General features: G+C 71.0%; 190 protein-coding genes, 5 tRNA genes, 6 pseudogenes and 1 riboswitch (1 of these 202 cut by a window edge). Of the genes and pseudogenes, 64 read left to right on the forward strand and 137 right to left on the reverse strand.

Annotated features, from left to right (window positions below):
• Window positions 1-273: 273 nt before the first annotated feature.
• The 5 genes and pseudogenes from ACIBVL_RS31485 to ACIBVL_RS31505 all read right to left on the reverse strand — a co-directional run.
• Window positions 274-1,959: a ribonuclease J gene (locus ACIBVL_RS31485; RefSeq protein ID WP_399102404.1), complete on the reverse strand. Its 1,686-nt coding sequence runs from the start codon at window positions 1,957-1,959 to the stop codon at window positions 274-276.
• Between the two features lie 128 nt (window positions 1,960-2,087).
• A complete protein-coding gene (gene dapA, locus ACIBVL_RS31490; protein WP_399102406.1) occupies window positions 2,088-2,987 on the reverse strand; it encodes a 4-hydroxy-tetrahydrodipicolinate synthase in 900 nt (299 codons plus the stop codon).
• A 212-nt stretch (window positions 2,988-3,199) separates the two neighbouring features.
• A pseudogene (gene thyX, locus ACIBVL_RS31495) lies at window positions 3,200-3,649 on the reverse strand (FAD-dependent thymidylate synthase); the annotation flags it as partial.
• Window positions 3,650-3,652: 3 nt separating this feature from the next.
• Window positions 3,653-4,579 (reverse strand): annotated as a pseudogene (locus tag ACIBVL_RS31500) (HNH endonuclease); the annotation flags it as partial.
• A pseudogene (locus tag ACIBVL_RS31505) lies at window positions 4,559-4,849 on the reverse strand (FAD-dependent thymidylate synthase); the annotation flags it as partial. The pseudogenes ACIBVL_RS31505 and ACIBVL_RS31500, both read right to left, overlap by 21 nt.
• A gap of 201 nt (window positions 4,850-5,050) precedes the next feature.
• Here ACIBVL_RS31505 and ACIBVL_RS31510 point away from each other — a divergent pair.
• Both ACIBVL_RS31510 and ACIBVL_RS31515 read left to right on the forward strand, forming a co-directional pair.
• Window positions 5,051-5,287, forward strand: coding sequence for a hypothetical protein (locus ACIBVL_RS31510; RefSeq protein WP_399102408.1), 237 nt, complete (start codon window positions 5,051-5,053; stop codon window positions 5,285-5,287).
• Between the two features lie 92 nt (window positions 5,288-5,379).
• A complete protein-coding gene (locus tag ACIBVL_RS31515) occupies window positions 5,380-5,934 on the forward strand; it encodes a hypothetical protein (protein WP_399102410.1) in 555 nt (184 codons plus the stop codon).
• Window positions 5,935-6,019: 85 nt separating this feature from the next.
• Here the strand turns inward: ACIBVL_RS31515 and ACIBVL_RS31520 are convergent, their stop codons facing one another.
• The 6 genes from ACIBVL_RS31520 to ACIBVL_RS31545 all read right to left on the reverse strand — a co-directional run bounded on the left by ACIBVL_RS31520 (window position 6,020) and on the right by ACIBVL_RS31545 (window position 12,087).
• Window positions 6,020-6,475, reverse strand: coding sequence for a hypothetical protein (locus tag ACIBVL_RS31520; RefSeq protein WP_399102412.1), 456 nt, complete (start codon window positions 6,473-6,475; stop codon window positions 6,020-6,022).
• A gap of 11 nt (window positions 6,476-6,486) precedes the next feature.
• Complete coding sequence (gene dapB / locus ACIBVL_RS31525; RefSeq protein ID WP_399102414.1) at window positions 6,487-7,239, reverse strand: 4-hydroxy-tetrahydrodipicolinate reductase; 753 nt, start codon at window positions 7,237-7,239, stop codon at window positions 6,487-6,489.
• A gap of 35 nt (window positions 7,240-7,274) precedes the next feature.
• Window positions 7,275-8,654, reverse strand: a complete 1,380-nt coding sequence (locus tag ACIBVL_RS31530; protein ID WP_399102416.1) for a M16 family metallopeptidase — start codon at window positions 8,652-8,654, stop codon at window positions 7,275-7,277.
• Window positions 8,651-10,897, reverse strand: coding sequence for a polyribonucleotide nucleotidyltransferase (locus ACIBVL_RS31535; protein ID WP_399102418.1), 2,247 nt, complete (start codon window positions 10,895-10,897; stop codon window positions 8,651-8,653). Before ACIBVL_RS31535 ends, ACIBVL_RS31530 begins: the two co-directional genes overlap by 4 nt.
• 358 nt (window positions 10,898-11,255) lie before the next feature.
• Entirely contained in the window at window positions 11,256-11,543 is a 288-nt protein-coding gene (rpsO, locus tag ACIBVL_RS31540) for a 30S ribosomal protein S15 (RefSeq protein ID WP_055632174.1), read from the reverse strand.
• Between the two features lie 154 nt (window positions 11,544-11,697).
• Window positions 11,698-12,087: a hypothetical protein gene (locus ACIBVL_RS31545; protein ID WP_399102420.1), complete on the reverse strand. Its 390-nt coding sequence runs from the start codon at window positions 12,085-12,087 to the stop codon at window positions 11,698-11,700.
• A gap of 368 nt (window positions 12,088-12,455) precedes the next feature.
• Here ACIBVL_RS31545 and ACIBVL_RS31550 point away from each other — a divergent pair, with 368 nt between their 5' ends.
• Complete coding sequence (locus ACIBVL_RS31550; RefSeq protein ID WP_399102422.1) at window positions 12,456-12,761, forward strand: DUF397 domain-containing protein; 306 nt, start codon at window positions 12,456-12,458, stop codon at window positions 12,759-12,761.
• Between the two features lie 31 nt (window positions 12,762-12,792).
• On the opposite strand, the gene ACIBVL_RS31555 is transcribed toward ACIBVL_RS31550, so the two are convergent.
• Both ACIBVL_RS31555 and eccD read right to left on the reverse strand, forming a co-directional pair.
• Entirely contained in the window at window positions 12,793-14,235 is a 1,443-nt protein-coding gene (locus ACIBVL_RS31555; RefSeq protein ID WP_399102424.1) for a PQQ-binding-like beta-propeller repeat protein, read from the reverse strand.
• A 292-nt stretch (window positions 14,236-14,527) separates the two neighbouring features.
• Entirely contained in the window at window positions 14,528-16,039 is a 1,512-nt protein-coding gene (gene eccD / locus ACIBVL_RS31560; RefSeq protein WP_399102854.1) for a type VII secretion integral membrane protein EccD, read from the reverse strand.
• A 334-nt stretch (window positions 16,040-16,373) separates the two neighbouring features.
• Here eccD and eccCa point away from each other — a divergent pair, with 334 nt between their 5' ends.
• Window positions 16,374-20,345, forward strand: coding sequence for a type VII secretion protein EccCa (gene eccCa / locus ACIBVL_RS31565; RefSeq protein WP_399102426.1), 3,972 nt, complete (start codon window positions 16,374-16,376; stop codon window positions 20,343-20,345).
• Window positions 20,346-20,507: 162 nt separating this feature from the next.
• Here eccCa and ACIBVL_RS31570 read toward each other — a convergent pair whose 3' ends face one another.
• From ACIBVL_RS31570 to ACIBVL_RS31590, 5 genes are all read right to left on the reverse strand, one after another.
• The gene (locus ACIBVL_RS31570) at window positions 20,508-20,807 is read right to left on the reverse strand and encodes a WXG100 family type VII secretion target (protein ID WP_399102429.1); all 300 of its coding nucleotides are present in this window, start codon (window positions 20,805-20,807) and stop codon (window positions 20,508-20,510) included.
• 74 nt (window positions 20,808-20,881) lie between these two features.
• Window positions 20,882-21,229: a WXG100 family type VII secretion target gene (locus tag ACIBVL_RS31575; RefSeq protein ID WP_399102432.1), complete on the reverse strand. Its 348-nt coding sequence runs from the start codon at window positions 21,227-21,229 to the stop codon at window positions 20,882-20,884.
• 120 nt (window positions 21,230-21,349) lie between these two features.
• Window positions 21,350-22,549, reverse strand: coding sequence for a S8 family serine peptidase (locus ACIBVL_RS31580; protein WP_399102434.1), 1,200 nt, complete (start codon window positions 22,547-22,549; stop codon window positions 21,350-21,352).
• Window positions 22,550-22,647: 98 nt separating this feature from the next.
• Window positions 22,648-24,399, reverse strand: coding sequence for a hypothetical protein (locus ACIBVL_RS31585; protein WP_399102436.1), 1,752 nt, complete (start codon window positions 24,397-24,399; stop codon window positions 22,648-22,650).
• Between the two features lie 2 nt (window positions 24,400-24,401).
• Window positions 24,402-24,851 (reverse strand): hypothetical protein, encoded by a 450-nt coding sequence (locus ACIBVL_RS31590; protein ID WP_399102439.1) that lies wholly within the window; start codon window positions 24,849-24,851, stop codon window positions 24,402-24,404.
• A gap of 447 nt (window positions 24,852-25,298) precedes the next feature.
• Here ACIBVL_RS31590 and ACIBVL_RS31595 point away from each other — a divergent pair, with 447 nt between their 5' ends.
• The 4 genes from ACIBVL_RS31595 (at window position 25,299) to ACIBVL_RS31610 (ending at window position 30,076) form a co-directional block, all read left to right on the forward strand.
• Window positions 25,299-25,751, forward strand: a complete 453-nt coding sequence (locus tag ACIBVL_RS31595; RefSeq protein ID WP_399102441.1) for a hypothetical protein — start codon at window positions 25,299-25,301, stop codon at window positions 25,749-25,751.
• A 4-nt stretch (window positions 25,752-25,755) separates the two neighbouring features.
• Window positions 25,756-28,059 carry a hypothetical protein gene (locus ACIBVL_RS31600; RefSeq protein WP_399102443.1) on the forward strand — a complete coding sequence of 768 codons (2,304 nt, stop codon included), beginning with the start codon at window positions 25,756-25,758 and terminating at the stop codon, window positions 28,057-28,059.
• Between the two features lie 4 nt (window positions 28,060-28,063).
• Window positions 28,064-28,774: a hypothetical protein gene (locus ACIBVL_RS31605; RefSeq protein WP_399102445.1), complete on the forward strand. Its 711-nt coding sequence runs from the start codon at window positions 28,064-28,066 to the stop codon at window positions 28,772-28,774.
• A 660-nt stretch (window positions 28,775-29,434) separates the two neighbouring features.
• Window positions 29,435-30,076 (forward strand): hypothetical protein, encoded by a 642-nt coding sequence (locus ACIBVL_RS31610; protein ID WP_399102447.1) that lies wholly within the window; start codon window positions 29,435-29,437, stop codon window positions 30,074-30,076.
• A gap of 169 nt (window positions 30,077-30,245) precedes the next feature.
• Here ACIBVL_RS31610 and mycP read toward each other — a convergent pair whose 3' ends face one another.
• Both mycP and eccB read right to left on the reverse strand, forming a co-directional pair.
• Window positions 30,246-31,478 (reverse strand): type VII secretion-associated serine protease mycosin, encoded by a 1,233-nt coding sequence (mycP, locus tag ACIBVL_RS31615; RefSeq protein WP_399102449.1) that lies wholly within the window; start codon window positions 31,476-31,478, stop codon window positions 30,246-30,248.
• Between the two features lie 26 nt (window positions 31,479-31,504).
• On the reverse strand, window positions 31,505-33,031 hold the full coding sequence (gene eccB, locus ACIBVL_RS31620; protein WP_399102451.1) for a type VII secretion protein EccB: 1,527 nt from the start codon (window positions 33,029-33,031) through the stop codon (window positions 31,505-31,507).
• Window positions 33,032-33,230: 199 nt separating this feature from the next.
• On the opposite strand from eccB, the gene eccE reads away from it, so the two are divergent.
• The 3 genes from eccE to ACIBVL_RS31635 all read left to right on the forward strand — a co-directional run bounded on the left by eccE (window position 33,231) and on the right by ACIBVL_RS31635 (window position 38,653).
• Window positions 33,231-34,559 (forward strand): type VII secretion protein EccE, encoded by a 1,329-nt coding sequence (gene eccE, locus ACIBVL_RS31625; RefSeq protein ID WP_399102453.1) that lies wholly within the window; start codon window positions 33,231-33,233, stop codon window positions 34,557-34,559.
• Window positions 34,560-34,630: 71 nt separating this feature from the next.
• Window positions 34,631-35,341, forward strand: coding sequence for a hypothetical protein (locus ACIBVL_RS31630; protein WP_399102456.1), 711 nt, complete (start codon window positions 34,631-34,633; stop codon window positions 35,339-35,341).
• A 252-nt stretch (window positions 35,342-35,593) separates the two neighbouring features.
• On the forward strand, window positions 35,594-38,653 hold the full coding sequence (locus tag ACIBVL_RS31635; protein WP_399102459.1) for an SCO5717 family growth-regulating ATPase: 3,060 nt from the start codon (window positions 35,594-35,596) through the stop codon (window positions 38,651-38,653).
• A gap of 84 nt (window positions 38,654-38,737) precedes the next feature.
• Here ACIBVL_RS31635 and ACIBVL_RS31640 read toward each other — a convergent pair whose 3' ends face one another.
• From ACIBVL_RS31640 to rimP, 9 genes are all read right to left on the reverse strand, one after another.
• Window positions 38,738-39,685 carry a bifunctional riboflavin kinase/FAD synthetase gene (locus ACIBVL_RS31640; protein WP_399102461.1) on the reverse strand — a complete coding sequence of 316 codons (948 nt, stop codon included), beginning with the start codon at window positions 39,683-39,685 and terminating at the stop codon, window positions 38,738-38,740.
• Window positions 39,686-39,805: 120 nt separating this feature from the next.
• Window positions 39,806-43,363: a trypsin-like peptidase domain-containing protein gene (locus ACIBVL_RS31645; RefSeq protein WP_399102463.1), complete on the reverse strand. Its 3,558-nt coding sequence runs from the start codon at window positions 43,361-43,363 to the stop codon at window positions 39,806-39,808.
• A 268-nt stretch (window positions 43,364-43,631) separates the two neighbouring features.
• Window positions 43,632-44,537 carry a tRNA pseudouridine(55) synthase TruB gene (truB, locus tag ACIBVL_RS31650; RefSeq protein WP_399102465.1) on the reverse strand — a complete coding sequence of 302 codons (906 nt, stop codon included), beginning with the start codon at window positions 44,535-44,537 and terminating at the stop codon, window positions 43,632-43,634.
• The gene (gene rbfA, locus ACIBVL_RS31655) at window positions 44,534-44,983 is read right to left on the reverse strand and encodes a 30S ribosome-binding factor RbfA (protein WP_399102467.1); all 450 of its coding nucleotides are present in this window, start codon (window positions 44,981-44,983) and stop codon (window positions 44,534-44,536) included. The genes truB and rbfA overlap by 4 nt, the downstream gene beginning before the upstream one ends.
• Before the next feature lie 47 nt (window positions 44,984-45,030).
• The gene (locus tag ACIBVL_RS31660) at window positions 45,031-45,324 is read right to left on the reverse strand and encodes a DUF503 domain-containing protein (RefSeq protein WP_399102469.1); all 294 of its coding nucleotides are present in this window, start codon (window positions 45,322-45,324) and stop codon (window positions 45,031-45,033) included.
• Between the two features lie 211 nt (window positions 45,325-45,535).
• On the reverse strand, window positions 45,536-48,637 hold the full coding sequence (gene infB, locus ACIBVL_RS31665; RefSeq protein WP_399102472.1) for a translation initiation factor IF-2: 3,102 nt from the start codon (window positions 48,635-48,637) through the stop codon (window positions 45,536-45,538).
• A 147-nt stretch (window positions 48,638-48,784) separates the two neighbouring features.
• Window positions 48,785-49,081 (reverse strand): YlxR family protein, encoded by a 297-nt coding sequence (locus tag ACIBVL_RS31670; protein WP_399102474.1) that lies wholly within the window; start codon window positions 49,079-49,081, stop codon window positions 48,785-48,787.
• 124 nt (window positions 49,082-49,205) lie between these two features.
• Window positions 49,206-50,192 carry a transcription termination factor NusA gene (gene nusA, locus ACIBVL_RS31675; protein ID WP_399102476.1) on the reverse strand — a complete coding sequence of 329 codons (987 nt, stop codon included), beginning with the start codon at window positions 50,190-50,192 and terminating at the stop codon, window positions 49,206-49,208.
• Window positions 50,193-50,194: 2 nt separating this feature from the next.
• Window positions 50,195-50,707, reverse strand: coding sequence for a ribosome maturation factor RimP (rimP, locus tag ACIBVL_RS31680; protein ID WP_399102478.1), 513 nt, complete (start codon window positions 50,705-50,707; stop codon window positions 50,195-50,197).
• 204 nt (window positions 50,708-50,911) lie between these two features.
• Between rimP and ACIBVL_RS31685 the strand changes: the two genes are divergently transcribed.
• The 3 genes from ACIBVL_RS31685 to ACIBVL_RS31695 are packed head-to-tail and all read left to right on the forward strand — an operon-like array spanning window position 50,912 to window position 52,888.
• A complete protein-coding gene (locus tag ACIBVL_RS31685; RefSeq protein ID WP_399102480.1) occupies window positions 50,912-51,496 on the forward strand; it encodes a hypothetical protein in 585 nt (194 codons plus the stop codon).
• Window positions 51,493-51,966, forward strand: a complete 474-nt coding sequence (locus tag ACIBVL_RS31690) for a ferritin-like domain-containing protein (RefSeq protein ID WP_399102481.1) — start codon at window positions 51,493-51,495, stop codon at window positions 51,964-51,966. The genes ACIBVL_RS31685 and ACIBVL_RS31690 overlap by 4 nt, the downstream gene beginning before the upstream one ends.
• A gap of 28 nt (window positions 51,967-51,994) precedes the next feature.
• Entirely contained in the window at window positions 51,995-52,888 is an 894-nt protein-coding gene (locus tag ACIBVL_RS31695) for an aminoglycoside phosphotransferase family protein (protein ID WP_399102483.1), read from the forward strand.
• Between the two features lie 123 nt (window positions 52,889-53,011).
• On the opposite strand, the gene ACIBVL_RS31700 is transcribed toward ACIBVL_RS31695, so the two are convergent.
• The 8 genes from ACIBVL_RS31700 to ACIBVL_RS31735 all read right to left on the reverse strand — a co-directional run bounded on the left by ACIBVL_RS31700 (window position 53,012) and on the right by ACIBVL_RS31735 (window position 63,282).
• On the reverse strand, window positions 53,012-54,715 hold the full coding sequence (locus ACIBVL_RS31700) for a proline--tRNA ligase (RefSeq protein WP_399102485.1): 1,704 nt from the start codon (window positions 54,713-54,715) through the stop codon (window positions 53,012-53,014).
• A 48-nt stretch (window positions 54,716-54,763) separates the two neighbouring features.
• Window positions 54,764-55,339 (reverse strand): GNAT family N-acetyltransferase, encoded by a 576-nt coding sequence (locus ACIBVL_RS31705; protein WP_399102487.1) that lies wholly within the window; start codon window positions 55,337-55,339, stop codon window positions 54,764-54,766.
• 21 nt (window positions 55,340-55,360) lie between these two features.
• Window positions 55,361-56,209 carry a GNAT family N-acetyltransferase gene (locus ACIBVL_RS31710; protein ID WP_399102490.1) on the reverse strand — a complete coding sequence of 283 codons (849 nt, stop codon included), beginning with the start codon at window positions 56,207-56,209 and terminating at the stop codon, window positions 55,361-55,363.
• 211 nt (window positions 56,210-56,420) lie between these two features.
• Window positions 56,421-57,578: a flavodoxin-dependent (E)-4-hydroxy-3-methylbut-2-enyl-diphosphate synthase gene (gene ispG, locus ACIBVL_RS31715; protein WP_399102492.1), complete on the reverse strand. Its 1,158-nt coding sequence runs from the start codon at window positions 57,576-57,578 to the stop codon at window positions 56,421-56,423.
• A gap of 201 nt (window positions 57,579-57,779) precedes the next feature.
• Window positions 57,780-59,072 carry a M50 family metallopeptidase gene (locus tag ACIBVL_RS31720; RefSeq protein ID WP_399102856.1) on the reverse strand — a complete coding sequence of 431 codons (1,293 nt, stop codon included), beginning with the start codon at window positions 59,070-59,072 and terminating at the stop codon, window positions 57,780-57,782.
• Between the two features lie 8 nt (window positions 59,073-59,080).
• A complete protein-coding gene (gene dxr, locus ACIBVL_RS31725) occupies window positions 59,081-60,331 on the reverse strand; it encodes a 1-deoxy-D-xylulose-5-phosphate reductoisomerase (RefSeq protein WP_399102494.1) in 1,251 nt (416 codons plus the stop codon).
• 83 nt (window positions 60,332-60,414) lie between these two features.
• Complete coding sequence (locus tag ACIBVL_RS31730; RefSeq protein ID WP_399102496.1) at window positions 60,415-62,352, reverse strand: acyl-CoA dehydrogenase family protein; 1,938 nt, start codon at window positions 62,350-62,352, stop codon at window positions 60,415-60,417.
• 120 nt (window positions 62,353-62,472) lie between these two features.
• Window positions 62,473-63,282: an endo-1,4-beta-glucanase gene (locus ACIBVL_RS31735; RefSeq protein ID WP_399102499.1), complete on the reverse strand. Its 810-nt coding sequence runs from the start codon at window positions 63,280-63,282 to the stop codon at window positions 62,473-62,475.
• A gap of 266 nt (window positions 63,283-63,548) precedes the next feature.
• Here ACIBVL_RS31735 and ACIBVL_RS31740 point away from each other — a divergent pair, with 266 nt between their 5' ends.
• From ACIBVL_RS31740 to ACIBVL_RS31750, 3 genes are all read left to right on the forward strand, one after another.
• On the forward strand, window positions 63,549-64,565 hold the full coding sequence (locus ACIBVL_RS31740) for a LacI family DNA-binding transcriptional regulator (protein WP_399102501.1): 1,017 nt from the start codon (window positions 63,549-63,551) through the stop codon (window positions 64,563-64,565).
• Window positions 64,566-64,618: 53 nt separating this feature from the next.
• Window positions 64,619-66,658, forward strand: coding sequence for a TIM-barrel domain-containing protein (locus tag ACIBVL_RS31745; RefSeq protein ID WP_399102503.1), 2,040 nt, complete (start codon window positions 64,619-64,621; stop codon window positions 66,656-66,658).
• Window positions 66,659-66,775: 117 nt separating this feature from the next.
• On the forward strand, window positions 66,776-67,957 hold the full coding sequence (locus tag ACIBVL_RS31750; protein ID WP_399102505.1) for a sulfotransferase family protein: 1,182 nt from the start codon (window positions 66,776-66,778) through the stop codon (window positions 67,955-67,957).
• A 28-nt stretch (window positions 67,958-67,985) separates the two neighbouring features.
• Here the strand turns inward: ACIBVL_RS31750 and ACIBVL_RS31755 are convergent, their stop codons facing one another.
• The 7 genes and pseudogenes from ACIBVL_RS31755 to ACIBVL_RS31785 all read right to left on the reverse strand — a co-directional run bounded on the left by ACIBVL_RS31755 (window position 67,986) and on the right by ACIBVL_RS31785 (window position 77,363).
• Window positions 67,986-68,699, reverse strand: a complete 714-nt coding sequence (locus tag ACIBVL_RS31755; RefSeq protein WP_399102507.1) for a hypothetical protein — start codon at window positions 68,697-68,699, stop codon at window positions 67,986-67,988.
• A 37-nt stretch (window positions 68,700-68,736) separates the two neighbouring features.
• Complete coding sequence (locus ACIBVL_RS31760) at window positions 68,737-70,971, reverse strand: glycosyl hydrolase family 95 catalytic domain-containing protein (RefSeq protein WP_399102509.1); 2,235 nt, start codon at window positions 70,969-70,971, stop codon at window positions 68,737-68,739.
• On the reverse strand, window positions 70,968-72,932 hold the full coding sequence (locus ACIBVL_RS31765; RefSeq protein WP_399102511.1) for a beta-galactosidase: 1,965 nt from the start codon (window positions 72,930-72,932) through the stop codon (window positions 70,968-70,970). Before ACIBVL_RS31765 ends, ACIBVL_RS31760 begins: the two co-directional genes overlap by 4 nt.
• Window positions 72,932-73,135, reverse strand: a pseudogene (locus tag ACIBVL_RS31770) (hypothetical protein); the annotation flags it as partial. The gene ACIBVL_RS31765 and the pseudogene ACIBVL_RS31770, both read right to left, overlap by 1 nt.
• Window positions 73,136-73,708: 573 nt before the next feature.
• Entirely contained in the window at window positions 73,709-74,635 is a 927-nt protein-coding gene (locus ACIBVL_RS31775; RefSeq protein ID WP_399102513.1) for a carbohydrate ABC transporter permease, read from the reverse strand.
• Window positions 74,632-75,684 carry an ABC transporter permease gene (locus ACIBVL_RS31780; protein WP_399102515.1) on the reverse strand — a complete coding sequence of 351 codons (1,053 nt, stop codon included), beginning with the start codon at window positions 75,682-75,684 and terminating at the stop codon, window positions 74,632-74,634. Before ACIBVL_RS31780 ends, ACIBVL_RS31775 begins: the two co-directional genes overlap by 4 nt.
• The gene (locus ACIBVL_RS31785; RefSeq protein ID WP_399102517.1) at window positions 75,684-77,363 is read right to left on the reverse strand and encodes an extracellular solute-binding protein; all 1,680 of its coding nucleotides are present in this window, start codon (window positions 77,361-77,363) and stop codon (window positions 75,684-75,686) included. The genes ACIBVL_RS31780 and ACIBVL_RS31785 overlap by 1 nt, the downstream gene beginning before the upstream one ends.
• Before the next feature lie 321 nt (window positions 77,364-77,684).
• Between ACIBVL_RS31785 and ACIBVL_RS31790 the strand changes: the two genes are divergently transcribed.
• Complete coding sequence (locus ACIBVL_RS31790; protein WP_399102519.1) at window positions 77,685-80,525, forward strand: glycoside hydrolase family 3 C-terminal domain-containing protein; 2,841 nt, start codon at window positions 77,685-77,687, stop codon at window positions 80,523-80,525.
• A 204-nt stretch (window positions 80,526-80,729) separates the two neighbouring features.
• Here the strand turns inward: ACIBVL_RS31790 and ACIBVL_RS31795 are convergent, their stop codons facing one another.
• From ACIBVL_RS31795 to gabT, 5 genes and pseudogenes are all read right to left on the reverse strand, one after another.
• Complete coding sequence (locus tag ACIBVL_RS31795) at window positions 80,730-82,175, reverse strand: aldehyde dehydrogenase family protein (RefSeq protein WP_399102521.1); 1,446 nt, start codon at window positions 82,173-82,175, stop codon at window positions 80,730-80,732.
• A gap of 115 nt (window positions 82,176-82,290) precedes the next feature.
• The gene (locus ACIBVL_RS31800; protein WP_399102523.1) at window positions 82,291-82,980 is read right to left on the reverse strand and encodes a phosphatase PAP2 family protein; all 690 of its coding nucleotides are present in this window, start codon (window positions 82,978-82,980) and stop codon (window positions 82,291-82,293) included.
• Window positions 82,981-83,147: 167 nt separating this feature from the next.
• The gene (locus tag ACIBVL_RS31805; RefSeq protein WP_399102525.1) at window positions 83,148-84,797 is read right to left on the reverse strand and encodes a glycosyltransferase family 2 protein; all 1,650 of its coding nucleotides are present in this window, start codon (window positions 84,795-84,797) and stop codon (window positions 83,148-83,150) included.
• Window positions 84,798-85,011: 214 nt separating this feature from the next.
• Window positions 85,012-85,234 (reverse strand): annotated as a pseudogene (locus tag ACIBVL_RS31810) (phosphoesterase); the annotation flags it as partial.
• A gap of 168 nt (window positions 85,235-85,402) precedes the next feature.
• A complete protein-coding gene (gene gabT / locus ACIBVL_RS31815) occupies window positions 85,403-86,737 on the reverse strand; it encodes a 4-aminobutyrate--2-oxoglutarate transaminase (RefSeq protein ID WP_399102527.1) in 1,335 nt (444 codons plus the stop codon).
• Window positions 86,738-86,983: 246 nt separating this feature from the next.
• On the opposite strand from gabT, the gene ACIBVL_RS31820 reads away from it, so the two are divergent.
• Window positions 86,984-89,326: an ATP/GTP-binding protein gene (locus ACIBVL_RS31820; protein WP_399102529.1), complete on the forward strand. Its 2,343-nt coding sequence runs from the start codon at window positions 86,984-86,986 to the stop codon at window positions 89,324-89,326.
• A gap of 92 nt (window positions 89,327-89,418) precedes the next feature.
• Window positions 89,419-91,023 carry a PucR family transcriptional regulator gene (locus ACIBVL_RS31825; RefSeq protein WP_399102530.1) on the forward strand — a complete coding sequence of 535 codons (1,605 nt, stop codon included), beginning with the start codon at window positions 89,419-89,421 and terminating at the stop codon, window positions 91,021-91,023.
• A 70-nt stretch (window positions 91,024-91,093) separates the two neighbouring features.
• Here the strand turns inward: ACIBVL_RS31825 and ACIBVL_RS31830 are convergent, their stop codons facing one another.
• From ACIBVL_RS31830 to ACIBVL_RS31855, 6 genes are read right to left on the reverse strand one after another with little or no spacing between them, the layout of a single operon-like run.
• The gene (locus tag ACIBVL_RS31830) at window positions 91,094-92,512 is read right to left on the reverse strand and encodes an NAD(P)/FAD-dependent oxidoreductase (RefSeq protein WP_399102532.1); all 1,419 of its coding nucleotides are present in this window, start codon (window positions 92,510-92,512) and stop codon (window positions 91,094-91,096) included.
• Between the two features lie 34 nt (window positions 92,513-92,546).
• A complete protein-coding gene (locus tag ACIBVL_RS31835; RefSeq protein ID WP_399102534.1) occupies window positions 92,547-93,347 on the reverse strand; it encodes an ABC transporter permease in 801 nt (266 codons plus the stop codon).
• Window positions 93,348-94,277: an ABC transporter permease gene (locus ACIBVL_RS31840; protein WP_399102536.1), complete on the reverse strand. Its 930-nt coding sequence runs from the start codon at window positions 94,275-94,277 to the stop codon at window positions 93,348-93,350.
• 1 nt (window position 94,278) lies between these two features.
• Complete coding sequence (locus ACIBVL_RS31845; protein WP_399102538.1) at window positions 94,279-95,439, reverse strand: ABC transporter ATP-binding protein; 1,161 nt, start codon at window positions 95,437-95,439, stop codon at window positions 94,279-94,281.
• Window positions 95,436-96,683: a PotD/PotF family extracellular solute-binding protein gene (locus ACIBVL_RS31850; RefSeq protein ID WP_399102540.1), complete on the reverse strand. Its 1,248-nt coding sequence runs from the start codon at window positions 96,681-96,683 to the stop codon at window positions 95,436-95,438. Before ACIBVL_RS31850 ends, ACIBVL_RS31845 begins: the two co-directional genes overlap by 4 nt.
• Before the next feature lie 55 nt (window positions 96,684-96,738).
• Window positions 96,739-98,283, reverse strand: a complete 1,545-nt coding sequence (locus ACIBVL_RS31855) for a gamma-aminobutyraldehyde dehydrogenase (RefSeq protein ID WP_399102542.1) — start codon at window positions 98,281-98,283, stop codon at window positions 96,739-96,741.
• Window positions 98,284-98,494: 211 nt separating this feature from the next.
• Between ACIBVL_RS31855 and ACIBVL_RS31860 the strand changes: the two genes are divergently transcribed.
• Complete coding sequence (locus ACIBVL_RS31860) at window positions 98,495-99,052, forward strand: NADAR family protein (RefSeq protein ID WP_399102544.1); 558 nt, start codon at window positions 98,495-98,497, stop codon at window positions 99,050-99,052.
• Between the two features lie 48 nt (window positions 99,053-99,100).
• Here the strand turns inward: ACIBVL_RS31860 and ACIBVL_RS31865 are convergent, their stop codons facing one another.
• Window positions 99,101-99,814: a DUF4190 domain-containing protein gene (locus tag ACIBVL_RS31865; protein ID WP_399102545.1), complete on the reverse strand. Its 714-nt coding sequence runs from the start codon at window positions 99,812-99,814 to the stop codon at window positions 99,101-99,103.
• A 102-nt stretch (window positions 99,815-99,916) separates the two neighbouring features.
• Here ACIBVL_RS31865 and ACIBVL_RS31870 point away from each other — a divergent pair, with 102 nt between their 5' ends.
• Entirely contained in the window at window positions 99,917-101,119 is a 1,203-nt protein-coding gene (locus ACIBVL_RS31870; RefSeq protein ID WP_399102859.1) for an adenosine deaminase, read from the forward strand.
• A 22-nt stretch (window positions 101,120-101,141) separates the two neighbouring features.
• The gene (locus ACIBVL_RS31875) at window positions 101,142-101,825 is read left to right on the forward strand and encodes a glycerophosphodiester phosphodiesterase (RefSeq protein ID WP_399102547.1); all 684 of its coding nucleotides are present in this window, start codon (window positions 101,142-101,144) and stop codon (window positions 101,823-101,825) included.
• A gap of 8 nt (window positions 101,826-101,833) precedes the next feature.
• Here the strand turns inward: ACIBVL_RS31875 and ACIBVL_RS31880 are convergent, their stop codons facing one another.
• The gene (locus tag ACIBVL_RS31880; protein ID WP_399102549.1) at window positions 101,834-103,528 is read right to left on the reverse strand and encodes an RNA polymerase sigma factor; all 1,695 of its coding nucleotides are present in this window, start codon (window positions 103,526-103,528) and stop codon (window positions 101,834-101,836) included.
• 265 nt (window positions 103,529-103,793) lie between these two features.
• On the opposite strand from ACIBVL_RS31880, the gene ACIBVL_RS31885 reads away from it, so the two are divergent.
• Window positions 103,794-104,945, forward strand: coding sequence for a serine hydrolase domain-containing protein (locus ACIBVL_RS31885; RefSeq protein ID WP_399102550.1), 1,152 nt, complete (start codon window positions 103,794-103,796; stop codon window positions 104,943-104,945).
• A gap of 10 nt (window positions 104,946-104,955) precedes the next feature.
• On the opposite strand, the gene ACIBVL_RS31890 is transcribed toward ACIBVL_RS31885, so the two are convergent.
• Window positions 104,956-110,739: a TIR domain-containing protein gene (locus ACIBVL_RS31890; RefSeq protein ID WP_399102552.1), complete on the reverse strand. Its 5,784-nt coding sequence runs from the start codon at window positions 110,737-110,739 to the stop codon at window positions 104,956-104,958.
• Between the two features lie 116 nt (window positions 110,740-110,855).
• Here ACIBVL_RS31890 and ACIBVL_RS31895 point away from each other — a divergent pair, with 116 nt between their 5' ends.
• Window positions 110,856-112,118: an SLC13 family permease gene (locus tag ACIBVL_RS31895; protein WP_399102554.1), complete on the forward strand. Its 1,263-nt coding sequence runs from the start codon at window positions 110,856-110,858 to the stop codon at window positions 112,116-112,118.
• A 207-nt stretch (window positions 112,119-112,325) separates the two neighbouring features.
• Here ACIBVL_RS31895 and ACIBVL_RS31900 read toward each other — a convergent pair whose 3' ends face one another.
• The 7 genes from ACIBVL_RS31900 to ACIBVL_RS31930 form a co-directional block, all read right to left on the reverse strand.
• Window positions 112,326-113,174 (reverse strand): inositol monophosphatase family protein, encoded by an 849-nt coding sequence (locus ACIBVL_RS31900; protein ID WP_399102556.1) that lies wholly within the window; start codon window positions 113,172-113,174, stop codon window positions 112,326-112,328.
• Window positions 113,146-113,808: a hypothetical protein gene (locus ACIBVL_RS31905; RefSeq protein ID WP_399102558.1), complete on the reverse strand. Its 663-nt coding sequence runs from the start codon at window positions 113,806-113,808 to the stop codon at window positions 113,146-113,148. The genes ACIBVL_RS31900 and ACIBVL_RS31905 overlap by 29 nt, the downstream gene beginning before the upstream one ends.
• A 60-nt stretch (window positions 113,809-113,868) precedes the next feature.
• Window positions 113,869-114,822 carry a hypothetical protein gene (locus tag ACIBVL_RS31910; RefSeq protein WP_399102561.1) on the reverse strand — a complete coding sequence of 318 codons (954 nt, stop codon included), beginning with the start codon at window positions 114,820-114,822 and terminating at the stop codon, window positions 113,869-113,871.
• An 80-nt stretch (window positions 114,823-114,902) separates the two neighbouring features.
• Window positions 114,903-115,415: a hypothetical protein gene (locus ACIBVL_RS31915; protein WP_399102563.1), complete on the reverse strand. Its 513-nt coding sequence runs from the start codon at window positions 115,413-115,415 to the stop codon at window positions 114,903-114,905.
• Window positions 115,399-115,899 (reverse strand): RNA polymerase sigma factor, encoded by a 501-nt coding sequence (locus tag ACIBVL_RS31920; RefSeq protein ID WP_399102565.1) that lies wholly within the window; start codon window positions 115,897-115,899, stop codon window positions 115,399-115,401. Before ACIBVL_RS31920 ends, ACIBVL_RS31915 begins: the two co-directional genes overlap by 17 nt.
• Window positions 115,896-116,525: a class F sortase gene (locus ACIBVL_RS31925; RefSeq protein ID WP_399102567.1), complete on the reverse strand. Its 630-nt coding sequence runs from the start codon at window positions 116,523-116,525 to the stop codon at window positions 115,896-115,898. The genes ACIBVL_RS31920 and ACIBVL_RS31925 overlap by 4 nt, the downstream gene beginning before the upstream one ends.
• Window positions 116,522-116,887, reverse strand: a complete 366-nt coding sequence (locus ACIBVL_RS31930) for a sortase-dependent protein (RefSeq protein WP_399102569.1) — start codon at window positions 116,885-116,887, stop codon at window positions 116,522-116,524. Before ACIBVL_RS31930 ends, ACIBVL_RS31925 begins: the two co-directional genes overlap by 4 nt.
• Window positions 116,888-117,165: 278 nt before the next feature.
• Between ACIBVL_RS31930 and ACIBVL_RS31935 the strand changes: the two genes are divergently transcribed.
• The 9 genes from ACIBVL_RS31935 to ACIBVL_RS31975 all read left to right on the forward strand — a co-directional run bounded on the left by ACIBVL_RS31935 (window position 117,166) and on the right by ACIBVL_RS31975 (window position 126,313).
• Complete coding sequence (locus tag ACIBVL_RS31935; protein ID WP_399102571.1) at window positions 117,166-118,233, forward strand: ABC transporter substrate-binding protein; 1,068 nt, start codon at window positions 117,166-117,168, stop codon at window positions 118,231-118,233.
• Between the two features lie 12 nt (window positions 118,234-118,245).
• Complete coding sequence (locus ACIBVL_RS31940) at window positions 118,246-119,760, forward strand: sugar ABC transporter ATP-binding protein (protein ID WP_399102573.1); 1,515 nt, start codon at window positions 118,246-118,248, stop codon at window positions 119,758-119,760.
• Complete coding sequence (locus ACIBVL_RS31945; protein WP_399102575.1) at window positions 119,753-120,706, forward strand: ABC transporter permease; 954 nt, start codon at window positions 119,753-119,755, stop codon at window positions 120,704-120,706. The genes ACIBVL_RS31940 and ACIBVL_RS31945 overlap by 8 nt, the downstream gene beginning before the upstream one ends.
• Window positions 120,703-121,641: an ABC transporter permease gene (locus tag ACIBVL_RS31950; protein ID WP_399102577.1), complete on the forward strand. Its 939-nt coding sequence runs from the start codon at window positions 120,703-120,705 to the stop codon at window positions 121,639-121,641. The genes ACIBVL_RS31945 and ACIBVL_RS31950 overlap by 4 nt, the downstream gene beginning before the upstream one ends.
• Window positions 121,638-122,783 carry a M20 family metallopeptidase gene (locus tag ACIBVL_RS31955; RefSeq protein ID WP_399102579.1) on the forward strand — a complete coding sequence of 382 codons (1,146 nt, stop codon included), beginning with the start codon at window positions 121,638-121,640 and terminating at the stop codon, window positions 122,781-122,783. Before ACIBVL_RS31950 ends, ACIBVL_RS31955 begins: the two co-directional genes overlap by 4 nt.
• Window positions 122,774-123,493 (forward strand): MBL fold metallo-hydrolase, encoded by a 720-nt coding sequence (locus ACIBVL_RS31960; protein WP_399102581.1) that lies wholly within the window; start codon window positions 122,774-122,776, stop codon window positions 123,491-123,493. Before ACIBVL_RS31955 ends, ACIBVL_RS31960 begins: the two co-directional genes overlap by 10 nt.
• A complete protein-coding gene (locus tag ACIBVL_RS31965) occupies window positions 123,490-124,329 on the forward strand; it encodes an IclR family transcriptional regulator (RefSeq protein ID WP_399102583.1) in 840 nt (279 codons plus the stop codon). The genes ACIBVL_RS31960 and ACIBVL_RS31965 overlap by 4 nt, the downstream gene beginning before the upstream one ends.
• A 20-nt stretch (window positions 124,330-124,349) precedes the next feature.
• Window positions 124,350-125,552, forward strand: a complete 1,203-nt coding sequence (locus ACIBVL_RS31970; RefSeq protein ID WP_399102585.1) for a hypothetical protein — start codon at window positions 124,350-124,352, stop codon at window positions 125,550-125,552.
• A 98-nt stretch (window positions 125,553-125,650) separates the two neighbouring features.
• Window positions 125,651-126,313 carry a YceI family protein gene (locus ACIBVL_RS31975; RefSeq protein WP_399102587.1) on the forward strand — a complete coding sequence of 221 codons (663 nt, stop codon included), beginning with the start codon at window positions 125,651-125,653 and terminating at the stop codon, window positions 126,311-126,313.
• A 29-nt stretch (window positions 126,314-126,342) separates the two neighbouring features.
• On the opposite strand, the gene ACIBVL_RS31980 is transcribed toward ACIBVL_RS31975, so the two are convergent.
• The 3 genes from ACIBVL_RS31980 to ACIBVL_RS31990 are packed head-to-tail and all read right to left on the reverse strand — an operon-like array spanning window position 126,343 to window position 128,788.
• Entirely contained in the window at window positions 126,343-127,134 is a 792-nt protein-coding gene (locus ACIBVL_RS31980; RefSeq protein WP_399102588.1) for an ABC transporter permease, read from the reverse strand.
• The gene (locus ACIBVL_RS31985; RefSeq protein ID WP_399102590.1) at window positions 127,131-128,084 is read right to left on the reverse strand and encodes an ATP-binding cassette domain-containing protein; all 954 of its coding nucleotides are present in this window, start codon (window positions 128,082-128,084) and stop codon (window positions 127,131-127,133) included. Before ACIBVL_RS31985 ends, ACIBVL_RS31980 begins: the two co-directional genes overlap by 4 nt.
• A gap of 29 nt (window positions 128,085-128,113) precedes the next feature.
• The gene (locus ACIBVL_RS31990) at window positions 128,114-128,788 is read right to left on the reverse strand and encodes a DUF4097 family beta strand repeat-containing protein (protein ID WP_399102592.1); all 675 of its coding nucleotides are present in this window, start codon (window positions 128,786-128,788) and stop codon (window positions 128,114-128,116) included.
• Between the two features lie 232 nt (window positions 128,789-129,020).
• Here ACIBVL_RS31990 and ACIBVL_RS31995 point away from each other — a divergent pair, with 232 nt between their 5' ends.
• Together ACIBVL_RS31995 and ACIBVL_RS32000 are read left to right on the forward strand one after the other, a co-directional pair.
• A complete protein-coding gene (locus ACIBVL_RS31995) occupies window positions 129,021-129,764 on the forward strand; it encodes a helix-turn-helix domain-containing protein (protein WP_399102594.1) in 744 nt (247 codons plus the stop codon).
• Between the two features lie 268 nt (window positions 129,765-130,032).
• Window positions 130,033-130,755, forward strand: coding sequence for a dienelactone hydrolase family protein (locus tag ACIBVL_RS32000; RefSeq protein ID WP_399102596.1), 723 nt, complete (start codon window positions 130,033-130,035; stop codon window positions 130,753-130,755).
• Between the two features lie 180 nt (window positions 130,756-130,935).
• Here the strand turns inward: ACIBVL_RS32000 and ACIBVL_RS32005 are convergent, their stop codons facing one another.
• Window positions 130,936-132,375, reverse strand: a complete 1,440-nt coding sequence (locus ACIBVL_RS32005) for a gamma-aminobutyraldehyde dehydrogenase (RefSeq protein ID WP_399102598.1) — start codon at window positions 132,373-132,375, stop codon at window positions 130,936-130,938.
• Between the two features lie 180 nt (window positions 132,376-132,555).
• On the opposite strand from ACIBVL_RS32005, the gene ACIBVL_RS32010 reads away from it, so the two are divergent.
• From ACIBVL_RS32010 to ACIBVL_RS32040, 7 genes are all read left to right on the forward strand, one after another.
• Window positions 132,556-133,074 carry an Lrp/AsnC family transcriptional regulator gene (locus ACIBVL_RS32010; RefSeq protein ID WP_399102601.1) on the forward strand — a complete coding sequence of 173 codons (519 nt, stop codon included), beginning with the start codon at window positions 132,556-132,558 and terminating at the stop codon, window positions 133,072-133,074.
• Window positions 133,075-133,093: 19 nt separating this feature from the next.
• The gene (locus ACIBVL_RS32015) at window positions 133,094-134,458 is read left to right on the forward strand and encodes an aspartate aminotransferase family protein (RefSeq protein WP_399102604.1); all 1,365 of its coding nucleotides are present in this window, start codon (window positions 133,094-133,096) and stop codon (window positions 134,456-134,458) included.
• Window positions 134,459-134,648: 190 nt separating this feature from the next.
• Window positions 134,649-135,560, forward strand: coding sequence for an ABC transporter ATP-binding protein (locus ACIBVL_RS32020; protein WP_399102606.1), 912 nt, complete (start codon window positions 134,649-134,651; stop codon window positions 135,558-135,560).
• Window positions 135,542-136,876, forward strand: a complete 1,335-nt coding sequence (locus ACIBVL_RS32025) for a hypothetical protein (RefSeq protein ID WP_399102608.1) — start codon at window positions 135,542-135,544, stop codon at window positions 136,874-136,876. Before ACIBVL_RS32020 ends, ACIBVL_RS32025 begins: the two co-directional genes overlap by 19 nt.
• 112 nt (window positions 136,877-136,988) lie before the next feature.
• A complete protein-coding gene (locus ACIBVL_RS32030; protein WP_399102610.1) occupies window positions 136,989-137,408 on the forward strand; it encodes a VOC family protein in 420 nt (139 codons plus the stop codon).
• A gap of 36 nt (window positions 137,409-137,444) precedes the next feature.
• Window positions 137,445-138,572, forward strand: a complete 1,128-nt coding sequence (locus ACIBVL_RS32035; RefSeq protein ID WP_399102612.1) for an LOG family protein — start codon at window positions 137,445-137,447, stop codon at window positions 138,570-138,572.
• A gap of 164 nt (window positions 138,573-138,736) precedes the next feature.
• Entirely contained in the window at window positions 138,737-139,444 is a 708-nt protein-coding gene (locus tag ACIBVL_RS32040) for an LAETG motif-containing sortase-dependent surface protein (protein WP_399102614.1), read from the forward strand.
• A gap of 32 nt (window positions 139,445-139,476) precedes the next feature.
• Here the strand turns inward: ACIBVL_RS32040 and ACIBVL_RS32045 are convergent, their stop codons facing one another.
• The 10 genes from ACIBVL_RS32045 to rpsB form a co-directional block, all read right to left on the reverse strand.
• Window positions 139,477-140,544: an ABC transporter ATP-binding protein gene (locus tag ACIBVL_RS32045; protein WP_399102616.1), complete on the reverse strand. Its 1,068-nt coding sequence runs from the start codon at window positions 140,542-140,544 to the stop codon at window positions 139,477-139,479.
• Window positions 140,544-142,214: an ABC transporter permease gene (locus ACIBVL_RS32050; RefSeq protein WP_399102618.1), complete on the reverse strand. Its 1,671-nt coding sequence runs from the start codon at window positions 142,212-142,214 to the stop codon at window positions 140,544-140,546. The genes ACIBVL_RS32045 and ACIBVL_RS32050 overlap by 1 nt, the downstream gene beginning before the upstream one ends.
• Window positions 142,190-143,299: a thiamine ABC transporter substrate binding subunit gene (locus ACIBVL_RS32055; protein ID WP_399102620.1), complete on the reverse strand. Its 1,110-nt coding sequence runs from the start codon at window positions 143,297-143,299 to the stop codon at window positions 142,190-142,192. The genes ACIBVL_RS32050 and ACIBVL_RS32055 overlap by 25 nt, the downstream gene beginning before the upstream one ends.
• A gap of 70 nt (window positions 143,300-143,369) precedes the next feature.
• Window positions 143,370-143,477: riboswitch (TPP riboswitch) on the reverse strand.
• Window positions 143,478-143,502: 25 nt separating this feature from the next.
• Window positions 143,503-144,609: a 23S rRNA (adenine(2503)-C(2))-methyltransferase RlmN gene (gene rlmN / locus ACIBVL_RS32060; RefSeq protein WP_399102623.1), complete on the reverse strand. Its 1,107-nt coding sequence runs from the start codon at window positions 144,607-144,609 to the stop codon at window positions 143,503-143,505.
• Between the two features lie 299 nt (window positions 144,610-144,908).
• Window positions 144,909-145,358 (reverse strand): SRPBCC family protein, encoded by a 450-nt coding sequence (locus tag ACIBVL_RS32065; protein ID WP_399102625.1) that lies wholly within the window; start codon window positions 145,356-145,358, stop codon window positions 144,909-144,911.
• A gap of 145 nt (window positions 145,359-145,503) precedes the next feature.
• Window positions 145,504-146,670 (reverse strand): phosphatidate cytidylyltransferase, encoded by a 1,167-nt coding sequence (locus tag ACIBVL_RS32070; protein WP_399102627.1) that lies wholly within the window; start codon window positions 146,668-146,670, stop codon window positions 145,504-145,506.
• Window positions 146,670-147,227 (reverse strand): ribosome recycling factor, encoded by a 558-nt coding sequence (gene frr, locus ACIBVL_RS32075; RefSeq protein WP_399102629.1) that lies wholly within the window; start codon window positions 147,225-147,227, stop codon window positions 146,670-146,672. Before frr ends, ACIBVL_RS32070 begins: the two co-directional genes overlap by 1 nt.
• A gap of 176 nt (window positions 147,228-147,403) precedes the next feature.
• Window positions 147,404-148,162 (reverse strand): UMP kinase, encoded by a 759-nt coding sequence (pyrH, locus tag ACIBVL_RS32080; RefSeq protein ID WP_399102631.1) that lies wholly within the window; start codon window positions 148,160-148,162, stop codon window positions 147,404-147,406.
• A 192-nt stretch (window positions 148,163-148,354) separates the two neighbouring features.
• Window positions 148,355-149,191, reverse strand: a complete 837-nt coding sequence (gene tsf, locus ACIBVL_RS32085) for a translation elongation factor Ts (protein WP_399102633.1) — start codon at window positions 149,189-149,191, stop codon at window positions 148,355-148,357.
• 163 nt (window positions 149,192-149,354) lie between these two features.
• Window positions 149,355-150,251, reverse strand: a complete 897-nt coding sequence (rpsB, locus tag ACIBVL_RS32090) for a 30S ribosomal protein S2 (protein WP_399102635.1) — start codon at window positions 150,249-150,251, stop codon at window positions 149,355-149,357.
• Between the two features lie 282 nt (window positions 150,252-150,533).
• Here rpsB and ACIBVL_RS32095 point away from each other — a divergent pair, with 282 nt between their 5' ends.
• Window positions 150,534-151,082 (forward strand): murein hydrolase activator EnvC family protein, encoded by a 549-nt coding sequence (locus ACIBVL_RS32095; protein ID WP_399102637.1) that lies wholly within the window; start codon window positions 150,534-150,536, stop codon window positions 151,080-151,082.
• Here the strand turns inward: ACIBVL_RS32095 and ACIBVL_RS32100 are convergent.
• From ACIBVL_RS32100 to proS, 18 genes are all read right to left on the reverse strand, one after another.
• Window positions 151,079-151,675, reverse strand: a complete 597-nt coding sequence (locus tag ACIBVL_RS32100; protein WP_399102861.1) for a helix-turn-helix domain-containing protein — start codon at window positions 151,673-151,675, stop codon at window positions 151,079-151,081. The two genes, ACIBVL_RS32095 and ACIBVL_RS32100, sit on opposite strands and share 4 nt — an antisense overlap.
• Window positions 151,676-151,767: 92 nt before the next feature.
• Window positions 151,768-152,610: an RNA polymerase sigma factor WhiG gene (whiG, locus tag ACIBVL_RS32105; protein WP_399102639.1), complete on the reverse strand. Its 843-nt coding sequence runs from the start codon at window positions 152,608-152,610 to the stop codon at window positions 151,768-151,770.
• A gap of 284 nt (window positions 152,611-152,894) precedes the next feature.
• Complete coding sequence (gene dprA / locus ACIBVL_RS32110) at window positions 152,895-154,055, reverse strand: DNA-processing protein DprA (protein ID WP_399102641.1); 1,161 nt, start codon at window positions 154,053-154,055, stop codon at window positions 152,895-152,897.
• Window positions 154,052-155,674, reverse strand: coding sequence for a YifB family Mg chelatase-like AAA ATPase (locus tag ACIBVL_RS32115; RefSeq protein WP_399102643.1), 1,623 nt, complete (start codon window positions 155,672-155,674; stop codon window positions 154,052-154,054). The genes dprA and ACIBVL_RS32115 overlap by 4 nt, the downstream gene beginning before the upstream one ends.
• Before the next feature lies 1 nt (window position 155,675).
• Window positions 155,676-156,083: a YraN family protein gene (locus ACIBVL_RS32120; protein ID WP_399102645.1), complete on the reverse strand. Its 408-nt coding sequence runs from the start codon at window positions 156,081-156,083 to the stop codon at window positions 155,676-155,678.
• 87 nt (window positions 156,084-156,170) lie between these two features.
• Window positions 156,171-156,479 carry a DUF2469 domain-containing protein gene (locus ACIBVL_RS32125; protein ID WP_005311352.1) on the reverse strand — a complete coding sequence of 103 codons (309 nt, stop codon included), beginning with the start codon at window positions 156,477-156,479 and terminating at the stop codon, window positions 156,171-156,173.
• A gap of 56 nt (window positions 156,480-156,535) precedes the next feature.
• On the reverse strand, window positions 156,536-157,060 hold the full coding sequence (locus ACIBVL_RS32130) for an NUDIX hydrolase (protein WP_399102647.1): 525 nt from the start codon (window positions 157,058-157,060) through the stop codon (window positions 156,536-156,538).
• Window positions 157,050-157,832: a signal peptidase I gene (gene lepB, locus ACIBVL_RS32135; RefSeq protein ID WP_399102649.1), complete on the reverse strand. Its 783-nt coding sequence runs from the start codon at window positions 157,830-157,832 to the stop codon at window positions 157,050-157,052. The genes ACIBVL_RS32130 and lepB (ACIBVL_RS32135) overlap by 11 nt, the downstream gene beginning before the upstream one ends.
• A gap of 101 nt (window positions 157,833-157,933) precedes the next feature.
• Window positions 157,934-158,914, reverse strand: coding sequence for a signal peptidase I (lepB, locus tag ACIBVL_RS32140; protein ID WP_399102651.1), 981 nt, complete (start codon window positions 158,912-158,914; stop codon window positions 157,934-157,936).
• Window positions 158,802-159,902, reverse strand: coding sequence for a signal peptidase I (gene lepB, locus ACIBVL_RS32145; protein ID WP_399102653.1), 1,101 nt, complete (start codon window positions 159,900-159,902; stop codon window positions 158,802-158,804). Before lepB (ACIBVL_RS32145) ends, lepB (ACIBVL_RS32140) begins: the two co-directional genes overlap by 113 nt.
• Window positions 159,895-160,593, reverse strand: a complete 699-nt coding sequence (gene lepB / locus ACIBVL_RS32150) for a signal peptidase I (protein ID WP_399102655.1) — start codon at window positions 160,591-160,593, stop codon at window positions 159,895-159,897. Before lepB (ACIBVL_RS32150) ends, lepB (ACIBVL_RS32145) begins: the two co-directional genes overlap by 8 nt.
• A 79-nt stretch (window positions 160,594-160,672) precedes the next feature.
• The gene (gene rplS, locus ACIBVL_RS32155) at window positions 160,673-161,023 is read right to left on the reverse strand and encodes a 50S ribosomal protein L19 (protein ID WP_020128707.1); all 351 of its coding nucleotides are present in this window, start codon (window positions 161,021-161,023) and stop codon (window positions 160,673-160,675) included.
• A 133-nt stretch (window positions 161,024-161,156) separates the two neighbouring features.
• Window positions 161,157-161,990, reverse strand: a complete 834-nt coding sequence (gene trmD, locus ACIBVL_RS32160) for a tRNA (guanosine(37)-N1)-methyltransferase TrmD (protein ID WP_399102657.1) — start codon at window positions 161,988-161,990, stop codon at window positions 161,157-161,159.
• Entirely contained in the window at window positions 161,990-162,532 is a 543-nt protein-coding gene (gene rimM / locus ACIBVL_RS32165; RefSeq protein WP_399102659.1) for a ribosome maturation factor RimM, read from the reverse strand. The genes trmD and rimM overlap by 1 nt, the downstream gene beginning before the upstream one ends.
• A gap of 101 nt (window positions 162,533-162,633) precedes the next feature.
• The gene (locus ACIBVL_RS32170; RefSeq protein ID WP_003973401.1) at window positions 162,634-162,873 is read right to left on the reverse strand and encodes an RNA-binding protein; all 240 of its coding nucleotides are present in this window, start codon (window positions 162,871-162,873) and stop codon (window positions 162,634-162,636) included.
• 2 nt (window positions 162,874-162,875) lie between these two features.
• The gene (rpsP, locus tag ACIBVL_RS32175; protein ID WP_399102661.1) at window positions 162,876-163,295 is read right to left on the reverse strand and encodes a 30S ribosomal protein S16; all 420 of its coding nucleotides are present in this window, start codon (window positions 163,293-163,295) and stop codon (window positions 162,876-162,878) included.
• Window positions 163,296-163,669: 374 nt separating this feature from the next.
• Complete coding sequence (locus tag ACIBVL_RS32180) at window positions 163,670-164,269, reverse strand: hypothetical protein (protein WP_399102663.1); 600 nt, start codon at window positions 164,267-164,269, stop codon at window positions 163,670-163,672.
• A gap of 260 nt (window positions 164,270-164,529) precedes the next feature.
• Window positions 164,530-165,945, reverse strand: coding sequence for a proline--tRNA ligase (proS, locus tag ACIBVL_RS32185; RefSeq protein ID WP_399102665.1), 1,416 nt, complete (start codon window positions 165,943-165,945; stop codon window positions 164,530-164,532).
• A gap of 200 nt (window positions 165,946-166,145) precedes the next feature.
• Between proS and ACIBVL_RS32190 the strand changes: the two genes are divergently transcribed.
• Window positions 166,146-167,030 (forward strand): class I SAM-dependent methyltransferase, encoded by an 885-nt coding sequence (locus ACIBVL_RS32190; RefSeq protein ID WP_399102668.1) that lies wholly within the window; start codon window positions 166,146-166,148, stop codon window positions 167,028-167,030.
• A 16-nt stretch (window positions 167,031-167,046) separates the two neighbouring features.
• Here the strand turns inward: ACIBVL_RS32190 and ftsH are convergent, their stop codons facing one another.
• The 6 genes from ftsH to ACIBVL_RS32220 form a co-directional block, all read right to left on the reverse strand.
• Window positions 167,047-168,978: an ATP-dependent zinc metalloprotease FtsH gene (ftsH, locus tag ACIBVL_RS32195; protein ID WP_399102671.1), complete on the reverse strand. Its 1,932-nt coding sequence runs from the start codon at window positions 168,976-168,978 to the stop codon at window positions 167,047-167,049.
• 92 nt (window positions 168,979-169,070) lie between these two features.
• Window positions 169,071-170,621, reverse strand: a complete 1,551-nt coding sequence (gene ffh, locus ACIBVL_RS32200; RefSeq protein WP_399102673.1) for a signal recognition particle protein — start codon at window positions 170,619-170,621, stop codon at window positions 169,071-169,073.
• A gap of 114 nt (window positions 170,622-170,735) precedes the next feature.
• Window positions 170,736-173,192, reverse strand: coding sequence for a [protein-PII] uridylyltransferase (locus ACIBVL_RS32205; RefSeq protein ID WP_399102675.1), 2,457 nt, complete (start codon window positions 173,190-173,192; stop codon window positions 170,736-170,738).
• 26 nt (window positions 173,193-173,218) lie between these two features.
• Complete coding sequence (locus tag ACIBVL_RS32210) at window positions 173,219-173,557, reverse strand: P-II family nitrogen regulator (protein WP_328422941.1); 339 nt, start codon at window positions 173,555-173,557, stop codon at window positions 173,219-173,221.
• Window positions 173,554-174,885 carry an ammonium transporter gene (locus ACIBVL_RS32215; protein WP_399102677.1) on the reverse strand — a complete coding sequence of 444 codons (1,332 nt, stop codon included), beginning with the start codon at window positions 174,883-174,885 and terminating at the stop codon, window positions 173,554-173,556. The genes ACIBVL_RS32210 and ACIBVL_RS32215 overlap by 4 nt, the downstream gene beginning before the upstream one ends.
• Before the next feature lie 352 nt (window positions 174,886-175,237).
• Window positions 175,238-176,722, reverse strand: a complete 1,485-nt coding sequence (locus ACIBVL_RS32220) for a hypothetical protein (protein WP_399102679.1) — start codon at window positions 176,720-176,722, stop codon at window positions 175,238-175,240.
• Window positions 176,723-177,169: 447 nt separating this feature from the next.
• Between ACIBVL_RS32220 and ACIBVL_RS32225 the strand changes: the two genes are divergently transcribed.
• The gene (locus ACIBVL_RS32225; protein WP_399102681.1) at window positions 177,170-177,826 is read left to right on the forward strand and encodes a bifunctional DNA primase/polymerase; all 657 of its coding nucleotides are present in this window, start codon (window positions 177,170-177,172) and stop codon (window positions 177,824-177,826) included.
• 86 nt (window positions 177,827-177,912) lie between these two features.
• Here ACIBVL_RS32225 and ftsY read toward each other — a convergent pair whose 3' ends face one another.
• Window positions 177,913-179,118: a signal recognition particle-docking protein FtsY gene (gene ftsY / locus ACIBVL_RS32230; protein WP_399102683.1), complete on the reverse strand. Its 1,206-nt coding sequence runs from the start codon at window positions 179,116-179,118 to the stop codon at window positions 177,913-177,915.
• A 126-nt stretch (window positions 179,119-179,244) separates the two neighbouring features.
• On the opposite strand from ftsY, the gene ACIBVL_RS32235 reads away from it, so the two are divergent.
• Entirely contained in the window at window positions 179,245-180,216 is a 972-nt protein-coding gene (locus ACIBVL_RS32235) for an LLM class flavin-dependent oxidoreductase (protein ID WP_399102685.1), read from the forward strand.
• A gap of 147 nt (window positions 180,217-180,363) precedes the next feature.
• Here the strand turns inward: ACIBVL_RS32235 and ACIBVL_RS32240 are convergent, their stop codons facing one another.
• From ACIBVL_RS32240 to ACIBVL_RS32255, 4 genes are all read right to left on the reverse strand, one after another.
• Window positions 180,364-181,782, reverse strand: coding sequence for a sugar porter family MFS transporter (locus ACIBVL_RS32240; protein ID WP_399102687.1), 1,419 nt, complete (start codon window positions 181,780-181,782; stop codon window positions 180,364-180,366).
• A 151-nt stretch (window positions 181,783-181,933) separates the two neighbouring features.
• Window positions 181,934-185,554: a chromosome segregation protein SMC gene (gene smc / locus ACIBVL_RS32245; protein ID WP_399102689.1), complete on the reverse strand. Its 3,621-nt coding sequence runs from the start codon at window positions 185,552-185,554 to the stop codon at window positions 181,934-181,936.
• A 243-nt stretch (window positions 185,555-185,797) separates the two neighbouring features.
• Entirely contained in the window at window positions 185,798-186,001 is a 204-nt protein-coding gene (locus ACIBVL_RS32250; protein ID WP_352341352.1) for a hypothetical protein, read from the reverse strand.
• 377 nt (window positions 186,002-186,378) lie between these two features.
• Window positions 186,379-186,660: an acylphosphatase gene (locus ACIBVL_RS32255; protein ID WP_399102691.1), complete on the reverse strand. Its 282-nt coding sequence runs from the start codon at window positions 186,658-186,660 to the stop codon at window positions 186,379-186,381.
• Window positions 186,661-186,828: 168 nt separating this feature from the next.
• On the opposite strand from ACIBVL_RS32255, the gene ACIBVL_RS32260 reads away from it, so the two are divergent.
• The gene (locus tag ACIBVL_RS32260) at window positions 186,829-187,974 is read left to right on the forward strand and encodes a CAP domain-containing protein (RefSeq protein WP_399102693.1); all 1,146 of its coding nucleotides are present in this window, start codon (window positions 186,829-186,831) and stop codon (window positions 187,972-187,974) included.
• Between the two features lie 50 nt (window positions 187,975-188,024).
• Here the strand turns inward: ACIBVL_RS32260 and ACIBVL_RS32265 are convergent, their stop codons facing one another.
• On the reverse strand, window positions 188,025-188,615 hold the full coding sequence (locus ACIBVL_RS32265; RefSeq protein ID WP_399102696.1) for a flavodoxin family protein: 591 nt from the start codon (window positions 188,613-188,615) through the stop codon (window positions 188,025-188,027).
• Window positions 188,616-188,720: 105 nt separating this feature from the next.
• On the opposite strand from ACIBVL_RS32265, the gene ACIBVL_RS32270 reads away from it, so the two are divergent.
• Window positions 188,721-189,122: a winged helix-turn-helix transcriptional regulator gene (locus ACIBVL_RS32270; protein WP_399102698.1), complete on the forward strand. Its 402-nt coding sequence runs from the start codon at window positions 188,721-188,723 to the stop codon at window positions 189,120-189,122.
• Here the strand turns inward: ACIBVL_RS32270 and mutM are convergent.
• The 8 genes from mutM to recG all read right to left on the reverse strand — a co-directional run bounded on the left by mutM (window position 189,095) and on the right by recG (window position 196,608).
• Entirely contained in the window at window positions 189,095-189,955 is an 861-nt protein-coding gene (gene mutM, locus ACIBVL_RS32275; RefSeq protein ID WP_399102700.1) for a bifunctional DNA-formamidopyrimidine glycosylase/DNA-(apurinic or apyrimidinic site) lyase, read from the reverse strand. The two genes, ACIBVL_RS32270 and mutM, sit on opposite strands and share 28 nt — an antisense overlap.
• Window positions 189,956-190,287: 332 nt before the next feature.
• Entirely contained in the window at window positions 190,288-191,103 is an 816-nt protein-coding gene (rnc, locus tag ACIBVL_RS32280; protein WP_399102702.1) for a ribonuclease III, read from the reverse strand.
• 19 nt (window positions 191,104-191,122) lie between these two features.
• Entirely contained in the window at window positions 191,123-191,296 is a 174-nt protein-coding gene (gene rpmF / locus ACIBVL_RS32285) for a 50S ribosomal protein L32 (RefSeq protein ID WP_003951102.1), read from the reverse strand.
• 2 nt (window positions 191,297-191,298) lie between these two features.
• Entirely contained in the window at window positions 191,299-191,943 is a 645-nt protein-coding gene (locus tag ACIBVL_RS32290; protein WP_399102704.1) for a YceD family protein, read from the reverse strand.
• A 140-nt stretch (window positions 191,944-192,083) separates the two neighbouring features.
• Window positions 192,084-193,142 carry a cell division initiation protein gene (locus ACIBVL_RS32295; protein ID WP_399102706.1) on the reverse strand — a complete coding sequence of 353 codons (1,059 nt, stop codon included), beginning with the start codon at window positions 193,140-193,142 and terminating at the stop codon, window positions 192,084-192,086.
• A gap of 58 nt (window positions 193,143-193,200) precedes the next feature.
• Complete coding sequence (gene coaD / locus ACIBVL_RS32300; RefSeq protein ID WP_399102708.1) at window positions 193,201-193,680, reverse strand: pantetheine-phosphate adenylyltransferase; 480 nt, start codon at window positions 193,678-193,680, stop codon at window positions 193,201-193,203.
• 26 nt (window positions 193,681-193,706) lie between these two features.
• Complete coding sequence (gene rsmD / locus ACIBVL_RS32305; RefSeq protein WP_399102710.1) at window positions 193,707-194,291, reverse strand: 16S rRNA (guanine(966)-N(2))-methyltransferase RsmD; 585 nt, start codon at window positions 194,289-194,291, stop codon at window positions 193,707-193,709.
• Between the two features lie 106 nt (window positions 194,292-194,397).
• Entirely contained in the window at window positions 194,398-196,608 is a 2,211-nt protein-coding gene (recG, locus tag ACIBVL_RS32310; RefSeq protein WP_399102712.1) for an ATP-dependent DNA helicase RecG, read from the reverse strand.
• A gap of 167 nt (window positions 196,609-196,775) precedes the next feature.
• On the opposite strand from recG, the gene ACIBVL_RS32315 reads away from it, so the two are divergent.
• Together ACIBVL_RS32315 and ACIBVL_RS32320 are read left to right on the forward strand one after the other, a co-directional pair.
• The gene (locus ACIBVL_RS32315) at window positions 196,776-198,620 is read left to right on the forward strand and encodes an HSP90 family protein (protein WP_399102714.1); all 1,845 of its coding nucleotides are present in this window, start codon (window positions 196,776-196,778) and stop codon (window positions 198,618-198,620) included.
• Window positions 198,617-201,565 carry a tetratricopeptide repeat protein gene (locus ACIBVL_RS32320; RefSeq protein ID WP_399102716.1) on the forward strand — a complete coding sequence of 983 codons (2,949 nt, stop codon included), beginning with the start codon at window positions 198,617-198,619 and terminating at the stop codon, window positions 201,563-201,565. Before ACIBVL_RS32315 ends, ACIBVL_RS32320 begins: the two co-directional genes overlap by 4 nt.
• A gap of 45 nt (window positions 201,566-201,610) precedes the next feature.
• Here ACIBVL_RS32320 and ACIBVL_RS32325 read toward each other — a convergent pair whose 3' ends face one another.
• Complete coding sequence (locus ACIBVL_RS32325) at window positions 201,611-203,296, reverse strand: DAK2 domain-containing protein (protein WP_399102718.1); 1,686 nt, start codon at window positions 203,294-203,296, stop codon at window positions 201,611-201,613.
• Window positions 203,297-203,520: 224 nt separating this feature from the next.
• Here ACIBVL_RS32325 and rpmB point away from each other — a divergent pair, with 224 nt between their 5' ends.
• Window positions 203,521-203,706, forward strand: coding sequence for a 50S ribosomal protein L28 (gene rpmB, locus ACIBVL_RS32330; RefSeq protein ID WP_003993230.1), 186 nt, complete (start codon window positions 203,521-203,523; stop codon window positions 203,704-203,706).
• A 158-nt stretch (window positions 203,707-203,864) separates the two neighbouring features.
• Window positions 203,865-204,224: pseudogene (locus ACIBVL_RS32335) on the forward strand (FAD-dependent oxidoreductase); the annotation flags it as partial.
• On the opposite strand, the gene thiD reads toward ACIBVL_RS32335, so the two are convergent.
• Window positions 204,199-204,999, reverse strand: a complete 801-nt coding sequence (gene thiD, locus ACIBVL_RS32340) for a bifunctional hydroxymethylpyrimidine kinase/phosphomethylpyrimidine kinase (RefSeq protein ID WP_399102720.1) — start codon at window positions 204,997-204,999, stop codon at window positions 204,199-204,201. The pseudogene ACIBVL_RS32335 and the gene thiD sit on opposite strands and share 26 nt — an antisense overlap.
• Entirely contained in the window at window positions 204,996-205,961 is a 966-nt protein-coding gene (locus ACIBVL_RS32345) for a thiamine-phosphate kinase (RefSeq protein ID WP_399102722.1), read from the reverse strand. Before ACIBVL_RS32345 ends, thiD begins: the two co-directional genes overlap by 4 nt.
• Before the next feature lie 206 nt (window positions 205,962-206,167).
• On the opposite strand from ACIBVL_RS32345, the gene ACIBVL_RS32350 reads away from it, so the two are divergent.
• Window positions 206,168-206,401 (forward strand): Lrp/AsnC family transcriptional regulator, encoded by a 234-nt coding sequence (locus ACIBVL_RS32350; RefSeq protein WP_079659261.1) that lies wholly within the window; start codon window positions 206,168-206,170, stop codon window positions 206,399-206,401.
• A 20-nt stretch (window positions 206,402-206,421) separates the two neighbouring features.
• The gene (locus ACIBVL_RS32355; RefSeq protein WP_399102724.1) at window positions 206,422-206,922 is read left to right on the forward strand and encodes a DUF3515 domain-containing protein; all 501 of its coding nucleotides are present in this window, start codon (window positions 206,422-206,424) and stop codon (window positions 206,920-206,922) included.
• Window positions 206,923-206,925: 3 nt separating this feature from the next.
• Here ACIBVL_RS32355 and ACIBVL_RS32360 read toward each other — a convergent pair whose 3' ends face one another.
• The 3 genes from ACIBVL_RS32360 to ACIBVL_RS32370 are packed head-to-tail and all read right to left on the reverse strand — an operon-like array spanning window position 206,926 to window position 209,956.
• The gene (locus ACIBVL_RS32360) at window positions 206,926-208,083 is read right to left on the reverse strand and encodes a D-alanine--D-alanine ligase family protein (RefSeq protein ID WP_399102726.1); all 1,158 of its coding nucleotides are present in this window, start codon (window positions 208,081-208,083) and stop codon (window positions 206,926-206,928) included.
• Between the two features lie 59 nt (window positions 208,084-208,142).
• Complete coding sequence (locus ACIBVL_RS32365) at window positions 208,143-209,153, reverse strand: NAD(P)H-dependent glycerol-3-phosphate dehydrogenase (protein WP_399102728.1); 1,011 nt, start codon at window positions 209,151-209,153, stop codon at window positions 208,143-208,145.
• Window positions 209,150-209,956 (reverse strand): lysophospholipid acyltransferase family protein, encoded by an 807-nt coding sequence (locus ACIBVL_RS32370; RefSeq protein ID WP_399102730.1) that lies wholly within the window; start codon window positions 209,954-209,956, stop codon window positions 209,150-209,152. Before ACIBVL_RS32370 ends, ACIBVL_RS32365 begins: the two co-directional genes overlap by 4 nt.
• 161 nt (window positions 209,957-210,117) lie before the next feature.
• Between ACIBVL_RS32370 and cofC the strand changes: the two genes are divergently transcribed.
• Window positions 210,118-210,756: a 2-phospho-L-lactate guanylyltransferase gene (gene cofC, locus ACIBVL_RS32375; RefSeq protein ID WP_399102733.1), complete on the forward strand. Its 639-nt coding sequence runs from the start codon at window positions 210,118-210,120 to the stop codon at window positions 210,754-210,756.
• A 9-nt stretch (window positions 210,757-210,765) separates the two neighbouring features.
• Window positions 210,766-210,969 (forward strand): hypothetical protein, encoded by a 204-nt coding sequence (locus tag ACIBVL_RS32380; protein ID WP_399102735.1) that lies wholly within the window; start codon window positions 210,766-210,768, stop codon window positions 210,967-210,969.
• An 82-nt stretch (window positions 210,970-211,051) separates the two neighbouring features.
• Here the strand turns inward: ACIBVL_RS32380 and ACIBVL_RS32385 are convergent, their stop codons facing one another.
• From ACIBVL_RS32385 to leuC, 4 genes are all read right to left on the reverse strand, one after another.
• Window positions 211,052-211,690, reverse strand: a complete 639-nt coding sequence (locus tag ACIBVL_RS32385) for an HU family DNA-binding protein (RefSeq protein ID WP_399102736.1) — start codon at window positions 211,688-211,690, stop codon at window positions 211,052-211,054.
• 137 nt (window positions 211,691-211,827) lie between these two features.
• The gene (locus ACIBVL_RS32390) at window positions 211,828-212,058 is read right to left on the reverse strand and encodes a hypothetical protein (RefSeq protein WP_399102738.1); all 231 of its coding nucleotides are present in this window, start codon (window positions 212,056-212,058) and stop codon (window positions 211,828-211,830) included.
• 266 nt (window positions 212,059-212,324) lie between these two features.
• Window positions 212,325-212,918 (reverse strand): 3-isopropylmalate dehydratase small subunit, encoded by a 594-nt coding sequence (leuD, locus tag ACIBVL_RS32395; protein ID WP_399102740.1) that lies wholly within the window; start codon window positions 212,916-212,918, stop codon window positions 212,325-212,327.
• A 6-nt stretch (window positions 212,919-212,924) separates the two neighbouring features.
• Window positions 212,925-214,355: a 3-isopropylmalate dehydratase large subunit gene (gene leuC / locus ACIBVL_RS32400; RefSeq protein ID WP_399102742.1), complete on the reverse strand. Its 1,431-nt coding sequence runs from the start codon at window positions 214,353-214,355 to the stop codon at window positions 212,925-212,927.
• Window positions 214,356-214,544: 189 nt separating this feature from the next.
• Here leuC and ndgR point away from each other — a divergent pair, with 189 nt between their 5' ends.
• Window positions 214,545-215,261, forward strand: a complete 717-nt coding sequence (ndgR, locus tag ACIBVL_RS32405; protein ID WP_015036427.1) for an IclR family transcriptional regulator NdgR — start codon at window positions 214,545-214,547, stop codon at window positions 215,259-215,261.
• Between the two features lie 71 nt (window positions 215,262-215,332).
• Here ndgR and ACIBVL_RS32410 read toward each other — a convergent pair whose 3' ends face one another.
• The gene (locus tag ACIBVL_RS32410) at window positions 215,333-215,830 is read right to left on the reverse strand and encodes a DUF4188 domain-containing protein (protein WP_399102743.1); all 498 of its coding nucleotides are present in this window, start codon (window positions 215,828-215,830) and stop codon (window positions 215,333-215,335) included.
• 38 nt (window positions 215,831-215,868) lie between these two features.
• Here ACIBVL_RS32410 and ACIBVL_RS32415 point away from each other — a divergent pair, with 38 nt between their 5' ends.
• A complete protein-coding gene (locus tag ACIBVL_RS32415) occupies window positions 215,869-216,513 on the forward strand; it encodes a MerR family transcriptional regulator (RefSeq protein ID WP_399102745.1) in 645 nt (214 codons plus the stop codon).
• A gap of 58 nt (window positions 216,514-216,571) precedes the next feature.
• Here the strand turns inward: ACIBVL_RS32415 and ACIBVL_RS32420 are convergent.
• From ACIBVL_RS32420 to ACIBVL_RS32460, 9 genes are all read right to left on the reverse strand, one after another.
• Window positions 216,572-216,644 (reverse strand) — tRNA-Glu (locus tag ACIBVL_RS32420).
• Between the two features lie 29 nt (window positions 216,645-216,673).
• Window positions 216,674-216,745 (reverse strand) — tRNA-Gln (locus ACIBVL_RS32425).
• Between the two features lie 19 nt (window positions 216,746-216,764).
• Window positions 216,765-216,837, reverse strand: a tRNA-Glu gene (locus ACIBVL_RS32430).
• 29 nt (window positions 216,838-216,866) lie between these two features.
• Window positions 216,867-216,939, reverse strand: a tRNA-Glu gene (locus ACIBVL_RS32435).
• A gap of 21 nt (window positions 216,940-216,960) precedes the next feature.
• Window positions 216,961-217,032 (reverse strand) — tRNA-Gln (locus tag ACIBVL_RS32440).
• A 91-nt stretch (window positions 217,033-217,123) separates the two neighbouring features.
• The gene (locus tag ACIBVL_RS32445; RefSeq protein ID WP_399102747.1) at window positions 217,124-217,855 is read right to left on the reverse strand and encodes an HAD family hydrolase; all 732 of its coding nucleotides are present in this window, start codon (window positions 217,853-217,855) and stop codon (window positions 217,124-217,126) included.
• 97 nt (window positions 217,856-217,952) lie between these two features.
• On the reverse strand, window positions 217,953-219,437 hold the full coding sequence (gltX, locus tag ACIBVL_RS32450) for a glutamate--tRNA ligase (RefSeq protein WP_399102750.1): 1,485 nt from the start codon (window positions 219,435-219,437) through the stop codon (window positions 217,953-217,955).
• On the reverse strand, window positions 219,430-220,215 hold the full coding sequence (locus tag ACIBVL_RS32455) for a fumarylacetoacetate hydrolase family protein (protein ID WP_399102751.1): 786 nt from the start codon (window positions 220,213-220,215) through the stop codon (window positions 219,430-219,432). Before ACIBVL_RS32455 ends, gltX begins: the two co-directional genes overlap by 8 nt.
• A gap of 131 nt (window positions 220,216-220,346) precedes the next feature.
• Window positions 220,347-220,535 (reverse strand): hypothetical protein, encoded by a 189-nt coding sequence (locus ACIBVL_RS32460; protein WP_399102753.1) that lies wholly within the window; start codon window positions 220,533-220,535, stop codon window positions 220,347-220,349.
• A 581-nt stretch (window positions 220,536-221,116) separates the two neighbouring features.
• Between ACIBVL_RS32460 and ACIBVL_RS32465 the strand changes: the two genes are divergently transcribed.
• The 5 genes from ACIBVL_RS32465 to ACIBVL_RS32485 all read left to right on the forward strand — a co-directional run.
• The gene (locus ACIBVL_RS32465; protein ID WP_399102754.1) at window positions 221,117-224,854 is read left to right on the forward strand and encodes a nitrate- and nitrite sensing domain-containing protein; all 3,738 of its coding nucleotides are present in this window, start codon (window positions 221,117-221,119) and stop codon (window positions 224,852-224,854) included.
• 9 nt (window positions 224,855-224,863) lie between these two features.
• Window positions 224,864-225,277 carry a roadblock/LC7 domain-containing protein gene (locus ACIBVL_RS32470; protein WP_003993189.1) on the forward strand — a complete coding sequence of 138 codons (414 nt, stop codon included), beginning with the start codon at window positions 224,864-224,866 and terminating at the stop codon, window positions 225,275-225,277.
• A gap of 112 nt (window positions 225,278-225,389) precedes the next feature.
• Window positions 225,390-225,788, forward strand: a complete 399-nt coding sequence (locus ACIBVL_RS32475; RefSeq protein ID WP_009190816.1) for a DUF742 domain-containing protein — start codon at window positions 225,390-225,392, stop codon at window positions 225,786-225,788.
• Window positions 225,769-226,344 carry an ATP/GTP-binding protein gene (locus ACIBVL_RS32480; protein WP_030793795.1) on the forward strand — a complete coding sequence of 192 codons (576 nt, stop codon included), beginning with the start codon at window positions 225,769-225,771 and terminating at the stop codon, window positions 226,342-226,344. Before ACIBVL_RS32475 ends, ACIBVL_RS32480 begins: the two co-directional genes overlap by 20 nt.
• A gap of 375 nt (window positions 226,345-226,719) precedes the next feature.
• Window positions 226,720-229,471, forward strand: the 5' portion of a protein-coding gene (locus ACIBVL_RS32485) for a nitrate- and nitrite sensing domain-containing protein (RefSeq protein WP_399102756.1). The gene runs 557 nt beyond the window's last position; the window shows 2,752 of its 3,309 coding nt (coding positions 1-2,752); it begins with the start codon at window positions 226,720-226,722; its stop codon lies off the right edge, out of view.

The following is a 229,471-nucleotide window of genomic DNA, read 5'->3' on the forward strand; positions in this document are numbered from 1 at the left end:
TCTTGCGTTTCCGACTCTATCAGATCTTTTCTCGATCCGATTTCCTCGGTGCTTTCCAGGTTCCCGCTTTTGTCTCGCGGTTTCCTTTCCGGCGGTTCCGACTTTATCAGAAGTTCTGAGTCGGCTTTCCCGGCCCCTCCCGGGACTGGTTCCAGCGCACGAGGCGACTGGGTTCCCGTTCAGGCGGAGCCGTAAACGTACTGGAGCGGGGCGCCCCGATGCAAATCGAGGCGCCCCGCTCCAGGTTCACGCGTACGACGGGTCGTGCGTCGCTCAGACCTCCACCACGACGGGGAGGATCATCGGCCTGCGGCGATAGGTGTCGGAGACCCACTTGCCCAGGGTGCGGCGGATGAGTTGCTGCAGCTGGTGGGGTTCGACCACGCCGTCCTGGGCCGAGCGCTCCAGGACCTCGGTGATCCTCGGGGTGACGTCCCCGAAGGCCGAGTCCTCGATGCCGGAGCCGCGGGCCTGAATGTGCGGGCCGCCGGTGATCTTGCCGGTGGAGGAGTCCACGACCACGAAGACCGAGATGATGCCCTCGTCGCCGAGGATCTTCCGGTCCTTCAGGGCCGGCTCGCCGACGTCGCCGACGGAGAGGCCGTCGACGTAGACGTAACCCGCCTGGACCTTGCCGGAGATCTTCGCCTTGCCCTCGACGAGGTCGACGGCGACGCCGTCCTCGGCGATGACGATGCGGTCGTGCGGGACACCCGTCATGGCGCCCAGCTCGGCGTTGGCGCGCAGGTGGCGCCATTCGCCGTGGACCGGCATCAGGTTCTTCGGGCGGCAGATGTTGTAGAAGTACAGGAGCTCGCCCGCGGACGCGTGGCCCGAGACGTGCACCTTGGCGTTGCCCTTGTGGACGACGTGGGCGCCCCATCGGGTCAGGCCGTTGATCACGCGGTAGACCGCGTTCTCGTTGCCCGGGATCAGGGACGACGCCAGGATCACCGTGTCGCCGGAGACGATGCGGATCTGGTGGTCGCGGTTGGCCATGCGGGACAGGGCCGCCATCGGTTCGCCCTGGGAGCCCGTGCAGACCAGGACCACTTCGTGGTCCGGCAGGTCGTCGAGGGTCTTGACGTCCACGACGAGGCCCGGTGGGACCTTGAGATAGCCGAGGTCGCGGGCGATGCCCATGTTGCGGACCATCGAGCGGCCCACGAAGGCGACCCGGCGGCCGTACTCGTGCGCGGTGTCGAGGATCTGCTGGATGCGGTGGATGTGACTGGCGAAGCTGGCCACGATGATCCGCTTACGGGCGTTCGCGAAGACCGTGCGCAGGACGTTGGTGATGTCCCGCTCGGGCGCCACGAAACCGGGGACCTCGGCATTGGTCGAGTCGGAGAGAAGGAGGTCGATGCCCTCCTCGCTCAGGCGTGCGAACGCGTGGAGGTCCGTGAGGCGGCCGTCCAGCGGGAGCTGGTCCATCTTGAAGTCGCCCGTGTGGACCACCATGCCCGCCGGTGTGCGGATGGCGACCGCGAGGGCGTCCGGGATCGAGTGGTTGACGGCGACGAACTCGCAGTCGAAGGGGCCGATGCGCTCGCGGTTCCCCTCCGCCACCTCAAGGGTGTACGGGCGGATCCGGTGCTCCTGGAGCTTGGCCTCGATGAAGGCGAGGGTCAGCTTGGAGCCGATCAGCGGGATGTCCGGCTTCTCCCGGAGGAGGTAGGGGACTGCGCCGATGTGGTCCTCGTGGCCATGGGTGAGGACGATGCCCTCGATGTCGTCGAGGCGGTTCCGGATGGACGTGAAGTCCGGCAGGATCAGGTCGATTCCGGGCTGCTCCTCCTCGGGGAAGAGCACGCCGCAGTCGACGATCAGCAGACGGCCGCCGAACTCGAAGACCGTCATGTTGCGGCCGATCTCACCGAGGCCGCCGAGCGGGGTGACCCGCAGGCCACCCTCGGGGAGCGGCGGCGGCGGGCCCAGTTCGGGATGCGGATGACTCAAAAGACTCTCCTCAAACACGCGCGCCACGTACCGGTGGGCACGTGGCGCGCGTGACGTTCGTGCAGAAGCAGTTGTCGTTGTGGATTGCAGGCACCGGTGGCCTGCCTATTCAGTTGTGAAGTCCGTTGTCAGACCTGTACCCCGCCTGCGGCAAGATCGATCTTGAGCTGCTCGATCTCTTCGGGCGAGCACTCGACCATGGGCGAGCGCAGCGGTCCGGCGGGCAGGCCCTGGAGGGCGAGCGCAGCCTTCGTGGTCATGACGCCCTGGGTGCGGAACATGCCCGTGTAGACCGGGAGCAGCTTCTGGTGGATCTCGGTGGCCTTCTGCACGTCGCCGGCGACGAAGGCGTCGACGAGGGCGCGCAGGTCGGGCGTGACCACATGGCCGACGACCGAGACGAAGCCGACGGCGCCCACCGAGAGCAGCGGGAGGTTGAGCATGTCGTCGCCGGAGTACCAGGCGAGACGGGAGCGCGCGATGGCCCAGCTTGCGCGGCCCAGGTCGCCCTTGGCGTCCTTGTTGGCGACGATCCGGGGGTGCTCGGCGAGGCGGACGAGCGTCTCGGTGTTGATCGGCACGCCGCTGCGGCCCGGAATGTCGTAGAGCATGACCGGCAGTTCGGTGGCGTCGGCGACGGCCGTGAAGTGCCGGTACAGGCCCTCCTGAGGGGGCTTGTTGTAGTACGGGGTGACGACGAGGAGTCCGTGTGCGCCCGTCTGCTCGGCGGCCTTGGCCAGCTCGATGCTGTGGTGGGTGTCGTTGGTGCCGACACCGGCCACGATGTGGGCCCGGTCGCCCACGGCCTCCAGGACGGCTCGTACCAGGTCCGATTTCTCCGCGTCGCTGGTGGTGGGCGACTCACCGGTGGTGCCGTTGATGATCAGGCCGTCGTTGCCTGCGTCCACCAGGTGGGTGGCGAGCCGCTGTGCGCCGTCGAGGTCGAGTGCGCCGTCCGCCGTGAAGGGCGTGACCATGGCGGTGAGGACCCGCCCGAAGGGGGTCTGCGGAGTGGAGGTCGGAGCCATGGGTAACACGCTACTCGTTGCGCACCCCGTGGTCTGCCCTCGGGGGGTCGGGAAAAGTCAGGACAAATGCGGAGCCCGGTACTGCCTGCTCGGGGGTTCAAGCAGTACCGGGTCCGTTTGATCAGGCTAGATGAACTTCTCCAAATGCCGCAATACGGACACTTCGCGCGGATGACCCGTACATGTGTGCCGCGCGGGAGAACAGGCCTTCGTCACGGGGCGACGCGACCGTTGGCGTTGAAGGCGGCGTAGGTGAGCGGCATGAGCTTCGCCCACTCGGCCTCCATCTTCTCGCCGACCATCTCGATCTCGCGCTGCGGGAAGGAGGGGACCTTGGCCAGCTCGTGCTGGGTGCGCAGGCCGAGGAAGTGCATCAGCGAGCGGGCGTTGCAGGTGGCGTACATCGAGGAGAAGAGACCGACCGGGAGGACCGCGCGGGCGACCTCACGGGCGACGCCTGCGGCGAGCATCTCCTGGTAGGTCTCGTACGCCTGGCGGTAGGAGTCCTCCATGGCCCGGCCGACGAGTTCCTGCTGGGCCTCGGTGCCCTCCACGAAGACGTACTTCCCGGGGCGGCCCTCCTGGACGAGCTTGCGGGACTCGTCAGGGACGTAGAAGACGGGCTGGAGCTCCCGGTAGCGGCCCGACTCCTCGTTGTACGAGTTGTGCACGACCACCCCGTTCGCCAGGAAGTTGTGCCAGGGACCTTCCACGGAGAGGTCGTAGGTCATCTCCTCCCCGTCCGCCTCGATGGAGACGACCGGGTCCGGAACCGCCTTCGCGATCTTGCCGCCGCGCTGGGCCAGCGCCTGCTCGCCACCGCTCTTGGCGGTGTGGCAGGGCTCGCATGCGGGAGCCAGATTTCCTTCGTCGAGGGCTCGGGTCAGGTCGCCCGCGACGGGGACGATGTGGTCCAGGGCGAGCTGGTCACGCGGAAATTCCTGCTCACAGAGATGGCAGCTGTCGACCTCCTTGATCAACCGCTGTCGCTGCATGGACGTCCACACGCCGATGCCACGGCTCAGGCTCGGCGGCATCAGGGGCTGAGTGGGCCTGGTGGCGGTTCCTGCCACCATGACGGCGTCGCCGACGGTGAGTTCCCCGGCTTTGACCCAGCCCTCAGGAGTGAACACTGCGTGGTCGACCGTGCTGCGGAGCGTCTTCCCCGAAGCGGTGGTGATCTTGATCAGTGGCTTGACGCCCGATTCGATCACGTCGACGATCCTGGCCCGCTGGGCGAGCAGCGTCTCCTCGTCGTAACAGCGCACATGGTTGCGGCGGACCGGCTCGAGCCTGCGAAGCCGGGTGCTCGGGTGCTCCTCGCGGAACTCGGCGACGGCGGACTCAGCCGCCTCCCGGTTCTCGTACAGGCCAAGGTAGTGGTTGGTCTCGCCGCGTCGAACCTGAGCCATCCACTTGCCCGCCCGGCCGTGCCACGTGACCCCTCCGGCGGAGTGCGGAAGGCGGTCCTCGACGCCCATGTGCCAGAGCTTGTGAAGCTCGGCAATGGTTCGCCGACGGAGGTGGCCGGCCTCGCTCTCCAGGGTGATCTCGGTGTCCCCCGCGATGCACCAGCCCACGCGGTGCCGCATGAACTCGCGGAAGACGAAGATCGGAGCACTGATGAAGAAGGTCATCGAGTTGTGCTCGAAGGGGCTGCCGTGCCGGTCCCGCATCAGGTAGTTGATCAGGCCCTTCGAGCGCTCCGGGTCCTTCTTCAGCTCCTCCAGGGACTGCTCGCCGGCGGTGGAGACACGGGCGGCCCACAGCACGTCGGAGTCGGACGCGCTGTGCTTGACCAGCTCGACGGTGACGTCGCTTCGGAAGCTGGGGGTGAGGTCGTCGGCGGGGGTGTCGGTCACGGGTCGGAGAGTCCCTTCCATCACGTCTCTGGCGGCGCCCACTCTACGACCCGCCACTGACAACGGGGCGTTCGGTGCCGGGCCGCGACATCTTCGGTGAAGGTCTGTGAATTCGGGTCAAGCAGGGCACCTTTTGTGGCACTCGTTCGTCCGTATCGACGACAGCGATGCGTTCGAGCCCCGAGAGGAGCAGTACCCGTCATGTCCCGCCGGAGCGAGCCCGTACCGTTCGCCTTTCTCGCCGAAGCCGACAGTTTCCGCAGCAATGTCGCTCCACCGCCCCCCGAGCGGCCCTCCGCGGGCCAGATGGCCGGGCGCTGGCTGCTGGGGCTCACGATCATCGCCGCGCTCGTGGGCTCGCTGGTCATCGGGATGCCGGCGCTGTCCCTGAACCACACCTCGGCGACGCAGCAGTCGCAGGCCTCCCAGGGGCGCTGAGGACCCGCCGGGGCCCCCGAAGGTGGTGGGCTCCCGCGCGGCCGGATAGCCTCACCGGGCACAGCCCGCATATGCACGAGTGAGGACCAGCCGTGCCCCTGCCCTTCCTGACGGCCGACCGCGCCTTTGAGGCAGCCGAAGACGTAGCGCTGCCCTTCGAGGACCGTGAGCGCTGGCGGCGCCCCTACCGGCCCGGCCCCTGGCGGGTCGCTACGGCCGCGCTGGCGCTGCTGCTCGCCTCGTATGTGCTGTTCGCGGCGGTCGTCATCGCGCTGACCGGCTCGGTGTCCGAGGCCGGAGTGATCTTCGGGATCTCACTGCTGGTGATCGTCGCCGCGCTGCGGCTGCTGCGCATGGGCGTGTGGGTGAGCACGCGCGGGCTGCGGCAGGTGCGGTTCCTCTTCACACGGACGGTGCCGTGGGGCCGGGTCGCGACCGTGCGGACCGCGCAGCAGCCGGTGCGCTGGCTGGGGCTGCCGCGGACCGTCCAGGGGCAGGCGCTGACCGTCGTACGACGGGACCGGCCGGCACAGGACTCCGCGGTGCTGCTGACCACGCACGGCGCGGACTTCCTGGGGCGGGCCGAGGCCTTCGACCGGGCCGCGGACGCTGTCGAGGCGTGGGCCGCGGAGAACCGGCTCGTCTGACCTCGCCGTATGACGAAGGGGCCGGGTCCGCCACAGTGTGCGGGCCCGGCCCCTTCGTCATACGGCGGCGACGTGGCCGTGCGGCTCAGGCGGCCTCGGTCTGCTTGCCGGCGTGGATGTTGATCGCGCGTTGCATCGCCTTGCGGGCGCGCGGGGTGTCGCGGGCGTCGTGGTAGGCGACGGCCAGACGGAACCAGGTACGCCAGTCGTCGGGGGCCGCCTCGGTCTCGGCCTTGCGCCGGGCGAAGACCGCGTCGGCCGCGTCACGGTCGACACGGCCGCCGGGGGTGCGCTTGAGTTCGTCGACGGGGAGGCCGCCCTCCGCGTCGAGTTCGGCGGCGAGGGCGTTGGCCCTGCGGACGAACTGGGTGTTCTTCCACAGGAACCAGACGCCGATGACCGGCAGGATCAGGACCGCCACGCCGAAGGTGACGGTCAGGAGCGTGCCGGACTGTATGAGCATGACGCCGCGGCTGCCGACCAGGACGAAGTAGAAGACCAGGACGGCGGCCGTAAGGGCGTAGGAGAGCTTCGCGCGCATGGCTTCAGGGCTCAGTTCAGGTCGAGGAAGTGTTCCAGGCCGAAGGTCAGGCCCGGGGTGGTCACCACGCGGCGCGCGCCCAGCAGGATGCCCGGCATGAAGCTGCTGTGATGGAGGGAGTCGTGGCGGACGGTCAGGGTCTCGCCCTCACCGCCCAGCAGGACCTCCTGGTGTGCGAGGAGGCCGCGCAGGCGGACGGCGTGTACGGGGACGCCGTCCACGTCGGCTCCGCGTGCGCCGTCCAGAGCCGTGGCCGTGGCGTCGGGGGCCGGGGCGGTGCCGGCCGCGCGACGGGCCTCGGCGATGAGCTGGGCGGTGCGTGTGGCGGTGCCGGAGGGGGCGTCCACCTTGTTCGGGTGGTGCAGTTCGACGACCTCGACCGACTCGAAGTACGGGGCGGCGATCTGCGCGAACTTCATGGTGAGGACCGCGCCGATGGAGAAGTTGGGTGCGATGAGCACGCCCGTCTCCGGGGACGCGGCCAGCCAGCCCTCCAGTCGCGCGAGGCGTTCGTCGGTCCAGCCCGTGGTGCCGACGACGGCGTGGATGCCGTGCCCCACGCAGTACTCGAGGTTGTCCATGACGGAGGCCGGGGTGGTCAGCTCGACGGCTACCTGGGCGCCGGTCTCGGCCAGCGTCTCCAGTTTGTCGCCGCGGCTCAGGGCGGCCACCAGCTCCATGTCCTCGGCGACCTCGACCGCCCGTACCGCCTCGGAACCGATCCGGCCCCTGGCACCGAGGACCGCCACGCGCAGCTTGCTCATCTCTCTTACTTCCTTACCGCAGGTACCGAAGGGGGTCAGGCGACGGCGTCGTGCAGCCGGGCCGCCTGCTTGTCCTTGAGCGGGCCGATGACCGACAGCGACGGGCGCTGTCCCAGGATGTCGCGGGCGACCGAGCGGACCTCGTCCGGGGTCACCGCCCCTATCCGGGTCAGCATGTCGTCGACGGACATCTGCTCGCCCCAGCACAGCTCGCTCTTGCCGATGCGGTTCATGAGCGCGCCGGTGTCCTCCAGGCCGAGCACCGTGGAGCCCCTGAGCTGGCCGATCGCACGGGAGATCTCGTCGTCGGACAGGCCGTGCTCGGCGACGTGGTCCAGTTCGTCGCGGCAGATCTTCAGCACGTCGTGCACCTGCGACGGGCGGCAGCCCGCGTACACGCCGAAGAGGCCGCAGTCGGCGAAGCCGGAGGTGTACGAGTACACGCTGTAGGCCAGGCCGCGCTTCTCCCGGACCTCCTGGAAGAGCCGGGAGGACATGCCGCCGCCGAGGGCGGTGTTGAGGACTCCCAGCGCCCAGCGGCGGTCGTCGGTGCGGGCCAGTCCGGGCATGCCGAGGACGACGTGCGCCTGTTCGGTCTTGCGGCCGAGCAGTTCGACACGGCCGGAGGTGCGGATCGTGCGCCGGCCCTCGCGCGGGGCGAACGGGGTGGCGTCCGTGTTCCCGAGCGCGCCCGCCTTCTCGAAGGCCGTGCGGACCTGGCGTACGACCTTGTTGTGGTCGATGTTGCCGGCGGCCGCGACCACGAGGTGGGTGGGGTCGTAGTGCTTCTTGTAGAAGCGGCGGATCCGGTCGGCGGTCAGGGCGTTGACCGTGTCGACCGTGCCGAGGACCGGGCGGCCGAGGGCGTTGTCGCCGAACATCGTGTACGCGAACAGGTCGTGCACACAGTCGCCGGGGTCGTCCTCGGTCATGGCGATCTCTTCGAGGATGGCGCCGCGCTCGACGTTGACGTCCTCTTCGCGGATGAGCGAGTCGGTCAGCATGTCGCAGACGACGTCGATGGCGAGCGGCAGGTCGGTGTCGAGCACGCGCGCGTAGTAGCACGTGTACTCCTTCGCCGTGAAGGCGTTCATCTCGCCGCCGACCGCGTCCATGGCCGAGGAGATGTCCAGCGCACTACGCCGGGTGGTGCCCTTGAAGAGCAGGTGCTCGAGGTAGTGCGTGGCGCCGTTCAGCGAAGGGGTCTCGTCGCGGGAGCCGACGTGGGCCCAGATGCCGAAGGTCGCGGAGCGGACCGAGGGGAGGGTCTCGGTGACGATGCGCAGGCCGCCCGGGAGGGTGGTTTTACGGACCGTGCCGATGCCGTTCTCGCCCTTGATCAGGGTTTGGGTACGGGCGACGGCCCGCGCCTCCGAAGAGGTGCGGGCCGTCGCCTTGGAGCTGCTCGACGTCACTTGTCGGTGTCGTCCTTCTGCTCGTCAGAGGAGCCTGCGGCGGAGCCGTTGTTGGACTCAGCCTCGCCCTCGATCACGGGGATCAGGGAGAGCTTGCCGCGGGAGTCGATCTCGGCGATCTCGACCTGGACCTTCTGGCCCACGCCGACGACGTCCTCGACGTTCTCCACGCGCTTGCCGCCGGCCAGCTTGCGGATCTGCGAGATGTGCAGCAGACCGTCCTTGCCGGGCAGCAGCGACACGAACGCGCCGAAGGTGGTGGTCTTCACGACCGTACCCAGGTAGCGCTCGCCGACCTCGGGCATCGTCGGGTTGGCGATGCCGTTGATCGTCGTACGGGCGGCCTCGGCGGAGGGGCCGTCGGCGGCGCCGATGTAGATGGTGCCGTCGTCCTCGATGGTGATCTCGGCGCCGGTGTCCTCCTGGATCTGGTTGATCATCTTGCCCTTGGGGCCGATGACCTCACCGATCTTGTCCACGGGGATCTTGACCGTGATGATCCGCGGGGCGTTCGGGGACATCTCGTCCGGCGTGTCGATCGCTTCCATCATCACGTCGAGGATGTGGAGGCGGGCGTCACGGGCCTGCTTGAGGGCGGCGGCCAGGACGGAGGCCGGGATGCCGTCCAGCTTGGTGTCGAGCTGGAGGGCGGTGACGAACTCCTTGGTGCCGGCGACCTTGAAGTCCATGTCGCCGAAGGCGTCCTCCGCACCGAGGATGTCGGTGAGGGTGACGTAGTGCGTCTCGCCGTCGATCTCCTGGGAGATCAGGCCCATGGCGATACCCGCGACCGGGGCCTTCAGCGGCACACCGGCGTTGAGCAGCGACATGGTGGAGGCGCAGACCGAGCCCATGGACGTCGAGCCGTTCGAGCTGAGCGCCTCGGACACCTGACGGATCGCGTAGGGGAACTCCTCGCGGGTCGGCAGGACCGGGACGAGGGCGCGCTCGGCGAGGGCGCCGTGGCCGATCTCGCGGCGCTTGGGGGAGCCGACGCGGCCGGTCTCGCCGGTGGAGTACGGCGGGAAGTTGTAGTTGTGCATGTAGCGCTTGCGGGTCACCGGGGAGAGGGTGTCCAGCTGCTGCTCCATGCGGAGCATGTTGAGGGTGGTGACGCCCAGGATCTGGGTCTCGCCACGCTCGAACACCGCGGAACCGTGCACCCGCGGGATGGCCTCGACCTCGGCGGCGAGCGTACGGATGTCCGTGACGCCGCGGCCGTCGATGCGCTTCTTCTCCTTGATCACGCGCTCACGGACCAGCTGCTTGGTGAGCGAGCGGTACGCGGCGGAGATCTCCTTCTCGCGGCCCTCGAACTCCGGCAGGAGCTTCTCGGCGGCGAGCGCCTTGACGCGGTCCAGCTCGGACTCCCGCTCCTGCTTGCCGGCGATGGTCAGCGCGGAGGCGAGCTCCGGACGGACGGCGGCGGACAGCGCCTCCAGGACGTCGTCCTGGTAGTCGAGGAAGATCGGGAACTCGCCGGTCGGCTTGGCGGCCTTGGCGGCGAGGTCGGCCTGGGCCTTGCAGAGCACCTTGATGAAGGGCTTCGCGGCCTCCAGACCGGCGGCGACGACCTCCTCGGTGGGGGCCTCGGCGCCGCCCTTGACCAGCTGGATGGTCTTCTCGGTGGCCTCGGCCTCGACCATCATGATCGCGACGTCGCCGTCCTCCAGGACGCGGCCCGCGACGACCATGTCGAAGACGGCGTCCTCGAGCTCGGTGTGCGTCGGGAAGGCGACCCACTGGCCGTTGATCAGCGCGACGCGGACGCCGCCGATCGGGCCGGAGAAGGGCAGACCGGCCAGCTGCGTGGACGCGGAGGCGGCGTTGATCGCCACGACGTCGTACAGGTGGTCGGGGTTGAGCGCCATGATCGTGGCGACGACCTGGATCTCGTTGCGCAGGCCCTTCTTGAAGGACGGGCGCAGCGGGCGGTCGATGAGGCGGCAGGTGAGGATGGCGTCCTCGGAGGGGCGGCCCTCACGGCGGAAGAAGCTGCCAGGGATCTTGCCGGCGGCATACATCCGCTCCTCGACGTCCACCGTCAGGGGGAAGAAGTCGAGCTGGTCCTTGGGGTTCTTGGAGGCGGTGGTGGCCGACAGCACCATGGTGTCGTCGTCCAGGTACGCCACGGCGGAGCCGGCGGCCTGCTTGGCCAGGCGGCCCGTCTCGAAGCGGATGGTGCGGGTACCGAAGGCGCCGTTGTCGATGACGGCCTCGGCGTAGTGGGTCTCGTTCTCCACTAGTCGTTTTCTCCGTTACTTGTCGTCTTTTGTCCCCTGGCTGCCCGTATGGCAGGGGGACGGTGGCGGAGAAGCACTCCGTGCGGTGCGGGCCGGTCTTCGATCGAAGCACCCGGGGCTCTCTTCCCCCGGGGGCCACTACCGAGGACCGGCGGCGGCTGGGTGCGCCTCTCCTCGTGCGATGTGGATGATGACCGCCTACCCGCAGCGGGCGCGTGCCATCACTTCATCACTCTGTGTCGTGCGTATGGCGTTGTGCTACCACACTACAAAGGGGTGGTGACACTCCGCACGTTTCCGTACGTACAGCAAAAGGGAGCGGCTCCCTGTGAACGGGAACCGCTCCCTCCATGGCGTCTTACTTGGCGCCGGCCGCACCGCGGCGGATGCCGAGGCGGTCGACCAGCGCACGGAAGCGCTGGATGTCCTTCTTGGCCAGGTACTGCAGCAGGCGGCGACGCTGACCGACCAGGATCAGCAGACCACGACGGGAGTGGTGGTCGTGCTTGTGGGTCTTGAGGTGCTCGGTCAGGTCGGAGATCCGACGCGACAGCATGGCGACCTGGACCTCGGGGGAGCCGGTGTCGCCCTCCTTCTGGCCGAACTCGGCGATGATCTGCTTCTTCGTAGCGGCGTCGAGCGACACGCGTACTCCTCGTAGTCTTTGTGATGGCCACCGAGTGCCCCCGGTCTGTGTCTCGGGGGAGCTTCCGTTACTCGGGAGGCGGGGATCCGCTGGGCGCGGCCTCCAGGGCCCTGTATCAGGGGGCTCCGGGGGTGCGTACACAAACGGCCGAGAGTCAGGGTACCAGCCTGGGGCGATCCGGTCGTACGGGGTATCCGGCGGGGGGGCGGGCCACGCTCTCGACGCCCACCGCCACGGTGTCGGTCTCCCCCATCTCGCCCTTGTTCGTGGGACACCAGCGCTTGCGTCCGGTGTCCAGGTCGACGAGGGCGAGCCGGTCGCAGGCGAGGCGTCCGAGGTTCCCTCGCCCGCGGGCTTCGAGGAGCGGACGACGGAGGTCCGGCCGGCGGCGCCGACCTGCCGGGGGACGGCGCAGATCCGGCCGGGGGAGGTGAGCCCCCAGACTCCGCCGCCTTGCCATCGCATCCTTGAGGCTGATGCCGGTGATCTGCCTCGCGTACCCCTTCGCGAAGGTCTTCCCGGTCGCCCGGGTGCCGTCCGCCATGACATTGGCGCCGACCTCGCGGATCTCCTCGGTGCAGGTGAACGCCAGTCACCTCCACGGACTCGGGGGTTCCTCGACCGTCTCCCGTACCGCGTCGGGGGCCTGGGCCGCGGCCGACCGGAGGCGGGGCGGACGCCGTGCCGTCACCGCCGGCCCGAGGCCCCGGACCGCCGCGTCGAGCAGCGCGCCTGCCGCCCGGCCGAGCAGGAGGCGTCTGCGGCGGGTGCGGGCGCGATGGTCCTCGAGGGCGGACGCGGTGTACGGGATGGGGCGGGGCCGTAATTCAAAGGAACGTCTGAACTGGGAGAACGGTGACAAGTAGGGTGGTTGTGCAGCTCGTTGGCACAGAGGGAAGGACCGGAGCCGCGATGGCCGAAACCCAGGGCACCGAGGACAGCGGAATCAAGGCGCGCAAGGAACGGGAGCGGGACGAGCTGTACGCGCTCGACATCTCCGGGGTCGAGTGGAAGTGCGCGCCGGGGACGGAGGACCACGAGGAGCGCGTCGAGATCGCCGACCTGCCGGGCGGGGCCGTGGCGATGCGGTCGTCGCTCGACCCGGAGACCGTGCTGCGCTACACGGAGGCGGAGTGGACCGCGTTCGTGCTGGGGGCGCGGGACGGGGAGTTCGACCTGGAGCCGGCGCCGGGGGACGGGGGGACGGCGGCACCGTAGCCGGTGCCGGGCCGCCGCCACTGGCCCGTACTCACCGGTTCTTCGCCTCGCTGCTCTCGATGCCGAGGACCGCGTAGACCCACCGCGGCTGGTCCTTGGCCGGGCCGGTGACGGAATGGGCTCCGAAGAAGAGGCGGCCGTCGTGGACGAGGACGTCGTTGAAATCCGTCAACGTGAACGTCTCTGCCTCTGGCGGCAGGTTGAAGTAGAAGAAGGGACTCTCCTCGCCGGTCTTCGGATCGAGCGCGACGAGCGCGCTGGGCGTGATGCGGTCCTGGCTCTCGCGCAGTGCGAGGAGCCGGTCGCCGCTCACCTCGACGGGGATCAGCAGGGCGTCGGGGCCTGACTCGAACTTCTGGGTGGTGTTCCCGGTCGCAAGATCGAAGCCGATGATCCAGTTGGTGGTGTGCTTCGCGATGTCGTCCTTGCTGCGCAGGAAGACCTGGCCGTCGCCGACGGCGACCGTCGGGCAGTCGTCGACGACGAGGTAGTCCTCGTACGAGCACTCGCCGACGTACGTGCCGTTCCGGAGGCTGATCGTGGCGTGGTTCTCGCCGGCGTCGTCGAGAGAGAGCAGTTCCGTGATGCCCGTTTCGCCGGCGGAGACGGCGAGGACAGTGGGCTCGGTGGACGGAATGTCGAGGTCGCGGACGCCCTTGGCGGCGGAGTACGTCCACAGAGTGCGGCCGGTGTCCGGGTCCACCTTGCGGACGTTGTAGGTGGCGAAGTCCCAGCTGTCGACGGGAAGGTTCTTGTCGCCGCTCCAGCACAGCTCACGCACGAGCAGCGCGCCTCCGCCGGCGGCGCCGTTGTCGTGGCAGGTGCCGGTCACCTTGGTGTTCCACCGCTTCGTGCCGCGGTCCATGTCGTACGCGATCGTGCCGCCGCCCCAGGTGACGGCGACCGTGTCGTGTGTGAGGGTCACGCTCGGCGTGTCCTGGAGGCTGCTGGTCGTCGGCTTCTCCGGGGTGGCGCCGATGCCGTGGACGGGGATGTCGTGGGACCAGATCTCGCGGCCGTCGTCGAGGTCGAAGAAGGCCACGTGGTCGCAGAGGGCGTGATCGTCCTCCTTGCCCCGGTAGAGCACGGCGGTGCGATTCTCGACGGTCACATGGCGGGTGTAGCCGCAGATGGGGCCGTCGAGGGGGAGCTTCCACCTCTCGTCGCCGGGTGCGGCGTCGGTGCCGATGGCCAGGCCGACGAGGGTTTTGTTGATGCCCTTGGCAAGGATCTTGTCCGTGGCCCACATGCCGGGCAGTTCGTACTCCTCACCGGGGCTCATGTCGTCCACGGAGAAACGGAAGGCCATCTTCCCGACGGTGCTCGCGGGCTGCTTCTCGACCGTCTCACGGACGTCCAGGCGCCCCTGCGGGGTGGCCTGCTCCCGGTCCGAGATCTTCCTGTCGTCGGCGCCACCGCCCCAGACGAGCCAGCTGCCCGTCCCCAACACCGCGACAAGGAGGACTGCGCCCAACGCCAGCAGTTTCTTCCTACGGCGCTTCCTGTCGCTGGTGTCAGCGGCGATCGTGGAGTGTGTGTAGACGGAGGGTGGCGGGCCGAAGCTCACGTCGGGATGCCTTTCAGACGTGGTCGTGTCCTGATGGTGATGGTCGATCGGTCGGAGCGCGCAGGTCCGACTCGGCTCCGCCCGCCGGCATGCCCCGGACCCGGGCGGCCGCAGAGCAGCACGCCGGCCCGACGGCGACAGCCAGGTCCTGACAAACGGCCGAGGTCGGGTCTCGGTGAGCAGTGCTGTGCGGGGCTGGTCACTTGCTCGTCATGGCCCGTGCCTGCGCGTAGACGTCGAAGACCGCGAGCGCCAGCGGAACCAGCGTCAGCAGGACGAAGGTCTCGGCGATCTCCAGGAAGCGTCCCCAGAAGGGGGTGACTCCGCGCCGCGGGACGACGAGGCCGATCGCGGTGACCAGAGCGATGGCCGCAGCGATGGCCGCGGCGAGCCAGACGCTGCGGAGGTCGAGGGCCGTGCTGTCGCCCTGGAACGCGTCGCGCCAGAACTCGTGGGGTGGATTCAGGGCAAGCCCGAGACCGAGGAAGACGAGGGCGGCGAGCCCCGCCGCGAGCGTGGCGGCGACCTGCGCCGTGTACCGGAACAGGTGGGCTCGCATGAGCATCGCGACACCGGTGGCGAAGGCGAGGAGCTGCGCCCAGACGTTGTCCGAGAACCCGAGGACGATGGACGAGCCCACGGCGACCAGGGCGCAACCGCCGACGAGGCCGACGAGAAGTTCGTGGCCACGGCGGACCTGGGCCGCGATGCGCTCGGCGTCGACAGGTTCCTGAGTGGCCGGGGCGTCTGCCGCGTAGCCGCCGCGCGAGGTGTTGGGCGGCTCGAAGCCAATGGGCAGCCGTGCGAAGCGCATGGACAGGCCCGGCAGGAACGCCAGCGCACCCACTCCGAGCGGGGCGCAGATAGCGGCCGTCTCGATGGGCGTCAGTTCCGTGCGGATTGCGATGAACGTGGCGAGCAGACCGATCGAGGAGGCGAAGACGAACGCCACGAAGGGACCGTCACCACTCGGCGACACCAAGGTGAGCACGACCGAAGCGACGAGGACCGCCACGCAGGCAAGCAGGAACTGGAGCCTTCCGATGCCCTGTCCCTCCGAGAGGGGCACCAGCCCGGAGCCCGCGACGGCGACATTGGGGAGAGCGCCGAGGCCCAGGGCGACCGAGGAGCCCCGGTCGTCGTACACGCGCGCGCGTACGCACGCGAAAGTGATCAGGAGAAGTCCCGTCGCGGCGGCAAGGACGCCCTGGAGGCTGTGCATGTCGTGGCGGATCCGGGAGTTCCAGGCCACGAAGGCGATCAGCGGGGGCAGAATGCCGCCCGCCACGAGACCGGCGGCACGGGTGAGTTCGCCGTTCCACAGCGTGCGGTCGCGGGTGACCGCCGAGGCCACCGCCTCGGAGACGTCGTCGAAAACGGCGGGCGGCAACGACTCGGCGAACGGACGCAGCGTGAGCAGTTCCCCGTCGAGGATGCGCTGTGCCGCGAACGATCGGGCGCTGTCGAGAACGGCTCCGTCGCGTCGTACGAGGTGGTACCCGACGGGGGCTCCCTCGGCGGGATCCTGCCGGGAAAGCCGCAGGATCTCCGGGTAGAGGTCGGCGACCGGCACGTCGTCGGGCAGCGCCACGTCGATGCGGCTGTCAGGCGCCACGATGGTGACCCGGCAGAAGCCGAGTCCCGTGTTCGCCCCCGCAGGGGCCCCGGTGCCCTGTCCGCCGGTCTCGCCCGCCGACACAGAAGCCGTCATGCTCACCTGCTGTTCCCCCTCGTCCGTCGTGCAACCGGCCGCGTCGCCGCCACGCATGCGTCCAGCTGTAAAGATCGTGTGTCTGTTGTGCTGCACCGCCCGCGCTGTGGGTCAACCGCCCGTCACACCCGAGTTCGCGGGAAAAAGTCTTGCTGCGAACGTTGCGGATTGCCCTGATTTTCCGAGGCTGATTCGCACCTGCTCACGCGTCTCACGGGCACCCTACCGCCCGCTGTTCCCAGAGGTTGTCAGTAGGATCACCCCTTGCGATCGACGTCCGCCTGACACGGGGCGGCGGACGAAAAAGCTCGGTGCGCAAGGGAATTGGTGCGAAGTGAGTCACATCGTCGTCAAGCGCCCGCCGCGGGCATTGCCCACCGAAGTGCCCACGGACGAGGTCGCGCTGCAGCCTCCGCCGGAGCTTCCGCGCGGACAGCAGGACGGCGCACTGATGCAGCTCCTGCCCATGCTCGGCATGGGCGGGTCCGTGGTGTTCTTCTTCAACCCTCAGGCCCAGCCCTTCATGAAGATCATGGGCATGGTGATGGTGGCCTCCACGATCGCCATGGGCATCTCGATGCTGGTCCGCTATCGCCGCGGCAACCAGGGGCAGATGGCCGACATGCGCCGTGACTACCTGCGCTACCTGTCGCAGACCCGGCGCACCGCTCTGGAGACCGCGAAGGTCCAACGCGACGTCCAGTACTACCTGCACCCTTCACCGGAGCAACTGTGGGCGTTGGTCGCAGAGGGCAGCCGGGTGTGGGAACGGCGCACCAACGACGAGGACTTCGGACAGGTTCGCGTGGGCCTCGGTCCCCAGGCGCTGGCCACTCCGCTGATCGCGCCGCAGACCGGCCCCGTCGACGAGCTGGAGCCGCTGACCGCGGGCGCCATGCAACGTTTCCTGGCCACGCACGCCACCCTGGACAACCTGCCGATGGCGGTCTCGCTGCGCGCCTTCTATCACGTGACGATCAGCGGTGAGCCCGGCACCGTGCGCGGCACCGCTCGGGCCGTCGCCGCCTCCCTCGCCTCGCTGCACTCCCCCGAAGACCTGGTCATCGCCATCGCCACCAGCCGTGACGCGGCGCCCGAGTGGGAGTGGGCCAAGTGGCTGCCGCACGTCCAGGCGCCGGGCTTGGCGGACGGTGCGGGCAGCATGCGTCTGATCACGACCGACCCGGTGGCACTGGAGGACCTGCTCACCACCCGCCTCCAGGGTCGTCCGCGCTTCCACCCCGCCGGGCCACCCGTTCCCGAACAGCCGCATCTGGTGATCGTGCTCGACGGCGTCTTCGTGCCCCCGACGTCGTTCCTGGCCAGCCCCGAAGGCCTGCAAGGTGTGACGGTCCTCGAGGTCGTGCCCGGCGACCTCAGCGCCGGGCGGGGCGACCTGTCCATCGTCGTGCAGCCGCAGGAACTACTGCTGGAGTCGGCGCAGGGCATGGTCTACGAGGGCACGCCGGACGTTCTGTCGTACGAGGCAGCGGAGGCGCTGGCCCGGCAACTGGCGCCGCTGCGCATGGCGTCGGGTGGTGACGACGACGAACCGTTGCTCGCCGCCCTGGAATTCACGGATCTGCTGAACCTGGGCGACGCGGCCTCCGTGGACCCCAAGCGGACCTGGCGGCCGCGCTCGCAGGCCGAGCGGCTGCGCGTGCCGATCGGCGTCGGCGAGGACGGCCGGCCCGTCATGCTCGACCTCAAGGAGGCGGCGCAAGAGGGTATGGGCCCGCACGGCCTGTGCGTCGGCGCGACCGGCTCCGGCAAGTCGGAGCTGCTGCGCACGCTGGTCCTCGGTCTCGCCGTGACCCACTCCTCCGAGACGCTGAACTTCGTCCTGGCCGACTTCAAGGGTGGTGCGACGTTCGCGGGCATGGCCCAGATGCCGCACGTGGCCGCCGTCATCACCAACCTCGCGGATGATCTGACCCTTGTCGACCGCATGGGCGACTCGATCCGCGGTGAACTCAACCGCCGCCAGGAAATGCTCCGCGACGCGGGCAACTACGCGAACATCCACGACTACGAGAAGGCCCGCGCGGCCGGTGCCGCGCTGCAGCCGATCCCCTCACTCGTCCTCGTCATCGACGAGTTCAGCGAACTCCTCACCGCCAAGCCGGACTTCATCGAGATGTTCGTGCAGATCGGCCGCATCGGCCGTTCGCTGGGAGTGCACCTGCTGCTCGCGTCCCAGCGGTTGGAGGAAGGACGTCTGAGGGGGCTTGAGACGTATCTGTCGTACCGGATCGGTCTGCGTACGTTCTCGGCGGCCGAGTCGCGCGCCGCGCTCGGTGTTCCGGACGCCTACGAGCTGCCGAACGTACCGGGCTCCGGCTACCTGAAGTTCGGCACCGACGAGATGGTGCGCTTCAAGGCGGCGTACGTCTCCGGTGCCTACCGCACGAGTTCGCAGCAGGCGGCGGCCTTCGGGGGGCCGCTCCCCGTGGACCGCAGGCCCGTGCTGTTCACGGCGGCCGAGGTCCCGGTCCAGTACCTGCAGGTGCCGCGGCAGCGTGAGGAGGCGCCTGACCAGACGGACGACGCGCTCGCCGACACCGTCCTCGACGTGATCGTGCGACGACTGGAGGCGCAGGGTCCTGCAGCCCACCAGGTGTGGCTTCCCCCACTGGACAGCCCGCCGTCGCTCGACGCCCTCCTGCCCGGGCTCACGCCGGTGCCGGGCCGGGGCATGACACAGCCCGGTTACGAAGGCGCGGGCCGGCTCGTCATCCCGGTCGGCATCGTCGACAAACCGTACGAGCAGCGGCGGGACCCGCTGTGGGCCGATTTCAGCGGCGCGGCCGGTCACATGCAGATCCTCGGCGGCCCGCAGTCCGGCAAGTCGACGCTGCTACGGTCGATCGTCGCGTCGTTCGCGCTCACTCACACGCCCCACGAAGTGCAGTTCTACGGGCTGGACTTCGGTGGTGGCGGACTGGCTGCCGTGGCCGGCCTGCCGCACGTGGGCGGAGTCGCCTCGCGCCTCGATCCCGAGAAGGTACGGCGCACAACGGCTGAGGTGTACGGCATCCTGACGCGCCGCGAGGAGTACTTCCGTACCGCGGGCATCTCCTCGATCGCGGAGTTCCGAACGCGCCGTGCGCGGGGCGACATCCCGGTGACGGACCAGCCCTGGGGCGACGTCTTCCTGGTCATCGACGGCTGGGGCAACTTCCGTACGGACTACGAGGCGTTGGAGCCCGTGGTGCTGGACATCGCGGCCCGTGGCCTCGGTTACGGCATCCACCTGGTACTCACCGCCTCGCGCGCCATGGAGGTCCGCTCGAACCTCAAGGACCACCTGATGAACCGCCTCGAACTGCGGCTCGGCGACCCCATGGACTCCGAGTTCGACCGCAAGGTCGCCGCCAACGTGCCCACAGGCGTGCCGGGACGTGGCCAGACCCCGCAGAAGCAGCACTTCATGGGGGCGGTTCCGCGCATCGACGGCCTGTCCTCCGACACGGACCTGGCGGAGGCGACAACGGCTCTCGCCGCCGAGGTCTCCCGCCACTGGCAGCAGCCGGGTGCGCCCGAGGTGCGGCTGCTGCCGAGGGAGTTCCCGGCGAGCCAGCTGCCTCCGGGCGACCGGTTCCCGAACCGCGGCGTTTCCTTCGCCCTCGACGAGGACAACCTCGAGCCGGTGTTCGTGGACTTCGAGCAGGACCCGTTCTTCCTCGTCTTCGGCGAGAGCGAGTCCGGCAAGTCGAACCTGCTGAAGCTGATCATCAAGCGCCTCACCGAGCGCTACGACGGCAGCACCTGCAAGCTGTTCGTCGTCGACAACCGGCGTTCCCTGCTGGACGTGACCCCGTCCTCGCACCTGGCCGAGTACATTCCCATGTCGAACCAGATGCAGCACCACATGGAAGCCCTCGCCGACCTGATGCAGCGCCGCACGCCCACCGCGGACGTCACCGCGGAGCAGCTGCGCAACCGCAGCTGGTGGCGGGGTCCCACGGTGTACGTGATCATCGACGACTACGACCTCGTCTCCACGTCCAGCGGCAACCCGCTCGCGGGTCTGACGGAACAGCTGCCGTTCGCCCGTGACGTCGGCGTCCGCTTCATCATCGCGCGCTCCACCGCGGGCGCGGGTCGCGCCGGCTACGAACCCTTCATGCAGCGCATCAAGGAACTCGGCGCCCAGGGCGTGGTCCTCGCGGGTGACCATGCGGAGGGGGATCTGCTGGGTGGGGTGCGGCCCCGCCCCATGCCCGCCGGGCGAGGGGTGTTCGTCTCGCGCAGGCGTGGCAAACCGCTGGTCCAGGTGGGGCTGGTCGCGGACGAGAACGCGTGACGAGAGGCCAGTAAGCGCAAGAGGGTCATACGAACCGGCGGCACCGGTCGCGCGCCAGGCCGGGCCTGTGCACACAGAACGATCAGCGGCAATTCCGTGACGGGAAACGAGAACGGGGTGGGCGCCTCCCGCACGCGCCCACCCCGATCTCCTGCGACTGGTCTACTGCAAGTAGCTGGCAGCCTTCTTGTCGCCTTCCATGTAGGTGCCGCCGGCCGTGAACACCACGTGGCCGATGCCGGTCAACGCGGTGTGAATGTCGGTGGCTTCCTTGTCCCACCTCGCCAGCTTCTCGTCGAAGTGCTGCGCGGCGTCACCCTGCCAGTACTGCTTGCTGTTCAGCACCAGCTGCTTGAGCTCCTGAAGATCCTGGTCAAGCTGCTTCGCCTCGTTGGCAATCTTGGTTGCCGCGAAGTCGAGCCCGTCATAAGTGACGCTCAGTCCGTCGGTGTTACGACCCATTCCCGTATACCTCGTTTCGGTCGCGTGTGCCTGGTAGGCAGCGGATACGGCCAGTGCCCTGAATTCTGCCGGCCTCAGTACGAGGTCAGAGGAGACGCCTTGACGGTGGGAGCACCGTCGTTGAGGTCAATCTTGTTGGCCGCCGCGCGCACCTCGTCTTCCTTGCTGTCCTTGATGTTGCGCGCGGTGGTCATCGCATCGATGACTTCGCTGAGGATGTTGCCGAGGCCCTGCAGCGACTCGTTGATCTCATACTGCTTCCTGTCGAACGCAGCGCGACCGATACCGTCCCACTGGCCCTCAAGACCGTCGATCACACCCTGAAGCGAGTGCACACGCTTCCGGATTCCCTCGTACTTCTCGTACATCTGCTTCTGCAGAAGGACGACTGCTGCGTCTTCAAGCTTCTGATTGTCGGCCATGATCGGTCCGCTCTCCTTTGTCTCTTGCTTGATCCAACGATCTCGGCTCATCGTCAGACGACGGCGAGCGCTCCGTTCATGTCCTGCCCGAACGCCACAGGACTCGGACGGCTGACAACGTCACCTGGCACGCCGCGCTCGCACCACAGCAGCGCCGGTGCCGCCGAGCACGATCACCGCGGCGGCAGCACCCAGTCCGAGCCAGGGCAATTTGCTGTCATTCGACGACTCCGCGCTCGATCCTGCTGCGGAGGTTCCGCCGCTGGAATCCTTCTCCGCGGCTTGTGAGGAGGCTGAGGCGGAAGGGGAGGCCGAGGCTTCCGTCGTGACTCCTCCCCCGTTTTCCTTCGCCAGCGGGTCGACGTTCGCGGGACCGGCGTCGTAGTCGGGGTCCTCGAGGACGATGCGCGGGCGAATGGCTCCATAGCCGAGGTACGTGCTCGGGTCGTCCTTCGCCCAGTCACGGCCGGCCGTGTCGATGAGGGAGCGTACGACCTGGTTGACCGTCCAGTCGGGGTGGGCGGACCAGATCAGGGCGGCGGAGGCAGCGGTGAGCGCGGTCGCGGGGCTTGTACCGGCGCTGTCGTCGCAATATGAACGGAAAGTGGCATCACACCACCCTGGGAAATCCTGGCCCGGTGCCGCCAGGTCGACATAGTTTCCGTGGGAGGAGAACTTCGACACTGTGCCGGACTCGTCCATGGACGACACGCCGATTACGTAGGGATAGGCGGCGGGGTACGACACCAATCCTTTTCCCTCGCCGTCATTTCCGGCACCGGCAATCAGCAACTTGCCCTTTGAGGCGGCATATTGGATGGCTGCCTCACCTTTCGGGCCGGTCAAACCACCGAACGACATACTGATGATCTTTGCGTCGGTGTCGGCAGCCGCTTTGATCGCATCCCATGCCTGGGGTGTCTTCTCCTTTTCCTCCGTCCCACCCTTGAATCCCTCCAGCTGGATTCGGTATGGGACGATCTTCGCTCCGGGGGCAAGCCCCTGCAAGCCACCGCCGGATCCCGTACCCGCGATCAGTTCGGCCATGGTGGTGCCGTGACCCAGGTAGTCGTTTGTCGCACGGTACGAAACCGACTTGGGGACTTCATCGGCCAGGACCTGCCCCTTGAGCGAAGGTGTATTTGCATTCACCCCAGTGTCGATGACAGCGACCTTGACGCCCTTCCCAGTGCTGGCCTCCCACATTTGCTCGGCCTGCATCGGCTCCAGATACCACTGTTTCGATTGCGCGTCGTAGGCGGCGGCGCTCGGTGCGAACCCCGCTGTCACAACGGCCAGGGCGCCGACGACTGCACCCACTGTTCGCGTTCGTCGCGCGCAGCGCGTCCTGAGGAGAGCGGCCCGCTCGGCTCGTCGGCTGGTCCCTGACTCCATGGTGTTGTACGTCCTCGCTCGGCTCAATTGATGACCGGCGGCACATCGCGCCGCGGCTTGGTGGGCAAGTGTGTCTCTTCGTCCTCGACCAAGTAGTCGGGCCGCGGCGTTCCCTGCACGTTCTGTCCGTCAGCGGGATTTTGCCGATTGGCGGGTCCACGCACGAGCCCCGCACCGCCGCGTGTCATGCCGTTTCGTTCCGCCCGGGCAACGGAGTTGTGAGTCGCGGGCCTGCCTGTGACAGCCTCGGAAGTCCCTGCGCCTCCACGTGTTGAGGGCAGGCTCGAACCGGTCCTCCCAGTGGACTCGGGCGCTCCGAAGACACCACGCTGTCCAGGTGTTCCAGCCGTGGACCGCGAGCTTGGCGCTCCCTCGGCACCAACGACCGTGCCACGGGGCATTCTCGTCCCGCCATTCGCCGAAGGACCAGCAGACGTCGTGGGTCGTCCCCCGACCACGCCGTTCGCGCGCCCCGCGCCGGTGACGGGAGCGCCATTGGCTCGAGGCATGGTCCCACCGGTGGACCGCGGGGTGCCGCCAGTGACGCCTCGGCCCATCGGGGACGGCCTCGCTCCGGAGGCACTGCCCTTGGCGGTCGTCTGCCCGGGCGCTCCCGCGTGGCCCATCTGGTTCGTGACACCTCGGCCCACGGCACGCGCAGGAGCCGAGTTGCCCAGGCCACTGCTGGCCCTGCCCTGAGCGGACACAGGGCTCCGGACACCCCCTGAGCCGCCTGAGGCCCTGCCTGACATGCCGTTGGACACAGGGGGCGGGAAGCCACCCCCGAACGCACCGGGATGGCCGCCGCCCGGGCCGGGGGTACCCGTGACCGGCGGGGTGCTGCCCGTCACGGGAGCCGGGGAGGGCGTAGGCAGAGTGCCGACGCTGTCGATGTTCGTACCGACAGGACGGTCCGGCTGCGTAATGTGCCCTGCGACGTCCGTCGGCTGTGTCGTGGCACCGCTTGTGCTGTGCCCGCTGACATGTACCGAGGCGTGAGGGCTCGTGACCACCCTCGCCGCAGTTTCATGCGTACCGCCCGAAGCGACCTCGCCGGGACCAGGGGTAGGCACAGTGATGGGCGCGGGCACCCCCACATCCGGCATGACAGTGAACTCCGGCGCCTTCAAAGCAGCCAGCTGCTCCTCCGACACCGTGTAGTACGACGACAACCGGTTCATCTGGTTGATCGCCTCTTGGCGGTTCTTCTCCACCTCGACGGCAGCGGTGTACGCGTCGTTGCTCGCCACCCGCTCGACCTTCGGGATGTCCCGGACGGGCGTCGGGTCCGTGCGCGTGTCGCGAGCCGGCATGGCCTTGCGCACGGAAGCCAACCCAGTCGCGGCGGCCATGATCTGGTCACCTGCCGATCCGGCGAAGTCGCTCAGGCCCTTGGTGGTGGTGACGAGTGAACGGCCCCACTTACGGAACGCGTCGCCCGACTCGCCCACCCAATGGACGTTCTCGATGTGGCCATCGAGCTCGGTGGCCGCCGCCTCGATGGCGTCGCGAGCCGCCCACAGGGCGTTGCCCGACGATTCCAGGTCCTCCGGATTCGTCTGCTCGACCAGGTCGAGCATCTCGTTGAGTCCGTGGCTCTCGAAGTTCGTCCGTTGCCGCAAGGCCTGCCCGACCGGCGTGGCGTCGATCGCGGCGCGAACCGTGTTGCGGAAGAACCCACCGCCCGGACGCTCCTCCACACCGCGGGCGAAGTCCGTGAAGGAGTTCTGATGGGAGACCCGCTCCAGGTCGGCCTTGTGCTGGTTGTCGGTCATCGTCAGAGCTTCCCGCCGGTCTTCGCGTCGTTGGTGCGCTGTACGTCGTCCCTCGCGTCCTGGATCTGACGGATCTCGGTCTGGATCTCGGCGAAACGTCGTCGCTGGTCTTCTTCCAGGTTGTCGAAGCCCCGGTGCGCGCCCAGGACGGCGATGCCGATCCCCTCGATCTGCAGGTGCAAGGTCTTGGAGAGCGACGTGAGCTCCTGGTGGACCCTGTTGTACTGCAGGTAGAGACCGTGTGCCTCCGGGAAGGCGGCCATGCTTCCGCTGTTCAGCGACCCGGGCTTGATCGTCTGGGCGCCCACCTTCGTCGGGTTGCCGGCGGACCCTTCAAGGTCCCGCAGCACGGCGTCCACTCGTTTCAGGAAAGTGGACAGCGCCTCACCGCTGGCTTCCAGGTTGGCCGCCGTGGTGGCGGACGCACCGCCCGTCATGTCCATCGGAAGCATGACGCCCCCTCCCCCGTTTCCCCGTAGCGCCCGTCGACAGGGACGGACAGACGCTCGCCGTACGATCGCAAAGCGAGCCGTACCTGACAACGCTTTTACCACTGTAGCCAGCCTGTACATCCAGCCCAACCGTGGTACGTGTGAAGGCAGTTACGAGACCGGACCAGACAGCCCGCTTTGCCCGATTCGCCGGTTCGCCGTGAGGAGTGCAAGCCCTCCACGCCGCGCAGCCCGAGGACACCACCCGTGTGAACAGTGTTGATTCCTTCAGTTCACATCAGTAGCGATCTTCACCGAACTTCCGCGCTTCGATGATCACGACTGCATAGCCGCCGTCCCAAAGAACAACCGGAGTTGCTAGCGTGACTGCCGCTCTCCCCCCGGCGCCCCAGGGTCCGGCGGGAGCGGAAAGCGGTCGGTCGGCGGCACGGGGGAAGGGTCCTGCGGATGGCATGGGACGAATGGGAGCAGCTCAAGAGCGAGGCGCAGCAGCGCCGGCAGAGCTCCGCCCACATGCAGCTCAACCACGTGGATCCTCCAGGGCCCCCCGTCAACACACAGGGTGACCTCAAGGCCAGTCAGAGCGACCTCGCCCGAGTCGGGAACGCCGCGTTCGACCTGCACCAGCAGTTCGAGCACTTCAGCGACCATGCCAGGGTGAAGTCCATCGCGGCCGGCGACGGCCTGAAGGCCGAGGGCTTCGAGATCGGCTCCGCGCTGACCCACGTGGCCGAGCACTGGGTCGACCAGGTCCAGACACTCCTCGACGCGACGGCCCACATCTCCAACCACCTCGACTACACCAAGGGCGCGCACAAGGGCGACGACGTCTTCATCGCCGGCACGGTCAGCAGCATCGCCGACCTCGACAAGGGCTTCGACGAGCGGAAGGGCGGTTGAGCCGATGGATCTCGACGCTCTCCGCTACGGCAACTTCAGCAAGCTCGGTGAGGCCATCACCGACTGGGAGGAGATGGCCAAGAACCTCAAGACGCTCGCCGAAGACGCCGACAAGAACCTCAAGGGCCAGGCCGACAAGGCGAATTGGGCTGGCGTGAACGCGACCGTCACCCGTGAGTTCATCGACAAGACGGCCGGCGAGTTCACCGACGCCCACACCCAGGCCGACACGGTCGCCAAGATCCTCAGCGACACCCGTGGCGAGCTCATCGGCTACCGCGACCAGCTCAACGCGGCGATCGAGCGAGGTGTCGCGAAGAAACTGACCGTGGGAGACGCCGGCGACGGCACCTTCTTCGTCACCGCGAGCATCCGCCCCGACTGGTACTCAGATCCGAGCGGTGGGAAGGATGCGGCCAGCCAGAAGGACGTCAACGACCTGCGCGACGAGATCCAGCGCATCCTCGACAAGGCCACCGAGAGCGACACCACCGCCGCCAAGGCGTTGCGCCTCATCGTCGACTCGGCCAAGTACGGCTTCTCCGGCGCCGACTACGACAACCGGGACGAGGCGGCGAAGGCCATCAAGGATGCCGACGCGATGGCGAAGATCCTCGCGAAGAACCCGCACGACGTGACGAACACGGAACTCGCGTCCCTCAACGCGAATTTGGCCAAGTACAAGAACGATCCCCTCTTCGCGGAGGAGTTCGCCACGACGGTCGGCCCAAAGAAGCTCCTGACCTTCTACGCCGGTGTGGCCGACCCCTACCAGGGGCAGTACGACCCCAAGCGCGCCGAGCAGGTCAAGCAGCTCCAGAAGAACCTCGGAAACACCATCGGCCAGGCCACACTCTCGGACAGCGACAAGATGCAGGGCTGGGAGCAGCAGATGATCAAGCTGGGCCCGGACCAGCTGGGCATCGACGACGCGAGCAATCCGACCGGCTACGCCGTCATGAGCAACCTGATGCGGTTCGGTGACTACGACGACCAGTTCCTGAACGACTACGGCAACAAGCTCCTCGACTACGACAAGAAGGTCAACGGCGAGGGAATCAACCTCTGGGTCAACAACGCCAACCAGGGGGACCTCAACTACTGGGGTTACAAGAACGACCGGGGTCGCGACCCGGTGACGGGTTTCCTCGAGGCGTTGGGTCACAACCCTGGTGCCTCGGAGCAGTTCTTCGCGCGACCCGACGTCACGGAATACACCATCGGCGACAGGGACACCGTCGACAAGGCATCCGAGCTGAACGAGCACCTCAAGTACCTGACCCAGGACCGCGTCTGGGTGTCCGACACCACACTCGAGGGCGACCACGACTACGTCGCGGGGCGCGACGCGCTCGGCCACGCCCTCGAGGCGGCTACAACCGGGTACTCGTACGACGCGACCGCGGCCGAGATCAAGGCGGGCGGCGAGCATCGGACTCCCGCGACCGCTGCCGTGATGGAGGAGGTGGCGTACCTCTACGGCAGCAAAGACGGTCCGAAGTTGCTTCACGATCAGCCCGAGATGGCTGACAGCCTGGGCAAGATGGCCGGCGCGTACATCGATGACATCGACTACAACCTGTCCGGGGTCGGCGAGCACCAGATGGACGCCGGCACCTTCCCCGCCGCATATCAAGGGCGGGCCAACTTCACCAACGAAGGCGCGATCAACTTCCTTAGCGTGCTTGGTCAGGACGAGAAATCCCACAGCGCCGTCACCGCAGCACAGCATCTGTATACGTTGAGCGCGCTCGACAAATATTCGCCGACCAGTGATGCCAATATCGAGCATGCCCATGATGCGCTGATAGCAGGTACCCAGGCGCGGGGCATCCTCGACAACGCCCGTGTCGAGCAAGCCGCGACGGACTACGGCGCGGATTCGGAAGACGCCAACAAGTCACTGGGCCGGTCCGCCGACTGGATCAAGCTGGGGGTCGGTGCGGCCGTGGGCGTCGGGGTCGCCGCCATCCCACTGCCCGGGACGACTGCTGCGGCAATGGTCATCGCACCGGTCGCCGCAGATACCGTCGGAGGGGCGGTGAACACCTTCATCGGTCATCAGATCGACAAGGGCGTGGACGCCGCCGAAGCGGATCCCAGGGAGCAGGCGCAGCTGACCAGCAGCGATTTCTATTCAAAGGGTATCAATCAGATGGGCGCGGCCTACAATGCCTACATTGACGGCGACCCCAAGATCGGCGATATCGTGGATGGCCAGAATTGGGACCAGGATGTCAACGCCGCCTACTACGGAACTGGAACGGGCGAGAACGAGTATCGTGGCCGAGCTCCCTACAAGGACTGAAGTTGTGCGACAGACGAGCGAACGACCGCAGGGCAGAAAAGGAACACTCACCGTACTGCCTTCAGTGATGAGCGCGGCGGCACTGATCTTTGGAGTCTCCGCATGTGGCGGAAACGACGAAAGCACTGAAGAGCCGACCCTGACTGCGTCCCAGGTTTGCGATTCCACACTCGACTCGTCGGCTACTTCGGCACTCAAACGCATGGGCAACACGGAGAAGTTCACTGAACTGCCCGGCACCATGAACTCCGGAGAGCCGAGCAAATTCTCCCTCAAACGGTCTGCGAAGACAATTTACGAGGACATGACGCAGCGAAACCAATGCGTCGTGTTCAAAGCCGGAGACAAGACTGGCCACCCGTTGATGACTGTGGACTTCTCCGCCGTCAATTACCACCCCCGTGCGGATGACGCATCGCAAGACGAGAAATCAGAAAACGTCATTTACCCCATCGGCCTCTATGCAAAGACAAACGGCAACGCCAGCGCAGCTATCTATTTCAAGTGCTCCGCGCAAGCCTCCGGAACGGCCAAAGAATCGGAGCCGTACATCAAGGCATCCCTCACAAGCGCGCCGGGTCAGGTCTCGGTGAAGAGCACAGGCCAAGACCTGGTCACTGTCCTCAATGCCGTCTCTCGTGCCATGGCCGAGCAATTGGACTGCGCATCGGAGGCGGCGCTTCCCACGCAGGTCCCCAAGCCGACAACAGGCTGAAAACGTCCTGCGGCGGACCCGGTCAGCCCAAACAGACCCCCGATCCGACTCCTCATGGATTGACCGCATGGGACTCTTCGACAAGCTGACCGGAACAAGGCGCCCCGCTGACGGGCTGCGCGGCCCTGCTCGGTCTCAACAGCCCTGAAGTCCCTTACGTCATCAGGGACGGCCGTTCGGAGGGGCCGCACTGGTGGCCGAGTGGCGTCTCCAGGACCCGGCCTGGCGGACCTTCTTCGTCCGTACCCAGGTGAGTCGCGTCTTCCAGGTACGCATGCGTCTGGTCCCGGAGAAGAACGAGGTCCGCTCCCTCGACCAGCAGTACGAGGTCACATGGGTCGGTGACACCCCCCAGGCTGGCCATCGCAGCCGAGGCCCAACGCGGCCAGGTGCACACGGTCTCGAATTCACAATCGCACAACACCTTTACACCTTGCGTCTGTTGGATTCTCATCCGCCGACGAGTGACGCCAACAGTTGAGGCGGAAGGCACGGCCGACGATCAGCAGTGGCTCAACGCGATGAAGGACACCTACGTGGGCACAGGATCCGCTGAGGACGACTACCGCGGTCGGCCTCCGTATAAAGACTGAGTGAGGACGGGAAATGCGTCGATCCCTGGGGAGTAACGCACACCGGGCAGCAATGTGCGTCACGGCTGTGCTGGTTGTCGCCTCCGGATGCAGCGACAACTCGGAGCAGAGTGAAACGCCCAGGTCGTCGAGCGGTGTGGCCGCGAATAAAGTCTGTGATGGAACCTTGGACGCGTCGGCCGCGGCAGCACTGCAACGCCTCTCCGGTGCGGAACGGTTCGAGGAGCTCACCGGAACGAATGACGCAGGCGAGCCCAACACGTTCTCAGTGAGCAGGGCGGTCAAGCATCTGCACGACAACTACTCAGCGCAGGGCACATGTTGGGTCTATAAGACGGATGACGACAGCGGACGCTCATTTCTTGAGATCCGGTTCTCAGCAGCGAAAAGTCATCCATCCAGCTCAGCGGGGGAATCCGGCGACGACACAGTCCTCTACCCTATGGGCGTCTATGCGCGGGTAAGCGGCAATGGCGCGGACCTCTACTTCGATTGTCCGACCAAGGCGACCACCGATGACGCATTCACTGGTGACACCGAGTTCGTGAAGGCGGAGATGTACGCGGTGGCCGCCAAAATACAGGGTAAGGATGTGAACAAAGACCGCATAACGATCCTCAATTCGATGGCCAGGGCGGTTGCCGAAGCTGCAGGCTGCGCCTCCACGGCTGCACTGCCGACGCGGGTGCCAGAAGCCAAGAGCGGTTGAGGACTCGCCATACCCCCAACGACATCCAGAGCGTGTACCTCGGCACCGGCCTCACGGCGCCATAACCAGCAACACCGCGGCCACGACGAAGCCGATGACACTCAACTCGGTCAGTGCATCCATGATTCCCTGCCCCGATGCCTCGTTGGTGTGGACGTCCGTTCCGCGGTCACCGCCTCACGCCGGCTTTCCTCCGCCGCGCATCGCGCACAGCCACGGCCGTCCCGCTCAGGCCCGCCACCACGACGAGTCCCCCCACCAGCGCGTACGTCGCCAGGCGGGTGTTACGTTCCTCCGCCGTCTCGCCGAGGTGCAGGGGGGCGACCGCGGGAGCCTCGGCCCTCGTCACTCCCTCCTCGGCTTTCGGAGACTCGACCGGGTTCGCCGGGTCGACGTCCGTCAAGGCCTTGACCGGGTCGACCACGCCCCAGCCGACCAGGCGGTCGTGGCCGGAGATCGATCGTTCCGCCGTCTGTTCGATCTGTGCGACGATCTCGCGAGCCGTCCACTTGGGATACTTGGACTTCAGAAGAGCTGCCACTCCGGCCACGTACGGAGCCGAGAAGCTGGTGCCGTTGTCGGAACAGTGGCCGTCGCCGGGGACCGTCGAAACCATGTCGACGCCGGGAGCAGCCACTCCCACGAACTCGCCCGACTGGGAGAAGGAAGCACGTTCGTTGTTCCGGTCGGAAGCCGCCACTGCGAGGACACCCCCGTACGACGCCGGGTACGTGACCTTGACATTGCCCCCCAAGCCGTCGTTGCCGGCCGAGGCGACGACCACTACCTGGCGGTCGAGGGCATAGTCCACGGCCTGCTTCAGACTCGGGGCCGGTTCGACGGCGTTCGCCGTGTCCTGGGAGATGTTGATGACGTCGGCGCCCTCGTCGACCGCGTAGCGGATCGACTCCGCCAGGGTGAGGGCGGTGCCGTCGCCCTCCGCGTTGTTCTGCTTGATGGGGATGATCGTGGCGTCCGGTGCCAAGCCCACGAAGCCCGTCCCCTTGGCGGGGCGGGCCGCGATGATCCCGGCCACGCGCGTGCCGTGGCCGACGGCGTCCGTGGTCCCCTGGTTGTTTCCGCGGTCGATCTTCTCGCCCTCGGAGTTCTCGGCAGGCAGCAGATTCTTGCCCTTCGACGCGTCTACGGCCATGCTGAGCTGGGGATTCTTGACGTCCACGCCAGTGTCGATCACGGCCACTTGAACACCCTTGCCCGTCGACTGCGCCCAGAGTGCGTCGAGGTTGACGCGTTGCAGCGCCCAGGGACGGCCCTCGTACCTCTTCGACGGAAACGTGCACTGGCCGCCGTCGTCGGCCCAGGCCGCGGTCGGGGGCAGTGCGAACACCGCGGTCGTCCCGATGAAGGCGGCTGCGGTGGCCAAGGCTGCCGTTCTCAACATGAGCTCGCTCTCCTCCATGGAACCGGCTACGAGCCCTGCGGCTGTCGCGCCGCCGCCTCCGACAGCCGCGGGCCTGTCGGAAGGAACGTCGACCACTCCGCGGGGACGGGCGAGGGATTCACCTTCTCGTAGCCCAGGCGGGTCTGGGCGATCTGCGCTTCGTTCAGCTCTTCCTTGCGCTGCCCGGCGGAGGAACCGATGCCCTTGTCATCCGTGGCGCTGTCGCTGTTGGACTGCAAGGCGTAGCGCAGGCCGGTGTCGGTGACCAGGAAGACGCCGCCCGCCTTCGTCTCCGTGCCCTGGAACTGCCGGAAGAGCAGGCCGGACCCGGGGGTGACGTAGGCGCTGGAGGAGCCCGTGGGGAGCTTGGCCGGGAAGTCCGTACTCACCCAGGTGGAAAGTGTCGTCCTGCCGTTCCCCGTGTCCACCGAGCGCAGGACGTTGCAGACCGTGTTGCGGCCGGTGGAACCGCTGGAGCCGTTGTTCACCGTCTTCGGTTTGCGCGTCGGCCAGTTCTTCTGCCCGTCGAACGTCGTGCTGTCCACGACAGCGCCGGGGCTGACCTGCTGCGCCTCGCCCGCCTGTCCGGCGTCCACGAGCGCGCCGCTGTTGAGCAGCAGCGTCGCGGTGAACTCGGAGATGCGCGCCACACGTCCGGGCAGCACCACGTAGTACTCCATCACCTGGCCGTCGTACGCCTTGATGACCATGCCCACCTTGTCGTACTGCTGCAGGCTGCTGGAGGCACCTGCCTTGGTGCCGGGCGTTCCGTCGATCTTCGGGATGGAGATCGGATCCCCCTTGTGGAGGGTGTCGAGCCACTCCTGCGAGACCCGCTGCGGAGCACGGCCCTGGGTGTCGAGGGCCTTGAGCAGTTCCTTGTCAGTGGGGTCGGCCAGCTGGTACGCGGTGCCCTGTGCGTCGACGACGTATTGGGTCTTGCCGTCCGGCCCGACGACATACAACAGGTCGCCCCGGGAGAGCCTGTTGCCGCCCTCGGTCCTGGACCAGTCCTTCTCGGCGAAGACGAACGCCGCTTTTTGGATGGCCCGGCCGCCGTCGCCGGGGCGCTCGCAGACCACCCAGCGCTTGTCGGACTCCGCCTCGTCGGCGGAAGGCAGGCGGTCAGGGGCGTAGGGGATGCCGATCGTCGCTCCATGCGGGGGCTTTCCGCTGTCCAGTACGTCCTCGTCCACGGTGATGACGCTGTCCTTGCCGGGGTCCAGCAGGAGCTTGGCGGAGGCCATGTTGAGGACAGGGTGCAGCTGCGTCTCCTTGCCCGTCTTCAACACCACGTACCGCGTGGTGGAGTCGCTCGCGACGATCACGTGCTCCCCCGGCGTGTCCCACCCGACGGGCGCCGTCGGACTGAACAGGCCGATACCGCCGAACACCGCGAGGATGACCACCCCGACGATGATGCCGGGAAAGACCGCGCCCAGAGGTTTGGGGGCGCCTTCCTCGGAACCCGACGGAGTGGGCTGGACGAAGGACGCGAGTGTGCGGCGCTTCGCGAAGGTGTAGGCGTTGAGTTGATCCCGCCGAGATGCCATCTGTGCCTGTCTCTCCCCGTGTTCCCCGCGGCCCGCGCTCGGCGGGTGTACCATCCCCCGCCCTCCAGCTGTCGTACCGGCCCCCTACTATGCCTGGTACCCGCGCCGACTTGTGGAACGGGTAGGGTACCTGGACCCTCAAGTGCCCTGTGTGGTGCTGGAATACCAACAAAATGCGAGCAAATCGGGGGATGGAGTGATGGCTTCGCGAACACGGGCCCGGTCCGGTGACCGGTCGCAGGCGCGACGCTCTGCGGCAGCCCGGCCGGAGCCGCCACGGCAACCACGCGCAGGGAGTGGGCAGCCGGACGCCCTCCGGCTGGGTACGTCGCACGGACAGGGCGGATCGTCCCGGTTGCAACGACTTGTGCAGCTGGAAATCGCGGCCGCCGTTCTCGTCGTCGGCTGGGTGGTCGGTGTCGTAGCCCTCGTGGTGGCCACCGTCATCGCGGGCGTCCTCGTCGCGCTCACGTTCCTCCGCCGCCGCGGCCGTTCCCTCCCCGAATGGCTGGCCACGGCCCGTGCGTTGCGGGCGCGGCAGCGCAGGGCCGCGACTACGCCCGTGCCGACGGGGACGGAGCCGGGGCTGGCGCCGGCCGTGGAGTGTGATCCGAGCCTGCGGACCCATACCTACGGCAGCCGCGACCGACGGCCCGTCGGGATCATCGGTGACGGCACGTTCGTCACCGCCGTTCTGCAGGTGGAGGCCGACGCCACCGCTCTGCGGGCCGAGCGGACTCGGCAGCCGCTTCCGCTCGCCCTGGTGCGCGACGCCCTCGAAGTCGACGGAATCCGGCTGGAGTCGGCGCAGATCGTGCTGCACACTCAGCCCGCACCCGCCATCCATCTGCCCCAGCAGTCCGTGGCCGTCGCCAACTACGCGCCGCTGCAGGAGCAGACCGGTGCGCCCGCCGTGCGCATCACATGGATCGCGCTGAAGCTCGATCCCGAGCTGTGCCCGGAAGCCGTGGCGGCGCGCGGCGGTGGCCTCGTCGGGGCGCAGAAGTGCGTTGTACGTGTTGCCGACCACCTGGCGAGCCGACTGGCCGGGGGAGGATTCCGAGCCACCCTTCTCGACGAGGAACAGCTGACCGCCGCCATCGCCACCTCGGCCTGCGCCAACCCGCTGGTGACCGCGGAGGTCGGGCGGACGGACACCCGGGAGCGGCGTACCGAGGAAACCGGCCGGAGCTGGCGCTGCGACAACCGCAGACACACCACCTACTGGATCCGCCGGTGGCCGACACTGGGCGGCCAGAGAGCGCCGTCGCTGCCGCAGTTCGTCGCCCTGGTCACGGCCGTCCCCGCGCTCGCCACCACCTTCAGCCTCACGCTCACGCGCGGAGAGCGGCGGGAGCTGTCGCTGTGCGGACATCTGCGGGTGACCGGGCGTGGCGACGACGAACTCGTCGCCGCCCGACGTGCTCTGCAGGCTGCGGCACGCCACACGGGCACGGGACTTGCCCGCCTCGACCGGGAACAGGTGCCCGGCATGCTCGCCACTCTCCCGCTCGGAGGTGCCCGGTGACGGCGATACCCACACGTGCGGGGCAGTCGGCCGCCGGTCGGGGTGAGCCGCAGTCGCCCGCGCTCCCACGGATGGGCGGACTCCTGCGCAGGGGCTTCGGGCTGATCGGTCCGCGGCACGCGCGGCACTCCGTCTCCCCGGAGCAACTGGAAGCACTCGCACTGCCCATCGGGGACGACGGTGTCGTGATCGGTGTGGACGCGGATGGCCGGCCCGCCGTGCTGGGGCTCAACCGGCCGACCCCGTACGACGTCGTCCTCATCGGCGGGCTGTGGACCGCGCAGATCATCGCCCTCCGGGCGGCGGCCACGGGAGCACGCGTCGCCGTGGAGACGGGGAGGCCCCAGGCCTGGATGCAGATGGTGCACGCCATGGGCGGCGGCCAGAACGGCCTGGCCGTGTACGACGTCGGCCGGGTGCCCCCTCAGGGCACCTCGGCCGGCACACCCGTGCTGGTGGTGCGGGACTGCGGGATGCGCCCGCCGCGCGGACGGGTCGCGTCCGGTCCCTGGCAGGCCGTGCTGACCCTGCTGCCCTACCTCAGCCCGGTCGCACCACGGCTGATACGCCAGGCCCGGCTGGTCGGTGTGCAGCGGATCTCGCCGGACGAAGCCGTGGAAGTGGGCCGCGCGTTGGCGCTGCCCAGGGAGAACGTCGAAGTCCTGCCGACGCTCGTCGACGGTTTCACACTGTGGTGCGCCGACCGGGACCGGCAATATGTGATGACTCAGCCGACGGACGCGGAGATCGGGCTGCTGGGCACGCCCCGGCGCATGGACTGAGGCGTCTTCCGGGCATTTGGGGGCTTTGAGAGCTTCTGAGGGGTGGGCGGGCCTGCCGGGGTAGGGCATCTGATGATTAGGCTGGTGCGGGGAGCGATGCCGGAAACCGAGGGTGGGCGTCGGCGTCTCCGGGGAGGGCCGGTGCGTCGGACGATCACGGACGGCCTCGAAACCACTTCTTACGACGAGAAAGGGGTGCCCGCCGCACGACATGACGGTGCGTGAGGGTGCTCGACCACACCAGGAGGAATTGTGAGCAGCGATCGGGACGGGACGCGCGGGGGCTGGGCCACACCCGGCGATGACCAGCCCGACGCGGAGTCCGCCATCGAGATGACGGGCGAGTTCACCATCGACTACGCGCCGCCCGCTTGGTACACGCAGAACACCGGTGGGGGGCCGGGGGCGGACTCGGGAGGGAACGCCGGTGCCGCCCCTCCGCCAACACCGACGACTCCGGCCCCCGCGCCCGCGCCCCCACCGGCTCCGGCACCCACCCCGGCCCCGGCCCCGGCCCCGGCCCCGGCCCCGCCGAGTGTGCCGGGGATGCCTGGGGTTCCGGCGAACATGCCACCCGCGAACATGCCGTCCGCGAACGCGGCGCCTGCGGCGCCGTATGCTCCGCCGGTCGCTCCGTCCGCCCCTCACGCGCCCTTCGCTCCCCCTCACGCACCGTTCGCGCCACCCGCGCCGATCGCCCCTCCCACCGGGGAGCCCGTCGCCGTGCCCGGGCTTCCCGTGAACAGTGGGTTCGAGCCGCAGCAGGCCCAGCAACCGACGGCACCGCAGGCCGAGGCACCGGCTGCCGTGCCAACGCCGGTCGGCGAGGAGAGCGGTTCCGGGAGCGGGGACTTGGAGAGCGGCGCCACGATGCGCTTCTCCTCCGCCGCCCTCAAGCAGCAGATCGCCGAGCAAACCGCCCCGGTCGACGCGGAGAAGGCCGAGACGACGGAGAGCACGCCGAACACGCACGACGCGCCTGCCGCCGTCGCCGGGGAAGCGGGTGACGGGACTCCCGAGGCATCCGCGTCGGGCGACGCTGCGGCCCAGGAGGGATCCGCCGAGTCCCAGGAGGCCGTTTCCGAGGCGGATGCCTCCGGTGAGGCCGCGGCTCAGGACGCCGATGCCGGGACGGAGGCGGGGGCCGAGGCCGAGGGCACCGCTTCCGCAAAGGGCGCGGCAGAGCAGGACGGCTCCGCCGACGGCGACGCGCCGGAGGGCGCCTCCACGGACACCGCCGAGCAGCAGGACGGCGCGGAGGAGCAGGACGGCGCACCCCAGGGCGTGGCTGCCCCCTGGCCGCCCACCTGGACTCCCCCGCAGGTTCCGCAGGCCCCGCAGGCCCCGCAGGCCCCCCAGCCCGGGCTGCCGCCGTTGCCGCCCTCGTACGAGCCCGCCGCTCCCGCGCCGGCGGCCGAGTGGCCCGCCCAGCCGCAGCCGCTGCCCCCGCGGACGGACCCGGCGGCGGCCCAGCAGCCGCCCCTTCAGGCGCCCAGTCAGCCGCCCGTCCAGCCGCAGCCGGCACCGCCCGCGCCGCACGCCTGGAACGCGTCGCCCCCCGAGGCCACCCCGCCCGCACCCCAGCCCGGCTACGGCTTCCCGCAGCCCCCCGCACCCAACGCCCAAGCCGGGTACGGCTTCCCGCAGCCCCCGGCGCCCCACACACCCGACGGCTACGGCTTCCCGCAGCCCCCCGCACCCAACGCCCAACCCGGGTACGGCTTCCCCCAGCCCGCCGCGCCGCAGCCGCAGCCGGGCCCCCACCAGGCGGACGGCCGGCCACCGGCGGCCGCTCCCCAGGGACACCAGCCGCCCCCGCAGGAGGCCCCCCAGGGAGCTCCGCAGGGCTTCCCCGGTCAGCCTCCGCACGGAGCCGCGCCGCACGCTCCCGAGGCCCCGCAGCAGCCCGTCGATCCCCGGCTGGGTGCCGCCTGGCCGCAGCCGGTCCAGCACGACCAGCGGCAGCCGGTCAACCCCGGTGCGGCGCCGCTGGGTTACACCGCGGCCGTCGAGCTGTCCTCGGACCGGCTGCTCAACAACAAGAAGCAGAAGGCGAAGAGCGGCCGCCCGAACGCCGCGCCCTCCCGCTTCAAGATCGGCGGCAAGAAGGAGGAGGCCGAGCGGCAGCGCAAGCTGGAGCTGATCCGTACGCCGGTGCTGTCCTGCTACCGCATCGCCGTCATCAGCCTCAAGGGCGGTGTCGGCAAGACGACCACGACCACCGCGCTCGGCTCCACCCTGGCCATCGAGCGGCAGGACAAGATCCTCGCGATCGACGCCAACCCGGACGCCGGTACGCTCGGCCGCCGGGTGCGCCGCGAGACCGGGGCCACCATCCGTGACCTGGTACAGGCGATCCCGTACCTCAACTCGTACATGGACATCCGGCGGTTCACCTCCCAGGCGCCGTCCGGCCTGGAGATCATCGCCAACGACGTCGACCCGGCCGTCTCCACGACGTTCAACGACGAGGACTACCGGCGCGCGATCGACGTGCTCGGCAGGCAGTACCCGGTCATCCTGACCGACTCGGGCACGGGTCTGCTGTACAGCGCCATGCGCGGCGTGCTCGACCTCGCCGACCAGCTCATCATCGTCTCGACCCCGTCGGTCGACGGTGCGAGCAGTGCCAGTACGACCCTGGACTGGCTGTCCGCGCACGGGTACGCGGAGCTGGTCTCGCGGTCCCTCACCGTCATCTCGGGGGTGCGCGAGACCGGCAAGATGATCAAGGTCGAGGACATCGTGTCGCACTTCGAGACGCGCTGCCGCGGGGTGGTCGTCGTCCCGTTCGACGAGCATCTCGCCGCGGGTGCCGAGGTCGACCTCGACATGATGCGGCCGAAGGTGCGGGAGGCGTACTTCAACCTCTCGGCGATGGTCGCGGAGGACTTCGTACGCCACCAGCAGATGCACGGCCTGTGGACGAGCGACGGCAACCCGCCCCCGGTGGCCGCGCCGCCGATGCCGGGCCAGTCGACGCCCGCTCAGCCCTACCCCGGTCAGCCCTATCCCGGTCAGCCCTTCCCGGGCCAGCCGTACCCGCCGCAGGCGGGACAGCCCTACGCCCAGCCGCAGGCACCGCAGCCCGGTCAGCCGTACCCGCCGCAGCCGCAGCCAGGCCATCCGTACCCCCCGCAGGGCGGGCAGCCGGGACAGCCGTATCCGCCGCAGCCGGGTCAGCCCCACCCCCAGCCGCCCCAGCCCCCGGCGGGCTACGGCTACCCGCAGCACCCCCAGGCACCCCAGCACCCCCAGGCACCCGCACCGCCCCAGCCGGAGGGCGGCCCGCCCCCTCCCCCGCAGCAGTAGCGCGACAGCCATGAGCGACGCCGAAGGGCGGCCGGTGTCCGATGACACCGGCCGCCCTTCGGCCTGTCCGAACCGGAACGGCGGCTACTCGGCCGCCGCCACCAGCTCCCGGCAGCGCTTCACGTCCTGAGCCATCTGCTCCAGCAGCCCTTCCAGCGACTCGAACTTCGCCTGGCCCCGCACGAAGGCGAGGAAGTCGACGGCGACGTGCAGACCGTAGAGGTCGAGTCCGACGCGGTCGATGGCGTACGCCTCCACCGTGCGCTCGGTGCCGTCGAACTGCGGGTTGGTGCCGACGGAGATCGCGGCCGGCATCGCCTCGCCGCCCGCGTGCAGCCAGCCCGCGTAGACGCCGTCGGCCGGGATCGCGGTGTGCGGCAGCGTCTCGACGTTGGCGGTGGGGAAGCCGAGCTCCCGCCCCCGCTGGGCGCCGCGCACCACCACGCCCTCGACGCGGTGCGGCCGGCCCAGGATCTCCGCGGCGCCCGCGACGTCGCCCTCGGCGACCAGGCGCCGGGTCAGCGTCGAGGAGAACGGCTCGCCGCCGCCCGCCTCACCGCACAGCACCAGGTCGACGACCTCGATGTCGAAGTCGTACACCTTGCCCTGCTCGGCGAGGAACTCGACGTTGCCCGCGGCCTTGTGGCCGAAGCGGAAGTTGGGCCCCTCGACGACGGCCTTGGCGTGCAGTTTGTCGACGAGGACCTTCACCACGAACTCGGCCGGCGACAGCTTCGAGAACTCGGTGGTGAAGGGGAGGACGAGGAGCGCGTCCACGCCCAGCTCCGCCATCAGCTCCGCGCGGCGGTGGTGCGGGGCGAGCAGCGGCGGGTGGCTGCCGGGGCGGACGACCTCGCTGGGGTGCGGGTCGAAGGTGACGACGACGGAGGGGACGCCCAGCTCGCGGGCGCGGTCCACGGCGTGCCGGATGATCAGCTGGTGTCCGCGGTGGACCCCGTCGTAAGAGCCGATGGTGACGACGCTGCGTCCCCAGTCCTCGGGGATGTCCTCCAAGCCACGCCAGCGCTGCACTGTGACCGCTCCTCGAACCCGTGTCCGTATGTTTCGTTGCCTCTTACGCAGGTCTAAGGGTGCCATGCCGGGTGCTTCCTGCCCGCATCGGCATGGGCGCTGTGACCCTGCCCACGTGGGTCAGGCGGGCACCCGTACGCCCGCCAGGTTCTCCAGGACGCTGCGCGTGCCGGGGCCGACCAGCACGGCCCACTCCCCCGGTGCCTCGGCGAGCCAGCCGACCACCTGCGCGGCGAAACCCGGGACGAGCCGCCCGAGGTCGACCAGGCCGCGGTCGAAGCGGCGGCCGCCCTCCGGGGTGCGGACCAGGAGCAGCCCGGCGCGGTGGACGAGCGCGCGCAGTTCCTCACCGCTTCGCTGGGTGGCCGCGTGCAGTACGGCGTCCAGGACGGCGGGTGTCCGCTCGTGGGCCAGCAGGAAGTCCAGCAGTTCGCGCCGGAGCGGCCGTGAGTCCACGGTGCCGGGGGCGAGCAGCACGCCGGCCAGCGCGGCCCGCACCTGTTCCGGAGCGCCGCCGTCCAGCAGGCCGGTGACCAGCGGACGCAGGACGGCTCGGACGGCCGGCCCGTGGTCGAGACGCCGGTCGACGTACGCGGCCACGTCCCCGGCGGTCTCCGGCCGCCGCTCCACCGCCTCCCGGACGAGGGCGGCGACCCGGCGGGCGAGCGAGGGCGGGGTGACGTCGGCGAGCGCGCGCAGGGTGCCGCCCGCGCCAGGGCTGCTCAGCCGGGCCCGGACGGCTTCCAGAACGGGGTCGGGATGGGTGTGCAGCGCGGTGAACAGCGCGCTCGGCGGCAGGTGCGGATCACCCGCCGAGAACCGCTCCAGCGCCTGTGGGAGGTGCCGGTCCCGGGTCTCGGGGTCCCGCACGAGGAGGGCGAGCGCACCGCCGTGCACTGAGGTGTCGGCGGGGCGGTCGAGCAGGGCCAGGGCCGCGTGGCGCAGCAGGCCCCGGTCGGCGTCCGTCGTCACCTGCGGGGCGGCCCGCAGCCCGTGGGCCACCGCCGCGGCCCACCGGGCGCGCCGCTCGTCGTGCGCCCAGCGGTCGACGGCCCGGCAGAGCGCGGAGGGTTCGTCCTCCGCCAGCACGGCGAGCAGTTCGTCGGCCCGCCGGTGGCCACAGCCGACGAGGACCTCCAGGAGGTGGTCCACGGCCCGGTGCCGGTGTGTGTGCAGCAGCGCCTGCGCGGCCGTCGCCACGGTGGCGTGCGGGGTCGCGGGCAGCGGCCGCTCGTCGTCGAACCAGTGGGTGAGAAACGGCTGTACGGCGGTGGCGTCGACGGCGAGGAGATCGGCGACGGCGTCGAGGTGACGGGGTGCGCCGACGTCGTCCGGGGCCGGGTCGGCGAGGACCAGCCGGCGCAGGAGGTCGAGGCGGGCCTCGGCCGGGAGGGCGAGCCGCGTCCAGAAGTCGGGGCCGAACTCGGGGCGCCGTACCGCCTGCCCGCCCCCCGTCACGATCCGGTCGGCGAGCAGGCGCAGGACTCCGGTGTACGGGGTCGCGTCCGGGACGCGCAGCAGGGTCTCGGCGAGCAGCCGGGCGGCCCACCAGGACGTCGGGTCGGCCGCCAGGGCGCCGAGCAACTCCTCGAGCCGGGCGAGGAGTCGGTGGGTGCCCTGCTGGCGGGCGAGGAGGAGCAGGGCCTGGACCACGGGGCCGATGCGGTGGTGCGGGACGGGGAGCGAATGGGCGCCCTCGGGGGTGCGGCGGCGGTGGACGAGGGCGCGCAGGGCCCCGTCCAGGTCGAGGTGGACGCCCTGGATCCAGTCGGCGAGTTCCTCGTGGGCGAAGCGGTAGCCGTTGCCGGCGGGTACCAGCAGGCCCTCGGTGAGGACGGCGGACGCCCAGCCGGTACCGCCGCCGAGGCGGGCGGGCGCCGGACCCCAGGGGAACACCGCCTCGAACGACGCCCGGTCCAACTCGCCCTGGCCCGGCCCGAGACTGCGGCGGGCGGCCTCGTGCACCTGCCCGGAGACCTTCGCCGCGAGCCGCCGTACGGCCGTGCCGCGCAGGCCGTTCTCGTCGGCGAGACGGACGGCGACGCGCAGGCACATCAGGTCGAGGTGGGCGGAGAGGACGTCGTCGCGGTCGACGGGGGTGGCGGGTGGCGCGTCGGGCAGGGCGGCGCTGATCTCGGAGATGAGGCGGAGGGTGAGGGGGTGACGGGCGTCGGCGCCGGCGAGGGCGGTGCCGGGGACGGCGTAACGGGCCCGGGCCTCGCGGGCCTCGTCCGGGGTGAGGTCACCGAGCAGGACACAGGGCGGGAGCGTCCCGGTCGTCCCACCCGGCCCGGACTCGCCGCCGTACAGCATCTCCGGCGGGAACCCGGTCCCCGCCCGCTCCCAGTACTCCGCACGGCACGCCACCACCAGCCGCGCCCCCGCCTCCCGCAGCCACCGTGCCGTGCCGTCGGTCCAGTCGGCCAGGCGGTGCGCGAGGACGGGCGGCATCTCCTCGGGGCCGTCGAGCAGCAGGAACAGGGGCCGGCCGGCGGCACGGGCGAGGCGGGCGAGGCGTTCGGGGGCGAGGTCGCCGAGGGCGGCGGGGCCCGGTGCGGAGGGTGCGCCCGGTCCCGCCCCTCGAACGGGCCCTGACGCCTCCCCCGCGCCCGCCACCGGCTCCGCTGTCCGGGCCGGGACCGACGCCGCCACGATGCGTGCCGCCCGGGTCAGGGCTCTGCGGGCCGCGTCGGCGATCGACTCGTCCTCGTCTCTCAGGTCGGCGCCGCGCAGCCAGAGGGTGGGGGCGGGTTCCGGGCCCCGGCCGCGGCGCGCGGCGAGGGCCGCGAGTTCCGTCGTACGACCGCTGCCCGGGGCCCCCACGAGGCCGAGGACGGCCGCCGCGCCCGCGGTGAAGGTGTCGAACTCCCGGACCGGCGCTGCGCGTTCGACCGGTGTCACGCTCCCGGCGCCGGGTCCGCGGCCCGGGTGGCCGGGGAGCGTGCCGGGCGGGCCGTCCGAGCCCACCGAGGTGGAGGTGAGCTGCAGGACGCCCGCGAGGTTGAGGTCGGCGCCGTACGCGGGCACCGTCGCCGCGTTGCGGGCGAGCAGCTCGGCCAGCGGGCCCGCGGCGGCCGGGCGCAGGGGGACGGCGAAGCCGGCGTCCCGGTGGCCGGACTGCAGGGCGGTGCCCAGGACGGCGAGGACCGTACCGGTCGCGGCGTCGAGCACCGGTCCCCCGGCCGCGCCCCCGCCCAGCCGCAGCGCGTCCCGGCCCGCCGTGCCGATCGCCAGTTCCAGGGCGCCGTCGAGGCAGTGGAGACGGTCCGTGGCCGGGTACGTCACCCGCGTCGCGCCCAGCACGCGTGCCTCGCGCCAGCAGCCCGCGGCCAGCCGGACGTACGTGCCGGTGCGGACGCCGTCCCGGACGGTCACCGGGAGCGGGTCCGTGCCGAGGCCCTCGGTGCGGACGAGGGCGAGGTTCAGCTCCGGCAGTGGGGTGACCGCGTCGGCGGTCACGGTACAGCCGCGGTCCCCGGCGCCGTGCAGGACGAGGCGGGGAAGGCCGTCGACGGCCTCGTGGCTGGTGAGAACCGTGCCGAGGTGGTCGGCGACGAAGCCGGTGCCGCGGAGGCGGCCGGTGAGGTCGCGGATGCGGACCAGACAGGCGTCGGCGGGGTCCACCGCGGAGTCCTGCCCGCCGTCGTGCCGCGGTGTCCGCGGGCCCCGTCCCGCCATCGCCGTACCTCCCCGCCACGCCCGCGTGCCCTCGGTTCGACGGTAGGCGTGCGGTGATCAAGAGGACAGGCCCCGGAACGAACGCGCCCCCCTGCGCTCCCTCGGTTCACTCCGAGCGCCTGCCCGGACGGGTGAATGAACGTCAGACGTTGGATACACCTAGGGGTGGGGGAACCGAGGGGGGACCGTGGAGCGGCGGGGCGATGGATCACCCCGTGTCCGCCGCTCCACGGGCAAAGCGGCCCCCGCGCCGACCGCCGGGGTCGGCTCAGCTCAGCACGGCCAGGCTCTTGGCCTTGCCCTTCTGCTCCTCCACCAGGGCCAGGAAGCGGCCCTCGGGGTCGAAGACGGCGACGGGGCCGGCGCCCGCGTACTCCTCGGGCATCTCCAGGCGGACGCCGTTGGTGAGCAGCCGGGCGCGCTTGGCGTCCACGTCCCACCGGGGGAAGGCGGCAGCGGCGGCGTCGGCGACCGGCATCACGCTCAGCTCCTGCTGGAGCTGGTCGAGCGTCTTCGCCGAGTCCAGCTTGTAGGGGCCGACGCGGGTGCGGCGCAGGGCGGTCAGATGGCCGCCGACGCCGAGGTCCGCGCCCAGGTCGCGGGCGAGGGCGCGGATGTAGGTGCCGGAGGAGCAGACGACCGACACGATCAGGTCCAGGACGGGCGTGCCGTCCTCGGCGACGGCGTCCCGGACGTCGTACACGGCGAAGGAGGAGATGGTCACCGGGCGGGCCGGGATCTCGAACTCCTCGCCGTCACGGGCCCTCTTGTAGGACCGCACGCCGTCGATCTTGATGGCGCTGACCTTGGAGGGCACCTGCATGATGTCGCCGCTGAGCTTGGCGATGCCGGCGTCGATGGCGTCCCGGGTGACCTCGGAGGCGTCGACGGAGGCGGTGATCTCTCCCTCGGCGTCGTCCGTCAGGGTCGTCTGGCCGAGGCGGATCGTGCCGAGGTACTCCTTCTCGGTGAGCGCCAGGTGTCCGAGGAGCTTGGTCGCCCGCTCCACGCCGAGGACGAGGACGCCGGTCGCCATCGGGTCGAGGGTGCCGGCGTGGCCGACGCGGCGGGTCCTGGCGATCCCCCGCATCTTGGCCACGACGTCGTGCGAGGTGAAGCCCGACGGCTTGTCGACGATGACAAGGCCGTCGGGCGCGGTGGTCTTGCGGTTCATTCGGCGGTGTCGTCCGTCTCGTCGTCACCGGGCTTGCGGTACGGGTCGGCCTCGCCCGCGTATCCGGCACCCGCGGACACCTCGCGCACCTTCGCGTCGGCGGCCCGCGCCTTGTCGAGCAGGTCGTCGATGGTGCGGGCGTTGTCCGGAAGGGCGTCGGCGACGAAGGCGAGGGTCGGTGTGAACTTCACGCCGGCGGCGCGGCCGACCTCGGAGCGCAGGATGCCCTTGGCGCTCTCCAGCCCGGCGGCGGCGGCCTTCCGCTCCTCGTCGTCCCCGTACACGGTGTAGAAGACGGTCGCCTCCCTGAGGTCTCCTGTGACCCGGGTGTCCGTGATGGTGACGTGGGAGCCGAGCCGCGGGTCCTTGATCCCGCGCTGCAGCTTCTGCGCCACCACCTCTCGGATGAGGTCCGCCAGCCTCTTGGCGCGCGCGTTGTCGGCCACTGGTCCGTCTCCCGTTCTTTCTTGCTTCTCGTGTCTACGTTCTGTGGTCAGTCGTCTTCGCCGTGGAAGCGGCGTCTGACCGACAGGAGTTCCACTTCCGGCCGGCCGGCGACGAGCCGTTCGCACCGGTCCAGTACGTCGGTCAGGTGCTCCGCGTCACCGGAGACCACGGCGAGGCCGATCCGGACCCTGCGGTGGAGGTCCTGGTGGTCGACCTCGGCCGCGCTCACCGCGTACTTGCGCTGGAGCTCGGCGACGATGGGGCGGACGACGGAGCGCTTCTCCTTCAGCGACCGTACGTCGCCGAGGAGGATGTCGAAGGACAGAGTCCCCACGTACATGTGTAGCCGGTTCACCCGCCGGTACGGGATCGATGGCCCTGTCGGCCGTATGGGACAGGGGCACCATGAACGGTACCCCCATCCCGCCGACGACTCGACGGGGTTTCCCACCGCCCGGGTCGGGTGGACGCGGCAGGCTTCCGGAACACGGCGCGGTGCCGGGCCGCGGGGAACGGTGTCCCTGCGGCCCGGCACCCAGAACCCCGGGGTGTTACACCCGCGGCTTCTCGCGCATCTCGTACGTCGCGATGACGTCGTCGATCTTGATGTCGTTGAAGTTGCCGAGGTTGATACCGCCCTCGAACCCTTCGCGGATCTCGGTGACGTCGTCCTTGAAGCGGCGCAGCCCCTCGATGTTGAGGTTCTCCGCGATGACCTTGCCGTCGCGGACGAGGCGTGCCTTGGTGTTGCGCTTGACCTCGCCCGAGCGGATGAGGACACCGGCGATGTTGCCCAGCTTGGACGACTTGAAGACCTCGCGGATCTCCGCCGTACCGAGCTCGACCTCCTCGTACTCCGGCTTGAGGAGACCCTTCAGGGCCGCCTCGATCTCCTCGATCGCCTGGTAGATGACCGAGTAGTACCGGACGTCGACGCCTTCGCGCTCCGCCATCTGCTGGGCGCGGCCCGCAGCGCGGACGTTGAAGCCGATGACGATGGCGTCCGAACCCATGGCCAGGTCGATGTCGGACTCCGTGACCGCACCGACGCCGCGGTGCAGGACGCGGATGTCGACCTCTTCGCCGACGTCCAGCTGGAGGAGCGAGGACTCGAGGGCCTCGACGGAACCGGAAGCGTCACCCTTGATGATCAGGTTCAGCTGCTGGACCTCGCCGGCCTTCAGAGCCGCGTCCAGGTTCTCCAGGGAGAACCTGCGCGTGCGCTTGGCGAAGGCCGCGTTGCGCTCGCGAGCCGCACGCTTCTCGGCGATCTGGCGGGCCGTACGGTCCTCCTCGACCACGAGGAAGTTGTCGCCGGCGCCCGGGACGTTGGTCAGACCCAGGACCTGGACCGGCGTCGACGGGCCGGCCTCGGCCACGTTGTTGCCGTTGTCGTCGAGCATGGCGCGGACCCGGCCGTAGGCGTCGCCCACGACCATCGTGTCGCCGACCCGCAGGGTGCCTCGCTGGACGAGGACCGTCGCCACGGCACCGCGGCCGCGGTCGAGACGGGACTCGATGGAGATGCCCTGCGCGTCCTGGTTCGGGTTGGCCCGCAGGTCGAGCGAGGCGTCGGCGGTCAGGATGACCGCCTCGAGCAGGCTGTCGATGTGCAGACCCTGCTTGGCGGAGATGTCGACGAACATGGTGTCGCCGCCGTACTCCTCGGCCACCAGACCGTACTCGGTCAGCTGACCGCGCACCTTGGTCGGGTCGGCGCCCTCGACGTCGATCTTGTTGACCGCGACGACGATCGGGACGTCGGCCGCCTTGGCGTGGTTGAGCGCCTCGACGGTCTGCGGCATGACGCCGTCGTTGGCCGCGACGACCAGGATCGCGATGTCGGTCGACTTCGCACCACGCGCACGCATGGCGGTGAACGCCTCGTGACCCGGGGTGTCGATGAAGGTGATCTTGCGCTCTTCGTCGTTGACCTCGGTCGCGACCTGGTAGGCACCGATGTGCTGGGTGATGCCACCGGCCTCGCCCGCGATGACGTTCGTCTTGCGGATGGCGTCGAGCAGACGGGTCTTACCGTGGTCGACGTGACCCATGACGGTGACGACCGGGGGACGGACCACCAGGTCGTCCTCGTCGCCCTCGTCCTCGCCGAACTCGATGTCGAAGGACTCGAGCAGCTCGCGGTCCTCCTCCTCCGGGCTGACGATCTGAACCTCGTAGTTCATCTCGCCCGCGAGGAGCTGGAGGGTCTCGTCGGAGACGGACTGGGTCGCGGTGACCATCTCGCCGAGGTTCATCATGACCGCGACGAGCGACGCCGGGTTGGCGTTGATCTTCTCCGCGAAGTCGGTGAGCGACGCGCCGCGGGAGAGACGGATCGTCTCGCCGTTGCCGCGAGGCAGCATCACACCGCCGACCGACGGGGCCTGCATGGCCTCGTACTCCTGGCGACGCTGACGCTTCGACTTGCGGCCACGACGCGCGGGACCGCCGGGGCGGCCGAAGGCGCCCTGCGTGCCACCACGGCCACCGGGACCGCCGGGACGACCGCCGAAGCCGGGACGGCCACCGCCGCCACCGAAGCCGCCGCCACCGCCGCCGGGGCCACCGCCACCGGGACGACCGGCGAAACCGCCGCCGCCACCCGGACGGGCACCGCCACCGGGACCGGCCGGACGGCCGGCGAAGCCGCCGCCACCGGGACGACCGCCGCCGCCACCGGGACGACCCGCACCGCCCGGACCGCGGCCACCGGGGCCACCGCCGGGACGCGGGCCGGCAGCGGGACGCTGCGGCATCATGCCGGGGTTGGGACGCGGACCGCCGGGACGCGGACCGCCGGGGCCTGCGCCCTGCGGACGAGGCATTCCGGCCGGCGACGGACGCGAGCCACCGGGAGCCTGGGGACGGGGACCGCCGCCCTGACCACCGGGAGCCTGCGGACGCGGGCCGGCGCCGGGGGCACCGGGGCCGCCGGCCGGCCGGGGCGCGCCCTGCGGACGCGGGGCCTGCGGACGCGCCATGCCGGCGTTGCCGCCGGAGGTGAAGGGGTTGTTGCCCGGACGCGGACCGGCCGGACGGGCACCGCCGGGACGGGGCGCACCGGCGCCACCGGGACGGGGCCCCTGTGCGGCGGCCGGACGCTGGCCCTGGCCACGGTCCTGACCGGGGCCACCCGGACGACCGCCGGGCCGGGGCGCGCCGGGGCGCGGACCCTGGGCGGCCGGACGCGGGCCGGACTGAGCCGGGGCGGCCGGGGCCGACGGCGGAGCGGTGAACTCCGGGGCGGCGGGGGCCGGACGCGGCGCGGGCTTGGGACCGGGCACCGGGCGCGGACCCTGGCCCGTCGGCGCGGGGGCCGACGAGGCGGCCGGGGCCGGAGCCGGGGCGGCCGGAGCCGCGGGCGGCTGGGGTGCCGCGGGCCTGGGGGCGGCCGGACGCGGGGCGCCCGGACGTGCCGTCTGCGCCGGGGAGGGCGCGCCGGGCTTGGGGGCGGCCTTGCGCGGGGCGGGCTTGGCGGACTTGCCGCTGCCACCGCCCTGGAAGGCGTCAGTCAGTTTGCGGACTACGGGCGCTTCGATGGTCGAAGACGCCGAACGGACGAATTCACCGAGTTCCTGGAGCTTGGCCATGACGACCTTGCTCTCCACACCGAACTCCTTGGCGAGTTCGTATACCCGGACCTTAGCCACTTCGCTCCTTTTAGGTCCGGGTTGCGTCCGGACCGTCGCTACTTCATGGGCGTACTCATCGCGTGCTCATCGAGTGCTCATCGCAATCTCGACCTACTTCCAACTCGCGGGGTACCTGAGCCGCGCGGACGTTCCGCGCGACGCTTCTTACGGTGTCGCCTGGTCGGCAACTGTCGTCTGCTCGACGTGTTGGCGCAACGCCTTTGTGTCGAGCGCTCCCGGGGCGCGCAACGCCCGCGTGAACGCCCGGCGGCGCACCGCCTGGTCGAGACAGACCAGTGCGGGGTGAACGTACGCACCCCGGCCGGGCAGCGTACCGCGAGGATCGGGGACGCAGGCGTCCTTGATCGCCACGATGCGCAGCAGATCCGTCTTGGCCGCCCGCTCCCGGCACCCCACACAGGTGCGTTCAGGGCATGCTCCGGCGTGCGTCCGGCCAGACACAGTTAAGTCTACCTCCCCGCGGCCACCTCACCCCTTTGGGGCAGGATTCGAACAGTTGCCGCGATACATCTGACGTGATCTAAGCGGGCGGCGGCCGGGATCTATTCCCCGGCCTGCCCCGGGGTCACTCCGACGGTTGCTCGGTGTCCGGCCGGATGTCGATCCGCCAGCCGGTCAGACGGGCGGCGAGGCGGGCGTTCTGCCCTTCCTTGCCGATCGCCAGCGACAGTTGGTAGTCCGGCACGGTCACCCGCGCGGAGCGGGCCGCGAGGTCCACGACCTCGACCTTCGAGACCCGGGCCGGGGACAGCGCGTTCGCCACCATCTCGGCCGGGTCGTCCGACCAGTCGACGATGTCGATCTTCTCGCCGTTCAGCTCGCCCATGACGTTGCGCACCCGGCCGCCCATGGGGCCGATGCAGGCACCCTTGGCGTTCAGGCCCGAACGGGTGGACCGTACGGCGATCTTGGTGCGGTGACCGGCCTCGCGGGCGATGGCGGCGATCTCGACGGATCCGTCGGCGATCTCCGGCACCTCCAGGGCGAAGAGCTTCTTCACCAGATTGGGGTGGGTGCGCGAAAGTGTGACCGAGGGACCGCGCACGCCCTTCGCCACCCGAACGACGTACGACCGCAGCCGCATGCCGTGCGGGTACGTCTCTCCGGGGACCTGTTCCTGCACCGGCAGGATGGCCTCCAGCTTGCCGATGTCCACGAGCACGTTCTTCGGGTCACGGCCCTGCTGGACCACTCCGGTGACGATGTCGCCCTCGCGGCCGGCGTACTCGCCGAGCGTCGCGTCGTCCTCGGCGTCGCGCAGCCGCTGCAGGATCACCTGCTTGGCGGTGGTGGCGGCGATACGGCCGAAGCCGGACGGGGTGTCGTCGAACTCGCGGGGCTCCTGGCCCTCCTCGAGGTCCTCGGGGTCCTCCTTCGCCCACACGGTCACATGCCCGGTCTCCCGGTTGAGCTCCACGCGCGCGTGTCGGCGGCTTCCCTCGGTGCGGTGGTAGGCGATGAGGAGGGCCGACTCGATCGCCTCGACCAGCAGGTCGAAGGAGATCTCCTTCTCCCGTACCAAGCCCCGCAGGGCACTCATGTCGATGTCCACGGCTACGCCTCCTCTTCCTTCTCGTTGCTGACTGCGCTGTCCTTGCGGTTGAACTCGACCTGCACCCGCGCCTTGTCGATGCCGGAGAAGGCGAGTCTGCGGGTCGTGGCCCTACGGCCCTTCACGCCCGGCACTTCGAGGTCGAGGCCGTCGTCGTCGACGTTCAGGATCCGGGCGACCAGCTCGCCCCCCTCGGTCAGCTGGAATCTGACCAACCGGTCCACGGCGCGCACGTAGTGACGGTGCTCGGTGAGGGCGCGCTCAGCGCCCGGGGTGCCGACCTCGAGGGTGTACTCGCCCTCGCCCATCGCGTCCGTCTCGTCGAGCTTCGCCGAGAGCGCACGGCTCACATCGGCGATCTGGTCCAGGTCCGCCCCGGTGTCGGAGTCGACGACGACACGCAGCACGCGCTTGCGCCCGACGGAGTCCACGGCGATCTCTTCGAGATCCAGGCCCTGGGAGGTGACGAGCGGTTCCAGGAGCTCTCGCAGCCTCTCGCTCTGGGTGGTGCTCATCCGGGTGACTCCTCGGCCGCGTGTGCTGTTGTGGGATGGGTCGCGTGTCTGGTGAAAGGGTATCCGGTCGCGGGGAGTGTTGCCGTCCACCTGTGTACGGAGGGTGGCGGAGGGCTCGCTCAGCCGAGTCCGAAGGTACGGTGATCACGGGCCCCGTTCCCTTCTCGGTCTTCCTTTCGTACGAGTTCCTCGAGGACGTCTGCCGTGCCGTTCCCGCTCCCGCCGCGCACCCTCTCCGGGCCGCGCAGAAGAACCCTGCTCGCGTCGGTCGCCGGTGCCGCGCTGCTCGTGGGGTGCTCGTCCCGCTCCTCCTCCGACAGCTCCGAGGAGAGCGTGAGCGACAGTCCCTCGGTCACCGAGGTGGCACGCGCGCGTGCGGCACGGGAGAGCGCCGGGCTGGTGGAGCGGTACGACGCCGTCCTCGCCGCCCATCCGATCCTGACGCCGCGGCTCGCACCGCTGCGCGCGGAGGTCGTACGGCATGTGGAGGCCTTCGGGGGCGGCGTGAAGACTTCGGTGTCCCCGTCCCCTTCGATGTCCCCGTCCCCTTCGCTGTCACCAACGGCCCCTCCGGCTTCCGCGGCGCCCTCGGCCCCTCCCACGCCCGGGAAGAACGGCCTCGCGACCGAGAAGGACGCCCTCGCCTCCCTCGCCGCCGCCGAGCGGACGCTGGCCGACAGCAGGACCGCGGCGCTGATGGACGTCCCGGGCGAACTGGCCCGGCTGCTGGCCTCGGTGGCGGCGGCCGGCGCTGCCCACGCGTATCTGCTGACGGAGGGGACCCGATGACGAGGACGAGCGGGGAGCTGACGGCGCTCCAGGCGGCGCTGGCCGCCGAGCACGCCGCCGTGTACGGGTATGGCGTCGTCGGCGGGCGGATCCGCGCGGAGCAGCGCACGCAGGCACGGGCGGGTTACGACGCGCACCGGGCACGCCGGGACGCGCTGGCGCGGGAGGTGCGCGGCCTGGGTGCCGAGCCGGTCGCGGCGAGCGCCGCCTACGCGCTGCCGTTCCCGGTGCCGGACTCGGCGGCGGCGGTCCGGCTCGCGGCCGAGCTGGAGGACCGCGTGGCCGGGGTGTACTCCGACCTGGTGCGGGCAGCCGGGGACGAGCGGCGCCGGGAGGCCGCCGGGGCGCTGCGGGAGGCGGCGGTGCGTGCGGTGCGCTGGCGCGGCGGGAGCGTAGCCTTCCCTGGGCTCGCGGAGCGGGCCGGTACGGATGCGGCCTCTTCAGGAGCGTCGGTGACACCGACGGTGTGACGGGGAGACGGAAGGGAACGACTCGCGCATGGCTTTCGAACCGCCGCAGCGTCTGGTGCGGGCGCTCGGTGAGACGGCACCGAGCGGTGACGACTGGTTGGAGAAGCTGCCGGAGGCGGTCCAACAGGCCGTCGCTCTACGCGAGTTGACCGTCGAGCGGGTGCAGGTGCCGGGTGGCCGGACGAGTCTGGTCGTCCTGGTGCGCCGGGCGGACGGGGCGCCCGCCGCGCTGAAGCTGGCCCCGCCCCGGTTCCGGCCGGAGGCGGAGCGGGCGGCGCTGGCGCACTGGGGCGGTCTGGGCGCCGTCCAGCTGCTGGACGGGCCGGCGACGGAGGGGGTGCTGCTGCTGGAACGGCTGCATCCGGATGTGTCGGTGCGGTCGTTGCCGGAGGCGAAGGCGCTGCTGGAGGCGGCGGGGACGTTGCGGCGGCTGTGGGTGGAGCCGCCGGAGGGGCACGGATTCGAGACGGTCGCCGAACGGACGGGGCGGCAGGCCGAGGCGATGCGGGCGAGCGCCGACGTGGAGGTTCGCGCCTTGGTGGACGCGGCTCTCCTGGCCCGGGAGGAGTTGTTGGCCGCGCCGCCGGAGTCGCGGTTGCTGCACGGGACGTTCCGGCAGAGCAAGGTGCTGGCGGGCGAGCGGGCGCCGTGGGTGGCCGTGGGGCCGGATCCGGTGGTGGGTGAGTGCGCTTTCGATCTGGCGCGGCTGGTCCGGGACCGGGTGGAGGACCTGATCGCCTCGCCGTCGGGGCCGGCTACCACTCGGCGGCGGGTGCGGAAGTTGGCGGAGTCGTTGGAGCTGGATCAGGAGCGGGTGCGGGGGTGGAGTCTCTTCCGGGCCGTGGAGTCGGGGGTTCGGGCGCGCAGGGTCGGGCGGCCGAAGGACGCGGAGTTGTTGCTGGAGTTCGCGGGGTGGCTTTAGAGCTCCGAACAGAAGCGGAGACCGTGACGTTCTGTCACGCACTACGGGTCGGGGAACGATCCGAGAGAGTTCTGGTGAGGCGCCCGTACGCCTCGCCAGAACTCTCCGCGACGACTCTTCAGATCATGCGGTGAGGCGGGCGACCGCCTCGTCCACGGTCAGCTCCTCGCGCTCGCCGGTCCTGCGGTCCTTCAGCTCCAGGACGCCCTCTGCCGAGCGGCGGCCCGCGACCAGGATCTTCGGTACGCCGATCAGCTCGGAGTCGGTGAACTTGACGCCCGGGGAGACCCCGGCCCGGTCGTCGACCAGGACGCGCAGACCGGCCGCCCGCAGCTTCTCGGAGACATCGAGGGCGAGTTCGGTCTGCAGGGCCTTGCCCGCCGCGACGACGTGCACGTCGGCCGGGGCGACCTCGGCGGGCCAGCACAGGCCCTTGTCGTCGGCGGTCTGCTCGGCCAGGGCCGCGACGGCGCGGGAGACGCCGATGCCGTAGGAGCCCATGGTGACGCGGACCGGCTTGCCGTTCTGGCCGAGGACGTCGAGCTTGAGGGCGTCGGCGTACTTGCGGCCCAGCTGGAAGATGTGACCGATCTCGATGGCGCGGTCCAGCTTCAGGCCGGTGCCGCACTTCGGGCAGGGGTCGCCCTCCTGGACGACCACGACGTCGACGTACTCGCCGACCTCGAAGTCACGGCCCGCGACGACGTTCTTCGCGTGCGTGCCCTCCTTGTTGGCGCCGGTGATCCAGGAGGTGCCGGGCGCCACCCGCGGGTCGGCGATGTACTTGACCTTGTCCCCGAGGCCCTGCGGACCGACGTAACCGCGCACCAGGTCGGGGCGGCCCACGAAGTCCTCGGCGGTGACCAGTTCGACGGCGGCCGGGGCGAAGTGCGCCTCGACCTTGCCCAGGTCGACCTCACGGTCGCCGGGGACGCCCACGGCCACGATCTCGCCGTCGACCTTGACGAGGAGGTTCTTCAGCGTGGCGGAGGCCGGGACGCCCAGGTGGGCGGCGAGGGTCTCGATGGTCGGGGTGTCCGGGGTGGGGATCTCCTCCAGGGCGGGGACCTCGGAGCCGTCCACCGGCTTCAGCCCGTAGGTGATCGCCTCGGTGTTCGCCGCGAAGTCGCAGTTCGGGCAGTCGGCGAAGGTGTCCTCGCCGGCCTCGGCGGGGGCGAGGAACTCCTCCGACTTCGAGCCGCCCATCGCGCCCGCGGTCGCGGCGCAGATGCGGTAGTCGAGGCCGAGACGGGCGAACACCTTCTGGTAGGCCTCGCGGTGCAGGGCGTAGGACCGGGCGAGGCCCTCGTCCTCCGTGTCGAAGGAGTACGAGTCCTTCATGAGGAACTCGCGGCCGCGCAGGATGCCGGCGCGCGGGCGGGCCTCGTCGCGGTACTTGTGCTGGATCTGGTAGAGGATGACCGGCAGGTCCTTGTAGGAGGACGCCTGGTCCTTCACGATCAGCGTGAAGATCTCCTCGTGGGTCGGGCCGAGGAGGTAGTCGCCGCCCTTGCGGTCCTTCAGGCGGAAGAGTTCGGCTCCGTACTCGTCCCAGCGGCCGGTCGCGTCGTACGGCTCGCGCGGCAGCAGGGCGGGGAGCAGCACCTCCTGGGCGCCGATCGCGTCCATCTCCTCACGGACGATCCGCTCGACATTGGCGAGGACCTTCTTGCCGAGGGGGAGCCACGACCAGATACCGGCCGCGGTGCGGCGCACATAGCCGGCGCGGACGAGGAGCTTGTGGCTGAGGACCTCGGCGTCCGCGGGGTCGTCGCGCAGGGTCTTCGCCATCAACTGGGACATGCGCTGGACCGGTGCGTTCGCCATGGTTCTCGTACTCCTGCCGGGTAAGGGTGATGGCTAGGAGGTTAGCCGTCAGTCCTGCGCGGCCGGAAATCCATTCCCGGCGGAGGGGGACTGCCTGCGCAGCAGGGGCAGGTGGGCGCCCATCACCGCGTAGGGGCGGGGGGCGCTGGGGAAGAGGACGCGGCGGGCCAGGTCCTCGTAGCCGAGGGAGCGGTAGAGGGCGCGGGCGGGGCTCTCCGTGTCGATCGCGGAGAGGATCGAGCGGGGTTCGTCGGCGCTGTCGGTGATCGTGGTGATCAGGGCCCGGCCCGCGCCGCGGTTCTGGTAGGCGGGGTGGACATGGAGCTCGGTGATGACGAAGGAGTCGTCGAGCCAGAAGTCGTTGCCCTGGGCCCGGAGGTAGGGCTCCACGACGGTGGACCACCAGTGCGTGCGGTCGTTGGGCATGCCGTAGACGAATCCCACCAGCCGGCCTTGCGCCGTGGTGGCGCCGAGGGCTTTCGCGCCCGGGTAGGTCATGTGGCGCAGGACGATCTGGCGGCGGACCGCCACTTCGTCGGGGCCCAGTCCGAAGGCGACTGCCTGGACCGCGAGGGCCTCGTCCACGTGGGCGGGGAGGTCCAGGGGGCCGATGACGAGATCCATGGCGGGGAGCCTACAGGTGGGTCAGAAGAGCACGCTCATGAAGGCGCCGACCTCTTGGAAGCCGACTCGTGTGTACGTCCTTCTCGCCGCGGTGTTGAAGTCGTTGACGTACAGGCTCGCCACCGGTGCCACGTCCGCGAGGGCGTACCGCAGGACGGCCGCCATGCCCGGTGCCGCCAGGCCCCTCCCCCGGTACTCCGGGGCCACCCACACGCCCTGGATCTGGCAGGCCTGTGGGGTCGCGGCGCCGATCTCCGCCTTGAAGACGACCCTGCCCCGGTCGTCGAGGCGGGCGAAGGAGCGGCCGGAGCCGACGAGTTCGGCGACCCGGGCCTGGTAGAGCAGCCCGCCGTCGCCTGCCATCGGGGAGACGCCGACCTCTTCGGTGAACATCGCCACGCAGGCCGGCATGATCGTCTCTATCTCGTCCTTGCGGATGCGGCGGACGGAGGGATCCGGGGCGATGTCGGCGGGCATGCGGTCGGCGACCATCAGGGGCTGTTGGGCGCGGACCTCGCGGGCGGGGCCCCAGTGGGGTTCCAGGAGGCGCCAGAGCTGGGCGGTGGGTTCGGCGGGGCCGACGATGGAGGAGCAGCGGCGGCCCGCCCTGCGGGCCCGGTCGGCGAAGGCGCGGACCGCGCGGGGGGTGGCGCAGATCGGGACCAGGTTGGCACCCGCGTAGCAGAGGGACGTCAGCATGCCGTCCTCGTACCAGCCCCACATCTCGCCGCCGAGCCGCCACGGGTCGAGGCCGGCGACCTGGACACGGGAGGTGACGAAGGCGTTGGCCACCGGCTCGCGGTCGAGGACGGCGAGCGCGGCGTCCAGGTCGCTCGGGTCGAGGACCCGGGAGGTGGTCTGGGTCAACACGTGCGGGGCCTCACACTCAGGGCTGCTGGTCCCCGCACTGTACCCGCGGAAGCTTTGCCGCGCCGCCCCCGGTGTTGCGAAGTGACCGTCGGCTGCCCCGTCCCGCCTTGGGCGGCTGGCGCCCCCAAACCCCCGTCGTCGGCCCCGAAGGGGCCTCGTCCTCGAACGCCGGACGGGCTGGACTGCCGCGACCGGCGTTCGAAAGGCTCCCTCAGCCGGCCACCGCCACCGACGGCTCGCCCGACGCGACGCCCGCTGCTTCCATCTGCTCGGCCAGCTTCATGGCCTCTTCGATGAGGGTTTCCACGATCTTGGACTCGGGGACGGTCTTGATGACCTCGCCCTTGACGAAGATCTGGCCCTTGCCGTTGCCGGAGGCGACGCCGAGGTCGGCCTCGCGGGCCTCGCCGGGGCCGTTCACGACACAGCCCATGACGGCGACCCGCAACGGGACCTCCATGCCGGTGAGGCCCGCCGTGACCTCCTCGGCCAACTTGTAGACGTCGACCTGGGCGCGGCCGCAGGACGGGCAGGAGACGATCTCCAGGCCGCGCTGCTTGAGGTTCAGGGACTCCAGGATCTGGTTGCCGACCTTGACCTCTTCGACGGGCGGGGCGCTCAGCGAGACGCGGATGGTGTCGCCGATGCCCTGGGAGAGCAGGGCGCCGAAGGCCACCGCGGACTTGATCGTGCCCTGGAACGCCGGGCCCGCCTCCGTGACGCCGAGGTGGAGGGGGTAGTCGCACTGGGCGGCCAGCTGGCGGTAGGCCTCGATCATCACGACCGGGTCGTTGTGCTTGACCGAGATCTTGATGTCGCGGAAGTCGTGCTCCTCGAAGAGGGAGGCCTCCCAGAGGGCGGATTCGACCAGGGCTTCGGGGGTGGCCTTGCCGTACTTCTGGAGCAGGCGGCGGTCCAGCGAGCCCGCGTTGACGCCGATGCGGATCGGGGTGCCGTGGTCCTTCGCGGCCTTCGCGATCTCCTTGACCTTGTCGTCGAACTGCTTGATGTTGCCGGGGTTCACGCGAACCGCCGCGCAGCCCGCCTCGATCGCGGCGAAGACGTACTTCGGCTGGAAATGGATGTCCGCGATGACCGGGATCTGCGACTTGCGGGCGATCGTCGCCAGGGCGTCGGCGTCGTCCTGGGTCGGGCAGGCGACGCGGACGATCTGGCAGCCGGAGGCCGTCAGTTCGGCGATCTGCTGGAGGGTGGCGCCGATGTCGGACGTCCGGGTCGTGGTCATCGACTGCACGGAGACCGGGGCGTCCCCGCCCACCGCCACGGAGCCGACCTGGATCTGCCGGCTCTTCCGGCGCTCGGCAACCCTGGTCGGAACGGACGGCATGCCGAGAGAAATCGCAGTCATCTGCTGTGCAACCCCAAGTCGTGGATCAAGGTCCAGGTCCCGTCGATGGCGGGTTCCAGGCTTCGAGATTACGGCACCCGCACAGGCCCGAGCACTCCCCCACCTCGAACCACTCGACGGGGGGACCCCCGTCGGCGGCAACCTGCTCAACGGAGGGCGGCCCGGCATCGAGGACACCGGGCCGCCCTGAACGCCGTGGGGCTACGAGATTCTCACCGGGTTCACCACGTCCGCGATCAGCACCAGGATCGTGAAGCAGACGAAGATCCCGGCCACCACGTACGCCACCGGCATCAGCTTCGCCACGTCGAAGGGGCCCGGGTCCGGCCGGCGCAGGACCTTCGCGGTGTTGCGGCGCAGCGACTCCCACAGCGCGCCCGCGATGTGGCCGCCGTCGAGCGGGAGGAGGGGGAGCATGTTGAAGAGGAACAGGGAGAGGTTGAAGCCGGCGACCACGAACACGGCCATCGCCAGTTGCTGTGATGCGGGGATGTCCAGGGTGGCGATCTCGCCGGTGACGCGGGCCGCGCCGACGATGCCCATCGGGGAGTCCGGCTCGCGCGGGGCGTCGCCGAAGGTAGCGTTCCACAGGGCGGGGATCTTGCCCGGCAGCGCGACGAGGGAGTCGACGGCGTCGCCGACGTGGTCGGTCATCCAGGTCACGGACTCGCCGAAGTCCTGCTTGACCACTCCGGTGGCCGCGCTGAAGCCGAGGAAGCCGGCCTTGACGTACTCGCCCTGGACGTAGGCGCCGGAGCCGTCCTTCTTGGCGACCTGGTTGGTGGCGATGGTCGCGTGCAGGGTGACGTCCTTGCCGTCGCGGTCGACGACGATCGCCACGTCCTTGCCGGCGCTTTCCCGGATGAGGTCGGACAGCGTGTCCCACTTCTCGGTGCGGACGCCGCCGAAGGAGACGATCCTGTCGCCCTTCTCCAGGCCGGCGGCCGCGGCCGGGGAGGGCTTGTCGCTCTTCTTGCAGTCGTCGCGGTTCTCGCTCTGTGCGATGACGCACGGCGAGACCGAGCCGACGGTGGTGGTCTCCTGCTGGATGCCGAAGCCCATGAGCACGGTGAGGAACAGGCCGACCGCGAGGATCAGGTTCATGAACGGGCCCGCGAACATCACGATGACCCGTTTCCACGGCTTGCGCGTGTAGAACATGCGGGTCTCGTCGCCGGGCCGGAGCTCCTCGAACGCGGCCGATCGGGCGTCCTCGATCATGCCGCGCCAGGGGGAGGTGGAGCGGGCCGTGACCCGGCCGTCCTCACCGGGCGGGAACATGCCGATCATGCGGATGTATCCGCCGAGCGGGATGGCCTTGATGCCGTACTCGGTGTCGCCCTTCCTGCGCGACCAGATGGTCGGCCCGAAGCCGACCATGTACTGCGGCACGCGGATGCCGAACATCTTCGCCGTGGAGAGGTGGCCCAGTTCGTGCCAGGCGATCGAGAAGAGCAGGCCCACCGCGAAGACCACTATCCCGAGGATGAACATCAGGGTTGTCATGCACGGGCCTCCGCCGTCTGTGCCGTCAGTTCCCGGGCGCGGGCGCGCGCCCAGGTCTCCGCTTCGAGGACGTCCGGCACCGTGAGTGAAGTTCCCGTCACCGGGGTGCCGTGCTCCTCGACGATCCTCGTCACGGTCTCCATGATCCCGTTGAACGGCAGCGCGCCGGTTCGGAACGCCTCCACGCACTCCTCGTTGGCGGCGTTGAACACCGCCGGGGCCGTGCCGGCGAGCTCGCCCACGTGCCGGGCGAGGTTCACCGAGGGGAAGGCCTCGTTGTCGAGCGGGAAGAACTCCCAGGCCGACGCCTTGCTCCAGTCGAAGGCGGGCGCCGCGTCGGGGACGCGCTGCGGCCAGCCGAGGCCGATGGCGATGGGGCCGCGCATGTCGGGGGGCGTCGCCTGGGCCAGTGTCGATCCGTCCGTGAACTCAACCATCGAGTGGACATACGACTGCGGGTGCACGACCACCTCAATCCGCGAGAAGGGAATGTCGTAGAGGAGGTGCGCCTCGATGACTTCCAGCCCCTTGTTGACGAGTGTCGCGGAGTTGATCGTGATCACCGGGCCCATGGACCAGGTGGGGTGGGCGAGGGCGTCCTCGACGGTGACGCCGGCCAGTTCCGCCTTCGTACGGCCGCGGAAGGGACCGCCGGAGGCGGTGACGACCAGCTTGCGGACGTCGGCGCGGGTGCCGGCGGCGAGGGCCTGGAAGAGGGCCGCGTGCTCGGAGTCCACCGGGATGATCTGACCGGGCTTGGCGAGGGCCTTCACCAGCGGGCCGCCGACGATGAGCGACTCCTTGTTGGCGAGCGCGAGGGTGCGGCCCGCCTCCAGGGCGGCGAGGGTGGGCGCCAGGCCGATGGAGCCCGTGATGCCGTTGAGGACGGTGTGGCAGTCGGAGGCGGCGAGGTGGGTGGCCGCGTCGGGTCCGGCGAGGATCTCGGGGAGCGGCTCGCCGCCGTACTCCGCGCGCAGCGCCTCGCGCAGTGCCGGTGCCACGTCCTCGCGGGCGACCGCGACGGTCCTCACCCGCAGTCGGCGGGCCTGCTCGGCGAGCAGGGCGACCCGGCCGCCGTTGGCGGAGAGGCCGGTGACGCGGAACCGGTCCGGGTTGCGCAGCACGAGGTCGACGGCCTGGGTGCCGATCGATCCGGTGGAGCCGAGGACCACCACGTCCTTGGGGCCGTCGCCCACCGGGTCGTAGACGAGATGGGGGTCGGCGAGGGGGGCTGGACTGTCGCTCATCCCCCCATTGTGGCCGCACCGTGTGGGCGGCAGGACAGGGTGTCCCCCCAAGGAGGACACCCTGTGACCGTATGTGCGGTCTCTCACCTGATCGGGCGGTGGACGTTCTCCCGTTCACTGGGACCGGGGGTCGTGTCCGCGATCCACGCCCCCTCTTCGGACGGGTCGACGATGCCCTGCTCCAGCCACGAGTAGCTGCCCGCGAGGACGTCCTTGACGACCTTGCGGTCCAGGTCGTCGGTGTTGGACCACAGGCGGGTGAAGAGTTCGTCGACGCGCAGCCGGGACTGGCGGCAGAAGGCGTCGGCGAGCCGGTAGGCCTCGCGGCCGTGTTCGCCGCGCGAGCGCAGCAGCTCGGCCCGGACGCAGGCCGCGCTCATGGCGAACAGCTCCGCGCCGATGTCGACGATCCGGCCGAGGAAGCCCTGCTTGGTCTCCATCCGGCCCTGCCAGCGGGACATGGCGTAGAAGGTGGAGCGGGCCAGCTTGCGGGCGTGGCGTTCGACGAAGCGCAGATGCGGGGAGAGATCCACGCCGCCGTGCTTGAACTCGCCGTACGACGAGGGCAGTTGGCCTGGCCCCGCGACGAGCTTGGGGAGCCATTTGGCGTAGAAGACACCCGCGTTCGCACCCGCCCTGGCCTTGTCCTGGAGGGACTTGTCGGGGTCGATGAGGTCGCCGGCGACGGAGAGGTGGGCGTCCACCGCCTCGCGGGCGATGAGGAGGTGCATGATCTCCGTGGAGCCCTCGAAGATGCGGTTGATGCGCAGGTCGCGCAGGACCTGTTCGGCGGGGACCGCCCGTTCGCCGCGGGCTTTCAGGGACGCGGCCGTCTCGAAGCCGCGGCCGCCGCGGATCTGGACCAGCTCGTCGGCCATCCGCCAGCCCATCTCGGAGGCGAACAGCTTGGCGAGCGCGCCCTCGATACGGATGTCGTTGCGGTCCTCGTCGGCCATCTGGCTCGACAGGTCCAGTACGGCCTCCAGGGCGAAGGTGGTGGCCGCGATGAAGGAGATCTTCGCGCCGACCGCCTCGTGGTGGGCGATCGGCTTGCCCCACTGTTCGCGGGCCGTCGACCACTCGCGGGCGATCTTCAGGCACCACTTGCCGGCGGCCACGCAGGACGCGGGCAGGGAGAGCCGGCCCGTGTTGAGGGTCGTCAGGGCGATCTTCAGGCCCGCGCCCTCGGGGCCGACGCGGTTGGCGGCGGGGACCCGGACCTGGTGGAAGCGGGTGACGCCGTTCTCGATGCCGCGCAGGCCCATGAAGGCGTTGCGGTTCTCGACGGTGATGCCGGGCGAGTCGCTCTCCACGACGAAGGCCGTGATGCCGCCCTTGTGGCCCTCGCTCCTGGGGACCCGGGCCATCACGACCAGCAGGTCGGCGACCACGCCGTTCGTCGTCCACAGCTTGACGCCGTCGAGGACGTAGTCGTCCCCGTCGGGCACCGCGGTCGTGGCGAGGCGCGCCGGGTCGGAGCCGACGTCCGGCTCGGTGAGGAGGAAGGCGCTGATGGCGGTGGTGGCGCAGCGCGGCAGGAAGGCCTGCTTCTGCTCGGGGGTGCCGAACAGCTTCAGCGGCTGCGGTACGCCGATCGACTGGTGGGCCGACAGCAGCACGCCGACCGCCGGGCTGGCCGAGCCCACCAGGGCCAGCGCCTTGTTGTAGTACACCTGGGTGAGGCCGAGGCCGCCGTACTTGGGGTCGATCTTCATGCCGAGGGCGCCGAGCTGCCTGAGCCCGTCGACGACCTCGTCGGGGATCCGGGCCTCGCGCTCGATCAGCGCTCCGTCGATCTTCGTTTCGGCGAACGCGCGGAGCTTGGTCAGGAACTGCTCGCCGCGCCGGACGGCCTCGTCGGTGGGGAGCGGATGGGGATGGATGAGGTCGAGGCGGAAGCGGCCCAGGAACAGTTCCTTGGCGAAGCTCGGCTTGCGCCAGTCCTGCTCCCGGGCGGCCTCCGCCACCTGGCGTGCCTCACGTTCGGTGACGGTGGGTTTCTTGAGGGGTGGTGCGGACATGAGGCTCACCTCGCCGCGAATCGGGATGTTGGCCACATCGGTTACCGATGGGTGCTACTCGATCGTTGGTACCCGATCCCGGGTGACCCCGCCACCCCTCGCGAGCCGGTTCGGCCCCTCTCAGCCGATGGTGACCGCGTACGACTTCGTGTCCAGGCGCCCGGTTCCCTTGAAGACCTCGGTGCCGGACTCGATGCCGGAGACGTACTTGTCGTTGCTCAGCAGCTTGCGCCGGACGAGTGCCTGGGTGAAGTCGTCCAGGTCGAGGGTGGCCTTGGTGGTGTTGGCGCGGCGGACGAAGGAGTACACCTTCCAGCCGATGTCGCCCTGGTAGATGTCCCACATCGTGCCGTTCAGGCTGACGCTGCCGTACTTGGTGCCCAGCGGGCCCGCGCCACCCTGGCGGTTGAGCCAGATCATGACCTCGTCGGTGGGCTGGTCCTGCCAGTCCGCGGTGTTCTTGGTGTGCAGCCACAGGTCGTAGGCGACGTTCATGGTGCCGGGGTTGGCGGGGAGTGAGAATTCCCAGCTCGCGGTGACCTTCCTGCGGTCGCCGACTCTGATCGGCAGGCCCGTCTTCGCCTTGTCGACCTTCCAGCCCCAGTGCCAGCCGAGGACGGAGGAGGCGTACGACTTCACGTCCGCGTCCGTGCCCTTGCCGTTGTTGGCCCAGGTGTAGCTGGTGCCCCAGGAGATGGTGTCGCCGGCGAGGGAGTTGTCCCAGACGCACTGGCCGCCGGTTCCCTTGTCCTGGCCCCACAGGTTGTTGTTGACGTAGTACTTACCGAGCGTGACCGTGTCGAAGGCCGTGCACTTCTTGCTCGACTCACCCGCCTGGGCGACGGTGACACCGGCGGCCGCCGCGAGGGCGACGGCGGCGGCGGTCAAGGCCTTCGCCTTCTTCGACAGACGGGGGCGGCGGTGCTGCATGGGGATCCTTCCGGGGCGGATGGTGCTGACGTCTCCCCAGTGGCCGCAGGGACCGGAAAGGTTGCCGCACCGCTCTCCTCTCGCTGGTGAGCGCTTGCACGTGGTAGGCAGAGCGCACCTTCTCCGCGAATCCGCCACAACTCGCTGTCGAAGCGCTTCGACAACCTATGGACAGCCACCTTCGCTGGAGCTACTGTCGAACCACCCTCACCCACCCCTGTTCGCACTGCGCACTGTCGAAGCGCTTCACAAACTTGGAGAGCTGGATGGTCACCCTCGCCGAGGTCGCCCAGCACGCCGGAGTCTCGGCGAGCACGGTGAGCTATGTCCTCAGCGGCAAGCGGTCCATCTCCGCGACCACCCGGCAGCGGGTCCAGCAGAGCATCCGCGAGCTTGGCTACCACCCGAACGCGGGGGCGCGGGCGCTCGCCAGCAGCAGGTCGAACATCATCGCGCTGATGATCCCGCTGCGCACCGACATGTATGTGCCGGTGATGATGGAGATCGCCATCGCGGTGGCCACCACGGCGCGTACACACGGCTACGACGTCCTGCTGCTCACCGGCGAGGAGGGCCCCGACGCGGTACGCCGGGTCACCGGCAGCGGGCTCGCCGACGCGATGATCCTGATGGACGTCCAGCTCGACGACGAGCGGCTGCCCCTGCTGCGGGCGACCGACCAGCCGTCGGTGCTGATCGGGCTGCCCGCCGACACCGCCGGCCTCACCTGCGTCGACCTCGACTTCGCGGCGACGGGCGCGCTGTGCGTGGAGCACCTCGCCACGCTGGGTCACCGCGACATCGCTGTCATCGGCGAGGCCCCGGCCGTCTACGAACGGCACACCGGTTTCGCCGAGCGCACACTCGACGGACTCCGGTCCCGTTCACGGGAGTTGGCCGTGCGGTTGCTGCACCGGCCCTGCGAGGGCGGGTACGACGCGATGGCCGTGACCCTCGCCCGCATCCTCGACGAACGCCCGGGCACGACCGGGTTCGTCGTGCAGAACGAGTCGGCGGTGGAGCCGCTGCTCGCGCTGCTGCGCCAGCAGGGCCGTGCCGTCCCCGAGGACGTGTCGGTGGTCGCGATCTGCCCCGAGCAGGTCGCCGTCCAGGCCTCGGTGCGGCTGACCTCGGTCGCCATCCCGGCCCAGGAGATGGGCCGGCACGCCGTGGAACACCTGGTCGCCAAGCTGGACGGCCGGGGCGAGGACGAAGTCGTGCTGATCGCACCCGAGTTGACGGTCCGGGCGAGCACGGGCCCGGCTCCGGCCGTCATCTCCTGACCCCGCTTTCCGTCGCCCTCCGGGCACCCTTATGTCCTTTGGGAGCACCCCACGTGAATCAGCCTGCCGAAAACCGGCCCCAGGTAAGCCTCGCCCAGTCGTCCCCCACCGTCGGCACCTTCCGGGAACGGGACGGCGCGCTGGAGTGGAGCGGCCGCCAGGAGACGCTCCGTATCGAGCCGTGGGGTCCGGACGCGGTCCGGGTCCGGGCCCGGCTCGGCGGTCCCGTGCTGGACGGGATGCCGGGCGCGCTGCTCGCCGACGTCCCGCCGACGCCGTACACGATCAAGACCGAGGACGGGCGGGGGCAGTTGACCGTCGGCGGGCTGACGGTCGAGGTCGACGCCGAGGGCCTGATCCGCTTCCTGCGGACGGACGACGGCGGCGAGGTGCTGGCCGAGGAGCGCGCGCACTTCTGGTGGCCCGGCTCACGGCTCTACACGGCCGTCGGCAACGGCTACCACCGGCTGGAGCAGCGGTTCGCCGCCTACGAGGACGAGAAGCTGTACGGCCTCGGCCAGCACCAGCACGGGCGGTTCGACCAGAAGGGGCTCGTCCTCGACCTGGTACAGCGCAACGCCGAGGTCTGCATCCCGGTCCTCTCCTCCAGCCGGGGCTACACCCTGCTGTGGAACAACCCGGCGATCGGCCGGGTGGAGCTGGCCGGGAACGGGACCCGCTGGGTGGCCGACTCGGCCCGGCAGATCGACTACTGGATCACCGTGGGTGACCCGGCCGACGGCCAGCGCCGCTACAGCGCGGTGACGGGCCGGACGCCGATGCTGCCGGAGTGGGCGGCCGGCTTCTGGCAGTGCAAGCTGCGCTACCGCACCCAGGACGAACTCCTGTCCGTGGCACGGGAGTACAAGCGCCGGGGCCTGCCGATCTCCGCGATCGTCTGCGACTTCTTCCACTGGACGCACCTGGGCGAGTGGAGGTTCGACCCGAAGGAGTGGCCCGACCCGGCGGCGATGGTCCGTGAACTGGACGAGCTGGGCATCAAGTTGGTGGTGAGCGTCTGGCCGTCGGTGTCGCCGTTGAGCGAGAACCACCCGGTGATGGAGCAGCGCGGCTACTTCATCGGCACCCAGTACGGCCCGATGGCGCACGCCGACTGGCCGGACAAGGAGGTCGCGTCGACGGTCCAGGTGGCCTTCTACGACGCGACGAACCCCGAGGCCCGGGAGTTCGTGTGGTCGAGGATCCGGGACAACTACCTCGTGCCGTACGGCATCACGGCCTTCTGGCTGGACGCCTGCGAGCCGGAGCTGAAGCCCGGTTTCCAGGAGAACCTGCGCTACTGGGCGGGCCCGGGCCTGGAGGTCGGCAACATCTATCCGGCCGACAACGCCCGCACCTTCTACGAGGGTCTGCGGGCCGAGGGCGAGGAGGTCGTCACCCTCAACCGCTCGGCGTGGGCCGGCAGTCAGCGCTACGGCGCGGCCCTGTGGTCGGGTGACATCGGCACCGACTTCCCGACCCTGCGCCGCCAGATCGCCGCCGGCCTCAACACGGCCCTCTCCGGCATCCCGTGGTGGAACACGGACATCGGCGGCTTCCACGGCGGCGACCCGGACGACCCCGCCTACCGCGAGGTGATGGTCCGCTGGTTCCAGTTCGGCGCGCTGTCCCCGCTGATGCGGCTGCACGGCTTCCGCGACCCGGGGATGCCGCTGGGCCCGGAGATGACCGGCGGCCCCAACGAGGTGTGGTCGTACGGCGAGGAGGCCGGCGCGGTCCTGGAGAAGTACCTGCGGCTGCGCGAGCGGCTGAAGCCGTATGTGCTGGAGGTCATGCGGGAGGCCCATGAGGAGGGGCTGCCGCCCATGCGGCCGCTGTTCCTGGAGTTCCCCGACGACCCGGCGGCCTGGTCGGTCGACGACGCGTACCTGTTCGGCCGGGACCTGCTGGTGGCCCCGGTGCTGGAGCCGGGCGCGACGACCTGGACGACGTATCTCCCGGCGGGGGCTACCTGGACGGACGCCTGGACGGGGGAGACGTATCAGGGCGGTACGGCCGTGACGGTGGACGCTCCGCTGGAGCGGATCCCGCTGTTCCTGCGGGACGGGGCGCGGCTGCCGGTGGCCGAATAGCGGCGGTGGGGGAGGGAGAACCGGTTACCGAGCGGTAAATGAATCAACTCCTGGGCATGGCTGGGCAGTTGAGGGGGCACTAACCCTCCCCCGTCCGCTCGTGAAAGGACCGCCGCCGTGGCTTCCGGCCCCCTCCCCCTCGCCCTGGCCAATCTCCTGCTCAGGCCCGGATTCGCGTCCCGCCGCACCCCCGACCGCGCCTTCGACCGGCTGGCCGCCCAGGCCGGTCCGGCGGGCGCGGAGTTCACCGCCGAGTTCCGGTTCCTGCTGCGCCACTGGGCCCGGGACGAGCACCTCACCCCGGTCGGCTGGTGGTCGGCGCAGGGCCATGTGCGCCGCCACCTGGCCAACCGCGCCCGGGTCCGGCGGCTGATCGCCGAGCACCCGCGGATCGCCCAGGAGCCCATCGAGCGCCCGGTGTTCGTCGTGGGTCTGCCCCGTACCGCCACCACCCTCACGCACGGCGTGCTGTCCCTCTCCCGACAGCACCGATGTCCCCGCTTGTGGGAACTGCTGACGCCGGACCTGGAGGGGACGCCCGAGCAGCGGAAGAAGGCGGTCGGGGCCGCTCGCATGATGGTCGGCGCGATCAACCTGTTCTCGCCGCGCTACCGCGACATCCACCCGATGACGGCGGAGGGCCCCGACGAATGCACCTTCGCCCTCCCGCACACGATCATGCCGCTGTCCCAGGCCCGCATCCCCGAGTACCGGGCGCGGCACTACGCACGGGACTTCACCGCCGACTACGCCTACCTGAAGCAGATCTACCAGGTCCTCCAGTACGGCCGCCCGCGCCGCCGCTGGGTGCTGAAGTCCCCCCTGCACACCGAGAACCTCGACGCGCTGCTCTCCGTCTTCCCCGACGCGACGATCGTGTGGACGCACCGCGATCCGGCGGCCGTCGTGCCGTCGTTCTGCAGCCTGATCGAGCACGGCATGGCCATCACCCTGCGCCCCCTGGACCTGCACGAGCTCGGCGCCACCTGGCTGGAGCTGCTGAGCCGTTCCGTCACGCGGGGCCTCGCCGCACGCGCGTCGATCCCCCGCGAGGCGCTGATCGACGTCCCGTACTCCTGGCTCGGCTCCGACCCGGCCACGGGTGCCCCCAAGCTCTACGAGGCCGTCGGCGCCCGCTGGACCGACGCCGACGCGGCCCGGCTCCCCGAGGTCGTCTCCCGCCCCAAGGGCGCCCGGCCGCACCGCTACGACCTGGCCCGTTACGGCCTGACCCGTTCGGACGTCGACACGGCGTTCGCCGACTACAACGCGCTGCGGGCCGAGGTCGACCGGCCGTAGGGCGTGCCGGCCGGCCTCGGCCCGGACCTCAGCTGCTGCTCACGGTCTCGCTGTTGGTCTGGAAGTCGAGGCCGCCGGACGACGAGGTGATCTCGAAGCCGAACTGCACGTCACCGATGGTCTCGTTGCCGAACCAGCCCTTGGTGTCCTTGATCCACTTCAGGATCGGGAGGATGTTCACCGTGCCGGAACTGGAGTTGGACGTGCGCACGAACGAGAAGACCTCGTTCGCGCCGTTGTTGCCCTTGTAGACGGTCCAGGTGTGGCCGCCGAGCGTCACGTTGCCCTGCGAGGTGCCGAGCGGACCGACCGCTCCGGTCTTGTTGACCCAGAGCATGATCTCGTAGTCGTAGTCGGTGTCCCAGATGTCGTACGACGTGTTGTACGCGCCGGAGGACGGGACGGTGACGTTGTAGCTGCTGGTCAGCGAACCGAGCGAGGTGATCGTCTTGTTGATCACCTTCTTGGAGTTGGGGTAGGACTTGATGCCGCCGGTGTTGGGGTGGTTGGCCCAGACGCCCCAGTTGGTGCCGGAGTTGGCCCAGAAGCACTGGCTTCCGGCGCCGGAGCCCCAGATGTTGTTGTAGAGGGTGTAGCCGTTCAGGCTGGTGTTGCCGTACTGCTCGCAGGTGCTCCAGACGGCGGCCGAGGCGGGGGCGGAGGCGAGGCCGACGGTGGCGCCGAGTGCGAGGGCGGGGGCGAGCAGGGCCTTGGTGAGCCTGCTCAGGGTGCGTGTCGCCATGGTGTCCCTTCCATGGGTGGGGGGAATAGCGGGGGGTTTACCACGCCCCCGAGGTGAGGACGTGGTCTTCTCCGGCGACCAGGTCGAGCGGCTGTGGATCACCGGTGGAAGTCCGGACTTCGATGCGGGTGGTGCGGTGCGGCCTCAGGACGGCGCGTACGCCGCCGGGGCCCCAGGTGAGGTCGAGCTCGGCGCCGAACCGGGTGCGCACGCCCCGCAGTTCGCCCGACGGGAGCGCCGGGGTGAGCGCGGGGAGCAGGACCAGCCGGCCGGGGGTGGAGTGGACGAGCGCCTCGATGAGCACGGCGGGCAGGGTGTGGGCGGCGTCCGCGTTGTAGACGTCGCGGTGGGGGTAGTGGGCGCTCATCAGGGATTCGTGGAAGAAGTCGCCCTCGATGACCTGGGAGAGGGCGTGCCCGACGCGGTCGCCGTCCCGCAGCCGGGCCGCGATCAGGGCGTGGTGGAGGTGGCCGTGCGCGGAGTCGTTCTCGGCGCCGCGCAGTTCGAGCGCGCGGTGGGCGGCGGCCGCCAGGTGCGGGGTGTCGTAGGGGTTGATCTCGTCGAGCGGCCAGACGCCGTAGAGGTGGCTGAGATGGCGGTGGTCGTAGGTGTCGTCGAGGCCCGGCCAGGCCCATTCGGCGAGGGCGCCGTCGGCGTTGACCCGGTGGGGCGGGAGGCGGTCGGCGAGGGCGCGCCAGCGGCCGACCCGGTCGGGGGTCTCCGGGTGGTACTCGGCCGCCGTGAGCAGGGCATGGCGAGCGGCGGAGAGGTCCATGGCCGCGTTGAGGGCGCCCCAACCCGCGCCCGCGGGCCGGTTCTCGGGCGAGTAGGAGGGGACGACGGTCAGCTGGCCGTCGGCGTCCGTGCGGGTCAGGAAGTCCTCGTAGAACAGGGCGACTTCGGCGAGGGCGGCGGCGGTGCGCGGGTCGCGGGCGCCGCGGGTCTCGTCGTGGTCGACGAGGGGTTTGAGCAGCCAGTCGGCTCCGGCGGTCCACAGGTGCAGGGGGTACTCGCGGCTGAAGTGGTACGTCAGCCCGGACTCGCCGTCGGTGTGCGCGGGCGCGACCACGCCCCGGGCACCGAAGACCGCGCGGGCGTTCTCCCGCCAGTCGTCGAGCTGGCGGTGGATCAGAGCGGCCAGGGCGTCGATGACTTCGGGGAGGGCGGCGGAGGTGGCGGAGGCGGTCTGGAGGTTGACGTTGGCGTCGTTGGTGAAGGCGCCCGCCCAGGCGGTGTTCCAGTCACCGGTCCACAGGCCGGTCAGCCGGGGCGGGTTGAGGCCGGAGGAGGAGAGCAGGTGGTAGCGGCCGGCGGCGAAGAGCCGTTCCAGGAGGGCCTTGCTTCGAGGGCGTTCGAGCAGCTCGGAGCCGGGCAGGGCGCGCTCGGCCGGGTCGGCGTGGAGGTCGAGGGCGACGCGGTCGTAGGCGGTGCGGTGGAGGGTGAGGTGGCGTTCGAGGAGGTCGTCGTAGGAGTGCGGCAGGTCGGTGAGGGCGCGCTGTTCCCCGATGACGTCGAGTTCGCCGGTGTGGCGGCGGACGCGGGTGAGGAGGAGCACGGACTCGGCGCCGGTGATCCGCGCGCCGGGAAGGGTGAGCCCGGTACGGCCGCCGGTGACGACGACCAGGGTCGTACCCGTGTACCCGCGGTCGCTGCCGGGGTAGCGGGCGTGAAGGGTGAGCAGGGCACCGTGCGGGGTGAGGACGGCGCCGTGGCCGACCTTGAGGTCGGCGGGGGCGCCGGGGAGCCGGTGGTCCAGCGAGATGTCCAGGTCCGGGGCGGTGACCTGGTGGACGATCACGTCGTCGGCGCGGGAGACGAAGCCCCTGCTGGTCCAGCCGCCCGCGCCGGTGGCGGTGGTCTCGCCGGTGGTGTAGTCGACGGAGCGGCGGTAGCGGGACGGCTCGGCCGAGGGCGCTCTGCGCAGTCGTATCTGGAAGGCCGGGTGGAAGGGCTGGACCCATTGGAGGGGGCGGTGGTCGGTGAAGCTCTCGGCGGCGGTCAGGTCCCCGGCGAGCAACCGGTCCTGGAGGGCGGGGAGTTCATCGGCGAGCCGGGGCGGGCGGGCGTGTTCGGCACCGTTGGGGCGGACCAGGGTGTGGTGGGTGACGACGACACGGTCGTCGTGGGGATCGCCGAACGTGAGGGTGCCGTGGTGGCCGTTGCCGCTGAGGAAGGCGTCCTCCCAGCGGGCGGCGGGGTGGGGTTCCCAGGTTCCGTGCACGGGGCCGGTGGTGGGGGTGTCTGCGGGGTCTTCGGCGCGGGTGCTGATCACGAGTGCAACACCACCACGTCGTAGCGGCCGAGGGCGATCTCGTCCGTGAACTCCTTGCCGGTCAGCAGGTCGTGGTGGGTGCCGGGAACCTCGACGGTCACCTGCTCGCGGCCGTGGTGGAGGAGGAACAGCAGCTCGCCCCGGCGTACGGCCTCGACACCGGGCGGGAGGCCCTCGAGGACGGGCCGTACGCCCGCCCCGGCCGCGATCCGGGTGAGGAGGGCGCGCAGGGCGTCGGGTTCGGGGAGGGTGGAGACGTACCAGGCGCGGTCGCGGCGCAGCACGGCGGGCAGTCCGTCGAGTTCACCGCCCTTGTACACGGCTTCCACCGCTTCCTGTTCGGCTTCCAGCTCCTCGGACCACAGCGTCCCCCGGAAGCCGTCGCACTCGACGCTCTCCCCCGCCTCCAGCGGCCACCACTCGTGCAGGACGCGGATGCCGAACAGCTCGCGCAGCCGGGGGTCCATGCCGCCCGGGCGGATACGGTCGTCCTCGTCGGCGACACCGGTGAGGAAGCCGGAGACGAGGGTTCCACCGGCGCGGACGTGGGCGAGGAGGTTGTCGATCGCCGCGTCCGTCATGGCGTACAGCTGGGGGGCGACGACCAGCCGGTAGCCGGTGAGGTCGTGTTCGGGATGGGCGAAGTCGGTGGTGAACCCGGCCTCCCACAGGGCGCGGTGCCAGGCGTGGAGTACGGCTGGGTGGTCGACCTGGGCGGAGGGGCGGCCGTCCTGGGAGCCGGCCCACCAGGCGTGCCAGTCGTGCAGGATGGCGACCTCGGACCGCAGGTGACGGCCGGTCGTGTGGGCGCCGAGGGCGGCCAGCTCGGCGCCCAGCTGCTTGACCTCCTGGAAGGTACGGCCGTGCTCGCCCGCGTGGCTGACCATGCCGGAGTGGAACTTCTCGGCGCCCTGACGGGACTGGCGCCACTGGAAGTAGCAGACGGCGTCGGCGCCTCTGGCCACGGCCTGCAGGGACCAGAGGCGGTTGAGGCCGCGCGGCTTGGGATGGTTCACACCGCGCCAGTTGACGGGCCCGGCCGCCTGTTCCATCAGCATCCAGGGACCCCGGGCCTGCGAACGGGTCAGATCCTGGATGAGCGCGCCGTGCTGCGGGCCCAGCGGGTCGCGCGGGTCGGGGTAGATGTCGACGGAGACGACGTCCTCCTCCTCGGCCCAGCGCCAGGCGTCCTGGCCGAGGAACAGCGGCATGAAGTTGGTGGTGACCGGGATGTGCGGGGTGTGCCGGGCGACGATGTCCCGCTCGGCGAGGTAACACTCCAGGAGCATGTCGGAGGTGAAGCGCCGGAAGTCCAGCACCTGGGTGGGGTTCCTCAGGTAGTGGGGGGTGCGCGGGGGCAGGACACCGTCCCAGGTGTCGTAGCCCTGGCTCCAGAACGCCGTGCCCCAGGCGGCGTTGAGGGCGTCGAGGGTGCCGTACTTCGCGCGCAGCCAGCGCCGGAAGCGGACGGCCGCCTCGTCCCCGTGGTCGGCCGTGCAGTACTCGTTGTTGATGTGCCACAGGGTGAGGGCGGGGTGGCCCGCGTAGCGGGCGGCCAGGTCCTCGGTGATGGCGGCGGCGTGACGGCGGTAGGTGGCGCTGGAGTGCGAGAAGTGCTGGCGGCCGCCCCACCACTCGATCCGGCCGTCCTCGGTGCGGGGCAGGGTGTCCGGGTGGAGACGGCCGAGCCAGGGCGGGGGCGAGGAGGTGGGGGTGGCGAGGACGACACCGATGCCGTTGTCGTGCATCAGGTCCATCAGCGTGTCCAGCCGACCGAACTCCCGGGCCCCCGGCTCGGGTTCGAGCTGCGACCAGGAGAAGACGCCGAGGGTGACGGAGTTGACTCCGGCGTCGCGCATCAGACGGACGTCCTCGTGCCAGGTCTCCTCGGGCCACTGCTCGGGGTTGTAGTCGCCGCCGAAGAGGATGCGGCCGCGGGTGGCGTCTGTCAGGTTCGGCATCAGACGGGCTCCCCGTACTGGATGCCGCGCCCGTTGGTGGCGATGTGGACGCGGCCGTGGATGCGCGGGTCGGCGGCGATGGTGGCGCCGATCCATCCCCACTGGTGCTGGTCGTCGTTGACCCGCACCCAGCTGCGCGCGCCGTCGTCGGAGCGGTACACGGCGGTGATCGCGTCCGTGACGCCGACCTGGTAGATCGCCGGGGGGGTCCAGCGGGCGGGGCGGTCGTCCCGTCTGTACGCGCCGCCGATGTCCGTACGGGCGTAGGCGAGACCGCGGACGGAGGGGTGGAGGAGGACGCCGGTGACGAAGCCGGTACCGCCGATGACGGCGGTGCGCCGGCGGTAGGCGGGGGCGGCGGCGTCCGCCGTGTCTGCGGTGTCTGCTGTCTCCGCGGCGTACGCGCGCCCTTGCACGGCGGGAAGCGCGGCGAGCGCGGCGGCGGCTGCCGTGCCGGCGAGGACGGTGCGGCGGCTTGGGGGGGAGGTGGTCATGGGGTACCTCGCAGGGGCTGGGGGCAGCCGGGGTGGGGTTCGTGGACGTGGGTCGGCTGGGCGGGGGGTGCCTGAAGCTCGGTTTCCCGGCCCCAGGGTCGGTGCTGGGCGGGGGTGGGTCGGGCGGCCCGGCGCTGAGGGGGTGCCGCCGCGCCCACCCGTGCCGCCGCAGGGGCACGACTGCCCGCGGCTACGCCGGCCCAAGGGGGGCGGGGAACCGCGCGATCAGTCGCACACCACCCGCAGCCGCCCCACGACCGCACCCTCACTCGGCGCCGGGCGTCAGCCCTTGATCGCGCCGGTCAGCATGCCCTTCTTGAAGTGCCGCTGGACGAACGGGGAGGCGACCGCGACGGGGATCAGGGCGAGGACCATGACCGCCATCTGCAGTCCCAGCGCCGAGAGTTGACCGGTGCGGACCGCCTGCTGGAGGCCGGTCGGCGCCTCGGTGTTCTTCTGGACCAGCTGGATGAGCACGTTCTGCAGCGGCATCATCTGCTGGTCGGTGAGGTAGATGGAGGCGTTGAACCAGGCGCTCCAGTAGCCCACCGCGTAGAACAGGGAGATGACGGCCAGCACCGCCCGGGACAGCGGCATGATGATGGTCAGCAGGATGCGCAGGTCACTGGCCCCGTCGATGCGGGCGGACTCGGTGAGTTCGGGCGAGATGCCCATGAAGAAGGCCCGCAGGACGAGGATGTTGAAGACGCTGACCGCGCTCGGCAGGATCAGGGACAGATAGGTGTCGGTGAGGCCCAGCGACTGCACCAGAAGGTACGTCGGGATGAGGCCGGCCCCGAAGAACATGGTCGCCATCATGGTCATCAGGAAGAACCGGTGTCCCAGACTGCCCGGCCGGGACAGGCCGTAGGCCGCGAGTACCGACACGGTCATCGAGAACAGCGTGCCGAAGAGCGTGATCCCGACCGAGACCATGATCGCCCGGCTGACCTGGCCGCCGCTGAGCAGTTCCGTGTAGTTGACGAAGGTGATGCCCTGGGGGATCACGACGAGGCCGCCGGCCCGGTCGATCACGGGTTTCGGGGAGAGGCTGGTGACGATCACGATCCACAGCGGACCGAGGACCCCCAGGCAGCACAGGAGCAGGAAGCCGCCCTTCGCGGTGAGTCCGGCCTTGCTGGGCGGCTCCTCCCACACGGGGCGGGCGGGAGCCTTGAGGCTGCGGATGAGCTGCGTGTTGAGGCTCACTTCTTGTACACCCCCTGCTCGCCGAGCAGGTGCGCGAACTTGTTCGCGCCCAGGACGAGACAGACTCCGATGGCGCCTTTGACGAGGCCGACCGCGGCCGCGTAGCTGAAGTCGCCGTTCTGGATACCCATGTTCCACACGTAGGTGTCGAGGACCTCGCTGGCCCCGGCCCCGACCGCGTACCGCTGGAGCAGGAACTGCTCGAAGCCGACGCTGAGCGCGTCGCCCACCCTGAGGACCAGCAGCAGTGCGATCACCGGGCGCAGGGCGGGCAGCGTCACGTGCCACATGCGGCGCCAGCGCCCGGCGCCGTCCATGGCGGCGGCCTCGTACAGGTCGGTGCTGACCGCGGCCAGCGCGGCGAGGAAGACGATGATCCCCCAGCCGGCGTCCTTCCAGACGGCCTGCGCGGTGACCAGGTACTTGAAGAGGCCCGCGTTGGTCATCAGGTCGAAGCCGCTCCAGCCGTGGTCCTCCAGGGTCTGGGCGATGATGCCCGCGCCGCCGAAGATCTGCTGGAAGACGGTGACGACGAGGACCCATGAGAAGAAGTGCGGCAGATACATGATCGCCTGGGCCACGGCCCGGACCCGTGGCCGGACCACGCTGTTGATGAGCAGCGCGAGGGCGATCGGGACCGGGAAGAACAGCACCAGTTGCAGCACGAACAGCACGATGGTGTTCTTCGCGGCGCTCCAGAACAGCGGGTCGTCGACCATCCGCGAGAACTGCTCCACGCCGACCCAGGGGCTGTGGAAGATCGCGGTGACGCCGTTGCTGGAGACGTAGGGGTCGTAGTCCTGGAAGGCGACGACGTTGCCGAGCAGGGGGATGTAGTTGAAGAGCAGGAGCAGCACGATGACGGGCAGCGTCATCAGGATGAGCGCGCGGTCGCGGCGCAGCCGGACCCTGAAGGGAACCTTCCCGGCCTTGCTCGCCTTGCCCGGAATCCGGTCCTTCACCACCGCGGCGGCGACCGCGGCCGTCGGTTCCTCGACGGCCGCGGGAGGGCGAGTCCCGTCGGGCCTGCTCCCGGCCGTGAGAGACATCAGTTGCCGCTGCCGTTCTTGTCGATGAGCTCCTTGTACCAGTCGCGCAGCTTGTCGCCGCCGGAGGACTTCCAGGTGGAGATGGCGGCCTGTACGTCGGAGAGCTTGCGGTTGCCGCGCACGTAGTCGATCTCGAGCTGCTCGAACTGGCTGGAGAGGTTGGCGTAGCGGGTCGGCTCGACGATGTTCATGCCGTAGGTGGCCGTCTTCTTCATGAAGGCGCCCATCCGCTGCTGCCACTCGACCTGCTTGCGGGCGACCTCGGGGAAGTCGGGGTGGGCGAAGTAGGCGGCGGGGGCGGCCAGCATCACCCAGGCGTTGACGACCTCGGAGTTGCCCAGGTCGTTCTTGACCGGAACGCCGTTCTTGACGGTGTAGTGGGTGCCCTCGACGCCGTAGTCGACGAGCATCCGCTCCTTGGTGCCGTAGGGCGCGGCCGAGAAGTCGGCGGCGGCCAGCGCGTTCTCGACCGTCGTCTTGGAGGCGCCCTTGCGGATCATCGACCAGATGGTGGCGGGCTGGGAGGCGTACAGCTTGGGGTTCCCGCCGTCGGCGCCGAAGATGTCCATGCCCTCGATCTGGAAGTCCGGGTTGGACGCGGCCTGTTCGGCGGTCTTGCCGTACCAGTGGGACATGTCGTTGTTGTAGACGAGGATCTGCCCGGCGGTGAACCGCTGGCCCTGGTCGCCCGTGCGCGCCTTGTCGTCGGGGTGGACCACGCCCGCGTCGAACAGCTTGCGCGTCCACTCCAGGGCTTCGAGGTACTCGGGCTGCTCGACGCGGTACGTCAGCTTGCCGTCGTCCCCGATGTCCCAGCCGACCGTTCCGGAACTTCGGACACCGAAGATGCTCCACGCGGTCCAGTTCATGTCGCCGCAGGCCCAGACCTTGGCCTTGGCGCTGGTGGCCTCCTTGGCCCAGCTGAGGAACTCGTCGGGCGACTTGGGGACGGTGTAGCCCTTCGCGTCGAAGATGTCCTTGCGGTAGTAGGGCACGATCCAGGAAGCGCTGGCGGCGGGCATCGGGATGCCGCGCAGGGCGCCTCCGAAGATGCCCATGCGCCAGGCGTCGGAGGGGATCGCGGCCAGGTTCGGGTACTTCTTGACCTTGTCGCCCGCCAGGTAGGGGCCGAGGTCCATGAACTTCGCGGTGACCGCGTTGGAGATCTTGCCGACCAGTTCCCAGCCGGGTACGACCACCATGTCGGGTATGGAGCTGGAGGCGAGGACGGCGCCGAGCTTCTCGCCGTAGGTGTTGCCGTCCTGGTTCTGCCAGGTGATCTTGGTGCCCGCGGCGGCGTCGAGCGCCGTGTAGTAGGCGCAGCCCGCCTTCGGCGGGGAGCCCCAGAACGGGGACATGATCTTGAAGGGAGCGCCGGTGCCGAGCTTTTCCGGGACCGAGGCCTTGAGGGTCGCCACGTCGACCTTGCCGGTGTAGCCGGCGGCCGAGCCGTTCTTGGACGGCAGGTCCGGGTTCGCGACCGTGCTGGCGACGAACGTCGGGAGCAGCTTGTCCGCGGCCTTGCCCGACGTGGTCCCCTCGCGCGACCCGCTGTCCGTGCCGCCGCAGGCGGCCAGCAGCGGCATCCCTCCCGCCACCGCTGCGGTGGCGACCGCCGTGGAGGCGAGGAAGCTTCTCCGGCTCGGGCCGGAAGAGGGGGAAGCGGCGTTCGGCGTCATTGCGTCAACCCTTCATGGCGCACCAGGACACCCGGCGGTGGCCGTCGGCTGCGGTGTCTCGAGTGGATCTGGCTGAGCTGAAGCGTCCTTCGACCACGGGGCGGAGCACAGTCGAAGCGCTTCGATGTTGCTGCGAGGTTAAGTGAACACCCGGGGGCGCACAAGGGCCGATTACAAGATTCCTACCTGGCATCCGGGGTGACCTGTTCGTATGCCCTGCTTGAAATACCCGTGAGCTTCTCTTGACACCCGCCCTTACGTCGAATGAGCATCGAAGCGCTTCGAAAGCGTCTCCCCGCTCCAGTGCAAAGGGATCCCCACGTGACCGCACCCACGCCGCCCACGCCCCCTTTCCGCGATCCGCATCTGCCCTTCGCGAAGCGCATCGACGATCTGCTGTCGCGTCTGACCCTGGACGAGAAGGTCTCCTTCCTCCACCAGTTCGCCCCGGCCGTCGAGCGGCTCGGCATCGCCGCGTTCCGCACCGGCCAGGAAGCCCTGCACGGTGTCGCGTGGATGGGCCCGGCGACGGTGTTCCCGCAGGCCGTGGGGCTGGGCGCGACCTGGAACACCGATCTCGTACGGCGGGTCGGCGAGGCGGTCTCCAAGGAGGTCCGGGCGATGCGCGCCCGCGACGAGCGCGTGGGCCTGAACGTCTGGTCGCCCACGGTCAACCTGCTGCGGCACCCCCTGTGGGGCCGCAACGAGGAGGGCTACTCGGAGGACCCCAAGCTGACCTCCGCCATCGCCACCGCGTACACGCACGGTCTGCGCGGCGACCATCCGACGTACTGGCGCACGGCCCCGGTCCTCAAGCACTGGCTCGCGCACAACAACGAGACCGACCGGTCCGTCACCTCCTCCTCCGTCCGCCCGCGCGTGCTGCACGAGTACGACCTGCGGGCCTTCAAGGAGACGGTCGAGGCGGGGGCGGTCGCCGGGGTGATGCCGGCGTACAACCTGGTCAACGGCCGCCCCAACCACGTCTCCCCGTATCTGCGCGAGCAGTTGCGCACCTGGACGGACGAGGACCTGCTGGTCTGCTCCGACGCGGGCGCGCCCTCCAATCTGGTCGACTCCGAGCACTACTTCGACACCCACGAGGAGGCGACGGCCGCCGCCCTCCAGGCCGGCGTCGACAGCTTCACCGACCACGGCACCGACGGCTCGCAGATCACCGCCCGGGTCAGGGGGGCCCTGGAACAGGGCCTGCTGACGGAGGCCGACATCGACGCGGCGGTCCGCCGTCAGCTCTCGGTCCGCTTCCGCCTGGGCGAGTTCGACCCGCACCACGACCCGCACGCGGGCACCGGCGAGTTCGACACCCCGGCCCACCGCGCCCTCGCCGGGGAGGCCGCCGAGCAGGCGATCGTCCTGCTGCGCAACGACGGCGTGCTCCCGCTGGCCGCCGACACCCGGCTCGCGGTGGTCGGCCTGCTCGCCGACGAGTGCAAGCTCGACTGGTACAGCGGCACCCTGCTGCACCGCTCCACCCCCCTGGAGGGGCTGTACGAGCGGTTCGGCGCCGAGCGCGTGGAGTTCGCGGAGGGTGTGGACCGGATCCTGCTGAAGACCTCCGCGGGAACGTACCTGAAGGTCCCCGCCGCCCCCGAGGCCTCCGACGAGGTGCGCGGCGCCGAGGGCGCCCTGGATCCGGCGCTGCTCGCGGGCCGCACCGATCTCGCGCCGCTGACCACGGACGCCGTCGGCACCGAACTCGCGCTCGTCGAATGGGGCGAGGGCGTCCACACCCTCCGCGCCCCCGACGGCCGCTATCTCTCGGTCGCCGAGGACGGCTATCTGCGTGCCTCCGCGGACCAGCCCGGCGGCTGGATCGTCCAGGAGACGTTCCACCTCGAACCCCACGAGAACGGTCACCTCCTCCGGCACGCGGGAACGGGTCGCCACGTCTTCGTCGCCGCCGACGGCGTCAAGGTTGCCGAGGAGGATCCCGAGGTCTTCGAGGTGGTCGTCGTCGAACGCGCCGAGGACGCCGTGGCCCGGGTCACGGCCCAGGCGGACGTGGTTGTGGTCGTGGCGGGCAACGATCCGCACATCAACGGCCGTGAGACCGAGGACCGTACGACGCTGAGGCTCCCGGCCCATCAGAAGCGGATCCTGGAGGCGGCCCGCGCCTCGAACGCGCGCACGGTGCTGGCGCTGGTGTCGGCGTACCCGTACGCGATCGAAACGGACCGGCCGCTGAGCGCGATGCTGTGGACGGCCCACGGCGGCCAGGCCGCCGGCACCGCCCTCGCCCGTGTCCTCGCCGGTGACGTCTCCCCCGCCGGACGCCTCCCCCAGACCTGGTACGCCGACGACGCCGACCTGCCCGACCTGCTCGACTACGACGTGATCGGCGCCCGCCAGACGTACCTGTACTTCGAGGGCCGGCCCCTCTTCCCGTTCGGTCACGGTCTGTCGTACGCGTCCTTCGTGTACGCCGACCTGATGGTGGAGGCCGGGGACGGCCGGGTGCGGATCTCCTTCACGGTCACCAACAACGGCGACATGACCGCCGACGAGGTCGCCCAGCTCTACACCCGCGCCGTGGACCCCTCCGTCACCCGGCCGCGCCGCGAACTGCTCGACCACCGCCGGGTCACGCTCGCGCCCGGCGCCAGGACGGACATCGCCTTCGACGTCCCGCTGTCCGCGTTCGCGTTCTGGGACGTGGCGCGGGGCGGATGGCGGGTGGAGCCGGGACCGTACGACCTGCTGATCGGCGGATCCAGCGAGGACATCCGGCTGCGCGAGACCGTCGTGCTCGTCGGCGAACCGGCCGCCCCGCGCCCGGTCCGCCGACGCGGCCTCGCCGCCGCCGACTTCGACGAGCAGAGCGGCACGGAGATCGTCGACCTGACGAAGGTGTCGGGCGACGCGGTGACGCCGGTCGGGGGCCGCTCGGGCGAACTGGTCTACCGGGCCTGCGACTTCGGGACCGGCACGACCGGCGTGACGGTGACGGTGGCCGGCGAGGGCACGGTGGAGCTGTCCCTGGGCGGCGGCGCGCCCCTCGCCAGCCTGACCGTCCCGGCGCCCACCACGGGACCGTACGACTACCTCTCGGTCGAGGCACCCTTCGCCGCCGACGGCGTGCACGACCTGCGCCTCGCACTGCGCGGCCCGCTGCGGCTGGCGCACGTCGGCTTCTCCGGTTGAGGGTCCGGAGAAGGCCGGCACGAAGAAGGGGTCCGGCACCGGAAGGCATCGGTGCCGGACCCCTTCGGGGACGGCGTGTGAGCGCCGACCGCGAGCCTATCTGAAAATGGTTCCCATTAGCCAGAGCTGGAGAGCCTGGACACTCCCGCCCGTGGCCGCCCGGCATCGTCAGCCGGGCTCGCCTTCCCTCCGCACGTGCGTGGGTCAGAGCGCGAGGCCCGTCAGGACCAGCACCCGCTCGTAGGTGTAGTCGTCCATCGCGAACTTCACGCCCTCGCGGCCGACGCCCGACTGCTTGGCGCCGCCGTACGGCATCTGGTCGGCGCGGTAGGAGGGCACGTCGCCGATGACGACACCGCCGACCTCCAGCGCGCGGTGGGCGCGGAAGGCGACCTGGAGGTCATGGGTGAACACGCCCGCCTGGAGCCCGTACTTGGAGGAGTTGACGGCCGCGAAGGCCTCCGCCTCGCCGTCCACCTTGTGCACCGTGAGGACCGGCCCGAAGACCTCCTCGCAGGCGATCGTGGTGTCGGCCGGCACGTCGGTGAGGACGGTCGGCGCGTAGGAGGCGCCGTCGCGCTTGCCGCCGGCGAGGAGGGAGGCGCCCGCGGCGATCGCCTCGTCCACCCAGGTCTCGACGCGCTTGGCCGCGTCCTCGCTGACCAGGGGGCCGACGTCCGTCGTGTCGTCGGACGGGTCACCGGTGACCTGGGCCTCGACGGCGGCGACGATCCGCGGCAGCAGACGGTCGTGGACCGAGGCGTCCACGATGACCCGCTGCACCGAGATGCAGGACTGCCCGCCCTGGTAGTTGGAGAAGGTGGCGATACGGGTGGCGGCCCAGTCGAGGTCGGCGTCGGAGGCGTAGTCGCCGAGGACGACAGCCGCGCCGTTGCCGCCCAGCTCCAGGGTGCAGTGCTTGCGCGGCACCGAGTCCATGATCGCGTAACCGACCTTCTCGGAACCGGTGAAGGAGATGACCGGCAGCCGCTCGTCCTGGACGAGCGCGGGCATGCGGTCGTTGGCGACCGGGAGGATCGACCAGGAGCCGGCCGGCAGGTCCGTCTCGGCGAGCAGGTCGCCGATGATCAGGCCGGACAGCGGGGTCGCCGGGGCGGGCTTGAGGATGATCGGCGCGCCGGCCGCGATCGCCGGGGCCACCTTGTGGGCGCACAGGTTCAGCGGGAAGTTGAACGGCGCGATGCCGAGGACGACACCCTTGGGGAAGCGGCGGGTCAGCGCGAGCCGCCCCTGGCCGCCGAGGTCGGTGTCGAGGCGCTGGGCCTCACCGCCGTTGAACCGCCGGGCCTCCTCGGCCGCGAACCGGAAGACGGAGACGGCCCGGCCGACCTCGCCGCGCGCCCACTTGATCGGCTTGCCGTTCTCGGCGGAGATCAGCCGGGCGATCTCCTCGGTGCGCTCGGCGAGCCGCTTGCTGACGTGGTCGAGGGCGGCGGCGCGGACGTGGGCCGGGGCGGCGGCGAACTCCTCGCGCACGGCGTACGCGGCGGCCACGGCCTCCTCGACCTGCGCGTCCGTCGGCACGCTGACCTTGCCGACGAGCCGCCCGTCCCACGGCGAGGTGACGTCGAGGCTGTCCTCGCCGGTGGCCTGGCGGCCGGCGAGCCAGAAGGCGTGGGTGGAGGTCATTGGTGGATTCCCGGCCCTTCCGCGTTGGGGGTGTGCTGTGCTTCTCGTGGTCCACGGTAGGGGCGGGAGGGCGCGGAAGCGCTTGTCCGAGTCGTACGGATGGACGGTCGGCGTACTACGGTTTGGCACGGTCGGCGGGCGGGCGGGTCGCCCGGCGCAGGAACAGCCGCAGCGCGCCGAGCAGCACGGTGCACAGACACCAGCTGGCCACCACGTCCAGCGGCCAGTGGTACCCGCGCCGGACCAGCCCGTAGGACACGGCGAGGACGAGCAGGCCGGCCCCGGCGACGACCAGCCGCCGGGCGAGGGCCGTCGCCAGCCACGGCAGCAGGACCATCGCCGCGGAGCCGTAGGCGACGGCCGCCGTCGCCGTGTGGCCGGAGGGGTAGTAGCCGGTGGCGGGCGGCACGGCGGGCGTGCCGGGGCGCTCGGTCCACTCCTTCAGGGGGACGACGATCAGCGGCACCAGCGTCATCAGGACGACCGCGGCGACCGGCGGCAGCCACCAGCGCGGCCGGCCCGTCCACTGCCCCTGCAGGGCCACGTACACCGTGACCAGCACCAGTGCCGGTACCGCGACCTGCACGTTCCCCAGGTCGGACAGCAGCTCGGAGAAGCGGTCCGGGTGGATCAGGGCCCGGCTGAGGCCGTCGTCCAGGTTCAGCAGGGGGCCGTCCACGGCGACCTGCCAGGTGATCAGCGCGAAGAGGAGGGCGGGCAGGCCGAGGAGGGGGGCGTGGCGCCTCGCCGGCGCGGGCGGCGCGGCGGGGTGAGCCCCGGTCTGCTGGTCGGTGCTGGTGGGCATGCCCTACAGCCTCTCAGGGAGGGGCCGCCCACCAGGACAGAACACGTCCGTGGGGACACGGTCGCCGGGTGCGGGTGCCTTGTGGCCCGGCCGGTCGCGCCCGCGCGGCGGATGCGCCCAGTGGTACGGCCCCGCGCCCCTCGCATCGCCTGTGGCGATCGGGGGCGCTACGAGCGCACCAGGCTTCTCAGCCGCCGCCCGCCGATGCGTCGGCCGAGCCCGCTGAGCCTCCTGCGTATGCGCCGCTTGAGCCCCTTCGGCTTGCGCTTCTTCGCGGCGGTGATGTCCAGGCTGAGGTTGCCGTACGCGGTGTAGTACGGCTTGACCGCCAGGTCGGCGCTGCTTCCGCCGACGGCCGGGGCGAGGTCGTCGGCCTTGCGGGCGCCGTATCTGCGCCGGGTGCTCAGGCCCTGGGTGCGGACGGCGAGATAGACGTCCCACACGCCCTTGGTCAGCGGGCCGCCGTCCAGGGCCTTGGTGATGTCGATGTCGACGGTGAAGCCCGCCGTGCCGTGGTCGGCGTCGAGAGCGGGCGCCGGCGCCGGACGGGTGGGGATGCGCACCTCACGGCCGTCGCTGCGGGCCCGCAGCACCAGCTCGGTGGCCGGCTCACGGGTGGGTACCTTCTCGATGAAGCCGTGGCCGCGCAGCCGCAGGACACCGCGGCGCCCCTTGCGTTCCCACTCCACGGCGTCCAGCCGGTCGTCCTGGCGCAGGTCGCCGGTGACGTCGTAGCAGGAGTCGGGGATAGCGGCCCGCTCGTCGCGGAAGTACGGGTAGGCCGCGTAGGCGCGCCCGCTGTCCACGACGATGTCGTGCGGGGGCCGGCGCTTGGCCCGCTCGTCCTTCAGGAACTCGACGATGTCGATGAGTTCGGCCCGCATGCCGTGCCGCGCGCAGTGCGCGAAGAGGCGGTGGGGCACGGTCATCTGCGCGTCGAGTTCCGGGGTGTAGAACGCGTCCACGTGGTCCTTGACGATCCCCATCGCCGTGATCTGCTGGCTCTCCTCCAGCAGTGGGAACCGCCAGGAGAACGAGTCCAGGAGGCCGCCCCGGAACGTCCGCAGCAGGGCCGCGTCGCGCACCGGGCCGGGTTCGCTGTACGCGCTGATCGCGGCCATGATGCGCCGGGCCGTCTCGAAGCGTTTGGCCAGGTCGCTGTAGCTGCTGGTGATGTTGCCGTTGTCGTCGCGCTTGACCTTGTAGTAGCAGTCCTCGTCGGCGACCACCGAGACCACGGAGGCCTGCAGATAGGCCTTGGTGACGAAGAGGCGGTCCTCGCCGATGCGGATGTCCTCGTCGAAGCGCAGTCCGCGCTCCTCGAGGAACGAGCGCCGGAAGAGCTTGTGCGGGGTCAGGGCGTACCAGACGCGGGAGGTGGCCAGATCGACCACTTCCTGGTTGGCCTCGAACATGGAGCGGGGCACGTCGCAGTCCACGCCCACGTACTTGCCGAGCACCACGTCGGAGCCGTTGCGCTCGGCCATGTCGACCATGCGGCGCATGGCGTTCGGGCCGAGGTAGTCGTCGGCGTCGAGGAAGAAGACGTACCGCCCTCTGGCCAGGCCGATCGCGACGTTGCGCGGGCCGCTGGGCCCACCGGAGTTCGGCTGGTGGACGACGCGCACGACGCCGGGATGCGCGGCGGCGAAACGGTCCAGCTCCTTGCCGGTGCCGTCGGTCGACCCGTCGTCGACGGCCAGGCACTCGAGTGTGTAGGCGCCCAGCGACTGCTCGACCACCGACTCGAGACAGCGGGTCAGATAGGGCATGGCGTTGTACGCGCCGATGACCACGGTGATGGTTGGTTCCGACACCAATTCCCCCCCGGGAACCGTTCATGACAAGTAGGCCCTAGTTTTACCCTTCGTTTACTGGTTTCGCAAAGGGTTCACTCGCGCTTGGCCTGTTAACAGTTGATTTCCCGCCACGACAGGGCGGGGACAGGAAGAACGTGGGCAAGAAGAATGACCCCGGACGCCGTCCGGGGTCATGTGCCGTGGTCTGTGCCGCTGAGGAGAAGAGGAGGAAGGAGGTCGGCCACCCCGGAACAGGGGGGGTGGTTCCGGGGTGGCCGTCCGGATCGGAACGCCGGCCGCCCCGGGGGGTTTGGGGCGGGCGACCGTCCGATCGGTGAGGAGATCCGAAGCCGGAGGCTCCGATTGTGTGCGCGAGGGCACGACCAGGTCGAAGCTGGGGAGGCCCCGGCCTGGGGTTTCGCCCACAGTCCCCTGTGAGCGGGTGTATCTCTCATCTGGATAGAACGTACGGCAGTGGCACGCGGTGCAACAGGCGGAATCGCGTCCCGCCATCCACCCCGCACACCTTCTTCACACTGTCTGCCGTCCGCGGGAATCAGCTGTGCGGGTCCCCGGCTCAGATGCGCGGGACGACGGCTTTCAGCTGCGCGGGACGACGGCTTTCAGATGCGCGCGAAGGCCTGCTCGATGATGTCGAGGCCCTCGTTCAGCAGGCCTTCTCCGATGACCAGCGGGGGCAGGAAACGCAGCACGTTGCCGTAGGTGCCACAGGTCAGGACCAGCAGGCCCTCCTGGTGGCAGGCCTTGGCGAGCGCGGCGGTGGCCTCCGGGTTCGGCTCCTTGGTCGTACGGTCCTTGACCAGCTCGATGGCGATCATCGCGCCCCGGCCCCGGACGTCGCCGATGAGCTCGAACTTCTCGGCCATCGCGGTGAGGCGGGCCTTCATCGTCGCCTCGATCGCCTTCGCCCGGGCGTTGAGGTCGAGCTCCTTCATCGTCTCGATCGCGCCGAGCGCGCCCGCGCAGGCGACCGGGTTGCCGCCGTAGGTGCCGCCCAGGCCACCCGCGTGGGCGGCGTCCATGATCTCGGCGCGGCCGGTCACGGCGGCGAGCGGCAGACCGCCCGCGATGCCCTTGGCGGTGGTGATCAGGTCCGGGACGATGCCCTCGTCCTCGCAGGCGAACCACTGGCCCGTGCGGCAGAAGCCCGACTGGATCTCGTCGGCGACGAAGACGATGCCGTTGTCCCTGGCGAACTCGCTGATCGCCGGCAGGAAGCCCTTGGCCGGCTCGATGAAGCCGCCCTCGCCGAGCACCGGCTCGATGATGATCGCCGCCACGTTGTCGGGGCCGACCTGCTTGGTGATCTGGTCGATGGCCTGCGCGGCGGCCTCGGGACCCGCGTTCTCCGGGCCGGTCGGCCAGCGGTAGCCGTAGGCGACGGGGACGCGGTAGACCTCGGGCGCGAAGGGGCCGAAGCCGTGCTTGTACGGCATGTTCTTCGCGGTGAGCGCCATCGTCAGGTTCGTACGGCCGTGGTAGCCGTGGTCGAAGACGACGACCGCCTGGCGCTTGGTGTGGGCGCGGGCGATCTTGACCGCGTTCTCGACGGCCTCCGCGCCGGAGTTGAACAGCGCGGACTTCTTGGCGTGGTCACCCGGGGTGAGCTCGGCGAGGGCCTCGGCGACCTCCACATAGCCCTCGTACGGGGTGACCATGAAACAGGTGTGGGTGAAGTCGGCGAGCTGCGCGGAGGCCCGGCGTACGACGGCTTCGGCGGAGGCGCCGACGCTCGTCACCGCGATGCCGGAACCGAAGTCGATCAGACGGTTGCCGTCGACGTCCTCGATGATGCCGCCGCCCGCCCGCGCGGTGAACACCGGCAGCACGGAGCCCACGCCCTGCGCGACCGCGGCGACACGGCGGGCCTGCAGCTCCTGCGACTTCGGGCCGGGAATGGCGGTGACGATCCGGCGCTCCTGCGGAAGGGCGGTCATGAGGCGCTCCTGGGTCTTCCTGGCGTTCTGCGGACGCTTTCCTTCTTTTCTCGCAGGTTAGGACGGGGGCCGGGGGGTGGGCATGCTCCATGTGGGCGGTGTCGGCGACGCCGGTTGTCCGCCATGGACAGTGACGGCCGGACCGCGATCGCGCGGGCCTGGCCGTGTAAGCGGTGAACTCCCTTTGCGGGGGCGTTAGATTGACCGCTGATGGTGGACGGAGCGGCTGGTCAGGGGGCAACGGCGATGGACAGCGACGGGACGCGGGACGCGCGGGGCACGCATGCGAATCCTGTGCCGCGCCCTGCGGGGCCTCCGGCGGTACCGCCTCGTCCTGCACACGCCCCCAGCACATCGGCGGCGGCGGAATGGCTCGACGCCCCCCGGCCCAAGGCGAAGCCCGGGATCTGGCGGCTGCGGTACAGGCTGCCGAAGGGCGCGCAGGAGACGGAGCGGCTCGCGCCGATCACCGTCGTCGGGATGCTGATTCCCCTGGTTGCTGGTTTCATCATCTGGTCGTTCTGGCTTGAAAGCGCGATTCCCTACCAGTGGGCCTTGTTGCGCCTGCTCACCCCCGACGACTGGTGGTACGGCGCCTCGCAGATCTCGGCCAAACCCGAGGGGTTCGGCCGCCAAGCCCTCACCGCCTACGAGGGCGCGGCTTTCGCAGTGCTCGCCTACGCCATGGGGCGGCTCGGCAGCTGGCACACACTCTTCCGTCACTACTTCAGGCAGAAGCCGCAGCCCAAGCGCGCTCTGCTCGCTCTGGCCTGGGCGGTGGTGGTGTGCGGATGGGTGTTCCCCAGCGCCGTTCCGGGGTCGTTCTGGGATCCGGTCGTTCTCGACGCGATCTTCAACCTCGTGGTGGCGGTCTCGGGCGGCTACGGCTTGTTCGCTTCCGCGCTGTTCGTCTACAGCCTCTATGCCGTCGTCACCCTGCTCATCCTCTGGCCGTTCGCGGTGGCAGGCGAATGGCTGCAGTATCTGAAGGAACGACGCCCCACCGAAGGTGCGTCGCCGGCCGCCGCGCCGGCCGCCGAGCGACCCCGCTCCCAGTGGCCGGAGCTGCGGGACGCCGGGCAGCACGAGGCGGCCGAGCTGCTGACCGGCGAGGTGGCCGCCGGGCGGATGAACGACGTGGACTGCGCGCGCGTGCGGCGGGCCTGGACGGTGGGTCTGCCCGACTTCCGGGATACCGTGCTGCGGCAGGGCGGTGCCGCCTGGACCCACCCGTCCGGCGCCCGGGACCTGCCCCGGCGCACCGCGCGCCACGACCTGCTCGCCGGCCAGGTGCGCATCGGCCGCTGGGTGGCCGCCGAGCGCGCCCCGGTGACGTATCACGACGCGGGCGCCGCGCTCGGCCCGGACGTGCTGGGCACCTCGCTGCTCGCGGTCGGCCCGTCCGGCTCGGGCAAGACGCGCACGCTGGTCGAGCCGCTGACGGAGGCTCTGGCCCTGCAGGCGCTGACCGGCGGCTGCGCGGTCGTCGCGGTGTCCTCGCCCGGCGGCGGCCCGCTCGGCGCCGACTCCTCCTACGACGTGATCGTCCGCGTCGGCGACCCGTCCTCGGTGCACGACCTGGACCCGTACGCCGAATCCGACGACCCCGACGAGGCGGCCGCGATCCTCGCCGAGGCGCTGGTCGGCGACCTCGACGCGGTGAACGGCCAGAGCGCGGCCACCGCGCTCGCCCAGTTGCTGGGCCCCCACCGGGCCGCGCACGGCCGCTTTCCGACCCTCCCTCAGCTGCGGGAGCTCCTCGAAGGCGAGCCGGGCGCGCTGGCCGCGCTGCGGGAGGCGGTGGCCGGGAACGAGGTGATGCGCCGCGAGCTGGAGGCGCGGATCCGGCAGACGGGCACCCCGGGCGATCCGGGCCGTGCCCTCGCCGACCGGCTGTCGCTGCTGAACCGGCCGGTGTTCGACGGCTTCTTCGGCGGGGACGGCGACACGCACCGCGCGTTCTCCCTCCGCGCCGTCGCCCACCATCCGCTGCGGGTCCGCATCGACCTGCCCGAGCGCGGCCACGAGGAGGCGGGCCGGCTGATCACCCGGCTGGTCCTGGCCCAGTTCCACGCCGTCGTGCGGGAGGGCCGGCGCGCCCACTTCGTCTGCCTGGTGCTGGACGACGCGACGGGCGCGGTCACCGCCGACTCGGTGCGCCGGATCCAGCGGCTGCGCTCGCAGAACGCGGGCGTGGTCCTCGCCCTGCGCACCGTCGGCGACGTACCGGAGCCCCTGCACGGGCCTTTGTACGGGGCCGTGGGCTGCCGTATGGCGTTCTCCGGGATCACCACCTGGGACGGCAGCCGGTTCGCGCAGACCTGGGGCACCGAGTGGGTGGAGACCACGGAGGTCGCCAAGCACACGGTCTTCGCCGACCAGCCGATGACCCGGGCCATCCACGCGCTGCGCAAGCTGGTGACCGGCAAGGCGGTGACCACGGACGCGGTGACCGTGCGCCAGGTCGAGCGGGAGCGCTGGTCGGCGTCCCGGCTGGCGCACGAGGTGCCGCCGGGGCACGCGGTGCTGTCCCTGACGAGCGTCGAGGGCGAGCACGCGCCGCCGCTGCTGGTGGACCTGAGGGGCTGAAGCGACGCACGGGACTCCTCCAGTGAGGCAGAATCGACCCAGGCCCTTCATACGCAGTGGCCAAAGGATCACTCTCCTCCACGGAAGGCCCCATGCCTCCCACGCTCGCCTCGCTCGTCCACCATTCCGCGCTGAAGCTGACCGTGCGGGCTGGCGAGGACCGCCTGGACGTACCGGTGCGCTGGGCGCATGTCAGCGAGCTCGCGGACCCGGTGCCGTACATGGAGGGCGGGGAGCTGCTGCTGATCACCGCGCTGAAGCTGGACGCGGAGGACCCCGAGGCGATGCGGCGCTATGTGAAGCGCCTGGTCGGGGCCGGGGTGGTCGGGCTCGGCTTCGCGGTCGGCGTCAACTACGACGACATCCCGAAGGCCCTCGCCGACGCGGCCGAGCAGGAGGGCCTGCCCCTGCTGGAGGTGCCGCGCCGGACGCCGTTCCTCGCGATCAGCAAGGCGGTGTCGGCGGCCATCGCCGCCGATCAGTACCGGGCGGTGACGGCGGGGTTCGCGGCCCAGCGGGAGCTGACGAAGCAGGCGCTCACGGACGGCCCGGAGGGGTTGCTGGCCGCGCTCGCCGCACAGGTCGACGGGTGGGCGGCGCTGTACGACGCCTCGGGCGCCGTCGTCGCGACCGCGCCGGAGTGGGCGGGCCGGCGGGCCGCGCGGCTCACGGCGGAGGTGGAGCGGCTGCGGGAGCGCCCGGCACCGGCGTCGGTGGTGGTCGGCGGGACGGGGACCGCCGAGAACGGCGAGAGCGCGGAGAACGCCGACCGGATCGAGCTGCACACCCTGGGCACCGGCCGCCGCCCGCGCGCCGCGCTCGCCGTCGGCACGGCGGCGGCGCCGGGCACGGCGGAGCGGTACGCCGTGCACTCGGCGATCGCCCTGCTCACCCTGACGACGGAGCGCTCCCGCTCGCTGCACGCGGCCGAGCAGCGCATCGGCGCGGCGGTCCTGCGCATGCTCCTGGCGGGCGAACCGGACCACGCCCGCGCCGTCGCCGGCGACCTCTACGGCGAACTGCTCGACGCCCCCTTCCGGGTGATCGTGGCGGAGCCCGCGTCGACCGCCGACCCGGACGGCGACGCCCTCGGCCTGTTCACCGAGGTGGTCGAGGCGGCGGCCGCCCGCTCCGGCGAGGCCGTGCTGGTGGTGCCCGAGGGTGAGCGGCTGGTGGTGCTGGCCGCGGACGGGGGCGCGGCGGTGGCCGCCTGCGCGCGGTACGCGACGGCGCTGGAGGGGGCCCGCGCGAACGGCGAGGGACGTGAGGACGAGGAGCTGGTCGTCGGTCTGTCGGCGCCGGCCGGGCCGATCGCCGCGGCGGCGGCGTACAAGCAGGCCGAGCAGGCGCTGTCGGTGGCCCGGCGCCGGGGCAGGGTCTTCGTCGAGCACGAACAGCTCGCGGCGGGCTCGGTCCTGCCGCTGCTCGCGGACGACGCGGTGAAGGCGTTCGCCGACGGTCTGCTGCGCGCGCTGCACGAGCACGACGCGACCGGCCGCGGCGATCTCGTCGCCTCCCTGCGCGCCTGGCTCTCCCGGCACGGCCAGTGGGACGCGGCGGCGGCCGACCTGGGCGTCCACCGCCACACCCTCCGCTACCGGATGCGCCGCGTGGAGGAGATCCTCGGCCGCTCCCTCGACGACCCGGACGTACGGATGGAACTGTGGCTGGCGCTGAAGGCGACGTCGGCCGACTAGGACCTGTGCCGCACACCCTGTGCCGCACACCCTGCGGTGTGCGGCACGGTGCCCGATGGGGTGAATCCGGTCAGCTGTCGAAGCCCAGCCCCAGCCGGTCCATCGCCTTCAGCCACAGGTTGCGCCGCCCGGCGTGGGCGTCCGCCCGCGCCAGCGACCACTTGGTGAGCGCGATCCCGGTCCAGGCGAACGGCTCCGGCGGGAACGGCAGCGGCTTCCTGCGGACCATCTCCAGGGCCGTCCGCTCGGTCCGCTCCCCCGCCAGCAGGTCCAGCATCACCTCGGCGCCGAACCGGGTGGCCCCCACGCCCAGGCCGGTGTACCCGGCCGCGTAGGCGACCTTCCCCTGGTGGGCGGTGCCGAAGAACGCCGAGAAGCGGGAGCACGTGTCGATGGCCCCGCCCCACGCGTGGGTGAAACGGACGCCCTCCAGCTGCGGGAAGCAGCCGAAGAAGTGCGCGGCGAGCTTGGCGTACGTCTCCGGCCGGTCGTCGTACTCGGCGCGGACGCGACCGCCGTAGGGGTAGATCGCGTCGTAACCGCCCCACAGGACCCGGTTGTCGGCGGACAGCCGGAAGTAGTGGAACTGGTTGGCGCTGTCTCCCAGCCCCTGGCGGTTCTTCCAGCCGATCGAGCCGAGTTGCTCGGCGGTGAGCGGCTCGGTCATCAGGGCGTAGTCGTAGACCGGGACGGTGTACGCCCGCACCCGCTTGACCAGGTTCGGGAAGATGTTCGTGCCGAGGGCGACCTGCCGGGCCCGGACCCGCCCGTACGGCGTGCGTACGGCCATCCCCGCGCCGTACGGCCTGAGGTCCAGCGCGGGCGTGTGCTCGTGGACGCGGACGCCCAGCCGGACACACGCCTGCTTCAGGCCCCAGGCCAGCTTGGCGGGGTGGAGCATGGCCACGCCCCGGCGGTCGTACAGGCCCGCCTCGAAGGTGGGCGAGGCGACCTGCTCGCGGACCGCGTCGGCGTCGAGGAACTCGATGCCGTCGGCGAGACCCTTGCGTTCGAGCTCCTCGTACCAGTCGCGCAGTTCCCATGCCTGGTACGTCTCGGTGGCGACGTCGATCTCGCCGGTGCGCTCGAAGTCGCAGTCGATGCCGTGCCGGGCGATCGCCGCCTCGATCTCGTCGAGGTTGCGCGCGCCCAGCTCCTGCAGCTTGTGGATCTCGTCGGGCCAGCGGGCCAGCCCGTTGGGCAGCCCGTGGGTGAGGGAGGCCGCGCAGAAGCCTCCGTTGCGGCCCGAGGCGGCCCAGCCCACCTCGCGGCCCTCCAGCAGCACCACGTCCCGCTGCGGCTCGCGCTCCTTGGCGACGAGCGCGGTCCACAGTCCGCTGTACCCGCCGCCGACGACCAGCAGATCGCAGGTCTCGGCGCCGGTGAGCGCGGGTTCGGGGTGGGGCTTGCCGGGGTCTTCCAGCCAGTACGGGACCGGCTGGGCTTCGGAAAGGGCCTTTGTCCAACGGCTCATGGCGCTTGGGGCCATGATTTCAACTCCCTACGAAGGGTTTCCGAAAGGCTTACGCCTTCTGCTTGTTACGGCGATTACCGACGACCATCGACATCAGGACGAGCAGCACGGCGACGAGGAACATGGCCGTACCGATGACATTGATCTGAACGGGCGTTCCACGCTGTGCCGAGCCCCAGACGAACATGGGGAAGGTGACGGTCGAACCGGCGTTGAAATTGGTGATGATGAAATCGTCGAAGGAGAGCGCGAAGGCGAGCAGCGCGCCCGCGGCGATTCCGGGGGCCGCGATGGGGAGCGTGACGCGCAGGAACGTCTGCGCCGGTCCGGCGTAGAGGTCCTGGGCGGCCTGCTCCAGGCGCGGGTCCATCGACATGACGCGTGCCTTGACGGCCGTCACGACGAAGCTGAGGCAGAACATGATGTGCGCGATGAGGATCGTCCAGAATCCGAGCTGGGCACCCATGTTGAGGAACAGGGTGAGCAGGGAGGCGGCCATGACGACCTCGGGCATCGCCATCGGCAGGAAGATCAGCGAGTTGACGGCGCCCCGCGCGCGGAAGCGGTAGCGGACCAGCGCGAAGGCGATCGCCGTGCCGAGCAGGGTCGCGCCGATGGTCGCCCAGACAGCGATCTGGAGGCTGATCGACAGCGAGCCGCACATGCCGGCGACCCCGCAGGGATCCTTCCAGGCGTCCGTGGAGAACTGCTGCCACTGGTAGTTGAAGCGCCCCTTCGGCTTGTTGAAGGAGAACACCGTGACGACGACGTTCGGCAGGAGCAGATAGCCGAGGGTCAGCAGTCCCGCGATGACGACGAGATGGCGCTTGAGCCAGTTGACGAAGGGCATTTAGACCAGATCCTCCGTCCCGGACCTGCGGATGTAGAAGGTGATCATGAGGAGAATCGCGGCCATGAGGATGAACGACAGCGCGGCAGCCGTCGGATAGTCCAGCACGCGCAGGAACTGTGTCTGGATCACGTTTCCGATCATGCGGGTGTGGGTGGAGCCGAGGAGTTCCGCGTTGACGTAGTCGCCGGCCGCCGGGATGAAGGTCAGCAGCGTGCCGGAGACGACACCGGGCATCGACAGCGGGAAGGTGACCCTCCGGAAGGTGGTGATCGGCTTGGCGTACAGATCGCCGGCCGCCTCGTGCAGGCGTACGTCGATGCGCTCCAGCGAGGTGTAGAGCGGCAGGATCATGAACGGCAGGAAGTTGTACGTCAGACCGCACACCACCGCGAGCGGTGTGGCGAGGACGCGGTCGCCGGCCGTCCAGCCGAGCCAGCCGGTGACGTCCAGGACGTGCAGCGAGTTGAGGGCGGCGACGACCGGGCCGCCGTCCGCGAGGATCGTCTTCCAGGCGAGGGTGCGGATCAGGAAGCTGGTGAAGAAGGGCGCGATCACCAGGATCATGATCAGGTTGCGCCAGCGTCCCGCGCGGAAGGCGATCAGATACGCCAGCGGGTAGCCCAGCAGCAGGCAGAGGACGGTCGCGGCGGCCGCGTAGAGGACCGATCGCGCGAACTTCGGCCAGTACTCGCTCAGCGCGTCCCAGTAGGTCGCGAGGTGCCAGGTGACCTTGTAGCCGTCCTCCAGCGAGCCCGTCTGCACGGAGGTGGAGGCCTGGTAGATCATCGGCAGCGCGAAGAACACGATCAGCCAGAGCATGCCGGGCAGCAGCAGCCAGTACGGCGTCCAGCGGCCGCGTCTGCGGGGCGGCTTCTTGTCGGGGGCCGTCGGGGAGAGAGGCGGGGGCGCCTCGGTGAGCGTCGCCATTTCAGACCGCCGTCTCTTCCTGGATGCCGGCGTCCATGTCCTGGGAGGCGTCGAGGCCGAAGGTGTGGGCGGGGTTCCAGTGCAGGACGACGTCGGCGCCGGGGACCAGCCGGGAGTCGCGGTCGATGTTCTGTGCGTAGACCTCGAACCCGGGGCAGACCGCGCTGTCGATGACGTACTGGGTGGAGACGCCGATGAACGAGGAGTCGGCTATCTTCCCGGTGATGCGGTTGCGGCCCTCGGGGACCTCGCCCGCGTCGTCGGCGTGGGTGAGTGAGATCTTCTCCGGGCGGACGCCGACCAGCACCCTGCCGCCGGTCGTGGCCGGGGCGGAGCAGCGGGCCTCGGGGAGCACCAGCTTGCCGTCGCCCGCCTTCAGGACGATGCCGTCGCCGGTCCTGGAGTCGACCTCGGCCTCGATCAGGTTGGACGTGCCGAGGAAGTTCGCCACGAAGGTGGTGCTCGGGTTCTCGTAGAGGTCGGTCGGCGAGCCGAGCTGTTCGACGCGGCCCGCGTTCATCACGGCGACCGTGTCCGCCATCGTCATGGCCTCCTCCTGGTCGTGCGTGACGTGCACGAAGGTGATGCCGACCTCGGTCTGGATGCGCTTGAGCTCCAGCTGCATCTGGCGGCGCAGCTTGAGGTCGAGGGCGCCGAGGGGCTCGTCGAGGAGGAGCACCTTGGGGTGGTTGATGAGGGCGCGGGCCACGGCGACGCGCTGCTGCTGGCCGCCGGAGAGCTGGTGGGGCTTCTTGCGGGCCTGCTCGCCGAGCTGGACGAGCTCCAGCATGTCCTCGACCTGCTTCTTCACGCTCTTGACGCCGCGTCGGCGCAGGCCGAAGGCGACGTTCTCGAAGATGTCGAGGTGCGGGAAGAGGGCGTAGGACTGGAAGACGGTGTTCACCGGGCGCTTGTACGGCGGGAGGGCCGTGACGTCCTGGTCGCCGAGGTGGACGGTCCCGGAGGAGGGTTCCTCCAGACCGGCGATCATGCGCAGGGTGGTGGTCTTGCCGCAGCCGGAGGCGCCGAGCAGGGCGAAGAAGGAGCCCTGCGGGACGGTCAGATCGAGCGGGTGGACGGCGGTGAAGGAGCCGTAGGTCTTGCTGATGCCGGTCAGTCGGACGTCGCCGCTGCCGCTGTCGGTGGTCTTCATCGTCGTCACGCCCCTGTGAGCTTCGCGAACTTCGCCTCGTAGGCGGTCTCTTCCTTCGCGCTCAGGGAGCGGAAGGCGTGGGACTTCGCCTGCATGGCCTTGTCGGGGATGATCAGCGGGTTGTCCGCCGCGTCCTTGTCGATCTTCGCAAGCTCGGCCTGCACGCCGTCGACGGGACAGACGTAATTGATGTAGGCGGCGAGCTCGGCGGCCGGCTCGGGCTCGTAGTAGTAGTCCATGAGCCGCTCGGCGTTCGTCTTGTGACGCGCCTTGTTGGGGATCAGCATGTTGTCGCTGGACGTCAGATAGCCGCTGTCCGGGATGACGAAGTCGACGTGGGGGCTGTCCGCCTTGAGCTGGACGACGTCACCGGCCCAGGCGATGCAGGCCGCGAAGTCGCCGCTGGTGATGTCGGACGTGTAGTCGTTGCCGGTGAAGCGGCGGATCTGGCCGCTGTCCACGCCCTTCTGGAGCCGTGCGATGGCCGCGTCGTAGTCGTCGTCGGTGAAGTTCCCCGGGTCCTTGCCCATGTCGAGCAGGGTCATGCCCACGCTGTCGCGCATCTCGGTGAGGAAGCCGACGCGGCCCTTGAGCTTGGGGTTGTCGAGCAGGTCGGAGACCGACTTCACCTCGACGCCGTCGAGTGCCTTCTTGTTGTAGGCGATGACCGTGGAGATGCCCTGCCAGGGGTACGAGTACGCCCGGCCCGGGTCCCAGTCGGGGCTGCGGAACTGCTGCGACAGGCCCGCGTAGGCGTGCGGCAGGTTGGACGCGTCCAGTTTCTGGACCCACCCCAGGCGGATGAGGCGGGCGGCCAGCCAGTCGGTGAGGACGATCAGGTCTCGGCCGGTGTCCTGGCCCGCGGCGAGCTGCGGCTTGATCTTGCCGAAGAACTCGTTGTTGTCGTTGATGTCCTCGGTGTACGTGACGTTGATGCCGGTCCGTCGGGTGAACGCGTCGAGCGTCGGGTGGCGCTTGCCGCTGTCGTCGACGTCCATGTAATCGGTCCAGTTGGAGAAGTTGACGGTCTTCTCCTCGGCCGAGTGGTCCTCGGCGGACGTGCCGCCCCGGGTCTTGCCCGCGGCGGGGATCCCGCAGGCGCTCAGCGCCCCGAGGCCGCCCAGGGTGAGCGCGCCGCCCGCCGAGGCGCGCAGCAGCGACCGGCGGGTCATGGCGGCCCTGCCGCTGCGGAAGCTGCGCCTTATGGCGGCCAGTCGGGCCGGGCTCAGGCGGTCGGGCTCGTACTGCTCCATGCGCGTGGTGCCCTTTCGGGAGGTCCGGCCGTGGTCGGCGGCCGATCGTCGTCGCTTATGAGTCCCCGAAGATGGTGCGGTGCCAGGGCTTCCGGGCCACCGCAGTGTTGTCGAACATGACGTGCTTGATCTGGGTGTACTCCTCGAACGAGTACGCTGACATGTCCTTGCCGAAGCCGGAGGCCTTGTATCCGCCGTGGGGCATCTCGCTGATGATCGGGATGTGGTCGTTGATCCACACGCACCCCGCCTTGATCTCGCGTGTCGCCCGGTTCGCCCGGAACACGTCCCGGGTCCACGCGGAGGCCGCGAGCCCGTAGGGGGTGTCGTTGGCGAGCCGGATGCCCTCGTCGTCACCGTCGAAGGGCAGGACGACCAGCACCGGCCCGAAGAGCTCGGACTGCACGACCTCGCTGTCCTGGGCCGCGTCCGCGATCAGGGTGGGGAGGTAGTACGCGCCGTCCTCGAGCTCGCCGCGCGGAGCCTCGCCGCCGGTCACCACGCGCGCGTGGGCACGCGCCCGGTCGACGAAGGCGGCGACGCGGTCGCGCTGGACGTGCGAGATCAGGGGGCCGATGTCGGTGCCCTCGGCGAACGGGTCGCCGACCCGGACGGTCGCCATGAGGGCGGCCGTCCGCTCGACGAACGCCTCGTACAGGGGCCGCTGCACGTACGCGCGCGTGGCGGCCGTGCAGTCCTGGCCGGTGTTGATGAGCGCGCCCGCGACGGCGCCGTTGACGGCGGCGTCCAGGTCGGCGTCGTCGAAGACGACGAAGGGGGCCTTGCCGCCGAGTTCCAGGTGGAGGCGCTTGACGGTGGCGGTGGCGATCTCGGCGACGCGCCTGCCCACGGCGGTGGACCCGGTGAAGGAGGTCATCGCCACGCCGGGATGGCCCACGAGGTGCTCACCGGCCTCCTTCCCGGTCCCGGTGACGATGTTGATCACACCGTCCGGGATCCCGGCCTCGGTCGCCGCCCGGGCGAAGAGGAGGGAGGTGAGCGGGGTCGGCTCGGCCGGCTTCAGCACGATCGTGTTGCCCGCGGCGATCGCCGGGAGGATCTTCCAGGCGGCCATCTGGAGGGGATAGTTCCAGGGGGCGATGGAGCCGACCACGCCGATGGGTTCGCGGCGGACGTATGAGGTGTGGTCACCGGAGTACTCCCCGGCCGACTGGCCGGCGAGATGGCGGGCGGCGCCGGCGAAGAAGGCGGTGTTGTCGACGGTGCCCGGCACGTCGAACTCGCGGGTCAGCTTCAGCGGCTTGCCGCACTGGAGGGACTCGGCGCGGGCGAGGTCCTCGGCTCGGTCGGCGAGGACGGCGGCGAAGCGGTGCAGGGCGTCGGAGCGCTCGGCGGGCGTGGCGCCGGCCCAGGCCGGGAAGGCGGCGCGGGCGGCGGCGACGGCCGCGTCCACGTCGGCGGTCGAGGCCAGCTCGTAGGTGAGCACGTCCTCGCCGGTGGCCGGGTCGATCACGGCGTGGGTGCGGCCCGAGGTGCCGCGGGCGAGGCGGCCCGCGATGTACTGAGCGCCGTCGGCGAAACGCTCCCGCGCGGGGAACCTCTCGGCGGGGTCCGGGGTGGCGGTGCCCGGGTTCTGCATGTCGCTCTCCTCCGCCTTCGCCCCGCGGTGTGCGAGGGCGGGTGGCGTAGCTCCAGCTTGATTTGAGTGCCGATCCTGACAGAGCAACGGCACTCCAACAAGTGATTCCGTTGTTGCCTTTTGGTTACGCGACGGAATCTGTCGACCAGGTGTCGAGTCGGGGCGGAAAAGGCGGGACGCACTGTCAGTGGCGGCTGACATGCTGGCGTGCATGGAGAAGGTCGACGGGCGGGAGGCCCTGGTCCGGGAGGTCCGGGCCGGGGCGAAGATCAAGTATCTGCACTTCTGGGGGCACCGGCCGAGGCCGGACGGCAGGCTCGGCTCGAGCTGTCTGAGCCAGTGGTGGCCGTCACCGTTCGTGGTCGACGGGGTCGCCTACGCGACGGCCGAGCACTGGATGATGGCGGAGAAGGCCCGGCTCTTCGGCGACGCGGAGGCGGAGAAGCGGGCGCTGGCGGCGGGGCACCCTTCCCAGGCGAAGAAGGCGGGGCGGCTGGTGCGCGGCTTCGACGAGGCGATCTGGGAGCGGGAGCGCTTCCGGATCGTCGTCGAGGGCAGCGTCCACAAGTTCGGCTCGGATCCGGAGCTGGCAGCTTTTCTGCTGGGCACGGGCGAGCGGGTGCTGGTGGAGGCGAGCCCCGTCGACCGGGTGTGGGGCATCGGCCTCTCGGCGGACGACGAGGCGGCACTGGACCCGGAGCGCTGGCGGGGACCGAACCTGCTGGGCTTCGCACTGATGGAGGCCCGACGGCAGTTGCGGGGAGCGTGAGCCGGGTGCGGCGCCGTCCTGCCCTGAGGGATGTCCGTCGGACCTCACTCAGGGCAGCAGAAGGATCAGCAAGCCCAGCCCGGCCCCGAGGGCGATGCCCGCGGCCCCGCAGATGATGCCGGCCAGGGCCTGACCCGGGTTGTCGGCCTCGCCCCGGTTGGCCTTCGCACGGCCGATCGCGCCGAAGACCACGCCGAGGACGCCGACGACGATCGCCACCGGCCACAGGCAGAAGATCACGGCCGAGACGATCCCGAGCACCATCCCGGTGACGCCCAGCCCGTTGCTGTCGCCCTGCGGCGTGCCGGGCCAGTAGGAGCCCTGGGGTGGGGAGGGGTAGCCGTAGCCGCCGGGATAGCCGTAGCCGTAAGGAATCTGGCCGGGGCCGTCCGGGGATATCGGCGGCGGGGGGACCGCCCCGTTCCGGGCGACCGGGGGCGCGAAGGGGTCGGGCGGCGGACCGCCCGCCGCCGTGGCGGGGTTCGGCGGCGGGAAGGAGGCGAGGGGGCCGGGGCCGTTCCAGGCCCGGGGGGCGCTGTCGGCGGGCGGGGCCTGGGTCACCGGCTCGTTCGCGGCGACGGTGTGGCCGGGGCCGACCCGCGCTCCGTCACCCGGGGCCGCCCACGGGTCGGCTGCCGCGGCCCTCTTGTCCAACGACACCTTGGGAGCCGCGTCCTGCGGACCGTCCGCCTCGTCGGAGGCAGGCGCGGGCCACGGATCACGACCGGCGTCATCGGCCGGAGTCGGCGCGTGGTCGGGCATGCGCGGGATCCCCTCTGTCGTACGTTCCGTCATGCTACGGCCCGAGGACGGTCCGCCGGACCCCCGCCCGTCCCGTCCGCCTACGATGATCCTGACCCACCGATCAGCCGATCACCCGCGTCCCGTCCGGCCCCTCGCGGCCCGGGACGCCGTCCCGGGGAGGACCCCTTGACCGACCGCCTCGACGCCTCCGCAGCCGTCGCGTCCGGCACACCCGCCGGCTCCACCGCCTCCGGCGCTCCCGCCGGACCCACCGAGGCCGCCGCGGCCGGGGCCCGCGATCTGCACGCGTTCATCGCCGGGCTGCCCAAAGCCGAACTGCATGTCCACCACGTCGGCTCCGCCTCCCCCCGGATCGTCTCCGAGCTCGCCGCCCGGCACCCCGACTCCAAGGTGCCCACCGACCCCGAGGCCTTGGCCGACTACTTCACGTTCACGGACTTCGCCCACTTCATCGAGGTGTATCTGTCCGTCGTGGACCTCATCCGCACCCCGGAGGACGTCCGGCTGCTGACCTACGAGGTGGCCCGGGACCTGGCCCGGCAGCAGGTGCGGTACGCCGAGCTGACCATCACGCCGTTCTCCTCCACCCGGCGCGGGATCGACGAGTCCGCCTTCATGGAGGCGATCGAGGACGCCCGCAAGGCGGCCGAGGCCGAGTTCGGGACCGTACTGCGCTGGTGCTTCGACATTCCGGGCGAGGCCGGGCTGGAGTCCGCCGAGGAGACGGCCCGGCTCGCCACCGACGACCGCATCCGCCCCGAGGGGCTGGTCTCCTTCGGGCTGGGCGGGCCCGAGATCGGCGTCCCGCGCCCGCAGTTCAAGCCGTACTTCGACCGGGCGATCGCCGCCGGGCTGCGGTCCGTGCCGCACGCCGGGGAGACGACCGGCCCCGAGACCGTGTGGGACGCGCTCACCCACCTGCGGGCCGAGCGCATCGGGCACGGCACCAGTTCCGTGCGGGACGAGAAGCTCCTCGCCCACCTCGCCGAGCACCGCATCGCGCTGGAGGTCTGCCCGACCTCCAACATCGCCACCCGCGCGGTCCGCACCCTGGACGAGCACCCGATCAAGGAGTTCGTGAAGGCCGGCGTCCTGGTCACGGTCAACTCCGACGACCCGCCGATGTTCGGCACCGACCTCAACAACGAGTACGCCGTCGCCGCGCGCCTCCTCGAGCTCGACGAGCGCGGTCTCGCCGACCTCGCCAAGAACGCCGTCGACGTGTCCTTCCTGGACGAGGCCGGCAAGGGCCGTGTCAAGGACGAGATCGACACCTTCACGGCCGGGTGGCTCGCACCCTGAGAACCATGGACACAATGGGCCCATGCAGACCCTGACCGCCGTGGCCCATCGCGGCGACCCCTACCGCTTCCGTGAGAACACGCTCGACTCGCTGCGTTCCGCGCTCGCCCTGGGCGCGGACGCGGTGGAGTTCGACGTACGCCTCACCAGCGACGGTGTGCCCGTGCTGCTGCACGACGAGACGCTGAGGCGGCTGTGGGAGGTGGACCGGCCGCTGGTGTCGCTGTCGGCCGCCGAGGTGCGCGGGCTGACGGCGGGCGCGGTGCCGACCCTCGCCGAGGCGCTCGCCGCTACCGACGGCAGCCGGGTGATGCTGGACCTGCCGGGCACCCGGGAGGTCCGGGCCGCGCGCCGGATCGTGGACGCCGTCCGTGAGGCGGGAGCGGCCGACCGCGTCTACTACTGCGCCGACGCCACCGCGATGCTCGCCGTCCGCGCGGCCGACCCGTCCGCCGAGATCGCCCTGACCTGCACCAGTCTGGCGCCCCCGCGCCCCGCACTGGTCGCGGCGGTGAAACCGCGCTGGCTCAACTACCGCTTCTCCCTGGTCACCCGCGACCTGGCCGCCCGCGTCCACCACGACGGCTGTCTGCTCTCCGTCTGGACCCCCGACACCCGCCGCTCCATGCGCCGCCTCATCGGCCTGGGCGTCGACTCGATCACCACCAACCGCGTCGACGTCCTGACCGCCCTGCGCAAGCACTGACCGCCCGGCTACACACTCGAGCGCTGGGGCACCGTCGCCGGATCGGCCGGCGTCTCGCGGGTGGCGTACTGCGGGACCGGGGTGTCGTCGTCGCCGGTGTCGCGGACGAGGCCGTAGCGCTTGGCGCCCTCGGGGGGTCCGCTGGTCACGTCCTCCTCCACCTTGTCCCAGGTGGTCGGGAAGACGCTCAGGCCGTAGTCGGCGCCCCGCTCGTTCACGGTGAGGGTGACGCTGCCGTCGACGTAGAAGTACTCGTTCTGCCACATCTGCTGGGTGCCGGCGGGCAGGACGGCGTAACCGGTGGTGGAGTTGCCCATGCCGGTGGCGGTGGCGTCGGTACCGCTGACGGGGTCGTCCATGCGGCGGCCGCCGCCCGAGGCCACGTGGAAGAGCCTGCCCTTCAGGCCGGTCCAGCTCGGCATGACCAGGCTGCCCGCCCGGTACTGCGGCGAGATCTGCCAGCGCACGAGGACATAGCCCTGGCCGCCGAGCGTCACGCTGTCCCCGCGGTGGTTCATGGTGGCGTGCGCGCCGCCGGTGCTGGTGACGCCGGACGCGGGCCGGTGCGGCAGCGCCGCGGGCGGGGTGTCAGGGGCCGGCGCCCGGTCCACGGCGTCGACGACACCGCCGTACCGGGCCGTCCTCCTCGCGCTCACCGACGGGGAGGGGGAGGCCGACGGCGAGGCGGAAGGGGACGCGGTGGGTGAGGGCGGCGGCCCGGCGGTCGTGCTCGCCGCCGTCGGCGTCGTAGCCGCGCGCGGCGGCGGGTCGTCGGGCGTGTGGACGGCGACGTAGGCGCCGCCCGCGGCGAAGGTCGCGCCGGCCGTCACCGCGACGGCGGGCTTGGTCAGCACGCTCAGCACCTTCGCGGACCAGCCGACCGAGGCGGAGCCCGCAGCGGCCACCGCGGTCTTCCCACCGAGGCCGAGCGAGAGGGTGAAGCCGACCGGGACCGGGACCAGCGCGATGCCGACGAGAAGGCGTTCGGCCGGTACGACGGTCTCGCGGGTGTCGCCGCAGTAGCCGCAGCCCCGGATGTGCCGGGCCAGCCGCTTGCGCCAGACGGAGTCGGGGCGGCCGTCCCAGCGGGCGGTCAGTTCGCGCAGGCCGGGGCAGGCGCCGTCGAGGGCGCGCACGATGCCCCGGGAGACCTCGAGGCGTTCCTTCACCCGCTGGACGCGCACGGCGGCGTGCTGCCGGGTGATGCCGACGGCGGCGGCCAGCTCGCGGCGGCTGAGTTCGCCCGCGACCTCCAGCCACCACAGGGACAGCAGCTGCCGGTCCTCGTCGTCCAGCCAGCGCACCGCCTCCGCGACCTCGCGCCGCTGGCCCTCCAACTGGAGCTTCAGCACGGTGAGTTCGGCGAAGTCGGAGGCGCCGTCGTGGGCCGCGCCCTCGTCGAGGTGGGTCGCGGTCCTGCGGCGCGCCCGGTCGCGGATCTGCCGCATGGCGATGGCCACCAGCCAGGAGCGGAAGCTGTCGGGGTCGCGCAGCGAGCCGAGGTTGTCGACGGCGCGCAGCATGGTCTCCTGGACGACGTCGTCGACGTCCGCGTGGCCGTTCAGGGCACGGCCGACGATGTTGTAGACCAGCGGCAGCCAGCCCGCCACGAGCTCGTCCAGCGCGTGCCGGTCACCGGCCTGCGCGGCGGCGATGGTGGCGCGCCAGTGCCGGTCGGCCTCGGCGTCGGCGTACGTCCTCATGCCCGCACCCTCTCAGCCGGGCCCCCACTGTTGGCGGTGCCAATGTCAGAGATCACACCCGTGGGGACGGACCGAGCGGCCCCGGGATAACAGTTTTTTCTGCCCCCGTAGGGGGTCTCCCCCCACAACTCCCCTATGGGGCACGGAATTTGCTCGGGGTCCGGTCAGGGACCGCCACCCTCCTCAGCGACGATCCGGCACGCCCGTGTCCGCTGGAAGATCATCACGATTCGTCCGACGCCCTCTGCTTCCCTGGAGCCTGCCCATGCGCGCTCGCCGCCGTACGACCGTCCTCGCCGCCTCCCTCGTCCTCGCCCTGACGGCGGCCGGACCGCTGGCCGCCCACGCCTTCGCGTCCGCCCCGGCGGCCGTCACCGACCAGGTGGGCGGCCTGGACACGAAGGCGCTGGCCACCGCCCTCGCCGGTCTCCCGGACACCGACGCGACCGCCGCCCTGGTCCGCGTCGGCGGCACGGACGGCACCTGGCGCGGCAGCGCGGGTGTGCACGACCTGGCGAGCGGCTCGCCGGCGGACCCGGAGGCCCGGTTCCGGGCCGGTTCGACGACGAAGGTGGTGACGGCGGCGGCGGTGCTGCGGCTGGCGGCCGCCGGGCGGATCGGCCTGAACACGCCGATCCAGCAGTATCTGCCCGGGCTGCTCGGCGGGCGGTTCCGGCCGGTCACCGTACGGCAGCTGCTGAACCACACCAGCGGCATCCCGGCGGGCGACGGCCTCGGCAACTCCTTCGAGGAGCTGTACGCGCACCGCTTCGAGTACCAGACGCCGCGGGAGGTCGTCGCGTCGGCGGCGGCGAAGGGGCCGGAGTTCGCTCCGGGCGGGAAGCAGCACTACCTGAACATCAACTACACGATCCTCGGCCTGCTCATCGAGAAGGTGACCGGCCACTCGTACGCGTCCGAGGCCACCCGGCTCGTGCTGAAGCCGGCCGGGATGCGGAGCACGTACTTCCCCGGCACCGACCCGCGCGTGCTCGGCCCGCACAACCACGGCTACCAGGCGGTGGGGAGGAGGGACGGGACGAAGGAGTTCGTCGACGTGACCGAGTGGATCCCCGCGGACGAGGCCGCCGGCGGCATGATCTCCACGACCGCCGACCTGGAACGGCTGCTCACCTCACTGTTCCGGGGCCGGATCGTCCCGCGGCCGCAGCTGCGGGAGATGTTCACCGTCCCGGCGGGCATCGACGGCGCCTCCTACAGCGCCGGACTCCAGCGGTTTCCGTACGAGGGGAAGGTCTACTGGCTGAAGACCGGTGCCCGGTACGGCTACAGCACGATGCTCGGCGCGACCCGCGACCTGAGCCGCACTCTCGTCTACTCCGTCAACTCCACGGACGCCAAGGGCGAGGGAATGAACCCGGTGGCCGAGCGGATCGCCATGGCCGCGCTCAGGTAGCGCGCGGTCCTCACCGCAGCGGCTCCTCCGACGGCACGTTCCGCACCCCCGGCAGATGCCCGTCCAGCTCGCCGGGCTCGAACCGGCACATGCCCACGGCGTGCCAGAACTCGCCGCTGACGTCGCCCTCGTACTTGTAGCCGCCGGAGGGCGCCAGCGCGGCCCAGCCGCCCGGGAGCCCGACCAGGGTGGCGCGCAGGGCCGCAGGGCCGTCGGCCGGGAGGTCCCACAGCCGGACCGTGCCGTCCTCGCCGCCGCTGGCGAGCAGCGAGCCGTCGGGGCTGAAGGCGACGGCGAGGACCCGGCCCGTGTGACCGCTCAACGCCGCCGTCTCACGGCCGGTGCGGGCGTCCCACAGGCGGACCGTGCGGTCGTCGCCCGCGGTCGCCAGCAGGGGCCGCAGCGGATGCGCGGCCGCCGTCCACAGCCTGCCGGTGTGGCCGGACAGCCGGTGCGCGGCCGCCCCGTCCCGCCAGATCACCGCGTCCCCGTCCCAGGAGGCGCTGGCCAGCCAGGAGCCGTCGGCCGCGAACGTCACGGCGTACACCCGGTCGGTGTGGCCGTCGAGGACGTCGGTGATCCGGTGCTCGGCCAGGTGCCAGACGCGCACCTTGCGGTCGTCGCAGCCGGTGGCGAGGACCGCGCCGTCGGGCCGGAAGGCGATGGAGCGGACCCGGCCGTAGTGCTCGCCGATGGTGGTGACGTGCGCGCCGGTGGCCCGGTACCAGAGCTGCACCGTGTCGTCGTCGTTGGCGGTGGCCAGCAGCTCCCCGTCCGGGCTGAACGCCTCGGCCCAGACATGGTCCGTCTCGACGTCCATCTCCCGCTGGTACTCGCCCGTGGAGGCGTTCCACAGGTACATGTCGCCGTCGCTGCTCGCGGTGGCCAGCAGGGTGCCGCCGGGGCTGAACACGGCCGATATCAGCCGGTCGCTCTGGCCGGTCAGCTCCCGCAGGTGGCGTCCGGTGACGGAGTCCCACAGCCGGATCACGCCGTCGTTGCCGCCGGCCGCGAGCAGCGAGCCGTCGCCGCTGAAGGAGAGCGTCCCGATCCGCCGCCCGTGCCCGCGCAGAATGCGCCGGCCCTGGCTGGTGGCGGGGTCGTGGAGCCGTACGACGCCGTCGTTGCCGCCGGTCACCAGCAGCGAGCCGGTGTCCGGGGCGGGTGCGTCGCCGTGCGGGCGGAACTTGCACACCCAGACCGAGCCGCGGTGTTCGGCGGGCTGCCGGGTGAGCGGCGCGGCCACCGGGTCGGACTCGGGGGCGATCCGCCAGATCCGGACCACGCCCTGGCTGTCCCCGGCGGCGAGCAGGGTGCCCTCCGGGTCGAAGAGGACCTGGTAGACGGCGCCCCGGCAGCCGCCGAGGAGCCCGGCGGAGGCACCGGCGGCCAGGTCCCACAGCCGGACCTCGCCCTCGGTGTCCCCGCTCACCAGGAATCGGCCGCCGGGGTGGAAGTCGAGGGTGTAGACCCGGCCGCTGTGCCCGGTGAACTCATGCCGCAGAGCGCGCTCGGCGAGGTCCCACACCCGGACCGTGCCGTTGTGCCGTCCGTCGCCCCGGTCGCCGGTCGCCAGCAGGGTGCCGTCCGGGCTGAACCGCGCCCGGTACACCGCGCTCTGGTGACCGGGCAGTTCGCCGACGCGCCGCCCGGTGGCGAGGTCCCACAGCCGTACGGCGGTGGAGGCGTCCCCGGTGACCAGGGTGGCGTTGCCCGGTCCGAAAGCCACGGTGTAGACGGGCGCGGAGTGGCCGGGCAGCCGGTGCAGCACGGTGCCCGTGGCGGTGTCCCAGACGGTGACCACGCCCTCGGCGTCGCCGGTGGCCATCAGGGAGCCGTCGGCGTCCAGGGCGACCGGCCACACTCCGCGCGGGTGGATCTCCAGCAGGTGGCGGCAACGGCCGGAGACCGGGTCCCACAGCCGGACGGTCCCGTCGGCGCTGCCGGTGGCGAGGACCCGCTCGCGGAACTTGACGGCGTAGACGCGGTCGGTGTGGCCCTCCAGGGTGCGCAGGGGGGTGCCGGTGGTGGCGTCGCAGACCAGCACCCCGCCGTCCTCGGCGCCGACGGCGAGGAGTTCGCCGTCGGGGCTGTAGGAGATGGGCTCGGGCAGCCGGCTGGTGCGCATGTCGAAGCCGTACGGCACGCCGACCGCGGAGGGCCGGAAGCCGGAGTCGACGGCCATGCCGGGGGCGAGGGCGGCGGCCGCCAGTTCGGGGGCGTCCGGCAGGCCGGGACCGGTGGTGGCCGCGATCAGCGCGGCCCGCCGCCAGCGGCCGCCCTCGACGCGGGCCCCGGTCAGGTCGGTGCGGATCAGGCGCGCCCGGCGCAGGTCGGCGCCGCGCAGATCAGCGCCGGTGAGGTCGGCGCCGTCGAGCCGGGCGCCGGTCAGCCGGGCGTCGCGCAGGACCGCGCCGGAGAGGTTGGCGCCGACCAGACGGGCGTCGGTGAGGTCGGCGCGGGTGAGGTCGACGCCGGAGAAGTCGCGGTAGGAGAGGTCCTCGCCGGCGAGGGCGGCCCCGCGCAGATCGGTGTGGGCGGGCACGCGCAGCCGGGAGAGGATCTTCACGGCGTTGGCGCGGGCCACCTCGTCGTCGCCGCTGTCGAGCGTCCGCTCGGCCCACTCCTGGCAGGCGCGGTGGTCGGCGAGGTCGCAAAGGAACTCGACGGCGAGCTGGCTGAGCGGGCGCCGGGCAAGCAGGGCGCTGTCACCCGCGGCCAGCCGGACCGCGCACTCGCGGGCGATGAGCCACTCCACCACCGACCCGTGGATGAACCGGAACACCCCGTCCTCGCTGCGGACCAGCAGGCTGCCGGAGCCGACGGCGTGCGCGGCCTGCCCGGGGGACAGCCGGCTGTCGGCGAGCCCGGTGAGGGTCTCGGCGACATCGGTCAGCTCGTCGAGCCGCAGCGACTCCTGGCCGCTCTGCCAGAGCCGGAGGGCGAGCGCGGTGACCGCGTTCCACAGCTGGTCGAGGCTGAGCCCGGGGGCCCGGCCGGGGCCGCCGGCGGCGCGCTGCTGCTCGAAGGCCAGCCAGGCGGTGAGGACCTCCTGGTAGAGGCCGGCGGGGCTGAGGGCGCGCCCGGCTCCGGCGACCGCGCGCAGCTGGTCGTCGTCGAGGTCGGCGACGAAGCCGAGGAGGCGGGGGTTGCGGCACAGGGCGAGCAGGTCGGGGATGGCGTCGAGCAGACGCACCCGGCGGTCGGCGGCTCTCTCGTCGCCGTCGTAGCGGTTGACCAGGTAGGCGTGGATCTGCTGCGGGGTGAACTCCTGGACCACCAGCACCCTGCGGTGCGGGAGCATGCCGACGCGTTCGCCGAGGGCGGTGAGCACCTGGCCCTGGGAGCGGAAGTGCTGGGTGCGGCTGCTGACGACGATCTTGGCGCTGTCGACGGCGGAGTCCAGCAGCACCTGGAGGCGTTCGGCGGCGCGGTCGTACGTCACCCGGGTGACGAGTTCGTCGAAGCCGTCGAAGAGGAGCACGATCCGGCCCTGCTGGAGCATGTACCGAAAGGCGCGCAGATCGATGTTGTCGACGCCGTGCGCGGCGAGGTGGGCGGCGACCAGGCCCTCGAAGGAGTAGGCGCGGTCGAGCGCGTTGAGCTCCACCAGCAGCGGGACGAGATGCGGCAGTTCGGCGGGGATACGGCGGGCCAGCTCGCGCAGCGCGAACGTCTTGCCGTGCCCGAAGTCGCCGAGCAGGAGCAGGAAGCGGCCCTGGTCGGAGTCGAGGAGGCGGAGCATGTCGTCGACCAGGCCGTCGCGGTCCTCGGCGTCCAGGCGCTCGACCTCGCGGTAGCGCTGGGGCAGGTAGATGCCCGGGGGGTAGCGGGGGTCGGTGCGCAGCCGTTCGCTCTGGGCGCCGACGTAGGCGCGCAGGTCGAGCAGGCCCTGGAACTCGGTGAAGCTGCGCACCCGGACGCCTCTGCGGCGGGCGTGGTCGCGCAGTTCGCGGGCGGGCGGCGGGCCGTCGTGGACGAGTTCGGCCTCGGTCTCGGAGTCGGCGGCGTGCACGAGGGCGACGACCCGGTCGACGTCCTCGGCGGTCGGGGTGCCGGTGTGCACGGCGACCCGCTGCTGGCGGACGAAGCCCGACTGGGTCCAGGTGACGAGGAGCTGGGGCACGGGTCCGTCGACCCGGCGGATCTGCGCGCCCTCGTGCCGGGTGCGGCAGACCTCGGCGACCCGGGCGAGCAGCACCTCGGCCGGGGACTGCACGGCCCGCGGCTCGGGGTCGGGGGTGAGGCCGGTCCCGGGGTCGGCCGCGGTGGTGTCGCCGGGGGTGAAGGCGCGGTGGGCACGGCGCCACTCGATCCGGTCGCGGCGCGGTTCGCCGGGGTGCGGCCAGGTAGCCAGGCCGTCCCGGCCGATGCGCAGCAGCTGGTGCCGGGCGGGGCCGGCGGCGCCGAGCAGGGGCAGTTCGCCGGAGGCGGTGGCCAGCGCGGGGCGGGCGCCGGGTCCTGCCGGGCCGTGCAGCAGCAGATGGAGGCGGGGCGCGGTGAGGCGGGCCAGCACCTCGGTGTCGCGCAGCGGCCCGGCACCGTCCTGGGCCGCCCCGCGCAGCACCCCGGGCCGGGCGGTGCCGGGGGCGTGCCGCAGGGCGCCGATCCGCAGCCACCCCTCCTCCTCGTACGGCCTCAGCGCCTGCGCGAACCAGGCGGCCTGCTCGGGCCCGACCATGCCGTACTGGTCGTCGGGCCGGTGGCTGTAGGCCATGGAGGAGTTGAGTCCGGCGACGACGGTGTGCAGTTCGGGCACGGGGAACAGGGTCCACGGCTGGTCGCTGTCGAAGACGGCGTCGAGCCCTTGGTAGAGCTCCTGGAAGAGCCGGGCGAAGTGGCGCCACTTGGGCCAGTAGGGCGGCCGGGGCGGCATCTCGTCGGCCTCGCAGGTGCTGAAGTAGGCCCGGCAGGCGGCCTGGTTGACGTCGTGGCCGCCGGGGACGAGGGCGACGCGGTGCGGTTCCAGGCCGAGGAGGGCGCGCAGACCGGTGAGGAAGGCCAGCGCCTGGTCGTACTCGCGGGGGCTGCCGGAGGCGGTGAGGTCACCGGTGACGACCAGCAGGTCCGGGGAGGGCGCCCCGGCGTCGGTGAGCTCGACGAGGTCGCCCCAGATCGCCGCCTGTAACGCGGCCGGCTCCTCACCCCGCCCGAAGGCGGGCCCGGCCAGGTGCAGCACGGTGACGGCCTCGCGGGCCGCCGGGTCCGAGGTGACCCGGGGATAGGCCGGCGGCGCGGCGGGCCGGCGCCGGCCGGCCCACCCGGGCCGCCCGAGCGGCCGAGCCGTGTGCGGGGCGACCGGCACGGCGGGGGCGGGCGGCACGGGCCGGCCGTTGCCCGGGTAGTCGGGCCGCAGGCTGGGCCGGGCCCGGCCGTCGAGGGCCTGCCGGACGCGGGTGAGCAGCAGGGCGCGGGCGGCGGACGGCTCGGTGACCGGCACCAGGTCGACGTAGGTGATGGTGGCGAGCAGCCCCTCCACCGGGATGTCCTCGACCCGGACGGTGATCAGCCTCCGCTCGGGCATGTCGGGGTCGGCCCGCAGGGCGGCCTGCCACTCCATACGGCCGTACCGGGAGCGCTCGTAGTTGCGCGAGAGGACGGCGATGACGGCCGCGGACTCGCTGACCCCCCGGTCCATGAAGTCGACGAAGTTCGTGCCCGGCACGAAGTCCCAGGCCTGGAGGACGGTCCGGTAGCCGGCCTCCTCCAGCGTCCAGGCGATCCAGGACGCCCACCGCTCGTCGGCGGGCGAGTAACTGACGAAGAAGTCCAACGGTCCGGTGTCACCGGTCATCTGACGAACCCCCATGTCCCCCATGTATTCATGATGCAATGAACGAGCGCCGATGGGGACCGTTCGCGCAGCAACCCCCTGGTCACGCCGAGGCACAACTGTGCGACCCTTCCCCCGTGTCTGTCTTGAGGCGTCTGCATGTGCTGGACCGGGTGGCCATCGGTCTGCTCGCGATCGGGCTGGTGTGCGTGGCCTCGGGGTTGCTGCCCACCGCTCGGGCGGGTGACGCGATGACCCGGATCGCCCCGCTGCTGGCCTTCCTGGGCACGGTGATCGCGCTGGCCGAACTGACCAGCAGGGCCGAGGTGTTCGACGTGGTGGCGGCGAAGGTCGCGCGGGCGGGCCGGGGCAGCTACGCGCTGCTCTTCCTGCTGTGCGTGGCCTTCGCGTCGGTCACGACCGTCTCGCTCAACCTGGACACCACGGCCGTGCTGCTGACCCCCGTGATGCTGGCGCTGGCGTCCCGGGTCGGCATCGCGGCGGTCCCGCTGGCGATGACGACGGTCTGGCTGGCCAACACGGCGAGCCTGCTGCTCCCGGTCTCCAACCTGACGAACCTGCTGGCGGCGGACCGGGTGGCGCTGTCCTCGCTGGGGCTGGCGGGCCGGATGTGGGCTCCGCAGCTCGCCGCGATCCTGGTGACGATGGCGTGCCTGTGGGGGTTCTACTGGCGTCGGGGGAGGCGTACGGCCGAGTCGGCGGGCGGGCCGGGTGCGGTGCTGGTGGCGGAGGGCGTACGGCGCGGCGGCGCCGACCGCTACGAGCCGCCCGCGGCGCACCGGCCCGCCGACCCCGTCCTGTTCCGGGTGTGCGCGGTGGCCTGTGCCGGATTCCTGCTCGCCATCCTGGTCGCCGACGTGGAGCTGTGGATGGCGTCCGCGACGGCGGCGGCGGTGGCCGTGGGGGTGTTCGCGCTGCGCGACCGTTCGGCGCTGCGGTGGTCGCTGGTGCCGTGGCGGCTGCTGGTGATGGTGCCGGGGATGTTCCTGGTCGTGGAGACGGTCAACGTGCACGGCCTGCACGAGCTGCTGGCCGCCGCGGTCGGCGACGACGGCGGCCTCCTGGGCCAGTTCCGCGCGGCGGCGGTGGGCGGCGGCCTGTCGAACGTCCTCAACAACCTGCCCGTCTACCTGGCCGGCGAGGCGGCGGTCCCGGTCGGCAACCACGACCAGCTCCTCGCCCTGCTCATCGGCACCAACGCGGGCCCGGTGATCACGCCGTGGGCCTCCCTGGCGACCCTGCTCTGGTACGAGCGGTGCGTGGCGTACGGCGTCCGGGTGCCGGTGGCCCGCCTGATGGGCACGGGTGCGGTCCTGGCGGTCACGTCGGTGGCGGCGTCGGTGACGGCACTGGCGGTGACACGCCAGGGCGTGTGGTGAAAGTCCCGCCTTCCCGGCGGCGCCTGGCACGCTCGCCGCGTTGTCGGGGTCGCCCCGGCACATCCGGTATCGGGGCGACCCTCCGCCTTGCGATCGCACGCACCAGGCACCGCCGGGCCGGCCCTCCGGGCGGACGACGCTCCTTTCACCACACGCCCTGGGCGGGACGCCGGGCTGGGGCGGCGTCCTCCTGAGCGGCCGGGCCTTTCAGGGCACCGGTCCGAGCAGCGGTGTCGTGGCGGTCGCCACCAGGTCCAGCAGGGCGGGCAGGACCTCCGGGCGGGCGGCGACGAAGGAGCGGTCCGTGTCGGGGCCGGTGAAGGTGGGAGTGAAGGCGCGGCCGTCCAGGTGGCGCAGGGCTGCTCCGGCCTCGCGGGCCAACAGGGCGCCGGCCGGCAGGTCGATAGCCTCGGCGCGGTAGCCGACGAAGCCGTCGATGTCGCCCCGGGCGAGCATGGCCCAGGCGACCAGCGGCGCCCAGAGCTGGAGGAGACGGCGGGAGCGCAGTTCGAGGGTGTGGCGCAGGGCGCGGGCCATGGGGTCGTCGCGGGCCACCGCGTGGCCCTGGGTCCAGGCGAGGAGCGGGCCCGAGGGGGACACGGGCCGGGGGGCGGGGGTGAGACGGCCGGCCGGGCCGTGGGCGCCGGCGCCGTGGCGGGCCGACCAGGTGCGGCCGGTCACCGGGTCGTGGACCACGCCGACCACCGGCAGCGCCTCGTCGCACAGGGCGATGCCGACGACGTAGACGGGCAGCCCGATGACCACGTTGTTGCTGCCGTCGAGGGGGTCCACCAGCCAGGTGCGGGCGCCTGCGTCGCCGGGGGCCGCATCGCCCGTCTCCTCCGCCAGGATCCGGTCGTGCGGGAAGTCCGCGCGGATCCGGTCGACCACCAGTCGCTCGGCCAGCAGGTCCAGGTCGGTGACGACATCGCCGCGGTCGCCCTTGGGGCGGGCCGCGAAACCGTCCGGGAAGCGGGAGCGCAGCAGCGCGCCCGCCGCCTCGGCGGCCGCCACGGCCGTACGGCACTCAGGGGTGAAGTCGGGGTTCGGGCTCATGGATCCTCCTGAGCGCGGCCTGGGCGATCCGGGAGGTCTGGGCCGCGTCGCACATCCTGCGGACCACCCGGTGGCCCGGGGCCCGCAACGGGCCCAGGGAGAGGTCCGCCCGGCCGGGCAGCGTCCGCCCCAGCACCAGGGTGGCGGTCGGACGGCCGTCCGACACCACGGTGGTGTGGAACTCACCCGCCGGAAGGGCGTAGGTCTGGCCCCGTGAGCTGGTCTGGCCGGGGCCCGGCACACAGCGCACCAGCCGTCTGGTGGGCCGCAGTTCGTCCACACCGGTGGGCCGGCTGTGCACCTCGAACACCCGGTGGGTGGGGGCCGCGGTCTCCTCGGCCACCCCCATCCGCCGGTTGTCCAGCTGCCCGTAGAGCACGGTGCTGATCAGGTCCCAGCTGTGCGAGTGCACTTGATGGTCGGTCAGGATCGGGTCCGTCGGGCCGAAGACGTGCACGCAGACTCCGTCCGGCCCGTCCCGCAGCACCGGCAGGCAGACGAACCCCAGTGGATGGCGCACCGCGCGCAGCTCACCGCGGCCGTTCGCGACCTGCTCCAGTTCCGATGCGGCGTGCCGCACCAGCTCGGCGGAATCACCCCGCCGGGCGGCCCGTTCCAGGGCCGGGTAGTCCATCGTCTCCCCCTCGCCGGATCGAGGACCGGACCGAAGTGAGGCGCTCCCCCCTGCGATGTCTCATCTGCGGTAGGGGTCCTCCGCGCGCAGCGCCCGGTCGATGATGTCGCCGACGTCACGGTCGCTGAAGCTCGTCGGCAGCGGCAGTCCGAGTCGGTCCAGCAGCCGTCTCACCTCATCGACGGTGGGCTCGTCGCTGAGCTCGGTCGCCTCCCGCAGATCGAGCTTGACGGCCTGCTCGCGGCTCTGGTGCAACTCGGTGACGTAGTAGTCGTACAGCGGCCGGTCCCGCTCCACACAGAGGCTGACGCGGCGCGGGTCGTCCTGGGTGATGATCAGGCAGGTGTCCGACAGGTCGAAGCGCAGCGCCGGGGCCACGGAACTCAGGTGCACGTCGATCTCCAGGGTGTCCAGCCGCTGCCGGTGCCAGCTGGCGGCCAGGACGGTGGCGTACGACTCCTTGCGGGTGCGCTCGGTGGTCCAGCCGCCGGTGTCGCCGTGGCCGAAGGTGCGGCGGAAGCGGGCGTAGGCCTCGCAGACCTTGTCGTCGGCCGGGTTCACGATGTCGATCTTCATGCTGAGGGCGCGGCGCTGCCGCTGCGCCTCCAGGACGCACTGCGGCAGGGTGACGGCCCGCAGATAGGTGCCGGTGCCGCCCTTGAACACCCAGCGGGCGGTGGAGCGGCGGGCCTGTTCGTGTGCCAGGGCCACCTCGGGGCCGGCCAGGGTGCGCACCATGGCCAGATCCTCGATCGCCCGCCCGGTCGCGGCGGTGGCGGCCCGGATGTCGGCCATCCGGCGCCGGCGCTCGGTCAGCGAGCCGTACACCAGCGCGGCCAGCACGAGCAGGATGGAGCCGGTGACGATGTCGTTGTCGAAGTCCTTGTTGGTGATGTCGAGCAGGCCCACGATGAGGGCGACCGCGATGGCGACGACCCCGTCCGCGTTGCGGACCGCCCAGGCGATCGAGTCCTCCAGCCGGCGCCCCGACGGCTGCGGTGTACTGCGCGACACGTCCCCCACCCTCCCCCCCCGACGGCGACTTCCATGGTAGGAGCAAGCGGCGGGCGACGGCTACGGCGCGTCAATCGGCCTCAACGGCGCGTACTCGACTTCGTGGACTCGATCGTGCGCTGGTCCTCAAGGATGGAGCCGGTGGTGGAGGGGGCCGGACTCGCGGCATCGGTGGCGGCCGGAACATCGCCGGTCGGGGCCCCCTCCGAAGGGATGGGCAGCGCCGAGTCGTCCGACGCGGAGGACAGGGTCGGCGCGGGCGTGGCGTCCGACGGGGCCGCCGTGTCCGGCGCGGTCGGCGCGGTCGGCGTGTACCGGTTCGACGGCGGGGCGAGCGGGACCGTCGGGGTGGCGGGCCCGCCGTGCGTGCCCGGCAGCAGGACGGCGAGCGCGGCGACGGCACAGGCCACGCCGGCCCCGGCCGCCGTGCGCAGCAGCCGGCGGCGGGCCGCGCCGCGGCGGACCTCGGCGTAGCGGCCGGGCGGCGGGGCGAGGTGGCCGTGGGCGGGCCGCAGGATGACCGTGAGCGGGTCCTCGGGGTCGAGTTCCGCGGACTCCGCGCCGTCGTCGAAGTCGTCAGCGGGTGTGATCAAGGCTTCTCCTCAAGTGGGCGCGGAGCAGTTCGCGGGCCGCGTGCAGGTCGGCCTTGACGGTCCCTTCCTTGCGCCCGGTGAGCACGGACACCTCCCTGATCGGCATGTCAGCGTAGTAGTGCAGCAGGATGGGCAGCCGCAGCCGGTCGGGCAGCGACTGCACGAGCAGACGGACGGACGGGTCGTCCTGTTCGGCGTGCGGGTGCACCGAGGCCTCGACGGTGGCCCGGTGCACGGCCCGCCGCTCGCGCTCCAGCTTGCGCCAGTGGTCGCGGACCAGGTTGGCGGCGGTGACGTAGAGGAAGCCCTGGGGTTCCGCCACGGACGTCCAGCGGGCCCAGAGCCGGGTGAAGGCCTCCGAGGCGATCTCGTGGGCGGTGCCGTCGTCGTCGACGAGACGGCGGCACCAGCCCGCGAGGCGCGGGTAGAGGGCGGCGAACAGCTCGGACGCCGCCCTCTCACGGGACCGAGTGGGCCGTTTCAACGTTCTCCCGCGGGGATCAGGGCGGCGAACACGATCACGTTGTCGCGGTATCCGTCCCCGGAGCGGGGACCTCCGCACGTGATGAGACGCAACTCCGGCCGGTCCACGTTCCCGTAGACGTCCTCGGTCGGGAACTCGCTCTTGTCGACGGTCCGTACGCCGGTGACGGCGAACTCGGCCGTGGTGCCGTTCTCCAGGCGCGCCGTGATCCGGTCGCCCCGTCCCAGCTCGACGAGGTGCCGGAAGACGCCGTCGCCGTACCGGCCGACGGTGACATGGCCGAGGATCACGGACGGTCCGGTCTGGCCCGGGGTGGGCGAGTGCCGGTACCAGCCGGCCCGGTCGTCCTTCTCCACGGGGGGCACCTCGACGCTGCCGTCGGAGGCCAGCCCGAGCCGCATCACCGGAGTGTCCACCCCGATGGCCGGGATCCGCAGCGCGACCGGTACGGACCGCGCGAGGGGACGCACGGACTGCGTGGTCTGCCCCGGGGAGGCCGTGGGGGTTCCGGCGGTGGCCCCGGGGGTGGCCTGGTCGGTGCCCCGGTCGGCCGGCGAGCCGCCGCAGCCGGCGAGCAGCACGGCGAGGGCGGTGGCGGCCAGGGCGCGCCTGGAGAACGGGCTCATGCGCCGGTCGCCCTCCGGCGCCGTACGACGTAGAAGCCCGCGCCCGCCACGGCGAACGCGGCGGCGGAACCGGCGCCGATCAGGCCGCCGTTCCCCTCGGAGGGCTTCTCGACGCCGGTGTCGGCGGCGCCCCGCGGCACCTCGCCGACCTGGCTCGGCACCGCGCTCGGGGCCGTGCTGGAGTCCTCCGCCGGAGCCTTGGTGGAGTCCTCCGACGCGAGCCCGGTGGCGTCCGTCTTCTCGGCGACGCTCGGCACGGGGGACGCCGACTGGTCGGCGGCGAACGCCGGCGCCGCACTCATCAGCAGGGCCGTGCCCGTGACGGCCAGGGCGCCGAGGCCCGTTCGGGACATGAGTCGCATGGGTCGCTCTCTTTCATCGGTCCGTTGACGGATCGAGCGGAGAGACGAGGCAGCGGGGGACGGGGTTGTAAAGAGATGGCAAAGCCGGAAGGCGGGGTCCGCGTGGGCCCCGGAGCGGGGCTGTTGTGCAGTGCGAAATTTTGTGTTGCAGAAGTGGTGCCCACCCTCGCCCACCTCCTACGTTCCCCTCTCAACAGACCGGTCCTCACCCCCCACTCACCCGACACCCGGGCCTCTTCGACGGCCCGGGCACCCTCCGAGGGATTCGAGGAACTTCGATGAACGCTCGTTCTGTACGTGGTGCGGTGGCCGTCGCCGCGTCCCTCTGCGCACTGGCCGGGGTCGCCGCGTGCAACGTCCAGTCGGACAGTGGCACCGCCGCCGCGGACGCCGGCGCCTCGCCCGCCAAGGCCAAGAACCTGAGAGTCGGCTGGTCGACGATCTACCTGACCCCGTCGTGGATGCAGCAGACCCTGAAGATGCTGCAGACGGACGTCGACAAGCTGAAGTCGGCGGGCAAGGTGTCGTCCTTCAAGACGTTCAACGCCAACGGCGACACCTCGCAGCAGATCGCCCAGATCCGCGCCATGATCCAGCAGAAGTACGACGTGATCCTGGTCGACGCGGGCTCCTCCACCGCGCTCAACCCGGCGCTGGAGCAGGCCGTCGCCGCGGGCATCACGGTCGTGGCCTTCGACTCGCTGCCGACCACCACCAAGGTCGTCACGGTCGGCACCGACCAGAAGGCCTGGGGCTCGATGATGGCCACCTGGCTGGCCAAGAAGCTGGACGGCAAGGGCAGCATCATCGCGATGAACGGCCCGGCCGGCGTCGCCGTCAGCGAGGACCGGTGGTCGGGGGCCGAGGCGGTCTTCAAGAAGTACCCGGACATCAAGATCGTCAGCAATGTGCACAGCGAGTACAACCTCGCCCCGGCGGCCCAGGCCTTCGCCTCCGCCTACTCCGCCCACCCGGACATCAACGGGGTGTTCTCGCAGGGCGGCGCGCTGTCGGCGGCCGCGCTGCAGACGCTGGTCAAGCAGGACAAGAAGCTGGTGCCGATCACCGGCGAGAACTACAACGGCTTCCTGAAGCTGTGGCAGAGCAAGCAGAAGGAAGGTTTCTCCTCGCTTGCCACCGCCCAGCCCAACTACCTCTCGGTGATCGCCCTGGAGGCCGCCGTCGCCCAGCGCGAAGGCGTGAAGGTGCCGCAGAACGTCGTCGTGCCGCTGCCCGAGATCACCGACAGCAACCTCTCCCAGTACGCCAAGCCCAGCGAGCCGGACGACTCCTACCCGATCAACGACATCCCGCAGTCCCAGATCGACAAGCTCATCGGCAAGTGAGCGGGTGACCCAGTGCCGCCGCTGCTGAGTGTGGAGAAGGTGTCGAAGTCGTTCGCGGGCAACCGGGTGCTCACGGACGTGAGTTTCGACGTCGAGCCCGGGGAGGTACTGGCCCTGGTCGGCGAGAACGGGGCCGGCAAGTCCACCGTCCTCTCCCTCGTCACCGGGCTCCTCGCGCCCGACTCCGGCCGTGTCGTCTTCGACGGCACCCCCGCGCCCCGGGCGTGGTCTCCCCACCGGGCCCGGGCCACCGGGATCGGCTCCGTCCACCAGGAGCTGAGCCTCAACCCGCACCAGAGCGTCGCGGAGAACGTGTTCCTCGGGGCCTGGCCCACCCGCCGGGGCCTGGTCCGGCGCCGTGACCTCGCGGCCCGGGCCCGGCCGCTGCTCGCCCGGGTCGGCCTCGACGTCGACCCGGGCACCCCGGCCGGCCGGCTGCCGCTCGGCAGCCGCCAGCTGGTCGAACTGGCCAAGGCGCTGGCGGGCGAGCCCCGGCTGCTCATCCTGGACGAGGCCACCTCGGCGCTCGACGAGGACCAGGTGGGCGCCGTCTTCCGGGTCGTGCGCGAACTGCGCGACCAGGGCGGTTCGGTGATCCTGGTGAGCCACCGCATGGCCGAACTCTTCGCGATCAGCGACCGGCTGACGGTCCTGAAGGACGGGGCGGTGACGGCGACCCGGGAACGGCAGCGGACCGACCACGACGACATCGTCCGGCTGATGGTGGGCCGGGAACTGTCGGACCTGTTCCCCGCGAAGGCGGCGACCGCCGGCCCCGGCCCCCTGCTCCGCGTCCGCGGCCTCACCGTCCCCCGCGCCTGCTCGGGCGTGGACCTCGATCTCGTGCCCGGCCGCATCACCGGCCTCGGCGGACTGCAGGGGCAGGGACAGCGCGAGGTGCTGCGCGCCCTGTTCGGCCTCGCCCGCCACACCGGCGACATCACCTTCGAGGGCCGTCCGCTGCGGCTCGCCTCGCCCAGGGACGCGATCCGACGCCGCATCGCGTACGTCCCCGAGGACCGCAAGACGGAGGGCGTCCACACCGGGCGCGGCGTCCGCGACAACCTCGCCCTGCCCAGCATGCGCGCCCTCGCCCCCGCGAGCCGGCTCACCACCGTCTCGCGCGGCGCCGAGACCGCCCTCGTCGACGACCTGATCCGACGGCTCCGCGTCAAGGCGGCCTCCCCGGCGCAGGAGACCCGCCGCCTCTCCGGCGGCAACCAGCAGAAGGTCGCGCTCGCCAAGTGGCTGCCCACCGGGCCCCGCGTCCTGCTGCTCGCCGAGCCGACCCGGGGCATCGACATCGGCACCAAGCGCGAGATCTACCACCTGCTGCGCCGCCTCGCCGACGACGGCCTCGCGGTGCTCGTCACCTCCGGAGACACCATGGAACTGGTCGGCCTGTGCGACGAGGTGGCCGTCCTGTACGAGGGAACGGTCGTCGACCGCCTCGGCGGACCCGACCTGACGGAGGAACGTCTGGTCCGGTCGTCGGTGATGGGCACCGGGGGCGTGATCCATGCGTGAGCGCGTCCTCGGTGCCGCGCGCGGCAACACCGACCTCCTCGCCCTGGCGGCCCTCCTGCTGGTCCTGCTGATCGCCTACCAGCACTACGACTCCGGCCTGCTCACCCCCGCCTCCGTCACCATCCTGTCCGCCCAGTTCCTGCCGCTGGTCCTCGCCGCGTCGGGCCAGACCACGGTGATGCTGCTCGGCGGGATCGACCTCTCGCTGGGCGCGGTGCTCGGCCTCGCCATGGCCGTCTTCGCCACCTACGACGCCCAGGGCGCCGGCGGAGTCGTCACGGCCGCCGCGCTCGCCCTGTGCGTGGCCGCCCTGGCGGGCGCGGTCAACGGGACACTGGTCGCCTACGCCGGACTGCCCCCGATCGTGGTGACCCTCGCCGCCTCCTTCCTGTGGGGCGGGGTCACCCTGGTGGTTCTGCCGCAGCCCGGCGGCGCGGTACCGGGCGGGCTGGTGAAGGCCTACAACAACGGCTGGAACGGCATAGCCCTGCCGGCCGTCGCGATCGCGGCCGTCCTCGCCCTGTGGAAACTGCTCCGCGCCACCCGCCACGGCCTCGCCCTCTACGCGGTCGGCGGCAACGAGCACGGCGCCTACGCCAGCGGCCTGCACACCCGGGGCGTGAAGATCGGCGGATACGCGCTGGCCGGCGCGTTCGCCGGTCTCGCCGGGATCGGCCTCGCGATCCAGACCGGCTCGGCCGACCCGACGATCGGCGCCCCCTACACGCTCAACTCCATCGCCGCCTCCGTGCTCGGCGGCGTCAGCTTCTTCGGCGGGGTCGGCCGGATGCGCGGCACGGTCCTCGGCGCGGTGGTCATCGGCCTGCTGACCAACCTGCTGCTGTTCACCGGGATCTCGCCCTTCTACCAGCTCATCCTGCAGGGCGTGATCCTCGTGGTGGCGCTCGCCCTGAAGACGTACCTCACGAGGGAGGCGGCCGTATGAGCAGCCTGGCGCTGCAGAACAGCAGCAGAGCGGCCTGGGCGTTCGGCGTGCTGGCCGTCACCTGGCTGGCCGCGGTCCTCTTCGCGGACGGCTTCGACACCGTCTCCAGCTTCCGCTACCTGGTGCAGACGGCGTCCTTCCTGGGCATCGTCGCGGTCGGCCAGACCCTGGTCGTCATGATGAGCGGCATCGACCTGTCGGTGTCCGGGGTGGTGGCCCTGTCGGCGGTGGTGTGCGCCAAGGTCGCCGCCGGCACGGGCGGTGGCGGCACGGCCGTGGCGGTCGCGCTGCTGCTGAGCGCGCTCGTGGGCGCGGTGAACGCGGCCGGCGTCGTCTGGCTGCGGGTACCGCCGATGGTGATGACGCTGGCCACCGGCACGATCCTGTCCGGCGCGCTGCTCGTCTACACCGACGGCTCCCCCAGCTCGGCCCGGCTGCCCCTGCTGGACTCGCTCGCCAACGGCCGTCTGCTGGGCGTCCCCCGGTCGTTCCTGCTGTGGCTGCTCGTCACGGCCGCCGCCTTCTGGCTGCTGCACCTGTCCCGCACCGGCCGGTACGCCTTCGCGCTCGGCGCCGGCGAGGACGCGGCCCGGGCGTCCGGGGTACCGGTCGTGTCGACGGCGTTCACGGCGTACGTCTCCTGCGCGCTCCTCGCCGGGGTGGCGGGCCTGGTGCTGCTCGGCTTCACCGGCACCAGTTCGCTGACCATGGGCAACCCCTACCAGCTCCTGTCCATCGCCTCCGTGGTGCTCGGCGGCACCTCCATCCTCGGCGGCCGCGGCCACCTCCTCGGCACGGTCGGCGGCGCCCTGCTGCTCACCCTGCTCACCGCGCTGCTGACGTCCTGGAACCTCTCGGAGGGGGTACGGCAGGTCGTGCTCGGCGTCCTGATCATCGGCCTGCTGCTGGTCTACGCGAGGGAGCGCCGTACATGACGCCGGACACGACCTCGGCGGAGGACCTCCTGCGGGACCTCGTACGGATCCCGTCCGTCAACCCCCGCGAAGGGGCGGGCGACGGGGGTGAGACGGCGGTCGCCGCATACGTACGGGACTGGCTGGAACGACGCGGTGTGCGGGCCGAGTCGCACGAGGTGCTGCCGGGACGCTCCAACGTGGTGGCCGTCGTACCGGGCCGCAGCGAGTCGGCGGTCCTGCTGGAGTCGCACCTCGACACGGTCGAGACGGACGGCATGACCGTCGGTCCCTACGACGCCGAGGTCCGCGGCGGCCGGCTGTTCGGGCGGGGCGCCTGCGACGCGAAGGGCCCGCTTGCCGCGTTCCTGCTGGCCCTCGTCGAGCTCGCCGCCGGGGACGACCCACCGCCGTACACGGTGGTGCTCGCCGGGGTCTGCGACGAGGAGCACGCCTACCGGGGTGTCCTGCACCTGGTGGACGCCCTCGCGGACCGGGCGGTCGTGGGCGCGATCGTCGGCGAGCCGACCGGGCTGGTCCCGGCCGTCGCGCACAAGGGGGTCGTCCGCTACACCGTGCGGACGCGGGGACGCGCCGGACACAGCTCGCGCCCCGAGGAGGCCGTCAACGCGATCACGCTGATGGCGCCGGTCGTGACCCACCTGGCCGGGAGTGCTCCGGACGTCCCGCCGCACCCGCTCCTCGGCCCCGCCACCCGCTCGGTCACCCGCATCCGGGGCGGCACCGGCCCCAACACGATCCCCGGCAGCTGCGAGGCGGACGTCGACCGCCGCACGCTCCCCGGCGAGGACCTGGACACCGTCTGGCGCCGGGACCGGGACGAACTCGCCGCGCTGGGCGCGGAGGTGGACCCGCCGTTCACGGTGGACCCCGCCCTGGACACCGCGGCGGACGCCGACGTCGTCACCGCGCTGTGCCGAGCGCTGGACGAGCACGGGCGGCCCTCCGAGGTACGCGGCATGCCTTTCGGTACGGACGCCAGCAAGCTCGCCCGGGCCGGGATCCCGTCGGTGGTCTTCGGCCCGGGCTCGGTGGGGGACGCGCACTCGGCGGCGGAGTCGGTGGAGCTGACGGAGGTGGAGCTGGCGGCGCGGGTCGTGCTGGCCGCCGTACGAGGAGTGGGGGAGCCGCGGTGCGCCTGACCGACCACGTCACCCTCATCGCCAGCGGCGCCGCCGGCTTCGACCTCAGCGACCCCCTGGACTGCCACGTCTACCTCGTGCGGGGTACCCGGCACACCGCCCTCGTCGACGCCGGCGCGGGCCGGTCCGCACTCCCCCTCGACGGCACACCCCCCGACCACCTCCTCCTCACCCACGGCCACGCCGACCACGCGGGCGGGGCCGCCGCGCTCGCCGAGCGGTTCCCCGCACTGCGCGTGCGCGCCGGTGCCGCCGCGGTGGACTGGATCGCCACCGGTGACGAACGCGGCCTCAGCGTCGACCGGGGCAGAGCCGCCGGCGTCTACCCGCCCGACTACGCCTTCACCCCCTGCCCCCGCGTCGAACCGATCGCCGACGGCGAGGAGACCGACCTGGGCGGCGGGGTGGTCCTGACCGCCGTCGCGACACCCGGCCACGCCGACGGCCACACCTGCTACCTCCTGCGCACCCCCGGCCGCCGCGCCCTCTTCTCCGGCGACTGCGTCTTCACCGGCGGGCGCATCTCACTGCAGAATCTGCACGACAGCCGCGTGCCCGAGTACGCGGCCAGTCTCACCCTGCTGGCCGCGCTCGACGTCGACGCGCTCTTCCCGGGCCACCACGAGTTCTCCCTCGCCCGGGCCGGGCGGCACCTGGCCGCCGCCCGCGACACCGTCGCCCGCGGACTGCTGCCTAGGAGTACTACTTGACCGTCACCACAGGACCCGCCCCCGGATCGCCGGGCCGCCGCAACCAGTCCTCCTCGCTGCGCCGCGCCCTCACCGTCCTCGAGCACATCCGCGACCACGCCGGCACCGGCCGGGGCATCTCGCTGACCCGTCTCGCCGAGGAGCTCGGCATCAACAAGAGCACGGTGCTGCGGCTCACCACGCCCCTCATGGAGGCCGACCTGCTGGTCCGCGACCGCGAGACGGGCTGGTTCCGGCTCGGCCACGGCACGCTCCGGCTCGGTCAGGCCTATCTCTCCTCGCTGGACCTGCGGACCGTGGCCACCGAGCCGCTGAGACTGCTCCAGCACGCCGTCGGGGAGACCTGCCACCTGGTGGTGTACGAACCGCCCGACGTCGTCTACATCGACAAGGTCGAGAACGAGACCAACGTCCGGATGGCCTCCCGGGTCGGCAGCCGGGTCCCCGCCTACCGCACCGCCGTCGGCAAGGCCATCCTCGCCTGGCTGGGCGAGGAGGAGTTCCGGGTCGTGGTCGCCGCCGGGATGCCGCCGGTCACCCCGCACACGACCACCGACCCGCAGCGGCTGCGGGCCGAACTGGCCCGGGTCCGGCGGGAGGGCTACGCCATCGACGACCGCGAGAACGAGCCGGAGGTGCGGTGCGTCGCCGCGCCCGTCTTCGACCACACCGACGCCGCGGTCGGGGCGGTCAGCGTCTCCGGTCTCACCACCAGGATGACGCCGGCCCGGGTCCGCGAGGTCGGCCCGATGGTCGTCCGCACCGGCCTGGAGATCTCCCACGTCCTCGGCTCTCCCCGGGCCCGGGACAACAACGGCAACAGCAGCGGCAACTGACTCCCCCGGAGGGGCCCGGCATGGAAACGTCAACGGCGTCGACGTACGCCTTCGTCGAGGATCTGCGCGCCGAGGGCGTCGGCACAGTGCTCGACCGCGTCCTCGGGACGTACGGGTGCGACACCCTCACCGTCGCAGCCGCCTACCATCGCGCCCGTGACGTCACCCCGCACGGACCGGCGCGGGTCACCCTGCGCCGCGACGGCACCCACTTCGTCCCGCCGGCCGACCTGTTCGGCGGACTCCGTCTGACACCGCCCGTCCAGGCGGGCGCCGAGGAGGAGCCGCTGCGCGAGGTGCGCAGGCGGACGGCGGAGCGGGGCGCCGCGCTGCACGGCTGGACCGTGTTCCTGCACAACACCACGCTCGGCCTCGCCCACCCCGACGTCACCCAGGAAAACTGCTTCGGCGACCGGGCCGCACCGGCCGACCTCTGCCCGGCCCACCCCGAGGTGCGGGCGTACGCCGTCGCGCTGGCCCGCTCCGTGGCCCGGCTGGGCGTGGACGCTGTGGTCGCCGAATCCCTCCACCACGGCACCTTCGGCCACGGCTACCACCACGAGCGCAGCTTCGTCCCGCTGGGCCCGCTGGAGGACTTCCTGCTGGGCCTTTGCTTCTGCCCACACTGCGTGGGCCACGCCGAGGCCGCCGGAGTGGACGCGGGCGCCGCGCGAGCCGAGGCCGCCCGGGCGGCCGGCCTCGTGCTGGACGGCGGGGACCCCCGGCCGTGGGAACTCCCCGAGACCGTCGCCGCGTACGTCCGCACCCGCACCGACACGGTCACCTCGCTCGCCGCGACCGTGGCCGAGGCGGTGGCCGCGGAGGGCTCGCGACTGGTCTTCCTCGATCTCACCGGCGCGATCAAGGGCTACGCGGACGGCCGGCCGACGGGTCCGCTCGCGGTGGACGAGGCCTGGCGGACCGGTGTCGATCCGGCCGCGATCAGCACGGTCGTCCCCGGCTACGCGGTGCTCGCCTACGCGCAGGACCCGGAGCGGATCGCGGCCGACCTCGCCGCCTACCGGTCCGCCCTCGCCGACGGCTGCTCGCTGCGCGCGGTGCTGCGCCCAGGAGTCCCCGACACCGACTCCGCCGCGCACCTGGCGGCCAAGACCGCCGCGGCCACCGCTCCCGGCAGGGCCGACGCCGTGGACTTCTACCACTACGGCCTGGTGCCGTACCCGGTGCTGGACCGCATCCCGGTGGCGCTGAAGGAGCGTTGACCGGTGGAAATCATGTCGGGGGGGAATGGTGTCGGGCGTGTGTGCGGGTTCTGGAGCACCCTTGCGACGGTTTCCGCCGTGCCGTAGTCACGTGAACCATGAACCTGTTCACCCGTGCGGCGTCCCGGCACCGCCCGGCTCCCCCCACCGCCCCACGACTCCCCCACGACTCCTCGGCTCTCGCCACCACCGGCGGCCTGCCCGATCCCGCCCTGGCGGCGCTGACCGGGGAATGGATGATCGACCCGGCGCACAGTCGTATCGGTTTCTCCGTCCGCCACGCCCTGGTGACGACCGTGCGCGGGGCCTTCACCGAATACCGGAGCCGCCTCTACTTCGACGGCCGCGATCCGGCTCGCTCCCGCGCCGAGATCCTCCTGTCCACGGCATCCGTCGACACCGGGGTGGGACAACGCGACGCCCACCTCACCGGCCGCGACTTCCTGGACTCCGCGGCCTATCCCCGGATGCGCTTCGCGAGTACGGCCGTACGTCTCGCGGACAGGGACGTCTACCGCATGACCGGCGACCTCACCATCAAGGACACCACCCGCCCCGTCGACCTGGAACTCACCTACATAGGACACGTCACCGACCCGTTCGGATACGAGCGGGTCGGCTTCGACGGCACGACCACCATCAACCGCTCTGAATGGGGCCTGACCTACAACCAGCGACTGGCCGAGGGCGGCGCGATGGTGAGCGAGAAGGTACGCCTCCAGTTCGACATCGCGGCCATCCGCACCATCCCCGGCGGCTGACCGGCGCCCCGGCCGGCGCGTCATGGCCGTTACTTCGCGTCGCTGTTGAACTTCGAGGCCGACCAGAAGTAGCCGAGCACCGCGAGGCCCAGGCACCAGGCGAGGGCGATCCACCAGTTGTTGCCGATCCCGGTGCCGAGCAGCAGGCCGCGCAGGGTCTCGATGGCCGGGGTGAAGGGCTGGTACTCGGCGATCGGCTGGAACCAGCCCGGCATCGTGTCGGCCGGGATGAAGGCGCTGGAGATGAGCGGGAGGAGGATGAGCGGCTGTGCGCTGTTGGCGGCCGCCTCGGCGTTCGGGCTGGACAGGCCCATGCCGACCGCGATCCAGGTGAGCGCCAGGGAGAACAGGGCGAGCAGTCCGAACGCCGCCAGCCATTCCAGGGCGGTGGCGCCTGTGGAGCGGAAGCCGATGGCCACGGCGACGGCGCCGACGAGGACCACGCTGGCGATGCACTGCAGCACGCTGCCGACGACGTGCCCGATGAGCACGGCGCCGCGGTGGATCGCCAGCGTGCGGAAGCGGGCGATGATGCCCTCGGTCATGTCGGTGGCGACGGACACCGCGGTCCCGACGACGGTGCCGCCGATCGTCATCATCAGGATGCCCGGGACGATGTAGGCGATGTACTCGGAGCGGTCGGCGCCGCCGTCGCCGATGCCCGCGCTCATCACGTCTCCGAAGATGTAGACGAAGAGCAGCAGCAGCATGACCGGCGTGAGCAGCAGGTTCAGGGTGAGGGAGGGGTAGCGCCGGGCGTGCAGGAGGTTGCGGCGCAGCATCGTGGACGAGTCGCGCACGGCGAGGGAGAGGGAGCTCATCGGGCGGACTCCTTGGGCTGGGTGGGGACCTTGGGGCCGGTCAGGGCGAAGAACACGTCGTCGAGGTCGGGGGTGTGCACGGTCAGTTCGTCGGCCTCGACTGCGGCCGAGTCCAGCCAGTCGAGGATGGAGCGCAGCTCGCGCTGGCTGCCGCCGCTGGGGATCTGCAGGGCCAGCGCCTCGTCGTCCCGGGCGACCTCGCGCAGGGCGGCGGCGGCGCTCCGGTAGGCGGCCGGGTCGGTGAAGCGGAGCCGGACGTGTCCGCCGGGGATCAGCCGCTTGAGCTCCTCCGCGCTTCCCTGGGCCGCGATCCTGCCGTCGTGGAGCACGGCGATACGGTCGGCGAGCTCGTCGGCCTCCTCCAGGTACTGGGTGGTGAGGAAGACGGTGACGCCGTCGGAGACGAGCTCGCGGATGATGTCCCACATGGTGTGGCGGCTGCGGGGGTCGAGGCCGGTGGTGGGCTCGTCGAGGAAGATGATCCGTGGGGTGCCGACCAGCGTCATGGCGATGTCGAGGCGGCGCTTCATGCCGCCGGAGTAGGTGGAGGCCGGCTTCTTCGCGGCCTCGGTGAGGTCGAAGCGCTCCAGGAGCTCGGCGGCGACCTGGCGTCCCTCGCGGCGGGAGAGGTGGTGCAGGTCCGCCATGAGGAGCATGTTCTCCTCGCCCGTGATCAGGCCGTCGACGGCGGAGAACTGCCCGGTGACGCCGATCGCGGCACGGACCGCCTGCGGGTCGGCGGCCAGGTCGTGGCCGCCGACGCGCAGGTCACCGGCGTCGGCGGTGATGAGGGTGGAGAGGATCTTGACGGCGGTGGTCTTGCCGGCGCCGTTCGGGCCCAGGAGGGAGAAGATCGTGCCCTCGGGCACGGTCAGGTCGATGCCGTCGAGCACGACCTTGTCTCCGTAGGACTTGCGCAGCCCGTTCGCCGCGATGGCCAGGTCGGTCATGAGGGGTGCTCCCTGGAGAGGTTGAGGGTTCAGAGGCTGCGGGCGGTGATGTCGCCGTGGGAGGTGGTCGCGTGGATGTTCAGTTCGGCGGCGTCGCCGTCGGTGTTGTTGAGCGCGTTGTGGATCCGGCCGTGGCCGGTTCCGGCGTCGAGGGTGGCGGAGACTCCGCGGGCAGCGCCGACCGAGATCCGGCCCTGCTGGGTGCTCAGCGTGACCGTGCCGCGCACGGCCTCGGTGACGCGGATGTCGCCCTGCTGGGTGCTGATCTCCGCGGGTCCGCCCAGGCGGCCGACGCTGACGTCCCCGGCCAGCACGGTCAGGCGGGCGGCCGCGGTCTCGTCGAGCTTGACCTGGCCGAGGGCGCCGTCGATGGCGACGTCGCCGAGCCGGCCGACGCCCCTGAACTCGGCGCCGGGCGACTTCGCCTCGACGCGGGAGCCGGCGGGGAGCCGGACGGTCACCTCGACCGAGCCGGACGGGCCCAGGATCCGGTTCTTCACCGGCGCGGTGGCCGTGATCCGCAGGGTGCCGTCGGCGTATTCGACCGTGGTCTGCTCGGCCAGCTTCACGTCCCGGCTCTTGGAGGGGTCCGCGGGCAGAACCTCGACCGTGGTGTCGGCCCGGTCGGCGGCGATGACCTGCACCCGCCCGGCCTGGATGTCGAGGACGGCGGAGATCGGGGCGGTGGTGTCGAACTTCTGCATCACGCTCTCCTGTGACTTGGCGTTTCCGATGAAGGAAAAGCTACGTTGCATTTATAGATCCAGCAACTCTCTCGTTGCGCAGTCTCATAATCAATGCAGGTCAAGGCCGCAAAATCGTTGCAACAACCTGGCGGATAACGCAACAATCCCCCATCCACTCGTTGCAATGAATTGAGGGTGAACGCTATGCTTGAGGCACCAAGGACCACCGCAGGGCACGAAGGAGACCGCGATGCCGGGAGGCAGGCTCACCCAGCAGGAACGTCAGCAGATCGGGCTGGGGCTGGCCGACGGCCTCGCCTACGCGGAGATCGCCAGGCGTCTCGATCGTCCGACCTCGACGATCACGCGCGAAGTGATGCGGAACGGCGGCCCCGCCGCCTACCGCGCCGACCTGGCCCACCGCGCCACCGAACGCCGCGCCCACCGGCGCAGGCAGGCGGCGCCCCGAGGGGCGGGGGCGCCCGAGCAGGCCCACGGACGCGACGCCGAGGCCGTGCGCGAGTTCGAGGAGACGTTCACCACCGTCATGATGGCTTCGGGCGCGCCCAAGATGATGGCCCGCGTGATGGCCTGCCTCACCCTCACCGACAGCGGCAGCCTCACCGCGGCCGAGCTCGTCGAGCTCCTCCAGGTCAGCCCGGCGTCCATCTCCAAAGCCATCACGTTCCTCGAGAGCCAGGGCATGGTGCGCCGGGAACAAGGCGAACGCCGCCGCGAGCGCTACGTCGTCGACGACGACGTCTGGTACGAGTCGATGATGGCCAGCGCACGGTCCACCGCCCAGGTCGTCGAGGTCGCGCGGCAGGGCGTCGGCGTCCTCGGCCCCGGCACCCCGGCCGCCGTCCGCCTGGAGAACGTCGCCCGTTTCCTCGACTTCGTCTCCGAGAGCACCGCCCGCGCGGCGGAGCAGGCCCGCGAGATCCTCCGCACGAAACCCGGGACACCCTCGGGCGGCACGCCGGACCAGAGGTGACCGCGATCGGCAGCCACCTGCCTGCCGGGGCCTGAGCCGGCCTCGGTCCGCAGGCGAGTGGCTCCGCCGCATCCGGCCACGGAGCCTCCGCCGAAAAAACCGATGGCGGACCACGGCGACCACTGCTAGCTTTCCGGAGGCCGTGCGAGAGAACGAGGAGGTGGTACCCGTGAACGCAGTATCGACATGGGTGCTCCCCTCCGGGGTCACGGTCGGACGAGAGGTCGTCCGGGAGCGCCGTTTCTGAGCACTCCCGAAAGGCACGACCATGCGATTCACTTCCGAACAGCGCCTCGCCGACGGCGTCCTCGAACGCGAATTCACCCTCGGCGAGATCCCCGGCACCCTGTGGACGCCCGGATCGGCTCCTGCCCCGCTGGTGCTGATGGCCCACAACAACGGCCTGCCCAAGGCTGACCCCCGGCTGGTGGCACGGGCCCGGTACACCGCGGCGCGCGGCTATGCGGTGGCCACCATCGACGCCGCCGGGTGCGGTGACCGTCCCCGGTCCGCCGCCGACGAGCAGGCCCGTGCCGACCTGCGGCGGGCGATGCAGACCGGTGAGCCGGTCGACGAGATCTTCGAGTCGTTCATCGGCCCGCTGGTCGACAACGCGGCCCCGGAATGGCAGACCACTCTGGACGCCCTCCTCGAGCTGCCCGGGATCGGCGGCCCCGTCGGGTACTCCGGGGGGTGGACCGCCCTCGGCATCCGGCTGGCGGTGGTCGAGCCGCGCATCGCGGCCGCGAGCTTCTTCGCCGGGGGGTACGTGCCCCGTGCCCAGCGCGAGGAGGCCCGGCAGGTCACCATTCCCCTGCTGTTCCTGCTGCAGTGGGACGACGAAGGGAACCCCCGGCAACGCGCCCTGGACCTGTTCGACGCCTTCGGCAGCAAGGAGAAGACGCTGCACGCCAATCCGGGAGGGCACACCGGCACCCCGCCGTTCGAGCTGGAGGACGGGTGCCGGTTCCTGGACCGGCACCTGAAGTGAGGCCGGGCCGTCGGGCCGCCGACGGACGGTAGGCGTCGTCGGCCGGGACGCCGCTCACGAGCGCGCCGGGGACGGCGGTGCCGCCGCGGGAACGCGGGAGGAGACGGCGGGACGGGGGACGGCCTCCTGGACGGGAGGGGCATGCGCGCGGCATGCCCCTCCCCCCATGTGGACCGGCGATCACACGTCCAGGGACGTCATCACGTGCTTGATCCGCGTGTAGTCGTCGAAGCCGTACGCCGAGAGGTCCTTGCCGTAGCCGGACTTCTTGAAGCCGCCGTGCGGCATCTCGGCGACCAGCGGGATGTGGGTGTTGATCCACACGCATCCGAAGTCGAGCTTCTTGGACATGCGCATCGCGCGCCCGTGGTCCTTGGTCCACACCGAGGAGGCGAGGGCGTACTCGACGCCGTTGGCCCATTCCACCGCCTGGTCCTCGTCCGAGAAGGACTGGACGGTGATGACCGGGCCGAAGACCTCCTTCTGGATGATCTCGTCGTCCTGCTTCAGGCCGGAGACGACGGTCGGGGCGTAGAAGTAGCCCTTGTCGCCGACCTGGTGGCCGCCCGCCTCGACCTTGGCGTGCGCGGGCAGCCGCTCGATGAAGCCGGTGACCTGCTTGAGCTGGTTGGGGTTGTTCAGCGGGCCGTACAGGACGTCCTCGTCGTCCGGCTGCCCGGTCTTCGTCTCGGAGGCGGCCTTCGCCAGCGCCGCCACGAACTCGTCGTGGATCGCCTCCTGGACGAGGACGCGGGTGGCCGCCGTACAGTCCTGGCCGGCGTTGAAGAAGCCCGCCACGGAGATGTCCTCGACGGCCTTGGGGATGTCGGTGTCATCGAAGACGACGACCGGCGCCTTGCCGCCCAGTTCCAGGTGCACGCGCTTGAGGTCCTTGGACGCCGACTCGGCGACGGACATGCCGGCGCGGACCGAGCCGGTGATGGAGGCCATCGCCGGGGTCGGGTGCTCGACCATCAGCCGGCCGGTGTCACGGTCGCCGGTGATGACGTTGAAGACGCCCTTGGGGAGGATCGAGCCGACGATGTCGGCGATCAGGACCGTCGACGCGGGGGTCGTGTCGGACGGCTTCAGAACGACCGTGTTGCCCGCCGCGATCGCCGGGGCGAACTTCCATACGGCCATCATCATCGGGTAGTTCCACGGCGCGACCTGCGCGCAGACGCCCACCGGCTCTCGGCGGACGATCGAGGTCAGCCCCTCCATGTACTCGCCGGCCGAGCGCCCCTCCAGCATCCGGGCCGCGCCCGCGAAGAAGCGGATCTGGTCGACCATCGGCGGGATCTCCTCGGAGCGGGTCAGCCCCACCGGCTTGCCCGTGTTCTCCACCTCGGCCGCGATGAGTTCCTCGGCCCGCTCCTCGAACGCGTCCGCGATCTTCAGCAGGGCCTTCTGGCGCTCGGCCGGGGTCGTGTCCCGCCAGCCGGGGAAGGCCTTGGCGGCGGCCGCCATCGCGGCGTCCACGTCCGCCTGGCCGGACAGCGGGGCCGTGGCGTACGCCTCGCCGGTCGCGGGGTTGACCACCTCGGTGGTCCGTCCGTCGGCGGCGTCCCGGAACTCACCGTCGATGTAATTGCGCAGACGACGCAGCTCGGTGCTCACTGACCGGCCTCCAGTTCGGTGTCCATTGACTTCGGGTGTCCATTGGCTGAGACATCCACCCTAATCCGCCCGCCCACGTTTTCAACACCCCCGATCCCGTGTCGACTGCGGAATCCGCAGATCTCAGTCACGTAAACAACGAATTTCATCGCCTCAACCTTGCGGAACTGTCGAGGTGTCGTGCACAGTGAGGCCGTGGCCAGTCGAAGCGCAGAGCACAGGGACTCCCGCGAGTCCAGGAACGGCAGCACCCCCCACCTGGATGCCGTCAGCCTCGCCATCATCGAACAGCTCCAGGAGGACGGCCGACGGCCGTACGCCGCGATCGGCAAGGCGGTCGGCCTCTCCGAGGCGGCCGTGCGCCAGCGCGTCCAGAAGCTGCTCGACCAGGGCGTGATGCAGATCGTCGCCGTCACGGACCCGCTCACCGTGGGCTTCCGCCGGCAGGCGATGGTCGGGATCAACATCGAGGGCGATGTGGAGTCCATCGCGGAATCGCTCAGCGACATGCCCGAGGTCGAGTACGTGGTGATGACCGCGGGCTCGTTCGACATCCTCGCCGAGATCGTCTGCGAGGACGACGACCACCTGCTGGACGTCATCAACAAACGCATCCGCGCCCTGCCCGGCGTGCGCTCCACCGAGAGCTTCGTCTATCTGAAGCTGAAGAAGCAGACCTACATGTGGGGAACCCGATAACCGTGAGGACCCGATAACCGTGAGCACCAAGGACCTCAGCCGCACCGCGTACGACCACCTGTGGATGCACTTCACCCGCATGTCCTCGTACGAGAACTCGCCGGTCCCGACCATCGTCCGGGGCGAGGGCACCTACATCTACGACGACAAGGGCAAGCGCTACCTCGACGGTCTCGCGGGCCTGTTCGTGGTCCAGGCCGGTCACGGCCGTACGGAGCTGGCGGAGACCGCCTTCAAGCAGGCCCAGGAGCTGGCGTTCTTCCCGGTCTGGTCCTACGCCCACCCCAAGGCCGTGGAACTCGCGGAGCGCCTCGCGGACCACGCGCCGGGCGACCTCAACAAGGTCTTCTTCACCACCGGCGGCGGCGAGGCCGTCGAGACCGCCTGGAAGCTGGCCAAGCAGTACTTCAAGCTCCAGGGCAAGCCGACCAAGTACAAGGTCATCTCCCGGGCGGTCGCCTACCACGGCACCCCGCAGGGCGCCCTGTCCATCACCGGCCTGCCGGCCCTGAAGGCCCCCTTCGAGCCGCTCGTCCCCGGCGCCCACAAGGTCCCGAACACCAACATCTACCGCGCCCCGATCTTCGGCGACGACCCCGAGGCCTTCGGCCGCTGGGCCGCCGACCAGATCGAGCAGCAGATCCTCTTCGAGGGCCCGGACACCGTCGCCGCGGTCTTCCTGGAGCCCGTCCAGAACGCCGGCGGCTGCTTCCCGCCCCCGCCCGGCTACTTCCGGCGGGTGCGCGAGATCTGCGACCAGTACGACGTCCTGCTCGTCTCGGACGAGGTCATCTGCGCCTTCGGCCGGCTGGGCACGATGTTCGCCTGCGACAAGTTCGGCTACGTCCCGGACATGATCACCTGCGCCAAGGGCATGACGTCCGGCTACTCCCCCATAGGCGCCTGCATCATCTCCGACCGCCTCGCCGAGCCCTTCTACAAGGGCGACAACACCTTCCTGCACGGCTACACCTTCGGCGGCCACCCGGTGTCGGCCGCGGTTGGCCTGGCGAACCTCGACCTGTTCGAGCGCGAGAACCTCAACCAGCACGTCCTCGACAACGAGGGCGCCTTCCGCGCCACCCTGGAGAAGCTCCACGACCTGCCGATCGTCGGTGACGTCCGCGGCAACGGCTTCTTCTACGGCATCGAGCTGGTCAAGGACAAGGCGACGAAGGAGTCCTTCAACGACGAGGAGACCGAGCGCGTCCTGTACGGCTTCCTCTCCAAGGCTCTGTACGACAACGGCCTCTACTGCCGTGCCGACGACCGCGGTGACCCGGTCGTCCAGCTCGCCCCGCCGCTGATCTCCGACCAGGGGACGTTCGACGAGATCGAGCAGATCCTGCGCGCGACGCTGACGGAGGCGTGGACGAAGCTGTGATCAGCTGACCCTGTGATCAACACCGGCCCCGGAGTCTGCCGTTCGAGTGAGAAACGGCGGCCCGGGGCCGTGTGCTGTCCGGCCCGCCCCTCCGGCCTGCCTAGCGTGCTCGTGACCCATCGGCCCTGCCTTCGTTCCCCCGGACGGGGGATCGGCACGGTATTACGGATCTGAACCGAGGTGTACGCCCATGGAGGCCCCGCCGGACAACGACGTGCTCTGGGCACGCTCGCTGCACTTCACGCACCGCGACGGCTCACCGGCGCTCGGCGGTGTCACGCTGGGCGTGCGGGAGGGCGAGATCCTCGCCGTCAGCGGCCCGCGCGGCAGCGGCAAGACGACTCTGCTGCACTGCCTGTCCGGCCTGGTGCCCACCCAGCGCGGCGAGGTCTGGTTCAACAGCGTGGCGGTGCACACCATGGGGCCGATGGCCCGCGAGCGGCTGCGGCGCGACCGCTTCGGCTGGATCGACCCGGCGCCGGTCCTCGTCCCCGAACTGAACGTCTGGGAGAACGCGGCCCTCCCCCTGATGCTGCGCGGCACCAGCCGCCGTCGCGCCAAGGTCGCCGCGCTGGAGTGGCTGGAACGCCTCGACATCGGCGACAAGTCCCGATGCCGCCCCCATGAACTCACCCAGGCGGAACGCCAGCGCGTGTGCATCACCCGCGCACTGGCCCCCGCCCCCTCGATCCTCTTCGCGGACGAACCCACGGCCCCCCTGCACCGCGCCGACCGGGCCCACGTCCTGCGCACCCTCACCACGGCGGCCCGCTCCCACGGCATCACGGTCGTGCTGGCCACCCACGACCCGGACACCGCGGCCCTGGCCGACCGCCGCATCTCCCTCCTGGACGGCCGCCGCATCACCACGGTCCACCTCCCCCCACCGACAGACCCGGAAGACCGGAGCACTCGCCCCACGGGCCAGGGGACCGGACCGCAGGGCCGGGAGGACGCGCCGCAAAGCCGGGAAGCCGCCCAGCAGGCCGGGGAACCACGGCCGGACGGCCGGGACCGCACGCCGCAGGGCCACGGAGTCGGGGCAGGCAGTCGGGGGGCCGAGCCGGAAGGCCAGGGGGCCGCGTGCTCGCTCTCCGTCTGACCCGCAGCGCCCACCCCGCCGTCCAGCTGCGCCGCCTCCTGGTGGCGGCGGCCTCGGCGGCCACCGGCTTCCTCCTCCTCTCCGCCCTCGGCCACGCCCTGGCCCACCCGGAGGCCTCACCGGCCTCCCTCCTCCGTCTGGCCTGGTGCACGGTCCCCCTGTCCGCGACGGTCCACCTCGCCCTCGCCGTCGCCCGCACGGACCCCGGCACCCGCCCACGCCCCGGCCTGGCGGCGATCGGCCTCGGCCCGGCCCGGCTGATGGCCGTCTCGGCCACGACCACCGCCCTCTCCACCCTCCTCGGCTCCCTGCTGGCCCTCCTCTTCTTCCTCCACCTGCGCGGCGACCTCACGGGCATGCCCTTCGACGGCGCGGCAGCGGACTTCCTGGCAGCGGACCGCCCCTTGCCCCTACCGGCGGCCCTGACCCTGCTGTCCCTGGTCCCCGTAACGGCATCGGTGTCCGTGGCCCTGATGCTCCGCCCGAGAGACGCCTTCCTGGCGGCCCAGGCGGCACCGAGGCTGTTCGGCGGTTTCGGGTCGTTCGGCAGGCAGGAAACCAGGGAGCGCTTCGGGACGTACGGAAGGTCCGGCGCCCGGCCGGCCGGCGGCGCCCGCGAAGCCGGGAGCGGGGAGGACACCCCGACCCAGCCCTCAGCCCCCGTCAACGGCACCGAGCACACCCCGGCCCCGCTGCCCGACCCACCGCCCCTCAACCCCACCGCCCTCCCCTGGGGCGCGGCCCTGCTCGCCGCCGGCCTGGCCGTGGAGGGCTACGCCAGCCGCACGACCACCGCCGCCCCCCTCCCCCTGCCCACCGGCCTCCCCACCGCCCCCACGGCGGTCCTCCTCGGCTGGACCCTCACCGCCCTTGGCCTCGCCCTGGCCGGCCCCGGCCTCACCCACCTGTGCGGCCGCCTCCTGCAAGCCGCCCGCCCCGGCGCCCTCCGCCTCCTCGCGGGCCGCGGCCTCATGGAGGAGGCGTCCCGCATCGGCCGCCCGCTCGGCGTGGTCTGCGCGGTCGCCTCGGGCGCGTACACGATGGCCGCCCTGTACGACCCCGCCGACCCATCCTCCGGCCCCCTCACCACCCTCGGCGCGACGGTCGTGGCGGGCTGCACGATCGCCACCCTCCTCACCGCCGCGGTGGAGGCCAGACAGGCCCGGGCCGCCACCACCGCCGCCCTGCTCCGCCTGGGAGCCCCCACCAGGACCCTCCGCACCGCCGCCGCGATGCGCACCGGCGCCCTCCTGACCCTCTTCGTCCCCCTGACCGCGGTGGTGGCGGAACTCGCGTCGCTGCCGCTGGCCCGCTGAGGACCGCGCAAAAAAGGATCGCGCCCACCGATGAGTTCCGCGCGACCCCCGGGTCTACCCCACCGAACAGCACGCACCGAGCACACAGCACGCACCCGTTGGGAGAGACTCGATGACCACCCCCGCCTACCAGCAGATGATCTTCGTCAACCTGCCCGTGAACGACCTCGAGGCCTCGAAGAAGTTCTTCACGGAGCTGGGCTACACGATCAATCCCCAGTTCAGCGACGACAACGCGACCTCCGTGGTCATCAGCGACACGATCGTCGCGATGCTGCTCACCAAGCCGTTCTACGCCACCTTCACCAAGAAGGAGATCGCGGACGCCTCGAAGACCAGCGAGGTCCTGATCGCGCTGAGCGCCGAGAGCCGCGAGAAGGTCGACGAGCTGGTCGACAAGGCGCTCGCGCTCGGCGGCTCCCCGGCCGGCCAGACCCAGGACATGGGCTTCATGTACGGCCGTTCCTTCGACGACCTCGACGGCCACACCTGGGAGGTCGTCTGGATGGACCCGTCGGCCATCGAGAGCTGAACCGCGGCGGCCCAAGTCGGTAACTAGCATGGGCGGGTGCATCCGACGACACCCGCCCAGCCGTTCGACGGTTCCCACGACCGTGAGATCGAGTCCCTCCCCGAGTTCGACGAGGTGATCCGGGACCACGGCACGCTCTCCCACTTCCGTGTCCAGGCCGTCGATCTGACGGACCGTACGGAGGTCCTGCTCGCCCTGGACACCTCGGGCGCCGTCTTCCTCGGCTGCCCGATGGGCCCCGAGGCCGCGGCGAAGGCGCGCGCCTCCGGCGCCCTGGTCCTCCCGCCCGTACCGGGTCTGTCCTTCGACCCGTACCGCGGCTTCGTCTACTCCCCCGACGAGCTCTTCGACTCCCTCGACGAGGGCTACGAGGCGACCCCGGACGCCCTGACCTACGCCTGGTTCCAGCAGACGAAGTCCGACGGCGACATATTCGGCTCGATGCTCCGCTCGATCCACGACGACGCCGTGTCCGACGCGCTCGACGAACTGCTCGTCGGCGCCCGGGTGGTGGGCGTGATGGGCGGGCACGCCATGGCGCGCGGCACGGAGGCGTACGCCGGCGCGGCCCGCCTCGGCCGTGAACTCGCCCGCGCCGGACTCACCGTCGCGACGGGCGGCGGTCCCGGCGCGATGGAGGCGGCGAACCTCGGCGCGTACGCCGCCCCCTTCGACGACGCGATGCTCGCCGACGCGCTGCGCCTGCTCGCCAAGGCACCGACGTTCACGCCGTCGGTCACCGACTGGGCGCGGGCCGCCTTCGAGGTACGGGCCAACTGGCCGGGCGGCGGCCCCTCGGTCGGCATCCCGACCTGGTTCTACGGCCACGAGCCGCCGAACCCGTTCGCCGCGCACATCGCCAAGTACTTCTCCAACGCCATCCGCGAGGACGGCCTGCTGGCCCGCTGCGACGCCGGTGTGGTCTTCCTGCCGGGCGCCGCCGGGACCGTACAGGAAATCTTCGACAACACGACGCCCAACTACTATGGATCGCGGGGCGAGCCGACGCCGATGGTGCTCGTGGACCGGGCGCACTGGACGGAACGCCTGCCGGCCTGGCCGCTCTTGCGGTCACTCGCCCGGGAGCGGTCGATGGAGTCCCGTATCGCCCTGGTTGACCGGATCGAGGAGGCTCCGGAGGCATTGAAACGTCTCGGTGGTTAATAAACGGGCAAAGCCAACGGCTCAGAGGGGTCCTCGCATTGACACTTCTTATGTAACGCTTATAGACCTGTGAGTCTGCTGGGGATGGTGACGCACTCGGCATCACCGGGGGCGCCATCTCCCCCTCCACCCCCCGCAGTTGCGCTTCCCCGTAAAGGACAAACGTGTCCCTTTCCCGCCGTACCGCCGCCCGTCCGGTGCGTTTCCTCGGTGTCGCCGCCGCCTCCGCCGCCCTCGCGTTCAGTGCCGCCGGCACCGCGCTGGCCTGCGAGATAGGCGAGTTCTCCGCCGCCGCCGGGTGTGACGGCGCCAAGGGCGTCATCACCGTCACCGACAAGGACCCGTCGGGCACCCCGGCCGTCGTCACCGTCTTCCTCGAGAACAACGGCGCCGACCTGCGGCAGGTCGGCGAGGCGACGGTCGAGGGCTCCAAGAAGGGCGTCACCGTCACCTTCGACGAGGACTGGGAGCCGAACGCGGAATACCGGATCCACATCAAGGCCACCAAGAAGGACAAGGTCCTGGTCGACGCGGACATCAAGGGCAACCTGACCACCCCGGCCACGGCCTGCACGGCCGAGGACACCTCCTCCCCGTCCACCGCCCCGTCGGACTCGGAGAGCCCCTCGGACTCCGCCTCCACCCCGGCCGACACCACGTCGCCCAGCCCGTCGGACTCGGCGAGCGACAGCGCGGCGTCCGCACCCTCCGCGAGCAACGCCCCGTCGGCCGCGGCCCAGGAGTCCAACCTCGCCGAGACCGGCGCCAGCTCCAACACCGGTCTGATCGCGGGCATCGCGGCCCTGCTGGTCGTCGTGGGCGGCGGAGCGGTGTTCTTCGGCATGCGCCGCCGCGGCTCCGGCAACCGCTGACCTCCCGGCCCGTCCCTCTCCGGGGCGGGCCCTCAGTCGAGCACCACGGTCTCGGTCGCGTCGAACACCACCCCGACCCCGTCCCCGACCTCCGGCGCCTCGCGCAGCGCACACGCCGCCTCCAGCCGCGGCGCGCCCTGCGGCTGGAGGTGGACGGCGACATGGGTGCCCTTGAACGTGCGGGCGGCGACCGTGCAGCGCAGGCCCTCGTCGGCGGCGACCAGACGGACGCCGGCCGGCCGGACGAGCAGCGTGCGCTGCCCCTGCGGGGAGCCGTCCGGCACCGGCACCTTGCCCCAGGGCGTGACCGCCACCTCGTCGGCGACAGCCGCCTCCACCACGTTCTCGAAGCCGAGGAAACGGGCCACGAACGCGTCCGCCGGCCGCTGCCACACCTCAAGAGGCGTACCGGACTGGGCGATCCGTCCCTCCCGCATCACCACGACCCGGTCGGCCAGCGCGAACGCCTCACCCTGGTCGTGGGTGACCGCGAGGACCGTGGTGCCCAACCGCCCGAAGAGTTCGCGCAGTTCGACGACCAGCCGTTCCCGCAGCGAACGGTCCAGCTGGCCCAGCGGCTCGTCGAGCATCAGCAGCCGGGGGCGCGGCGCGAGGGCGCGGGCCAGTGCGACGCGCTGCTGCTCGCCGCCGGAGAGCGCGGCGACGGCCCGGCGGGCGGCGCCGGGAAGACCGACCAGGTCGAGCAACTCCCTTACCCGCTGATCCTGTTCCTTCTTGCCGGCCCCGTGCATGCGCAGCCCGAACGCCACATTGCCGCCCACGTCCCGCTGCGGGAACAGCTGATGGTCCTGGAACATCAGCCCGAGTTCCCGCTTGTGCGCGGGCACCCCGGCCTGATCGCGCCCGTCCAGCAACACCCGCCCCGCGTCCAGGGGCTGGAGCCCGGCGACCGCCCGCAGCAGCGTCGACTTGCCGCTGCCGCTCGGCCCGAGCACGCACACCACCTCGTGCTCGGCGACCCCCAGATCCACGGCGTCGAGCACCGCCCGGCCACCGAACCGCACCGTCCCACACTCCAGTTCGAGCAGCGGCACAGCAGCGGGTGGCGCCGGAGCCGGTGACACAAGTGCTGGTGGCATCAGAACTCCCCCGTCCGGTCGGCCCGCAGCCGCTCCAGCACCAGCAGGGCCACCGCGCACACCACCATCAGAATCGTCGACAGGGCCATCGCCTGCCCGTAGTTGAGCTCACCGGCCCGGCCGAGGAGCCGCGCCACCGCCACCGGCAGCGTCGGGTTGTCGGGCCGCGCGATGAACACGGTCGCCCCGAACTCCCCCAGTGACACCGCGAAGGCGAACCCGGCCGCGACGAGCAGCGCCCGCCGCACCATCGGCAGGTCCACCTCCCGCCACACCCGCCAGGGAGACGCCCCGAGGACGGCCGCCGCCTCCCGCAGCCGGTGGTCCACCGCCCGCAGCACGGGCAGCATCGTCCGTACCACGAAGGGGACCCCGACCAGCGCCTGGGCGAGGGGAACGAGGATCCAGCTGCTCCGCAGGTCCAGCGGAGGCTCGTCCAGCGCGATCAGGAACCCGAAGCCGACGGTCACCGCGGACACGCCCAGCGGCAGCATCAGCAGCGCGTCGAAGCCGCGGACGAGCCGCCCGGCGTCCCGCCGGGTGAGCGCGGCCGCGGCCAGCCCGCCGATCACCACCGCGATCGCGGTCGCGGCGACGGCGTACTCCAGCGAGTTGCCGACCGCCTCGATCGGCGGGACCAGGAAGACATTGCCCTCCTCGTCGGCCAGCGCCCGGTAGTAGGCGAAGCCGGGCGCGTCCAGGGACCGCTGCACGAGTACGGCGAGCGGCAGCACCAGCAGCACGGCGATGCTCGCGAGCACCCCGGCCAGCAGCGCCCACTGCCCCGCCCCGTACGGCCGCCGGGCGGTCATGTTCGCGTCCACCAGCCGCAGCGCGGTCTCCCGCCGCCGTACGGTCCAGGCGTGCACGGCGAGGATCGCGCCCACGGCCACGAACTGGACGATCGTCAGGACGGCGGCCGTGGACAGGTCGAAGATCTCGGAGGTCTGCCGGTAGATCTCCACCTCGAGGGTGGAGAAGGTGGGTCCGCCGAGGATCTGGACCACGCCGAAGGAGGTGAAGGTGAAGAGGAAGACCATCAGCGCGGCGGCTGCCACGGCGGGCCCGAGGGCGGGGAGCGTGACCGTGCGCCAGGCCCTTCGGCGTGAGGCGCCCAGCATCCGCGCGGCCTCCTCCTGCCTGGGGTCGAGCTGGGCCCACAGCCCGCCGACCGTCCGGACGACCACCGCGTAGTTGAAGAACACGTGTGCGAGCAGGATCGCCCACACGGTCGTGTCGAGGCGTACGCCCCACAGCTCGTCGAGGAGCCCGCCGCGTCCGACGAGCGCGAGGAACGCCGTACCGACGACGACCGTCGGCAGCACGAACGGGACGGTGACCACGGCCCGCAGCAGCTGCTTGCCCGGGAAGTCGAGCCGGGCGAAGACATACGCGCCCGGCAGGGCGACCAGCAGGGTGAGCGCGGTGGAGGCGAGCGCCTGCCAGGTGGTGAACCACAGGACGTGCCGGATGTCGGACTGGCCCAGTACCTCCGTCAGCCGCCCGAGCTGCCACACCCCGTCGACCCGCAGCCCGCGCGCGACGATCGCGGCGACGGGGTAGGCGAAGAACAGCCCGAAGAACGCGACGGGCAGGACCATGAGCCCGAGCCGCGCCGCGCTCCCGGAAGGCCTTTCGGCCGGGGCTACTTCAGTACGAGCGAGGTCCACGACTTGACCCACTGGTCGCGGTGGTCGGCGATCTCCGCCGGGTCCATGGTCTCGGGGTCCTTGGCGGCGGGCCCGTACTTCGTGAACTCGGCGGGCACGCTCGCGCCCTCCACCACCGGGTAGACGAACATGTTGAGCGGCATGTCCTCCTGGAACTTCCTGGTGATCAGGAAGTCGATGAGCGCCTTGCCGCCCGCGCTGTTGCGCGCGTTGCTCAGCAGCCCGGCGAACTCGATCTGCCGGAAGCAGGTCCCGGCCGCGACCCCGGTCGGGGCGGTGCTGGGCCTGGGGTCGCCGTAGATCACCTCGGCGGGCGGCGAGGAGGCGTAGGACACGACGAGCGGCCGGTCCGCCTTGGCCTTCTTGCCGCCGGCCGACCCCGAGAACTCCTCGTTGTAGGCCTGCTCCCAGCCGTCGACCACCTTCACACCGTTGGCCTTGAGCTGCTTCCAGTACTCTTCCCAGCCTCCCCCGCTCTCGGCTCCGCTCGAGCCGGAGGCGCCCCCGTCCCCGTACCGGGCGGCCGTACCGAGCAGGAAGCCGAGGCCGGGCGAGGAGGTGGAGGCGTTCTCGGTGACCAGGAGGTTCTTGTACGCGGGCTTCACCAGGTCGGCGAAGGTGGCCGGCGGGGTCAGCTCGTGGTCGGCGAAGTACTTCTTGTCGTAGTTGACGCAGATGTCGCCGTAGTCGATCGGCGTGACCCGGTGCTTGCCGGCGTCCAGCTGGTACGCGCTGCCGACCTGGTCGAGCCCCTTGGCCGCGTACGACTGGAACAGGCCGTTGTCGAGGGCGCGGGAGAGGAGGGTGTTGTCGACGCCGAAGAAGACATCGCCCTGCGGGTTGTCCTTGGTGAGGATGGCCTTGTTGACGGCCTGCCCGGCGTCGCCGTCCGTGAGGACCTTGACCTTGTACCCGGACTCCTTCTCGAAGGCGGCGAGCACGCTCTTGGAGGCGGCCCACGAGTCGTGGCTGACGAGGGTGACGGTCTTGGAGTCCGCCGGGCTCTTGGCGTCGGACGACCCGCACGCGGACAGCGTGAGCAGGCCGAGGCCGACCGTCGCCGCCACGAAGGTCTTGGTGTGCACTGGATGTCCTCCTGGGGTTGGCCAGGAAGAACGCGGCCCCGCCCGGGGACGCCCGGGCAGGGCACAACAGCTTGAGTGGTGACCGAACTTCCTACCCAGAATGACCTGGGCGAGGTTCAGAGGGTCTGCGGCCCGTTCGCCGCACTCTCAGCGCTGTGGCGCTCCCCTGTCGGAATATGAAGATATGTGGACGTGGCCAGATTTTACCGCTCGGTGGCGGCCAGCTGACCACAGGCTCCGTCGATCTCCTGGCCACGGGTGTCCCGGACGGTGACCGGCACCCCGTGCGCCGCGATGGCCTCGACGAACGCCTTCTCGTCCTCGGGACGGGACGCGGTCCACTTCGAGCCCGGGGTCGGGTTCAGCGGAATGAGATTGACGTGCACGGGCTTGCCCCTGAGCAGCCGGCCGAGCCGGTCACCGCGCCACGCCTGGTCGTTGATGTCGCGGATGAGGGCGTACTCGATGGAGAGCCGACGGCCCGACTTCTCGACGTACTCAAAGCCCGCGTCGAGCACCTCGCGCACCTTCCACCGCGTGTTCACGGGGACGAGGGTGTCGCGCAGCTCGTCGTCCGGCGCGTGCAGCGAGATGGCGAGCCGGCACTTGAAGCCCTCGTCGGCGAACCGGTGGATGGCGGGCACCAGGCCGACCGTCGACACGGTGATGCCACGCTGCGACAGCCCGAGCCCGTCCGGCGCCGGGTCCGTGAGCGCCCGGATCGCACCGACGACCCGCTTGTAGTTGGCGAGGGGCTCGCCCATCCCCATGAAGACGATGTTGGAGAGCCGGGCCGGCCCGCCGGGAACCTCTCCGTCCCGCAGCGCCCGCATCCCGTCGACGATCTGATGCACGATCTCGGCGGTCGAGAGATTCCGATCGAGCCCCGCCTGTCCGGTGGCGCAGAACGGGCAGTTCATCCCGCACCCCGCCTGCGAGCTGATGCACATGGTCACCCGGTCCGGGTACCGCATCAGCACCGACTCGACGAGCGTCCCGTCGAACAGCCGCCACAGCGTCTTGCGGGTGGTGCCCTGGTCGGTCGACAGATGCCGTACGACGGTCATCAGCTCGGGCAGCAGGGCCTCCTGCAGCTTGCCGCGCGAGCCGGCCGGGATGTCGGTCCACTCCGCCGGATCGTGCGCGTACCGCGCGAAGTAGTGCTGCGAGAGCTGCTTGGCACGGAACGGCTTCTCACCGATCTCCGCGACGGCGTCCTTCCGCTCGGCAGGCGAGAGGTCGGCAAGGTGCCGCGGCGGCTTCTTGGCTCCGCGGGGGGCTACGAATGTGAGTTCTCCGGGCTTAGGCATGGCCGTACCAGTGTCGCAGATCCAATCGGGTGCCCCCGGCGCCGAGCCCGTACCGTGTCAGGAGCGCCTGTGCCGCCGCGTCCCTCGGTCGCCGCGACGGCGCCGGGCGCCGGGGCGAGGCCCCCGCGCCCGCGAGCAGCCGCTGCCACGAGGACCACCCCATCCCCTGAACGCCCCGACGAGCAGAAGCGCGGGGGCCAGGGCGAAGAGCAGGACGTTCTCGACGGATCGGGTCCCCCGGACCAGGTCGCCGCCGGCCGTCGGGAAGCCCTTCGGATCCACTCCGGCGCCCAGCCGGTCTATGCCGTGCGGTGCTCCAGTCGGTCCTTCAGCAGCCGTTCGTTGAGCGGCAGCTCCTTGCGCATCTGGGGGCGGACGACCAGAGGGAGCAGGACCTTGCCGATGCCCTTGCCCTCGAAGTCGACCTCCATGGTCACGCGGGACCGGCGGCCCTCGTCGAGCGGGTCGATCTCACCGTGGACATGACCGCGGATGGGGCCGTCGACGCCTTGCAGACCCCAGACGTACGGCGGCTCGTACTCGGTGTACTCCATGGTCATCGGGATCTCCCGGCGGCCGACGTGCCGGGTGATCCGTACTCGGGAGCCGACACCGATCGGGCCGGGGTCGAGCGGCTCCGCCGAGACCGCGCTCGCCTGCCATTCGGGCAGGTGGGACGGGTCGTTCAGGTACGCCCACACCTCTTCGGGACTGCGGTCGACGTCGATCGATTCGCGGAAGTCGGACATGACGCCCGCCCCCTTTCAGGGCGATCCCCCCTGTGAGGCCTTCCATGGGAATCGTCCCACTCACCCGCCCACCGGGCCACGGCAGCGGGCCCCCGCCCTGAGCGACCAGGACGGGGGCCCGCGAAAAACCGTGGCGTGCGGACGGTCAGCCGGAGCCCACGAACAGCACGAGCAACAGCCATACGACGGGAGCCGTCGGCAGGAGCGAGTCCAGACGGTCCATGATGCCGCCGTGACCGGGGAGCAGGGTGCCCATGTCCTTGATGCCCAGGTCCCGCTTGATCATGGACTCGCCGAGGTCGCCGAGCGTGGCGCTGGCCGCGACCGCGAGGCCGAGCAGCAGACCCTGCCACCAGGTGCCGTCGTCGATCAGGAACTGCATGCACAGCGCGCCCACGACCATCGCGAACGACACGGCGCCCAGCAGGCCCTCGCGGGTCTTGCCGGGACTGATGCGCGGGGCGAGCTTGTGCTTGCCGAAGCGCCAGCCGACGGCGTACGCGCCGGTGTCGCTGACGACCGTGAGCAGCAGGAACGTCAGCACGCGCCGCGGGCCGTCGTCGGCGGTGAGCATCAGGGCGACGAAGGTGGCCAGGAACGGGACGTAGAAGGCCGCGAAGACGCCGGCCGTGACGTCCTTGAGGTAGCCCTCCGGCGGCTCGGTCATCCGCCAGACCAGGACCGCGAGCGCGGTCAGGGCCATGGCGACCCAGGCGCCCTCGGGTCCCCTGACGTATCCGGCGACGACCATCGCGGCGCCGCCGAGCGCCAGCGGCACGAGCGGTGCCTTGATCTCCTTGCGCTCCTGCAGCCTGCTGGTCAGCTCCCACAGACCCACGACGACGGCGACCGCTATCACACCGACGAACACGGCCTTGACGATGAACAGCGACACGACGATCAGCGCACCGAGCCCGACCCCGACCCCTATGGCCGCGCTCAGGTCTCGGCCCGCGCTCTTCTTCTGCGGTGCGGGCGCCGGCTGAGGGGCGTCGGGCATGGGCTCCGGATTCTGCGGCACCGCCGCATGGGGCCGTGCCGACGGTGTGTGGTCGCCGTGAGCGGCGCTGCCGTACGGCTCGTCGTGGAACAAGGGGCCGCCCAGCCGAGCGGCCCCCCTGTCGTCATCCTGGTCTCCGCCGTGAGCGGGTAGGTCGGGGACGATGGGCATGGGGCGAGTCTGCTGCGCCTCAGGCGCATCGTACGCGGGACCCGCCGGGGCAGCCCCCTGGACAGGTCCCTGGTCGATGGGCCCCCAGTACCCGGCCTGTGACCCGGCTTGCGGCGGAGAACCCCAGGAAGAGTCGTTCATCAGACCTCGAGCAGCTCCGCTTCCTTGTGCTTCAGGAGCTCGTCCACCTGAGCGACGTACTTCGCGGTGGTGTCGTCGAGCTCCTTCTCCGCACGGCGGCCCTCGTCCTCGCCGACCTCGCCGTCCTTGACGAGCTTGTCGATCGCGTCCTTGGCCTTGCGGCGCACGGAACGGATGGACACCCGGGAGTCCTCCGCCTTGCTCTTGGCGACCTTGATGTAGTCGCGGCGGCGCTCCTCGGTGAGCTCGGGGAACACCACCCGGATGATGTTGCCGTCGTTGCTCGGGTTGACGCCCAGGTCGGAGTCACGGATCGCCTGCTCGATGTTGCGCAGCGCCGTCTTGTCGAACGGGGTGACGACCGCCATGCGCGGCTCCGGCACGGAGAACGAAGCCAGCTGGTTGATCGGCGTCGGCGCGCCGTAGTAGTCGGCCACGATCTTGTTGAACATCGCCGGGTGCGCACGGCCGGTGCGGATCGCGGCGAAGTCCTCCTTGGCGACCACGACGGCCTTCTCCATCTTCTCCTCGGCCTCGAGGAGGGTCTCTTCGATCACCACTTGCTCCTGCGTGTCTTGAGTAAGGCCCGGCTGCGGTTCCCTGTCGGTGGCGGCGGCCGGCTGCGTCGCGTCTTCTTCCTGCACGGTTCCCGACCGGCAGGACATTGTCCATCCTCCGACCAGGGTCCGTCCCCCGGTCACGGGTTGTCGTGCGAACCCGGGGGGTTTTCCGGTCAGGCCCGGCTGTCCTGCTCACCCACAAGCGTGCCGATCTTCTCACCCTTGACGGCGCGAGCGATATTGCCCTCGGCCAGAAGCTCGAAAACGAGGATCGGAAGCTTGTTGTCGCGGCACAGCGTGACGGCGGTGGCGTCGGCGACCTTGAGGTCGCGCGTGATGACCTCGCCGTAGCCGAGGGCGTCGAACTTGACGGCCTCCGGGTTGGTCTTGGGGTCGGAGTCGTACACGCCGTCGACCCCGTTCTTGCCCATCAGCAGCGCCTCGGCGTCGATCTCCAGGGCGCGCTGGGCGGCGGTGGTGTCGGTGGAGAAGTAGGGCATGCCCATACCGGCGCCGAAGATCACGACGCGGCCCTTCTCCAGGTGGCGCACGGCGCGCAGCGGGATGTACGGCTCGGCGACCTGGCCCATGGTGATGGCGGTCTGGACGCGGCTGTCGATGCCCTCCTTCTCCAGGAAGTCCTGGAGAGCGAGGCAGTTCATGACCGTGCCGAGCATGCCCATGTAGTCCGAGCGGGCCCGGTCCATGCCGCGCACCTGGAGTTCGGCGCCGCGGAAGAAGTTGCCGCCGCCGATGACGACCGCGATCTCCGCCCCGTCGCGCACGACGGCCGCGATCTCACGGGCGATCTTGTGCACCACGTCGGGGTCCACGCCCAGGCCCCCGCCACCGGCGAACGCCTCTCCGGACAGCTTCAGCAGAAACCGGCCGCGTACTTTGCCGTCGTCGCTCTTCTGGGCCTTGGTGGTCATGGGAGATCCCGCCTCTTTCACGTGGTGCACATACGAAGAAGGCCATTGCCGGTCGGGTGTCCTTCGCAACCCATGCGCGGCAATGGCCTCCTCGTCAGATCTGCTGTCGTCCATCACGCACGCGCGCGTGACGGCGTACCGGGACGACTGCTTACGACCCTATAGCGGCCGGGCGTCCGTCGCGGTACGGACTCAGATGCCGACCTTGATGCGCGAGAAGCGCTTCAGGGTGACACCGGCCTCGTCCAGGACCTTCTGGACGGACTTCTTGTTGTCGAGCGCGTACGGCTGACCGAGCAGCGTCGCGTCCTTGAAGAAGCCGTTGAGGCGACCCTCGACGATCTTGGCGATCGCGGCCTCGGGCTTGCCCTCGGCGCGGGTGGTCTCCTCGGCGATGCGGCGCTCGGACTCGACGACCTCGGCCGGCACGTCCTCCTTGGAGAGGTACTTCGGCGCGAAGGCGGCGATGTGCTGGGCGACGCCCTTGGCGACCTCGGCGTTCGGCTTGTCCAGCTCGACGAGGACACCGATCTGCGGGGGCAGGTCGGGCATCGTGCGGTGCAGGTACGCGGAGACGAAACCGTCGTCGAACTGCGCGTAGCGGTCCAGGACGATCTTCTCGCCGAGGTTGGCGTTGGCCTCGTCCACGAACGCCTGGACGGTCTTGCCGGCCTCGATCTCGGAGCCGAGCAGCGCCTCGAGGTCGGCCGGGGAGGTCTTGGCGACGTGCTCGGCGATGGCGTTGGCCACGGCCTGGAACTTGTCGCCCTTGGCGACGAAGTCCGTCTCGCACTTCAGCTCGACCAGGACGCCGGAGGAGTTGTCGTCGGCGATGATCGCGACCACGGCGCCGTTCTCGGCGGAGCGGCCCTCGCGCTTGGCGACGCCCTTCTGGCCCCTGATGCGGAGCGCCTCGACGGCCTTCTCGACGTTGCCCTCGGCCTCGTCCAGCGCCTTCTTGCAGTCCATCATGCCGGCGCCCGTGAGCTCACGGAGCTTCTTGACGTCGGCGGCGGTGTAGTTCGCCATGAGTCTGTGAATCTTTCTCGAAGTCTGGAAGATCGAAGATCAGGGGGTCTGCCCCGTCCCCAGGGAGCGGGGAGCGGCTGACACGCCGCCGATCTACGGGTGAACGGCGGGGGCGGACTTCATGTCACCGCCCCCGCCGTCAACCTTGACGCTGACGGGACGGTCAGGCCTGCTCGGCGTCCGCGGCCGGGGCCTCGGCGGCGGGAGCCTCGGCGGGCGCCTCGGCGGCCTCGGCAGCCGGAGCCTCGGCGGCCGGAGCCTCGGCGGCCGGGGTCTCCTCGGCCTTCTTCTCGCCCTCGAGCAGGTCGCGCTCCCACTCGGCGAGCGGCTCGCCCGCGGCCTTCTCACCCTTGTCACCGGTGGCGACGCCGGAACGGGCGATGAGGCCCTCGGCGACGGCGTCGGCGATCACGCGGGTGAGCAGGGTGACGGAGCGGATCGCGTCGTCGTTGCCCGGGATCTTGTAGTCGACCTCGTCGGGGTCGCAGTTCGTGTCGAGGATGGCGACGACCGGGATGTTCAGCTTCCGGGCCTCGCCGACCGCGATGTGCTCCTTCTTGGTGTCCACGATCCAGACGGCGCTGGGAACCTTGGACATCTCACGGATACCACCGAGGGTCTTCTCCAGCTTGGCCTTCTCGCGCGAGAGCACGAGAAGCTCCTTCTTGGTCAGACCGGACGCGGCGACGTCCTCGAAGTCGATCTGCTCGAGCTCCTTGAGGCGCTGCAGACGCTTGTAGACGGTCGAGAAGTTGGTGAGCATGCCGCCCAGCCAGCGCTGGTTGACGTAGGGCATGCCGACGCGGGTGGCCTGCTCGGCGATGGCCTCCTGCGCCTGCTTCTTCGTGCCGACGAACATGACCGTGCCGCCGTGGGCGACGGTCTCCTTGACGAACTCGTAGGCGCGGTCGATGTACGACAGCGACTGGAGCAGGTCGATGATGTAGATGCCGTTGCGCTCGGTGAAGATGAAGCGCTTCATCTTCGGGTTCCAGCGACGGGTCTGGTGACCGAAGTGGACGCCGCTCTCCAGCAGCTCCCGCATCGTGACGACGGCCATGGCCGTTCTCCTTGGGTTTCTCGGTTGTGCCGCGGATGCCGGACGGCTCCCGCGCCTGACGCCCGCGGTGCGCCGAGCCACGAAGGACCGAGGGGCGCGGATACCGGAGAACCGACCGTGGCCGGCCCCCGATACCGGGGCGTGCGAAGTCGACCCGGTGACCCGGATCGCCAGAAGAAGTGTACGGGACCCGCGGGCCACCGGGTGACGCCGCTCTCCACAACCGGAAGGTTGTCCACAGGTCTCGGCCGGGATCGACTCCCGCGCGGGACGGTTCTCCCCATGGACACGAAGCGATGCGCGGGCCTGGGGCTGTTGCTGGTGCCGGCCCTGCTGGCGTCCGTGGCGTGGGCGGACCCGTCTCCACCGCCGCCGGCCGCCCCTCCCCCACCCGTACCGGCGATCGGCAGAACCTGGCCGGTGGGAACGCGTCCGGCGGTCCTACGGGGCTGGGAGCCCCCGGTGACGGCGTACGCCCGGGGCCACCGAGGCGTGGACCTGGCGGCGGCACCGGGCGCACCGGTACGAGCGGTGGCCGCCGGCCGGGTGATGTACGCCGGCCGGGTGGCGGGAAAGGGTGTCGTGTCCGTGGAGCTGACCGGCACGGACCTCAGAACGACCTACGAACCGGTACGGGCCTCGGTCCCGAAGGGCGAGGAGGTGACCGCGGGCGAGGTCATCGGCACGGTGGAGCCGACGGGCTCCCACTGCACGACACCGTGCGTGCACTGGGGCCTGCGAAGGGACCGGACGTACCTGAACCCCTTGGCGCTGTTGCCCCCGTCGCTGCTGCGGCGGGGCCCGTCGAGGCTACTGCCCCTGTCCTCCTAGGGCAGGTTCTCGGCGCGGGCAGTCGTGCCTCCCCCAGTGCCGCACACCCCCCGCAGCACCATGCGCACCGCTGCCTCGGTGATCGCCTCCGGCGTCTCCGCCGCCCCCAGCTCGATCCTCCGCACGGCCGAGTCCACGACCCCCTGCACCAGCATCGCCGCCAACCGGGGCTCGCCATGCCCCATCTCCCCCAACGCCGTCACGATCATCGCGACCAGCCCTCCGTGCGCGGCCCGGATCTTCTCCCGAGCCCCCGCATCCAGCTCGCTCGCCGAGATCGCCACCACAGCCCGGTGCCGCCGGTCCCCCACCAGCCCCAGCTGCCGCCGCACATATGCCTCGATCTTGGCCTCGGCTCCCTCCGCCGCGGCCATCGCCGCCTCGACCTCCGCCGCCCACACGGGGAAGTCCACCTCGCACAGTTCTTCGACCACGGCGGCCCGCGACCGGAAGTACTCGTACACGGACGAACGCGCGAGCCCCGTCCGCTCGGCGAGCGCGGGGAAGGTCAGCGCCTCCGTCCCGCCCTCGGACAGCAGGGAGCGTGCCGCGTCCAGCAGGGCGGCACGCTGCATCGACCGGTGCTCGGCCACGGAGGCCGCTCGAATCCTTGGCACGTGACCACTTTACGGACGTGGCACCCCCGGCGGGAGTGATGGTGCGCGCTCGGCCCCGTCCGGCCCGGTCACCGCCCGAAGCTCGCCAGCTTCGCGCGCAGTTGGAGCACGGACTTGGTGTGGATCTGACTGACCCGGCTCTCGGTCACGCCCAGCACGTTCCCGATCTCGGCGAGCGTCAGCCCCTCGTAGTAGTAGAGCGTCACGACGGTCTTCTCCCGGTCGGGCAGGGTGTTGATCGCCCGCGCCAGGAACCTCCGCAGCTCCCGGTCCTCGGCCACCTCCACCGGATTGTCGGCGGCGGTGTCCTCCAGGGTGTCCATGAAGCTGAGGCCGTCGCCGCCCTCGTCCCCGACGTGCAGCAGCTCCTCCAGAGCGACCACGTTGGCCAGCGACAACTGGCTGAACACCGCGTGGAGTTCGTCGACGCCGATCCCCATCTCGGCGGCCACCTCGCCCTCCGACGGCGTACGCCGCAGCCGCGCCTCCAGGGTCGCGTACGCCCGCTCCACGTTGCGCGCCTTCTGCCGCACGGACCGCGGGATCCAGTCCAGCGCCCGCAGCTCGTCGATCATCGCGCCCCGGATGCGGGTGATCGCGTAGGTCTCGAACTTGATCTCCCGGTCGAGGTCGAACTTCTCGATCGCGTCGATCAGCCCGAAGACCCCGGAGGAGACGAAGTCGGCCTGCTCGACATTGGGCGGCAGCCCGACGCTGACGCGCCCCGCCACGTACTTCACCAGGGGCGAGTAGTGCAGGATCAGCTGCTCCCGCAGCCGCTCGTCTCCCGTCGCCTTGTACGACCGCCACAGCTCGTCGAGCGTCGAGGGAGCGGGCGGCCGCACGCTGCCACCGTCACGGGCGGCTGGGGGGATCGCCGCCCGGTCGGACCCGGAGGTGTGCTGGGGCATTCGTCGCCTTGTGCCGTTCTGCCGTGAAGTACGTGGAGTCGGGGGTGCCTGGGTGGCCTACTGGTATGAAGTCGCTCTGCTGCCGTTCTGTACCGGAATCCTCGTGAGCGTAGCGTGACTGGAGTGTCGCGGTGCGCGAAGGACGTGACCGGACCGGTACGCAGATACGTTCCGCTGGGTGCCCCAAAGGGGCGGGGCGGTCGCTCCGGGTGACCGCCGAAGGAGGTCAACTACGGGAAATCCCAAGGGCTTCGGCGTTCCCCCGGACGGCCGAACAGGGTCGGTCAGCAGGGGCTTCCACCCCCTCGAACGGAGACCATCGCCTGGCGTGTCAACTTCCAGCCGTCGCCGTGTCGTTCGACGTAACCGAGTGCTCTGAGTTCGTACAGTCTCGCGATCGCGTCGTCCGGGCTGGTCCCGGCGCCGCGGGCCACCTCGTCCGCCGTGACGGATCTGCTGCCGGGGAGCGCGGCGAGGACACGGCGGGCGCCCGGTTCCAGCAGGTCGCGCGGGAGCACGGGCCCGCGCCGGTCCGGGGCCAGATCGCCCATGTCGCCGACGAGCTCGGCGACCTCCGCGGCGTCGGTGACCAGCACGGCCCCCTCCCCGCGCAGTATTTCGTGCACCCCGGCGGAGAGCCCGCTGGTGGCCGGTCCGGGTACGCCCATGGTGTGCCTGCCCAGCCGCTGTGCCGCCCGCGCGGTGACCAGCGAGCCGCTGCGGTAGGCGGCCTCGACGACCACCGTGCCGCGGGTGAGCGCGGCGATCACCCTGTTGCGCAGGACGAACCTGCTCTGCGTCGGATGGTCCCCCGGTGGCAGCTCCCCCACCACCAGCCCCTGGCCGGCGATCCTGTTGATCAGCTCGGTGTGGCCGCGCGGGTAGGGCCGGTCGACCCCGCAGGCCAGCACGGCGACGGTGGCGCCGCCGGCGCCGAGGGCGCCCCGGTGGGCGGCGCCGTCGACGCCGTAGGCCCCGCCGGAGACGACCACCCATCCCCGTTCGGCGAGGCCGGCGGCGAGGGTGGCGGCCATGTGGGCGCCGTACTCGGTGCAGGCGCGGGCGCCGACGACGGCGACCGAGCGCAGTGCCCACATCCGCAGGCTGGGCCGCCCCCGCACCCACAGCCCGAGCGGGCGCGCGTCGCCGAGGTCGTCCAGGGTTCCGGGCCACTCGGCGTCCCCCGGACACACGAACCGCACCCCGGCGGCCCCGGCCACCTCCAGATCCCGCACCGGCTCGGCCGCGGCGGCCCTCGCCCTGAGCCCCTCCCACCGCCGTGGAGTCACCCCGGGCAGCGGTTCGTCCTCCCGCAACCGCCGCACCACCTCCAGGGGCCCGCGCTCCCGCACCCACCGCCCACCCACCTCGTCCCCGGGCTCGACGACCCGGGTGAGGAAGACCCGGGCGAGCCGGTCGGGTCCCGGCGCGTCGGTGCCGTTCACGTCAGGGCCCCGAGCGCCATCGGTACGCCGCGCGGCACCCCCGTGCGCAGTTGCAGGGCCAGGGCGACGTCCGTCACGTCGGGCCGGTCGTGGCCGACGAGGTCGGCGATGGTCCAGGCGACCCTGAGGACACGATCGAGCCCACGGGCCGTCAGCACGCCCCGTTCCAGGTTTCGCTCGGCCTCGTCCATCGCGCCCGTCGCCGCGTGCCAGCGGCTGCGCAGCTCCCGTCCCGGCACTTCGCTGTTCGTGCGCCACGGCGTGCCCGTCAGCCTCGCCGCCGCGCGCTCCCTGGCCGCCCGGACGCGGTCGGCGACGGTCGCCGTGGACTCCCCTCCGGGGCCGCGGTGGGCGAGTTCGTGCCGGCCGACCGGGTCCACCTCGACGCGCAGATCGACGCGGTCCAGCAGGGGACCGGAGAGCCGGGCGTGGTAGCGGCGGATCGCCGACGGCGGGCACTCGCACTGGGTGTCCCGCTGGGAGAAGCGGCCGCAGGGGCAGGGGTTGGCCGCGAGCACCATCAGGAACCGCGCGGGGAACCGCACGACGCCCGCGCTGCGCGCGATCACGACATGGCCGGCCTCCAGGGGCTGGCGCAGGGCGTCGAGGGTCTGGGTGCTGAATTCCGGAGCCTCGTCGAGGAAGAGCACGCCCCGGTGCGCCAGCGAGACGGCACCGGGACGGGCGATTCCCGGACCACCGCCGACCAGTGACTGCATCGTGGCCGAGTGGTGCGGGGCGCAGTAGGGGGCGACGTCGATCAGGGGTTTGCCCGTCGGCAGGAGTCCGGACACCGAGTGCACCGCCGTGACCTCCAGCGACTCCTCCCTGGTCAGCCTGGGCAGGACGGCCGGCAGCCGCTCCGCGAGCATGGTCTTGCCCGCCCCCGGTGGCCCTTCCAGGAAGAGGTGGTGGCCGCCGGCCGCCGCCACTTCCACCGCCGTCCGTGCCGAACGCTGCCCCACCACGTCCGCGAGGTCGTGCCCTTGGTCGTACGGGGCGCCGCCGCCGTGCATGCCGGTGGCCGCGCCCGTGCCCGGCATGCGCAGGCCGGCGAGGAGCGGATCCGGCCGGCCCACGTCGTCCGGTTCCTCCTCGGGCACCGGCTCGTCCGCCAGAACGGCGATCAGCTGCCGCAGACTGCGCACCCCGAGCACGGAGACGCCCGGCACCAGCGAGGCCTCGGCCGCCGCGCACTCGGGGACGACCACCTGTTCGTAGCCCGCTTCCGCCGCGGCCAGGACGGCGGGCAGGATGCCCCGGACGGGGCGCACCCGTCCGTCCAGGCCGAGCTCCCCGATCATCACGATGTCGGCCAGGACGCGGGGGTCGATCCGCTCGGCCGCGCCGAGGACCGCGCAGGCGACGGCGAGATCGAACCCGCTGCCGGCCTTCGGCACCGACGCCGGGCTGAGGCCGACGGTGAGTTTCCGCTGCGGCCACTCACCGCCCGAGTTCACCACCGCCGCCCGCACCCGGTCCCGGCTCTCGCTCAGGCTCTTGTCCGGGAGGCCCACCAGGGTGAACGCGGCGACCCCGGGTTCCAGGTCCGCCTGGACCTCGACGACGACGCCCTCGACGCCCACCAGCGCCACCGAACACGTACGCGCGAACCCCATCTCAGGCCACCCCCCGCACGTGCTCGACGACGGCCGCTCCACGGCGGGGCAGGACGACGCCGACCAGGTCGATGCGGACCCCGCCCGGCGGAGCTCCTCCGTGGGCCTGGACCCATCGCTCGGCGAGGCCGCGCAGACGCTCCGCCTTCTCGGCTGTCAGCGCCGCCATGGGGTGCTGGAAACCGCCGCCCCTGCGGGTCTTGACCTCGCAGACGACCAGGACGTCCCCGTCCCGCGCGACGATGTCGATCTCGCCGGTCCTGCCACTGCGCCAGTTGCGCTCCAGGACCGTCATCCCGGCCCCGGCCAGCCGTCGGGCGGCCAGCTCCTCGCCGTACCTGCCGAGCGCGCCCCGCGCCAGATCCGTGTTCGTGCTCATGTGGGCACCACCTCCGGCACCCACGGTCACGCATCCGCCACCATGAAAAGGATCTTGGTGGACACGTCAGCGCCTGGGGAAAACTCCGTCACCCACACGAGCGGCCAGGACACGGCCTCAGCTGCCCGGCAGCTCCAGGTCGCTCTTGTTCAGCTCCTCGATGTTCACGTCCTTGAACGTGAGCACCCGCACCTGCTTCACGAACCGTGCCGGCCTGTACATGTCCCACACCCAGGCGTCCGCCATCGATACCTCGAAGAACACCTCGCCCTGGACCGAGTGCACCTGCATCTCGTAGTCGTTGGTCAGATAGAAACGACGCTCGGTCTCGATCACGTATTTGAACAGACCGACGACATCGCGGTACTCCCGGTAGAGCTTCAGCTCCATCTCGGTCTCGTACTTCTCGAGGTCCTCGGCGCTCATGGCATGTTCCCCTTCAGCCGTGCGATCCCCCCATTGTGCGCCAGTCCCGCGAGCCCCTAGACGATTTCCGTGTCAAGGGTTACGGGTCTGGCCGGGGGACCTTCGTCCAACAGCCTGCCCAGCAGCTCGGCGAGTCTGATCGGATACACCGTCTCATGTGCCTGGGTCAGTTCCTGACACGTCCACCAGCGCGCTCCGGCGACACTGCGCCGCTCCAGCTCGGTCAGGGCGGTGGCCCGGGTCGCCGTCACGGTCGTACGGGCCAGGTAGTACCACTCGTCCTGGTCCCAGCGGCGGCCCGCGAACGGGAACGAACACCTCCGCCGCCACAGCACCGGGCCGAGTTCGACGTCGGTGATGCCGGTCTCCTCGGCGAGTTCCCGCAGGGCCGCCTCTTCACGGGTCTCGTCGCCCTCCACACCGCCGCCGGGCGTGAACCACCAGTCGTCGGCCGGATCGTCCGGCTCGTGGCCGTGCAGCAGCAGGATGCGGTCCCGCGGGTCGAGCAGGACCACCCGGGCCACCTTGCGCAGGCCGCCCTCGTGCGTGTCGGCGCCCGCGTCCGCCGTCTCAGCGGGCACCGGCAGGCTCCGGCAGGGTGCGGGTGCGGCGCCCGGACGTCCGCTTGGCGATCGGGCCGTAGGCGGCGCCGCCGAGGATCAGCACGGTCCCGCCGACGACCATCCACAGGATCACACGCAGCGGGCCCTGCTCGGACAGCGCGCCCAGCGTCTCGAAGCCCGTGGGGCGCTTCAGCAGGCCCTCCCAGGGCCAGACTACGGCGTCCACGCGCGCCAAGACGGCGGTGCGCGCCACCGTGCCCTGCGCCGCGTCCGTGAGGTGCGCGGTGGAGTCCAGGGAGCCCTGCCGCTCGTCGCCGAGGAGGAAGAGCCGGCCGGCCGGTACCTTCACTGTCGGGAAGCCCTTGAGCTCGGCCAGGCTGCCCGGCGGCAGATACGGTTCCTTGATCTCCTTGCCGTTGACGGTCAGCTTGCCGTCGGTGCAGCAGGAGACCGTGTCGCCGCCGACCGCTACCACCCGCTTGACCACGGGCGCGTTGCTCACCCACGTCTTGTCGGTGAAGACGACGACGTCGCCGCGGCGCACCTCGGCGCCCTCCACCTTCTGGGCGAGCACCCGGGAGCCGGGCTCGATCGTCGGGCTCATGGAGCCGGTGGGCACGGTGTACGGCCGGTAGACCAGCGCTCCCCAGGCGAACCCTCCGAGGAACAGCACAAGGCCCAGTGCGACGACCAGGCCGGACAGACGCTGTCCGGTCCGGCTGCCCACCGGGCCACTGCTGGTGCCACCGCCACTGCGCGGGGCCGTACGTGTCGTGCTCTCGCCGCCCATGGGTCCGCACCCTACCCGGCGGTACCGAACGAGGTCAGCCCTTCCTCCCCAGCCGAGGTCACAAGCTTGGGAAAGGGTTTACAGACCGGGGGCCGACGGCGTCAGCGGGTTTCCGCCGCCTGCGCGCGCCGGCGGCGCAACAGGACCAGCGGCACGGCTCCGGCGAGTGCGAGGCCCTCCGGGGCGACCGTCAGGACCGCCGCGGCCGAGGACTGGTTGTCGAGGCCGGACTGGTCGAAGGTGTCCGGCACCGGCAGCGTGCCCCAGCGGTTGATCGGCCAGGCCTTGACGATGGCGCGGCCGACGACCTGGTCGACGGGGACCATGCCGTGGTTCTTGTCCGACTGGTTGTAGCGGGAGTCGCGCGAGTTCTGGCGGTGGTCGCCCATGACCCAGATGGAGCCCTTGGGGACCTTGACCGAGAACTGACCTCCCTGGTCGTCCTGGCTGCACGGGGTGTTGCCCGGGTACACGTACGGCTCGTTCAGCGCCTTGCCGTTGACCTTCAGCGGGCCCGTGCCGCTGCAGGAGACGGTGTCGCCGCCCACGCCGATGACCCGCTTGATCAGGTCCTTCTCCTCCGCGGACGGCATCAGGCCGATCCAGCTGAGGAAGGTCTGCACGGCGTTCGGGTCGGTCGTCGCCTCGCCGGCCAGCCAGTTGTCCGGGTCGTGGAAGACGACGACCTCGCCGCGCTCGGGCTCGGAACCGAACCACGGCGTCAGCTTGTCGACGAGGACCCGGTCGCCCTCCTTGAGGGTGTTCTCCATCGACGCGGACGGGATCGAGAACGCCTGCACCAGGAACGTCTTGATGATCAGGGCGAGGACGAGCGCGATGACGATCAGGATCGGCAGCTCCTTCCAGAAGGAGCGCTGCTTCTTCGCCTTCGGGAACCCGTCGTCCGGCCCGTCACCGCCGCCCCGCGGGGGCTCGTCCGCCGGGGGGCCCTCGCCGCCCGCCGCCGGGTCACTCCCGGAGGTCACGGCGCCGTCCCCGGCCGGGTCGGCGGTGTCCACGGGACGTCCGCGGTGCTCCTCGCCGTCGTGCCCGGACCGTGCGCCAACCGCCACATCCCCCACGCCAACTCCTTACTCCGTGCCGCTGCCTGCCGCCCCATGCACGACGCAGGCCCACCACTCCCATAACGAGCGGGAGTTCCGCAGGGCTCGGGAGTTGTCGGATCGTTCCGTTCGGATCGTCCGAGGCAACCCTATGCGACAGCCGGGCGGACGAAGTCGCCGTGGCGGTCGAGCCGGTCACCGAAGAGAAAGTTTGCGGTTCCTTGAGACGCTCCCAGTGGCCGAGCGGCCAGGCGATCACCATGGCCCTACCGACGACCTCGTCCTCGGAGACCGTGCCGCCGTAGTCCGTGTTCTGGTGGGAGCGGGAGTCCGCGGAGTTGCCCCGGTGGTCGCCCATCACCCACAGCCGGCCCTGGGGGACGGTGATGTCGAAGGCCGTGTCGGAGGGGTTGTTCCCGGGGTACAGATAACTTCCCTCTTCCAGGGGAACGCCGTTGACGGTGACTCGCCCTTGCGTGTCACAGCACTTGACGTGGTCACCGCCCACGCCGACGACCCGCTTGATGAGGTCCTTCTCGTTGTCCGAGGGCAGCAGACCGATGAAGGTGAGACCTTCCTTGATCTGTTTGACGACGACGGGGTCCGACTTCTTCGTCGTGGTCGTCTCGTCGTTGAGCCAGCCGCCGGGGTCCTTGAACACGACGACGTCCCCGCGCTGCGGCTTGGAGCCGAACCACGGGGTGAACTTGTCGACCAGGACGCGGTCGCCGATGCGGATCGTCTGCTCCATCGAGCCGGACGGGATCACGAAGGCCTGCACCAGGAAGGTCTTCAGGACCAGGGCTATCAGGACGGCGACACCGACCAGGAGCGGGATCTCCCGCACCGCCGACCGCCTGCGCTTGCGCTTGACCTTGCGCTGGAGCTTGCGCCGCTCCGCGCGCGTGCGGCCACCGGCGGGGCTGGCGGCGCGCCGGGCGCCGGTGGGCAGGAGCTGGTCCGCGGCGGATGTCGGGACGCCGCGAGGTTTGCCGCGGTTACCCATGGGCGCCCTCCGCGCCGGGCACCCGCGCGTAGGCGCTCGGGCGGGACACACGGGTCATGTGCGCGTACGGCCATACGATCCAGTCGGCACGGCCGATCACCCGGTCCACGGGGATCATGCCGCCGCCCGGTGAGCCCAGGTGGTCGCGCGAGTCGCTGGAGGCACCGCGATGGTCGCCGAGGACGAACAGGGTGCCCTGGGGAACCGTGACGTCGAAGTCCACCGTGGACGGGCTGTCGCCCGGATAGAGGAACGTCGACTCGTCGACCGACCGGCCGTTCACCTGGATCCTCCCTCCCTTGTCACAGCAGACCACGTGGTCTCCGCCTACACCCACGACGCGTTTGACGTAGTCGGAGTTCCCGAAGTACTCGGTGCCGTCGAACACGACGACGTCGCCGCGCCGCGGCTCGGCCCCGAAACGGTACGCCAACTTATTTACGAGAACGCGGTCGCCGATCCTCAATCCGTTTTCCATGGATCCGCTGGGAATCTGGAACGGTTGAACCACGAAAGCGTTGAGGGCAAGCAAAAACACCAGGCAGATCAGGAGAGTCAGACTGATCCGGCCCCCCGGAAGCCACTGCGTGATCCGCGCCGCCAACGAGAAACGCGACCGTCCCTCCACAGCCCCTGGATCAGGGCGGGAGGAGCGGTCGCGCTCCGTCGTCGGCTGAGCTTCGGTGTCCATCGGGTTCAGATGCTATCCGGCCCCTCTGTGGATCACCCGAGTGTGCTCAGTGGATCAGCAGTGGATCCACCGTGTGCGCTCAGTTGTCGCGCTTCTCCTTGATCTTCGCGGCCTTGCCGCGCAGCTCACGGAGGTAGTACAGCTTGGCGCGACGCACGTCACCGCGGGTGACGAGCTCGATCTTCTCGACGATCGGGGTGTGCACCGGGAACGTGCGCTCGACGCCGACGGAGAACGAGACCTTGCGGACCGTGAAGGTCTCGCGGACACCGGCGCCCTGACGGCGGATCACCACGCCCTTGAACTGCTGCACACGGGAGCGGTTGCCCTCGATGACGCGGACGTGGACGTTGACGGTGTCACCCGGGCGGAAGGCCGGGACGTCGCTGCGCAGCGACGCGGCGTCGACGGAGTCGAGCAGGTGAGACATTTCGTCTGCTTTCTTCGCCGATGCCACAGGTCATCAGCGGAACTAGGTTTCCAGGAGGTCTGCCGTGCCCGTCGGGGCGGGCGTCGTGTCCCCCTGTGGCAGGGGCGCACGCCGGACGACGCACAACAGCGGCCTATTCTTCCACGCCGCCGGTCCTGCGCCAAAATCGACCGTACGGCTCACCTGCCGGGTCGGGTTCCCAGCCCAGGATCGAGAGCATCTCGCGGTCCTTCTTGTCGAAGGCCTTGGGTTCGCACCGCTCGATCAGGTCGGGCCGGTGGGCCGTCGTACGGCGCAGGGCCTCGTCGCGACGCCAGCGGGCGATCCTGCCGTGGTGGCCGCTGAGCAGCACGTCCGGGATGCCCCGGCCGCGCCACTCCGTGGGCTTGGTGTAGACCGGCCCCTCCAGCAGGCTGGCCATGGCGCCGGGCGCGAACGAGTCGTCGCGGTGGGACTCGGCGTTGCCGAGGACACCGGGCAGCAGCCGGGCCACGGCCTCGGTGATGACCAGGACGGCCGCCTCGCCGCCGGCGAGGACGTAATCGCCGATGGAGACCTCGTAGACCGGGATGCGGGTGGCGTACTCGTCGACGACCCGTCGGTCGATGCCCTCGTAGCGGGCCGGGGTGAAGATCAGCCAGGGGCGCTCGGAGAGTTCGACGGCGAGTTCCTGGGTGAAGGGACGGCCGCTGGGGGTCGGGACGATGAGCGCGGGCTGCCGTGAGCCGGTCTCGTAGCCGTCGGCGAGGACCGAGTCCAGGGCGTCGCCCCAGGGCTCGGTCTTCATCACCATGCCGGGCCCGCCGCCGTACGGCGTGTCGTCGACCGTGTTGTGGCGGTCGTAGGTCCACTCCCGCAGGTCGTGCACGCGCACGTCCAGCCGGCCACGCGCGCGTGCCTTGCCGACGAGGGAGACGTTCAGCGGGTCGAGGTACTCGGGGAAGATCGTGACGACGTCGAGACGCATTACGCCTCGTCCCGGGAGGAGTCGATCACCGCGCGGTCGTCGATCAGGCCGGGCGGCGGGTCGATGACCGCCTTCTGCTCGCCCAGGTCGATCTCGGTGACGATCTCCTCGACGAACGGGATCATCACCTCGCTCCCGTCGGGCCTCTCGACGATGAAGAGGTCCTGGGAAGGAAGGTGCGAGATCTCGGTGATCCGGCCCACCTCGACACCGTCCTCGGTCACGACGTCGAGGTCGATGAGCTGGTGGTCGTAGTACTCGTCCTCTTCCTCCGGCAGCTCCTCGGGATCGACGTCGGCGATCAGGAGGGTGTTGCGCAGGGCCTCGGCGGCGTTGCGGTCGGCAACTCCCTCGAAGCGCAGAAGCAGCCGGCCGCTGTGCACCCGGCCGGTCTCGATGGTGAGCGGTCCGGCGGAGGCCGGGTCGGTGGCCAGGACGGCACCCGGGGCGAGCCTGAGTTCCGGCTCGTCGGTGCGGACCTCGACGGTTACCTCGCCCTTGATGCCGTGGGCGCGGCCGATCCGGGCGACTACGAGCTGCACTTCTGGAGATCTCCTGTCGTAACGAACACGGGCCTCGCATACGAACACGGGCCGGGGACGGCCCAGTGGCCCTCCCCGGCCCGAGCCGGTTGCGATAAGCGTCAGCGGACGTGGTCCACGTCGACGAGGTCGACACGGACACCGCGACCGCCGATGGCGCCCACGACGGTGCGCAGAGCGCGTGCGGTGCGGCCGTTGCGGCCGATCACCTTGCCGAGGTCGTCCGGGTGGACCCGGACCTCGAGCACTCGCCCGCGGCGCAGGTTGCGCGAGGCGACCTGCACATCGTCAGGGTTGTCGACGATGCCCTTCACGAGGTGCTCGAGAGCCTCCTCGAGCATGCTCAGGCCTCGGTCGACTCGGACTCAGCCGCGGCCTCGTCCTTCTTCTCGGACTTCTTCTTCTGGGTGATCGCCTCACCCTTGCCCTGGTCGTCGCCACCGAGGGCCTCGAACGACGGGCGCGCCTTCTTCGGCTCGGCGACGAGCAGCGGAGCCGGGGCGGGCTCGCCCTTGAACTTCTGCCAGTCGCCGGTCTTCTTCAGGATGGCGAGGACGGGCTCGGTCGGCTGCGCGCCGACACCCAGCCAGTACGCCACGCGGTCGGCGTCCACCTCGATGACCGACGGGTGGTAGGTCGGGTGGTACTTGCCGATCTCCTCGATCGCACGACCGTCACGACGGGTACGGGAGTCGGCGACGACGATGCGGTAGTGAGGCGAACGGATCTTGCCCAGACGCTTCAGCTTGATCTTGACTGCCACGGGAGTGGGTTCTCCTGGAATTGACGTGGTTGGGCACGGCGAGAAAGCCGCGTGGGGTTGCGGTACCCGAGTGCCCGATGGACGCGTCAGCCGGAGGAGAGAGGGGTCCTGTGCGACTGTCGAGTACAGCTAGCCATTGTGCCATACCCGGTGGGTCGCCCTGGGCCGAGGGGCCGTGGCCTGCGTCCGGGCATGCCTGAATAGCACCCGGCGCCGCGGTGGGCGTGCGTCGGGTGCACGGCCCGGTGCCGGCGGGGTGCCGCCGCGTCCACTCGTGCCGCCCGCGGCACGACTGCCCGCAACGGGGTGCACCCCGCCGATGACGCCCGGCCCGAACCGACAGCCACGAGATGCCGGTGCTGGGCGGTACGCCGTTACGCCGCGCCCGCGATCTCGGGGATGCGGAACGGCTTCCCGCAGCCGCCGCACACGATCGGGGCCTGGGCCAGGACCGACGGGACCACCCGGACGTTGCGACCGCAGTCGCAGACCGCCTTCACCCGGACGCCGCCGCCGGAGGAGCCGTGGCGGGCGGCGGGGCCGCGGAAGGTGCGGGTGGTGTTGTCGGCGGAGGTGGCCACCGTGTGGGCCTTGAGGGCCCGCTGCAGGCGCTCGATCGTCGGGCGGTAGCGGCGCTTGGCCTCGGGGTTGAGCGTGACCAGCGAGAAGCCGCTGCTCGGGTGCGGTTCCTCGGGGTGGTCCAGGCCCAGTTCCTCGGCGATCGCGAGGAATCTGCGGTTGTGGTAGCGGCCGGCGCGGGAGGTGTCGCGAACGCCGCGGGCTGCGGCGATGCCGTGGACTGCCTCATGGAGCAGTCGCTCGAAGGAGAGCTCGTGACCGCAGGCGGACGACGACTCCCCGATCAGGGACTCTGGCGCGGCAAGGTCCGGCAGCTCGGGGTGGTACCGCTGAATGTCGGCCCACGCCTGTGCCAGCTCTGCGGCGAGAACAGGTGGTGTCTGTGTCGTGCTCACGTAATGACAACGAGCGGGGGTGCCGCTGTGTTCCTATTCCGGGGCATCCCAAATAATTTGCACGTACCCGTCAGTTGCCGCTGATGCGTCCTGACGAGGGCGGGTGCGCTGATCTGCGGAGAAGCCTCACAGCTCGTACCAAGCTGGTGCGTAGTTCGCGGTACGCCCCGGCGCGTACGAGTTGTCCGCGCGCCGGGGAACAGGAGTGCGGCGGGGCGCAAGGGGCGTTTCGGTCGCTCTGCCCGGCGGAGGGCGCTGTCTCAGTAAGCGCGCGCGACGACGGCGACGTTACCGGGCGCGTCCCCGTCGTCCGGCACCGACCCGTCCTCGGCGACCAGACACCGCACGGTCACCGCGTGCTCGGCGAGCCGGGCCTCTCCCTCCTCGCCGAGGACGGCCCAGGGGATGCGGGCCCAGCGGCCGGCCGTGGCCGCCTCGACGGCCTCCTCGATCGTCGACACGTCCGTCGTACGGGACTCCCGCCGCTCGCGGGACTGCCTCAGCAGCAGCGCCTGGTCCTCTTCGAGGACGGCGGGCAGCAGCTCCACGAGACCGTCGAGCGCCGTCGGCTCCTTGCCACCAGGAATCCGGCGGGCCAGCATCGCCGTGCCGTTCTCCAGGTCGCGGGGGCCGATCTCGATGCGCACGGGCACGCCCTTGAGCTCCCAGTCGACCGCGCGCCGCCCGAAGGGGACGTCGGTGCGGTCGTCGACCTGGACGCGGATCCCGGCCGCCCTCAGCCGGTCGCCGAGCTCGCGGACCTTGGCCAGAACCGCCTCGTCGCCCTTGATCGCGAGGACGACGGCCTGGACCTCCGCCAGCCGTGGCGGCACCCGCAGACCGTCGTCGTCGCCGTGGGTCATCACCAGCGCGCCGATCATGCGGGTCGTCGAGCCCCAGGAGGTCTGCCAGACGTGCTCCTGCGTGCCGTCCTTCGTCAGGTACCGAGTGTGGAAGGCCTTGGCGAAGTTCTGGCCCAGCTCATGGCTGGTGACCATCTGCAGGGCCTTGCCGTCACCCATCATGCTCTCGAGGGTCAGGGTGTTGATGGCGCCCGCGAAGCGCTCCTTGACCGTCTTGCGGCCGGAGACGAAGTCCATGGCGAGGACGTTCGTCAGGAAGTCGCCGTAGACCTCGCGCTGGATGTGCGCGGCGAAGTCGCGGGCGTCCTCGTAGGTGGCGTGGGCGGTGTGGCCCTCCTGCCACAAGAACTCCGAGGTGCGCAGGAAGAGCCGGGGCCGCAGCTCCCAACGGACCACGTTGGCCCACTGGTTGATCAGCAGGGGCAGATCGCGGTAGCTCTGCACCCACTTGGAGAAGTACTCGTTGACGATGGTCTCGGAGGTGGGCCGGACCACCGCCGGCTCCTCCAGCTCCTTGCCGCCGCCGTGTGTGACCACGGCCAGCTCGGGCGCGAAACCCTCGACGTGGTCGGCCTCGCGGGTGAGGTAGGACTGCGGGATCAGCAGCGGGAAGTACGCGTTGCGGGTGCCCGTCTCCTTGATGCGGGCGTCCATCTCGGCCTGCATCCGCTCCCAGAGCCCGTACCCGTACGGTCGAATGACCATGGTGCCGCGCACCGGACCGTTGTCGGCCAGCTCTGCCTTGTTGATCAGATCCTGGTACCAGCGGGGGAAGTCGTCCGCCCGCGGGGTGAGAACGGGTGCCTTGGCCATGGCGCGATGGTACGGGCCCAAGTTGCGGGAATGTGAATTCTCGCCACGCGCACCGCAGGTCCACAAGCCGGGGACCCTAGACCTCTGGACGCGGCAGCGGAGGGGGAGTTACCTGGCATACGGGGGAAGTGCGCACGCACTGTCACGGGGGCCACCTGATCGGTACAACGGCAACTCTCGGCGGATTGGGGCGCTTATTCATGACACCTGTGCTCGTGCGGCAGCACCTTCCTCACGCGGGGCCGGTGTCCCGCGCGGACCTGGGTGCACGCGCGCGTGACTGGTCCGAGATCCAGGAGCGCATGCTGGTTCCGCTCTACGAGGCCGTCTACGAGCGTCTGGAGGTCGGGGCGGGCACCCGGCTCCTGGCACTCGGCTGCGGCTCCGGGCTCGCCCTGCTGATGGCGGCCTCCAGAGGCGCGGCGCTCACCGGTGTCGAGCCCTCCTCCCCGCAGCGGCTGACCCTCGCGCGCGAGCGGCTGCTGTCCGGGGCGGAGGAGGCACACGCGCGCGGAGACATCCGGCTGACCGACAGGTCGCCCGGGGACCGGGCCGACGCCGGGACGCCCGCGTACAACCTGGTGACCGCCTTCGAACCGATCGGCTGCCTCGAGGGCGACGCGGAGGGCCTGGTCGGCCTGCTGGAGGCCGCGACCCCGCGCGCCGAGCGGGGGGCACCCGTGGTGCTGGTCGGCTGGGGTCCGCCGGAGCGCTGCGCCACCTGGGGCGTGCTGCGGGCCGTGGCCGGACCGGACTCGATGGCTCGCGCCGGCGGGCCGGACGGTCCGCCGGGCGGAATCGGCCGGTTACGTCAGACGCCGCGGGACGACCTGGAGGAGGCCGCCCGGCGGGCCGGGCTGAGGCCGGACGGGTCCGGGCGGGTGGCCTGCCCCTTCGGGTACGCGGGGGTGGACAGCGCCCTCAGGGGCCTGCTGTCCACCGGCCTGTTCGACCCGGCGGTCGCGGCCACGGACCAGGAGCAGGTCGACAAGGAGCTGACGGAGGCGCTGCACCCCTACCGGCGGCGGGACGGCACCGTGTGGATGCCGAACGTGTTCCGGTACCTGATCGCCCGGACGCCCTGACGCCCGCTCCGCGGAGTCATCCCTCCTCCTTGCGCAGGCGGGTGATGCCCGCCACGCGGTACGCGTCCACCTCGTCCAGCGTCTCGTGCTCCATCAGCGCCTCGGCCAGGGCGTCCAACTGACCGCGGTGCTCCCGGAGCTTGTGGCACGCCTCCTCGTAGCACTCGTCGACGATACGGCGCATCTCGTGGTCGATGACGTCGAGCGTCCCCGGGGCGGCGGCGAGGCCGTACGCCTGCTGTGCGTCACCGGGGAGAGCGGAGAGGCGGCCCACGCGCGGGCTCATGCCCCACCTGGCGACCATCCCGCGCGCGATGTTGGTGACCTGTTCGAGGTCGTTCTCCGCGCCGGTCGTGACGACCCCGTAGATCACCTGCTCGGCCGCCATCCCGCCGAGGGCGCCGATGATGCGGCCGCGCAGGTACTCCTCCGAGTGCGCGTACCGCTCCACCTCGGGGGTCGACATGGTGACTCCGAGGGCACGGCCGCGCGGCACGATGGTGACCTTGCGGACGGGATCGGCGCCCGGCTGCAGCATGCCGAGGAGGGCGTGGCCGCTCTCGTGGTAGGCGGTGCGGCGGCGGTCCTCCTCGGGCATGATGAGGGTGCGCTCGGCCCCGAGCTGCACTTTCTCCAGGGCCTCCGACAGGTCGGACCGGGTCACCTGCTCCTGTTTGCGCTTGACGGCGAGCAGGGCGGCCTCGTTGGCGAGATTGGCCAGATCCGCACCCGTCATGCCGGGGGTCGTGCGGGCCACCTGGGTCAGGTCCACGTCGGAGGCGAGGGGGATCCCGCGGGTGTGGATGCGCAGGATCGCCTCGCGTCCGCCGCGGTCGGGCGGGGAGACGTTGACCACCCGGTCGAAGCGGCCGGGCCTGGTCAGCGCCGGGTCGAGGATGTCGGCGCGGTTCGTCGCCGCGATGACGACGACGCCCTCCGAGCCGGAGAAGCCGTCCATCTCGGTGAGGATCTGGTTCAGCGTCTGCTCGCGCTCGTCGTGACCGCTCACCGACGCGCCGCCGCTGCGGACGCGCCCGATGGTGTCGATCTCGTCGATGAAGATGATCGACGGGGCCACCTTGCGGGCCTCGGCGAACAGCTCACGGACCCGGGACGCGCCGACGCCGACGATCATCTCGATGAACTCGGACGCCGAGGCGGAGAAGAAGGGCACGCCCGCCTCGCCGGCCACCGCGCGCGCCAGCAGCGTCTTGCCGGTGCCGGGCGAGCCCGCCAGCAGCACCCCGCGGGGCATCTTGGCGCCCATCCTGCGGTAGGCGTCAGGATGTTCCAGGAAGTCGACGACGTCGTCCAGCTCGCCCTTGACCTCGTCGATGCCGGCCACGTCGGCGAAGGTCGTGCGCTGGGTGCCCGGCCGCAGCTCGACCGGTTTGGGCGGCGCCTTGCGGCCGAGCATGCCGCCCGCCCCGCCGAGGCCGCCGCGGAACCGCCGGGCGAAGAAGACCCACACGGCGACCAGGATCACGATCGGCGCCAGCGAGAGCAGCAGGTTGGACAGCAGGCTGCGCTGCTGCACGACCGGCCGCGCGGTCACCGTGACGTCGTGGCTGCTCAGGTTCCGCCACAGGTCGTCGTCCGCGAAGGCGGGCCGCTGGGTCTTGAACTTGGTGTAGTCGCCGCCGCCGTCGGGGTTGTCCCGGGCCTTCTTGAGCTGGCCCTGGATCGCGTCGCCCTTGGAGTAGATCTTGTCGACGTTGCCCTGGTCGACCTGCCTGCTGAACTCCGTGTACGAGATCGTCGGCTCGTTGCCCCCGAGGTAGTTCAGCCCGATGTAGACCAGCAGGAACACGACCACGGCGGTGACGGCGAGCCCCCACCACCGGCCGCGGATCCTCCTGCCGTCGGGAGGCCGTCGCCCCTCGTCGGGAGTGCCCTCGGTGCGCCATGGCTGGTCAGGTGCCCTGCGCGGCGGAGCGGCATTGCTCATACCTGGACGTTACGGCACACGGCGTGCCCCGGCATGCGCTGAGGGCGCCCTCCCGAGCGGGGGGCGCCCTCAGCGACGTGTCCCGAAAGGCGTCAGCCCATGAACTTCTTGAACTCGTCCGGCAGTTCGAAGTCCTGAGCGCCCTGCTGCGGCAGCCCGAAGGCGTTGCCGCCCTGGGCCTGGGCCTCACGGCGCTGGGCCGCCTCCAGCTCCTGCTGCTTGCGCTTCATCGGGTTGCCGGAGCGCTGCTTGCCCTTGGCCTGCTTCGGCTGCTTCTTCTGCCGGCCGGGGCCGCCGCCCATGCCCGGGATCCCCGGCATGCCGGGCATGCCGCCGCCCTGGGCCATGCGGGACATCATCTTGCGGGCCTCGAAGAACCGCTCGACCAGGCCCTTCACCGCGCTGACCTCGGCGCCCGAGCCCTTGGCGATACGGGCGCGGCGGGAGCCGTTGATGATCGCCGGGTCCTGGCGCTCGGCCGGAGTCATCGACTTGATGATCGCGGCCATGCGGTCGACGTCCCGCTCGTCGAGGTTGTTGATCTGGTCCTTGATCTGCCCCATGCCCGGCAGCATCCCGAGCAGCTTGCTGATGCTGCCCATCTTCCTGACCTGTTCCATCTGGGACAGGAAGTCGTCCAGGGTGAAGTCCTGGCCCTTCTTGGACGCCAGCTTCGAGGCCATCTTGGCGGCCTCTTCCTGGCTGAACGTCTTCTCCGCCTGCTCGATCAGGGTGAGCAGGTCACCCATGTCGAGGATGCGGGAGGCCATCCGGTCGGGGTGGAACGCGTCGAAGTCGTCGAGCTTCTCGCCGTTCGACGCGAACATGATCGGCTTGCCGGTGATCTGGCGGATCGACAGGGCCGCACCGCCGCGGGCGTCACCGTCGAGCTTGGAGAGGACCACACCGTCGAAGCCGACGCCGTCGCGGAAGGCCTCGGCGGTGTTGACGGCGTCCTGACCGATCATCGCGTCGACGACGAAGAGGATCTCGTCGGGCGAGACCGCGTCGCGGATGTCGGCGGCCTGCCGCATCAGCTCCTGGTCGATGCCGAGGCGGCCGGCGGTGTCCACGATCACGATGTCGTGGACCTTGGACTTCGCGAAATCGATGGAGTCCTTGGCGACCTGGACCGGGTCGCCGACGCCGTTGCCGGGCTGCGGGGCGTAGACCGCCACACCGGCGCGCTCGGCGACGACGCTGAGCTGGTTGACGGCGTTGGGGCGCTGCAGGTCGCAGGCGACGAGCAGCGGCGAGTGGCCCTGCTCCTTCAGCCAGCGGCCGAGCTTGCCCGCGAGGGTGGTCTTACCGGCACCCTGCAGACCGGCCAGCATGATCACGGTGGGCGGCTGCTTGGCGAAGCGCAGCCGGCGGGTCTCGCCGCCGAGGATCGTGACCAGCTCGTCGTTGACGATCTTCAGGACCTGCTGGGCGGGGTTCAGCGCCCGGGAGACCTCGGCTCCGAGGGCGCGTTCCTTGACGTTCTTGATGAACGTGCGGACGACCGGGAGGGCCACGTCCGCCTCGAGAAGCGCGATGCGGATCTCGCGCGCGGTGGCGTCGATGTCCGCCTCGGAGAGCCGTCCTTTGCCGCGCAGGTTCTTGAAAGTCGCTGAGAGGCGATCGGAGAGAGTATCGAACACGGCGCTCGCGGTCCTCGGGGTCGGTGATGGCTTCAGGGAATCGCCCTCCAGGGTATCCCGGCGTGACAAGACCGGGTCACGATCGTGCCCGGACCCGGTCCGTCCGCCCCGAACTCAGCCCCGGAGGGTCTCCTCCAGCTTGCGTGAGAGAGACGCCGCCTCGTCGCTCGGCAGGGGCGAACCCTGCGCGCCGGTGACGTAGAAGGCGTCCACGGCGTTGGCGCCGAGCGTGCTGACGTGCATGCTGCGCACCCGTACGCCCGCGTCCTCCAGGGCCGCCCCGATCCGGAACAGCAGTCCCGGCGCGTCCTGGGCGCGGACCTCGATGACCGTGGCGTGCCGGGAGGCCGCCGGGGCGACCGTGACGCGCGGCGGGGGCGCGACCACGCCACGGCGCCGGGGGTAGGCCGCGTCGCGCTCGGCGAGCCGTCCGGCGATGTCCAGGGAGCCGTCCAGGGCGCGGACGAGGTCGGCGCGCAGCCGGGCGGCCTGCGGCAGGGAGCCGTACTCGGCGGCGACCCGCCAGTTCAGCAGCAGCACGGAGCCCTCGACGCCGTCCGGCAGGTCCAGGGCGCGCAGCTCGGCGGTGCGCACGGTCAGGCGGTGCATGGCGAGCACACCGGCGACGGCGGGCAGCACGCCCTCCTGGTCGGGTACGGCGATGAGCAGCTCCACGCCGAGCGGCTCGGGATCGCCGACGGGCTGCTCCCCCGCGGAATCGGCCGGCGCCTCGGTCTGCGCGCGCAGGGCCAGCACCGGGCTGCCCGTGGCGACCGCCTCGATGGCCAGCCGTTCCTGCTCGGCGGTCGGCGCGGCGGCGTCGGGCTCGTCGGGCTCGTCGCCGGCGAGCACCGCCGCGACCCTCTTGACCAGGTCGGCCACGAGCGAACCTCGCCAGGAGGACCAGGCGGCGGGCCCGGTGGCCAGCGCGTCCGCCTCGGTGAGCGCGTGCAGCAGCTCCAGGGTGCTCTGCGAGCCGACGGCGTCGGCGACCGAGCGCACGGTGGCCGGGTCCTCCAGGTCGCGCCGGGTCGCCGTCTCGATGAGCAGCAGGTGGTGCCGGACGAGGGAGGACAGGACGGCGATGTCCGCGCGGTCGAAGCCGATGCGGCCGGCCACGTCCTTGGCGATGATCTCGCCCGCGACGGAGTGGTCGCCCGGCCAGCCCTTGCCGATGTCGTGCAGCAGCGCGGCGACCAGGAGGAGGTCGGGGCGGCTGACGCGGCGGGTGAACTCGGAGGCGCGGACGGCGGTCTCGATGAGATGCCGGTCGACGGTCCAGATGTGCACGGCGTTGCGCTGCGGCCGGCACCGCACCCGCTCCCAGTCGGGCAGCAGGCGGGTGATCAGGCCCTCGGCCTCCAGGGCCTCCCAGACCTCGATGGTGGGCTGGCCGGAGCCGAGCAGGGTGACCAGCTGTTCGCGGGCCTCGGCGGGCCAGGGCGTGGGCAGGGGGCGCACGGTGGCGGCCAGGCGCCGTACGGCGTGCAGGGAGAGCGGGAGGCCGGCCTGCGCGGCGGCGGCCGCGGCACGCAGCGGAAGCACGGGGTCACGTTCGGGTCGTGCGGCACGGGCGAGCACCACTTCGCCGTCCTGCTCCACCACGCCTTCGGCCAGCGGCGACCGCTCGGCGACGGGCTTCCCGCCCCCGAGCATGGCGCGCAGCCTCGGCCGCACGGCGCGCGAGCGCAGGACGCGCCCCACTTCACGCCAGGTGACATCGCTCGCATACGAAATGACGCGCGCCGCCTCGTACACCTGCCGCAGCAGGGTGTCGGCGTCGAGCAGGCCCAGCTCGGCCGCGACCTGGTCCTGCTCCTGGAGGGCCAGCCGGTCGGTCGCGCGGCCGGTGGCCAGGTGCAGGGCGTCACGGACGTCGAGGAGCCGGCGGCGGGCGTCGTCGAGGCCCTCGCGGGGGGCGTCGGCCAGCCAGGAGGCGGCCACGGCGCGCAGGGCGGTGGCGTCCCGCAGGCCGCCGCGCGCTTCCTTGAGGTCCGGTTCCAGCAGGTACTGCAGCTCGCCCTGACGCTCGGCGCGCTCGGCGCACAGTTCCTGGAGTTCGGGGAGGCGCTTGGGCGCCTGGTTGCGCCAGTCGGCGAGGACCGATGTGCGCAGTCCGGCGGTCAGGCCGAGGTCTCCGGCGAGGTGGCGGGCGTCCAGCAGACCGAGCTGGACCTTCAGGTCCTCCCCCGCCGTCCTGCGGGCCTCCGCCGGGGTGCGGACCGAGTGGTCCAGGGCGAGGCCCAGGTCCCAGATGGGGTACCAGAGGCGGTCGGCGAGGGCGGCGACCGCCTTGCTGTCACCGCCGTCGTGCAGGAGCAGCAGGTCGAGGTCGCTGCGCGGGGACAGCTCCCCGCGGCCGTAGCCGCCGACGGCGACCAGGGAGACACCCTTGAGGTCCTCGGCGCCGGCCGTGAACAGTCCGGCCAGCCAGTCGTCCGTGAGTTCGGAGAGGGCCGCACGGCGCGGCGGCCCGGACCGCGCCTCCTCGGTGAGGAGGCGCAGCCGGGCCGCCGCATAGCCGCTGGGTCCCGAGTCCTCTGCTTCTTTTCGCACATCCGTGCTCGACACCCAGCAGCTCCTGTTCTGTTCTGCGATCAGAGCGCGTCCGGGCCGCGCTCGCCGGTGCGGACCCGTACGGCCGTCTCGACCGGGAGGGACCAGACCTTGCCGTCACCGATCTTGCCGGTGCGGGCCGCCTTGACGATGACGTCGATCACCTGCTCGGCGTCGTCGTCCTCGGCCAGCACCTCGATGCGGATCTTGGGGACCAGGTCGACGGTGTACTCGGCACCACGGTAGACCTCGGTGTGTCCCCGCTGACGACCGTAGCCGCTCGCCTCGGTGACCGTCAGACCGTGCACCCCGAAGGCCTGCAGGGCTTCCTTGATCTCGTCGAGCCGGTGGGGCTTCACGACGGCGGTGATGAGCTTCATGCGTCCACCTTCTTGCTGTCGGCACCGACTCCGGCCGGGACGGCGCTGCGGGCGGCACCGCCGCCGGCACCGCTGAAGTCGTACGCGGTCTCGGCGTGCTCGGCCTGGTCGATGCCCGAGATCTCCTCGTCCTCGGTGACCCGCATACCGATGGTCTTGTCGAGGAGGAAGGCGAGGACCGCGGAGACGACCAGGGAGTAGCCGAGGACGGCGAAGACACCGGCGCACTGCTTCCAGAACTGGTCCATGCCGCCGCCGTAGAAGAGGCCCTCGACGTCGGACTGGCCCTTGCCGCTGGCGAAGAGGCCGATCAGCAGGGAGCCGACGACACCGCCGACCATGTGGACACCGACGACGTCGAGCGAGTCGTCGTAGCCGAACTTGTACTTCAGGCCGACGGCCGCGGCGCAGGCGACACCGGCGATGACACCGACCGCGATCGCGCCCATCGGGGAGACCGCGCCACCCGACGGGGTGATGGCGACCAGACCGGCGACCGCGCCGGAGGCGGCGCCCAGCGTGGTGAACGCGCCGTGACGGATCTTCTCGTAGGCGAGCCAGGCGATCATGGCGGCGGCGGTGGCGATCTGCGTGTTGACGAACATCAGCGGGCCGACGCCGTCATCGTTGCCGAGCCAGGAGCCGGCGTTGAAGCCGAACCAGCCGAACCACAGCAGACCGGCGCCGAGCATGACCAGCGGCAGGCTGTGCGGGCGCATCGGGTCCTTCTTGAAGCCGACGCGCTTGCCGATGACCAGGATCACGCCGAGGGCCGCGGCACCGGCGTTGATGTGGACCGCCGTACCACCGGCGAAGTCGATCACACCGAGTTCGAAGGCCCAGCCTCCGGTGCCCCAGACCCAGTGCGCGACCGGGAAGTACACGACCGTCGCCCACAGGACGAGGAAGATCGACCAGGCGGTGAACTTCACGCGGTCCGCGATCGCGCCGCTGATCAGCGCGGGCGTGATAATGGCGAACATCATCTGGAAGACGGCGAAGACGAAGACGGGGATCGTGTATCCGGACCAGATGTCGGCCTTGTCGATGCCGGTCCATCCGACGAAGTCGGACTCCCAGCCGATGAGTGAGCCGTGGTCCGTACCGAACGCCATGGAGAAGCCGTAGAGCACCCACAGGATGGTGACGATACCCATGCTGATGAAACTCATCATCAGCATATTGAGGGTGCTCTTGACGCGGACCATGCCTCCGTAGAAGAAGGCGAGGCCCGGGGTCATGATGAGCACCAGGGCGGAACAGATGAGCATGAAGCCTGTGTTGGCGGCAGACAGTTTGTCTGCGGCAAGCGTGATGGCTGGTGCCATCGGCGTCTCCTCGTCGTAGGTACGGCCCCGTGCGGGCGAAGCCAGAGGCGGGGGTCATGAGGGGTGGGCCGGTTATGCGCCATGAGATTGACGCAGCGCGGTTTCGGTGGAAGCCCCTCATTGTTTCGCCGCCGTGACGAAGGCGCCTTGTGCGTTACGCCTGAGTGAACTGTCTGATTGTCGCGGAGTGGATCGTTATCGTGGCGCAACCTTCCCCGGGAGGGAAGGAAACCGGCCACGGACGGCCTTCCGATGACCTGGCATGGGGGAGCCGAGTCGGGCACTTCGGGAGGGCCGGCCGCGGCCGGGGTTCAGGGGTTGTGCTCGGTGGATCAGGGGTGCGGCTCGGTTGTCAGACGGCTTCGGCCGTCTCCGGCAGCTCCTGCGCGAGCCGCTCGGTGAGGTCCACGACCTCGGACAGATCGCCGAAGTCGCGGACGGCGGTGTCGACGGTCTTTCGAATACGAGTGTTGACGCGCTCGGAGCGGACCTTCTTCGCCTCCTTCATGGCCTGTGCGGCCAGGGTGGCGCTCTGTTCGGGCTCGCGGCGCAGCAGATGGACGGTGGCCATCCCGATCAGGTTCAGCACATACGACCGCTGGTGGTCGGTGTCGCCCGCGAACAGCTCTACGGCCTTCTGCATCAGGGGCTCGGCGAGGGAGGCGTAGGTGGGACTGCGGCCGGCGACGTAGGCGAGATCGCGGAAGGAGTGGCTGTTCTCGCCGTAGAGCTCGGCCTCGGAGAAGAACGTGATCCAGTCGGGGTCGGGCTCGTCCCACTCGTCCGCCTCGGCGAAGGTGTCCTCGGCCATCCGCACCGCCCGCTTGCACCGCCCGGGCTGCCCCATGTTGGCGTAGGCGCGGGCCTCCATCGCATACAGCATCGACTGGGTGCGGGGGCTCGCGCAGTCCCGGCTGCCGTACTGCGCGAGGTGGATCAGTTCCAGGGCGTCCTCGGGCCGCCCGAGATGGATCATCTGGCGGCTCATGCTGGAGAGGATGTACGAGCCGAGCGGCCGGTCACCGGCCTCCTTGGCGGCGTGCAGGGCGAGGACGAAGTACTTCTGGGCGGTCGGCTGGAGTCCCACGTCGTACGACATCCAGCCCGCGAGCTCCGCCAGCTCGGCGGCGACCTTGAACAGCTTCTTCGAGGTGGACTCGGGGTGGGGCTCCTGGAGGAGGTCCGTCACCTCGTGCAGCTGGCCGACGACCGCCTTGCGGCGCAGTCCGCCGCCGCACTGGGCGTCCCACTGCCGGAACATCACCGTGGTGGACTCCAGCAGGTCCAGCTCGGGCCGGGAGAGCCGGCCGCGGGCCCGGCTGGTGGGGACGGACTCCGGCTGCGGGAGCGGGGCGGGCGGCGAGGGGACGAGCCAGCGCTGCATGGGTTCGATGAGGGACGGACCCGCGGACAGGGCCAGCGAGGTCCCGAGGAAGCCGCGCCGTGCCAGCATCAGGTCGCTGCGCGAGAACTCGCTGAGCTGCGCCACCGTCTGCGGGCCCGTCCAGGGCAGGTCGACGCCGGTCGCGGAGGGTGCCTGGCGCGCGGCGCGCAGACCGAGGTCCTCGACGGAGACGACACAGCCGAACCGCTCGGAGAACAGCTCGGACAGGATCCTGGGGATGGGCTCGCGGGGGTTCTCGCCGTCCAGCCAGCGACGCACCCGCGAGGTGTCCGTGGAGATGTGGTTGGCGCCCAACTGACGTGCGCGGCGGTTCACTTGGCGGGCCAGCTCACCCTTCGACCAGCCGCTGCGCACGAACCACGAAGTGAGCAGCTCGTTCGGGCGCTTGTCCGCGCTGGCAGGGTTGCTCCCGCTTCCGTCGTTGCCGCCCACTGGAACGCCCCCATCCCTGAGACCACTTGTCACTGAGTGCGCCAAGCCTTATCAGAATGCCGGTAAATACGGCCCCTCGTCCGGTAGTTGTCACCCTTCGAACGGAAAGTCGACTTGCCTCCGGCATACCCATACGCGCATGTGCCCCCAGGACCCGCACACTCAGCGTAATCCCACGATCACGACCTCGGTCCCGGCGATCCCGGAAACGCCACCATTCGCCACCCCTTCGAATGAACTCCCGATGGCCTGTACGCGATTCACTTGACACGGGACGGCCGGGAATGAGCGGAGCGAAGCACTCAGGGGCGCGCGCAGCCGACCACACCACCCGGCGCGCTTCCGTACGCCGCCTGGAACGGGCGGACGACGGGCGGCGGAAGCACGCAGAGTTACGACATGCGTCCGTAACGTAACCATCGGTGCGTCGAACCCGTTGGAGGGGGTATGGGCTTCACGATCGGCGGCATTCGCGAGATCCGCTCCGGCGCGCGCAGGCGCGGTCGCTCGTCCGAGTGCACCGCCGTCGCCGAATTCACGGGACTGTGGGGCTGGGACGTCGTCCCGGGCGCCCGGGCCGCGGCGGGCGCCTGCTCCTGCGGCCGCCCCGACTGCCCCGCACCCGGCGCGCATCCCCTGGACTTCGCTCCGCGTGTCCCCGCCGGCGCCACCCTCGACGACGTGACGAGAAGCTGGGCGGAGTTCCCGGGCGCCTCGGTGATGCTGCCGGTGGGGCGCGCGTTCGACGTGATCGAGGTGGCCGGGGCCGCCGGGCGCCGGGCCCTGGTCCGCCTGGAGCGCATGGGCCTCCCTCTCGGGCCGGTCACCGCCACCCCCGAGGGCCGCACCCAGTTCTTCGTCGCCCCCGGCGCCGCCGCCGAGCTGACCAACCTGCTCTACCGCATGGGCTGGGACGACCCGGCCGCCCTCGACCTGCGCGGCCTCGGCCCCGGTACGTACGTCACGGCCCCGCCCTCCGACCGTGGCGGCCTCGGTCCGGTGCACTGGCTGCGCCCGCCCGCCCTGGACTCGGCGACCAGGCCGCCGGAGGCCAGGCTGCTGCTGGGGACGCTGGCGTACGTCGCCCACCGGTCCCGCGCGTAGCACCACCGCCGTAGACAGCGAAGCGCCCGCCCCCTGACGTCACCTGGGGACGGGCGCTTCTCACCGCTACCGGATCCGGGAGCGGGTCACTCTCCGATAAGGGCGTCAACGAACGCCTCCGGCTCGAACGGCGCCAGGTCGTCCGCGCCCTCTCCGAGACCGACGAGCTTGACCGGGACGCCCAGCTCGCGCTGGACGGCGACCACGATGCCGCCCTTGGCGGTGCCGTCGAGCTTGGTCAGCACGATGCCGCTGATGTCGACGACCTCGGCGAAGACCCGGGCCTGGACGAGACCGTTCTGCCCGGTGGTGGCGTCGAGGACGAGCAGCACCTCGTCGAGCGGCGCGTGCTTCTCGACGACCCGCTTGACCTTGCCGAGTTCGTCCATGAGCCCGGTCTTGGTGTGGAGCCGGCCGGCGGTGTCGATGAGGACGACGTCGACGCCCATCTCCTTGCCTTCCTTCACCGCGTCGAAGGCGACGGAGGCGGGGTCACCGGCCTCGGGACCGCGCACGGTGTGGGCGCCGACCCGCTCGCCCCAGGTCTGCAGCTGGTCGGCGGCGGCGGCACGGAAGGTGTCGGCGGCTCCGAGCACGACGGTCCGCCCGTCGGCCACGAGCACGCGGGCGAGCTTGCCGGTGGTGGTGGTCTTTCCGGTGCCGTTGACGCCGACGACCATGACGATCCCGGGCTTGCGGTCCTCGGGCTCGGTCTTCACCGTGCGGTCGAAGTCGGTGCCGATCAGCGTGAGCAGCTCCTCGCGCAGCAGGCCGCGCAGCTCCTCGGGGGTGCGGGTGCCGAGCACCCGCACCCGCTCGCGCAGCCGCTCCACCAGTTCCTGGGTGGGCTGCACGCCGACGTCGGCGGTGAGCAGGGTGTCCTCGATCTCCTCCCAGGTGTCGTCGTCGAGGTGCTCGCGCGAGAGCAGCGTGAGCAGACCCTTGCCGAGGGCGTTCTGGGAACGGGACAGACGGGCGCGCAGGCGTACGAGACGCCCCGCGGTGGGCTCCGGGATCTCGATCTCCGGGGCCTCGACGACAGGCGGCTCCTCGACCGCGACCCCGGTCGAGCCACCGTCGGGAAGATCCACCTCCTCTATCGTGCGGCGCGGTTCGTCGCGCGGCGTCTCGGCCTCGTCGCCGACATGCGGCTCGGCCGGAGGCGCGGTGATGTCGGGGGCTGCGGGGGGCGGCGGGGGCAGCGGCTTCTTGCGCCGGCTGCCGACGACGAGCCCACCGAGCACCGCGAGCACGACAACGGCGATGACTACAGCAAGGATGACGGTTTCCATAACGCGTCCAGTATCCATCCCGCCTCGGCCGGGGGCCCGGCTCCCCGGGGCGGGTGTCTCCACATCCCTGGTTACCTGACGGTCTGTCAGCTACGGTCCCCCCACATTCGCCGAAGGGGGTTTCCCATGCCCGTCACCGTCGTCCGTTTCAACCTCGTCGCTCCCGGCGCCTCCCCGTCCGAGCTGGGCGTGCGGTACCGGGCCGCGCTGGAGATGGCCGCGTACGCCGACGAGCGCGGGGTCACCACCGTGCAGACCGAGGAGCACCACGGCGTGGACAACAACTGGCTGCCGTCGCCGTTCGCCTTCGCGGGAGCGGTGCTGGGGGCGACCCGGCGGCTCGCGGTCACCGTCTCAGCGGTCATCGGCCCGCTGCACGACCCGCTGCGGCTCGCCGAGGACATCGCCGTACTGGATCTGCTGAGCGGGGGACGGCTGGTCACGGTCGCCGGGATCGGGTACCGGCCGGAGGAGTACGCCCGCGCCGGCGTGGACTGGAAGCGCCGGGGCCGGCTCCAGGACGAGCTGCTGGAGACCGTACTGAAGGCGTGGACCGGGGAGGAGTTCGAGTACCGGGGCCGTACGGTACGGGTCACCCCGCGTCCGCAGACCGAACCGCACCCCCTTCTCCTGGTCGGCGGTTCGTCCAGGGCCGCCGCCCGTCGGGCCGCGCGGCTCGGGCTGCCCTTCTTCCCGAGCGCTCATCTGCCGGAGCTGGAGGCGTACTACAAGGAGCGGCTGGTGGAGTACGGGACGCAGGGGTGGACGATGATGCCGGGCGCCGAGACGCCGTTGCTGCACGTGGCCGAGGATCCGGACCGGGTGTGGGCGCAGTACGGCGGGCACTTCCTGCACGAGGCGCGGACCTACGCCTCCTGGCAGTCCGGTGAGATCCGCTCGGCGGTGCGGTCGGGGGCGGCGACGGTCGAGGAGCTGCGGGCCGAGGGGGTGTACCGGATTCTCACGCCGGACGAGTGCGTGACGCAGGAGCTCGACAACTTCGTCCTGCATCCGCTGGCGGGCGGGATGCCGGTGGCGGAGGGGTGGCGGAGTCTGCGGTTGTTCGCAGAACGGGTGCTTCCGGCGCTGGAGGGCTGACCTGCGCCCGCCTCGACGCGATCGCCCGCGAGCGCCGTCATGAGTACGCCGCCCCCGGCCGGGCAGGGGCCGGGCCGGGGGCGGCGGACGGGTACGGGGAGAGGGGCAGCGGGGACTTCGCCCTTCTCCCCGGGTACGCGGGGGTGGTCAGCCCATCTCCTCCAGCGCCTTGCCCTTCGTCTCCTTGACGTACTTGAGGACGAACGGGATCGAGAGGGCCGCGAAGACCGTGTAGATCACGTAGGTGACGGAGAGGTTCCAGTCGGCCAGCGACGGGAAGCTGGCGGTGATGGCCCAGTTGGCGATCCACTGCGCGGAGGCGGCCACGCCGAGGGCGGCGGCGCGGATCTTGTTCGGGAACATCTCACCGAGCATGACCCAGACGACCACGCCCCAGGAGAGGGCGAAGAAGAGGACGAAGACGTGGGCCGCGATGAGCGCGGTCCAGCCCTGGGCGGCGGGCAGCTTGCCGTCGACGAGGTCGAAGGAGAAGGCCCAGGCCTCCAGTGCGAGGCCGATCACCATGCCGACCGAGCCGATGATGGCCAGTGGGCGGCGGCCGATGCGGTCCACGAAGATCATCGCGATCACGGTGCCGACGATGTTGATGATCGAGGTGGTGAAGGAGTAGAAGAACGACTCCGTCGGGTCGACGCCCACCGACTGCCACAGGGTCGAGGAGTAGTAGAACGCGACGTTGATGCCGACGAACTGCTGGAAGACCGAGAGGCCGATGCCGATCCAGACGATCGGCTTGAAGAAGAAGCCTCCGCCGAGCAGGTCCTTGAAGGTGGACTTGTGCTCGCTGTTCATGGCGTGCTCGATCTCGGCCACGCGGGTGTCGAGGTCGGCGGACTCGCCCTCGACCTCGGCGAGGATCTCGCGGGCGCGCTCACGCCTGCCGACGGAGATCAGGAAGCGCGGGGACTCGGGGATGGCGAAGGAGAGCAGTCCGTAGAGGACGGCCGGGACGACCATGACGCCGAGCATGACCTGCCAGGCCTCCAGACCCATCAGGGTGCCGCGCTGGTCACCGCCGGCGGAGTTGAGCAGACCCCAGTTGACCAGCTGCGAGACGGCGATGCCGATGACGATCGCGGCCTGCTGGAAGGAGCCGAGGCGGCCGCGGTAGGCCGGCGGGGCGACCTCGGCGATGTAGGCGGGGCCGATGACCGAGGCCATGCCGATGGCGAAGCCGCCGACGACCCGCCAGAGGGCGAAGTCCCACAGGGAGAAGGGCAGGGCCGAGCCGACGGCGCTGACCGTGAACAGCACGGCGGCGATCTGCATGACCCGGATGCGGCCGATGCGGTCGGCGATCCGGCCGGCGGTCGCGGCGCCGATCGCGCAGCCGATCAGGGCGATGGCGATGACCTGGGCAAGGGCCGCGGAGCCGATGTCGTAGCGGTCCCGGATGGCTTCGACGGCGCCGTTGATCACGGAGCTGTCGTAGCCGAACAGGAAACCGCCCATCGCCGCTGCCGCCGCGATGAAGATGACGTGCCCGAGATGATCGGGGTGAGCCGTCCCGGCTCCTGACGTGTGCGGGTGCGCTGTGCTGGTCACGTTCAACTCCTAAGGCCACCGGCAACGTTGCCTGAAGGCAAAAACAACGTGGACGACCCTATGCCTTCAAGTTTCGAAATCTCTAGGCGAGAGTGTGTGAGAAAACAGGCACGTTTAAGGGGACTGTGTTCAAGAGTTGAAGAAGTGAGGCCTAGCGCAACCGCTGGCTGATCACCTTGGACACGCCGTCGCCCTGCATGGACACGCCGTACAGCGCGTCGGCGACCTCCATGGTCCGCTTCTGATGGGTGATCACGATCAGCTGCGAGGACTCCTGCAGCTCCTGCATGATGCGGATCAGCCGCTGCAGATTGGTGTCGTCGAGGGCGGCCTCGACCTCGTCCATGACATAGAACGGGCTGGGCCGCGCCTTGAAGATCGACACCAGCATGGCGACGGCGGTCAGCGACCGTTCACCGCCGGACAGCAGGCTGAGCCGCTTGACCTTCTTGCCCGGCGGCCGGGCCTCCACGTCCACACCCGTGGTGAGCATGTTGTCGGGATCGGTCAGGATCAGCCGGCCCTCACCACCGGGGAACAGCCGGCCGAAGACCCCCTCGAACTCCCTCGCCGTGTCCCGGAAAGCCTCCGTGAAGACCTGCTCGACGCGCTCGTCGACCTCCTTCACCACCTGCAGCAGGTCGGCGCGGGTCTTCTTCAGGTCCTCCAGCTGCTCGCTGAGGAACTTGTGGCGCTCCTCCAGCGCGGCGAACTCCTCCAGCGCCAGCGGATTCACCTTGCCGAGCTGCTGATAGGCCCGCTCGGCGGCCTTCAGCCGCTTCTCCTGCTCGGCCCGGACGAAGGGAACGGGCTGGTTGCGCGGATGCTTGGGGTCCTCGGGCAGCACCTCTCCCTCGGCGGGCGGGGAGGGCGGTACGAGCTGATGGGGACCGTACTCGGAGACGAGGCCCTCGGGCTCCACGCCCAGCTCCTCCAGCGCCTTCGACTCCAACTGCTCGATCCGCAGCCGCTTCTCGGCACCCAGGACCTCACCCCGGTGCACCGAGTCCGTCAGCTTGTCCAGCTCGGCCTTGAGATCGCGCCCGGCGGTACGGGCCGCGGCCAGCTCCTGCTCGCGGCGCGCCTTGGCGGCCTCCGCGGCGACGCGCTCCCGCTCCCCCCGCCCCAGGGACACCTCGACGTGGGCGAGCAGTTGCCGCGCCCCGGAGGCGACGGCCTCGGCGACGGCGGCCTCGTGCCGCAGCCGGGCCCGCCGCTGCTCGGCACGCGCGCGTGCCTCGCGTTCCGCCCGCGCGGCCCGGTCCAGCGACTCGGCCCGCCCGGCGAGCCCCTTGACCCGCTCCTCGTGCGTACGGGCCTGGAGCCGCGCCTCCATCTCGGTCTGCCGCGCGTTGGCCCCGTCCGCGGCGAGCCGGTCCCGCACGGAGGTGTCGGGCTCCTCCTCGACGGGCATCTCCTCGGCCACGGCCAGCCGTTCGGCCAGTTCCTCGGCCTCCTCCACGGCCCTGTCGAGCGCTTCCTGCGCACGCGCCGCCGCTGCCGTGGACCGCTCGGCCTCCCCGGCGGCGCCACGCGCCTGGCCCGCGAGCCGCCCGAGCTGCTGGGCCACGGCCGACTTCTCCCGGTCGGCGGCCCGGCGGCGCTCCCCCAGCTCCTCGACCAGCGCGGCGCACTCCTTGCGCCGCTCACCGGCCGCGTGCTGGGCCTCGGCCAGTTCCTCGCAGCGCACGGCCAGCTCCTCGAGCTCGGCGGCGGCCTCGTCCACGGACGCCTGCACTTCGAGGAGGCTGGGCGCCCCGGCGGACCCGCCGTGCGCGAAGTGGGCGCCGAGCAGGTCGCCCTCGGCGGTGACGGCGGTCAATTCCGGATGCCGGTGGATCAGCTCCTCGGCGTCCTCCAGGGTGTCCACCACGACGACACCGTGCAGGAGGCGGCGTACGGCGGGCATGAGGTCCAAGGGAGCGCGGACCAGGTCGGCGACGAAGAGGAGGGCGCCTTGAGGGCCGGCGGTCGCGGATTCGTCGTGGCCGGTCGCGCCCAGCGGCGAAGCCGCGGTCGGCCTCTGCCCCGCGTCGCCCCGGGGCGCTTCCGGCGCCCCCGCCAGCAGCAGCGCCGCTCGCCCCGCGTCCTGTTTGCGCAGCAGGCGGAGCGCGTCGGCCGCGGAGGCCGGGGTCGTCACGGCGATCGCGTCGGCGGCGGCACCGAAGGCGGCGGCCAGGGGGACCTCGTAGCCCGGGGTGATCGTCAGCAGTTCGGCCGCCGGGCCCAGCAGGCCGGTGAGCCGGTCCCGCGCGCCGAGCAGCGCGCCCGTGCCGTCCTTGCGGCGCAGGCCCAGGGCCAGGGCCTCGTGGCGGGCCTGGGTCGCGGCGCGCCGGCGTTCGGCCGCGGTGGCCGCCTCGCGGGCGGTGGTGAGGGCGGCCTCGGCCTCGGCCAGCTGCCGTTTCGCCGCCTCGTGCCGCGCGGCGAGTTCGGCGTCGCCCGCGTCGAGGCCGTCGACCTCCGCCTTGAGGGCCTCGTACTCCTCCTGCGCCGCGAAAGCCCGCTCCTGGGCCTCGTCCCGCGCCGCCGCCAGACGGTCGATCTCGGCCTGGGCGGAGGCTGCGCGCGAGCGGGCCGCGTTGACCTGGCCGTTGAGCCGGGCGAGCCCCTCGCGGCGGTCGGCGATGGCGCGGGCGACGTCCTTCAGACGGCGTTCCTCGAGGGCGAGTTCGCGCTCCAGGTCGGCGCGGTGGGCGACGGTGTCGTCGAGGGCGCGCTGGGCCGCTTCCAGGGCGGCCTCCAACTCCGCCTCCTGCTCCCGGACACGGGCGGCCTCGCGCTCCATGTCCTCGGGGTCACGGCCGCGCCGCTCCTCGGGCGGCGCGGAGGTGGCGCTCTTCACCCGGGCGTCGGCGAGTGAGACCGTGCCGCGGACCCGTTCGGCGAGCTGGGAGAGCTCGTACCAGGTCTGCTGGGCGCGCTGGAGGCGCGGGGTGAGCCGGCGGACCTCGTCCTCCAGGAGCGCCTCGCGCTGGAGGGCCTTCCTCAACTCCTGCTCGGCGGCCTCCTTGCGTTCCTTGAGCGCGGCCTCGTCGGCCACCTCGGCCTGGAGCGCCTCGCGGAGTCGTACGAGGTCGTCGGCGAGGAGGCGGAGACGGGCGTCGCGCAGGTCGGCCTGGATGACGGCGGCCCTTCTCGCCACCGCCGCCTGCCGGCCCAGCGGCTTGAGCTGACGCCGCAGCTCGTCGGTCAGGTCCTGCACGCGCGCGAGGTTGGCCTGCATCGCGTCCAGTTTGCGGAGCGCCTTCTCCTTGCGCTTGCGGTGCTTCAGGACGCCCGCCGCCTCCTCGATGAAGGCGCGGCGGCCCATCGGGTCGGCGTGCAGGACGGAGTCGAGCTGGCCCTGGCCGACGATGACGTGCATCTCGCGGCCGATGCCGGAGTCGGAGAGGAGGTCCTGGATGTCGAGGAGACGGCACGTGTCGCCATTGATCTGGTACTCGCTGCCGCCGTTGCGGAACATGATCCGCGTGATGGTGACCTCGGCGTACTCGATGGGCAGGGCCCCGTCGGAGTTGTCGATGGTCAGGGACACCTCGGCGCGGCCGAGCGGCGGGCGCCCGGTGGTGCCGGCGAAGATGACGTCCTCCATCTTGCCGCCGCGCAGCGACTTGGCGCCCTGTTCGCCCATGACCCAGCTGAGCGCGTCCACGACGTTGGACTTGCCCGATCCGTTGGGCCCGACGACACACGTGATCCCGGGCTCGAACCGGAGTGTGGTCGCCGAGGCGAACGACTTGAACCCTCGGAGGGTCAGGGCCTTGAGGTGCACGGCGCTGGACTCTACCTGCCGGGGATGTCTCACTCCATGAACCCGCGGTTTCACCCATGAACGCGCAGGGCAGACCACACGTTAAAGACAGTGAAAGGGTGGGCGGTACAGACAAGGCGCGAGCGGGGGAAAGAAAGAAGGGACGCCGAAGCGTCCCTTGCAACTTCTGACAACTTAGCGGTCCGACGCGGTTGACATGATTCGCCCAACCGCTGCGCGTGCTGTCGTGGAGCGGTGCAGCGATCAGGTGAGCGCAGGCTCCGCCTGGTGTGCGTCGATGCTCTCCATGAACCTGTCGTGAGAAGCGGCAGCCGTCAGAGCGTCGTTCTCGGCCTGGATCCGTACGAGCTCGGATTCGAGGTCCTGGACGCGCTGCTGGAGCCGTCGCATCTCGGCGAGGAGTCGCGGGTCGGAGCCGCCGACGTAACCGAGAAGCGCCTTTGCCATGATGGATGGTCCTCCACACTGAGTGACCGACCGAAGCGGTGTGGGTCGTGAGGGATTCGCACCCGCGGTGTTGACAGGATCTTGTTCGTACTGCCGTTCATCCATGCCAAACAGCTAGGTGCGCGGGGTGCTTTCAGCGTCTCACCAAAAAGTTTGACGGTCAACACGATCACGCCCCGTATTGGTGGGCAACCCGCTGGCGCGCGGCCGAAACGGCGGCGCAGCGACTCCTGCGGGACCCTCAGGGCGTGGCGATCATCCTTGCGTGCGGAGCCTGCCATCGCAAGCGATTCTTGGCAACCACCTGCTCATTTCTGCCGGGGCACATGCTGGTGGCATGTCCCCCCGCCTCTGCGGCGCCCCTGCGCGTGAGGGGCTCAGCGGATCGCGAAGCCGTCGTAGCCGCCGCGCGGTGTGTCCCATATCTCGGTGACTCCGTCCACGCGGCCGGGCGTGTCGTCACCCAGGAGCCAGTCCAGCAGGCCCTCACAGCCCTCCCGGGCCCCCTCCGCGACCACCTGGACCCGACCGTCGGCCAAATTGAGAGCAAAGCCACTCAGGCCGCCGATCTCCAACGCCTTCGCCCGCGTGAACCAGCGGAATCCCACCCCCTGGACGTGTCCGCGCACCCAGGCGACCAGCCGTACATCCTCGCTCATGGGTGCAACCTAACCGGCCAATGTCCCTCCGGGCACTTCCGTCCCCAGCGGCATGCGGTACCGTCCCGACCCAATGATTCTCATATGAAACTCACTCGATCGGGTGAGATGGGTTACTCCCAAGATCGTGTGAGACGGGTTGACCGCAAGGACGAGGAAGGCAAGGACATGGGACGCCACCGACGCTCCGCCGCCGGCCGCGCCGCCACGGGCCGCGCCACGGGGGTCACACAGACGCACGGCTCGCACGCGGAGGGCCCGGACGGACCGGACACGCTCGGCATCGCGCCGTACCTGAACCCGGAGGCGTACGCCGACACCGTCGCGCGGAGCCAGGAGTACCTGTACTCGACGGGCGACGAGCACACCGAGTACACCTGGGAGAACGAAGAGACCGCGGTGTTCGCGGCCGACGGCTTCACGCCCGACGGCGGTCCGGTGCGTCCGGGCTCCGGCCGGGGCGGCTCGGGGCGCCGTCGTCGTAAGAAGAAGGCCGGGACACCGGTCAAGGCGGGCCTGCTCGGCGTGTCCGCGGCGGTCGCGCTGGGCACGGTGGCGGTGGCCACGGGCGTGGTGCCCGGTCTGGAGAGCTACAAGCTCGGCGGCAGCACCGGCCCCGGCGACAACGTGCAGGCCGCCGACAGCCCGAGCAACTCGGCCTCCGAGCTGGGCGGCACCTCCGGCTCCGCCACCGGCCGCGGCGGTACGTCGACCAGCCGCGACGCGGGCCGCCCCGGCTCGCCCTCGGCCTCGGACGCGACCTCGCCGACCCCGTCGGCCTCCGAGTCCTCGGCCTCCGCCTCGGCCACGCCGAGCAAGACGGCCACCAAGAAGCCCGAGGTCACACCCTCGGAGGAGCCGGCGACCACCCCGTCCACCTCGAAGACGGCCACCAAGGCGCCCCAGAAGTCGGGGTCCGCGGTCACGGTCTCGGCCGAGGCGCAGGCCGCGGCCGAGGTGCTGAAGCTCGTCAACGAGGAGCGGGCCAAGGTCGGCTGCAGCGCCCTGTCCGCGAACAGCGCGCTGTCGGAGCTGGCCGAGAAGTTCAGCGACGACATGGCCGCGCGCGGCTTCTTCGACCACACGGACCCGGACGGGCTGACCCCGTGGGACCGTGCCGCGAAGGCCGGCATATCCGACCTGGGCGGCGAGAACATAGCCCGGGGTCAGGCCGACGCGGCCGCGGTCATGGAGGCCTGGATGAACAGCCCCGGCCACAAGGCGAACATCCTGAACTGCGACTTCAAGACACTGGGTGTGGGTGTCCACTTCGGGTCCGGCGGACCCTGGTGGACCCAGGACTTCGGCTACTGAGCAGGGCGAACGCGCCCCGGAGGCCTACCGGAAGACCTCCACAGAAACGATCATGCAGCGGACTGGGTCCGGCCGGCCAGGAAGACCTTCGCCGTCTCGGCGACCCGCCGGCCCAGATGCTCCGCCGTCGCCGCGTCGGCCTTGTGGACGGCGTCCGCACCCTCGTCGACGTTGGTCTGCGCGGCCGCGCCGAGGAACACGCCGAGCCGGTTGAGGTCGTGCTCGGAGGCGGTGGAGCTGTTCCAGCCGGGCAGCAGGCCGAGGTTGACCCAGTGCATGCCGAGCTGCGCGGCCAGGATCTGGAAGAACTGCAGCGTGTGCAGCTTGTCGCCGCTCTTGGAGCCGGAGTTCGTGAACCCGGCGGCCAGCTTGTCCTTCCAGGCCTGGGTGGCCCAGCGCGCGGAGGTCGCCTCGGCGAATCCGTGGAAGGCGCTGGACGCGGTGCCCATGTAGGTGGGCGAGCCGAACACGATCGCGTCCGAGTCGTCCAGCAGCGCCCACTGCTCCTCGGTGATCTCGTCGACCTTGATCAGGTGTACCTCGGCACCCGCCTCGACAGCGCCGGAGCGAACCGCTTCGGCGAGGACGAGGGTGTGGCCGTAACCCGAGTGGTAGGCGACCGAGACAACGGGCTTGGACATGGAAACTCCTCGAAATGGCACGTCAGCAGCAGTGATCAAAGGAAAGCACTAACTATGGGTTAGTGCAACCTGTTGGTTAGCGCTGCTTTCACGTACCCTTGGCACATGACCAGCACCCAGGAGCGCACGGAGGACATGGACCTCCCGTACAACGTGTTCGCCAAGGCCTGCCCCTCGCGCGGCACGCTGGAGCACGTCACGGGCCGCTGGGGCGGACTCACGCTAGGGGCGCTGTACGAGGGATCGCTGCGCTTCAACGAGCTGCGCCGCCGGGTCGACGGCGTGAGCGAGAAGATGCTGTCCCAGACGCTGCACGCGCTGGAGCGCGACGGCCTGGTGCACCGCGAGGCGCAGCCGACCAACCCTCCGCGCGTGGACTACCGGCTGACCCCGCTGGGCCGCGAGGTCGCCGAGCGGCTGCTGTCCCTCATCCACTGTGTGGAGGGCCGCATGGACGACGTCCTGGCCGCCCGCGAGCGCTACGACGGGACGCGCGGCACCCTCTGACACCTCGGGCAGAAGTAGCTGGACCGGTTCATCCACGGCCGCCTGCGCATCGGTGTGCCGCACCGCTTGCAGGGCAGGCCCTCACGGCCGTACGCGTCCAGGGACCGGTCGAAGTAGCCCGACTCGCCGTTGACGTTGACGTACAGGCTGTCGAAGCTGGTGCCGCCGACGGCGAGGGCCGCGTTCATCACGTCCCGGACATGACCGAGGAGTTCCAGGGTGCGGGGCCGGGTGAAGCCGGCCGTCGGGCGGTCGTAGTGCAGGCGGGAGCGCCACAGGGCCTCGTCCGCGTAGATGTTGCCGACGCCGCTGATCAGCGACTGGTCGAGCAGGGCCCGCTTGATGGTGCTGCGCTTGCGGCGAAGTGCCTGGTGGAAGGCCTCGTCGTCGAACAGCGGGTCGAGGGGGTCGCGGGCGATGTGCCCGATGACGTCGGGCAGGCCGTCGGGGGTGGTGTCGTGCAGCGAGAGGCCGCCGAAGGTGCGCTGGTCGACGAAGCGGAGTTCGGTGGCGAGCGCGTCGGCGAAGCGCACGCGGATGCGCAGGTGCTTCTCGTCGGGCGATCCCTGCGGCTGGACCAGCAGCTGGCCGCTCATCCCGAGGTGGGCCAGGATCGCCTGGCCGGTGTCCGCCAACGGCAGCCAGAGATACTTGCCGCGACGGCTGGGGGTGCCGATGCGGTGGCCCTTGAGGCGGTGCGCGAAGTCGTCGGCGCCGGCGAGATGGCGGCGTACGGCACGCGGGTGGAGCACCTCGGCCTCGGCGACCGTGCGCTGGGCGACCCACCGCTCCAGACCACGCCGGACGACCTCGACCTCGGGCAACTCGGGCACCGTACTCCTCCGGGCGGCTGTGGACTGGGGTGTGCGCAGCGTATCGCGGCGGCCCGCACGGGCCGCCGGGCCGGTGGCCACCACCCGTCCGTCGGCGGTGAGTGCCCGCGGCGCAGCGCGTCGCCCGTCGTGAGCCCGAAGAGGCCGGCGCCGTGCCGTCCAGGGCATACCGTCCCACGGCCTCGTCGAGGTCGCCCTCCGCGATCGCCGGCGTCCGCTCGCGCGCCGGTATGTCCCGCCGACCGCGCCGGCAGCGGGTCGAGGTCTCCGAGCCGCCGAGCGCCCGCCCCCGGTGTGGGCGGGGCGGGCGGTCGGAGGGTTGGTTCGGTTCGTCAGGCGGAGGCGGATTCGGGGTCCGCGGCGGCTTCGGCGGCCGCGGCGGCATGAGCCGCCTTCGCCGCCTGGGCGCGCTCGTCCGCCGCGGCCCGGATGGACCGCCACGCGGACTCGGCGGCCTGCTGTTCCGCCTCCTTCTTGCTGCGGCCGGTGCCGGTGCCGTACGAGACGCCTCCGACGCGGGCGGCAGCAGTGAAGGTCTTCTCGTGGTCGGGGCCGGTCTCCGTGACCAGGTACTCGGGCACGCCGAGGCCTTCGGTCGCGGTGAGCTCCTGGAGAGACGTCTTCCAGTCCAGGCCGGCACCGAGGTTCGAGGACTTCTCGATCAGCGGGTCGAACAGGCGGTGCACCAGTTCGGAGGCCGCGTCGAGGCCCTGGTCGAGATAGACCGCGCCGATCACCGCTTCGAGGGTGTCGGCGAGGATGGACGCCTTGTCCCGGCCGCCCGTGCCCTCTTCACCACGGCCGAGCCGGATGAAGGAGCCCAGGTCGAGGCCACGACCGACCTCCGCCAGCGCACGCGAGTTGACCACCGCGGCCCGCAGCTTGGCCAGCTGTCCTTCGGGCAGATCGGGGTGGGTGCGGTACAGCGTGTCCGTGACGACGAGGCCGAGCACGGAGTCCCCGAGGAACTCCAGCCGCTCGTTCGTCGGCAGACCGCCGTTCTCGTACGCGTAGGAACGGTGGGTCAGCGCACGCACCAGAAGGGCGGACTCGAGCTTGTAGCCGAGCCGCCCTTCCAGAAGCGTGTGGGACGAGGCCGTGTTGTCCGCCTTTTTCTTGGCGGTCGAGTCCGCCTTGGCGTCAGACATGAAGCCTCTCACCAGCCGCTCAGACCTCGAGGACCTGGCGCTTGTTGTAGGTGCCGCAAGACGGGCACGCGATGTGCTGCTGCTTGGGCTCGTGGCAGCGCTCGCACGCAACCAGGGTGGGGACCGCAGCCTTCCACTGCGACCGGCGGTGGCGCGTGTTGCTGCGCGACATCTTCCGCTTCGGAACAGCCACGGCTACTTCTCCTGCTTCTCGTCGACGCCCGCTTCGGCGCCGCTCATCTCGTCCTTCTCGCCGTCTTCGAGTGAACCGGCGAGTCCCTGCAGTGCCGCCCAACGGATGTCGGCGGCATCGTGGTGGTGGTCCGGGTCGTCCGCCAGCCGGGCTCCGCACTGGGAGCACAGGCCGGGGCAGTCGTCCTGGCACACCGGCTGCATCGGCAGTGCGAGCACCACCGCATCGCGCAGCACGGGTTCGAGGTCGAACAGGCCGTCCTCGAGGAAGAGCCTGTCCTCGTCGTCCTCGGCGTCGTCGTCGGGTTCCGCTTTGACGCGGCCCCGCTCGTCGGCGTCGTGGTACGAGAACATCTCCTGGAAGTCCGCCTCGAGTTCGAGCTCGAGCGGCTCCAGACACCTTACGCACTCCCCCTCGGCCTGTGCACGGGCGGTGCCTGTGACGAGCACCCCCTCCATGACCGACTCGAGGCGGAGTTCGAGCTCGACCGGGGCGCCTTCCGGCACTCCGATCACTCCCTGGATCCCGAGATCCCTGGGGGCGTCGATCTCGCGGGTCAGGCGCTGCAGCGCGCCAGGACGCCGCCCCAGCTCGTGTGTGTCGAACACGAGAGGGTTGCGGTGGTCGAGGCGGGCGTTCAGGGCCATTCCTGCTTTCGATCTTCTGAGCTCGGGGCACTGCCCTTCGGTGTTCCCGGGCAGCGTTGATCGCGGACGTACGCGCGACCGAAGAGCCAGGATACTGGAGCTTTCGCCCACAGCCCAATCCGGTCCCGCAGACCCCGCTTCTACAAGCCGCGGCCCTGTTCGTAGGCGCGCAGCTGCTCGGCGCTGATCATGCCGGTGTCGAAGAGGCTGGTCTCGTCGAGGGCGTAGCCGACCTGCTGTTCCTGGGGCTGGGCCGGCGCGGGGACCTGGTTCGGGTCGTAGGCGGCCTGGTGGGTGTCGTAGCCCTGGTACGCGTAGGGGTCGGCCTGCTGGTAGCCGTAGGCGTCCGTCTGCTGGCCGTAGCCCTGCTGCTGGCCGTAGCCGCCGCCGTACGGGTCCGGCTGCTGCTGGTAGGCGTAGGCCTCCTGCGGCTGCTCGTACGGGCTCTGAGCGGGCTGCTCGGCGGCCTGGGTGTCCTGCTCGGCGAGGGCGGCCAGGTCGGCGAGGTAGTCGGCGTCGGAGGAGTGCTGGAAGGTCGTGGTGTCGTCGGCGAGGGCGCCGAGGTCGTCCGTGGCGATCCGGCCGTGCAGCTTCTGCCGGCCCTTGCCGACCGCCTCCAGGGTCTTGGTGAGGACCGCCTCGAAGGCGCCCAGCTTGACGTCGACGTAGGCGTCGGCGTCCTTGCGCAGGGTCTCGGGGTCGTGGCTGCGCTCGGGGGCGTCCTCGTCCTCGTAGCCCCGCTCGTCGAGGCCGGGGCCGGTGCCCAGCAGCTTCTCGCGGCCACGGCCGACCGAGCCGATGGTCTTGGTGAGGACGACCTCGAAGTTGGCGAGCTTGGAGTCGACGTAGTCGTCGGCCTCGGCGCGGATCTCCTCGGCCTCCTTGCGGGCCTCGGCGAGGATCCGGTCGGCCTCGGCCTGGGAACGGCGGGCGATCTCGGTGTCGGAGATCAGCGAGCCGCGCTCGGCGTGCGCGGTGGTGATGATCCGCTCGGCCTCCTGGCGGGCCTGCTCGACCATCTGCTCGCGGCCGCCGATCAGTTCCTGGGCCTGGGCGAGCGAGTCGGGCAGGGCCGCGCGCACCTCTTCCAGCAGGGCGAGCAGCTCGGCGCGGTTGACCACGCACGAGGCCGACATGGGCATGGACCGGGCGCTGGAGACCGCCGTGACGATCTCGTCGAGCTTCTTCTGCACGTCCACCGGTTGCTCGCCACTCTCTACAGCTGTGTTGGAGACGGACGGGACGACTGTAGCCCCATCAGTCCTTGCGCAGACGCTTGTTGAGCGCCTCCAGAACGATCGGCGGGACCAGGTGGGAGACGTCTCCGCCCCAGGTCGCCACCTCCTTGACCAGGGAGGAGGACAGGAAACTGTAGGTGGGGTTGGTGGGTACGAAGAGCGTCTCGACCCCGGACAGCCCGTTGTTCATCTGGGCCATCTGCAGCTCGTAGTCGAAGTCGCTGACCGCGCGCAGGCCCTTCACGATGGCGGGGATCTCGCGCTGCTTGCAGAAGTCGACGAGGAGGCCGTGGAAGGCCTCGACCCGTACGTTGCCGTACGCGGCGGTGACCTGGCGGATCAGGTCGATCCGCTCGTCGATCTCGAACAGGCCCTTCTTGGACTTGTTGATCATGACCGCGACATAGACCTCGTCATAAAGACGGGAGGCGCGGGAAATGATGTCGAGGTGTCCGTTGGTGATCGGGTCGAACGACCCGGGACAGACGGCGCGGCGCACTTGTGATCCCTCGCTCTCCGGTCCGGTCATCGTGCGTCTTCGCACGTAGAGGCGGCGCGACCGTACCAAAACGTTCCCTCGCCGTAGCGACGGGCCCGGAGTGCCGCGAAGCCGTCCGGCCAGTGGAACTCCCCGCCTCTGGTGCTGCGCTCCACGGTGACGATCGCCTCGGGCGCGAGCCAGCCTTCCGAGCGGAGTGTGAGCAGAATCTCCCGAAGATCGTCGTCCGTGACGGCGTACGGGGGGTCGAGGAAGACGAGCTCGTACGGCTCCGCCGGCGCCGTCTGGATCACCTGCCGGGCCTTGCCCGCTCTTACCTCGGCGCCGGGGAGGGCGAGGCTTCTCACGTTCTCCCGGATGGTGCGGGCCGCTCTGGCGTCGGCCTCGACCAGGAGGGTGTGGCTCGCGCCGCGGGAGAGGGCCTCCAGGCCCACGGCGCCCGATCCGGCGTAGAGGTCGAGGACCCGTTCGCCGTCGAGAGGAGCGCCGAGGAGGGATTGCCAGGTGGAGAAGAGACCTTCGCGTGCGCGGTCGGAGGTGGGGCGGGTGCCGTGGCCCGGCGGGACTGCCAGGCGTCGTCCGCCGGCTGCGCCGGCGATCACGCGGGTCATCATCGGTCCTTGGTCGTGGGTCGCTACAGGTTCAGTGTGGCCGGTCGCGCTCGCGCGGCGGTAGCCGCATACGCGATGCGGCCCCGGGCCCCTTCGGACGGCATGCTCACCCCTTTTCCAAGTACTGCTCCCTTTCGTCGTCCAAGAGGGCGTCCAGTGCGGTCCGCAGGCCCGGTAGCCGCTCCAGGTCCGGGTCCGCCGCCACCACCGCCACCGCCTCCTCCCTCGCCTCCGCGATGACCTCCTCGTCCTCGATCACGGCCAGGACCCGCAGGGAGGTGCGGGCGCCCGACTGGGCCTGGCCCAGGACGTCGCCCTCACGGCGCTGTTCGAGGTCGATGCGGGACAGCTCGAAGCCGTCGAGGGTGGAGGCCACGGCGTTGAGGCGCTGGCGGGCGGGACTGGCCTCGGGCATCTCGGTGACGAGAAGGCAGAGGCCGGGGGCCGAGCCACGGCCGACACGGCCGCGCAGCTGGTGGAGCTGGGAGACGCCGAAGCGGTCGGCGTCCATGATCACCATCGCGGTGGCGTTCGGGACGTTGACGCCGACCTCGATGACGGTCGTCGCGACCAGGACGTCGGTCTCGCCTGCGGCGAAGCGGCGCATGACCGCGTCCTTGTCGTCCGGGTGCATCCGGCCGTGCAGGACTTCGACCGCGAGGCCCTGCAGGGGGCCTTTGGCCAGTTGGTCGGCCACCTCGAGAACTGCCAGCGGCGGACGCTTCTCGGCTTCGTCCTCGGCGGACTTCCTGGCCTTCTTGGGGTCGTCCTCCTCATCGCCGATGCGCGGGCAGACCACGTACGCCTGGTGGCCCTTCCCCACTTCCTCCCTCACCCGTTCCCAGGCGCGGGCGAGGAAGTGGGGCTTGTCGGCTGCCGGGACGACATGGCTGGCGATCGGGGAGCGGCCGGCCGGGAGCTGGTCGAGGACGGAGGTCTCCAGGTCGCCGAAGACCGTCATCGCGACCGTGCGCGGGATGGGGGTGGCGGTCATGACGAGGAGGTGCGGCGGCTGTTTTCCCTTGCCGCGCAGGGCGTCGCGCTGCTCGACGCCGAAGCGGTGCTGTTCGTCGACCACGACCAGGCCCAGGTCGTGGAACTGCACCTTGTCCTCGATCAGCGCGTGCGTGCCGATCACGATCCCGGCCTCGCCGGTGACGAGGTCGAGCAGTGCCTGGCGGCGGGCGGCGGTGCCCATCGAGCCGGTCAGCAGCACCACCTTGGTGGCGTGTTCGGCCCCGCCCAGCATGCCGCCCTCGGCCAGCTCCCCCATCATCTCCACGATCGAGCGGTGGTGTTGCTGGGCGAGGACCTCGGTCGGGGCGAGCATGGCGGCCTGCCCGCCGGCGTCGACGACGGCGAGCATGGCGCGCAGGGCCACCAGCGTCTTGCCCGATCCGACCTCGCCCTGCAGGAGGCGGTGCATCGGGTGGTCGGTCGCCAGGTCGTCGAAGATCTCCTTGGAGACCTTCTGCTGGCCCTCCGTGAGGGTGAAGGGGAGGCGGTCGTCCAGGGCGGTCAGGAGGCCGTCGGGGGACGGCCTGCGGGGGACCGCCGGGAGTTGGGCGTCGGCGTGGCGGCGGCGGGCGAGGGCGACCTGGAGGACGAAGGCCTCGTCCCACTTGAGGCGGGTGCGGGCGGCCGCGACGTCGGCCTTGGTGTGAGGACGGTGGATCTTGAGGAGGGCCTCGGGGAGGGAGACCAGGCCGCGGCCCTCACGAAGGGCGGAGGGGAGCGGATCGACGGCCTCCTGGGCGCTGGGCAGGACGGTCTGGATCGCCTTGCCGATCTTCCAGGACTCGAGTTTGGCCGTCGCCGGGTAGAGGGGGATCAGGGCGCCGGCCCAGGTCTCCACCGCCTCCGTCGCGTTGTCGCCGTCTCCGCGGAGCAGTTCGTACGCCGGATGTGCCAGTTGCAGACGGCGGTTGAAGACGGAGACCTTGCCCGCGAACATCGCGCGGGTGCCCGGCAGGAGCTCCTTGTGGGGTTTGTGGACGCCGTTGCCGAAGAAGACGAGCTGGAGTCGGCCGCTGCCGTCGGTGATGGTGACTTCCAGCCGCTGGCCCTTGCCCCGCGGGGCCTTGGCGGAGGCGAAGGAGTGCAGGCGGGCGTCGGCGACCATGGCGACCACCGTGACGTGCTCGTCCATGGGGAGGTCGGCCAGGTGCGTGAGCTGGCCGCGCTCCTCGTATCTGCGCGGATAGTGGTGCAGGAGGTCGCCGACGGTGTGCAGGCCGAGGTGCTCGGCCATCACCTTCGCGGTCGGTGGGCCGAGCACCTTTTTCAGTGGTTCTTCGAGTGCGGGCACGAGATCCATTGCACACCACGCCACTGACATTGCTCGATACGTGTCCTGAAACCCCTGGTCAGACGGCTCGTTCGGGCCCTAGGATGGCGCGCCTCCGGCCATCATCCGCGGTCACCGCCCCACCGGGACCGCCCGACCCCGCGCCGTGCTCATCCCCACTTCGCGGCGCTGCAGCGATGGACTCCCAGACCTCACAGTCATCCCAGGCATCACCGTCACCTCATACGTTCCAGGTCGACCTGCGTGGTCTGGTGGACCTGCTGTCCCATCACCTCTACTCCAGTCCCAAGGTCTACCTGCGCGAGCTGCTGCAGAACGCCGTGGACGCCATCACCGCCCGGCGGGGCGAGGAGCCCGACGCCCCGGCGCGGGTGCGGCTGTTCGCGTCGGGCGGGGCGCTGCGGGTGGAGGACTCCGGCGTCGGGCTCACCGAGGCCGACGTCCACAACCTGCTGGCGACCATCGGGCGCAGTTCCAAGCGGGCGGAGGGCCTGCAGGAGGCCCGGTCCGACTTCCTCGGTCAGTTCGGCATCGGGCTGCTGGCCTGTTTCGTGGTCGCCGAGCGGATCCGGGTGGTCAGCCGCAGCTCCCGTACGCCGGGCGCGCCACCCGTGGAGTGGACGGCGCGCGACGACGGTTCGTACACCGTGCGGACGCTGCCCCACGACGAGCGGCCCGAGCCGGGCACCACCGTGCATCTGGTGGCGCGGGCCGGGGCCGGGGAGTGGCTCACCGAGGAGCGGGTGCTGAAGCTGGCGCGGGAGTTCGGTTCCCTGCTGCCGTACGACGTCCGGGTGGGCGACGAGGCGGTCACCGACCTGCCGGCGCCCTGGGACCGGCCGTACCCCTCCCCCGCCAACCGGCGGGTGGCGCTGGCCCGGCACTGCCATGGGCTGTTCGGGTTCACGCCGTTGGACACGATCGAGCTGGACGTGCCGCTGGCGGGGATCCGCGGGGTGGCGTACGTGCTGCCGGCGGCGGTCAGCCCGGCGCAGCGGGCCACGCACCGGGTGCATCTGAAGGGCATGCTGCTGACCGAGCGGGCCGAACAGCTGCTGCCCGACTGGGCGTTCTTCGTGCGTTGTGTCCTGGACACCGACAGCCTGCGGCCCACGGCCTCCCGCGAGTCGCTGTACGAGGACGAGACGCTGGCCGCCGTACGGGAGGCGCTGGGGGAACGGATCCGGTCGTGGCTGACGGGCCTGGCGGCCGGTGACCCGGAGCGGCTCTCGGCCTTCCTGGCCGTGCACCACCTGGGAGTGAAGTCGCTGGCGCGGCACGACACGGAGATGCTGCGGACGATGCTGCCGTGGCTGCCGTTCGAGACGACGGACGGGCGGCTGTCGCTCGAGGAATTCGCTCAGCGGCACCCGGTGGTGCACTTCACCCGGTCGGTCGAGGAGTACCGGCAGGTGGCGCCGATCGCGTCGGCGCAGGGCGTCGGGGTGATCAACGGCGGTTACACGTACGACAGCGAGCTGGTCGAGGCGCTGCCCTCGGTGCGGCCCGGGACGGTGGTGGCCGAGCTGGACGCGGACACCGTGACGGCTCACCTGGACGCCGTGGATCCGGCGGAGGAGCTGGCGCTGTCCGGTTTCCTCGCCGCCGCGCGAGCGAAGCTCGATCCGCTGGGCTGTGACGTCGTGCTGCGGGCCTTCCATCCGCTGTCCGTGCCCGCGCTGCACCTGGACGACCGGGCGGCGCGGCACGAGCAGGCGCGCGCGGAGGCCGAGTCGCAGGCCGACGACCTGTGGGCGGGCATCCTGGGCTCGCTGCGCGGCAGCGCCCCCCGCGCGCGTCTGGTGCTGAACCATCTCAACCCGCTGGTCCGCAGGATCACTTCGCTGCGCGAGGCCGAACTGATCGGCACCGCCACGGAGTCCCTGTACGGGCAGGCGCTGCTGATGGCGCAGCGGCCGCTTCGCCCCGCGGACTCGGCGCTGCTGAACCGGGCGTTCATCGGCCTCCTGGAATGGGCCACCCACGGGGAGTCCGCACACGGGGAGGACGACCACCGATGAGTGACATCAGGGACTTCGAGTCCCTCCGCCGGGCGATGGCGGAGAACGGCGAGCAGCCGGAGGGTCCGGCGCGCAACGCGCGCGCGGAGCTGCTGCTGGCGGAGGCCGAGAAGCTCAACATCCCGCTCGCGGTGATCGAGGCGCTCGGGCACCAGCTGAAGGTCTACAACTACAGCTCCGAGAAGGACAAGATGTTCGTCCCGTTCGCGCGGTTGCTGCGCATGTGGGACGAGCGGCCCGGGGACTTCGACGAGTACGAGACGCACTCGCTGCACTGGGTCTTCAAGTGGATGTCGGCCGGCATGCTCGACCAGCCGCATGTGCCGCTGGCGTCGGTGGAGAAGTGGCTGGGCGAAATGGAGCACCGCTACCGGCTCGCCGGGCACTCCGAGCGCGCGGTGCGCAGCGCCGAGTTCAGTGTGGCCGCGCACGTCGGGGACGTCCCGCGCGCGGAGCGGGCGTTCGCCGCCTGGCTGGCCGCGGACCGGGACTCGATGGCCGACTGTCACGCGTGTGAGCTGCACGGGCAGGGCTGGTGGCAGGCGGAACGGGGGCGGGACGTGGAGGCGCTCCGGTTGTGGGCGCCGGTCCTGGAGGGTGACTACACGTGCGCGCACGAGCCGCACACGGTGCTCGCCTCGTCCCTGCTGCCGCTGCTGCGGCTGGGCCGCGTGGAGGAGGCGCGCGCCAACCATCTGCGGGGCTTCCGGCTGGTACGGCCCATGGAGAGCATGCGGGGCGCGTACGCCGACCACGTCGAGTTCTGCGCGCTGACCGGGAACGAGGCGCGGGGCCTGGAGCTGCTGGCGGAGCGTCCGGCGTACTTCACCGACGACGGGCATCCGCGCAGCAAGCTGGAGTTCCTCGGTGTCGTGGTGCTGCTGATGGAGCGGCTGGCCGAGCTGGGTCTGGGCGGGCAGCGGGTGCCCGGTCCGGCCGGGCGGGAGTGGACGGCCGCCGATCTGGCCGCCCACGCGCGCGGGGAGGCCCTGGCGCTGGCCGCGCGGTTCGACGAGCGCAACGGCACGGCGCACGTCAGTGAGCGGGCACGCGCGCGTATGGGGCAGCGTCCGCTGCTGGAGCGGCTGCCGCTGGGGGTGCGGGCGGTGCGGCCGCCGACCACGGTGAGCGCACCGCCTCCGGCCGTGGTCCAGGAGGTCGCCGCATCCGATCTGCCGGCTCTGCTGGCCGAGGCCCGGCGGTTGTCGGACACCCTGCAGCCGGACGCCGTGGAGGCGTGGGCGGCGGTCGCACGGGCCGCCGAGGGCGCCGAAGGGGTCGTCCTGGACGCGCGCGACCGTGCGGAGATCGCCGAGCACGAGGCGATCGCGCTCGGCCCGCGGGGCGCGGAGACCTTCGAGCGGGCGGCGGAGCTGTACGCGGAGGGGGACGACCCCGGCGAGGCCCTGGCGGCACGCGCGCGTGGGGCGTTCGTGCGCGCGCTCGCCGGGGGCGACGTCGAGGAGGCGCTCGCGGCGGTCGCCGGGCCGTACGACGGCGTCCTGGCGCTGTACGCCGAGGGCGGCACCGAGGTGCGGCAGGTGGCGGGCGTGCTGATGGCGCGGGCGCGGATCCTGATGCGGCGCGTCCACGAGGCCGACGGGTCGCTGGAGGAAACGGTTCTGGCGGAGGCGGAGGCCGCCGTACGGGAGCTGCTGGCGCTCGTCGACGGGCGGACCGGGGACGACGTACGGCTGACCGCGCGGGTCGCCGAGGGGCACGCCATGCTCGGGGAGCTGGCCGTGCACTCCGGGGACGTGGAGGCGGGCGCGGAGCTGTTCGCGCGGGCGGCGGCGGAGTTCACCGGTGCGGAGCTGCCCTGGTTCGCGGTGGAGTACGAGGCCCGGCTGGCCGGTCTCGCGCACCATCTGGGCGACATGGTGGAGGCGGAGCGGGCGCTGCGGGCGGCCCTGGAGCACGGCGGGCCGTATCTGGAGCCGGTCGGGCGGGCCCAGCTGCACCTCCAGCTCGCCGAGGTGGTCGGGGGCCGGGGGGAGGCCGACGAGGCCGCGGAGCACGCCCTGGAGGCGGCGCACTGGGCCGACGAGGCGGGCGAGGGCCCGACCTTCGGCGCCTGGGCGCGGCACCAGCTGGGCGGCTACCTGGTGCGGCAGGGCCGCTGGGCCGAGGCCGCGGAGGTGCTGGAGTCGGCGCTGGCGGACCTGCGCGCGGAGACGCACGGTGACGGGGCGGTCGTCCAGACGCAGTGGTGGCTGGGCGACTGTCTGAGCGAGCTGGGCGAGCACCGGGACGCGGCCGAACGCCGGCTGCAGGCCGCCGAGATCGCCCGGCACTGGCCCGAACAGCACGATCACGCCACCCTCGCCCACCTGGCCGCCGAGTCCCTCGGTCAGGCGGGGCTGCACGAGGACGCGGACCAGGCGTACGCGCGCGCGGGTGAGCTGTGGCGTGGCATGGGCAATGTGCACGGTCTGGTGCGCTCTCAGCGTGCCCGCGCGTGGCTGGCCCTGCGCAAGGAGGGCGGTACGGAGGGGGCGCGTGCGCTGATGACGAGCGCCGTGGAGGAGTGCGCGGACGCGCTCGCCGTGGCGGAAGAGGAGGAGGAGCGGCTGCGGCTCGTCGCCGAACTCGGTCACACCCATCGCCAGTTCGGGGATCTGCTGGCCCGCTCGGCGTCCGAGGACGCCGACGACGACTCGATCCGGGACACCCTGGAGGAGGCTCTGGCCCAGGTGGCGGAGGCGGTCGCGGTGTTCGTCGCCCTGGACGACGACGCCCTGCACGCCCGTACCGGGGCCGAGCTGGCCGCGGGCTGGCTGGAGACCGACCTCGGACGTCCGGCGCAGGCGGCGGCACGGGCCCGTGCGGTGCTGCGGGCCTACGCGGAGGCCGCCGACGAGGACGAGGAGGACGAGACGGTCCGGGGTCGGCGGGTGGAGGCGGAGCAGTTGTTGCAGGTGGCGGAGGAGCAGAAGGATCGTTGAACGATCCCCGGGAGCATGGGGATCGTTGAACGATCCCCGGTACTCCTACTCCACGCCGATCAGCAGCAGCGCGCCCTGCCGTCCACCCCGGTAGACCACCGTGTCCACGGCCAGGTACGCCTCCCGCACCCGTGCCTCCAGGTGTTCGGCGATCCCCGCGGGGGCCTCGTCGCCGAGCACCAGGGTGACCAGTTCGCCGCCCGCCGACAGCATGCGGTCCAGGACGGCCGCGGCCGTGGCGGTGACGTCGGCGCCGATGACGGCCACGTCGCCGTCGACGAGCCCGAGGACGTCGCCGGCCTGGCAGATGCCGGCCATGGTCCACGACTGGCGCTCGGCGACGGCGACCTCGGCGTAGCGGGTGGCGCCGGCCGCCGAGGTCATGGAGACGACGTCCTCGTCGAAGCGGCGGTCCGGCTCGTGCACGGCGAGCGCGGCGATCCCCTGGACCGCGGAGCGGGTGGGGATCAGCGCCACCCGGATGCCCTCGGCGCGGGCCTGTTCGGCGGCCGCGGCGGCGGTGTGGCGCAGATCGGCGTCGTTGGGCAGCAGGACGACCTCGCGCGCGTGGGCGCGCCGTACGGCTTCGACGAGTTCCCCGCTGGCGGGCGGCTCCCCGGGGAGCGCGAGGACCGTGGTAGCGCCGGCCTCGGCGTAGAGCCCGGCCAGGCCCTCGCCCGGCACGACGGCGACGACGGCCCGCTGGGCGCGCTCGCGGGCCGGACGTTCGCTCCCGCGCGTGTGCGCGTCGCCGGCGCCGAAGTGGGTGATGCGGATCCGGTACGGCCGTCCGGCCTCGACCCCCGCCTCGACGGCGGCGCCGGCGTCGTCCACGTGCACATGGACGTTCCACAGGCCGTCGCCGCCGACCACGACGAGTGAGTCCCCGAGGGCGTCGAGGCGCCGCCGCAGCCGGTCCACTGCCGCGTCCTCGGCCTCGAGCAGGTAGATCACCTCGAAGGCGGGGCCACCCTCGCCGTCCGGCCCGTCGGCGCAGTCCTCCGCCGGAACGGGCTCCACGCGCGTGTGCGCCCCGGCCACGGATCCGGTCACGGCCCCGGAGAGCACCGGCGCCTCCCCCGTGAACGTCTCCACCAGGGCCGCGAGAACCGCGACCAGTCCCCGCCCGCCCGCGTCGACCACTCCGGCGTGCTCCAGGACCGCCAGCTGGGCCGGAGTCGCGGCCAGCGCCGCGCACGCCCCCCGGTAGGCCGCGCGGGCCACCGTCCCGCAGTCTCCGCCGGCTCCCTCGGCCGCGTCGGCGGCGGCCGCGGCGACCGACAGGACCGTGCCCTCGACGGGGTGGGCGACGGCCCGGCGGGCGGAGTCGGCCGCGTGCCGCAGAGCCAGCCGCAGCCCGTCCCCGTCGGCGCGAAGGGCCTCACCCTCCACGGCGAGCACCTGGGCCATGCCGCGCAGGAGCTGGGCGAGGATCGTCCCCGAGTTCCCGCGCGCCCCTATGAGCGCGCCGTGCGCCATCGCGCGCGCGGCGTCGGAGAGGGAGGGGTTGCCCGGGGAAGCGCCGGCCTCGTGCCCCGCGAACACGGCCTCCACCGCGGCCACGGCGGACTCGACGGTCAGATAGAGGTTGGTGCCGGTGTCCCCGTCCGCGACGGGATACACGTTGATCGCGTCGATCTCCTCGCGCGCCCGGCCCAGCGCCGTGAGCGCGAGTCCGCACCAGGTGCGCACCGCGAGAGCATCGAAGAATGTCTGCGGCACCTGCGCCACCTGCGCCTCCCTGAGCTGCTGGACTGGACGCAGCGTAGACCCCGGGCGGGAAAGCACCCGACCGGCCGTGGTAGTTTCGTTGTACTGGCGCAGTCGTTGTATGCTGCTCCGGTTGCCCGATGCAGATCGGGCTCTTCCCCTGGCAACGCCACTCAGATCCCATGATCCTGATCCCGGCATGCCGGGATCAACCGTAAGTGCATCTGAAGTCTTTGGAGTGACCCGTGGCTGCCAACTGCGACGTCTGCGGCAAGGGGCCGGGCTTCGGCAACAACATCTCGCACTCGCACCGCCGTACGTCCCGCCGCTGGAACCCGAACATCCAGCGTGTGCGTACCGTGGTCGGCGGGACGCCGAAGCGCGTGAACGCTTGCACCTCGTGCATCAAGGCCGGCAAGGTCTCGCGCTGACGCACAGCTAAGCGCGCGGCCACTGCTGGTTCGCTGCGAAAAGCCGGTCCACCTCGGTGGACCGGCTTTTCGCTGTACCTGACAACGGAACCCACCCGACAGACTCGAGAACGCCCTGGAGCGTGCGCCGCCAGTGGTTCGGCATCGGCGAGACCGTGCGCATCCTCGTCGGCCGGGTGGCGCTGCTCGGGGACGCCGGGTACGGGGCGACGATGGGCGGGATGGGGACGGGCGTGGCGATCGTCGGCGCGTACGTCCTCGCGGGTGAGCTGGCCCTGGCGGGCGTTGACCACCGGACCGCGTTCGCCGAGTACGAGACCCGGATCCGGTCCTTCGCCAAGGGCTGCCAGAAGATCTCCGGCAACGCGGGCCCGTTCTTCGCCCCGCCGACCGAGCGGCGCATCCGCAGCCGGGACCGGATGTACCGGCTGCTCGGCTCCCGCCTGGTGGCGGGCTTCTTCCGGAGGCTCACCTTGAAGGCGGCGACCGGCATCAGGCTCCGCGCCTACCCCGTGTGAGGTCCCAGCCGTGGTCCACGGGTCCGATCCCGCCGCCGAGCGCGAAGCCGGCGGCGATCGCCCCGGTGACGTACTCCTTGGCCGCCCTCACCGCCTCCGGCACGGGCCGCCCCAGCGCGAGGTGCGACGCGATCGCCGACGCGAGGGTGCAGCCCGTGCCGTGCGTGTGCCGGTTGTCGTGCCGTGGGGCGCGCAGCCAGTGCTCCTCGGTGCCGTCGGTCAGCAAGTCCACGGCGTCGCCGGGGAGATGGCCGCCCTTGACGAGCACCCATCGCGGCCCGTACGACAGGACGGCCGCGGCGGCCTCCCGCAGGTCGGTCTCCGACTCGACCCGTACGCCGGTGAGTTGGGCGACCTCGTCGAGGTTGGGGGTGGCGACGGTCGCCGCCGGAAGCAGTTGGGAGCGTACGGAGTCCAGCGCGGAGGCGGCCAGCAGCGAGTCCCCGTGCTTGGAGACTCCCACCGGGTCCACGACGGCCGGGACGTCCGTGCCCGCGATCAACTCGGCCACGGTCTCGACCAGTTGAGCGGAAGCCAGCATGCCGGTCTTCACGGCCCGCACCCCGATGTCGTCCACCACGCTGCGGTACTGCGCCCGCACCGCCTCCGCCGGCAGCTCCCAAGCACCCTGTACGCCGAGGGAGTTCTGCGCGGTGACCGCCGTGACGACGCTCATCCCGTGCACCCCGAGCGCGAGCATCGTCTTCAGGTCCGCCTGGATGCCCGCCCCGCCGCCGGAGTCGGAGCCGGCCACCGTCAGCACGGTGGGCTTCACGACTCCATGTCCCCGAAGTGGTCCCAGCCGCCCTGCAGGGTCCAGGGCGCCCCGTCGACCGTCACCTGGGGCAGCGCGGACGGGTTGAGGACCTCGCCGATCACCTTCCAGCGGGCGGGCAGCTTCACGTCCGGCGGGAAGGTCGCCACGATCGCGTGGTCCTCTCCCCCGGTCAGCACCCACTGGATGGGGTCGACGCCGACGGCCTGTCCGATGTCGTTCATCTGGGTGGGGATGTCGATGGCGCCGGAGCGGATGTCGATGCGGACCTTGCTGGCCTCGGCGATGTGCCCGAGGTCGGCGATGAGTCCGTCGCTGACGTCGCACATCGCGGTCGCGCCGAGCGCGGCGGCGGCCGGGCCCGCGTGGTACGGCGGCTCGGGGCGGCGGTGGGCCTCGACGAAGGCGCGGGGCGAGCGGAAGCCGCGGGAGAGGACCGCGTACCCGGCGGCGGACCAGCCCAGCCAGCCGGTCACCGCGACGAGGTCGCCGGGCTGGGCGCCGCCCCGGGTGATCGGCTCCTGGTTGCGCAGATCGCCGAGGGCCGTGATCGACACCATGATCGTGTCGCCGCGCACCACGTCACCGCCGACCACGGAGGCGCCGGCGACCTGGCACTCGTCGCGCAGGCCGTCCATCAGCTCACTCGCCCAGGTGACCGGCAGCTCGGCGGGCACGACGAGGCCGAGCAGCAGGGCGGTCGGCACCGCGCCCATGGCGGCGATGTCGGCGAGGTTCTGGGCGGCGGCCTTGCGGCCCACGTCGTAGGCGGTGGACCAGTCGCGGCGGAAGTGCCGGCCCTCCAGCAGGATGTCGGTGCTGGCCACGACCCGGCGGTCGGGCGCGGCGACCACCGCGGCGTCGTCGCCGGGACCGACCCGCACCGCCGAGGTGGTGGTGAGACGGGAGGTGAGCTCCCTGATGAGCCCGAACTCCCCGAGCTCACCAACAGTGCCCTTCATTTCCCTTACGCCCCTTCTGTCCTGTCACGTGCCCGGTCGCGCAGGACCAGTGTCCTCGATACGGTCGATGTGACCGTCAACCTCTGCCATCCCCGCACCCCGGCACGGGGGCCGCGCTCCCCCCGGGTCTCCCCGCGGCGCGTGGCGACGCGATACCGTGGCGTTCCTTTTCCCCACATGATCCTCGTGGCCGCCCTGGAGGTTCCGTGGTACAGGCGTACATCCTGATCCAGACGGAGGTCGGCAAGGCGTCGACCGTCGCCGAGGAGATCAGCAAGATTCCCGGCGTGGTCCAGGCCGAGGACGTGACGGGACCGTACGACGTGATCGTGCGGGCCCAGGCCGACACGGTGGACGACCTCGGCCGGATGGTGGTCGCCAAGGTTCAGCAGGTGGACGGGATCACCCGTACCCTGACCTGCCCGGTCGTGCATCTGTAGCCCCCGTCTACCCTTGGCCGGTGAACCTTTTCCGTCACCGGCTCAGTGGTGTGCCCGCCCTTGTTCTGCTCTGCGCCGCCGTGGGCTGCTCATCGGCAGACGACGGCGCGTCGGCCGCGGTTCCCAGCCCCACGACGAAGGTCGCGCGCCTGTGCCGGAACCTGGACGAGGCACTGCCGTCGAAGGTGGACGGTATGGACCGCCGGGATCCCGAGCCCGCCTCCGCGCTGACCGCGGGCTGGGGGAACCCGGCGATCATACTGCGCTGCGGTGTTCAGCGGCCGCCGAAGATGGTGGATCCGAAGGTGGCCCAGGGCGCCGACCCGGACGCGGTCGCGGGCGGCGTGAACGGCGTCGACTGGCTGATGGAGAAGAGGGACGGCGGGGGGTACCGGTTCACCACCGCCGGTCGCCGCGCCTATGTCGAGGTGACGGTGCCGGAGGGGACGGACAGTTCGTCGGCGCTGATCGACCTGGCGTCGGCCGTCAAGAAGGCGATCCCCGAGGGGATCGCCGACTGAGAACTACCGCAGTCCTGTGGACCTGCGAAGTGCTGCCTGGATCAGGCGGTCCACCAGTTCCTCGTAGGTGATTCCGCTCGCCTGCCACATCGCGGGGTACATCGAGATCGGGGTGAAGCCCGGCATCGTGTTGATCTCGTTGATGACGAACTCACCGTCCTCGGTGAGGAAGAAGTCCGCGCGGACCAGTCCCTCGCAGGAGGCGGCCTCGAAGGCGTCCACCGCGAGCCGCTGGACCTCGGCCGTCTCCTTCGGGGTGAGCGGGGCCGGGACGATGCCCGGGGTCGAGTCGATGTACTTCGCCTCGAAGTCGTAGTACGCGTGCGCGTCCGGCGGCGGGATCTCGGCCGGCACGGAGGCCCGCGGGCCGTCCTCGAACTCCAGGACGCCGCACTCGATCTCACGGCCCCGCAGCGCCGCCTCGACGAGGATCTTCGGGTCGTGGCGCTGGGCCTCGGCGATCGCCTCGTCGAGCCCGGACAGGTCGTCGACCTTGGTGATGCCGATCGAGGAACCCGCGCGCGCGGGCTTCACGAACAGCGGCCAGCCGTACTCGCCGGCGAAGTCAACGATCTTCTTGCGGGCGGCGGACTCGTCCTGCTGCCACTCGCGCGGCCTGATCACCACGTACGGGCCGACCTTGAGCCCGAAGGAGGTGAACACCCGCTTCATGTACTCCTTGTCCTGGCCGACGGCCGAGGCGAGCACGCCCGAGCCGACGTACGGGACACCGGAGAGTTCCAGGAGACCCTGCAGGGTGCCGTCCTCGCCGTAGGGGCCGTGCAGGACGGGGAAGACGACGTCCACCTCACCGAGCGCCTTGGGCACCGATCCCGGCTCGCTGTAGACGACTTCGCGGTTGGCGGGGTCGACGGGGAGCACCACGCCGCCCTCCCGCGACTCGGCGAGCGCGTCGATGTCCGGCGTACGGCGGTCGGTGATCGCCATGCGCTCGGGGTCGTCGGCGATGAGGGCCCACCGGCCGTCCCGGGTGATACCGATCGGCAGGACCTCGTACTTGGTCCGGTCGATCGCCCGGAGGACGGCTCCTGCGGTGACCACGGAGATCCCGTGTTCGGAGCTGCGGCCACCGGACACGACGGCCACTCGCGGCTTGCGAGGCGGCTGCTCGGGGCTCTGGGGGAGGTTCTCGGTGCTCATATCGGCATGAGAGTACCCGGTGGTAGGGCCGGGAGTCAGCGTCCACCCGCCGGGTTCGCTCAGCGTCGTTCGGGCTTCGCGCTGCGCGACATCAGTTCCTTGAGCGCGACCAGGGGAGGCTTGCCCTCGTGGACGATGTCCACGACCGTCTCGGTGATGGGCATGTCGACGCCGTGCCGGCGGGCCAGATCCGCCACGGACTCGCAGGACTTGACGCCCTCGGCGGTCTGCTTGGTGACCGCGATGGTCTCCTGCAGGGTCATGCCCCTGCCGAGGTTGGTGCCGAAGGTGTGGTTGCGGGACAGCGGCGAGGAGCAGGTCGCCACCAGGTCGCCCAGACCCGCGAGTCCGGCGAAGGTGAGCGGGTCGGCGCCCATGGCGAGGCCGAGGCGGGTGGTCTCGGCGAGGCCGCGGGTGATGAGCGAGCCCTTGGCGTTGTCGCCGAGCCCCATGCCGTCCGCGATGCCGACGGCCAGACCGATGACGTTCTTCACCGCGCCGCCCAGCTCGCAGCCCACCACGTCGGTGTTGGTGTACGGGCGGAAGTACGGGGTGTGACAGGCGGCCTGGAGGCGCTGGGCGACGCCTTCGTCGGTGCAGGCGACCACGGCCGCGGCCGGCATGCGGGAGGCGATCTCCCGGGCCAGGTTGGGGCCGGTGACGACGGCGACCCGGTCCTGGCCGACCTTGGCGACGTCCTCGATGACCTCGCTCATCCGCATGGTCGTACCGAGTTCGACGCCCTTCATCAGCGAGACGAGGACGGTGCCGGGGGCGAGCAGCGGGGTCCAGTCGGCGAGGTTGGCGCGCAGCGTCTGGGAGGGGATCGCGAGGACGGTGAAATCGGCGTCCCGGGCGGCCTCGGCGGGGTCGGCGGTGGCACGGAGGTTCTCGGGGAGCTCGACGCCGGGGAGGTAGTCGGGGTTGGTCCGGGTGGAGTTGACCGCGTCGGCGAGCTCCGGGCGGCGCGCCCACAGCGTCACCTCGCAGCCCGCGTCGGCGAGGACCGTGCCGAAGGCGGTACCCCAGGATCCGGTGCCGAAGACAGCCGCCTTGACGGGCTTGCTCACTTGCTCTTCTCCCCCTCATGACTGGACTGCGCGGCGATTTCCGCCTGGGTACTGGACTGCGCAGCGGTTTCCGCCTGGGTCCGGCGCCGCTGTTCGATCCGCTCGCGGCGCGGGTCGTACGGCGTCTTCGGCGCCTTCTCGCCGCGGATCTCCTCCAGCTGGCGGGTGATGGCGGCCATGATGACCTCGGTGGCCTCCTTCAGGAGTTCCGGGGTCATCTCCCTGTCGTAGAAGCGCGTCAGGTCCACGGGCGGGCCGGCGAGCACGTGGTGGGTCTTGCGCGGAAGAAGGTTGAGCTTCTTGGCGTACGGCGGCAGCAGTTCGTTGGCGCCCCACTGGGCGACCGGGATCACCGGGCACTTGGTCTGCAGGGCGACGCGCGCGGCACCGGTCTTGGCGGTCATGGGCCACTGGTCCGGGTCCCGGGTGATGGTGCCCTCGGGGTAGAACGCGACGCATTCGCCGCGCTCCACGGCGTCGATCGCGGCCCGGAAGGCGCTCAGCGCGTCCGTCGACTCGCGGTAGACGGGGATCTGCCCGGTGCCGCGCATCGCGGCGCCGACGAACCCCTCCTTGAACAGCGCACTCTTCGCGAGGAACCGCGGCACTCGTCCGGTGTTGTACTGGAAGTGCGCGTACGCGAAGGGATCGGCGTGCGAATTATGGTTCACCGCGGTGATGAATCCACCATCGGCGGGAATGTGCTCCATTCCACGCCAGTCCCGCTTGATCAGAACCACCAGCGGCGGTTTGCAGAGGACCGCTGCGAAGCGGTACCAGAAGCCGATTCTCCGGCGGGGCACACGGACACCTTCCTCTAGGACTTCCCTGGCTTCCCTTCGGGCCTGGGGCCGCACAAGTGTCGCCCCGGGCCGCCGGTCTGTCGAGAACACCGTACGCCCGGCCGCCCGACCGGCGGATGGGCCGGGTGACAATGGCCGCGAGAAGAGAGGGACGGTACGCCGTGCAGTGGACCTTGGTCATACCCCTGAAGCCCTTGGCGCTGGCCAAGAGCAGGCTCGCGGACACCGCCGCGGACGGGCTGCGCCCGGGTCTCGCCCTCGCCTTCGCCGAGGACACGGTGGCGGCCGCGCTGGCCTGCGCCGCGGTAGGGGATGTGGCGGTCGTCACGGACGACACGCTGGCCGCGCGCACACTGGCGGCGCTGGGGGCCGGCATCGTCCCCGACGAGCCCCGCGCGGGCCTTAACGCGGCTCTGACGCACGCGGCGGCAGTCGTACGGCGATCAGGTCCCGAAACTCCGGTGGCGGCCCTCAACGCCGATCTGCCGGCCCTGCGCCCGCTGGAATTGGCCCGGGTCCTGGACGCGGCCGCGGAATTCCCGCGCGCTTTTCTTCCGGACGCGGCCGCAATCGGCACGACACTTCTCGCGGTCTCCCCCGGCCGTGAATTGCTCCCCGCATTCGGCCCGGATTCCCGCGCCCGGCACCGCGCCTCGGGCGCCGAGGAACTCCGTCTCACGGCGGTGGATTCCGTACGCCAGGACGTGGACACCGGCGACGACCTGCGGACGGCCCTGGCGCTCGGCGTGGGACCCCGGACGGCCGCCGCGGCCGCGCGACTGCTGGGTATCGGGCAGTAGGCTGCGACCATGCAGGCCACCGCATACACGTACGACGCCGACACCCGCAGTGGGCAGGTGCTGCTGGACGACGGCACCCCGGTGCCCTTCGACGCGCCGGCGTTCGACGCGGGTGGGCTGCGGTTGCTGCGGCCGGGGCAGCGGGTGCGGATCGAGACCGAGGGCGAGGGGGACGCCCGGCGCATCACCCTCGTCACCCTGCACACGTTCTGAGCACGGGGCCGAACACGCCGCGGGCCGGACTCCGAGAGGGAGTCCGGCCCGGCGCGTGAGTGCCCTTGCCGCCGTTGGTGTCCTACGACTGGCTGCTGCGGGCCGTGGCCTTCTTGGCGGTGGTCTTGCGCGCGGTCGACTTCTTGGCCGGGGCCTTCTTGGCCGTCGCCTTCGTCGCCGGGGTGGTCTTCTTCGCGGCGGCGGTCTTGGCGGTGCTGGTCTTCTTGGCGGCCGCCGTCGTCTTCTTGGCGGTCGTCTTCTTCGCGGTGGCCGCGGTCTTCTTCGCGGCCGCCGTCGTCTTCTTCGCGGGGGTGGTCTTCCTCGAGGCGGCCGCCTTGGTGGTGGCCTTCTTCGCGGCGGCCTTCTTGACCGTCGCCGAGGCGCCACCGGTCAGGCTGCCCTTGGGGGCCTTCTTGACGGCGACCTCGCCACCGCGCGGCAGCTTCTTGGAGCCGCTCACCAGGTCCTTGAAGCCCTGGCCTGCGCGGAAGCGCGGGACGGACGTCTTCTTGACCCGAACCCGCTCGCCCGTCTGGGGGTTGCGAGCGTAGCGGGCCGGCCGGTCGACCTTCTCGAACGAACCGAAGCCGGTGACCGAGACCCGGTCACCCGCGACGGTCGCGCGGACGATGGCGTCCAGGACCGCGTCGACCGCGTCGGCGGCCTGCTGGCGGCCGCCCAGCTTGTCGGCAATCGCTTCTACGAGCTGCGCCTTGTTCACGTCTTCCCCTTCGGAGACATCGCCAGAACGAAAGTGTTCAAGCTTTTTCGCACGTTAGGCAGATATATACCGCAAATCAAACACGAAACGGGCTAATCACCCTTGTGCCGCAACGAACTCGGCTGCTTTGGAGGCGATCAACGCTTCTCTTCGGGCATTCGCCCCTCGTCGAGGTCCGTCATAAACCGCTCCAGCCGCCTTGTCGCATCGGCGAGATCGTGCTTGGCCGCGGCCGTAATGACCAGCAGCTTCCGGGTCAGCGCCATCCGTACGCCCTCCGGGACTTGCAGTGCGCGCACCGCTGCGTGCGCTTCCTTGAGCTGGTTCGCGACCGCCGTATAGAGCTCGAGTTGGCCGTCGTGTTCCATGCACAGATTGTGCCATCTGGGGCGAGTTGTCGCCCGCCCAGGGGGCAACTGCCGCCTCAAACGGCCGTCCGGGCACCGACGGAGGCCACGTCCACACAAGGCGCGTACCCCGACAACCACCGGCCTAACGTGGGAAGTTGGGAGGAACGGCGAAGGTTCACCGGTTCGCACGGCCCCAGACACGGCTGTACCCCCGATCGGGTCGATCGGGGGTACAGGAGGGATGTGAGGGTGGCCGAAACTCGCCTTGCCCCCGGGGCTCCGGCTCAGATCTGGAGCGTCCTCGGCTTGTACGTCGGACGCTTGGCCTCGTACGCGGCGATGTCCGCCTCGTTCTGGAGGGTGATGGAGATGTCGTCCAGCCCGTTCAGCAGCCGCCAGCGGGAGTTCTCGTCCAGCTCGAAGGAGGCCGTGATGCCCTCGGCGCGCACCTCACGCGCCTCAAGGTCCACAGTGACCTCAGCAGTGGGGTCCTTCTCCGTGAGCTCCCACAGCGCGTCCACGATCTTCTGCTCCAGCACCACCGTGAGCAGGCCGTTCTTCAGCGAGTTGCCACGGAAGATGTCGGCGAAGCGGGACGAGATCACGGCCTTGAAGCCGTAGTTCTGCAGCGCCCAGACGGCATGCTCACGGGAGGAGCCGGTGCCGAAGTCGGGGCCGGCGACCAGGACGGTCGCACCCTGCCGCTCGGGGCGGTTGAGGATGAAGCTCCCGTCCTTGCGCCAGGCCTCGAACAGACCGTCCTCGAACCCGTCCCGAGTGACCTTCTTGAGCCAGTGAGCAGGGATGATCTGGTCGGTGTCGACGTTGGAGTGGCGCAGCGGGACGGCCCGGCCGGTGTGCGTGGTGAATGCTTCCATGACTGATCAGACTCCAGCGGGCGTACGGGTCTCGGCGTCGGACAGGTCGGCCGGGGAGGCCAGGTGGCCCAGGACGGCCGTGGCGGCCGCGACCTGCGGCGACACCAGGTGCGTACGACCGCCCTTGCCCTGCCGGCCCTCGAAGTTGCGGTTGGAGGTGGACGCGGAGCGCTCACCGGGGGCCAGCTGGTCGGGGTTCATGCCCAGGCACATCGAGCAGCCCGCGTGCCGCCATTCGGCGCCGGCCTCCTTGAAGACCACGTCCAGGCCCTCGGAGACGGCCTGCAGACCGACCCGCGCGGAGCCGGGAACGACCAGCATGCGTACGCCGTCGGCGACTTTGCGGTCCTTGAGGATGTCGGCGGCGGCGCGCAGGTCCTCGATGCGGCCGTTGGTGCAGGAGCCTACGAAGACGGTGTCCACCTTGATGGAGCGCAGCGGCTGTCCGGCCTCCAACCCCATGTATTCCAGGGCCTTTTCGGCGGCGAAGCGCTCCGAAGCGTCTTCGTACGAAGCCGGGTCGGGGACCTCGGCCGAAAGCGGCGCGCCCTGGCCGGGGTTGGTGCCCCAGGTGACGAACGGCGAGAGCGAGGCGGCGTCGATGTGCACCTCGGCGTCGAAGACCGCGTCCTCGTCCGTCTTCAGCGTCTTCCAGTACTCCACCGCCGCGTCCCAGTCCTCGCCCTCGGGAGCGTGGGCGCGGCCCTTGATGTACTCGAAGGTCGTCTCGTCGGGGGCGATCATGCCCGCGCGGGCGCCGGCCTCGATCGACATGTTGCAGATGGTCATCCGGGCCTCCATCGAGAGCTTCTCGATGGCGGAGCCGCGGTATTCGAGGATGTAGCCCTGGCCGCCACCGGTACCGATCTTGGCGATGATCGCCAGGATCAGGTCCTTGGCGGTGACGCCCTCGGGCAGCTCGCCGTCGACCGTGATCGCCATGGTCTTGGGGCGGGCCAGCGGCAGCGTCTGGGTGGCCAGCACATGCTCGACCTGCGAGGTGCCGATGCCGAACGCCAGCGCGCCGAAGGCGCCGTGCGTGGAGGTGTGCGAGTCGCCGCAGACGACGGTGGTGCCCGGCTGGGTCAGCCCGAGCTGCGGACCCACCACGTGCACGACACCCTGCTCGACGTCACCGAGCGGGTGCAGCCGCACGCCGAACTCCGCGCAGTTCTTGCGCAGCGTCTCCAGCTGCGCGCGGGAGATCGGGTCGGCGATCGGCTTGTCGATGTCGAGGGTCGGGGTGTTGTGGTCCTCGGTCGCGATGGTGAGGTCGAGACGACGCACCTGGCGGCCGTTCTGACGCAGACCGTCGAAGGCCTGGGGGCTGGTCACCTCGTGCAGCAGGTGCAGATCGATGAAGAGGAGGTCGGGCTCGCCCTCGGCGCGCCGGACGACGTGGTCGTCCCAGACCTTCTCCGCGAGTGTCCTACCCATCGCTTTCCCTCCGGCCGGCAATGACGCACCGGCCCAACTAGAGATCTTGTGGAGGCGACGCCCACGGCCCCTGTTCCCGGGCACCCGCCGCCAGGCCCGCTGGTCTCCGGGCCGCCATGCATCCAAGGGTTGCGCGTCTCACGGAAAAATGAACTTGCGTTTCACAGAGTGAGACGGGAATATCGTTTCATGGACAACAGTAGCGGCGTGGGCGTTCTGGACAAGGCAGCCCTTGTCCTGAGCGCCCTGGAGTCCGGTCCGGCCACCCTCGCGGGACTGGTCGCGGCCACCGGGCTCGCACGACCAACGGCCCACAGACTGGCCGTGGCCCTGGAACACCACCGCATGGTGGCACGTGACATGCAGGGCCGTTTCATCCTCGGCCCCCGCCTCGCGGAACTGGCGGCGGCGGCCGGCGAGGACCGCCTCCTCGCCACCGCGGGCCCGGTGCTCACGCACCTGCGGGACGTCACCGGCGAGAGCGCGCAGCTCTACCGCCGCCAGGGCGACATGCGTATCTGCGTCGCCGCGGCGGAACGCCTGTCCGGCCTTCGGGACACGGTCCCGGTCGGCTCCACGCTCACCATGAAGGCCGGCTCCTCGGCGCAGATCCTCATGGCCTGGGAGGAGCCGGAGCGCCTGCACCGCGGCCTTCAGGGCGCCCGCTTCACGGCGACGGCCCTGTCGGGCGTACGACGCCGGGGCTGGGCCCAGTCCATCGGCGAGCGCGAGCCGGGCGTCGCGTCGGTCTCCGCGCCCGTACGCGGCCCGTCCAACCGCGTGGTTGCCGCCGTGTCCGTCTCCGGCCCGATCGAGCGCCTCACCCGCCACCCGGGCCGCATGCACGCCCAGGCGGTCATCGACGCGGCGGCCCGCCTGTCGGAGGCCCTGCGCAGGACGGGCTGAGCCGCCCTCTCACGAGCACACTCCCGGAAAAGAGCCGGCCCCGACGCCGCGGCAGGCTCTTCGGGACCGGCTCAGGCTTTCCGCTCCGACCGGTACGCGTACCTGTCCTCCGCGTACCGCCCCCTCTGCTCCAACGGCACCTGCCCGTGCGCCGCCGCGAGCCCGAACGCCGGCATGTCCCCGTAGACCGCCTCGTACGACCCCTCCGGCACGACATACGCCTCGTGCCAGATCCCCACGTGCCCGCGTACCTTCCCGCCCTTCTCCAGGCGGTTGATCCTCGCCCACACCCGATGATGGAACGCGTCGGGCGCGCTCGCGTACGCGTAGAGCTTCTCTTTGGACTCCCAGTACTGGACGACGTAGTACGTGCGCGGCGAGGCCGTCAGCAGCACCCGGGAGAGCAGCCCCCGGCTCGGCTCCTTCTTCAGCTCCGCCAGCATCCGCAACATCGCCAGCATCACCGGCACCCACTGGTGCACGGCCCAGAAATGGTTGACCCTCATCCCGATGAGCAGGACGACCACGTCACCCTGCGCATCCGCGGTGGTACGGCTGACTGCAGACATGTTTGGATAGTGGCGCTGACCAAGAAGGGGCGCAAGGGATGCGACTGGCCGAGCTGAGCGAGCGCAGCGGGGTCGCCACGGCGACGATCAAGTACTACCTGCGCGAGGGCCTGTTGCCGCCCGGCCGCCAGATCAACACGACGACCGCCGAGTACGACGAGGAGCATCTGCGCCGGTTGCGGCTGGTGCGGGCGATGATCCAGGTGGGCCGGATCCCGGTGGCGACGGTCCGGGAGGTCCTCGGGCACGTCGACGACGACTCCCTGGGCCGTACGATCCGCCTCGGCGCGGCCCTGTGGGCGCTGCCCCAGGTCCCGGAGCCGGACGCGGAGGACGAGCACGTACGGGCCGCCCAGCAGGAGGCGGACGAACTGCTGCGCACGCTGGGGTGGGCGAACGCCCGCCTGCTGACCACCGTCTCCCCCGCGTACCGTTCGCTCGTGGTGGCCGTGGCCGCGCTGCGCCGCCTCGGCTACGACTGGAACGCCGAACTGCTCGTGTCGTACGCCCGGTTGATGCACCAGGCCGCCGTGCTCGACCTGGACTTCGTGGAGACGCGGGAGTCGGAGGCGGAGCGGATCGAGACGGCGGTGCTGGGCGCGATCCTCGTCGAGCCGATGCTGCAGGCACTGCACCGGCTGGCCCAGGAGGAGGAGTCGGCGCGGCGCTACGGCTTCGCGTGAGACGTGAGACCGGACACGGGAGAAGGCCCTCCGCCGAAGCGGAGGGCCTTCTGTGACGTACCCCCGACCGGATTCGAACCGGCGCTACCGCCTTGAGAGGGCGGCGTGCTAGGCCGCTACACAACGGGGGCGTTGGACGCTGCGTTTCCGCAGGTCCGAGCTGGTCTACCTGGACTCGAACCAAGACTAACTGAACCAGAATCAGTCGTGCTGCCAATTACACCATAGACCAATGTGGTTTAGACCAGTCGTACCCCCGACCGGATTCGAACCGGCGCTACCGCCTTGAGAGGGCGGCGTGCTAGGCCGCTACACAACGGGGGCCCTAGCGGTTCCGAACCGATCGGAACCAGTACCCCCGACCGGATTCGAACCGGCGCTACTGCCTTGAGAGGGCAGCGTGCTAGGCCGCTACACAACGGGGGCTTTGCAGATGAGCTCTGCGAGCTGGCCTACCTGGACTCGAACCAAGACTAACTGAACCAGAATCAGTCGTGCTGCCAATTACACCATAGGCCACTGGAACGCAAGCCCCGGAGGGGATCTTGTTCTAGTTTGCTCCCCCGGGTTCCGGCCTTTCGGCCCGCTCCCCGGCGGCGCAGGAAGAACATTACCCGAAGGTGGACTGCGCTCCAAAACGGGTATCCGGGGCGAGGATCGCGGGCAGTTCGGCGAGGGTGGCGATCCGGTGCCGTCCGGGCGTCACCTCGACGGCCGCCGTACCGCCGTACCGATCGATCCACACCGAGAGCAGGCCGGCGTCGGCGGCGCCCCGTCCGTCGATCTCCGGGTGGTCGCCGACGTAGGCGACTTGGTGCGGGGCCAGCTCCAGGGCGTCGCAGGCGGCGAGGAAGGCGGCGGCCTCCGGCTTGGACACACCCAGTTCCGCCGCGCACAGGATGGTCTCGAAGCGGTCGTGCACCCCGAGGACGCGCAGCTTGTGGTCCTGGACGGTCAGGCTGGAGTTGGAGAGCACCGCGTGCCGGTGGGTGGCGGCGAGGGCGTCCAGCACGGGCAGGACGTCCGGGAACAGCGCCCAGGCGGCCTCGTAGTGCGTGCGGTACCGCAGGAACCAGTCGTCGGCCTCGTCGTCGGTGAGCCGCGCGCCCAGGAACACCCGCACCCGGTCCCGGCGCTGCCCCTCGAACGTGACCTCCCCCGCCGAGAACCGCGCCCACTGCTGATCGGTGACCTCCCGCCACCGGGCGAGAGCCTGCTCCGCGGTCCCGAACCCGGCCATCAGCCCCTCGGCGACCAGATGCGCCCGCATGCCCTCCCGGTCCGCGGTCGTGTAGTCGAAGAGAGTGTCGTCAACGTCCCAGACCACGGCGCGAATGCTCATGATCCGACGGTAACGCGGAGGTGACCGCGCTGTCCGGGGGACGGCGAAGGGGCGGCACCCGAGTCCACCGGTGCCACCCCTCACGCATGTCCCGGCGTTATGCCGCGAGCTTCGCCAGCGCCGCGTCGACGCGGGCCAGCGTCTTCTCCTTGCCCAGGATTTCCAGGGACTCGAAGAGGGGCAGGCCGACCGTGCGGCCGGTGACGGCGACGCGGACCGGGGCCTGGGCCTTGCCGAGCTTGAGGCCGTGGGCCTCGCCGGCGGCCAGGACGGCCTCCTTGAGCGACTCCGGGGACGTCCAGTCGGCCGACTCCAGCTTCTCGCGGGCCGTGCGCAGCAGCGCGTCGCTGCCCTCCTTCATCGCCTTCGTCCAGCTCGGCTCGTCGAAGACCGGCTCGGCGAGGAAGAGGAAGTCGACGTTGTCGGTGATCTCCGACAGGACCTTCAGGCGGGTCTGCGCGTGCGGCGCGATCGCCTGCCACTTGGTCTCGTCGAAGTCCTCCGGCGCCCAGGGGGCGAACGGGGCCCCGAGCCAGGGGCGGCAGCGCTCCGTGAAGTCCTTCACGTCCAGCAGGCGGATGTGGTCGGCGTTGATCGCCTCGCACTTCTTCAGGTCGAAGCGCGCCGGGTTGGGATTGACGTCCGCGATGTCGAAGGCGGCGACCATCTCGGCCGTCGTGAAGATGTCCTGGTCGGCCGAGAGCGACCAGCCGAGGAGGGAGAGGTAGTTGAGGAGGCCCTCGGGGAGGAAGCCGCGCTCGCGGTAGAGGTTGAGCGACGACTGGGGGTCGCGCTTCGACAGCTTCTTGTTGCCCTCGCCCATGACGTAGGGGAGGTGGCCGAAGTGCGGGATCCGCTGGGCGATGCCCAGTTCGATCAGCGCCTTGTAGAGGGCGACCTGGCGCGGGGTCGAGGAGAGCAGGTCCTCGCCCCGCAGGATGTGCGTGATCTCCATCAGCGCGTCGTCGACCGGGTTCACCAGGGTGTAGAGCGGCGCGCCGTTCGCACGGACGATGCCGTAGTCCGGGACGTTCTCCGGGGTGAAGGTCAGCTCGCCGCGGACCAGGTCCGTGAAGGTGATCGTCTCGTCGGGCATGCGGAAGCGGACGATCGGGGTGCGGCCCTGGGCCTGGTACTCCGCGACCTGCTCGTCGGTCAGGTCACGGCAGTGGCCGTCGTAGCCGGACGGCTTGCCGGCGGCGCGGGCGGCCTCGCGACGGGTGTCCAGCTCCTCCTGGGAGCAGTAGCAGTGGTAGGCGTGGCCGGCGGCGAGGAGCCTCTCGGCCACGTCGCGGTAGATGTCCATCCGCTGCGACTGGCGGTACGGCGCGTGCGGGCCGCCGACCTCGGGGCCCTCGTCCCAGTCGAAGCCCAGCCAGCGCATCGAGTCCAGCAGCTGGTTGTACGAGTCCTCGGAGTCGCGGGCCGCGTCGGTGTCCTCGATACGGAAGACCAGGGTGCCCTGGTGGTGCCGGGCGAACGCCCAGTTGAACAGGGCGGTGCGGACCAGGCCCACGTGGGGGTTACCGGTGGGCGAGGGGCAGAAACGGACACGGACTGCTGGGGCGGATGCGCTAGCCACGCTTGACAACCTTGTTGGTGAGAGTGCCGATGCCTTCGATGGTGACGGCGACCTCGTCGCCGACAGCCAGGGGGCCGACCCCTGCCGGGGTGCCCGTGAGGATCACGTCGCCGGGGAGCAGCGTCATGGCCTCGGTGATGTTGACGATCAGATCCTCGATGGAGTGGATCATCTCGCTGGTGCGGCCGAGCTGGCGCTGCTGGCCGTCGACCGTGAGCTGGATCGTGAGGTCGGACGCGGTGGCGAGGTCCAGGTCCGTCTCCACCCAGGGGCCGAGCGGGCAGGAGGTGTCGAAGCCCTTGGCCCGCGCCCACTGCTTCTCGCGCTTCTGGACGTCCCGCGCGGTGACGTCGTTGGCGCAGGTGTAGCCGAAGATCACGTCCGCCACGCGTTCGCGCGGGACCTCGCGGCACATACGTCCGATGACCACCGCGAGCTCGGCCTCGTGGTGCAGTTCCTCGGAGAACGCCGGGTACTGGATGTCGTCGCCGGGGCCGATCACCGAGGTGGACGGCTTGAAGAAGGCGAACGGGGCGTCGGGCACCTCGTTGCCCAGCTCGCGCGCGTGCTCGGCGTAGTTGCGGCCGAAGGCCACGACCTTGTTGGGCAGGACGGGCGGGAGCAGCCGGACCTTGCTCAGCGGCACCTTCGTACCGGAGAGCTCGTGGTCCGCGAACGGGATGCCCTTGATGATGTCGAGGACGAGCTCGTCCGGCTTGTCGCCCTCGACCGCGCCGAAGGCGACGTTGCCGTCGATGGAGAACCTGGCGATGCGCACGGGTTGGTTGGCCCCTTGACTGAGCTGGCTGGAGTGTGACGCTCCAGGCTAACGCGGAAGGGCGCCCCCGGCCGGGGACGCCCTTGACATCCGTGGGGGCCGCTTTGAGTATTCGGCGGCCGGTTTCCGTTCTACTCGGTGACGGAGGCCGCGACCGGGGCCTCCATGAGGATGGTGCGCTTGGGATTGGCAGTCTGGGCGGGGAGTTCGACGGAGTGCTCCGGCTGCTCCGGGAGCTGCAGTTCGTCGGCGTCCTTGAGGTGCGCCAGCGTCGTGCGCTGCGGGTTGGCGATCCTGTGGAACATCGTCGTCGTCTTCACTGTTGTACTGGGCCCTGTCTGCTCGGGGGTCGGCTTGTCGGTTTTGCCATCTCTGTAAAGCGTCAGGCTAAACATGCGATTCCCGGGGAAGGCGTGAAGGCCTCATGATCACCGTGTGAGTTTGCTCACGAACTGACAGTCAAAACGGTCAATTCACACCGGCGGCCGACCATCGAGCGACCGCAACGAAACGGGCATTATGCCCATGAAGCGCCCATTCCGCTCCTGATCATGGCGACTGGGACACCCGCCACCCTCCGGCGCTTCGCACGCTTATGCCCGCTTTATTCGGGATCAGTTTCTACGTCCCGTAACGTCGCCCTCACAAGCTGTCACGCATGTCACAGCCCGGCCAACACACCTTGTTGGAGGTCCGGCACTGTGCTGGAATCTCACGGACCGCCGCAGGATCGAGCCGGCGCACCGGGGCGCACAAGCGCCGAGTGGCGGCGAGATAGGGGGAACCAGCGGCCGGTCACTCCCCGACCACCCGAAGGGCGTAATTCAGGGCGCCCCTCAAATCGCCGACACCGTCCTTCCGTTCATCCGGAAGGGCGCCTGGTCCAGAGGTTGCGACGCTAGTGCAGGGACGTTTCAAGAGGGATGGCAGTGCTTCGGCGGAGCCGGAGCCGCACGGCGGGACTGCCCCCAGCAATGGCAGCTCCTCGCCCCAGCACGCCCAGAACCCGGGCCCGGCCCCGTCCGGCGACGGCGGTGAGCGCCCCGGGCGCCCCGGCGCGTCCGCGTCGCCGAGCCCCCTTACCCCGACTCCGACGGTCAAGCCCCCGGCCGGCCCCCCCGGCCCCGGCCCGCGCGTGGCGCTGCGCAACTGGCGCATCTCCACGCGTCTGGTGGCGCTGCTGACCCTGCCGGTGGTCGCGGCCACCACGCTGGGCGCGCTGCGCATCAACCAGTCCATGGACGACATCAAGCAGCTCGACAACATGAAGCTGCTGACGGACATGACGAAGCAGGCCACCGAGCTCGCCGTCGCCCTCCAGGAGGAGCGCGACCGCTCGGCCGGACCGCTGGCGCACGGCACCAAGGCGACCGACTTCGGCATCAAGGGCTACCGGACCAAGACGGACCGGTCGGTGACCGCCTTCCAGGACGCCTCCGAGGAGATCAACACCGCCTCCAAGGACGGCAACCTCCAGGGTGTCCGCGACAGCCTCATCGGTCTCCTCGCCGACCTGGCCAACCTCCAGAAGATCCGCTCTACCGCCTACACGGAGAAGGACAACTCCTCCCAGACGGTCGACGCCTACCACCAGCTCATCACCAAGCTGCTGGACCTCTCGCAGGACATGGCCCAGGCCACCAGCAACCCGGAGATGATCCAGCGCACCCGCGCGCTGGCCGCCTTCTCGAGCGCCAAGGAGTTCGCCTCCGTCCAGCGCGCCGTGCTCGCGGCCGCCCTCCCGGCGAACCGCACGACGTACGGCGACCTCTCCAACAACGACCGCCAGTACGGCGCGGCGGCGTTCGACAACGAGGACTCCGAGCTCTCGAGTTTCCGCAGCATCTACGGCGACGACGGCGCCGAGGAGCTGCTGAAGCCCATCGAGCAGAACAACCCGGTGATCGAGGAGTCGGACACCTACGCCTCCCGCGCGTTCGCCTCCGCCAGCGGTCTGACCTCGCAGGACCAGCGGTCGTACCAGGACTGGATCGACGACTCGACCACCAAGATCCGTCAGATGAACAACATCGAGCACACGCTGCTCGAGCAGATGGAGCAGAAGGCGCGTGAGCTGCGCGCCGAGTCGGAGCGCGAGGCGATCATCTCCGGTGCGCTCATCCTGCTCGTGCTCGGTGTGTCGCTGGTCGGCGCGTTCATCGTCGCCCGCTCCATGATCCGCTCACTGCGCCGGCTCCAGGAGACCGCCACCAAGGTCGCCCAGGACCGGCTGCCCGAGCTGGTCAAGCAGCTCTCCGAGTCCGACCCGCAGGACGTCGACACGTCCGTGGAGTCGGTCGGTGTGCACTCCCGGGACGAGATCGGCCAGGTGGCCGCGGCCTTCGACGACGTGCACCGCGAGGCCGTCCGCCTCGCCGCCGAGCAGGCCCTGCTGCGGGGCAACGTCAACGCGATGTTCACCAACCTCTCGCGCCGCTCCCAGGGTCTGATCCAGCGCCAGCTCTCGCTCATCTCCGAGCTGGAGTCCCGCGAGGCCGACCCGGACCAGCTGTCCTCGCTCTTCAAGCTCGACCACCTCGCGACGCGTATGCGCCGTAACGGTGAGAACCTCCTCGTCCTCGCGGGTGAGGAGCCCGGCCGCCGCTGGACCCGTCCGGTCCCGCTGGTCGACGTGCTCCGCGCCGCCGCGTCCGAGGTGGAGCAGTACGAGCGCATCGAACTGGCCTCCGTGCCGTCCACCGAAGTGGCCGGCCGGGTCGTCAACGACCTCGTGCACCTCCTCGCCGAGCTGCTCGAGAACGCCACCTCGTTCTCCTCGCCGCAGACCAAGGTCAAGGTCACCGGTCACGCGCTGCCCGACGGCCGCGTCCTGATCGAGATCCACGACACCGGTATCGGTCTCTCCCCCGAGGACCTCGCCGCGATCAACGAGCGGCTCGCCTCGCCGCCCACCGTGGACGTGTCGGTCTCCCGGCGCATGGGCCTCTTCGTGGTCGGTCGTCTGTCGCAGCGCCACGGCATCCGCATCCAGCTGCGCCCGTCCGACTCCGGCGGTACGACCGCGCTGGTCATGCTGCCCGTGGACGTCGCCCAGGGCGGCAAGAAGCCCCAGCCCAAGCCCGGTCAGGGCGGTGCCGCGGGCGGTCCGGCCGCCGCGCAGGCCGCCGCAGGCGTTGCCGCCGCGCGTCGCCAGAGCGGTCCGCAGGGCGGTGCGCTCGGCGCCGGTGCCCCGGGCGGTGGCGGTGCCCTCGGCTCGGGACAGGGCGGCAACGGCCGGCTCGCCCCGGGGCAGGGTCCCCGGGCCGCGCTGCCCGGCCGTGACGGCGGTGGCCGTCCCGGCCAGCCGCCGCGCGGGCCGCAGTCCCCGGCGTCGCCGCAGCAGGGCCGTCCGGCTCCGGCCGGTGCGGGCGCCGGCTTCGGCGGTCAGGCGCCGGGCGCGCCGCAGGGTCTGCAGAGCGCCGGCACCGACGGCCAGGGCCAGGACCTCTTCGGCGGCGGACGCGCGCCGCGCAAGAACAACAACGGCGAGCAGCGTGGCCGTCAGCCGCAGCTTCCGCCGCGCGGCGGTCCGCGCGCGGAGCTGCCCGGCGGCAACCCGCAGCCGCGCGTGACCAGCTGGGGCGACGAGAACGCCCAGCCGCCGGTGCCGCGCACCCCGCTGGACGCCCCGCGCGGCCACGAGGAGCCGGACGTCGCGCAGACCTCGAGCATGCCGCGCATCGACGACCTCCGGGGTCCCGGCTCCACCGCCGAGATACCGCGCTTCGACGATCGTCAGGGTCCGGCCGGTCCGGCCGACTTCAGTGCGAACGGTCTGCAGGGCACGGGCCAGTTCCCGGCCGTGGGCGGTCCTCAGGGCCGCAACGGGCGGCTGGACAGCGGCCAGTTCCAGCGCCCGGGCACCAGCGCCCCGCAGGACAACGGCTTCACCCGGTCCGACGTCTTCGGCACGCCGGGCGGGCAGAACGCCCCGGCGAACCCGAACCAGTTCGCTCCGCAGGCGTACGACAACGGCTCCACCGGCCAGTTCGGCACGCCCGGTTACGACAGCTCCTCCACCGGCCAGCACGCGCTGCCCGGCCGCCAGGACCCGTCGTCCACGGGACAGTTCGAGCGTCCCCAGAGCAACGGGGCCGGCGGTTACGGCACCCCGCAGCCGCCGGTTCCGCCGCGTCCCGCGCAGCGGCCCGCCGAGGGCCGAGGGCCGGACGACGGGTGGGCACTGCCGCCGGCCCCGGGTCCGGGCGACGGCCGCACCCCGCTGTACGACACCCTGGAGACCAACTGGTTCCACGGTCAGCAGCAGGGCGGTCCGGCTCCGCAGCAGCAACAGCCGCAGGCTCCGGCCGCTCCGCAGCGCCCCGCTCCGACCGGTCCCACCAGCGCCTCGTGGCGCACCTCGCCGAACGACGAGCTCGTCCGGCAGGCCGAGCGCGTCCGGCAGCCGGCCGCGGGCGGCGTCACCACTTCCGGTCTGCCGCGCCGGGTGCCCCGGGCGAACCTCGTCCCGGGCACAGCTCAGCAGCAACAGCACCAAACCGGTCCGCAGGTCTCGCGTGCGCCTGACGACGTGCGCGGACGGCTGACCAATCTTCGTCGGGGCATCGCGCAGGGTCGTCAGGCCGGCAACGGTCAGACCGGCAGTTTCCCGAGCCCCACTCACCCGCAGGAGCGTTAGTTGAGCCAGATGAGCCAGGCGGCACAGAACCTGAACTGGTTGATCACCAACTTCGTGGACAACACCCCCGGGGTGTCCCACACCGTCGTCGTGTCCGCCGATGGGCTCCTGCTCGCGATGTCCGAGGGTTTCCCGCGCGACCGTGCCGACCAGCTGGCGGCGGTCGCGTCGGGGCTCACCTCGCTCACGGCCGGTGCCTCCCGGATCTTCGAGGGTGGCAGCGTGGCCCAGACGGTCGTCGAGATGGAGAGAGGATTCCTCTTCCTCATGTCCGTCTCGGACGGCTCTTCCCTGGCCGTGCTCGCACACCCCGAGTGCGACATCGGCCTCGTCGGCTACGAGATGGCGCTGCTGGTCGACCGCGCGGGCGCGGTCCTCACCCCAGACCTGCGCGCCGAGCTCCAGGGCAGTCTGCTCCACTGACCCGCCCCGGTACCACCCACCTCACGAATTCACCGTCCGGCCGACACACTCCCCCCACCGGCCTCGACGGACGGCACGACTGACCGAGAATGCTGTCCCGCCCGGAGGATCCATGACCCCGCCCACCGCCCATCATGATCCGTACGCGGAGCCGTACGGGGATGAGGGCGACCAGCCGCTGGTGCGTCCCTATGCGATGACCGGTGGCCGGACCCGGCCGCGCTATCAGCTCGCCATCGAGGCGCTGATCAGCACGACGGCCGACCCGGCAGCGCTCATGGGGCTGCTCCCGGAGCACCAGCGCATCTGCCATCTGTGCCGCGAGGTGAAGTCGGTCGCCGAGGTCTCGGCACTGCTCGCCATGCCCCTGGGTGTGGCGCGGATCCTGGTGGCGGACCTCGCCGAGGCCGGTCTGGTGGCCATTCACCAGCCGGGCGGCGACGAGAACAACGGCGGCGCTCCGGACGTGACGCTGCTCGAAAGGGTGCTCAGTGGACTTCGCAAGCTCTGACGGAGGCCGGGCCACCACTTCCGCGAAGATCGTGGTGGCGGGTGGCTTCGGCGTGGGCAAGACCACGTTCGTGGGAGCGGTCTCCGAGATCAACCCGCTGCGTACCGAGGCCGTCATGACGTCCGCTTCGGCGGGCATCGACGACCTCACCCACACCGGGGACAAGACCACCACCACGGTGGCCATGGACTTCGGCCGTATCACCCTGGACCAGGACCTGATCCTGTACCTCTTCGGTACGCCCGGCCAGGACCGCTTCTGGTTCATGTGGGACGACCTGGTGCGCGGCGCCATCGGCGCCGTGGTGCTCGTGGACACCCGGCGGCTGGCCGACTGTTTCCCGGCGGTGGACTACTTCGAGAACAGCGGTCTGCCGTTCGTCGTCGCCCTCAACGGCTTCGACGGTCAGCAGCCCTACCAGCCCGAAGAGGTGCGCGAGGCGCTGCAGATCGGTCCGGACACCCCGATCATCACGACCGACGCGCGGCACCGCTCGGATGCCAAGAGCGCGCTGATCACACTGGTTGAGCACGCGCTCATGGCGCGACTGCGGTAACTTTCAAGTACGCAGTCACGTACGGCACTTGTCGTAGACAGTTCGGAGCCGACTGTGGCCTTTGACACGGTCGGCTCCGGTGTTCATAACGTTTCGGCAGAGGAATCGGGTGGTAGCGCAACGCGTCGCGGTCACTTGGTCTCGCTGTGCGCACGAAGGCCCCGCCTTTTGGCGGGGCTCGTTCTTTTTGACCGTTTTATCTGGGGCTTACATCACTTCGAACCGGCACTTCTCCATGTTTGGAGGAGCGCAGGGCGTCATGCTGGAATGCCTGAACTGCCCAATAGTCAATGACGTACTGATGGTCGATGGCTGACCGGGCTCTGAGAAACCGCGGCACGGAAAGGTGCCGACCGCCGAGAGGTTGTTGGTCGAGTGAGGCGAAGCAAGAAAAGTCCCGAGCCTGCGGCCCGGGGCAACTTCACGCCGCCGCCGCGCGGAGCGGCGCCCGCCCCTGTGTCCGGCTCGGAGCCGTCGGCCGCACCCGCGAAGAGCGGCGGCCGTCTCTCTCCGCGCAACTGGCGGGTGCCCACCCGGCTGAACGCGATCCTGCTCATACCCGTGCTGGTCGGCCTCGTCATGGGCGGCTTCCAGGTGAAGGGCTCGATCGACACCTGGCAGGAGGCCCGCGACGCGGAGAAGGTCGCGAAGATCGTGGCCGCCGCCGGTGAGTACGCCGAGGCCCTCCTCAACGAGCGCGACCTCACGGCCGAGCCGTTGCTGGAGAACAAGACGGACGACGCCGCCGTCAAGCAGGCCCGCGCGCTCACCGACGAGAAGGCCACCGCCTTCCACCAGGAGACCGCCGGGATGCCCGACAAGGAGGGCCTCAAGCGCCGTCTGAACCTGGTCGACCAGGCCGAGCCGACGCTGACGAAGATCCGCGCGGCCGCCTACACCAAGAAGATGGACCCGGTCCAGACCGAAGAGGGCTACGTAGCCGTCGAGCACCTCCTGATGGAGTTCTCCAACGAGCTCGGCCTCGGCACCGGCAACATCACCGCCTACGGCCGCACGGTCTACGCGATCGCCCTCGCCAAGGGCGCCGAGTCCCTGCAGCGCGCGATCGGCATGCACCTGCTGGTGCGGCCGAGCCCCGACGAGAAGACCCTCGCCAGGCAGGTCACCGCCTTCACCTCGTACGCCTACCTCGAGAACGTCGCCCTCCAGGAGTACGTCTCCGGCGGCACCACCCAGGACGCCGCCCGCCTCAAGGAGGTCATGGCCGAGAAGCAGGCCGAGGGTGAGAAGGCGGCCGCCGACGCCAAGGCCAAGACGGAGGCCGCGGGCAAGGAGTACACCGCGCCGCCGGCGATGAACGACATGATCACGGCGATCGGCAGCGGCCAGTTCTCGACCGCCCAGCTCGCCGCGCAGGGCATCACCGCCCAGTCGTGGATGGGCGCCGCGACCCTGAAGTTCGACGGTTACAGCCAGGTCGAGAACGAGCTCATCAACCGCGCGGTGGACGACGCCGGCCAGATCGCCTCCGACGCCCAGCGCGACGCGATCATCAACGGCGCGATCGTCATCATCGCGCTGCTGGCGGCGTTCATCATCGCCTCGCTCATGGCCCGCCAGATGAGCACGTCCATGCGCCAGCTGCGCAACGCCGCCTTCGGTATCGCCGAGCAGCGCCTGCCGATGCTGGTCGACCAGCTCTCGCGCACCGATCCCGGCCGGGTGGACACCCGCGTCCAGCCCATCCCCATCAACACCAGGGACGAGATCGGCGAAGTCGCCCGGGCCTTCGACCAGGTCCACCGCGAGGCCGTCCGGCTCGCCGCCGAGCAGGCCCTGCTGCGGGGCAACATCAACGCGATCTTCACCAACCTCTCGCGCCGCAACCAGTCCCTGATCGAGGGCCAGCTGACCCTGATCACCGACCTGGAGAACAACGAGGCCGACCCGGACCAGCTGGAGAACCTCTTCCGCCTGGACCACCTCGCGACCCGTATGCGCCGCAACGGCGAGAACCTCCTGGTCCTCGCCGGCGAGGAGCCCGGCCGCCGCTGGGACCAGCCGGTCCCGCTGGTCGACGTGCTGCGCGCGGCCTCCTCCGAGGTGGAGCAGTACGAGCGCATCGAGCTGTCGGGCGTGCCGGAGGCCGAGATCCACGGCCGCGCCGTGACCGACCTCGTGCACCTGCTCGCCGAGCTCCTGGAGAACGCGACGACGTTCTCCTCCCCGCAGACCAAGGTCCGCGTGACCGCGACCCGTCTCCCCGACGGCCGCGTCATGATCGAGATCCACGACAAGGGCATCGGCCTCACCGCCGAGGACTTCGCGGACATCAACCACAAGCTGGCCAACCCGCCGACCGTGGACGCCGCGATCTCCCAGCGCATGGGCCTGTTCGTGGTCGGCCGGCTGTCCGACCGGCACGGCATCCGCGTCCAGCTGCGCCCCTCGGGCGAGCAGGCCGGCACCACCTCGCTGGTCATGCTCCCGGACGCCATCACCCACGGTGGTGGCGGCGAGCAGGCACCCGATCGCGACGAGTTCACCGTCTCGCAGATCATCCCCGAGCAGCAGCTCCCGGGCGAGGACTTCAGCAACGGCCTGCCGATGCGCACCGCCGCCGAGCTCGGCTTCGACGACAGCCGCTACGAGGTCCCCGACGACCTGCGCGACCTGGACCCGGTCGGCCGCTCCCTGATGCGCGAGGAGCGCAAGGCGGCCCTGGAGTCCCAGGCCGTCCCGCCGCAGCAGACGCAGGACATCCCCGCCTTCACCGAGGGCTTCGACGGCACTCCGCGCCAGCAGCAGTCGTACGACAACGGCTTCGACCCCGCCCCGACCGGCTACGACAGCAGCCGGACGGCCTTCGTGGAGCAGCCGGCGCAGTACGACGGCCCCAACGGCCAGAACGGTCACACGGCGTACGAGCAGCCGCAGCAGGCACCGTACGAGGAGCAGCGGCGTCCGGCCTACGACGACCAGTACTTCGGGCAGAACGGCGGTCTGCCGCAGGGCGAGTCCTTCTCGGCCAACGGCGGCGGACCGCAGAACGACGGCTACTCGTCGAACGGCGGCTACCCGGACCCCGCGTATGCGGAGCCGGCCCAGGAGGAGCGCGCGTCCGCGGCCGACAACTACCCGTCGTACGAGGACAAGCCCTACCAGG

Origin of the sequence: Streptomyces sp. NPDC049687, from assembly GCF_044465285.1 — a bacterium.
In the GTDB taxonomy this organism is placed as follows: Bacteria; Actinomycetota; Actinomycetes; order Streptomycetales; family Streptomycetaceae; genus Streptomyces.

Excerpts from the sequence above, each read along its gene's own strand:
- rlmN (WP_399102623.1), bottom strand. The coding sequence starts at position 144,609 with ATGCCTAAGCCCGGAGAACTCACATTCGTAGCCCCCCGCGGAGCCAAG.
- ACIBVL_RS32115 (WP_399102643.1), bottom strand. The coding sequence starts at position 155,674 with ATGGGGTTCGCGCGTACGTGTTCGGTGGCGCTGGTGGGCGTCGAGGGC.
- ACIBVL_RS31795 (WP_399102521.1), bottom strand. The coding sequence starts at position 82,175 with ATGACCTCCACCCACGCCTTCTGGCTCGCCGGCCGCCAGGCCACCGGC.
- ACIBVL_RS31730 (WP_399102496.1), bottom strand. The coding sequence starts at position 62,352 with ATGTCCGCACCACCCCTCAAGAAACCCACCGTCACCGAACGTGAGGCA.
- ACIBVL_RS31975 (WP_399102587.1), top strand. The coding sequence starts at position 125,651 with ATGAACCTGTTCACCCGTGCGGCGTCCCGGCACCGCCCGGCTCCCCCC.
- ACIBVL_RS31900 (WP_399102556.1), bottom strand. The coding sequence starts at position 113,174 with ATGAGCCCGAACCCCGACTTCACCCCTGAGTGCCGTACGGCCGTGGCG.
- ACIBVL_RS31835 (WP_399102534.1), bottom strand. The coding sequence starts at position 93,347 with ATGCCCTTCGTCAACTGGCTCAAGCGCCATCTCGTCGTCATCGCGGGA.
- rsmD (WP_399102710.1), bottom strand. The coding sequence starts at position 194,291 with ATGACCCGCGTGATCGCCGGCGCAGCCGGCGGACGACGCCTGGCAGTC.
- ACIBVL_RS31740 (WP_399102501.1), top strand. The coding sequence starts at position 63,549 with ATGGTCACCCTCGCCGAGGTCGCCCAGCACGCCGGAGTCTCGGCGAGC.
- ACIBVL_RS31955 (WP_399102579.1), top strand. The coding sequence starts at position 121,638 with ATGACGCCGGACACGACCTCGGCGGAGGACCTCCTGCGGGACCTCGTA.
- ACIBVL_RS31990 (WP_399102592.1), bottom strand. The coding sequence starts at position 128,788 with ATGCAGAAGTTCGACACCACCGCCCCGATCTCCGCCGTCCTCGACATC.
- ACIBVL_RS32225 (WP_399102681.1), top strand. The coding sequence starts at position 177,170 with ATGGGCTTCACGATCGGCGGCATTCGCGAGATCCGCTCCGGCGCGCGC.
- ACIBVL_RS31660 (WP_399102469.1), bottom strand. The coding sequence starts at position 45,324 with ATGTACGTGGGGACTCTGTCCTTCGACATCCTCCTCGGCGACGTACGG.
- ACIBVL_RS31705 (WP_399102487.1), bottom strand. The coding sequence starts at position 55,339 with ATGGATCTCGTCATCGGCCCCCTGGACCTCCCCGCCCACGTGGACGAG.
- ACIBVL_RS32290 (WP_399102704.1), bottom strand. The coding sequence starts at position 191,943 with ATGGCCCTGAACGCCCGCCTCGACCACCGCAACCCTCTCGTGTTCGAC.
- dapA (WP_399102406.1), bottom strand. The coding sequence starts at position 2,987 with ATGGCTCCGACCTCCACTCCGCAGACCCCCTTCGGGCGGGTCCTCACC.
- ACIBVL_RS32315 (WP_399102714.1), top strand. The coding sequence starts at position 196,776 with ATGGACTCCCAGACCTCACAGTCATCCCAGGCATCACCGTCACCTCAT.
- ACIBVL_RS32125 (WP_005311352.1), bottom strand. The coding sequence starts at position 156,479 with ATGAGCGCCGAGGACCTCGAGAAGTACGAGACCGAGATGGAGCTGAAG.
- ACIBVL_RS31735 (WP_399102499.1), bottom strand. The coding sequence starts at position 63,282 with ATGCAGCACCGCCGCCCCCGTCTGTCGAAGAAGGCGAAGGCCTTGACC.
- dapB (WP_399102414.1), bottom strand. The coding sequence starts at position 7,239 with ATGAGCAAGCTGCGCGTGGCGGTCCTCGGTGCCAGGGGCCGGATCGGT.
- ACIBVL_RS31985 (WP_399102590.1), bottom strand. The coding sequence starts at position 128,084 with ATGACCGACCTGGCCATCGCGGCGAACGGGCTGCGCAAGTCCTACGGA.
- ACIBVL_RS32095 (WP_399102637.1), top strand. The coding sequence starts at position 150,534 with ATGGACACGAAGCGATGCGCGGGCCTGGGGCTGTTGCTGGTGCCGGCC.
- ACIBVL_RS32030 (WP_399102610.1), top strand. The coding sequence starts at position 136,989 with ATGACCACCCCCGCCTACCAGCAGATGATCTTCGTCAACCTGCCCGTG.
- ACIBVL_RS31550 (WP_399102422.1), top strand. The coding sequence starts at position 12,456 with ATGGCCGAAACCCAGGGCACCGAGGACAGCGGAATCAAGGCGCGCAAG.
- ACIBVL_RS32250 (WP_352341352.1), bottom strand. The coding sequence starts at position 186,001 with ATGGCAAAGGCGCTTCTCGGTTACGTCGGCGGCTCCGACCCGCGACTC.
- gabT (WP_399102527.1), bottom strand. The coding sequence starts at position 86,737 with ATGACCGCCCTTCCGCAGGAGCGCCGGATCGTCACCGCCATTCCCGGC.
- dxr (WP_399102494.1), bottom strand. The coding sequence starts at position 60,331 with ATGAGCGACAGTCCAGCCCCCCTCGCCGACCCCCATCTCGTCTACGAC.
- ACIBVL_RS31925 (WP_399102567.1), bottom strand. The coding sequence starts at position 116,525 with ATGAGCCCGTTCTCCAGGCGCGCCCTGGCCGCCACCGCCCTCGCCGTG.
- recG (WP_399102712.1), bottom strand. The coding sequence starts at position 196,608 with ATGGATCTCGTGCCCGCACTCGAAGAACCACTGAAAAAGGTGCTCGGC.
- lepB (WP_399102653.1), bottom strand. The coding sequence starts at position 159,902 with ATGGGTAACCGCGGCAAACCTCGCGGCGTCCCGACATCCGCCGCGGAC.
- ACIBVL_RS32045 (WP_399102616.1), bottom strand. The coding sequence starts at position 140,544 with ATGCCACCAGCACTTGTGTCACCGGCTCCGGCGCCACCCGCTGCTGTG.
- lepB (WP_399102649.1), bottom strand. The coding sequence starts at position 157,832 with ATGGGCGGCGAGAGCACGACACGTACGGCCCCGCGCAGTGGCGGTGGC.
- whiG (WP_399102639.1), bottom strand. The coding sequence starts at position 152,610 with ATGCCCCAGCACACCTCCGGGTCCGACCGGGCGGCGATCCCCCCAGCC.
- ACIBVL_RS32065 (WP_399102625.1), bottom strand. The coding sequence starts at position 145,358 with ATGTCCGACTTCCGCGAATCGATCGACGTCGACCGCAGTCCCGAAGAG.
- tsf (WP_399102633.1), bottom strand. The coding sequence starts at position 149,191 with ATGGCGAACTACACCGCCGCCGACGTCAAGAAGCTCCGTGAGCTCACG.
- ACIBVL_RS31595 (WP_399102441.1), top strand. The coding sequence starts at position 25,299 with ATGGCATGGGACGAATGGGAGCAGCTCAAGAGCGAGGCGCAGCAGCGC.
- rplS (WP_020128707.1), bottom strand. The coding sequence starts at position 161,023 with ATGTCTCACCTGCTCGACTCCGTCGACGCCGCGTCGCTGCGCAGCGAC.
- ACIBVL_RS31830 (WP_399102532.1), bottom strand. The coding sequence starts at position 92,512 with ATGGCCCCAAGCGCCATGAGCCGTTGGACAAAGGCCCTTTCCGAAGCC.
- ACIBVL_RS31510 (WP_399102408.1), top strand. The coding sequence starts at position 5,051 with ATGTCCCGCCGGAGCGAGCCCGTACCGTTCGCCTTTCTCGCCGAAGCC.
- ACIBVL_RS31575 (WP_399102432.1), bottom strand. The coding sequence starts at position 21,229 with ATGGCCGACAATCAGAAGCTTGAAGACGCAGCAGTCGTCCTTCTGCAG.
- ACIBVL_RS31820 (WP_399102529.1), top strand. The coding sequence starts at position 86,984 with ATGGACAGCGACGGGACGCGGGACGCGCGGGGCACGCATGCGAATCCT.
- ACIBVL_RS32265 (WP_399102696.1), bottom strand. The coding sequence starts at position 188,615 with ATGTCCAAGCCCGTTGTCTCGGTCGCCTACCACTCGGGTTACGGCCAC.
- ACIBVL_RS31855 (WP_399102542.1), bottom strand. The coding sequence starts at position 98,283 with ATGCAGAACCCGGGCACCGCCACCCCGGACCCCGCCGAGAGGTTCCCC.
- ACIBVL_RS31880 (WP_399102549.1), bottom strand. The coding sequence starts at position 103,528 with ATGAGGACGTACGCCGACGCCGAGGCCGACCGGCACTGGCGCGCCACC.
- ACIBVL_RS31980 (WP_399102588.1), bottom strand. The coding sequence starts at position 127,134 with ATGAGCTCCCTCTCCCTCGCCGTGCGCGACTCGTCCACGATGCTGCGC.
- ACIBVL_RS31590 (WP_399102439.1), bottom strand. The coding sequence starts at position 24,851 with ATGCTTCCGATGGACATGACGGGCGGTGCGTCCGCCACCACGGCGGCC.
- ACIBVL_RS31860 (WP_399102544.1), top strand. The coding sequence starts at position 98,495 with ATGGAGAAGGTCGACGGGCGGGAGGCCCTGGTCCGGGAGGTCCGGGCC.
- ACIBVL_RS32380 (WP_399102735.1), top strand. The coding sequence starts at position 210,766 with ATGCAGGCCACCGCATACACGTACGACGCCGACACCCGCAGTGGGCAG.
- ACIBVL_RS32260 (WP_399102693.1), top strand. The coding sequence starts at position 186,829 with ATGGGACGCCACCGACGCTCCGCCGCCGGCCGCGCCGCCACGGGCCGC.
- ACIBVL_RS31695 (WP_399102483.1), top strand. The coding sequence starts at position 51,995 with ATGGCTTTCGAACCGCCGCAGCGTCTGGTGCGGGCGCTCGGTGAGACG.
- ACIBVL_RS32415 (WP_399102745.1), top strand. The coding sequence starts at position 215,869 with ATGCGACTGGCCGAGCTGAGCGAGCGCAGCGGGGTCGCCACGGCGACG.
- ACIBVL_RS31930 (WP_399102569.1), bottom strand. The coding sequence starts at position 116,887 with ATGCGACTCATGTCCCGAACGGGCCTCGGCGCCCTGGCCGTCACGGGC.
- eccE (WP_399102453.1), top strand. The coding sequence starts at position 33,231 with ATGGCTTCGCGAACACGGGCCCGGTCCGGTGACCGGTCGCAGGCGCGA.
- ACIBVL_RS32270 (WP_399102698.1), top strand. The coding sequence starts at position 188,721 with ATGACCAGCACCCAGGAGCGCACGGAGGACATGGACCTCCCGTACAAC.
- ACIBVL_RS32020 (WP_399102606.1), top strand. The coding sequence starts at position 134,649 with ATGGAGGCCCCGCCGGACAACGACGTGCTCTGGGCACGCTCGCTGCAC.
- ACIBVL_RS31585 (WP_399102436.1), bottom strand. The coding sequence starts at position 24,399 with ATGACCGACAACCAGCACAAGGCCGACCTGGAGCGGGTCTCCCATCAG.
- trmD (WP_399102657.1), bottom strand. The coding sequence starts at position 161,990 with ATGCGTCTCGACGTCGTCACGATCTTCCCCGAGTACCTCGACCCGCTG.
- ACIBVL_RS31755 (WP_399102507.1), bottom strand. The coding sequence starts at position 68,699 with ATGGCGACACGCACCCTGAGCAGGCTCACCAAGGCCCTGCTCGCCCCC.
- ACIBVL_RS31970 (WP_399102585.1), top strand. The coding sequence starts at position 124,350 with ATGGAAACGTCAACGGCGTCGACGTACGCCTTCGTCGAGGATCTGCGC.
- ACIBVL_RS31850 (WP_399102540.1), bottom strand. The coding sequence starts at position 96,683 with ATGGAGCAGTACGAGCCCGACCGCCTGAGCCCGGCCCGACTGGCCGCC.
- rimP (WP_399102478.1), bottom strand. The coding sequence starts at position 50,707 with ATGAGCACCACCCAGAGCGAGAGGCTGCGAGAGCTCCTGGAACCGCTC.
- ACIBVL_RS32070 (WP_399102627.1), bottom strand. The coding sequence starts at position 146,670 with ATGAACGACTCTTCCTGGGGTTCTCCGCCGCAAGCCGGGTCACAGGCC.
- eccD (WP_399102854.1), bottom strand. The coding sequence starts at position 16,039 with ATGACGGCTTCTGTGTCGGCGGGCGAGACCGGCGGACAGGGCACCGGG.
- ftsH (WP_399102671.1), bottom strand. The coding sequence starts at position 168,978 with ATGAGCAATGCCGCTCCGCCGCGCAGGGCACCTGACCAGCCATGGCGC.
- ACIBVL_RS31945 (WP_399102575.1), top strand. The coding sequence starts at position 119,753 with ATGCGTGAGCGCGTCCTCGGTGCCGCGCGCGGCAACACCGACCTCCTC.
- ACIBVL_RS31950 (WP_399102577.1), top strand. The coding sequence starts at position 120,703 with ATGAGCAGCCTGGCGCTGCAGAACAGCAGCAGAGCGGCCTGGGCGTTC.
- ACIBVL_RS31520 (WP_399102412.1), bottom strand. The coding sequence starts at position 6,475 with ATGCGCGCGAAGCTCTCCTACGCCCTTACGGCCGCCGTCCTGGTCTTC.
- ACIBVL_RS31890 (WP_399102552.1), bottom strand. The coding sequence starts at position 110,739 with ATGACCGGTGACACCGGACCGTTGGACTTCTTCGTCAGTTACTCGCCC.
- ndgR (WP_015036427.1), top strand. The coding sequence starts at position 214,545 with ATGGACAACAGTAGCGGCGTGGGCGTTCTGGACAAGGCAGCCCTTGTC.
- pyrH (WP_399102631.1), bottom strand. The coding sequence starts at position 148,162 with ATGACCACCAAGGCCCAGAAGAGCGACGACGGCAAAGTACGCGGCCGG.
- leuD (WP_399102740.1), bottom strand. The coding sequence starts at position 212,918 with ATGGAAGCATTCACCACGCACACCGGCCGGGCCGTCCCGCTGCGCCAC.
- ACIBVL_RS32390 (WP_399102738.1), bottom strand. The coding sequence starts at position 212,058 with ATGGAACACGACGGCCAACTCGAGCTCTATACGGCGGTCGCGAACCAG.
- ACIBVL_RS32470 (WP_003993189.1), top strand. The coding sequence starts at position 224,864 with ATGAGCCAGGCGGCACAGAACCTGAACTGGTTGATCACCAACTTCGTG.
- ACIBVL_RS31865 (WP_399102545.1), bottom strand. The coding sequence starts at position 99,814 with ATGCCCGACCACGCGCCGACTCCGGCCGATGACGCCGGTCGTGATCCG.
- mycP (WP_399102449.1), bottom strand. The coding sequence starts at position 31,478 with ATGTTGAGAACGGCAGCCTTGGCCACCGCAGCCGCCTTCATCGGGACG.
- truB (WP_399102465.1), bottom strand. The coding sequence starts at position 44,537 with ATGAACCGCAAGACCACCGCGCCCGACGGCCTTGTCATCGTCGACAAG.
- ACIBVL_RS31700 (WP_399102485.1), bottom strand. The coding sequence starts at position 54,715 with ATGGCGAACGCACCGGTCCAGCGCATGTCCCAGTTGATGGCGAAGACC.
- ACIBVL_RS31995 (WP_399102594.1), top strand. The coding sequence starts at position 129,021 with ATGCCGGGAGGCAGGCTCACCCAGCAGGAACGTCAGCAGATCGGGCTG.
- ACIBVL_RS32410 (WP_399102743.1), bottom strand. The coding sequence starts at position 215,830 with ATGTCTGCAGTCAGCCGTACCACCGCGGATGCGCAGGGTGACGTGGTC.
- leuC (WP_399102742.1), bottom strand. The coding sequence starts at position 214,355 with ATGGGTAGGACACTCGCGGAGAAGGTCTGGGACGACCACGTCGTCCGG.
- ACIBVL_RS32475 (WP_009190816.1), top strand. The coding sequence starts at position 225,390 with ATGACCCCGCCCACCGCCCATCATGATCCGTACGCGGAGCCGTACGGG.
- ACIBVL_RS32235 (WP_399102685.1), top strand. The coding sequence starts at position 179,245 with ATGCCCGTCACCGTCGTCCGTTTCAACCTCGTCGCTCCCGGCGCCTCC.
- ACIBVL_RS31800 (WP_399102523.1), bottom strand. The coding sequence starts at position 82,980 with ATGCCCACCAGCACCGACCAGCAGACCGGGGCTCACCCCGCCGCGCCG.
- ACIBVL_RS31885 (WP_399102550.1), top strand. The coding sequence starts at position 103,794 with ATGCGCGCTCGCCGCCGTACGACCGTCCTCGCCGCCTCCCTCGTCCTC.
- ACIBVL_RS31840 (WP_399102536.1), bottom strand. The coding sequence starts at position 94,277 with ATGGCGACGCTCACCGAGGCGCCCCCGCCTCTCTCCCCGACGGCCCCC.
- eccB (WP_399102451.1), bottom strand. The coding sequence starts at position 33,031 with ATGGCATCTCGGCGGGATCAACTCAACGCCTACACCTTCGCGAAGCGC.
- ftsY (WP_399102683.1), bottom strand. The coding sequence starts at position 179,118 with ATGGAAACCGTCATCCTTGCTGTAGTCATCGCCGTTGTCGTGCTCGCG.
- ACIBVL_RS32345 (WP_399102722.1), bottom strand. The coding sequence starts at position 205,961 with ATGAAGGGCACTGTTGGTGAGCTCGGGGAGTTCGGGCTCATCAGGGAG.
- ispG (WP_399102492.1), bottom strand. The coding sequence starts at position 57,578 with ATGACTGCGATTTCTCTCGGCATGCCGTCCGTTCCGACCAGGGTTGCC.
- ACIBVL_RS32190 (WP_399102668.1), top strand. The coding sequence starts at position 166,146 with ATGACACCTGTGCTCGTGCGGCAGCACCTTCCTCACGCGGGGCCGGTG.
- ACIBVL_RS32445 (WP_399102747.1), bottom strand. The coding sequence starts at position 217,855 with ATGAGCATTCGCGCCGTGGTCTGGGACGTTGACGACACTCTCTTCGAC.
- ACIBVL_RS31875 (WP_399102547.1), top strand. The coding sequence starts at position 101,142 with ATGCAGACCCTGACCGCCGTGGCCCATCGCGGCGACCCCTACCGCTTC.
- ACIBVL_RS32000 (WP_399102596.1), top strand. The coding sequence starts at position 130,033 with ATGCGATTCACTTCCGAACAGCGCCTCGCCGACGGCGTCCTCGAACGC.
- ACIBVL_RS32215 (WP_399102677.1), bottom strand. The coding sequence starts at position 174,885 with ATGGCACCAGCCATCACGCTTGCCGCAGACAAACTGTCTGCCGCCAAC.
- proS (WP_399102665.1), bottom strand. The coding sequence starts at position 165,945 with ATGGCCAAGGCACCCGTTCTCACCCCGCGGGCGGACGACTTCCCCCGC.
- ACIBVL_RS31630 (WP_399102456.1), top strand. The coding sequence starts at position 34,631 with ATGGGCGGACTCCTGCGCAGGGGCTTCGGGCTGATCGGTCCGCGGCAC.
- rpsB (WP_399102635.1), bottom strand. The coding sequence starts at position 150,251 with ATGGCCGTCGTCACGATGCGGGAGCTGCTGGAGAGCGGCGTCCACTTC.
- ACIBVL_RS32255 (WP_399102691.1), bottom strand. The coding sequence starts at position 186,660 with ATGAGCGAGGATGTACGGCTGGTCGCCTGGGTGCGCGGACACGTCCAG.
- ACIBVL_RS31545 (WP_399102420.1), bottom strand. The coding sequence starts at position 12,087 with ATGGCGGACGGCACCCGGGCGACCGGGAAGACCTTCGCGAAGGGGTAC.
- lepB (WP_399102655.1), bottom strand. The coding sequence starts at position 160,593 with ATGGACACCGAAGCTCAGCCGACGACGGAGCGCGACCGCTCCTCCCGC.
- ACIBVL_RS31780 (WP_399102515.1), bottom strand. The coding sequence starts at position 75,684 with ATGTCTCTCACGGCCGGGAGCAGGCCCGACGGGACTCGCCCTCCCGCG.
- ACIBVL_RS32210 (WP_328422941.1), bottom strand. The coding sequence starts at position 173,557 with ATGAAGCTCATCACCGCCGTCGTGAAGCCCCACCGGCTCGACGAGATC.
- ACIBVL_RS32170 (WP_003973401.1), bottom strand. The coding sequence starts at position 162,873 with ATGCTCGAGGAGGCTCTCGAGCACCTCGTGAAGGGCATCGTCGACAAC.
- ACIBVL_RS31600 (WP_399102443.1), top strand. The coding sequence starts at position 25,756 with ATGGATCTCGACGCTCTCCGCTACGGCAACTTCAGCAAGCTCGGTGAG.
- ACIBVL_RS31935 (WP_399102571.1), top strand. The coding sequence starts at position 117,166 with ATGAACGCTCGTTCTGTACGTGGTGCGGTGGCCGTCGCCGCGTCCCTC.
- ACIBVL_RS31570 (WP_399102429.1), bottom strand. The coding sequence starts at position 20,807 with ATGGGTCGTAACACCGACGGACTGAGCGTCACTTATGACGGGCTCGAC.
- ACIBVL_RS32320 (WP_399102716.1), top strand. The coding sequence starts at position 198,617 with ATGAGTGACATCAGGGACTTCGAGTCCCTCCGCCGGGCGATGGCGGAG.
- ACIBVL_RS31785 (WP_399102517.1), bottom strand. The coding sequence starts at position 77,363 with ATGACGCCGAACGCCGCTTCCCCCTCTTCCGGCCCGAGCCGGAGAAGC.
- ACIBVL_RS31905 (WP_399102558.1), bottom strand. The coding sequence starts at position 113,808 with ATGGACTACCCGGCCCTGGAACGGGCCGCCCGGCGGGGTGATTCCGCC.
- rnc (WP_399102702.1), bottom strand. The coding sequence starts at position 191,103 with ATGTCTGACGCCAAGGCGGACTCGACCGCCAAGAAAAAGGCGGACAAC.
- ACIBVL_RS31765 (WP_399102511.1), bottom strand. The coding sequence starts at position 72,932 with ATGCCGAACCTGACAGACGCCACCCGCGGCCGCATCCTCTTCGGCGGC.
- ACIBVL_RS31645 (WP_399102463.1), bottom strand. The coding sequence starts at position 43,363 with ATGGCGGGACGGGGCCCGCGGACACCGCGGCACGACGGCGGGCAGGAC.
- ACIBVL_RS31720 (WP_399102856.1), bottom strand. The coding sequence starts at position 59,072 with ATGTTCATCCTCGGGATAGTGGTCTTCGCGGTGGGCCTGCTCTTCTCG.
- ACIBVL_RS32360 (WP_399102726.1), bottom strand. The coding sequence starts at position 208,083 with ATGAGCACCGAGAACCTCCCCCAGAGCCCCGAGCAGCCGCCTCGCAAG.
- ACIBVL_RS31825 (WP_399102530.1), top strand. The coding sequence starts at position 89,419 with ATGCCTCCCACGCTCGCCTCGCTCGTCCACCATTCCGCGCTGAAGCTG.
- ACIBVL_RS31690 (WP_399102481.1), top strand. The coding sequence starts at position 51,493 with ATGACGAGGACGAGCGGGGAGCTGACGGCGCTCCAGGCGGCGCTGGCC.